The organism is Agrobacterium deltaense RV3 (assembly GCF_900013505.1).
Lineage (GTDB): Bacteria > Pseudomonadota > Alphaproteobacteria > Rhizobiales > Rhizobiaceae > Agrobacterium > Agrobacterium leguminum.
On the sequence record NZ_LT009745.1, the window covers coordinates 2,575,022 to 2,805,707 of the forward strand.

At 59.8% G+C, this 230,686-nt stretch carries 206 protein-coding genes and 2 riboswitches (2 of these 208 cut by a window edge); of the genes, 82 read left to right on the forward strand and 124 right to left on the reverse strand.

The genetic code is table 11. The features are described from left to right. Both AGR7B_RS13005 and AGR7B_RS13010 read right to left on the reverse strand, forming a co-directional pair. Window positions 1-604, reverse strand: partial view of an SDR family oxidoreductase gene (locus AGR7B_RS13005; RefSeq protein WP_080856812.1) — the 5' portion only. Its footprint begins 179 nt before the window's first position; only the first 604 of its 783 coding nucleotides appear in the window; the start codon lies at window positions 602-604; the stop codon falls past the left edge of the window. 82 nt (window positions 605-686) lie between these two features. Then, the gene (locus tag AGR7B_RS13010) at window positions 687-1,550 is read right to left on the reverse strand and encodes a MurR/RpiR family transcriptional regulator (RefSeq protein ID WP_065656977.1); all 864 of its coding nucleotides are present in this window, start codon (window positions 1,548-1,550) and stop codon (window positions 687-689) included. A 244-nt stretch (window positions 1,551-1,794) separates the two neighbouring features. On the opposite strand from AGR7B_RS13010, the gene AGR7B_RS13015 reads away from it, so the two are divergent. Further along, entirely contained in the window at window positions 1,795-2,280 is a 486-nt protein-coding gene (locus AGR7B_RS13015) for a hypothetical protein (protein WP_003521277.1), read from the forward strand. Window positions 2,281-2,429: 149 nt separating this feature from the next. Here the strand turns inward: AGR7B_RS13015 and AGR7B_RS13020 are convergent, their stop codons facing one another. The 6 genes from AGR7B_RS13020 to AGR7B_RS13045 all read right to left on the reverse strand — a co-directional run bounded on the left by AGR7B_RS13020 (window position 2,430) and on the right by AGR7B_RS13045 (window position 8,232). Then, on the reverse strand, window positions 2,430-3,542 hold the full coding sequence (locus AGR7B_RS13020; protein WP_078052401.1) for an ABC transporter ATP-binding protein: 1,113 nt from the start codon (window positions 3,540-3,542) through the stop codon (window positions 2,430-2,432). Between the two features lie 188 nt (window positions 3,543-3,730). Continuing rightward, window positions 3,731-4,963, reverse strand: coding sequence for an ABC transporter substrate-binding protein (locus tag AGR7B_RS13025; protein WP_078052400.1), 1,233 nt, complete (start codon window positions 4,961-4,963; stop codon window positions 3,731-3,733). Between the two features lie 38 nt (window positions 4,964-5,001). Next, the gene (locus AGR7B_RS13030) at window positions 5,002-5,859 is read right to left on the reverse strand and encodes a carbohydrate ABC transporter permease (RefSeq protein ID WP_078052399.1); all 858 of its coding nucleotides are present in this window, start codon (window positions 5,857-5,859) and stop codon (window positions 5,002-5,004) included. After that, window positions 5,856-6,740, reverse strand: coding sequence for a carbohydrate ABC transporter permease (locus AGR7B_RS13035; RefSeq protein WP_078052398.1), 885 nt, complete (start codon window positions 6,738-6,740; stop codon window positions 5,856-5,858). Before AGR7B_RS13035 ends, AGR7B_RS13030 begins: the two co-directional genes overlap by 4 nt. A 12-nt stretch (window positions 6,741-6,752) precedes the next feature. Further along, window positions 6,753-7,934 carry a Gfo/Idh/MocA family protein gene (locus AGR7B_RS13040; RefSeq protein ID WP_078052397.1) on the reverse strand — a complete coding sequence of 394 codons (1,182 nt, stop codon included), beginning with the start codon at window positions 7,932-7,934 and terminating at the stop codon, window positions 6,753-6,755. A 115-nt stretch (window positions 7,935-8,049) separates the two neighbouring features. After that, a complete protein-coding gene (locus tag AGR7B_RS13045) occupies window positions 8,050-8,232 on the reverse strand; it encodes a hypothetical protein (protein WP_059759935.1) in 183 nt (60 codons plus the stop codon). 153 nt (window positions 8,233-8,385) lie between these two features. Here AGR7B_RS13045 and AGR7B_RS13050 point away from each other — a divergent pair, with 153 nt between their 5' ends. The 4 genes from AGR7B_RS13050 to AGR7B_RS13065 are packed head-to-tail and all read left to right on the forward strand — an operon-like array spanning window position 8,386 to window position 12,288. Then, window positions 8,386-9,138 carry a GntR family transcriptional regulator gene (locus AGR7B_RS13050; RefSeq protein ID WP_003521268.1) on the forward strand — a complete coding sequence of 251 codons (753 nt, stop codon included), beginning with the start codon at window positions 8,386-8,388 and terminating at the stop codon, window positions 9,136-9,138. A gap of 28 nt (window positions 9,139-9,166) precedes the next feature. After that, complete coding sequence (locus AGR7B_RS13055; protein WP_080856813.1) at window positions 9,167-10,189, forward strand: SIS domain-containing protein; 1,023 nt, start codon at window positions 9,167-9,169, stop codon at window positions 10,187-10,189. Beyond that, window positions 10,186-11,358: an N-acetylglucosamine-6-phosphate deacetylase gene (gene nagA / locus AGR7B_RS13060; RefSeq protein WP_080856814.1), complete on the forward strand. Its 1,173-nt coding sequence runs from the start codon at window positions 10,186-10,188 to the stop codon at window positions 11,356-11,358. The genes AGR7B_RS13055 and nagA overlap by 4 nt, the downstream gene beginning before the upstream one ends. Window positions 11,359-11,361: 3 nt before the next feature. After that, window positions 11,362-12,288: an ROK family protein gene (locus tag AGR7B_RS13065; RefSeq protein ID WP_080856815.1), complete on the forward strand. Its 927-nt coding sequence runs from the start codon at window positions 11,362-11,364 to the stop codon at window positions 12,286-12,288. 6 nt (window positions 12,289-12,294) lie between these two features. On the opposite strand, the gene AGR7B_RS13070 is transcribed toward AGR7B_RS13065, so the two are convergent. Both AGR7B_RS13070 and AGR7B_RS13075 read right to left on the reverse strand, forming a co-directional pair. After that, on the reverse strand, window positions 12,295-13,548 hold the full coding sequence (locus AGR7B_RS13070; protein WP_080856816.1) for an FAD-dependent oxidoreductase: 1,254 nt from the start codon (window positions 13,546-13,548) through the stop codon (window positions 12,295-12,297). 31 nt (window positions 13,549-13,579) lie between these two features. Next, complete coding sequence (locus tag AGR7B_RS13075; RefSeq protein WP_080856817.1) at window positions 13,580-14,281, reverse strand: phosphatase PAP2 family protein; 702 nt, start codon at window positions 14,279-14,281, stop codon at window positions 13,580-13,582. 188 nt (window positions 14,282-14,469) lie between these two features. On the opposite strand from AGR7B_RS13075, the gene dxr reads away from it, so the two are divergent. Next, window positions 14,470-15,663: a 1-deoxy-D-xylulose-5-phosphate reductoisomerase gene (dxr, locus tag AGR7B_RS13080; RefSeq protein ID WP_080856818.1), complete on the forward strand. Its 1,194-nt coding sequence runs from the start codon at window positions 14,470-14,472 to the stop codon at window positions 15,661-15,663. 35 nt (window positions 15,664-15,698) lie between these two features. Here dxr and hemA read toward each other — a convergent pair whose 3' ends face one another. Next, a complete protein-coding gene (gene hemA, locus AGR7B_RS13085; RefSeq protein ID WP_078052391.1) occupies window positions 15,699-16,916 on the reverse strand; it encodes a 5-aminolevulinate synthase in 1,218 nt (405 codons plus the stop codon). 370 nt (window positions 16,917-17,286) lie between these two features. Here hemA and AGR7B_RS13090 point away from each other — a divergent pair, with 370 nt between their 5' ends. The 5 genes from AGR7B_RS13090 to AGR7B_RS13110 all read left to right on the forward strand — a co-directional run bounded on the left by AGR7B_RS13090 (window position 17,287) and on the right by AGR7B_RS13110 (window position 26,650). Next, window positions 17,287-17,538, forward strand: coding sequence for a YMGG-like glycine zipper-containing protein (locus AGR7B_RS13090; RefSeq protein ID WP_003492347.1), 252 nt, complete (start codon window positions 17,287-17,289; stop codon window positions 17,536-17,538). 175 nt (window positions 17,539-17,713) lie between these two features. Continuing rightward, the gene (locus AGR7B_RS13095; protein ID WP_078052390.1) at window positions 17,714-19,639 is read left to right on the forward strand and encodes an autotransporter assembly complex protein TamA; all 1,926 of its coding nucleotides are present in this window, start codon (window positions 17,714-17,716) and stop codon (window positions 19,637-19,639) included. A 45-nt stretch (window positions 19,640-19,684) separates the two neighbouring features. Next, entirely contained in the window at window positions 19,685-23,845 is a 4,161-nt protein-coding gene (locus AGR7B_RS13100) for a translocation/assembly module TamB domain-containing protein (RefSeq protein ID WP_080856819.1), read from the forward strand. A gap of 227 nt (window positions 23,846-24,072) precedes the next feature. Further along, a complete protein-coding gene (locus tag AGR7B_RS13105; protein WP_003504949.1) occupies window positions 24,073-24,549 on the forward strand; it encodes a chemotaxis protein CheW in 477 nt (158 codons plus the stop codon). A 331-nt stretch (window positions 24,550-24,880) separates the two neighbouring features. Beyond that, a complete protein-coding gene (locus AGR7B_RS13110; protein WP_080857099.1) occupies window positions 24,881-26,650 on the forward strand; it encodes a methyl-accepting chemotaxis protein in 1,770 nt (589 codons plus the stop codon). 45 nt (window positions 26,651-26,695) lie between these two features. On the opposite strand, the gene fdhD is transcribed toward AGR7B_RS13110, so the two are convergent. The 8 genes from fdhD to AGR7B_RS13150 form a co-directional block, all read right to left on the reverse strand. Then, complete coding sequence (gene fdhD / locus AGR7B_RS13115; RefSeq protein ID WP_080856820.1) at window positions 26,696-27,502, reverse strand: formate dehydrogenase accessory sulfurtransferase FdhD; 807 nt, start codon at window positions 27,500-27,502, stop codon at window positions 26,696-26,698. A 355-nt stretch (window positions 27,503-27,857) separates the two neighbouring features. Next, window positions 27,858-28,268, reverse strand: a complete 411-nt coding sequence (locus AGR7B_RS13120) for a F0F1 ATP synthase subunit epsilon (protein ID WP_003492358.1) — start codon at window positions 28,266-28,268, stop codon at window positions 27,858-27,860. Between the two features lie 130 nt (window positions 28,269-28,398). Continuing rightward, window positions 28,399-29,853, reverse strand: a complete 1,455-nt coding sequence (gene atpD / locus AGR7B_RS13125) for a F0F1 ATP synthase subunit beta (RefSeq protein ID WP_065656966.1) — start codon at window positions 29,851-29,853, stop codon at window positions 28,399-28,401. Window positions 29,854-29,876: 23 nt separating this feature from the next. Next, window positions 29,877-30,755 carry a F0F1 ATP synthase subunit gamma gene (locus AGR7B_RS13130; RefSeq protein WP_035263533.1) on the reverse strand — a complete coding sequence of 293 codons (879 nt, stop codon included), beginning with the start codon at window positions 30,753-30,755 and terminating at the stop codon, window positions 29,877-29,879. Between the two features lie 30 nt (window positions 30,756-30,785). Further along, window positions 30,786-32,315 (reverse strand): F0F1 ATP synthase subunit alpha, encoded by a 1,530-nt coding sequence (gene atpA / locus AGR7B_RS13135; RefSeq protein WP_004443771.1) that lies wholly within the window; start codon window positions 32,313-32,315, stop codon window positions 30,786-30,788. After that, window positions 32,315-32,881 (reverse strand): F0F1 ATP synthase subunit delta, encoded by a 567-nt coding sequence (locus AGR7B_RS13140; RefSeq protein ID WP_183232595.1) that lies wholly within the window; start codon window positions 32,879-32,881, stop codon window positions 32,315-32,317. The genes atpA and AGR7B_RS13140 overlap by 1 nt, the downstream gene beginning before the upstream one ends. A 261-nt stretch (window positions 32,882-33,142) precedes the next feature. Then, window positions 33,143-33,529, reverse strand: a complete 387-nt coding sequence (locus AGR7B_RS13145; RefSeq protein WP_080856821.1) for an AGROH133_08824 family phage infection protein — start codon at window positions 33,527-33,529, stop codon at window positions 33,143-33,145. A 79-nt stretch (window positions 33,530-33,608) separates the two neighbouring features. Continuing rightward, complete coding sequence (locus tag AGR7B_RS13150) at window positions 33,609-35,825, reverse strand: primosomal protein N' (protein WP_080856822.1); 2,217 nt, start codon at window positions 35,823-35,825, stop codon at window positions 33,609-33,611. A gap of 121 nt (window positions 35,826-35,946) precedes the next feature. On the opposite strand from AGR7B_RS13150, the gene AGR7B_RS13155 reads away from it, so the two are divergent. After that, window positions 35,947-36,894, forward strand: a complete 948-nt coding sequence (locus tag AGR7B_RS13155) for a tyrosine recombinase XerC (RefSeq protein ID WP_080856823.1) — start codon at window positions 35,947-35,949, stop codon at window positions 36,892-36,894. A gap of 80 nt (window positions 36,895-36,974) precedes the next feature. Then, window positions 36,975-38,072: a TraB/GumN family protein gene (locus AGR7B_RS13160; RefSeq protein WP_080856824.1), complete on the forward strand. Its 1,098-nt coding sequence runs from the start codon at window positions 36,975-36,977 to the stop codon at window positions 38,070-38,072. Here the strand turns inward: AGR7B_RS13160 and AGR7B_RS13165 are convergent. From AGR7B_RS13165 to sdhC, 16 genes are all read right to left on the reverse strand, one after another. After that, window positions 38,056-38,544 carry a DUF2867 domain-containing protein gene (locus tag AGR7B_RS13165; RefSeq protein ID WP_080856825.1) on the reverse strand — a complete coding sequence of 163 codons (489 nt, stop codon included), beginning with the start codon at window positions 38,542-38,544 and terminating at the stop codon, window positions 38,056-38,058. The two genes, AGR7B_RS13160 and AGR7B_RS13165, sit on opposite strands and share 17 nt — an antisense overlap. A gap of 79 nt (window positions 38,545-38,623) precedes the next feature. Then, the gene (locus AGR7B_RS13170; protein WP_080856826.1) at window positions 38,624-39,124 is read right to left on the reverse strand and encodes a cytochrome b; all 501 of its coding nucleotides are present in this window, start codon (window positions 39,122-39,124) and stop codon (window positions 38,624-38,626) included. A gap of 127 nt (window positions 39,125-39,251) precedes the next feature. Beyond that, on the reverse strand, window positions 39,252-40,658 hold the full coding sequence (lpdA, locus tag AGR7B_RS13175; protein WP_080856827.1) for a dihydrolipoyl dehydrogenase: 1,407 nt from the start codon (window positions 40,656-40,658) through the stop codon (window positions 39,252-39,254). A gap of 66 nt (window positions 40,659-40,724) precedes the next feature. Beyond that, window positions 40,725-41,366 (reverse strand): LysE family translocator, encoded by a 642-nt coding sequence (locus AGR7B_RS13180; protein WP_065656959.1) that lies wholly within the window; start codon window positions 41,364-41,366, stop codon window positions 40,725-40,727. A 12-nt stretch (window positions 41,367-41,378) separates the two neighbouring features. Next, window positions 41,379-41,792 (reverse strand): MAPEG family protein, encoded by a 414-nt coding sequence (locus AGR7B_RS25545; protein WP_065656958.1) that lies wholly within the window; start codon window positions 41,790-41,792, stop codon window positions 41,379-41,381. A gap of 70 nt (window positions 41,793-41,862) precedes the next feature. Beyond that, entirely contained in the window at window positions 41,863-43,095 is a 1,233-nt protein-coding gene (gene odhB / locus AGR7B_RS13185; RefSeq protein ID WP_065656957.1) for a 2-oxoglutarate dehydrogenase complex dihydrolipoyllysine-residue succinyltransferase, read from the reverse strand. A 53-nt stretch (window positions 43,096-43,148) separates the two neighbouring features. Then, complete coding sequence (locus tag AGR7B_RS13190) at window positions 43,149-46,145, reverse strand: 2-oxoglutarate dehydrogenase E1 component (RefSeq protein WP_065656956.1); 2,997 nt, start codon at window positions 46,143-46,145, stop codon at window positions 43,149-43,151. Between the two features lie 178 nt (window positions 46,146-46,323). Next, window positions 46,324-47,226 carry a succinate--CoA ligase subunit alpha gene (gene sucD, locus AGR7B_RS13195; protein ID WP_003492390.1) on the reverse strand — a complete coding sequence of 301 codons (903 nt, stop codon included), beginning with the start codon at window positions 47,224-47,226 and terminating at the stop codon, window positions 46,324-46,326. A 17-nt stretch (window positions 47,227-47,243) separates the two neighbouring features. After that, window positions 47,244-48,437, reverse strand: coding sequence for an ADP-forming succinate--CoA ligase subunit beta (gene sucC, locus AGR7B_RS13200; RefSeq protein ID WP_080853030.1), 1,194 nt, complete (start codon window positions 48,435-48,437; stop codon window positions 47,244-47,246). Window positions 48,438-48,468: 31 nt separating this feature from the next. Continuing rightward, window positions 48,469-49,431 carry a malate dehydrogenase gene (gene mdh, locus AGR7B_RS13205; RefSeq protein ID WP_003523512.1) on the reverse strand — a complete coding sequence of 321 codons (963 nt, stop codon included), beginning with the start codon at window positions 49,429-49,431 and terminating at the stop codon, window positions 48,469-48,471. A 178-nt stretch (window positions 49,432-49,609) separates the two neighbouring features. Beyond that, a complete protein-coding gene (gene zapE / locus AGR7B_RS13210) occupies window positions 49,610-50,773 on the reverse strand; it encodes a cell division protein ZapE (RefSeq protein WP_035263522.1) in 1,164 nt (387 codons plus the stop codon). Window positions 50,774-50,865: 92 nt separating this feature from the next. Next, window positions 50,866-51,408, reverse strand: a complete 543-nt coding sequence (locus tag AGR7B_RS13215; RefSeq protein WP_065656953.1) for a protease inhibitor Inh/omp19 family protein — start codon at window positions 51,406-51,408, stop codon at window positions 50,866-50,868. Between the two features lie 205 nt (window positions 51,409-51,613). Next, entirely contained in the window at window positions 51,614-52,393 is a 780-nt protein-coding gene (locus tag AGR7B_RS13220; RefSeq protein WP_003523509.1) for a succinate dehydrogenase iron-sulfur subunit, read from the reverse strand. 15 nt (window positions 52,394-52,408) lie between these two features. After that, window positions 52,409-54,250 carry a succinate dehydrogenase flavoprotein subunit gene (sdhA, locus tag AGR7B_RS13225; RefSeq protein ID WP_065656952.1) on the reverse strand — a complete coding sequence of 614 codons (1,842 nt, stop codon included), beginning with the start codon at window positions 54,248-54,250 and terminating at the stop codon, window positions 52,409-52,411. Between the two features lie 7 nt (window positions 54,251-54,257). Further along, on the reverse strand, window positions 54,258-54,638 hold the full coding sequence (gene sdhD, locus AGR7B_RS13230) for a succinate dehydrogenase, hydrophobic membrane anchor protein (RefSeq protein WP_080856828.1): 381 nt from the start codon (window positions 54,636-54,638) through the stop codon (window positions 54,258-54,260). Window positions 54,639-54,649: 11 nt separating this feature from the next. Continuing rightward, window positions 54,650-55,042, reverse strand: a complete 393-nt coding sequence (gene sdhC, locus AGR7B_RS13235; RefSeq protein ID WP_003523506.1) for a succinate dehydrogenase, cytochrome b556 subunit — start codon at window positions 55,040-55,042, stop codon at window positions 54,650-54,652. A gap of 306 nt (window positions 55,043-55,348) precedes the next feature. On the opposite strand from sdhC, the gene AGR7B_RS13240 reads away from it, so the two are divergent. Continuing rightward, window positions 55,349-55,729: a hypothetical protein gene (locus tag AGR7B_RS13240; RefSeq protein WP_161987766.1), complete on the forward strand. Its 381-nt coding sequence runs from the start codon at window positions 55,349-55,351 to the stop codon at window positions 55,727-55,729. Between the two features lie 54 nt (window positions 55,730-55,783). On the opposite strand, the gene AGR7B_RS13245 is transcribed toward AGR7B_RS13240, so the two are convergent. The 5 genes from AGR7B_RS13245 to tsaD all read right to left on the reverse strand — a co-directional run bounded on the left by AGR7B_RS13245 (window position 55,784) and on the right by tsaD (window position 59,323). Continuing rightward, window positions 55,784-56,428, reverse strand: a complete 645-nt coding sequence (locus tag AGR7B_RS13245; RefSeq protein WP_080856830.1) for a class I SAM-dependent methyltransferase — start codon at window positions 56,426-56,428, stop codon at window positions 55,784-55,786. Window positions 56,429-56,435: 7 nt separating this feature from the next. After that, window positions 56,436-56,879 carry an EVE domain-containing protein gene (locus AGR7B_RS13250; RefSeq protein ID WP_003523502.1) on the reverse strand — a complete coding sequence of 148 codons (444 nt, stop codon included), beginning with the start codon at window positions 56,877-56,879 and terminating at the stop codon, window positions 56,436-56,438. Between the two features lie 6 nt (window positions 56,880-56,885). Beyond that, window positions 56,886-57,179: a YciI-like protein gene (locus AGR7B_RS13255; protein WP_003523501.1), complete on the reverse strand. Its 294-nt coding sequence runs from the start codon at window positions 57,177-57,179 to the stop codon at window positions 56,886-56,888. Between the two features lie 63 nt (window positions 57,180-57,242). After that, window positions 57,243-58,226 (reverse strand): NAD(P)H-dependent glycerol-3-phosphate dehydrogenase, encoded by a 984-nt coding sequence (locus AGR7B_RS13260; protein ID WP_080856831.1) that lies wholly within the window; start codon window positions 58,224-58,226, stop codon window positions 57,243-57,245. Next, window positions 58,226-59,323, reverse strand: a complete 1,098-nt coding sequence (gene tsaD, locus AGR7B_RS13265) for a tRNA (adenosine(37)-N6)-threonylcarbamoyltransferase complex transferase subunit TsaD (RefSeq protein WP_080856832.1) — start codon at window positions 59,321-59,323, stop codon at window positions 58,226-58,228. The genes AGR7B_RS13260 and tsaD overlap by 1 nt, the downstream gene beginning before the upstream one ends. 73 nt (window positions 59,324-59,396) lie before the next feature. Here tsaD and hemC point away from each other — a divergent pair, with 73 nt between their 5' ends. The 6 genes from hemC to AGR7B_RS13295 all read left to right on the forward strand — a co-directional run bounded on the left by hemC (window position 59,397) and on the right by AGR7B_RS13295 (window position 65,432). After that, entirely contained in the window at window positions 59,397-60,326 is a 930-nt protein-coding gene (hemC, locus tag AGR7B_RS13270; protein WP_080856833.1) for a hydroxymethylbilane synthase, read from the forward strand. A gap of 4 nt (window positions 60,327-60,330) precedes the next feature. Then, on the forward strand, window positions 60,331-61,071 hold the full coding sequence (locus AGR7B_RS13275) for a uroporphyrinogen-III synthase (protein WP_080856834.1): 741 nt from the start codon (window positions 60,331-60,333) through the stop codon (window positions 61,069-61,071). Between the two features lie 73 nt (window positions 61,072-61,144). Continuing rightward, the gene (locus tag AGR7B_RS13280) at window positions 61,145-62,587 is read left to right on the forward strand and encodes a COG4223 family protein (protein ID WP_080856835.1); all 1,443 of its coding nucleotides are present in this window, start codon (window positions 61,145-61,147) and stop codon (window positions 62,585-62,587) included. Between the two features lie 4 nt (window positions 62,588-62,591). Then, window positions 62,592-64,208 (forward strand): heme biosynthesis protein HemY, encoded by a 1,617-nt coding sequence (locus AGR7B_RS13285; protein ID WP_080856836.1) that lies wholly within the window; start codon window positions 62,592-62,594, stop codon window positions 64,206-64,208. A gap of 14 nt (window positions 64,209-64,222) precedes the next feature. Further along, the gene (locus AGR7B_RS13290; RefSeq protein ID WP_080856837.1) at window positions 64,223-64,711 is read left to right on the forward strand and encodes a tellurite resistance TerB family protein; all 489 of its coding nucleotides are present in this window, start codon (window positions 64,223-64,225) and stop codon (window positions 64,709-64,711) included. Next, complete coding sequence (locus AGR7B_RS13295) at window positions 64,701-65,432, forward strand: glutamine amidotransferase (protein WP_080856838.1); 732 nt, start codon at window positions 64,701-64,703, stop codon at window positions 65,430-65,432. Before AGR7B_RS13290 ends, AGR7B_RS13295 begins: the two co-directional genes overlap by 11 nt. 12 nt (window positions 65,433-65,444) lie before the next feature. On the opposite strand, the gene AGR7B_RS13300 is transcribed toward AGR7B_RS13295, so the two are convergent. Next, window positions 65,445-66,677, reverse strand: coding sequence for an MFS transporter (locus AGR7B_RS13300; RefSeq protein WP_080856839.1), 1,233 nt, complete (start codon window positions 66,675-66,677; stop codon window positions 65,445-65,447). A 246-nt stretch (window positions 66,678-66,923) separates the two neighbouring features. On the opposite strand from AGR7B_RS13300, the gene AGR7B_RS25905 reads away from it, so the two are divergent. Together AGR7B_RS25905 and AGR7B_RS25910 are read left to right on the forward strand one after the other, a co-directional pair. Beyond that, window positions 66,924-67,214 carry a YggT family protein gene (locus tag AGR7B_RS25905; RefSeq protein ID WP_003523487.1) on the forward strand — a complete coding sequence of 97 codons (291 nt, stop codon included), beginning with the start codon at window positions 66,924-66,926 and terminating at the stop codon, window positions 67,212-67,214. After that, window positions 67,211-67,522, forward strand: coding sequence for a DUF167 domain-containing protein (locus tag AGR7B_RS25910; RefSeq protein ID WP_162934130.1), 312 nt, complete (start codon window positions 67,211-67,213; stop codon window positions 67,520-67,522). Before AGR7B_RS25905 ends, AGR7B_RS25910 begins: the two co-directional genes overlap by 4 nt. Before the next feature lie 105 nt (window positions 67,523-67,627). Here the strand turns inward: AGR7B_RS25910 and ppa are convergent, their stop codons facing one another. From ppa to AGR7B_RS13325, 4 genes are all read right to left on the reverse strand, one after another. Next, window positions 67,628-68,161, reverse strand: coding sequence for an inorganic diphosphatase (gene ppa, locus AGR7B_RS13310; RefSeq protein ID WP_003523485.1), 534 nt, complete (start codon window positions 68,159-68,161; stop codon window positions 67,628-67,630). A 170-nt stretch (window positions 68,162-68,331) separates the two neighbouring features. Continuing rightward, window positions 68,332-68,838, reverse strand: coding sequence for a GNAT family N-acetyltransferase (locus AGR7B_RS13315; RefSeq protein ID WP_080856841.1), 507 nt, complete (start codon window positions 68,836-68,838; stop codon window positions 68,332-68,334). A gap of 216 nt (window positions 68,839-69,054) precedes the next feature. After that, window positions 69,055-70,875 carry a translational GTPase TypA gene (typA, locus tag AGR7B_RS13320; RefSeq protein ID WP_065656937.1) on the reverse strand — a complete coding sequence of 607 codons (1,821 nt, stop codon included), beginning with the start codon at window positions 70,873-70,875 and terminating at the stop codon, window positions 69,055-69,057. A 163-nt stretch (window positions 70,876-71,038) separates the two neighbouring features. Further along, window positions 71,039-73,099, reverse strand: a complete 2,061-nt coding sequence (locus AGR7B_RS13325; protein ID WP_080856842.1) for a M3 family metallopeptidase — start codon at window positions 73,097-73,099, stop codon at window positions 71,039-71,041. Window positions 73,100-73,290: 191 nt separating this feature from the next. Here AGR7B_RS13325 and AGR7B_RS25915 point away from each other — a divergent pair, with 191 nt between their 5' ends. Genes AGR7B_RS25915 through AGR7B_RS13335 form a run of 3 tightly spaced genes read left to right on the forward strand, consistent with a single transcriptional unit; the run spans window position 73,291 to window position 75,136 of the window. Beyond that, entirely contained in the window at window positions 73,291-73,518 is a 228-nt protein-coding gene (locus AGR7B_RS25915; RefSeq protein ID WP_162934131.1) for a hypothetical protein, read from the forward strand. Beyond that, window positions 73,476-73,934: a MarR family winged helix-turn-helix transcriptional regulator gene (locus AGR7B_RS13330; protein ID WP_020813564.1), complete on the forward strand. Its 459-nt coding sequence runs from the start codon at window positions 73,476-73,478 to the stop codon at window positions 73,932-73,934. Before AGR7B_RS25915 ends, AGR7B_RS13330 begins: the two co-directional genes overlap by 43 nt. A 5-nt stretch (window positions 73,935-73,939) precedes the next feature. After that, window positions 73,940-75,136 carry a multidrug effflux MFS transporter gene (locus AGR7B_RS13335; RefSeq protein ID WP_208616035.1) on the forward strand — a complete coding sequence of 399 codons (1,197 nt, stop codon included), beginning with the start codon at window positions 73,940-73,942 and terminating at the stop codon, window positions 75,134-75,136. A 54-nt stretch (window positions 75,137-75,190) separates the two neighbouring features. Here the strand turns inward: AGR7B_RS13335 and AGR7B_RS13340 are convergent, their stop codons facing one another. After that, window positions 75,191-76,414, reverse strand: a complete 1,224-nt coding sequence (locus AGR7B_RS13340; RefSeq protein WP_003523477.1) for an argininosuccinate synthase — start codon at window positions 76,412-76,414, stop codon at window positions 75,191-75,193. A gap of 314 nt (window positions 76,415-76,728) precedes the next feature. On the opposite strand from AGR7B_RS13340, the gene AGR7B_RS13345 reads away from it, so the two are divergent. Beyond that, window positions 76,729-77,583: an SDR family NAD(P)-dependent oxidoreductase gene (locus tag AGR7B_RS13345; protein WP_080857101.1), complete on the forward strand. Its 855-nt coding sequence runs from the start codon at window positions 76,729-76,731 to the stop codon at window positions 77,581-77,583. Between the two features lie 128 nt (window positions 77,584-77,711). Further along, window positions 77,712-78,359, forward strand: a complete 648-nt coding sequence (locus AGR7B_RS13350) for a LysE family translocator (RefSeq protein WP_003523192.1) — start codon at window positions 77,712-77,714, stop codon at window positions 78,357-78,359. A gap of 40 nt (window positions 78,360-78,399) precedes the next feature. On the opposite strand, the gene AGR7B_RS13355 is transcribed toward AGR7B_RS13350, so the two are convergent. The 7 genes from AGR7B_RS13355 to AGR7B_RS13385 all read right to left on the reverse strand — a co-directional run bounded on the left by AGR7B_RS13355 (window position 78,400) and on the right by AGR7B_RS13385 (window position 84,219). Further along, a complete protein-coding gene (locus AGR7B_RS13355; protein ID WP_080856843.1) occupies window positions 78,400-79,194 on the reverse strand; it encodes an ABC transporter ATP-binding protein in 795 nt (264 codons plus the stop codon). Next, window positions 79,191-80,072 (reverse strand): ABC transporter permease, encoded by an 882-nt coding sequence (locus AGR7B_RS13360; protein WP_003505036.1) that lies wholly within the window; start codon window positions 80,070-80,072, stop codon window positions 79,191-79,193. The genes AGR7B_RS13355 and AGR7B_RS13360 overlap by 4 nt, the downstream gene beginning before the upstream one ends. Before the next feature lie 107 nt (window positions 80,073-80,179). Beyond that, window positions 80,180-81,133 carry an ABC transporter substrate-binding protein gene (locus tag AGR7B_RS13365; RefSeq protein WP_003523186.1) on the reverse strand — a complete coding sequence of 318 codons (954 nt, stop codon included), beginning with the start codon at window positions 81,131-81,133 and terminating at the stop codon, window positions 80,180-80,182. A gap of 109 nt (window positions 81,134-81,242) precedes the next feature. Further along, window positions 81,243-82,415 (reverse strand): dual-specificity RNA methyltransferase RlmN, encoded by a 1,173-nt coding sequence (gene rlmN, locus AGR7B_RS13370; RefSeq protein WP_078052458.1) that lies wholly within the window; start codon window positions 82,413-82,415, stop codon window positions 81,243-81,245. A gap of 266 nt (window positions 82,416-82,681) precedes the next feature. Next, window positions 82,682-83,185 carry an invasion associated locus B family protein gene (locus AGR7B_RS13375; protein WP_003523183.1) on the reverse strand — a complete coding sequence of 168 codons (504 nt, stop codon included), beginning with the start codon at window positions 83,183-83,185 and terminating at the stop codon, window positions 82,682-82,684. Between the two features lie 296 nt (window positions 83,186-83,481). Beyond that, window positions 83,482-83,862 carry a YkvA family protein gene (locus AGR7B_RS13380; protein ID WP_080856844.1) on the reverse strand — a complete coding sequence of 127 codons (381 nt, stop codon included), beginning with the start codon at window positions 83,860-83,862 and terminating at the stop codon, window positions 83,482-83,484. Window positions 83,863-83,913: 51 nt separating this feature from the next. Next, on the reverse strand, window positions 83,914-84,219 hold the full coding sequence (locus AGR7B_RS13385; RefSeq protein WP_003505045.1) for a 4a-hydroxytetrahydrobiopterin dehydratase: 306 nt from the start codon (window positions 84,217-84,219) through the stop codon (window positions 83,914-83,916). A gap of 58 nt (window positions 84,220-84,277) precedes the next feature. Here AGR7B_RS13385 and AGR7B_RS13390 point away from each other — a divergent pair, with 58 nt between their 5' ends. Then, window positions 84,278-84,757: a low molecular weight protein-tyrosine-phosphatase gene (locus tag AGR7B_RS13390; protein ID WP_080856845.1), complete on the forward strand. Its 480-nt coding sequence runs from the start codon at window positions 84,278-84,280 to the stop codon at window positions 84,755-84,757. On the opposite strand, the gene thpR is transcribed toward AGR7B_RS13390, so the two are convergent. After that, entirely contained in the window at window positions 84,691-85,284 is a 594-nt protein-coding gene (gene thpR / locus AGR7B_RS13395; RefSeq protein WP_003523177.1) for an RNA 2',3'-cyclic phosphodiesterase, read from the reverse strand. The genes AGR7B_RS13390 and thpR overlap by 67 nt on opposite strands. Before the next feature lie 68 nt (window positions 85,285-85,352). Continuing rightward, on the reverse strand, window positions 85,353-86,003 hold the full coding sequence (locus tag AGR7B_RS13400) for an arylesterase (protein WP_080856846.1): 651 nt from the start codon (window positions 86,001-86,003) through the stop codon (window positions 85,353-85,355). 91 nt (window positions 86,004-86,094) lie between these two features. On the opposite strand from AGR7B_RS13400, the gene AGR7B_RS13405 reads away from it, so the two are divergent. The 3 genes from AGR7B_RS13405 to AGR7B_RS13415 all read left to right on the forward strand — a co-directional run bounded on the left by AGR7B_RS13405 (window position 86,095) and on the right by AGR7B_RS13415 (window position 90,319). After that, entirely contained in the window at window positions 86,095-86,805 is a 711-nt protein-coding gene (locus tag AGR7B_RS13405; RefSeq protein WP_080856847.1) for an ABC transporter ATP-binding protein, read from the forward strand. Beyond that, a complete protein-coding gene (locus AGR7B_RS13410) occupies window positions 86,802-89,363 on the forward strand; it encodes an ABC transporter permease (RefSeq protein WP_080856848.1) in 2,562 nt (853 codons plus the stop codon). The genes AGR7B_RS13405 and AGR7B_RS13410 overlap by 4 nt, the downstream gene beginning before the upstream one ends. A 218-nt stretch (window positions 89,364-89,581) precedes the next feature. After that, window positions 89,582-90,319 carry a Bax inhibitor-1/YccA family protein gene (locus tag AGR7B_RS13415; protein ID WP_065656928.1) on the forward strand — a complete coding sequence of 246 codons (738 nt, stop codon included), beginning with the start codon at window positions 89,582-89,584 and terminating at the stop codon, window positions 90,317-90,319. Between the two features lie 113 nt (window positions 90,320-90,432). Here the strand turns inward: AGR7B_RS13415 and AGR7B_RS13420 are convergent, their stop codons facing one another. The 3 genes from AGR7B_RS13420 to acnA all read right to left on the reverse strand — a co-directional run bounded on the left by AGR7B_RS13420 (window position 90,433) and on the right by acnA (window position 94,850). Then, a complete protein-coding gene (locus AGR7B_RS13420; protein WP_003523170.1) occupies window positions 90,433-90,825 on the reverse strand; it encodes a DUF2794 domain-containing protein in 393 nt (130 codons plus the stop codon). A gap of 400 nt (window positions 90,826-91,225) precedes the next feature. Further along, window positions 91,226-91,966, reverse strand: a complete 741-nt coding sequence (locus tag AGR7B_RS13425) for a DUF1223 domain-containing protein (RefSeq protein WP_003523168.1) — start codon at window positions 91,964-91,966, stop codon at window positions 91,226-91,228. 190 nt (window positions 91,967-92,156) lie between these two features. Beyond that, on the reverse strand, window positions 92,157-94,850 hold the full coding sequence (gene acnA, locus AGR7B_RS13430; protein WP_065656927.1) for an aconitate hydratase AcnA: 2,694 nt from the start codon (window positions 94,848-94,850) through the stop codon (window positions 92,157-92,159). A 271-nt stretch (window positions 94,851-95,121) separates the two neighbouring features. On the opposite strand from acnA, the gene ccmA reads away from it, so the two are divergent. The 5 genes from ccmA (at window position 95,122) to AGR7B_RS13455 (ending at window position 98,235) form a co-directional block, all read left to right on the forward strand. Next, entirely contained in the window at window positions 95,122-95,763 is a 642-nt protein-coding gene (ccmA, locus tag AGR7B_RS13435) for a heme ABC exporter ATP-binding protein CcmA (RefSeq protein ID WP_080856849.1), read from the forward strand. A 202-nt stretch (window positions 95,764-95,965) separates the two neighbouring features. Beyond that, window positions 95,966-96,625: a heme exporter protein CcmB gene (gene ccmB, locus AGR7B_RS13440; protein ID WP_059759870.1), complete on the forward strand. Its 660-nt coding sequence runs from the start codon at window positions 95,966-95,968 to the stop codon at window positions 96,623-96,625. Window positions 96,626-96,699: 74 nt separating this feature from the next. Next, entirely contained in the window at window positions 96,700-97,461 is a 762-nt protein-coding gene (locus tag AGR7B_RS13445) for a heme ABC transporter permease (protein WP_059759868.1), read from the forward strand. A gap of 4 nt (window positions 97,462-97,465) precedes the next feature. Further along, on the forward strand, window positions 97,466-97,639 hold the full coding sequence (gene ccmD, locus AGR7B_RS13450) for a heme exporter protein CcmD (protein ID WP_060725377.1): 174 nt from the start codon (window positions 97,466-97,468) through the stop codon (window positions 97,637-97,639). Then, window positions 97,636-98,235, forward strand: coding sequence for a DsbE family thiol:disulfide interchange protein (locus AGR7B_RS13455; RefSeq protein WP_121490288.1), 600 nt, complete (start codon window positions 97,636-97,638; stop codon window positions 98,233-98,235). Before ccmD ends, AGR7B_RS13455 begins: the two co-directional genes overlap by 4 nt. Before the next feature lie 16 nt (window positions 98,236-98,251). Here AGR7B_RS13455 and AGR7B_RS13460 read toward each other — a convergent pair whose 3' ends face one another. The 7 genes from AGR7B_RS13460 to AGR7B_RS13490 form a co-directional block, all read right to left on the reverse strand. Further along, a complete protein-coding gene (locus tag AGR7B_RS13460) occupies window positions 98,252-99,433 on the reverse strand; it encodes a GGDEF domain-containing protein (protein WP_162934132.1) in 1,182 nt (393 codons plus the stop codon). 118 nt (window positions 99,434-99,551) lie between these two features. Beyond that, window positions 99,552-100,148, reverse strand: a complete 597-nt coding sequence (locus AGR7B_RS13465) for a DUF2585 domain-containing protein (protein WP_065656923.1) — start codon at window positions 100,146-100,148, stop codon at window positions 99,552-99,554. Next, window positions 100,145-100,795: a septation protein A gene (locus AGR7B_RS13470; protein ID WP_065656922.1), complete on the reverse strand. Its 651-nt coding sequence runs from the start codon at window positions 100,793-100,795 to the stop codon at window positions 100,145-100,147. Before AGR7B_RS13470 ends, AGR7B_RS13465 begins: the two co-directional genes overlap by 4 nt. A gap of 2 nt (window positions 100,796-100,797) precedes the next feature. Continuing rightward, window positions 100,798-102,234 (reverse strand): signal recognition particle-docking protein FtsY, encoded by a 1,437-nt coding sequence (gene ftsY / locus AGR7B_RS13475; RefSeq protein WP_080856850.1) that lies wholly within the window; start codon window positions 102,232-102,234, stop codon window positions 100,798-100,800. A gap of 32 nt (window positions 102,235-102,266) precedes the next feature. Continuing rightward, the gene (gene mtaB / locus AGR7B_RS13480; RefSeq protein WP_080856851.1) at window positions 102,267-103,541 is read right to left on the reverse strand and encodes a tRNA (N(6)-L-threonylcarbamoyladenosine(37)-C(2))-methylthiotransferase MtaB; all 1,275 of its coding nucleotides are present in this window, start codon (window positions 103,539-103,541) and stop codon (window positions 102,267-102,269) included. Beyond that, entirely contained in the window at window positions 103,538-104,437 is a 900-nt protein-coding gene (gene dapF, locus AGR7B_RS13485; RefSeq protein ID WP_080856852.1) for a diaminopimelate epimerase, read from the reverse strand. Before dapF ends, mtaB begins: the two co-directional genes overlap by 4 nt. Window positions 104,438-104,557: 120 nt before the next feature. Beyond that, window positions 104,558-105,628: an MBL fold metallo-hydrolase gene (locus AGR7B_RS13490; RefSeq protein WP_080857103.1), complete on the reverse strand. Its 1,071-nt coding sequence runs from the start codon at window positions 105,626-105,628 to the stop codon at window positions 104,558-104,560. Between the two features lie 326 nt (window positions 105,629-105,954). Between AGR7B_RS13490 and ffh the strand changes: the two genes are divergently transcribed. From ffh to trmD, 5 genes are all read left to right on the forward strand, one after another. Beyond that, window positions 105,955-107,523, forward strand: coding sequence for a signal recognition particle protein (ffh, locus tag AGR7B_RS13500; protein ID WP_080856853.1), 1,569 nt, complete (start codon window positions 105,955-105,957; stop codon window positions 107,521-107,523). A 10-nt stretch (window positions 107,524-107,533) separates the two neighbouring features. Beyond that, window positions 107,534-107,851 carry a chorismate mutase gene (locus AGR7B_RS13505; RefSeq protein WP_013636924.1) on the forward strand — a complete coding sequence of 106 codons (318 nt, stop codon included), beginning with the start codon at window positions 107,534-107,536 and terminating at the stop codon, window positions 107,849-107,851. Between the two features lie 33 nt (window positions 107,852-107,884). Then, window positions 107,885-108,262: a 30S ribosomal protein S16 gene (gene rpsP / locus AGR7B_RS13510; protein WP_003520510.1), complete on the forward strand. Its 378-nt coding sequence runs from the start codon at window positions 107,885-107,887 to the stop codon at window positions 108,260-108,262. A gap of 120 nt (window positions 108,263-108,382) precedes the next feature. Further along, entirely contained in the window at window positions 108,383-108,949 is a 567-nt protein-coding gene (gene rimM, locus AGR7B_RS13515; RefSeq protein WP_080856854.1) for a ribosome maturation factor RimM, read from the forward strand. A gap of 4 nt (window positions 108,950-108,953) precedes the next feature. After that, window positions 108,954-109,652 carry a tRNA (guanosine(37)-N1)-methyltransferase TrmD gene (gene trmD / locus AGR7B_RS13520; protein WP_080856855.1) on the forward strand — a complete coding sequence of 233 codons (699 nt, stop codon included), beginning with the start codon at window positions 108,954-108,956 and terminating at the stop codon, window positions 109,650-109,652. On the opposite strand, the gene AGR7B_RS13525 is transcribed toward trmD, so the two are convergent. Further along, entirely contained in the window at window positions 109,634-110,380 is a 747-nt protein-coding gene (locus AGR7B_RS13525) for a sulfite exporter TauE/SafE family protein (protein ID WP_080856856.1), read from the reverse strand. The two genes, trmD and AGR7B_RS13525, sit on opposite strands and share 19 nt — an antisense overlap. A gap of 265 nt (window positions 110,381-110,645) precedes the next feature. Here AGR7B_RS13525 and rplS point away from each other — a divergent pair, with 265 nt between their 5' ends. The 4 genes from rplS (at window position 110,646) to AGR7B_RS13545 (ending at window position 115,638) form a co-directional block, all read left to right on the forward strand. After that, complete coding sequence (gene rplS, locus AGR7B_RS13530) at window positions 110,646-111,185, forward strand: 50S ribosomal protein L19 (protein ID WP_059759847.1); 540 nt, start codon at window positions 110,646-110,648, stop codon at window positions 111,183-111,185. 290 nt (window positions 111,186-111,475) lie between these two features. Continuing rightward, window positions 111,476-113,209 (forward strand): type I secretion system permease/ATPase, encoded by a 1,734-nt coding sequence (locus AGR7B_RS13535; protein WP_080856857.1) that lies wholly within the window; start codon window positions 111,476-111,478, stop codon window positions 113,207-113,209. Further along, entirely contained in the window at window positions 113,202-114,515 is a 1,314-nt protein-coding gene (locus AGR7B_RS13540) for an HlyD family type I secretion periplasmic adaptor subunit (RefSeq protein ID WP_080856858.1), read from the forward strand. The genes AGR7B_RS13535 and AGR7B_RS13540 overlap by 8 nt, the downstream gene beginning before the upstream one ends. 181 nt (window positions 114,516-114,696) lie before the next feature. Beyond that, entirely contained in the window at window positions 114,697-115,638 is a 942-nt protein-coding gene (locus AGR7B_RS13545; RefSeq protein WP_080856859.1) for a rhizobiocin, read from the forward strand. Window positions 115,639-115,760: 122 nt separating this feature from the next. Here AGR7B_RS13545 and AGR7B_RS13550 read toward each other — a convergent pair whose 3' ends face one another. Next, window positions 115,761-117,038 carry an MFS transporter gene (locus AGR7B_RS13550; RefSeq protein ID WP_078052343.1) on the reverse strand — a complete coding sequence of 426 codons (1,278 nt, stop codon included), beginning with the start codon at window positions 117,036-117,038 and terminating at the stop codon, window positions 115,761-115,763. A 424-nt stretch (window positions 117,039-117,462) separates the two neighbouring features. Here AGR7B_RS13550 and leuC point away from each other — a divergent pair, with 424 nt between their 5' ends. Continuing rightward, window positions 117,463-118,872, forward strand: a complete 1,410-nt coding sequence (gene leuC, locus AGR7B_RS13560) for a 3-isopropylmalate dehydratase large subunit (protein WP_080856860.1) — start codon at window positions 117,463-117,465, stop codon at window positions 118,870-118,872. Window positions 118,873-118,924: 52 nt separating this feature from the next. On the opposite strand, the gene AGR7B_RS13565 is transcribed toward leuC, so the two are convergent. The 7 genes from AGR7B_RS13565 to AGR7B_RS13600 all read right to left on the reverse strand — a co-directional run bounded on the left by AGR7B_RS13565 (window position 118,925) and on the right by AGR7B_RS13600 (window position 127,235). Then, a complete protein-coding gene (locus tag AGR7B_RS13565; RefSeq protein ID WP_208616036.1) occupies window positions 118,925-120,439 on the reverse strand; it encodes a M48 family metalloprotease in 1,515 nt (504 codons plus the stop codon). A 253-nt stretch (window positions 120,440-120,692) separates the two neighbouring features. Beyond that, window positions 120,693-121,409, reverse strand: coding sequence for a thiamine ABC transporter ATP-binding protein (locus tag AGR7B_RS13575; RefSeq protein WP_080856862.1), 717 nt, complete (start codon window positions 121,407-121,409; stop codon window positions 120,693-120,695). After that, a complete protein-coding gene (gene thiP / locus AGR7B_RS13580; protein ID WP_080856863.1) occupies window positions 121,406-123,031 on the reverse strand; it encodes a thiamine/thiamine pyrophosphate ABC transporter permease ThiP in 1,626 nt (541 codons plus the stop codon). Before thiP ends, AGR7B_RS13575 begins: the two co-directional genes overlap by 4 nt. 19 nt (window positions 123,032-123,050) lie before the next feature. Next, entirely contained in the window at window positions 123,051-124,064 is a 1,014-nt protein-coding gene (gene thiB, locus AGR7B_RS13585) for a thiamine ABC transporter substrate binding subunit (RefSeq protein WP_080856864.1), read from the reverse strand. Between the two features lie 39 nt (window positions 124,065-124,103). Further along, window positions 124,104-124,214, reverse strand: a riboswitch (TPP riboswitch). Window positions 124,215-124,259: 45 nt separating this feature from the next. After that, window positions 124,260-124,652, reverse strand: coding sequence for a VOC family protein (locus AGR7B_RS13590; protein WP_003520331.1), 393 nt, complete (start codon window positions 124,650-124,652; stop codon window positions 124,260-124,262). A 98-nt stretch (window positions 124,653-124,750) separates the two neighbouring features. Beyond that, on the reverse strand, window positions 124,751-126,577 hold the full coding sequence (locus tag AGR7B_RS13595; protein ID WP_078052335.1) for an ABC-F family ATP-binding cassette domain-containing protein: 1,827 nt from the start codon (window positions 126,575-126,577) through the stop codon (window positions 124,751-124,753). Between the two features lie 4 nt (window positions 126,578-126,581). Then, on the reverse strand, window positions 126,582-127,235 hold the full coding sequence (locus tag AGR7B_RS13600; protein ID WP_080856865.1) for a thiamine diphosphokinase: 654 nt from the start codon (window positions 127,233-127,235) through the stop codon (window positions 126,582-126,584). 89 nt (window positions 127,236-127,324) lie between these two features. Continuing rightward, a riboswitch (SAM riboswitch) is annotated at window positions 127,325-127,401 on the forward strand. An 83-nt stretch (window positions 127,402-127,484) separates the two neighbouring features. Here AGR7B_RS13600 and metA point away from each other — a divergent pair. Beyond that, window positions 127,485-128,411: a homoserine O-acetyltransferase MetA gene (gene metA / locus AGR7B_RS13605; RefSeq protein WP_080856866.1), complete on the forward strand. Its 927-nt coding sequence runs from the start codon at window positions 127,485-127,487 to the stop codon at window positions 128,409-128,411. 72 nt (window positions 128,412-128,483) lie between these two features. After that, on the forward strand, window positions 128,484-129,503 hold the full coding sequence (locus tag AGR7B_RS13610) for an aldose epimerase family protein (protein ID WP_080856867.1): 1,020 nt from the start codon (window positions 128,484-128,486) through the stop codon (window positions 129,501-129,503). 15 nt (window positions 129,504-129,518) lie between these two features. On the opposite strand, the gene mtgA is transcribed toward AGR7B_RS13610, so the two are convergent. Then, the gene (gene mtgA / locus AGR7B_RS13615; RefSeq protein WP_078052332.1) at window positions 129,519-130,265 is read right to left on the reverse strand and encodes a monofunctional biosynthetic peptidoglycan transglycosylase; all 747 of its coding nucleotides are present in this window, start codon (window positions 130,263-130,265) and stop codon (window positions 129,519-129,521) included. A gap of 137 nt (window positions 130,266-130,402) precedes the next feature. On the opposite strand from mtgA, the gene AGR7B_RS13620 reads away from it, so the two are divergent. After that, complete coding sequence (locus AGR7B_RS13620) at window positions 130,403-131,317, forward strand: polyprenyl synthetase family protein (RefSeq protein ID WP_080857104.1); 915 nt, start codon at window positions 130,403-130,405, stop codon at window positions 131,315-131,317. Between the two features lie 30 nt (window positions 131,318-131,347). Here AGR7B_RS13620 and AGR7B_RS13625 read toward each other — a convergent pair whose 3' ends face one another. The 6 genes from AGR7B_RS13625 to AGR7B_RS13650 all read right to left on the reverse strand — a co-directional run bounded on the left by AGR7B_RS13625 (window position 131,348) and on the right by AGR7B_RS13650 (window position 139,884). Next, the gene (locus tag AGR7B_RS13625; RefSeq protein WP_003520323.1) at window positions 131,348-132,010 is read right to left on the reverse strand and encodes a YiaD family glycine zipper/OmpA-like lipoprotein; all 663 of its coding nucleotides are present in this window, start codon (window positions 132,008-132,010) and stop codon (window positions 131,348-131,350) included. Between the two features lie 66 nt (window positions 132,011-132,076). Further along, window positions 132,077-133,327 (reverse strand): flavodoxin-dependent (E)-4-hydroxy-3-methylbut-2-enyl-diphosphate synthase, encoded by a 1,251-nt coding sequence (ispG, locus tag AGR7B_RS13630; RefSeq protein WP_078052331.1) that lies wholly within the window; start codon window positions 133,325-133,327, stop codon window positions 132,077-132,079. Between the two features lie 120 nt (window positions 133,328-133,447). Continuing rightward, window positions 133,448-134,638: an MFS transporter gene (locus AGR7B_RS13635; RefSeq protein ID WP_078052330.1), complete on the reverse strand. Its 1,191-nt coding sequence runs from the start codon at window positions 134,636-134,638 to the stop codon at window positions 133,448-133,450. Window positions 134,639-134,650: 12 nt separating this feature from the next. Then, window positions 134,651-135,451 carry a DeoR/GlpR family DNA-binding transcription regulator gene (locus tag AGR7B_RS13640; RefSeq protein ID WP_080856868.1) on the reverse strand — a complete coding sequence of 267 codons (801 nt, stop codon included), beginning with the start codon at window positions 135,449-135,451 and terminating at the stop codon, window positions 134,651-134,653. Window positions 135,452-135,578: 127 nt separating this feature from the next. Continuing rightward, entirely contained in the window at window positions 135,579-139,040 is a 3,462-nt protein-coding gene (gene pyc, locus AGR7B_RS13645) for a pyruvate carboxylase (RefSeq protein ID WP_078052328.1), read from the reverse strand. Between the two features lie 106 nt (window positions 139,041-139,146). Next, window positions 139,147-139,884: a helix-turn-helix transcriptional regulator gene (locus tag AGR7B_RS13650; protein ID WP_078052327.1), complete on the reverse strand. Its 738-nt coding sequence runs from the start codon at window positions 139,882-139,884 to the stop codon at window positions 139,147-139,149. Window positions 139,885-140,223: 339 nt separating this feature from the next. Here AGR7B_RS13650 and AGR7B_RS13655 point away from each other — a divergent pair, with 339 nt between their 5' ends. Together AGR7B_RS13655 and AGR7B_RS25920 are read left to right on the forward strand one after the other, a co-directional pair. Further along, complete coding sequence (locus tag AGR7B_RS13655) at window positions 140,224-141,990, forward strand: glucan ABC transporter ATP-binding protein/ permease (protein WP_003520317.1); 1,767 nt, start codon at window positions 140,224-140,226, stop codon at window positions 141,988-141,990. 36 nt (window positions 141,991-142,026) lie between these two features. After that, window positions 142,027-142,446 (forward strand): hypothetical protein, encoded by a 420-nt coding sequence (locus AGR7B_RS25920; RefSeq protein ID WP_162934133.1) that lies wholly within the window; start codon window positions 142,027-142,029, stop codon window positions 142,444-142,446. A 169-nt stretch (window positions 142,447-142,615) separates the two neighbouring features. On the opposite strand, the gene AGR7B_RS13665 is transcribed toward AGR7B_RS25920, so the two are convergent. Then, entirely contained in the window at window positions 142,616-151,111 is an 8,496-nt protein-coding gene (locus AGR7B_RS13665; RefSeq protein ID WP_080856869.1) for a glycoside hydrolase family 94 protein, read from the reverse strand. A gap of 575 nt (window positions 151,112-151,686) precedes the next feature. Between AGR7B_RS13665 and AGR7B_RS13670 the strand changes: the two genes are divergently transcribed. Then, window positions 151,687-152,865, forward strand: coding sequence for a M20 aminoacylase family protein (locus AGR7B_RS13670; protein ID WP_162934134.1), 1,179 nt, complete (start codon window positions 151,687-151,689; stop codon window positions 152,863-152,865). Between the two features lie 76 nt (window positions 152,866-152,941). Here the strand turns inward: AGR7B_RS13670 and AGR7B_RS13675 are convergent, their stop codons facing one another. Next, window positions 152,942-153,085, reverse strand: coding sequence for a hypothetical protein (locus AGR7B_RS13675; RefSeq protein ID WP_080856870.1), 144 nt, complete (start codon window positions 153,083-153,085; stop codon window positions 152,942-152,944). Window positions 153,086-153,314: 229 nt separating this feature from the next. Between AGR7B_RS13675 and AGR7B_RS13680 the strand changes: the two genes are divergently transcribed. Continuing rightward, the gene (locus tag AGR7B_RS13680) at window positions 153,315-154,418 is read left to right on the forward strand and encodes an NAD(P)/FAD-dependent oxidoreductase (RefSeq protein WP_080857106.1); all 1,104 of its coding nucleotides are present in this window, start codon (window positions 153,315-153,317) and stop codon (window positions 154,416-154,418) included. 8 nt (window positions 154,419-154,426) lie between these two features. Here the strand turns inward: AGR7B_RS13680 and AGR7B_RS13685 are convergent, their stop codons facing one another. The 4 genes from AGR7B_RS13685 to denD all read right to left on the reverse strand — a co-directional run bounded on the left by AGR7B_RS13685 (window position 154,427) and on the right by denD (window position 159,195). Then, window positions 154,427-155,401 carry a threonine ammonia-lyase gene (locus tag AGR7B_RS13685; RefSeq protein ID WP_080856871.1) on the reverse strand — a complete coding sequence of 325 codons (975 nt, stop codon included), beginning with the start codon at window positions 155,399-155,401 and terminating at the stop codon, window positions 154,427-154,429. A gap of 114 nt (window positions 155,402-155,515) precedes the next feature. Further along, on the reverse strand, window positions 155,516-157,300 hold the full coding sequence (locus AGR7B_RS13690) for an IlvD/Edd family dehydratase (RefSeq protein WP_078052322.1): 1,785 nt from the start codon (window positions 157,298-157,300) through the stop codon (window positions 155,516-155,518). A 9-nt stretch (window positions 157,301-157,309) separates the two neighbouring features. Continuing rightward, window positions 157,310-158,212 carry an NAD(P)-dependent oxidoreductase gene (locus tag AGR7B_RS13695; protein ID WP_065656891.1) on the reverse strand — a complete coding sequence of 301 codons (903 nt, stop codon included), beginning with the start codon at window positions 158,210-158,212 and terminating at the stop codon, window positions 157,310-157,312. Beyond that, window positions 158,209-159,195, reverse strand: a complete 987-nt coding sequence (gene denD / locus AGR7B_RS13700; protein ID WP_080857107.1) for a D-erythronate dehydrogenase — start codon at window positions 159,193-159,195, stop codon at window positions 158,209-158,211. Before denD ends, AGR7B_RS13695 begins: the two co-directional genes overlap by 4 nt. A gap of 199 nt (window positions 159,196-159,394) precedes the next feature. Here denD and AGR7B_RS13705 point away from each other — a divergent pair, with 199 nt between their 5' ends. From AGR7B_RS13705 to AGR7B_RS13730, 6 genes are all read left to right on the forward strand, one after another. After that, complete coding sequence (locus AGR7B_RS13705; protein ID WP_078052320.1) at window positions 159,395-160,840, forward strand: FAD-binding oxidoreductase; 1,446 nt, start codon at window positions 159,395-159,397, stop codon at window positions 160,838-160,840. A gap of 117 nt (window positions 160,841-160,957) precedes the next feature. Further along, on the forward strand, window positions 160,958-161,674 hold the full coding sequence (locus AGR7B_RS13710) for a FadR/GntR family transcriptional regulator (RefSeq protein WP_080856872.1): 717 nt from the start codon (window positions 160,958-160,960) through the stop codon (window positions 161,672-161,674). 200 nt (window positions 161,675-161,874) lie between these two features. Further along, a complete protein-coding gene (locus AGR7B_RS13715; protein ID WP_080856873.1) occupies window positions 161,875-163,035 on the forward strand; it encodes a fumarylacetoacetate hydrolase family protein in 1,161 nt (386 codons plus the stop codon). 21 nt (window positions 163,036-163,056) lie between these two features. Beyond that, complete coding sequence (locus tag AGR7B_RS13720) at window positions 163,057-163,587, forward strand: TRAP transporter small permease (RefSeq protein ID WP_003520303.1); 531 nt, start codon at window positions 163,057-163,059, stop codon at window positions 163,585-163,587. Between the two features lie 4 nt (window positions 163,588-163,591). Continuing rightward, window positions 163,592-164,869 carry a TRAP transporter large permease gene (locus AGR7B_RS13725; RefSeq protein WP_035265222.1) on the forward strand — a complete coding sequence of 426 codons (1,278 nt, stop codon included), beginning with the start codon at window positions 163,592-163,594 and terminating at the stop codon, window positions 164,867-164,869. Window positions 164,870-164,908: 39 nt separating this feature from the next. After that, window positions 164,909-165,916, forward strand: a complete 1,008-nt coding sequence (locus AGR7B_RS13730) for a TRAP transporter substrate-binding protein (RefSeq protein ID WP_065656889.1) — start codon at window positions 164,909-164,911, stop codon at window positions 165,914-165,916. A 106-nt stretch (window positions 165,917-166,022) separates the two neighbouring features. Here the strand turns inward: AGR7B_RS13730 and acs are convergent, their stop codons facing one another. Beyond that, window positions 166,023-167,978 carry an acetate--CoA ligase gene (gene acs, locus AGR7B_RS13735; protein ID WP_065656888.1) on the reverse strand — a complete coding sequence of 652 codons (1,956 nt, stop codon included), beginning with the start codon at window positions 167,976-167,978 and terminating at the stop codon, window positions 166,023-166,025. Window positions 167,979-168,207: 229 nt separating this feature from the next. Here acs and AGR7B_RS13740 point away from each other — a divergent pair, with 229 nt between their 5' ends. Beyond that, window positions 168,208-168,909: a DUF1013 domain-containing protein gene (locus AGR7B_RS13740; RefSeq protein ID WP_065656887.1), complete on the forward strand. Its 702-nt coding sequence runs from the start codon at window positions 168,208-168,210 to the stop codon at window positions 168,907-168,909. Between the two features lie 59 nt (window positions 168,910-168,968). On the opposite strand, the gene AGR7B_RS13745 is transcribed toward AGR7B_RS13740, so the two are convergent. Further along, entirely contained in the window at window positions 168,969-169,628 is a 660-nt protein-coding gene (locus tag AGR7B_RS13745; protein ID WP_065656886.1) for a YggS family pyridoxal phosphate-dependent enzyme, read from the reverse strand. A gap of 193 nt (window positions 169,629-169,821) precedes the next feature. Between AGR7B_RS13745 and leuS the strand changes: the two genes are divergently transcribed. From leuS to holA, 3 genes are read left to right on the forward strand one after another with little or no spacing between them, the layout of a single operon-like run. Beyond that, window positions 169,822-172,452 carry a leucine--tRNA ligase gene (leuS, locus tag AGR7B_RS13750; RefSeq protein WP_080856874.1) on the forward strand — a complete coding sequence of 877 codons (2,631 nt, stop codon included), beginning with the start codon at window positions 169,822-169,824 and terminating at the stop codon, window positions 172,450-172,452. Beyond that, the gene (lptE, locus tag AGR7B_RS13755; RefSeq protein WP_161987770.1) at window positions 172,445-172,990 is read left to right on the forward strand and encodes an LPS assembly lipoprotein LptE; all 546 of its coding nucleotides are present in this window, start codon (window positions 172,445-172,447) and stop codon (window positions 172,988-172,990) included. Before leuS ends, lptE begins: the two co-directional genes overlap by 8 nt. 11 nt (window positions 172,991-173,001) lie before the next feature. Beyond that, window positions 173,002-174,039, forward strand: a complete 1,038-nt coding sequence (gene holA, locus AGR7B_RS13760) for a DNA polymerase III subunit delta (RefSeq protein ID WP_080856875.1) — start codon at window positions 173,002-173,004, stop codon at window positions 174,037-174,039. Window positions 174,040-174,114: 75 nt separating this feature from the next. Here holA and fdxA read toward each other — a convergent pair whose 3' ends face one another. From fdxA to AGR7B_RS13785, 4 genes are all read right to left on the reverse strand, one after another. After that, window positions 174,115-174,453, reverse strand: a complete 339-nt coding sequence (gene fdxA / locus AGR7B_RS13765) for a ferredoxin FdxA (protein ID WP_003520294.1) — start codon at window positions 174,451-174,453, stop codon at window positions 174,115-174,117. A gap of 158 nt (window positions 174,454-174,611) precedes the next feature. Then, window positions 174,612-175,028: an RNA-binding S4 domain-containing protein gene (locus tag AGR7B_RS13770; protein WP_078052312.1), complete on the reverse strand. Its 417-nt coding sequence runs from the start codon at window positions 175,026-175,028 to the stop codon at window positions 174,612-174,614. 4 nt (window positions 175,029-175,032) lie between these two features. Beyond that, window positions 175,033-178,113, reverse strand: coding sequence for a helicase-related protein (locus AGR7B_RS13775; RefSeq protein WP_078052311.1), 3,081 nt, complete (start codon window positions 178,111-178,113; stop codon window positions 175,033-175,035). 457 nt (window positions 178,114-178,570) lie between these two features. After that, on the reverse strand, window positions 178,571-179,896 hold the full coding sequence (locus AGR7B_RS13785; RefSeq protein ID WP_425352610.1) for a ubiquinone biosynthesis hydroxylase: 1,326 nt from the start codon (window positions 179,894-179,896) through the stop codon (window positions 178,571-178,573). Here AGR7B_RS13785 and tesB point away from each other — a divergent pair. The 6 genes from tesB (at window position 179,872) to AGR7B_RS13815 (ending at window position 187,321) form a co-directional block, all read left to right on the forward strand. Beyond that, window positions 179,872-180,756 carry an acyl-CoA thioesterase II gene (gene tesB, locus AGR7B_RS13790; protein ID WP_078052310.1) on the forward strand — a complete coding sequence of 295 codons (885 nt, stop codon included), beginning with the start codon at window positions 179,872-179,874 and terminating at the stop codon, window positions 180,754-180,756. The genes AGR7B_RS13785 and tesB overlap by 25 nt on opposite strands. Before the next feature lie 212 nt (window positions 180,757-180,968). Further along, the gene (locus AGR7B_RS13795; protein WP_004444057.1) at window positions 180,969-181,319 is read left to right on the forward strand and encodes a P-II family nitrogen regulator; all 351 of its coding nucleotides are present in this window, start codon (window positions 180,969-180,971) and stop codon (window positions 181,317-181,319) included. A 29-nt stretch (window positions 181,320-181,348) separates the two neighbouring features. Then, on the forward strand, window positions 181,349-182,698 hold the full coding sequence (locus AGR7B_RS13800) for an ammonium transporter (RefSeq protein ID WP_121490421.1): 1,350 nt from the start codon (window positions 181,349-181,351) through the stop codon (window positions 182,696-182,698). A gap of 214 nt (window positions 182,699-182,912) precedes the next feature. Next, on the forward strand, window positions 182,913-185,579 hold the full coding sequence (locus AGR7B_RS13805) for a DNA translocase FtsK (RefSeq protein ID WP_162934135.1): 2,667 nt from the start codon (window positions 182,913-182,915) through the stop codon (window positions 185,577-185,579). A gap of 50 nt (window positions 185,580-185,629) precedes the next feature. Continuing rightward, window positions 185,630-186,355, forward strand: a complete 726-nt coding sequence (locus tag AGR7B_RS13810) for an outer membrane lipoprotein carrier protein LolA (protein ID WP_052025744.1) — start codon at window positions 185,630-185,632, stop codon at window positions 186,353-186,355. 162 nt (window positions 186,356-186,517) lie between these two features. Further along, on the forward strand, window positions 186,518-187,321 hold the full coding sequence (locus AGR7B_RS13815) for an exodeoxyribonuclease III (protein WP_065656875.1): 804 nt from the start codon (window positions 186,518-186,520) through the stop codon (window positions 187,319-187,321). Window positions 187,322-187,341: 20 nt separating this feature from the next. Here AGR7B_RS13815 and AGR7B_RS13820 read toward each other — a convergent pair whose 3' ends face one another. Then, window positions 187,342-187,797, reverse strand: a complete 456-nt coding sequence (locus AGR7B_RS13820) for a cyclic nucleotide-binding domain-containing protein (RefSeq protein WP_003520283.1) — start codon at window positions 187,795-187,797, stop codon at window positions 187,342-187,344. Between the two features lie 147 nt (window positions 187,798-187,944). Next, window positions 187,945-188,628, reverse strand: coding sequence for a response regulator transcription factor (locus AGR7B_RS13825; protein ID WP_003505216.1), 684 nt, complete (start codon window positions 188,626-188,628; stop codon window positions 187,945-187,947). A gap of 286 nt (window positions 188,629-188,914) precedes the next feature. Here AGR7B_RS13825 and AGR7B_RS13830 point away from each other — a divergent pair, with 286 nt between their 5' ends. Next, on the forward strand, window positions 188,915-189,418 hold the full coding sequence (locus AGR7B_RS13830; RefSeq protein ID WP_121490425.1) for a L,D-transpeptidase family protein: 504 nt from the start codon (window positions 188,915-188,917) through the stop codon (window positions 189,416-189,418). Window positions 189,419-189,490: 72 nt separating this feature from the next. Here AGR7B_RS13830 and AGR7B_RS13835 read toward each other — a convergent pair whose 3' ends face one another. After that, the gene (locus AGR7B_RS13835; protein WP_003505223.1) at window positions 189,491-190,060 is read right to left on the reverse strand and encodes a CarD family transcriptional regulator; all 570 of its coding nucleotides are present in this window, start codon (window positions 190,058-190,060) and stop codon (window positions 189,491-189,493) included. Between the two features lie 541 nt (window positions 190,061-190,601). On the opposite strand from AGR7B_RS13835, the gene AGR7B_RS13840 reads away from it, so the two are divergent. Together AGR7B_RS13840 and AGR7B_RS13845 are read left to right on the forward strand one after the other, a co-directional pair. After that, complete coding sequence (locus tag AGR7B_RS13840) at window positions 190,602-195,362, forward strand: NAD-glutamate dehydrogenase (protein ID WP_080856877.1); 4,761 nt, start codon at window positions 190,602-190,604, stop codon at window positions 195,360-195,362. Between the two features lie 106 nt (window positions 195,363-195,468). After that, window positions 195,469-196,845 (forward strand): MFS transporter, encoded by a 1,377-nt coding sequence (locus AGR7B_RS13845; protein WP_080856878.1) that lies wholly within the window; start codon window positions 195,469-195,471, stop codon window positions 196,843-196,845. 56 nt (window positions 196,846-196,901) lie between these two features. Here the strand turns inward: AGR7B_RS13845 and phaR are convergent, their stop codons facing one another. Then, window positions 196,902-197,477 (reverse strand): polyhydroxyalkanoate synthesis repressor PhaR, encoded by a 576-nt coding sequence (gene phaR / locus AGR7B_RS13850; protein WP_003520279.1) that lies wholly within the window; start codon window positions 197,475-197,477, stop codon window positions 196,902-196,904. Between the two features lie 243 nt (window positions 197,478-197,720). Between phaR and AGR7B_RS13855 the strand changes: the two genes are divergently transcribed. The 4 genes from AGR7B_RS13855 to bfr all read left to right on the forward strand — a co-directional run bounded on the left by AGR7B_RS13855 (window position 197,721) and on the right by bfr (window position 200,829). Beyond that, complete coding sequence (locus AGR7B_RS13855) at window positions 197,721-198,902, forward strand: acetyl-CoA C-acetyltransferase (RefSeq protein ID WP_080856879.1); 1,182 nt, start codon at window positions 197,721-197,723, stop codon at window positions 198,900-198,902. 171 nt (window positions 198,903-199,073) lie between these two features. After that, window positions 199,074-199,799, forward strand: a complete 726-nt coding sequence (gene phbB, locus AGR7B_RS13860) for an acetoacetyl-CoA reductase (RefSeq protein WP_003520276.1) — start codon at window positions 199,074-199,076, stop codon at window positions 199,797-199,799. Window positions 199,800-200,066: 267 nt separating this feature from the next. After that, window positions 200,067-200,378, forward strand: a complete 312-nt coding sequence (locus AGR7B_RS13865) for a (2Fe-2S)-binding protein (protein ID WP_003505234.1) — start codon at window positions 200,067-200,069, stop codon at window positions 200,376-200,378. Continuing rightward, on the forward strand, window positions 200,344-200,829 hold the full coding sequence (gene bfr, locus AGR7B_RS13870) for a bacterioferritin (RefSeq protein WP_003520274.1): 486 nt from the start codon (window positions 200,344-200,346) through the stop codon (window positions 200,827-200,829). The genes AGR7B_RS13865 and bfr overlap by 35 nt, the downstream gene beginning before the upstream one ends. Before the next feature lie 42 nt (window positions 200,830-200,871). Here the strand turns inward: bfr and AGR7B_RS13875 are convergent, their stop codons facing one another. The 14 genes from AGR7B_RS13875 to rplU all read right to left on the reverse strand — a co-directional run bounded on the left by AGR7B_RS13875 (window position 200,872) and on the right by rplU (window position 213,055). Beyond that, entirely contained in the window at window positions 200,872-201,384 is a 513-nt protein-coding gene (locus AGR7B_RS13875) for an RNA pyrophosphohydrolase (protein WP_020811992.1), read from the reverse strand. Window positions 201,385-201,430: 46 nt separating this feature from the next. Beyond that, the gene (locus tag AGR7B_RS13880; RefSeq protein ID WP_080857109.1) at window positions 201,431-202,630 is read right to left on the reverse strand and encodes a divergent polysaccharide deacetylase family protein; all 1,200 of its coding nucleotides are present in this window, start codon (window positions 202,628-202,630) and stop codon (window positions 201,431-201,433) included. Window positions 202,631-202,691: 61 nt separating this feature from the next. Further along, the gene (locus AGR7B_RS13885) at window positions 202,692-204,020 is read right to left on the reverse strand and encodes a S41 family peptidase (RefSeq protein ID WP_035265249.1); all 1,329 of its coding nucleotides are present in this window, start codon (window positions 204,018-204,020) and stop codon (window positions 202,692-202,694) included. Next, window positions 204,010-205,407, reverse strand: a complete 1,398-nt coding sequence (locus AGR7B_RS13890; RefSeq protein WP_080857110.1) for a murein hydrolase activator EnvC family protein — start codon at window positions 205,405-205,407, stop codon at window positions 204,010-204,012. Before AGR7B_RS13890 ends, AGR7B_RS13885 begins: the two co-directional genes overlap by 11 nt. A gap of 159 nt (window positions 205,408-205,566) precedes the next feature. Beyond that, window positions 205,567-206,049: a 23S rRNA (pseudouridine(1915)-N(3))-methyltransferase RlmH gene (gene rlmH, locus AGR7B_RS13895; RefSeq protein WP_035265250.1), complete on the reverse strand. Its 483-nt coding sequence runs from the start codon at window positions 206,047-206,049 to the stop codon at window positions 205,567-205,569. Between the two features lie 159 nt (window positions 206,050-206,208). After that, a complete protein-coding gene (gene rsfS, locus AGR7B_RS13900) occupies window positions 206,209-206,652 on the reverse strand; it encodes a ribosome silencing factor (protein WP_035236703.1) in 444 nt (147 codons plus the stop codon). 113 nt (window positions 206,653-206,765) lie between these two features. After that, complete coding sequence (locus AGR7B_RS13905) at window positions 206,766-207,350, reverse strand: nicotinate-nucleotide adenylyltransferase (protein ID WP_065657029.1); 585 nt, start codon at window positions 207,348-207,350, stop codon at window positions 206,766-206,768. 42 nt (window positions 207,351-207,392) lie between these two features. Beyond that, window positions 207,393-208,679 (reverse strand): glutamate-5-semialdehyde dehydrogenase, encoded by a 1,287-nt coding sequence (locus tag AGR7B_RS13910; RefSeq protein ID WP_162934137.1) that lies wholly within the window; start codon window positions 208,677-208,679, stop codon window positions 207,393-207,395. Then, entirely contained in the window at window positions 208,672-209,841 is a 1,170-nt protein-coding gene (gene proB, locus AGR7B_RS13915) for a glutamate 5-kinase (RefSeq protein WP_059759775.1), read from the reverse strand. The genes AGR7B_RS13910 and proB overlap by 8 nt, the downstream gene beginning before the upstream one ends. Then, the gene (gene obgE / locus AGR7B_RS13920; protein ID WP_035265258.1) at window positions 209,838-210,908 is read right to left on the reverse strand and encodes a GTPase ObgE; all 1,071 of its coding nucleotides are present in this window, start codon (window positions 210,906-210,908) and stop codon (window positions 209,838-209,840) included. The genes proB and obgE overlap by 4 nt, the downstream gene beginning before the upstream one ends. Before the next feature lie 168 nt (window positions 210,909-211,076). Continuing rightward, a complete protein-coding gene (locus tag AGR7B_RS13925; protein ID WP_065656865.1) occupies window positions 211,077-211,670 on the reverse strand; it encodes a GNAT family N-acetyltransferase in 594 nt (197 codons plus the stop codon). After that, the gene (locus AGR7B_RS13930; protein WP_003505256.1) at window positions 211,667-212,299 is read right to left on the reverse strand and encodes a GNAT family N-acetyltransferase; all 633 of its coding nucleotides are present in this window, start codon (window positions 212,297-212,299) and stop codon (window positions 211,667-211,669) included. Before AGR7B_RS13930 ends, AGR7B_RS13925 begins: the two co-directional genes overlap by 4 nt. Window positions 212,300-212,430: 131 nt before the next feature. Then, window positions 212,431-212,700, reverse strand: a complete 270-nt coding sequence (rpmA, locus tag AGR7B_RS13935) for a 50S ribosomal protein L27 (protein ID WP_003492686.1) — start codon at window positions 212,698-212,700, stop codon at window positions 212,431-212,433. A 40-nt stretch (window positions 212,701-212,740) separates the two neighbouring features. After that, window positions 212,741-213,055 (reverse strand): 50S ribosomal protein L21, encoded by a 315-nt coding sequence (rplU, locus tag AGR7B_RS13940; protein WP_003492690.1) that lies wholly within the window; start codon window positions 213,053-213,055, stop codon window positions 212,741-212,743. A 330-nt stretch (window positions 213,056-213,385) separates the two neighbouring features. Between rplU and AGR7B_RS13945 the strand changes: the two genes are divergently transcribed. Continuing rightward, window positions 213,386-213,826: a metallopeptidase family protein gene (locus AGR7B_RS13945; protein WP_003520258.1), complete on the forward strand. Its 441-nt coding sequence runs from the start codon at window positions 213,386-213,388 to the stop codon at window positions 213,824-213,826. 19 nt (window positions 213,827-213,845) lie between these two features. Here AGR7B_RS13945 and AGR7B_RS13950 read toward each other — a convergent pair whose 3' ends face one another. Together AGR7B_RS13950 and AGR7B_RS13955 are read right to left on the reverse strand one after the other, a co-directional pair. Then, a complete protein-coding gene (locus AGR7B_RS13950) occupies window positions 213,846-214,052 on the reverse strand; it encodes a DUF1737 domain-containing protein (RefSeq protein ID WP_003505258.1) in 207 nt (68 codons plus the stop codon). Beyond that, complete coding sequence (locus tag AGR7B_RS13955) at window positions 214,049-214,960, reverse strand: HpcH/HpaI aldolase/citrate lyase family protein (protein ID WP_162934138.1); 912 nt, start codon at window positions 214,958-214,960, stop codon at window positions 214,049-214,051. The genes AGR7B_RS13950 and AGR7B_RS13955 overlap by 4 nt, the downstream gene beginning before the upstream one ends. Window positions 214,961-215,070: 110 nt before the next feature. Between AGR7B_RS13955 and AGR7B_RS13960 the strand changes: the two genes are divergently transcribed. The 3 genes from AGR7B_RS13960 to leuB all read left to right on the forward strand — a co-directional run bounded on the left by AGR7B_RS13960 (window position 215,071) and on the right by leuB (window position 217,408). Further along, complete coding sequence (locus tag AGR7B_RS13960; protein WP_065656863.1) at window positions 215,071-215,301, forward strand: hypothetical protein; 231 nt, start codon at window positions 215,071-215,073, stop codon at window positions 215,299-215,301. A 166-nt stretch (window positions 215,302-215,467) separates the two neighbouring features. Then, the gene (gene leuD, locus AGR7B_RS13965) at window positions 215,468-216,073 is read left to right on the forward strand and encodes a 3-isopropylmalate dehydratase small subunit (protein WP_080856880.1); all 606 of its coding nucleotides are present in this window, start codon (window positions 215,468-215,470) and stop codon (window positions 216,071-216,073) included. Window positions 216,074-216,295: 222 nt separating this feature from the next. Beyond that, window positions 216,296-217,408 carry a 3-isopropylmalate dehydrogenase gene (leuB, locus tag AGR7B_RS13970; RefSeq protein WP_080856881.1) on the forward strand — a complete coding sequence of 371 codons (1,113 nt, stop codon included), beginning with the start codon at window positions 216,296-216,298 and terminating at the stop codon, window positions 217,406-217,408. Here the strand turns inward: leuB and AGR7B_RS13975 are convergent. From AGR7B_RS13975 to cobA, 3 genes are all read right to left on the reverse strand, one after another. Continuing rightward, a complete protein-coding gene (locus tag AGR7B_RS13975; protein WP_121490422.1) occupies window positions 217,389-218,639 on the reverse strand; it encodes a cytochrome-c peroxidase in 1,251 nt (416 codons plus the stop codon). The genes leuB and AGR7B_RS13975 overlap by 20 nt on opposite strands. 222 nt (window positions 218,640-218,861) lie before the next feature. Continuing rightward, the gene (locus tag AGR7B_RS13980) at window positions 218,862-220,178 is read right to left on the reverse strand and encodes a cobyrinic acid a,c-diamide synthase CobB (RefSeq protein WP_080856882.1); all 1,317 of its coding nucleotides are present in this window, start codon (window positions 220,176-220,178) and stop codon (window positions 218,862-218,864) included. Then, window positions 220,175-220,963: a uroporphyrinogen-III C-methyltransferase gene (gene cobA, locus AGR7B_RS13985; protein ID WP_080856883.1), complete on the reverse strand. Its 789-nt coding sequence runs from the start codon at window positions 220,961-220,963 to the stop codon at window positions 220,175-220,177. Before cobA ends, AGR7B_RS13980 begins: the two co-directional genes overlap by 4 nt. A gap of 58 nt (window positions 220,964-221,021) precedes the next feature. Between cobA and AGR7B_RS13990 the strand changes: the two genes are divergently transcribed. Continuing rightward, on the forward strand, window positions 221,022-222,152 hold the full coding sequence (locus AGR7B_RS13990) for a cobalt-precorrin-5B (C(1))-methyltransferase (protein WP_065656858.1): 1,131 nt from the start codon (window positions 221,022-221,024) through the stop codon (window positions 222,150-222,152). Here the strand turns inward: AGR7B_RS13990 and cobM are convergent. From cobM to cbiE, 3 genes are read right to left on the reverse strand one after another with little or no spacing between them, the layout of a single operon-like run. Next, window positions 222,107-222,880: a precorrin-4 C(11)-methyltransferase gene (cobM, locus tag AGR7B_RS13995; RefSeq protein WP_080856884.1), complete on the reverse strand. Its 774-nt coding sequence runs from the start codon at window positions 222,878-222,880 to the stop codon at window positions 222,107-222,109. The genes AGR7B_RS13990 and cobM overlap by 46 nt on opposite strands. Next, entirely contained in the window at window positions 222,877-223,296 is a 420-nt protein-coding gene (locus AGR7B_RS14000; RefSeq protein ID WP_162934139.1) for a cobalamin biosynthesis protein, read from the reverse strand. Before AGR7B_RS14000 ends, cobM begins: the two co-directional genes overlap by 4 nt. Beyond that, entirely contained in the window at window positions 223,290-224,549 is a 1,260-nt protein-coding gene (gene cbiE / locus AGR7B_RS14005) for a precorrin-6y C5,15-methyltransferase (decarboxylating) subunit CbiE (RefSeq protein ID WP_080856886.1), read from the reverse strand. The genes AGR7B_RS14000 and cbiE overlap by 7 nt, the downstream gene beginning before the upstream one ends. Here cbiE and AGR7B_RS14010 point away from each other — a divergent pair. Further along, window positions 224,548-225,330 (forward strand): cobalt-precorrin-6A reductase, encoded by a 783-nt coding sequence (locus tag AGR7B_RS14010; protein WP_080856887.1) that lies wholly within the window; start codon window positions 224,548-224,550, stop codon window positions 225,328-225,330. The two genes, cbiE and AGR7B_RS14010, sit on opposite strands and share 2 nt — an antisense overlap. On the opposite strand, the gene AGR7B_RS14015 is transcribed toward AGR7B_RS14010, so the two are convergent. The 5 genes in view from AGR7B_RS14015 to cobN are tightly spaced (each overlapping or abutting the next) and all read right to left on the reverse strand, a layout consistent with a single transcriptional unit that may run on beyond the window. Then, window positions 225,297-226,058: a precorrin-3B C(17)-methyltransferase gene (locus tag AGR7B_RS14015; protein ID WP_080856888.1), complete on the reverse strand. Its 762-nt coding sequence runs from the start codon at window positions 226,056-226,058 to the stop codon at window positions 225,297-225,299. The two genes, AGR7B_RS14010 and AGR7B_RS14015, sit on opposite strands and share 34 nt — an antisense overlap. Further along, window positions 226,055-226,822, reverse strand: coding sequence for a precorrin-2 C(20)-methyltransferase (locus AGR7B_RS14020; protein WP_080856889.1), 768 nt, complete (start codon window positions 226,820-226,822; stop codon window positions 226,055-226,057). Before AGR7B_RS14020 ends, AGR7B_RS14015 begins: the two co-directional genes overlap by 4 nt. Beyond that, entirely contained in the window at window positions 226,819-227,451 is a 633-nt protein-coding gene (locus AGR7B_RS14025; protein ID WP_078052289.1) for a precorrin-8X methylmutase, read from the reverse strand. Before AGR7B_RS14025 ends, AGR7B_RS14020 begins: the two co-directional genes overlap by 4 nt. Further along, window positions 227,448-228,803 carry a precorrin-3B synthase gene (cobG, locus tag AGR7B_RS14030; RefSeq protein WP_080856890.1) on the reverse strand — a complete coding sequence of 452 codons (1,356 nt, stop codon included), beginning with the start codon at window positions 228,801-228,803 and terminating at the stop codon, window positions 227,448-227,450. The genes AGR7B_RS14025 and cobG overlap by 4 nt, the downstream gene beginning before the upstream one ends. Then, window positions 228,803-230,686, reverse strand: partial view of a cobaltochelatase subunit CobN gene (cobN, locus tag AGR7B_RS14035; protein WP_080856891.1) — the 3' portion only. The gene runs 1,467 nt beyond the window's last position; the window shows 1,884 of its 3,351 coding nt (coding positions 1,468-3,351); its start codon lies beyond the right edge, outside the window; it ends in the stop codon at window positions 228,803-228,805. Before cobN ends, cobG begins: the two co-directional genes overlap by 1 nt.

A 230,686-nucleotide genomic window follows, 5' to 3' on the forward strand; every position in this document is an offset into this window, starting at 1 on the left:
CCTCTTCGAAGACCTGAGGATTGGCGGCGGCCCGCGCCTCCCATGCCTGGGTGCGCACGGTGCCCGGCGCAACGGCATTGGAACGGATGCCGAATTTGCCGTATTCCACGGCGATCAGCTTGGTCAGATGGATCAAGCCGGCCTTTGCGGCGCTATAGGCCGGATGACCGAAGACCGCCATGCCGTTGACGGACGTGATATTGACCACCGACCCCTGGGTCCGCTTCAGCGCCTCTTCGAAAGCCCTGAAGCAGAGAAACGGGGCTTCCAGATTGAGGGCATTGTCCCTGCGCCATATATCGGCGGTCGTGTCGTGCAGGCTGACCGCTCTTGCCGCGCCCGCATTGTTGACGAGGGTAACAACATCCCCCAGCTCCGCGACCTCGGCGGCCAGCCTCGCAAGGTCCTGTGGATCCGTGACATCGCAGGTTTTCGCAACGAAGCGGGGACTGGAAAGCAGGGATAGCGCGCTCGAAAGGGCGTCGGGATCGATATCGACCAACACGACCTTTGCATGGCTTTCAGCGAGCGCCGTGGCAATTGCCCGGCCAATATCACCTGCCGCGCCGGTAACGACGGCGAGCTGGTCTTTCCTGTCCTTCATCTCCTACAACTCCCTTGAAGCTTTCCGACCCGCCACAAAGCGGGTCTCAGGCAAAGCAGCCTGTGTTTTTCGTCAGCCCGCCTCAGTCACCGAGCAATTGCTTGTCATCCGGGTCACGATGTTCCACGAGCTGCTGCTTGATATGACGCAACGTCACCATCGATCGTTGCCGTTGATGATAGGCAGCAAGCGTCGCCAGAACATCGACGGCGGCCAGATAGGCGTAGCGCGATGAGGTGGGGCGGAAGATATTGTTTCCCTCGGGCACATTGACCGCCACCACCATGTCGGCGGCCGCGGCAACAGGCGTGTCGCTCTGGGTGAGCGCAATGGTGGTGACCCCCATTTCCCGCGCCAGCCTGAAACATTTCACCAGTTCCATGTTGCGGCCGGAAAAGGACGAACCGATGATGACATCTTCCTTGCGCGCCGCAGCCGTCATCATCAGCTGCATGCTGTGATCGGCACTGGTCGAAACACGCAGGCCCAGGCGGAACAGCCGGTTCTGGATTTCCGAAGCGATCATCGAGGAATTGCCGCCTGCGCCGAAGGCATAGATCATGCCGCTATTGGCGATCCTGATCGCCGCTTCATCGGCAAGGGCGGGATCGAGCGTCCTGTGCAACAGGAAAAGCGCTTCCTGTGCCTTGGCGAGCACCTCTTCCGCCACATCCGAGGGACCGGTGCTGGAGGGTTCGGAGGTGAGGTATCGAATACCCACATAGGCCGTCTTGGCGAGGCTGACCTTGAAATCCGAAAAGCTCTGGCACCCCAGCCGACGGCAGAACCGCGTCACGGTCGGCGGCGACACTTCGGCGCGGGCCGCCAGCTCGATGATCGAGGCATTGACGGCGAATTCGAAGTCCGAAACCAGAATATCGGCAATCCGCCGCTCCGACTGCGAGAATTGTCCCCTGTCTTCCTGTATTTTTGCGAAAATATCCATGTTCACCGGGTCTCCGTTCCGCCAAAACTTAAGGCTTGGCCCCGTTTCCGATGCACCCTAAGAAAGCGCGCCCGTCAACCGCATAGATCCATGAATCGAGGATGTTTCGTCTTGCTGACGACACCGCGCGCACCTTTGATTTGAAAATTATTTTCTCTGTTGATTGAGAGATGAGCATATGCCAACAATCAACACCAGAGAAATCTCCAAATCTTGAAAATAATTTCAATAATGGACCGAAACCATGCGTGATCCCTTCAAAAACCCCTTTCCCGAAACAGACATCGCCCGCCATTCCATCTGGGAGATGCTGGTAACGCGGGACATCGACGCTTTCCTTGCCGCCGACTGGTCGAAGGTCGCGGACGATTTCGTCGAGGACGGCTTTCTCGGCATCAACGCCAACCGGGATGCGAACCCGGACAATTGGCGCCTGTCGTTCCCTTCGCTCAGCGCCTATCGCGACGAGTGGCTGCGGCAGGCGCAGGATTTTCAAACCCAGCAATTCGCAGATAACCCGCGCGATGCGATCTTTGCGACCACCACGCTGGAAGAAATCGAAGTGGAAGGTGAGACCGCGCTGGTGCGCAAGAAGTTCGACGGTGGGCTTCGCAAGGCCGATGGCAGCTTCGACGTCATGAAATGGCAGACGCTCTATTATTGCCGGCTGCATCAGGGACGCTGGAAGATCAGCGGTTTCACCGGCTACATGCCCAACCCCATGCCGTGATCCAGCGGACATCTGGAAAAGCTTCGCACGCCGGGCCGAAAGCCCGGCGTTGTTTTTTCGTCTGGAAGGGGCGGAAAAATGCCGGAGACGGATCGCGTCAGGAACAGCCGGGCATGGAAAAACAGATAACATGGCCCGGCTCCTGCGCCTTATTGGATCAGCTTGAGGACTGAAAGATCGACGCGCCGCTCGAGCGCAATGCCGCTTTCGTCAAACAGATGGCAATCCGATGCCTTGATACCGGTGACGATGGGCTCGTCCACGACCACAGGTGCGGAGCCGGAAAGCAGCGCGCAATAATTCTCACCCGTCGGCGCGACGCCATAGGCGATGGTATTGACCCCGAGCCGCTCGATCACGCTGGGCGCGACCGTGACATTGAGGTCGGCCGTTTCGAGGCCGGTATGTTCCGGGCGGATGCCGAGCGTCAGCTGCTTGCCTTCAAGACCGGCGCGGGGCTCCACCGGCACGGTGATCGTCTGGCCCTCATATTCCACCGTCACACCCTCGGCGCTGACGGATTTGCACGTGACCTTCAGGAAATTCATTTTCGGGTTGCCGATGAAACCTGCCACGAAGAGGTTAGCCGGCTTGTGATAAAGCTCGAGCGGCGCACCGACCTGGGCGATTTCGCCGGCATTCAACACCACGATACGGTCGGCCATGGTCATGGCTTCCACCTGATCGTGGGTGACATAGATCATCGTCGCCTTCAGCGTCCGGTGAAGATTGGTGAGTTCGATGCGCATATCGGCGCGAAGTGCTGCATCGAGGTTGGAAAGCGGCTCGTCGAACAGGAATATTTTCGGCTCGCGAACGATGGCGCGGCCGATCGCCACGCGCTGGCGCTGACCGCCGGACAACATGCCCGGGCGCTGCTGCAGACGCTGATCGAGCTGGAGAATCTTGGCGACGCCCTCGACCTTCTGCTTGATCTTGTCCCCCTCCATCTTCTCGACGCGCAGCGGAAAAGCGATGTTTTCAAAAACCGTCATGTGCGGGTAGAGCGCATAGGACTGGAAAACCATGGCGATGCCGCGTTTGACCGGCGGCAAGTCATTGACCTTCACGCCGTTAATGACGACGTCGCCAGCGGAAATATCCTCAAGGCCGGCGATCATGCGCAGCAATGTGGATTTGCCGCATCCCGAGGGGCCGACAAAAACGACGAACTCGCCATCCCTGATGTCGAGCTGAACGCCCTTGATGACTTCGAAATGTCCATAGTTCTTGCGGACGTTGTTGAGATAAAGCTGACCCAAGACTTGCCTCTCCCGTCAGCGGCCGACATCTGGCCACGTTCAGAGATGTTCCGAAACAGGGGCAAAGCCACACGGAATCGGAACCGTTGAAAACAGGGGGAAAGAGCATCCCGGAAGACGCAAGGCATTCCCACGGCGAAACTTGCCGGATGCGGACGGCCAGCGCCCGCATCCGTGCTCATGAAAGATTATTTATACTGCTCGAGAGCCGAAGCCGCTTTCTTCGCGGCATCTTCCGGTGTTGCCTTGCCAGTGACGACAGACTGCACCATTTCGATCATCGTGTCCTGGAAGCCCTTGTAGTCCGTGAAGAGCGGCTCGGGACCGCCATAGGCGATACCGTCGATCAGCGGCTTCCAGAAGGGATCCTTGGCGATGAATTCATCGACCTTCGGCGACGGACGCAGCGGGGTGAGGCCCGCGCCGCCCTGCAGTTCGTATTCGCCCTGCGGGCCGGGGGAGGTGATGAATTTGGCGAATTCGGTCGCCTTTTCTTCCACGCCGGTTCCCTTGAAGATCGCAAGGCTGTCGGTGATGAGCAGCGTGCCGGGGCCCTTTGCTTCCGGGCCGAGCGGCAGCGTGGCGATGCCCCAGTTGATTTTGGTTTCCTGCAGGCGCGTGGCGGCGCCCGAACCGGCCTGGATCATGCCGACCTTGCCATCGAGGAAGATGGCGCGGATTTCGTTCTGCTCATAGGCCGTCGGGCCTTCGACGGAATAGGGCGTGATGTCCTTATAGGCCTTCAGCGCTGCAACAACCTGCGGGCTGTCGACGGTGATCTTGTCGCCGTCGATCACCTTGCCGTTGTTGGTGTAAACCCAGTGCATGAACTGGTGCATGGTATTGTCGAAGGTCTTGGCCGGCAGGCCGTAACCGGCGATGCCCGTCTTTTCCTTGATCTGCTTGGCAAACGCGATCTCTTCGGCCCAGGTCTTCGGCGGCGTTTCCGGATCGAGACCCGCCTGCTTGAAAAGGTCCTTGTTCCAGTAAAGCGCCTTGGTCGAGAAGGCGACCGGCACGCCCCACTGCGTGTCCTCGAAGGTCACGGTGTCAACGATGTTGGGGTAGTAGCTCTTCTTTTCGTCTTCAGTCATCGGCACCGGAACGATGAGATCGTTCTGCGCGAATTGCTTCAGCGTGCGCGAACCGACATAGGCCATGGCGACCGGGGTGCCGGCGGCAGCGAGCGTTGTAGCCTTGTCCTGGCACTGCTCCCAGCCGACGACCTCAGGCACGACCTTGAAGCCTGCGTTCTTGCCTTCCCATTCCTTGATGTATTTTTCATGGATGGGATCCATCTTGTCGCCGCAATAGATCCAGCTGATCTCCTTGTCGGCGGCATGCGCCGTCACCGTCGTAAGGGCGGTGGAACCGGCAAATGCGAAAGCGCATAGCGCCAATCCGTAATGTTTCAGTGCCATAGGTAGTCTCCCGTTTTGGTGGTCGTTCCGGTTATTGATTATTTCACCGCGCCTGCGGTTAGCCCGCCGACGAGATATCGTTGCATCAGGAAAATCGCGATCATCGCTGGCGCGATACCGACGAAGCTCGCTGCCATAAGTTCGTTCCAGACGACTTCTTGCCGGCCGAAATAGGCAAACAGGCCCACGGGCAGCGGCATATATTCGGTCTTGGAATTGAACGTCAGCGCGTAGATGAATTGCTGCGCATAGGCCTCGATAAACGATGAGATTGCGACGACCGCTATGCCGGGCGTTGCTATGGGCAGGACAACCCGACGCAGGGTGTAAAGCCTGCTTGCACCATCGACATAAGCCGCCTCCTCCAGCTCTCGGGGTATGCGGCGCATATAGGTCACGAGGAGCAGGATGCCAGTTGGAATTATAAAAGCGACTCCGGGAATGATCATCGCGAAATAGGTATTCAATACGCCAATGGATCGCATGAGGCGAAACAATGGAATAAGCAGCACGGCTCCCGAGAACATCTTAACAGCAAGAAATATTCCCAATAGCAAACCCGCGCCTTTGAAGTTAAAGCGGGCAAACGCGTATGAAGCGGGTATCACGAGTGCAAGAACGATGAGCGTAATGCTCCCCGCGATGAAAAAGGAGTTGAAAATATAAAGCGCAAAGCCAGGCACGCTGACCCACATCGTCCGGTAGGCCTCGAAGGAGCCGTTCTCGGGCCAAAACTTATAAGGGGACGAAAACAGCAGGCTGAGCGGTTTCAGCGAAACCAGAAAGCCTTCCACAAAGGGCGCCAGCACGAAGGTTAGGAACACGGCGACGCCGCAATAAATCCCGACAACCTCATACCACCTGTAGCGGTTGATCATCGCATTTTTGTCGGTCATCGGCTGGCCTCCTGCGAGATACGGCTGGTGATGCGGAAATAAAAGAAGGTGAAGATCGACAGGAAGATGCAGATCAGCACGGCGCGCGCGGCACCTTCACCATATTTGTAAGCTCCTATCGCCGTCTTGTAGGTATCGATGATCATTGTCGTGGTTTCGCCGTTTGGACCACCACGCGTAAGAATCCAGATGATATCGAAAGAATTGAAGGTCGAAATCAGTGACAGGACCGACATGGTGATCATGGCGGGCAGCATCAGAGGCAGGGTGATACGGCGAAAGCGGTAGGCGCGGCTGGCGCCATCGGTCCACGCCGCCTCGTAGAGGTCCTGCGGAATGGACTGGATGGCGGCCAGCAAATAGAGCGTCACCATCGGCACACCAATCCAGACATCGGTGACGACCGTCGCCCAGAAGGCCGTGTTGCCATAGGCAAGGAACGCAACCGGGCCATCCACCAGGCCGAGGTTCTGGAGCACCCCGGAAATCATGCCGAACTGGCCGTTATACATCCAGCCCCACATGAAGATGCCGATAGCCATCGGCACGATCCATGGCGGCATGGTCAGGATACGGAACAGCGCCCGGCCGGGCACGGCCGAATTCAGCAAGACCGCACCGAATGTGCCGATGATCATCTTTATCGAGACGGAAAAGAACGTCCAGATAAAGGTCCGCGTGATGACATCGGCAAACGTCGCGTTGAAAATCTTCTCGTAGTTGATGAAGCCGACCCAATTCGTCACTTTTTTAAGCGATGCATCGGTGAACGACAGGATAAACGTATCCACGAGCGGGTAGGCAACGATTAGCGTGATATATAAAAGCGCCGGCAGAAGAAGAAACCAGGCGAAGACGACTGCACTACGTTTTGCATCCATTGCCCACCCCCCTCAAGCCGATTTCACAGCGGGGGATTTCGGCTGCCCGTGCAGCGCCAGATCGTATTCCTCCCACACCGGCTTGAGATCGATCACTTTACGGCCATGGCGCGCTTCATCCATGGCAAGCGCCAGAATACCGGCCTCGATCGCATCGAGCGCGGAAACCGGAAGGGCCGCACCCTTGACGATATGGGCGATAACGTCCTCGGCCATCTGCTCGTCCGCGCCATAATGCTGCGAGAGCGCGGTTGCCGCCGAATAGGTCTTGGCCACGGTCTTTTCATTTGTCCGGGCATTGTGCACGTTCAGGAAGCCGCGCACAAAATCGCCCTCGGCCATGCCCTTGGCGCCGATGACGCAGAAACGGCGGAAATCGTCGGGAACGTTGAGATTGGTATGGAAAGCGAGCGATGCGCCGTTCTCATATTCCACGATCGCCGTCTGGTAATCGATGATGTCGCCGTCGCTGTCGAAGACCTTGTCGGAACCCATCCAGCCGCTCGGCTTGCGATGGTACACCTCCATGTCGTTGATGCCGTCATGCTGCGGCGCGTTTGCCGGCGTGAAGCTCTTGCGCCCGCCGAAGCTCGAGACGAAACGCGGCCGCGCACCGACCACGCCATTATAGAGATCGAGGTCGTGGCAGCATTTTTCCAGCATGAAGGAGCCGGAATAATTCTTGTAACGCCGCCAGTCGCGCATGAAGAATGCGCCGTGATAGGGCGGGATATGCTCCGAGGCCTCGATGGAAACGACATCGCCCAGCTTGCCTTCCGCCTGTGCGGCGCGCAGATCGCGGTAGAGCGGGGAATAACGCAAAACCAGACCGACGAGCAGCCGCTCATGCCCGTGCTTGTTGAGCAGCCGGGCGAGCTCAAGACTTTCCTCGATGCTGACGACGATGGGTTTTTCCGAGAAGATGGTGCAGCCGGCCTCAAGCCCGATACGGATATGCTCCAGATGCATGTGGTTCGGTGAGCCGATCATCAAGAGATCGAATTTTTCGTTTGCGATCAGCGCCTCGGGACTATCGTAAGCCTTGCCGGCCGAAATGCCCTTTTCCTGCAGGCCCGGCAGGCCCGCCGGCGCGGGATCGGCGTAACCGACGACCTCGAAATCCTTGTCGATCTCATGAAAAACGTAGCCCAGATAACCGAGACGGAATCCGAGTCCGATAATTCCCACCTTCATGAACTTTGTTCCCTGTTCATTCGTAATTCATTTTCGCAGAAGCGACCATTTCTGTGCTGGTCATCCAGTTATCTGCGATAATTTCCTGCCACGATGAAATTAATTTTCACAACGGTCAAGCTAAATTCGATTTCGCAAACGCTGCCGCGAGTCGAAAACCGATTTTCCCGGCGCGACGGATGCGAAACGGATCGCCGCCGACCACCGACGCAAAAAACAATACCAAAAAAATGCCAATCGTCCAGAGCAATTCCGTTATCGAGAAAATTTTTTTGGTTAATGCGAAAATATCAAGCATGCAGCCTTATTATTCGGCAAAATATCGAAAAAACCACCGATTAATCGTACAAATCTAGCAATGGTTCTATTTTGGTATTGCCGATTGCGCCGCATATGATATAGCCAGAGCCGGCCATTTCGCCGACCACATGGATCGTGACAGAGGTTATGGATGAACGGGGCAGCGCTTAATCTGGACGACCTGCAATCAGGCGGCGGCCCGCTTTACCTGAAACTGCGCCAGACGATTGAAGACGCCATCAACGGCGGCCGCCTGAAGCACGGCGACGCCTTGCCGCCGGAGCGGGATATCGCCGAAAGCGCCTGCGTCAGCCGCGTCACGGTGCGCAAGGCGGTGGACGATCTCGTCCGCGACGGTCTTCTCGTTCGCCGGCACGGTTCGGGTACTTTCGTCGTCAAGCCCATCACCCGCATGCAGCAGCCCCTGACCAAACTCACCTCGTTTACCGAGGACATGCGCCGGCGTGGAATGACGGCGAGCACCCGCTGGCTGGACAGAGGCCTGTTCCACCCGACCGGCGACGAGATGATGGCGCTCGGCCTTTCCCAATCCGCCATGGTGGCGCGGCTCACGCGTCTGCGTCTTGCCAATGACCAGCCAATCGCACTCGAAGTCACCAGCCTGCCGGGCGATATCCTGCCTGACCCGCAACTGGTGGAAAACTCGCTTTATCTGGAGCTTGAGAAAAACGGCATTCGCCCGGTGCGCGCCATTCAGCGCATCTCCGCCCGTAACCTCACCGATGAGGAAACATTGCTGCTCGGGGTTCCGCCGGGCTCGGCAGCGCTTTCCGTTCAGCGAATGGCTTATCTGGAAAGCGGGCGCCTCATGGAAATATCCCGCGCGCTGTACCGCAGCGACGCCTATGACCTCGTCGCCGAACTGACGATGGGGCCCGAGTGACAAATCTCTTGATCAAGGACATGAAACGATGACAACCCTGATGCGCCAGGAAATCGATGAGATTCCCGATGCAGTCGCCCGCCTGCTGGACAATGCCAATGCCGACTTCCACGAAGCCGGAGACAGGCTGAAGGCCCGTGACCCGGCCGTTATCGTGACCATTGCACGCGGCTCCTCCGACCACGCTGCGCATTTTCTGAAATATGCGATCGAATTGCAGACCGGGCTTCCGGTCGCTTCGCTCGGCCCCTCGCTCGCCTCGATCTACCAGACGAAGCTGCGGCTGGACCGGGCGGCGGCCTTCGCCGTCTCGCAATCCGGCAAAAGCCCTGACATCGTCGCTCTGGCGGAAAGCGCCCGCAAGGGCGGCGCGCTCACCTTCTCGCTTGTCAACACCCTGCCCTCCCCGCTCGGCGATGCGGCCAATCACGCCATCAATATCCAGGCGGGCCCTGAAAAGGCGGTGGCCGCAACCAAATCTTTCGTCAACTCCATCGTCGCCGGCCTCGCAATCCTGGCCGAATGGACGGAAGACAGCCTGCTCGCCAAAGCCGTCAGCGCCTTGCCGCAGAATTTTGCCAAGGCCATCGGACTCGACTGGAGCCAGATCGGCGAAGCGGTCAAGGGCGAGGAATCGCTCTATATGCTGGGCCGCGGTCCGGCGCTGGCCATTGCCGCGGAAGCCGCGCTGAAATGCAAGGAAACCTGCGAACTCCACGCGGAGGCCTATTCGTCGGCGGAAGTGATGCACGGCCCCGTTTCGCTGGTCGCACCGAAATTTCCCGTCATCGCTTTTGCCGCGCGTGACCGCGCCGAAACCTCCGTGACGGATATCGCGGCCGGTCTCGCCGGTAAGGGCGCAAGTGTTTTCGTCACCTCCGCAAAAGGCAGCCCGGCCAAGCCCCTGCCGTTTGTGGAAACCAATCACCCGCTGACCGATGCCCTGTTGCTGATCGCGCCGTTTTACGGCTTCATCGAGCAATTGTCGCGCGCCCGCGGCTTCAACCCGGATGCGCCCGTGGCATTGAAGAAGGTGACGGAAACCCAATGAGCAGCAGCAAGGCATTTGTCGGCGCCCGCATTTTCGATGGCGCCGCGTGGCACGATGGCAAAGCGCTCGTGACCGGTGATGGCCACATTGCCGACATTGTTGACCGCGTATCCGTGCCAGCAGACGCCGAAATCATCGACGCGGAAGGACTGTTCATTGCGCCAGGCTTCATCGACCTTCAGGTCAATGGCGGCGGCGGCGTGATGTTCAATAACGAGCCGGATGTGGAAGGCATCGCCCGCATCTGCTCGGCCCATGCGCAATTCGGTACCACAGCGCTGATGGTCACACTCATCACCGACCGGCCGGATATCACAACCAAAGCCGCCGAAGCCGGCATCGCCGCCCACAAGGCAGGGGTGCCCGGCTTTCTCGGCCTGCACTTCGAAGGGCCGCATCTTTCCGTCGCACGCAAGGGCACCCATGATCCGGCGCTGATCCGAAAGATGGAAACGGCCGATCTTGCGGTTCTGATGGGCTGCAAGGCGAAGCTTCCCTTCGTGCTGACAACCATCGCCCCGGAAAACGTAACCGAAGCGCAGGTCACAGCGCTGCACAAAGCCGGCATCGTCGTCAGCCTCGGCCATACCGATGTGGGCCTTGGCGTCGCGACGGCCTATGCCGAGGCAGGCGCATCCATGGTGACACATCTCTTCAACGCTATGAGCCCGCTCGGCCATCGCGAGCCGGGACTGGTGGGGGCGGCACTTTCGAACGGCAAGCTGGATTGCGGGCTGATCGCTGACGGCTTCCATGTCGATCCTGCAGCGATCGGCATTGCGCTTCGCGCCAAGAATAATCCCGGGCGCATTTTCCTCGTCACCGACGCCATGTCCACCATCGGCACGGATGATGACGGTTTCGAACTGAACGGCAGGCGCGTCTATCGCAACGGCGGCAGGCTGACGCTGGCCGACGGCACGCTGGCGGGAGCGGATATCGATATGCTCTCCTGCATACGCTTCATGCATGAAAAGCTGGACACACCGCTGGAAGAAGCCTTGAGAATGGCGTCCGCCTATCCCGCCGAGGCAATCGGCGCTTCCGGCAAGGGTAAGCTCCTGCCCGGCTTCGATGCGGATTTCGTCATGCTGACGCCCGACCTTCAGATGCATTCGACATGGATCGGTGCAGAAAAAATCCACGATGCCACCCGTTCCGGAGCCTGAATCATGATCGTTTGTTTCGATATAGGCGGAACGACCATCAAGGGCGCTATTGCCTACGCTCCCGACGATATTCGGCCCGTGCCGCGCATCCCGACGCCCAAGACCAGTTTCGAAGACTTCGCCGCCGGCCTGAAATCCGTCATCGACAATAGCGGCGGCACACCCGCCTGCGTGTCGCTGTCGATTGCGGGCGTCATCGATCCCGACACCGGCAAAGCCACTGTCGCCAATATTCAGAGCATCCATGGCAGGGTCTTGAAGGACGAGCTGGAAAAGGCGCTGAACCTTCCCGTCATCGTATCGAACGACGCGGATTGCTTCGTGATCGCCGAATCGGAAATCGGTTCCGGACGGGGTCATCGCGTGGTCTTCGGAGTCATCCTCGGAACGGGTGTAGGCGGCGGGCTGGTGATCGACGGCAAGCTCATCAACAGCGACGGCGGTTTCGCCGGCGAATGGGGACACGGACCGGTGGCCGCGACATTGGCCGGAAATCCGCCGGTTTCGCTGCCGCGTTTCGAATGCGGTTGCGGGCTTACCGGCTGCGTCGATGCAATCGGCAGCGCCCGTGGCATGGAAAAACTACATTCGCATCTTCACCAGCAGGCAATGACCAGCGAGGATATTATTGCAGCCTGGCAGGCGGGCGATCCGAAGGCCGCAAGAACCATCGATGTCCTTATCGATATTCTCGCCTCGCCTCTGGCAATGGTGATCAACGTCACCGGCGCAACCATCGTGCCGGTCGGCGGCGGACTTTCGAATTCGAAGGCGCTTCTCGCCGCTTTGGACGAGGTGGTAAGGAGCCGCATTCTGAGGCGCTTCGACCGCCCCTTAGTCGTGCCCGCCATCTGCCGCATCGAGCCGGGGTTGATCGGATCCGCCGTTATCGGGCTGAAATATGAGAAAGAAGCCGCCGGCACTGCCTGAGCGGCATCACATCGTCTCGATCTTTTCCCGGCGGAAACCCAGCCCCACCAGCCGGCCGGTCAAATGGGAAAGAAGCGGAAACCGCATGATGGCCAGCACAAAGGCTGGCGGTCCCTTCGGTTTTTCCGCATCTGCCCGTCCTTTTTTGCCGCCGATACGCATCATCCGCTGCAGAAATTGCGTGGCCTTGGTCGGGAAGGATCGCCGCTTTTCAATTGCGGCGAGATCATCATCGGCAATGGCCCGGCCGGAGACGAGCACCGGCACCAATATATTGGCCACCGCAACCGCATCCTGAATGGCCAGATTAATGCCGACACCGCCGACGGGGGACATGGCGTGGGCCGCATCACCGATGCAGATCAGGCCGGGTTTCCACCAGCGCTTCAGCCGGTCGATACGGACGGTCAGGAGATGCACATCGTCCCAACTCTTGAGCTCATCGAGCCTTTCGCGTGGGAAAGGGCAGATTTCCGCAACCCTGTCCCTGAAGGCTTCAATTCCCTGTAGCTTTATGTCGGCGAAAAACCCCTTTCGCACCACATAACCGCATTGCCAGTAATCGCCCCGGTTGATCATGACGAAACCCTGCCGCGAGCCGGCATGCCCCATGGTTTCCGTCGGATCGTCGGGCTGTTTCGAAAGACGCATCCACAGCACCTCCGTCGGAATGCCGAAGCGCTGCACTTCCAGCCCCGCCGCCTCGCGGACGGTGGAGTTGCGCCCATCCGCCCCCACCACCAGATCGGCCTCTATCTCGATAATGCCTTCCGGCGTGCTGACCGTGAGACCGCCCACATGGCCACCGCGCTCGATCAGTCCGGTCACCGGCGCATTCATCAGCAATCGGAAATTTTCGTATTGTCCCGCCTTGCCGACAATGAAATTGAGAAAATCCCATTGCGGCATAAAGGCGATGAAGCGGTGGCGGACCGGCAGACGGGAAAAATCCGCTATCGTGATACGCTCGCCGCCGATAACCGCATTCAGCCTTGGTGCACGTGTGTGCGGCAGGCTCAGGAACTCATCGATGAAACCGAGTTGCTCCATCAATTCAAGCGTTGAAGGGTGGATGGTGTCGCCGCGAAAATCGCGGAGAAAATCCCCGTGTTTCTCTACGACCACGACATCGATACCGCTGCGCGCAAGCAGCAGGCCAAGCATCATGCCCGCCGGCCCGCCACCGGCCACGGCGACGGACGTGCGGATGTGCTGAACGGCCCCGCCGTCATTTCCCGGAGCGATTGTCGCTTCTTCCATCACCTTCCCCCTTACATCCCGCTTGAGGTCCTTATCGTGTATCCGCCGCCGGGAGGTTTACATTCTTCGGCTGCGGCCAGCCCTGCGCATCGAACCGGAACAGCATTTCGGACCGGGCAAAGATAAAGGCGAAGGCCATGGCCGTCCACATGCCGAGCAACAGCCCGGCGGCAACATCGCTTGGATAATGTGCGCCGACGATGACACGCGAAACACCGATGACAAGGGCAAGCAGGAGAAACGCCCAGCGGAAGCGCGGCATCAACATGGCGAAAGCGCCGAAAAACGCCCCGGCGGCGGTCGAATGGCCTGAGGGGAAACTTTCATAGAGATTGTCGCCGGTAAATGGGGTGAGGCTATAGGCGCCCATTTCCAGCAGAAGCTCCGGCCGTGCCCGTCCTATCAGGAATTTCAACGTGTGGACGAGAATGCTCGCCGTTCCGATCGTCAGGAAGAAATAGGTAAGAAGCCGCCATGCCGTCCTCAGCCGTCCATTATAGGTCTCCGCCTTTAAAACCCGTGCGGCGACATAGGCCAATATCGCCAGAAGGCCAGTGGAATAGAGCATCCAGCGGAAGGTTCCGAAATCGGTAATCGCCCGATTGAAGGAGACTACGCCGCCAGGCAGCGCCTGCGCACTTTCGGAAAGACGCGGATCAAAAGGAATGAAGACAAGGACCAGCGCAAGACTTGCCGCAAAAATCCACCCGCTGGAAACCAGAAAACGTCGCATCGATATCCTCTCATTGTTTTTCTTGCATATGGCTTTGCCTTCCGCAAAAACAATAGCCCCGGCTTTGTCCTTGTTATGGCTGGTTTTCGCAGGTAGAGGCTAAGGAATGTTGCTCGAAAGTGCATGGCGTTTTCGGGAAAACGACGTGCACCGAGAGGTGCGAACCGGAAACGACCGACGGACTGAAAATGACGAATGCCAGTGAAATGCCACGCAAGCTGACAATATTGGGTTCGACCGGTTCGATCGGCACCAATACGCTGGATGTCGTCCGCCAACTGGGTGGCCGCGACGCGTTCGAGATCACGGCTTTGACCGGCGCGGGCAATATCGCGCTTCTGGCGGAGCAGGCGCGGGAATTCGGCGCGCGGCTGGCGGTTACCGCCGAGGACGACAAATACGAAGCGCTGAAATCGGCCCTTGCCGGCACCGGCATCGCGGTTGCGGCAGGCAGATCCGGCCTCGAAGAGGCCGCGTCGACGGATGCCGGCTGGGTGATGGCGGCGATTGCCGGAACACCCGGCCTTGCGCCTACTCTTACAGCCGCACGGCGTGGCGCAGACATAGCGCTCGCCAACAAGGAATGCCTGGTTTCGGCTGGCGATGTTTTTCTGCGCACGGTCAAACAGGGCGGCGGCAGGCTGATCCCGGTCGACAGCGAGCACAGCGCAATCTTCCAATGCCTGACGGGCGAACATAAACAGGGCGTGGAACGCATCGTGCTGACCGCATCTGGCGGCCCATTCCGCACCTGGTCGCGCGAGGAGATGGCCAATGTCACGGCGGATATCGCCCGCGCCCATCCCAACTGGTCGATGGGGCTGAAGGTTTCCATCGGCAGCGCCTCCATGTTCAACAAGGGGCTGGAAATGATCGAGGCGAAATATCTCTTCGATCTCAGGCCCGATCAGGTGGAGGTGATCGTCCACCCGCAGTCGATCATCCATTCGATGGTGGGTTACACCGACGGCTCCTATATCGCCCAGCTCGGCTCTCCCGACATGCGCACTGCGATTTCTTATGCCCTCACCTATCCGCAACGCGGCAATCTAAGTGTCGAGCGGCTGGATTTTGCAAAACTTGCGCGGCTCGATTTCGAAGCGCCGGATGAGGCCCGTTTCCCGGCGATCCGTCTGGCTCGCACCGCGCTGGAGCGCGGCGGTCTACAGGGCGCTGCCCTGAACGCCGCCGAAGAGACCGCCTTTCACGCTTTCGTTGCAGGCAATATCGGTTTTCTCGATATGGCCGAGATCGTCGAAACGGTCATGGACCGCATGCATGACGGCCGCTCCGCCGCCACGATCGAAGATGTCTTCGCAGCGGATGATGAGGCCCGTCGTCACGCCCGCGAATTGATCGCCACCAAAGAAAAGGCCGCGTAAACGCGGCCCGGTCTTCTCTTATCTAAACTGCGGCCTCACGCCACCGCCCGCGCCAGCGCACAATGCGACCAGAGCTGGTGCAGCGCGCCGACCAGATGCTCGATATCGGCATCGCTGTGCAGTGGTGTCGGCGTAATGCGCAGGCGCTCGGTCTTGCGCGGCACGGTCGGATAGTTGATCGGCTGCACATAGACACCGTGACTGTCGAGCAGGATATCCGAAATCCATTTGCACTTGGCGGCATCGCCCACCATGACAGGCACAATGTGGCTTGGGTTGTCCATGTGCGGAATACCGCGCGCATCGAGAAGGCCGCGAAGCTTGCGCACCCGGTCCTGATGGCGGGCGCGCTCGAAGGGGCTTGCCTTCAGATGCTGGATCGACGCAATCGCACCGGCGGCAAGCGACGGCGGCAGGGCCGTCGTGAAGATGAAGCCGGAAGCGAAGGAGCGGATGAAGTCGCAAACTGCCGTGGAGCCGGTAATATAGCCGCCCATGACGCCGAAGGCCTTGCCGAGCGTTCCCTCGATGATCGTCAGGCGATCCATCAGGCCTTCGCGCTCGGCGATGCCGCCGCCGCGCGGTCCGTACATGCCAACGGCATGAACTTCGTCGAGATAGGTCATGGCGCCATAACGGTCGGCCAGATCGCAGATTTCCTTGATCGGCGCGATATCGCCATCCATCGAATAGACGGATTCGAAGGCGATCAGCTTCGGCGCATTCGGATCCGCCGCCTTGAGCTTGGCTTCGAGGTCTTCGAGATCGTTGTGCTTCCAGATCACCCGCTCGCAGCGGCCATAACGGATGCCTTCGATCATCGATGCATGGTTGAGCGCATCCGAGAAAATGATCAGACCCGGAATTTTCTGACCGAGCGTGCCGAGGGTCGCCCAGTTGGAGACATAACCCGAGGTGAAAATCAGCGCCGATTCCTTGCCGTGGAGATCGGCAAGTTCGCGCTCGAGCAGGACGTGGTAGTGGTTGGTGCCAGAAATATTCCGGGTGCCTCCCGCACCCGCGCCACAGTGATCGATGGCGGCCTTCATGGCTTCGATGACTTTCGGGTTCTGGCCCATGCCGAGATAGTCGTTGGAGCACCAGACGGTCACATCCTTGCGCTCGCCATTGGCGTTATACCGTGTCGCACGTGGGAAATTGCCCTGCTGGCGCTCGATATCCGCAAAAACGCGATAACGTCCCTCAGAATGCAGGCTTTGCAGTTCCGTCGTGAAAAATGCCTCGAAGTCCATGCCATGCTCCAGAATTGACCAGATCGTTTTGTGCCTCGACACCGGGACCGTCAACCCTTGCGGGCCACATTAACCGCGTCTGCGTCAATTCGCCGTTGTTTTGAACCATTCCAATAAACCGTTTATAGAACCCGATGAAAAGTACAAAATTGATTCACATCAAAAAACCCGGATTTTTGGAACCTTTTTTGCGCCGCGCCGTTGTTTGGGACGCAATCGATTACGCTCGGAGGAATGCCGAAAGTGGAGGCTTCCCTAAACGACATCGAATTGTTAGTTATCTGTGGCGGTCGGAGGTAGCAGTCGCCGCAGATAAATATGGGACGCCTACCGAGCCACAAGAGCTCATTGTAACGTTGGAGAGAGTTTCATGAAAAAGGCAATCATATTTGCGCTGGTCGGCCTGTCGCTCGCAAGCTGCACGCAGACCGAAAAGGGAGCTTCGATCGGCGCCGTTTCCGGTGCTGTCCTTGGCGGCGCTATCACGGGCAACGTTCGTGGCGCGGCAGTGGGTGCGGCAATCGGCGGCGTGGGCGGTGCCCTCATCGGCAATGCTTCCGAACCGGGCTATTGCTATTATCGCGACCAGTACGGTCAGCGTTACACGGCGCGTTGCCGCTAATCGCTTCGCTAAATACCGTTGCACAGAAGCCCCGGTCAACCGGGGCTTTTTGCGTTTTGGGCGGCAAAACACAAGCGCAAGGGTCCTCAAAGCCGTTTATTTATGATTAAATTGCAATGTTAACGGACAGGAAACGGGTTAGGGCGACAATAAAGGCTCAACCATAAAGCAGCTTATGCGAAGAACACGAACTAACCCGAAGACAGGTATTGCGTATCGGAAAGCTGGCACCGCGCTTGCGGTTGCTGTGACGTTCGCCCTGTATCCGGCGTTTACCCGTGATGCCTTTGCCTTCAAACTGTTCGGCATGCGCCTCTGGGGTTCGGAAGAACCCGAGGTCGAGGTTATCAACCCCGTCAAATACGCCGTCACGCTCGATGCCACGGACGCCGATAGTTCCCTGAAAGACAGCCTGGAAAACAGTTCGCTGCTTCTTGCCGACAAGGACAAGCCGGCCTCCGGCGATCTTGGCCTTCTGATAAAGGCAAGAGACGACCGGGACAGGCTGATCGCGGCGCTTTATGAAAACGCCCGTTATGGCGGCATCGTCAAGGTCACCGTTGCCGGCAAGGATGTGGATAGCCTGCCGCCCAATCCGGTGTTCGATCATTCCGCTCCGGTACCCGTGGTCATTACGGTTACGCCCGGCCCGGTCTTCAAACTCGGCAATGTCAGGCTTGAAGGCGATGTCACCGGCCGCAACCTTGAGGAATATGGCCTGACGACCGGCGGCGACGCGGGTTCTCTCGCCATCATCCGCGCCGGCAACAAGTTGATCGATGATCTGAAGGCCGAAGGCCGTCCGCTTGCGAAGCTGACGAAACGCGAGGCCGTCGCCAACCACGCGACAAACACGGTGGACATTACCATGGCGGCCGAAGGCGGTCCCGTGGCGCCCCTCGGTACGGTGACCGTTACGGGTGAAAAAACCGTCGATGGCGATTTTATCCGCCGTTATTCGCGCCTCAATGGCGGCGAGCCCTATTCGCCGGAAAAACTGCGCAAGGCCGCCGACCGGCTGCGACAGCTCGGCGTCTTTTCCAGCCTGACCATCAAGGAAGCGGGAACGCTGGCGCGCGACGGCACCATTCCGCTTACCATCGAGGTTTCGGAAGGCAAGCACCGCTATTTCGGCGTCGGCGCGCAATATTCCACCACGGAAGGCATCGGCCTCCAGGGTTATTGGGGTCACCGGAACCTGTTCGGGCAGGCGGAATCGCTGCGTATCGAAGGTTCGGTTTCGCGCATCGCAGAGGCATCGAGCGTCGAAGGCATGGATTATTCGGCGGGTATCACTTTCACCAAGCCCGGCATGTTCAATCCACGCACCACCTTCAAGACCAGCCTGATTGCCAAGACCGAACATCCCGATACATACGATGCCAAGACCGTGACTGGTACGGCCGGTTTCGCCTACGAGCTGAACGATACCGATACAGCTGCAGCCGGCCTTGAGGTGCAATGGGCCGACACGGAAGACGCATTCGGCAAGAACGAATATCTCACCACCTCCATCCCGCTGGAATTCGTTCGTGATACACGCGACGACAAGCTCAACCCGACCGAAGGCTTTCGCGCCTCTGTGGCCGCCAAGCCGAGCTATGAAGCACTGAACGGCACCTTCTTTTCCTCTTTCGAAGGCTCCATTTCGGGCTACAAGGGACTTGGCGCCGAGGACAGGCTGATCATGGCCGGAAAGCTTTCCGGCGGCGTGCTGGTCGGCGGTAGCGATCTGCAGGACATACCCACCACCAGGCGCTTTTATGCCGGCGGCGGCGGATCGGTGCGCGGCTACAGCTATCAGGAAATATCGCCCTATAATGCCGCCGGCGATGCGACGGGCGGCCGCTCCTATGTCGTCGGCTCCATCGAGGCCCGCATCAAGGTCACCGACACGATCGGCATCGTCCCCTTCATCGATGCGGGTGTGGTTTCGGAAGACGTGGCACCCGATTTTTCCGATATCCGGGCTGGCGCCGGTATCGGTCTGCGTTACGCGACGCCCTTCGGGCCTCTGCGTCTCGATGTCGCCATGCCGCTCGACAAATACGATGGTGGCAACAGTTTCGGCATTTATGCTGGCATCGGTCAGTCTTTTTAAACGCCGCAGTCGAACACCCTTGCAACAGAGTGTAGATTACCCTTTATGAAAACGTTGATTCGATTGCTGAAATGGCTGGGCTACGCTGCATTGTGCGGCGTGGTGCTGGTGTTGCTTGCGGTTCTGTTCGTCGGTTTTACCCCGATGGGCGCAAGAATTGCCGCAAAGCAGATTTCATCGATCGTTTCCACGCCCGATCAGGTAATCGAAATTTCGCCCCCGAGCGGCCTTTTGACCGGCCGCCTGCGGCTCGACAATGTCACGCTTTCAGACCGGCAGGGACCCTATGCCCGCGTGAACCAGATCGCCGTCGACTGGTCGCCGCTCTCGCTGCTTGCCGGCACCTTCCATGCCGACCGGGTCTCGGCCGGATCGATCGATGTCGAGCGCAAACCGCTTGCCCCGGAGCAGACATCGACCAAGAGCTCCGGCAATTCCTCACTGCCGATCGAAATCGCCGTCGACAAGTTCAGCTTTCCAGATATCAGCCTTGGCCAATCGCTTCTCGGCCGTCCATTCGACCTCAACGCGGAAGGCAACCTGACGGCTGCCCAGGACGATTTGCGGCTGTCGCTCACCGCCCATCGGCTCAATGCGCCGGATGCGGAGGTTAATGCCGACATCGCCTTCCTTCCGAATGAGAATGTCCTGAAGCTGAAAGCGGAGATGAAGGAGCCCGAAGGCGGTCTTCTCGCCACGCTGCTTTCGCTTCCGGGAACGCCTGCGGTGGCGATAGACCTCAACGGCGAAGGCCCGCTTTCCAACTGGACAGGCACGCTGCGCGGCAATGTCGCCGGCAACCCTGTCGTCAACCTCACCGGCCGCCACCTTCTTGCAGATGATGGCACCCGCCGTATCGAAATTGCAGGCGGCGGCCAGCCGGACCTGCTTCTGCCCCCCGCCTTCCGTCAGCTTTTTGCTGGCGAGACAAAGCTCGACGCAAATGCAACCCTTTCGCCGCAGGGTCGCATCGAAATCGGCAGCAGCACGCTGGAGACCGGCACCCTGCTGTTGACGGCGTCAGGCACGGTCGATCCGAACGGTCAGAACGATCTCGCCGCCAATCTCATCGGCACCGCCGGCCCGGTGGATTTTCGCTGGCCGCTGGAGAATGGCGAGTTTCATGCCCTCATCAACGGCCTCGATCTTTCCCTCAAGGGCGGTGCAGACGCCGCGCATCTCAACACGACGGTATCGTTGCGCAGCCTTTCCCTGCCGCAAGGCAGGCTCGATGACGTTAAGCTGACGGCCGAGAGCGCCGATCTCAACATCGCCAACCGCAGCGGCACGATCGCGACGGTCCTGTCCGTGGCGCAATCCTCCTTCGTCAGCCCCGATGTCGACCGGCTGGTGCGGGCGCCCCTCACCATCAAGGCGCCGCTCAGCCTCACTTCGTCAGCTATCGGCTTCGACGGCGCGACGCTGGAAAGCGCCAGTGTCGGTGGGACGTTGAATGGCAGTTTCGATCTCGCCGGCAATCGCCTGACCTCCAGCGTGCAGCTCTTCGCGCTGCCCGCCACCCTTCCACCGGCCCTTGCGGAAAAGTTCGACACCACCATCGCCCTCCAGGGCGATATCGACGTGACCATCGGCGGACGCACCAGCCTTGAAAACCTCGTCGTCAAGTCGGGAACCATCGAAGCAACCGGCAATGTCGGCCTCGAAAACGATGCATTGAGCGCCAGCCTGACGGGTAAATTTCCCGCTCTTGAAAAACTGACGCCACAGGCGAAGGGCGTCGCCGATTTTGCAATCGAGGCCAGCGGCGCGCTGGCAGCACCGGATTTCAACGTCACCCTGAGTTCCGAAAGCGCAATCCTTGCCGGGCGAACACTTGAATCGCTGAAGGTCAATGCAACCGGCAAGGCCGATCCCGCCGCGCCTCAGGCAAAGCTCACCGCCAGCGGCAGCCTCGACCGACAGAAGATCGACGCCCATGCCGATGTGGTGCAGACCGAAAACGGCACGGCCATCCCCGAGCTGCATGTGGCCGTAGGCCGGAACATCCTGAACGGGCAGCTGCAATTCTCGCAGCAATTCCTGCCGTCGGGCAATCTCTCCTTCAATTTCCCCGACCTTGCCCTGCTCGCGGCCCTCGCCGCGCAGCAGGCGGATGGCGATATTGCCGGCGACATCGCCCTGAGCAACACCAATGGCCGGATTGCCGCGACGATCAAGGCCAATGGCAACAGCATCCGCCAGGGCACAACAACGATCTCCAAACTCGCCGCCGATATTTCCATCGACGATCTTCAGGCTCTCGCCATCAATGGCAAGGTCAGCGCCGACAGCGTCAATGCCGGCGCCGCCGCGATATCGGGCCTGAATGCCACCATCGGTCATTCCGGCACGACGACGCAGTTCGACGTCAACGGCCGTTACGACAATGCGCCGCTCGTGGTAAAGGGCAGCGCTGAGACCGGCGGATCACCCATGACGGTGCGCGTCGACGCCTTTTCCGCCGCCCCCAAGGGCATTGCGGTTCGCCTTGAAAAACCGAGCACCATCGCCATCCAGAACGGCACGGCCCGTATCTCAGATCTGACCATCGTCACAGGTGAAGGGCGCGTTGAGGTCAACGGCAGCGCCGGATCGACGCTCGACATCAATGCCGATATCCGTTCGCTGCCCGCCAGTCTCGCAAATGCCTTCGCCACCGGACTGGATGCGGCAGGCAGCATCTCCGGCACGGTGAGCGCCAAGGGTGCGGCATCGAACCCCGCGGTCGATTACAATCTAAACTGGACCAATGCCGAGGTCGCGCAGACACGCGCGGCAGGCCTCGCCGCGCTCGGCATCAAGGCGAACGGCCGCTTTGCGGGCGGCACCTTGCAGATCGACACCAATGTATCCGGCCAGGGCGGCATGTCGCTGTCCGGCGGCGGCTCGCTCGGCATCGCCGGCAATCGTCCGCTTTCCATGGCGTTTTCCGGCAGACTGCCCTTCTCCGCCGTCGCGGCGCAAACCGCATCGCAGGGCCTCGATGTGGACGGCACCGCCGCCATCGATGTGAAGATTTCCGGCAGCGCTTCCGCACCTGTCGTTACCGGCAGCATCACCACCGATGGTACGCGCCTGACCGATGTGCGCCGGAACCTGACCATCAACGACCTGGGCGCCACCATCACCTTCGACCGTGACCGTGCCGTCATTTCGCGACTGACGGGCAAGCTGGCGGGCGGCGGAACGATCTCGGGAAAGGGCAGCGTCGGCATAGCCGGTGGTTCTGGTTTCCCCGCCGATATATCGATCACGCTCAATCGCGCCGGTTATAATGACGGCACGCTGGTGACGACGGTGGTAAGCGGCACGCTGACGCTGAAAGGCCCGCTGCTGAATTCCCCCGTGCTGGGCGGCAACCTGACGCTGGACAGAAGCGCCATCACAATTCCGGAAAAGCTTCCGGCCTCGCTGACGGAAATCGATGTCAAGCACAAGAACGCCCCCCCAAAGGTGCGCGCGCAGGCCAAGGCGCTCGGGGCTGATCAGGGCGGCAGCGGCAGCTCGTCCACCATCAATCTCGATCTGCAGGTGAACGCACCGAGCGGCATCTTCGTACGCGGACGCGGCATCGATGCGGAACTCACGGGCAATCTGACGATCCGTGGCACGGCAGCCGTTCCCGTCATTTCCGGCGGCTTCGAAATGCGCCGTGGCCGGCTCGAAATCCTCACTCGCCGCCTCGATTTCACCACCGGCAATATCAGTTTCGGCGGCGGCCTCGTTCCGGTCCTCGATATGAAGGCGGACTCGACGGTCGGCTCGACGACCATCACGGTGGCCGTTTCCGGCAACGCCAACGATCCGACCTTTGCCTTCTCCTCGGCACCCGCCCTGCCACAGGATGAGGTGATGGCGCAGCTGATCTTCGGCCAGTCCATGTCGAAACTCTCGGCTCTGCAAATCGCAAGGCTGGCCGATGCCGCCGCCCAGTTGGCCGGCGGGCGTTCCACCTCGCTGTTCGACAAGCTCAGAAGCAATCTCGGCGTCGACGATCTCGATATTTCGACCGATTCCGAAGGACAGGCCCGTGTTTCCGCCGGTAAATATCTGAACGAAAGAACCTATCTCGAGCTACAGCAAAGTGGCGAATCCGGCGCAAAAGCCATCATCAACCTCGATGTCGGGCGGGGTGTGAAGCTACGCGGGGAAGCGGGTGGCGATGGCGAAGGCGCAGCCGGCATATTTTACGAGAAGGAATATTAGCATTTCCAGTAAAAGCGCGTGGCGGTTTTTACATCCGGACAATGCGTAAAATACTCTAGGGCCACTTCGCATTTAGGTTTGCGAAACCATCTGATGATACAAATCATCCATTGAAGACGGAAATATTGTTTCCGGCTGTTCAGGCACCAGGCAGAACGCCAAATCCGCATATGCAAGTGTCGGTGCACTTGCGCCGGCCTCCACAGCGAGCATTGGGAAGAATTCTGATGGCAATGATTAACTCTACCAATTTTGGCGGTGAGACGCTCGAAATCATCGCGTTCCGCCTGCATGATCAGGAATTCTGCGTGAAGACGACGACCATCCGCGAAATTCGCGGCTGGGCGCCTTCTACGCCCATTCCCCACGCGCCGAAAGACGTCATCGGCGTCATGAACCTGCGCGGCTCTGTTATTCCGATCATCGATCTGGCTCACAAGCTCGGCATGAAGAGCACTGTCGCCAATGAGAGAAGCGCCATCGTGGTGGCGGAAGTGCACAACATGGTCATCGGCATGCTCGTCGACCGTGTTTCCGACATTCTGACGATCCCGGCAAACCAGGTGCAGCCGGTTCCGGAAATCTCGGCTTCCTTCGACAAGTCCTATTCGGAAGGCATCATCGCCAACGAACACGGCATGATCTGCTTCCTGAACCTTGCGAAAATGTTCAAGGGAACCGAAGCGGAAGATCTCGCGGCCTAATCAGGCCTTTTCGGCTGGCCACGCAACACGAAGACTATCGATCAGTCCAGACCGCCGGCGCTTCCTGCCCGGCGGTTTTGTTTTTACTCTTTACCTCGCCTTACTAAATAAGAACATTTTAATATTATGGATATCTAATATTAAAAGCCCTGGAACAGTATCACGCCGGCAGGAATTTCACGCTGGCCCAATACCTGACCGAGGCGGAGAGACGGAAGTGCCTGCATTGCTGCCTTCGGCGGCAAACCTGTTCGTTGTTCAACATGATACGACGTGGACCGCATATCCTGTGCGGCTCACCGCGCCGTGGGCCGTTTTTGGGGGACGTATAATGCTGGGGTTAGGGAAAAGCGCAGATAACAGAAATATACTCGATGCCATATCGAGATCGCAGGCGGTCATAGAATTCGATCTCAAGGGTAATATCCTCACCGCGAATAAAAATTTCTGCACAGCGCTGGGTTATGATCTCACCGAGATCGTCGGCAAGCACCATCGCATCTTCTGCGACAGCGAGCTTGCCGGGTCGCGGGCCTATCAGGAATTCTGGGAGTCTCTCGCCCGTGGCGAGTTCCAGGCCAGGGAATATCGCCGTATCCGCAAGGACGGCTCGGTCATCTGGATCGAGGCCTCTTACAACCCGGTTTTCCGTTCCGGCAAACCCTATAAGGTCGTGAAGATCGCCACCGACATCACCGCCAAGAAAATCAGGGCCGTGGACGATGCGGGCAAGCTGGAGGCGCTCTCCCGTTCGCAGGCCACCATCGAGTTTTTCCCGGATGGCACCATCATTACCGCCAACCCGAATTTCTGCGCCACGGTGAATTACGACCTCAAGGAAATCGAGGGCAGGCATCACCGCATCTTCTGCGATCCGGCCTATGCCGCCTCGCCCGCCTATGGCAATTTCTGGCCGCGACTGGCGGCAGGGGAATTCATCTCGGATGAATTTGTCCGCTATGGAAAGAACGGCAAGGAAATATGGATCCAGGCTGCCTATAATCCGGTGCTGGACGAAGCGGGCAAGGTTGTCAAAGTGGTGAAATTCGCCACGGATGTCACGCCGCGCATGAGCGCCATCAGTGTGCTTGCCGATGCCCTGCGGGCGCTTGCCGAAGGTGATCTTGTGCAGCGCCTCGACAACAGCTTCGTGCCCAGCATGGAAAAGCTGCGCGCGGACTTCAACGAAGTCGTCGCCAAGCTGCAGGCCACCATGCAGACTATCGCCCACAATGCCTCGACAATCGCTTCGGGCTCCGGCGAAATCCGCATCGCTGCCGATCAGCTTTCGCAGCGTACCGAACAGCAGGCCGCCTCGCTGGAAGAGACAGCAGCCGCGCTGGAGGAAATCACCACCACCGTTACCGATGCCAGCCGGCGCGCCGGCGAGGCCGGAAAGCTGGTGCTGCGAACGAGAGAACATGCCGAACATTCCGGCGATATCGTCCAGCAGGCAATTTCCGCCATGGATGCGATCTCGCGGTCCTCGGGTGAAATCACCAATATCATCGGCGTCATTGACGACATCGCCTTCCAGACCAATCTTCTGGCCCTCAATGCGGGTGTCGAAGCCGCCCGGGCCGGCGAAGCGGGCAAGGGTTTCGCCGTTGTGGCGCAGGAGGTCCGCGAACTCGCACAACGGTCCGCCGTTGCGGCCAAGGAAATCAAATCCCTCATCAACACCTCCCGCGAGCAGGTCGCCAACGGTGTGGATCTGGTGGGCAGAACCGGCGGCGCGCTCCGGGATATCCAGTCGCAGATGAGCGAGATCGACACCAATGTCTCGGCGATCGTTGAAGCCTCGCGCGAGCAGGCGAATGGTCTCAGCGAAATCAATCAGGCCGTCAACGTCATGGATCAGGCCACCCAGAAAAACGCCGCCATGGTGGAGGAAACCACCGCCGCCAGCCACGGCCTCGCCACGGAAGCGGAAAATCTGCACGAATTGCTGCGGCAGTTCAGAATATCGCACGAGGCATCGCCCGCCCGCCCGGCCGACAAAAAGCCAGCCGTTGTCACCCGTCTCCCGACGCCGCAACCGCGATATGCCGCCGCGCCAAGATCTCACGGAAACGCAGCAGCCGAATGGGCGGAGTTCTAGGCCCGCTCTGAAGCCAAGGGCCGCCGGGAAACGGCGGCCTTAATGTTATAGAAGGATACGATCCGCCCGGGTGAAGATTTCAAAATCCTCACCCCGCACCAGCGCCACAAGTGTGACACCCGAACTCTCGGCCGTTTCGATGGCAAGCGCCGTGGGCGCGGAGATCGCCGCCAGAATGGGGCTGCCAAGAATGGCGGTCTTCTGGACCATTTCCACCGACAGTCGGCTGGTGACCACCACAATGCCCGTATCGGGCGATAGGTCCGCATTGACGACCGCACCTGCGAGCTTGTCGAGCGCATTGTGCCGGCCGACATCTTCGCGGACAGCAAGCAGCCCTTTTTGAGGATTGTAGAAACCCGCGCCGTGAACTGCCCTTGTTTCGCGATTGAGGCTTTGCGCTTCATTCAGCGCTTTCACCGCAGCAACGATGTCATCTCCGTCAATGGAGACTTCCACGCCGCTCAACTCCGGTACCACGCGGACCGCCTGTTCTATGGATTCAATGCCACAAAGACCGCAGCCGACGGGGCCTGCCATATGCCGCCGTCTTGCCCTCAGCGCATCCGCATTGGCATCCTGCAAATCCACCTGAACATCGAAGCCCTGCCCGGCCTCGATCACCTCGATGGAACGGATTTCTGCCCTTGTGGATATGATGCCTTCCGTAAGACTGAAACCGACCGCGAAATCGACAAGATCAGCGGGGCTGGCCATCATCACGGCATGGGTGCTGCCGCCATAGGAAAAGGCAACCGGCACCTCCTCCGGCACCGCCCTCTCGCCCTCCACTATGACCCCTTCGCGCAAAGCGGTTCTTGCGACCCTCCGGTAACTTGCCTTTGCCGACACCCGATCACTCCTCCATGACGAAAATTCGCTTCGTCTCTCTCACGATCTCAAAGCAGCATTTCTTCCCGGTATCACATCTAACCGAAAGCCCTGAAAATCGGAATCGGTTTCCCGGCTGCGCCCGTTGAAGGCGCTCCCTGCCTCACCCATTTCCCGCATGTCCATCACTGATGCAATCCCGCCAACGCCATTCGGAAGCTCAGACCGGGCCAGGTGACGGGCTTCTGTGCGAAAGCAGCCATGCTTCGCCTGGATATGGTGAGGCAACAGCCCAAAACAAAAAAGCGACCGAAACGGCCGCTTTCTGCTTTAGGTTTTTTGTGGGCAGTCATTCTTTCGAACCCGCCCGGTGCTTTCAAGCAGCGACAAGAACCTCATGCAGGTTCGTCAGTTCATAAAGATGCTTTTCAAGCTTGGTCAGATGTTCGTGGTGATGATTGCCCTCTTCGATTTCGGCCTTGGCCGCATCGATACGCTTCTGCAGCGTGTCGGGGGACATGTCATCGGCCGAAACGGCGGATTCGGCGAGAAGCGTGCAGCCGGTCGGCAGAATATCGGCAAAACCACCGAAGACGACATATTTATGCGTCTCGCCGGAAGCGAACTTCACCGTTACCAGGCCCGGCTTGATCGTGGTCATCGTCGGCGCATGATTGGCCAAAACGGTCATTTCACCCAGCGTAGCCGGGATGACGACTTCCGTAACCGTTTCGGAAACGAGCAGACGCTCCGGGGAAACGAGATCGAATTTGAAACTGTCAGCCATGGCTATTCACTTCTTTTCAATTACGCGGGCGTCACGGACTTGTCTTTTACAACGCAGGCGAAAGCCGTCCGGTTTCGCCACCATTGTCGGCAGGGCGCGCGGCTAAAGCCACGCGCCCGCCAATTCATGATCAGGCAGCCTCGGCAGCCAGCTTCTTTGCCTTTTCGATGGCTTCTTCCATCGAACCGACCATGTAGAAAGCAGCTTCCGGCAGGTTGTCATACTCGCCGTTGACCAGGCCCTTGAAGCCCTTGATCGTGTCTTCGAGAGCGACCAGCTTGCCCGGCGAACCGGTGAAGACTTCAGCAACGAAGAACGGCTGCGACAGGAAACGCTCGATCTTGCGGGCGCGGGCAACCGTCAGCTTGTCTTCTTCCGACAGTTCGTCCATGCCGAGGATGGCGATGATGTCCTGCAGAGCCTTGTAGCGCTGCAGGGTCGACTGAACCTTACGAGCCACTTCATAGTGCTCTTCGCCGACGATCATCGGGTCAAGCATACGCGAGGTGGAGTCGAGCGGGTCAACAGCCGGGTAGATACCCTTTTCAGCGATCGAACGCGACAGAACCGTCGTTGCGTCAAGGTGGGCGAACGAGGTGGCAGGTGCCGGGTCGGTCAAGTCGTCGGCGGGAACGTAAATGGCCTGAACCGAGGTGATCGAACCCTTGGTCGTGGTGGTGATGCGTTCCTGCATCTGGCCCATGTCGGTTGCGAGCGTCGGCTGGTAGCCCACGGCCGAAGGAATACGGCCGAGCAGAGCCGACACTTCCGAACCAGCCTGCGTGAAGCGGAAGATATTGTCCACGAAGAACAGAACGTCCTGACCTTCGTCACGGAAGTTTTCAGCGATCGTCAGACCGGTCAGAGCGACACGGGCGCGGGCGCCCGGCGGTTCGTTCATCTGGCCGTAAACGAGTGCTGCCTTAGAGCCTTCGCCGCCGCCGAGCTTGTTGACGTTCGACTCGATCATTTCGTGATAGAGGTCGTTACCTTCACGGGTACGCTCACCAACACCGGCGAATACCGAGTAACCGCCGTGCGCCTTGGCGACGTTGTTGATCAGTTCCATGATGAGAACCGTCTTGCCAACGCCGGCGCCGCCGAACAGGCCGATCTTGCCGCCCTTGGCGTAAGGAGCCAGAAGGTCGACGACCTTGATGCCGGTGACGAGGATCTGTGCTTCCGTCGACTGCTCGACATAGGCCGGCGCGTCCTGGTGGATGGCGCGCTTGGAAGCGGTAACGATCGGACCGGCTTCGTCAACCGGCTCGCCGATGACGTTCATGATACGGCCGAGCGTTTCCGGACCAACCGGAACGGAGATCGGTGCACCCGTGTTGACGACGCCCTGACCGCGAACCAGACCTTCGGTCGAGTCCATGGCGATGGTGCGAACGACGTTTTCGCCGAGATGCTGCGCGACTTCCAGAACGAGGCGGTTGCCATTGTTCTCGGTTTCGAGCGCGTTCAGGATCGGAGGCAGTTCGCCTTCGAACGCCACGTCGACAACAGCGCCGATAACCTGGGTAACCTTGCCCGCGCCGTTCACCGCTGCGGTTTTCTTGGGGGTAGCTGCCTTAGCCATTATCCTTACCCTCTTTCCTTACCTCAGAGCGCTTCCGCGCCCGAAATGATTTCAATGAGTTCCTTGGTGATCTGAGCCTGACGCTGACGGTTGTAGGAAAGCGTCAGCTTGTTGATCATCTCACCGGCATTGCGCGTTGCATTGTCCATCGCGCTCATCTTGGCGCCCATTTCACCGGCAACGTTTTCGAGCAGAGCCCGGAAAACCTGAACCGAAATGTTGCGCGGAATAAGGTCTTCCAGAATAGAAGCCGCATCCGGCTCATATTCGTAGACGGCGTTCTGCGTTGCGGCATCCTCTTCCACAACAGGCGTTGCGGCCGGAATGAGCTGCAGGCCGGTCGGGATCTGGCTGATGACGGACTTGAATTCCGAGTAGATCAGCGTGCAGACATCGAACTCACCGGCGTTGAAGAGCGAGATCACCTTCTTGGCAATCTGGTCGGCATTTTCAAAACCGACCTTCTTCACGTCGCGCAGTTCGATGCGCTCGATGATGTTGGCTGCAAATTCGCGGCGAAGGCTGTCGTAACCCTTCTTGCCAACCGTGATGATCTTGACCGTCTTGCCTTCCGAAATCAGCTTGCGGGCGTGATCGCGGGCAAAACGGGAAATCTGCGAGTTGAAACCGCCGCAAAGGCCACGTTCAGCCGTGCAGACGACGAGCAGGTGCACGTCGTCCTTGCCGGTGCCGGTCATCAGCGCCGGAGCAACGTCCGCCTCGACCGCCTTGGCGATGTTGGCGAGAACGGCGCTCATGCGCTGAGAATAAGGCCGGGCGGCCTCCGCAGCTTCCTGGGCGCGCCGAAGCTTCGCCGCGGCGACCATTTTCATCGCCTTGGTAATCTTCTGCGTCGCCTTTACGGAGGCAATGCGGTTTTTCAGATCCTTTAGTGAAGGCATCCGTTATCCGTCCGAGTAAAAGAGCCCTGATTACGAGAAAGACTTTGCGAAGCTATCAAGAGCGCCCTTGAGCTTGCCCTTGGTATCGTCGCTGATAGCCTTTTCCGTGCGGATGGTGTCGAGGATCGCCTTGCCTTCCGAGCGGAGGTAGGAAAGCAGACCCTGCTCGAACTTGCCGACCTGTGCGACCGGAACCTTGTCGAGGTAGCCGTTGACACCGGCGAAGATCACCGCAACCTGCTCTTCCGTCTTGAGCGGAGAGAACTGCGGCTGCTTCAGAAGCTCGGTCAGGCGGGCGCCGCGGTTGAGCAGGCGCTGCGTGGAAGCGTCGAGGTCCGAACCGAACTGGGCGAAGGCGGCCATTTCGCGATACTGGGCGAGTTCACCCTTGATCGAGCCGGCAACCTGCTTCATCGCCTTGATCTGGGCGGCGGAGCCAACGCGCGAAACCGACAGACCGACGTTAACGGCCGGACGAATGCCCTGGTAGAACAGGTCGGTTTCAAGGAAGATCTGGCCGTCGGTGATCGAGATCACGTTGGTCGGAATAAAGGCCGAAACGTCGTTACCCTGGGTTTCGATGACCGGCAGAGCCGTCAGCGAACCGGCGCCCATTTCGTCGGAGAGCTTTGCAGCGCGCTCGAGAAGACGGGAGTGGAGGTAGAAAACGTCGCCCGGATAAGCTTCGCGGCCCGGAGGACGGCGCAGCAGAAGCGACATCTGACGATAGGCAACGGCCTGCTTGGAAAGGTCGTCGTAGCCGATGAGAGCGTGCTTGCCGTTGTCACGGAAGTACTCGCCCATGGCGCAACCGGCAAACGGAGCGAGGTACTGCATCGGAGCCGGGTCGGAAGCGGTAGCAGCAACGATGATCGAATACTGCAGCGCGCCGCGCTCTTCCAGAACCTTAACGAACTGGGCGACGGTCGAACGCTTCTGACCGATAGCGACGTAGACGCAATAAAGCTTGTCGCCATCCGGGCCATTGTCGTGAATGGCCTTCTGGTTCAGGATCGTATCGAGGATGATGGCGGTCTTGCCGGTCTGGCGGTCGCCGATGACGAGCTCGCGCTGGCCGCGGCCAACCGGGATGAGCGCGTCGATGGCCTTGAGGCCGGTCGACATCGGCTCATGAACCGACTTGCGCGGAATGATGCCGGGAGCCTTGACGTCAACGCGCGAACGCTTGGCGGCATTGATCGGGCCCTTGCCGTCGATCGGGTTGCCGAGCGCGTCAACGACGCGGCCGAGCAGTTCCGGACCGACCGGTACGTCAACGATAGCGCCAGTCCGCTTTACGGTGTCGCCTTCCTTGATGTCGCGGTCCGAACCGAAGATAACCACACCGACGTTGTCGGCTTCGAGGTTGAGCGCCATGCCGCGAATGCCGCCGGGAAACTCGACCATTTCGCCGGCCTGAACATTGTCGAGACCGTAAACGCGAGCAATACCGTCACCGACGGAAAGCACCTGGCCGACTTCCGAGACTTCCGCCTCGTTGCCGAAATTTTTGATTTGATCTTTCAGAATTGCGGAAATTTCCGCGGCGCGGATATCCATCAGCCAACCTCTTTCAGTGCAAGCTTAAGGGTGGAAAGTTTGGTGCGAAGAGACGTATCGATCTGGCGAGAGCCGACCTTGACGATCAGGCCGCCGAGGATCGACGGATCGACGGTAACGGAAACCGCCACATCCTTGCCGGTAACGCTCTTCAGCGCCGCCTTCAGTTCAGTTTCCTGCGCCTCGTCGAGCGCATGTGCCGAGGTAACCTCGGCGGTGATTTCGCCGCGGTGGGCAGCGGCAATGGTGCGGTAGGCGCGGATCATGCCGGGAACGGCAAAGAGACGGCGGTTATTCGCAACGACCTTGAGGAAATTGAGCGCGAGACCGGCAATGCCGGCCTTTTCGCAGATCGCGGTGATTGCCTTGAACTGATCCTCGGCGGAAAACACCGGGCTCGCAACCAGACGCTTCAAATCGTCGCTTTCGTCGAGAAGTGCGCCAAACTTGTCCAGTTCGGCCTGAACCGCTTCGACCGTACCCGCTTCCAAAGCAAGCTCGAAAAGCGACGACGCATACCTTTCCGCTACACCGGATGTTCCATGGGAGGTGTCTGCCACGGGCACTTTTTCCCTGCTAATCGTCCAAGACCATCAGCGATGGGGCTCCACCGCATCAAATTCTTGAAATCGTTTCAATTTCCCCGAAAAAGACCGGAATTCCCCCCTGCCTTTTCCCAATTTCGCGGTCCGTCTAGCATAGGACGCCGGGACTCGCAACACGCGTAATAGCGGAAAGCGCCGTTTGGGCAAGGGGGAATGCGTTTAAATTTTCCGATTTCGCCCAGGATGCGGCATCTGTGCGTCACAAAAGGCAAAAAGCCCGCTTCAGACCAGCCCGAACACGTAGCTCAACGACAGGGCAGCGAGCAGAAAGTGTACAACCAGAAGTAATAAATTCCGCATGGTTGCGCCACCATCGGCGAGTATGGAGAGAATGCCGCCAAAGACACTGAGGCCGAAAGCCGCCCCAAAGGCGAGATAGACCATGGGCTGTGCGAGAAGCAGGGCGGCGGCGCCGAGACCGAGATAGAACCCGGCAAGCGACGAGCGCACGAGTGCATAACCGTCCCTGCGCTCACCCGCCGGCTGGAGACCGAAGGCGCGCAGCGTAATACCCGGCGCAAACATGAAAAAAAGGCCCATCACGGCCGAAACCACCGCCGCTCCGAAGGCCAGCTGCTCGCCGAACTCGGCGGGAAAATAAAACTCCATGTCGTTCCCCAAATCATTTTGACTGCCTGCTGCGTTATGACACGGTCATGACAGCGGGAAAACGCCCCGACGGCAAAGTTCAAAGGAAACTTTGCGGGTCGATATCGAGCTGCACATGCACGCTGCCGCGCTCTTTCGGGCCATTGGCCAGAAGCGTGCGGAGAAAAGACTGCATGTCGGAATTGCGCCGCCCGTGCACCAGCAGGCGGAAACGGTGACGGCCACGGATCAGCGCGAGCGGCGCTTCCGCCGGGCCGAGCAGCATGATGCCAGCAACTTGCGGGGCTGCGGCCCTTAAACCCCGGGCATGGGTTTCCGCTTCCGCGCGCGTATCGGCGGAAACGATGATCGAGGCAAGCCGTCCGAAGGGAGGCAGAACGGCTTTTTCCCGCTCCACGATTTCCCGTTCGTAGAAGGCCGATGCATCGCCCGAAACGATGGCCTGCATGACGGGATGCTGCGGCTGATAGGTCTGCAACAGGCCATGGCTCTTCAACCCCGTTCGCCCGGCGCGTCCGGTCACCTGCGACAGCAGCTGGAACGTTCGCTCCGCTGCACGCGGATCGCCGTTGGCAAGGCCCAGATCGGCATCGACGATGCCCACAAGTGTCATCAGCGGAAAATTATGTCCCTTGGCGACGAGCTGCGTGCCAATCACGATATCGGCCTCGCCCTTGACGATCGCCTCCAGTTCCAGCCGCAGGCGTTTGACGCCCATGAGATCTGAAGAGAGCACGATGGTGCGGGCCTCAGGGAAATGTTTCTCCACCTCCTCGGCAATGCGCTCCACACCCGGCCCGCAGGCCACCAGATGATCGAAGGTTCCGCATTCCGGGCAATGATCGGGCGTCGGCTCGTTGTGGCCGCACTGGTGGCACTGCAATTGATTGCGGAACCGGTGCTCCACCAGCCAGCTGGAACATTGCGGGCATTGGAAACGGTGACCGCAGACCCGGCAGAGCGTCAACGGCGCATAACCGCGACGATTGAGGAACAGCAGCGCCTGCTCACCCTTTTCGATGGTCTTGCCGATGCCGCGCAGCAGGACGGGTGACAGAAACCCTCCCCTCTCCGGCGGATGACGCCGCATATCGACAAGATGCAGATCGGGCATAGCCGCATCGCCGAAGCGCGTGTGCAGGTGGATGGTATTATAACGCCCCGAACTGCCATTGACCTGGCTTTCCACCGACGGTGTGGCAGACACCAACACGACAGGAAATTCTGCAATCCGCGCCCTGACGACAGCCATGTCGCGGGCATTATAAAAGACACGGTCTTCCTGCTTGTAGGCGGGGTCGTGCTCTTCATCGACGATGATGAGACCGAGATTGTCGAAGGGCAGGAAAAGTGCCGAGCGCGCGCCGGCCACCACCTTCACTTCGCCCGTCACCGCCTGCCGCCAGACTTTTTCGCGCATGCGCGGTGACAGGTCCGAATGCCATTCCGCCGGTTTCGCACCGAAACGATCCTGAAAACGCTCAAGAAAGGCCGCCGTCAGCGCAATTTCGGGCAGCAGGATGAGAACCTGCTTGCCCTGCCGGAGTGTCTCCGCCACCGCCTCGAAATAGACCTCGGTTTTCCCAGAACCTGTGACGCCGTCGATCAGCGAAACATGAAAGCCGCCCTTGCGCACATCCTCGAGTATTTCCGAAGCGGCCTGTTTCTGCGGGCCTTCCAGACGCGGCTCGACATAATCAGGATCGGGTTCGGCCACGACAGGCGGCGCCGGCAGAAACACCGTCTCGAACACGCCCTGCTTGACGAGACCATCGATTACGCTGGTCGAAACGCCGGCGGCATGGGCAAGCCCGCTCTTCGTCCAGCCATGCCCTTCAGCCGCCAGTCCCATAACCCGCTCGCGGGCGGGGGTCAGGCGCTCCGGCCGGCCTTCGGTCAGCCGCAGCCCCTCGATCATCGGTTCGGGATCGAAGGCCGCGGGCGCTCTGAGCGCCATGCGGGCCACAAGACCGGGCGGAGAAAGCGTATAGGCGGCGACCCAGTCCACGAAGCGGCGCATTTCCGCCTTCAGCGGCGGGCACTCGAAACTTTTGGTGATGGGCCGCAGCTTCTTCGGGTCGACGCCCTTCTCGCCCGCATCGTCCCACACCACGCCGAAGACTTGTCGTGGGCCGAGCGGTACCTGCACGACGGAACCGGTCTCCACCACCATATCCTCGGGCACCGAATAGCTGTAGGGCCCGGGCGCGGGCATGGGCACGAGAACGGGCACCGTGCGCGTGGGCGACGGCGGGTCGAACAGAGCCCCAAACAGATCGGACGAATCTTTTGCCATGATGTGGCGACCATGCCTCGACGACAGGAAAAAGGAAACCGCCCGGATGTAGTGGGCGTGCCTTGCAAAGTCTACCTCTTAACCAAATGCTGACCATAAGCGCATAGTTTCGAAGCATGGAATGGAGCGCCCCGTGACCGAAATCCTGACATTTGCCCAAGCCGATCTTCTCGACGAGCGCCAGTCCTGGCTCGCCGCCCTCGCAGGCGAACGCCGGCTTTCGGACAATACCGTCGAGGCCTATGAGCGCGATACCCGGCAATTTCTGACATTCCTGACCGGTTACATCGGCAAACCGGCCTCCATCACCGATATTGCCGATCTGCGTCCGGTCGATCTTCGCGCCTTTCTGGCCAATCGGCGCAAGGAAGGCGCCGGCGCACGTTCGCTGGGCAGGCATCTGGCAGGCCTGCGCTCCCTGCTCCATCACCTGCAGAAAAAAGGTCTGGTGAATGCCGCAGGCGCCACCGCCATGCGCGCGCCCAAACAGCCGAAATCGCTACCGAAACCGCTGACCGACCGGCAGGCGCTGAAAATCACCACGAGTGAAGCGCAATTGAACGACGAACCATGGATCGCAGCCCGCAATGCCGCGGTTCTTTCACTGCTTTATGGCTGCGGCCTTCGCATTTCCGAGGCGCTCGGTCTTACCCCGGCCAACTTCCCGCCCGGCGCCCGCAGCCTGCGCATTACCGGCAAAGGCAACAAGACGCGGATTGTGCCCCTGCTGGCGGTGGTGACGGAAGCCGTCGATACCTACAGGAAGCTTTGCCCCTATACCCTTTCGGCGGATGAGCCCATGTTCCTCGGCGCACGCGGCGGCAAGCTGCAGCCCGCCATCATCCAGAGAGAAATGCAGAAACTGCGCGGCGCTTTCGGCCTGCCGGAAAACGCCACGCCGCATGCGCTGCGCCACTCCTTCGCCACGCACCTTCTCGCCGGCGGCGGCGACCTGCGCACGATTCAGGAACTGCTCGGCCATGCGAGCCTCTCCACCACACAGATCTATACCGGCGTCGACACCGCGAGACTGCTGGAAATCTACGACAACGCCCATCCGCGCGCATGAGGCAGGAAATGGTTAACCATAATCATTAACCAGACATCCAAGCCGCCGTTCTATAAGCGAACTACAACCGGATTGGACCGATGCACAGCCTGATAAAACCGCAAAATCTCACCGCCACCCTGATGGGCAAGACCGGCGACGCCCTGCTGTGGCTGCTTGCCGCCCTGCATGTCACCGCCGTCGCAATCCTTCTGATGACCTTGCTTTCGCTGGGGCAAGCGGAAGCCGCACAGCAGCAGATCACCTGCACCGGCAGCGACATTCTCGTGGAGATGCGCAAGACCGATCCGCAGACTTTCGCAAAGATCGAGCAGGAAGCCGCCGCGATCCCGAACGGCAAGGGCAATTTCTGGCGCATCGAAAAGGCGGGAACGCCGACGTCCTATCTTCTCGGCACCATGCATGTCACCGATCCGCGTGTTCTGGAAATGCCTGCCGCCGCCAGCCCCGCCTTCGAAAAAGCCGCGACGGTGATCGTGGAATCGGATGAAATCGTCGATGACAAGAAGGTCGCGGCGTCGCTGCTGAGCAAGCCCGAACTCACCATGTTTCTGGATGGCAAATCGATCACCGACATCCTGTCGCCGGAAAATGTCGCGCGTCTGGAAAAGGGCCTCAAGGAGCGCGGCATTCCGCTGAACGCCGTATCGCGCATGAAGCCATGGATGCTTTCGAGCTTCGTCGCCCTTCCCGCCTGCGAGTTCGCGCGCAAGTCAACAGGCCTCTCCTTTCTGGACAAGAAGCTGGCCGAAGATGCCATTGCTGACGGAAAGCACCTTGTCGGGCTGGAGACAATGGTGGAACAGCTGACGGCGATGTCGGAGCTGCCGATGGAATTTCATCTTCAGGCGCTGATCGAAACGCTCGAACTGGGCGACCGCATGGATGACATCATGACAACCATGACCGATCTCTACGTCGCTGGCGATATCGGCATGACCATGCCCATGCTGAAAAGCATGGACCCCAAGAAGGCCGCAGCGGAAAGCGAACAGGGCTACGCCGCGTTCGAGCAGCGTATCATCACCGACCGCAACCACGTCATGGCGGAACGGGCGGCCCCCGAGCTTGCCAGGGGCAATGTCTTCATGGCCGTCGGTGCACTGCATTTACCGGGCGAGGAAGGCCTTGTCGAATTGCTGCGCGCGGAAGGCTTCACCCTCACGCGGGTCGATTGACCGGCTCACTCCCGATGCTGACGGGACGGACATTGGCGCAGAACGGCCGCATCGTCGCCGGCACGATGCGGCGGTGAAACGGTCCGACGACAAGAAGATAGATCCGCCCAAACAGGTTCTTGCGCCTGACAATGGTGGTGACACTCACCAGCTGGCTGTTTTCCTTCTCTTCGAGATCGACGACGATCCGGAAATCGAGATGGCGGTCGTCGAAACCGAGCACAGTCCGCTGTGGCGTGGAGGACAGGACTGGAAAACCACCCGCCGACGTCCCAGCCACCATTTCGACCGTTCTTAAACCGAAAAGCGCCACCACGCGGTTTCGAAGTGCCATAAGGCTGCGGATCCATGCAGGAGGATGATGGAGAAGGAGCCTGCTCACATCGAGTGCGGACGGCTCCGGCGTCACCATCTCTCCCTGATAGCGATCCTGCCAGTCTGCGCCCGGTAATATGTCTTCGATATCCTGCATTCCTGAACCCCGGCCGCGCCATGCGGCAGGGGCCACCTTCCTCTTTTTCCGAGAAACCGGAAACGCGACAAACCGCCGCTTAGCCGTGCGTCATGCGCTTCAGGACATTGGTGCGCCAGTAGAACTGGTGAACCAGAACGGCGACGACGTGACCGGCGATCAACACCCACATCAGCGCCTTGAAGGGTCCGGAATGCAGCTGCCCGGCCGGCTGAGCGCCGAAGTAATAAGCGGCAATACCGGACAGGGGCAGGACGAGGAACAGGGCATAAAAGGTGAAATGCGCCACCTTCGCCGCAATCTGAAACGGCCGCGGTTCTTCGTTGGGATGCGGCGGCACGCCCTGGAAGAAGCACAGACAGAGGCGCAGCACCGCAAGCAACAGAATGGTGAAGCCGACATAGGCGTGAATATTGGCCGAAGATACCTGTTCCGGCGTCAGTGTTTCGCCCCGCCGCATCAGCCGGTAGGCATGTTCCATCCCATCGGGAAACAAGAGGTTGAAGAAGATCAGAAGCGCCATCGCCCAATGAATGATGCGCTGCGGAACGGTGAAGGAAACTTGACTTGGAAACGCCATTTTATTGCCTTTTATCAAAAGGTTAGACAGGCTATGGCGCGAGTATGGAAAACCCCGGCCTGCATGGCAAGCCGGGGTTTGGCAGATGACTGAAATTTAATGTTGGAGCAGCGGGCTCCACAACCGATCACATGTGGATCGGCTTGAAGAAGGTCGCGAGCGCAGCTTCCTTCACGGCTTCCGACATGGTCGGATGTGCATGGCAGGTGCGGCCGAGATCTTCCGAAGAACCGCCGAATTCCATCAGCACGGTGATTTCGTGGATCATTTCGCCAGCGCCGAAGCCGACGATGTGGCCGCCGAGAACCCGGTCGGTTTCCTTGTCGGCAAGGATCTTCACGAAACCATCCGTCACCTGCATGGCGCGGGCGCGGCCATTGGCGGTGAAGGGGAACTTGCCGACCTTGTAGGCGACGCCAGCAGCCTTCAGTTCTTCCTCGGTCTTGCCGACGGACGCGATTTCCGGCTGCGTATAGACCACAGCCGGAATGACGTCGTAATTCACATGGCCATGCTGGCCGGCGAGGATTTCCGCGAGAGCAACACCCTCGTCTTCCGCCTTGTGCGCCAGCATCGGGCCCTTCACCACGTCGCCTATCGCATAGATGCCGTCGACATTGGTCTTGTAGTGACCGTCGATTTCAACGCGGCCGCGGCTGTCCAGCACAACGCCGGCTTCCGCGAGGCCGAGGCCTTCGGTGTAGGGCTTGCGGCCGGTGGAGATGAGAACAACGTTTGCTTCCAGCGTTTCGGCAGCGCCGCCCTTGACCGGCTCGAACACGACCTTTGCACCGGCGGCGGTCTTTTCAACAGCCGTCACCTTGGCGCCGAGCTTGAAATCGAGACCCTGTTTAGCCAGCAGACGCTGGGCCTGCTTGGAAACTTCACCATCCATGCCGCCGAGAATATTGTCGAGATATTCGACGACGGTAACCTTGGCGCCGAGACGCGACCAGACCGAACCGAGCTCGAGGCCGATGACGCCGCCGCCGACAACGATGAGCTTTTCCGGAACCTTGGAAAGAGCGATCGCACCGGTGGAGGAGACGATGACGCTTTCATCGATATCGACCTGAACGCCCGGAATGCCGGCAACATCCGAACCCGTGGCGATGACGATGTTCTTCGCTTCGATCTCCTGCGTCTCACCCTTGTCGTTGGTGACGGAAACCTTGCCGGCGGAGACCACCTTGCCGGTGCCCTGGAAGGCATCGATCTTGTTCTTCTTGAACAGGAAGGAAACGCCGTCGACATTGGCCTTCACCACGCCGTCCTTGTGGCCCATCATCTTTTCAAGATTAAGCTTGGGCGCGGCGACTTCGATACCGAGCGAATCGACGCCATGGGCGACATGCGCGAAGGTTTCGGACGCGTGCAGCAGCGCCTTGGAGGGGATGCAGCCGACATTGAGGCAGGTACCTCCATAGGTCGCGCGCTTTTCGATGACAGCGACCTTCAGGCCGAGCTGTGCCGCCTTGACCGCGCAAACATAACCGCCGGGGCCGGTGCCGATTACAACTACATCATATGCCATATTCTGGTTCCTGCTTTATAGGGGCAAAATATCGGATCAATGCCCAGCTTCCGTTTGACCTGAAACTCAGGCCGCTTTTTCCGTTGCGAGTTTTATACCGAGAGCGATGAAGACCACACCGCTGGTGCGGTCGATCCATTGGCTGGCGCGCTGAAATGCGGCGCGCATGCGCGGCGTCGTCATGAACAGGCTGACACCGACGAACCACAGGATAAGGCAGCTCGCCATGACGAGCCCGTATCCGAACTTGATGGCGACCGGCGTGTGAGCGTGAACCACCGTCGAAAAGATCGACAGGAAGAAAAACACCGGCTTGGGATTGAGTGCATTGGCGGCAAAACCGAGCGTAAAGGCCTTAAGCGCGGTCTGGCTGCTTTTCGCCTGAACGCCTTCACCTTCAGCGGCGGGCAATTCGGTCTTGCCGGCGCGCAGCGCCTTGATGCCGATATAGATCAGATAGGCGACACCCAGCCATTTGACGATGTTGAAGATATAGATCGACTGAGAAATGATGAGGCCAAGTCCGAGGATCGTATAGGTGACGTGGAACATCAGAGACGTCCCAACCCCGAAGCTGGTGATGATGGCCTGCTTGCGACCATGCACCATTGCCTGGCGCATCACCATAGCGAGATCAGCGCCGGGCGAGACGATCGCAAAGGAAAAGATCGCCATCAGGGATGCAAGTTCGATGAGATATTGATGCATCACGAGCCGCCTTCAAAACATCAGCACGATAAACATGAGTGCCAGACCAAGCATTGAGCCCAGCCAGACGAACGAGCGGATATAAGGAACGCCCGTAAGATAAAGCGGGATATAGACAACACGGCAGATCAGCCAGAGCCAGGCACCAATAAGCGCTAGCCCGGATGGGTCACCCGCCATGATAACGCCGAAGGCGAGTGCCACAAAAGCCGGATAGGTCTCCCGGAAATTCGCCGATGCGCGCGAAGCGCGACCGGAGAGCTTGCCCTGTGGCTTCTGCTCACCGTCCCTAGGACCCGCATTCCATTCACGACCCAACTCTCTGGTCGCCATCATCCCCTGTAACAGGACATGCACGACGAGAAGAAGAACGCTTAGACCGATAAGCGGTAAAAAAGGTGAAGCGGCAAGAAATGTCGGCTGCACGTCTGCTCTCCCGGGTGGTCTTTCAGCGGGGCTTCACTTGAAACCCCGCTGAAACGAAAAGCAAAACCGATTAAAGATCGAGAACCAGACGTTCCGGATCTTCCAGGCTTTCCTTGACGCGAACGAGGAAAGTCACGGCTTCCTTGCCGTCAACGATACGGTGATCGTAGGAGAGCGCAAGATACATCATCGGACGGATGACGACCTGACCGCCGATGGCGACCGGACGCTCCTGGATCTTGTGCATGCCGAGAATGCCCGACTGCGGTGCATTGAGGATCGGCGAGGACATCAGCGAACCGTAGACGCCGCCATTGGTGATGGTGAAGGTGCCGCCCTGCATGTCGGCCATGCCGAGCGAACCGTCACGCGCCGCCTTGGCGAGGCGGCCGAGTTCCTTTTCGACACCGGCGATGGAGAGCTGGTCGGCATCGCGGATAACCGGAACGACGAGGCCCTTGTCGGTGCCGACAGCCATGCCGACGTGACAATAGTTCTTGTAGATGATGTCCGTTCCGTCGATTTCCGCGTTGACGGCGGGCAGTTCCTTCAGCGCGTGGGTAACAGCCTTGGTGAAGAAGCCCATGAAGCCGAGCTTGACGCCATGCTTCTTCTCGAACACATCCTTGTAACGGTTGCGCAGGTCCATGACCGCGCTCATGTCCACCTCGTTATAGGTGGTCAGCATGGCGGCGGTGTTTTGCGCGTCCTTCAGACGACGGGCGATCGTCTGACGAAGGCGGGTCATCTTCACGCGCTCTTCGCGAACGGCATCCTGCTCGGCGGAAACCGGACGGGGTGCAGCGGCCGGAGCGGGAGCGGCAACCTGTGCCGAAACGCCCTTGGCGACAGCGGCAAGAACATCACCCTTCAGAACCTGACCGCGCTTGCCCGAACCGTCGACCTGATCGGCGGACAGGTTGTTTTCAGCAAGCAGCTTGCCGGCGGCAGGTGCAGGCGGCATGGAGCCGGTTGCCGGTGCGGCAACGGCGGCAGGTGCCGGTGCGGCAGCCGCAGCAGGCTTTGCCGGTTCTGCGGCAGGTGCGGAGGTCGCAGCGCCGGCAGCACCTTCGGCGATCTGGCCGAGAAGCGCGTCGAGACCGACGGTTTCGCCGTTCTGCGCAACGATTTCGGTGAGAACGCCGGACGCAGGCGCCGGGACTTCGACGGTAACCTTGTCGGTTTCCAGTTCAACGAGAGGTTCGTCGGCCTTGACGGTGTCGCCGACCTTCTTGAACCAGGTGCCGACGGTCGCTTCGCTGACGGATTCGCCGAGGGTTGGTACGCGGATTTCAGTGGCCATGATCTAGTTCCGTTATTCAGGTGTCTTTTTTGCGGGGCGGTGCGGGAGAGTTTTCACTCTCCCAGCGCGTCTTCCAGGAACGCAGCAAGCTGCGCCAGGTGCTTGGACATCAGGCCGGTCGCCGGAGAGGCGGCAGCCGGACGGCCCGTGTAACGGACCTTCTGGTACTTGGCGTCGATATGCGCCAGAACCCATTCCAGGTAAGGATCGATGAACGACCACGCACCCATGTTCTTCGGCTCTTCCTGGCACCAGACCATTTCCGCATTGCGGAAGCGCGACAGCTCGTTGATGAGCGCCTTGGCCGGGAACGGATAGAGCTGTTCGATACGCAGCAGGTAGATATCGTCGATACCGCGCTTTTCGCGTTCCTCGAGCAGATCGTAATAGACCTTGCCCGTGCACATGACGACGCGGCGGATCTTCGAATCCTTCTGCAGCTTGATCGGGCCGTCCTTGATGACCTCGGCATCGTCCCACAGGAGACGGTGGAAGGAGGACTCGCCTGCAAGCTCGGCCAGCGAAGAGGTGGCGCGCTTGTGACGCAGCAGCGACTTCGGCGTCATCAGGATCAGCGGCTTGCGGAAGTCGCGCTTCACCTGGCGGCGCAGGATGTGGAAGTAGTTGGCCGGGGTCGTGCAGTTGGCAACCTGCATGTTGTCTTCGGCGCACATCTGCAGCCAGCGCTCCAGACGGGCGGACGAGTGTTCCGGGCCCTGACCTTCATAACCATGCGGCAGAAGGCAGACGAGACCGGACATGCGCAGCCACTTGCGTTCACCCGACGAGATGAACTGGTCGAACACGACCTGAGCACCGTTCGCGAAGTCGCCGAACTGGGCTTCCCAGAGCGTCAACGCATTCGGACGGGCGAGCGAGTAACCGTATTCGAAACCGAGAACGGCCTCTTCCGAAAGCATCGAGTTGATGACTTCGTAACGAGCCTGCGTCGGCGCAAGGTTTGCCAGCGGGATGTAGCGTTCTTCGGTTTCCTGATCATAGAGAACCGAGTGACGCTGCGAGAAGGTGCCGCGTTCGCAATCCTGACCAGAAAGGCGGATCTTGTGGCCGTCAACGACGAGCGAACCGAAAGCGAGCGCTTCCGCCATTGCCCAGTCGATGCCTTCACCCGTCTCGACCATCTGCGAGCGGTTTTCCATGAAGCGCTGGATCGTGCGGTGAGCGCTGAAGCCTTCCGGGATGGTCGACAGCTTCTTGCCGATCTCCTTCAGCTGCTTCATCGGCACACCAGTCTTGCCGCGACGCTGCTCATCGGCATTGTCGGCAGCGCGCAGACCCGACCACTGGCCGTCCAGCCAGTCGGCCTTGTTCGGCTTGTAGGACTGGCCCGCCTCGAATTCCTGTTCCAGATGAGCGCGCCAGTCGGCCTTCATCTTCTCGAATTCGCCTTCGTTGATCAGGCCTTCGGCGATCAAACGGTCAGCGTAGATGCGCGCCACGGTCTTGTGGCCGCGGATGACCTTGTACATCTTCGGCTGCGTGAACGCCGGCTCGTCGCCTTCGTTGTGGCCGAAGCGGCGGTAGCAGAACATGTCCACGACGACGGGCTTGTGGAACTTCATACGGTATTCGGTCGCAACCTTGGCCGCATAGGTCACAGCTTCCGGATCGTCACCGTTGACATGGAAGATCGGCGCTTCGATCATCTTGGCAACGTCGGACGGATAGGGCGACGAACGCGAGAAGGCCGGGTTCGTCGTGAAGCCGATCTGGTTGTTGATGATGAAGTGCATGGTGCCCGCAACGCGGTGACCGCGCAGACCGGAAAGACCGAGAATTTCAGCAACCACGCCCTGACCGGCAAAAGCGGCATCGCCATGCAGAAGCAGCGGCAGAACCTTGGCGCGCTCGGAAAGCGGAATGATATCGCCGTCCCACTGCTTGGCCAGCTGGTCCTGCTTGGCGCGGGCCTTGCCCATGACGACAGGGTTGACGATTTCAAGGTGCGACGGGTTGGCCGTCAGCGACAGGTGAACCTTGTTGCCGTCGAATTCGCGGTCGGAGGAGGCACCGAGGTGGTACTTCACGTCGCCCGAACCTTCGACATCGTCAGGCTTGAACGAACCGCCCTTGAACTCGTGGAACACGGCGCGATGCGGCTTGCCCATCACGTTGGTCAGAACGTTCAGGCGACCGCGGTGAGCCATGCCGAGAACGACTTCTTCCAGACCTTCCTGGCCGCCACGCTTGATGATCTGCTCCAGCGCCGGGATCAGCGATTCACCGCCATCGAGGCCGAAACGCTTGGTGCCCTTGAAACGCACGTCGAGGAACTGCTCGTAACCTTCGGCTTCGACCAGCTTGGACAGAATGGCCTTCTTGCCTTCAGCCGTGAAGGCAACGCCCTTGTCCGGACCTTCGATGCGCTCCTGAATCCAGCCTTTTTCTTCCGGACTGGACATGTGCATGAATTCGACGCCGATGGTAGAGCAGTAGGTGCGCTCCAGAATATCGATCATCTCGCGCACGGTCGCATATTCGAGGCCGAGCACGTTATCGATGAAAATCTTGCGGTCGTAGTCGCTTTCCTCGAAGCCGTAGGACTTCGGCGACAGCTCGTTGTAATCCTCAACCGCGACCGCGATGCCGAGCGGATCGAGCTTGGCATGCAGGTGGCCGCGCATGCGGTAGGCGCGGATCATCATGATGGCGCGAACGCTGTCACGGGTCGCCTGCAGAACTTCCGCCTGGCTGACCGGCTTGCCGGTGTCAGCGCTCTTGGCCTCAGCTTTCGCCTGAACCTTCTTCTCGATGGCCTTTTCGACCGTGGCCCAGTTGCCGTCGAGTGCGGATACCAGTTCGCCATTCGCCGGGATCGGCCAGTTGGCGCGCTTCCAGGAGGCGCCCTTGGCCGCCTTCTTCACGTCTTCCGGATTATCGGACAACGCCTTGAAGAAGCTCTGCCACTCCGGCGACACGGAAGAGGGGTCCTCTTCGTACCGGGCATAGAGCTGCTCGATATAGGCTGCATTCGCGCCGTCCAGAAACGACGTGATCTGAAACTGCTCGTTCGCTTCTTGCCTTGCCATTGTGTTCTTGCGGACTTATCCGTCCGCCTCCTCGATGCCGTTAGGGCCGTTCGCCGGCCTGCCGCTTTGATTATTGCTGTCTGCCGCCGGGGCGGTATGCCGTTCTGTCTGTCGTTCCTTGCGGCATCGGGCAGCGTGGCATTGAAGCCGCGCCGCCCGTTACCGATGTCATGTGGTCTCAGCCCTTGAGGACTTCAACCAGCGTCTTGCCGAGGCGCGCCGGGGAAGGCGATACCTTGATGCCCGCTGCTTCCATGGCAGCAATCTTGGACTCTGCGTCACCCTTGCCGCCGGAAACGACAGCGCCGGCGTGGCCCATGGTGCGACCCTTCGGAGCCGTACGGCCTGCGATGAAGCCGGCCATCGGCTTCTTGCGGCCCTTCTTGGCTTCGTCGATCAGGAACTGTGCCGCATCTTCTTCAGCCGAGCCGCCGATTTCGCCGATCATGATGATCGACTGCGTGGCGTCGTCAGCGAGGAACATTTCAAGCACGTCGATGAACTCGGTGCCCTTGACCGGGTCGCCGCCGATGCCGACAGCAGTGGTCTGGCCGAGGCCTTCGTTGGAGGTCTGGAACACGGCTTCATAGGTGAGCGTGCCCGAACGCGAAACGATACCGACCGAACCCTTGCGGAAGATGGAGCCCGGCATGATGCCGATCTTGCATTCTTCCGGCGTCAGGATACCCGGGCAGTTCGGGCCGAGCAGGCGCGACTTGGAGCGGTCGAGGCGAGCCTTGACGCGAACCATGTCCATGACCGGGATACCTTCGGTGATGCAGGTGATGAACGGAATTTCCGCATCGATGGCTTCGATGATGGCATCTGCTGCACCTGCCGGCGGAACGTAGATCACGGATGCGTCTGCACCGGTCTTTTCCTTGGCTTCGGCAACCGTTGCGAAGATCGGCAGGCTCTCACCCTTGGAGCCGGTCCAGGTTTCGCCACCCTTCTTCGGGTGAATACCACCAACCATCTGCGTACCGTAATAGGCAAGCGCCTGTTCGGTGTGGAAGGTGCCGGTCTTGCCGGTCAGACCCTGAACGAGGATCTTCGTGTCTTTATTAACAAGAATAGACATTATTTCCGGTCCCTCAATTAGCCGTTGATCGCCGCGACGATCTTCTTGGCTGCGTCGTCCAGATCGTCAGCAGCCGTAATCGCAAGGCCAGATTCGTTGAGAAGCTTCTTGCCAAGTTCGACGTTGGTGCCTTCAAGGCGAACGACGAGCGGAACCTGCAAACCGACTTCCTTCACCGCGGCGATGACGCCCTCGGCGATAACGTCGCACTTCATGATGCCGCCGAAGATGTTGACGAGGATACCCTCGACCTTCGGGTCGGCAGTGATGATCTTGAAAGCTGCCGCAACCTTCTCCTTGCCGGCGCCGCCGCCGACGTCGCAGAAGTTAGCCGGCTCTTTGCCGTAAAGCTTGATGATGTCCATGGTCGCCATGGCAAGGCCAGCGCCGTTGACCATGCAACCGATGTTGCCGTCGAGCGCTACGTAAGCGAGGTCCCACTTGGAGGCTTCGATTTCCTTGGCGTCTTCTTCGGTCTCGTCGCGCAGCGCCTTGACGTCGTCATGGCGGAACAGCGCGTTGCCGTCGAAGGACATCTTGGCGTCGAGAACGCGCAGATGGCCATTTTCCATGACGATCAGCGGGTTAACCTCGAGGAGAGCCATGTCCTTCTCGTTGAAGGCCTTGTAGAGGATCGGGAACAGCGCCTTGGCGTCTTCGGCTGCAACGCCGTCAAGCTCGAGAGCCTTGGAGATCGCGGCAACGTCAGCGTCGCTCACACCCTTTTCCGGGTTGATGGCGATGGTATGGATCTTTTCGGGCGTGTCGTGGGCGACAGCTTCGATATCCATGCCGCCTTCAGTGGAAACCACGAAAGCAACCTGACCGACCGAACGGTCCACCAGCAGCGAGCAATAGAGTTCGCGGGCAATATCAGCGCCGTCTTCGATGTAGAGACGGTTGACCTGCTTGCCGGCTTCACCGGTCTGCGCCGTGACCAGCGTGTTACCGAGCATGTCCTTGGCGTGGGAAACGACTTCGTCGATGGACTTCGCCAGACGAACGCCGCCCTTGGCGTCGGGGCCGAGTTCCTTGAACTTGCCCTTACCGCGGCCACCAGCATGGATCTGGCTCTTGACGACGTAGAGCGGGCCGGGAAGCTGCTTTGCAGCAGCTTCGGCTTCTTCGACCTTGAGAATGGCGACGCCTTCAGCAACCGGCGCGCCGTAGCCCTTCAGAAGAGCCTTGGCCTGATATTCGTGAATATTCATGGAATAATCCCTGTTTGGAGCCGCTAGGCTATTACTTCAGCGACGGAGCGATGTTGACGCAGGCTTCGCAAAGACCCGCGACAGCGCCGACGGATTTCTGGAAGGCGGCTTCTTCTTCCTTGTTGAGTTCGATCTCGATGATGCGCTCAATACCGCCGGCGCCGATGATGGTCGGCACGCCGACATACATGTCGTCAACGCCATACTGGCCCGAGAGATGGGCAGCGGCGGGCAGAACGCGCTTCTTGTCCTTGAGGTAGGATTCAGCCATTTCGATTGCCGAAGCAGCCGGCGCATAATAGGCCGAACCGGTCTTCAAGAGGCCGACGATTTCCGCGCCGCCGTCACGGGTGCGCTGGATGATCTGCTCGAGGCGCTCGGCGGTCAGCCAGCCCATCTTGACGAGATCGGTCAGCGGAACGCCGGCAACGGTGGAGTAGCGGGCGAGCGGAACCATGGTGTCGCCATGACCGCCGAGAACGAAAGCGGTGACATCTTCAACCGAAACGTTGAACTCTTCGGCGAGGAACAGGCGGAAACGGGCGCTGTCGAGAACGCCGGCCATGCCGACGACCTTGTTCTTCGGCAGGCCGGAGAACTTCTGCAGTGCCCAGACCATCGCGTCGAGCGGGTTGGTGATGCAGATGACGAAAGCGTTCGGGGCATATTTCTTGATGCCGGCGCCGACCTGCTCCATGACCTTGAGGTTGATGCCGAGAAGATCGTCACGGCTCATGCCAGGCTTGCGGGCAACGCCAGCGGTGACGATGCAGACGTCAGCACCTTCGATGGCGGCGTAATCGGAAGCGCCGGTGAGCTTTGCATTGAAGCCTTCAACCGGGCCGGACTGGGCAATATCCAGACCCTTGCCCTGCGGGATGCCGTCGGCAATATCGAAGAGGACGATATCGCCCAGTTCCTTCAGGCTGGCGAGATGCGCCAGCGTGCCGCCGATCATGCCAGAACCAATAAGTGCAATTTTTTTGCGAGCCATCGAATGCTTCCTCTTGAGCTTCAATTCAATTTCACCGCGCCAAACCGGCAGCCAAATTGTCGCACTCCGATTAGCCCCATTGGCTAAAATTGGCAACAGATTCTTTTCCGGTGAATATTTTCAATCGTTTAGATCATTATTTTCTTACGTAAACGTAAGAAAATACGTCACGAAAGTGTCAAACTTTCTGGCGTTTTTCGTGATGCAGCGCCAGATAATCCGCACTACGCATTTCGAACAGGCGCGAGGCGGTGCGATCGAACTCGAAACCTTCTGTTCCCTTGCGCTTGCCGAGAAGGTCTTCCGGCATGGCGGCAGCGGAGGCAAAAAGCCGAACGCTGTGGTCGTAAAGCGCATCGATGAGGATGATGAAACGCTTGGTCTCGTTGCGCTTGTCCGCGTTCAAAAACGGAATGTGATCGATGAAGACCGTATCGAAACGATTGGCGATGGCAAGGAAGTCGGAAGCCCCAAGCGGCTTTTCGCAAAGATCGGAAAAGGAAAAGCGAGCCACCCGGCCGCTGGCACGCGGCACCAGAATGGAACGGCCCTTCATCGGTATCTCGGTCGGTGCAACGAGGTGACCGGCAATCATGTGCCGCCAGGCCATGTCCATCGCCTGATCCGCCGAACCGTCGAGCGGCGTGACGTAGACGGGAAGGCTTTCCAGCTTCTCCATCCGGTAGTCGGTGGGGCTATCCAGCGTCACCACCTCAACATGTTTTTTCAAGAGATCGACGAAAGGCAGGAACAGGCCGCGATTGAGACCATCCTTGTAGAGATTGTCCGGCACGACGTTGGAGGTCGTCACCAATGTGCAGCCATTGGCGAACAGCTCGCTGAACAGCCGCGCAAGGATCATCGCATCGGCAATATCAGTGACCGTAAATTCGTCGAAGCATAAAAGCTCCGCTTCCGCCAGGAGCTGGGCGGCGACGGGCGGAATCGGATCGGCCTGTTTGGTTTCGCCATTCTTCAGCTTCTGCCGATGTGCATGCACGCGATTGTGCACATCCGCCATGAATTCGTGAAAATGGCAGCGCCGTTTGGAGGAAACGGGCGCCATCTCGTAGAACATGTCCATCAGCATCGTCTTGCCGCGGCCAACGCTGCCATAGACATATAGTCCCTTGACGGCGGCGGCAGGTCCGGACTTGCGCGCAAACATCCAGCCGAGCGCGCTCTTCTTCTTGGCGGGCTTGCGCGCCTTCAGATCGGCAAGGATACGGTCCAGATGCGCCGCCACGCCAAGCTGGGCGGCATCGGCCTGCAAGGTGCCAGCTGCCGTCAATGCGTTGAGCTGTTCAACGACACTATGATTGTAATCGGGCAAGGGCTTCATGGATAAACGCCTCGGACGCGGGCGCACAAAGGCACCCGCGACGAATGGACAGGCTTAGAGCGAAAAGAGCGTTCCGGCTGCACCGGAAAGACTCATCGGCTGAGGCTGAGCGGCTGGCCGCTATTGGTGGTGCCATCAAAGCGCGCATCGGCACTTTTGTAGACGCGGCCGATCGTGTCACCCGAACGGTTCTTGAAGAGAACCATCTTGCCGGACACTTCCCAGGACCCCATCGCCGTCAGCTCGCCCGCACAACCGCGCGTGCCGCCACGCGAGCCGCTGCCGAGGTTGGTGAGTGTCAGGAACATGTCGCAATTGGCGCCGCCATTGGAAACGCGCCAGTTGCCGACCATGGATTCCTTGGTAACGTCAAGTGCGGCCGCCGGCGGAGCGGCAGAAGCGACGTTGGTTCCGCCAGGGGCGGCCGAGGCAGGTGCCGACGGGAACTGGCTGCCCGTGGCGCCACCGGGCGGCGGCAGGGCGCCGGACTGGACGGAGGGCACCGGCTGCGCCTGCAAAGGCGGCGTATAACCGGGATTGTTGCTGCCGTTGTTGTTGTAATCGTAGGAGGTACGTTGGCAACCGGCGAGAGTCATCACAACCGCAAGGCCCGTCACCACATATCTGAATTGCATATCAAGCTCCCGATTCTCTCGCTTCCGGAAAGATCATGATCAAACAAGAAGGCTGAATTATTACCAAAGCCTTATCTTGCGCAAGCGATGGCCGGGATAATTACCATTTCGGTCGATTTTTACCGAATTTTCCCACGCCGGGTTGTAAAAAGGGCCGCGGTCGAGACCGCGGCCCGCTAGATTTTCTGTCGTCAGCGAATCGCCTTTAAACTCGGCGCTCGACCATCATCTTCTTTATTTCCGCGATGGCCTTGGCCGGGTTCAGACCCTTCGGGCAAGCCTGCGCGCAGTTCATGATGGTGTGGCAGCGGTAAAGGCGGAACGGGTCCTCGAGATTATCGAGACGCTCGCCGGTTGCCTCATCGCGGCTGTCGATCAGCCAGCGATAGGCCTGCAGCAGAACGGCCGGACCGAGATAACGGTCGCCATTCCACCAGTAGCTGGGACAGGAGGTGGAGCAGCAGGCGCAGAGAATGCACTCATAAAGACCATCCAGCTTCAGGCGGTCTTCATGGCTCTGCTTCCATTCCTTGGCCGGCGTCGGCGAAACCGTCTTCAGCCAGGGCTCGATGGAACGATGCTGGGCGTAGAAGTTCGACAGATCGGGAACGAGGTCCTTCACGACAGGCATATGCGGCAGCGGATAAACCTTCACCGTGCCGTTGATCTCTTCCATGCCCTTGGTGCAGGCGAGCGTATTGGTGCCGTCGATGTTCATGGCGCAGGAGCCGCAGATGCCTTCGCGGCAGGAGCGGCGCAGCGTCAGCGTCGGGTCGATGTTGTTTTTGATGTAAAGAAGCGCGTCGAGAACCATCGGCCCGCAATCGTCGACATCGATATAATAGGTATCGATGCGCGGGTTCTGGCCGTCATCCGGGTTCCAGCGATAGATGCGGTATTCGCGCACATTCTTGGCGCCGTCCGGCTTCGGCCAGACCTTGCCTTCGCTGATCTGGGAATTCTTGGGGAGAGCGAGTTCAACCATATCCAGTTCCTCAAATCAGTAGACGCGCGCCTTCGGCTCGATCTTTTTAGGATCGATGCCGTCGGCGATCAGGTCAGTGTGAACAGGGCGATAGTCGAGTTTCACGTCGCCTTCCGGGCTGACCCAGGCAAGCGTGTGCTTGCGCCAGTTCACGTCGTCGCGACCGGCGAACGGACCGTCGACGAAATCCTCGCGGGCGTGCGAACCGCGGCTTTCCTTGCGCGCTTCCGCGCCATAGACCGTGGTGATCGCATTGGCCATGAGGTTGTGCAGCTCGAGCGTCTCGACCAGATCGGAGTTCCAGACCATCGAACGGTCGGTGACCTTGACGTCAGGCAGTTCCTTCCAGATGGCGGAAAGACGCTGGCAGCCGCTTTCCAGCGATTCCTGCGTGCGGAACACGGCCGCATCGTCCTGCATGGCGCGCTGCATCTTGTCGCGCAGCACCGCCGTCGGCGTCGAGCCGTTGGCGTAACGCAGGCTGTCGAAACGCTCCATGATCTTGTCGCAGGCAGCCGTATCGAGAGCGGGAACAGCCTCATCACGATTGATGACCTGAGCGGCACGGATCGCCGCTGCACGGCCGAAGACCACCAGGTCGATCAGCGAGTTGGAACCGAGGCGGTTCGCACCATGAACCGAGGCGCAACCGGCTTCGCCAACAGCCATCAGGCCGGGCGCGATGCGTTCCGGGTTGTTGGCATCGGCATTCAGCACTTCACCCCAATAGTTGGTCGGAATGCCGCCCATATTGTAGTGAACCGTCGGCAGGACCGGGATCGGCTCGCGGGTGACGTCAACGCCGGCGAAAATCTTCGCGCTTTCGGAAATGCCCGGAAGACGCTCATGCAGGATTGCCGGATCGAGGTGATCGAGGTGAAGGAAGATGTGGTCCTTGTTCTTGCCGACGCCGCGGCCTTCACGGATTTCCATCGTCATGCAGCGCGAGACAACGTCACGCGAGGCGAGATCCTTCGCAGAAGGCGCATAACGCTCCATGAAGCGTTCGCCTTCGGAGTTGACGAGATAACCGCCTTCGCCGCGTGCACCCTCGGTAATCAGGCAGCCTGCGCCATAAATGCCGGTCGGGTGGAACTGTACGAATTCCATGTCCTGAAGCGGCAGGCCGGCGCGGGCGATCATGCCGCCGCCGTCGCCGGTGCAGGTATGGGCCGAGGTGGCGGAGAAATAGGCGCGGCCGTAACCGCCGGTCGCCAGCACCACCATCTTGGCGGAGAAGCGATGGATCGTGCCGTCATCGAGGTTCCAGGCGACGACGCCGGTGCAGCGGCCGTCCGGAGACATGATGAGGTCGAGCGCGAAATATTCGATGAAGAATTCGGCATTGTTGCGCAGCGACTGGCCATAAAGCGTGTGCAGAATGGCGTGGCCGGTACGGTCGGCGGCGGCGCAGGTGCGCTGCACCGGCGGGCCTTCGCCGTAATTCTGCATGTGACCACCGAACGGGCGCTGGTAGATCTTGCCTTCTTCGTTGCGCGAGAAAGGCACGCCGTAATGTTCCAGCTCATAGACCGCCTTCGGCGCTTCCATGGCGAGATATTGCATCGCGTCGACGTCACCCAACCAGTCGGAACCCTTTACGGTGTCGTAAAGGTGCCACTGCCAACAGTCGGGCGTCATGTTGGTGAGCGATGCGGCAATGCCGCCCTGCGCCGCGACCGTGTGCGAGCGCGTCGGGAAAACCTTGGTGATACAGGCTGTGCGGAAACCCTGTTCCGCCATGCCGAGCGTTGCGCGCAGACCCGCGCCGCCGGCGCCCACCACGATCACGTCGTAGGAGTGATCGACATAGGTGTAGGCCTTGCCATTCTGGGATGGTGAACTGATCGATGCCATGGCGGGATTATCCTGCGAATGCGATTTTCAGAATGGCGAAGATGCAAAGACCGCCAATGAGAATCGCGAAAAACATATTGAGCATCAGAAGAACGAGCTTCAAAACCTCGGCGTGAATGTAGTCTTCAATGATGACCTGCATGCCGAGCTTCATGTGGATGAGGCCGGAAACCAAAACCAGAGCCATGATGACCGCAACGAGCGGGTTCGACAGCGCCGAAACGACTTCCGGATAGGGCGCACCGGCATATCTGATGAGGAAGACGACAAAGAAGGTGAGCAGCGGAACGTTGGCGACCGCAGTCACGCGCTGACGCCAGAAATGGTCGGTGCCTTCCTTGGCGGAGCCGAGGCCGCGAACCTTTCCGAGAGGTGTACGCATATCCATGAAAAATCTCCTCAGCGCACGATCAGGGCAATGACCCAGATCAGCGCGGTCAGACAGATCGACACCACCCACGAGGCCTTCGCCAGCTTGGTGGTAAAGTGCTTTTCGAAGCCGTAGCCCAGATCCCACATGAAATGGCGAAGGCCGCCAAGCATGTGATGAACCAGAGCCCAGGTGTATCCGATCAGGATGAGCCTGCCGATGATCGTACCCATCGCCCAGTTGACCCAGTCGTAATAGGCAGGACCCGAGGCGATAGCGATCAGCCACCAGGCAACCAGAAGCGTTCCGAAATAAAGCGCGCCGCCCGTGATGCGGTGCACGATGGATGCAACCATCGTCGGAATCAGCTTGTAAACTTGAAGATGCGGCGACAGAGGCCGGTTGTTAGTCGCATTCGCCATCAGAACCTCGCGGCGTTTTCCCGTGCGCCCATCAGACAGGACGCCCCCAAGCAACAGCACATGACGAAAGAATGTGCATTGCACCAACCGCGACGTTTAATCACATGGGAGCATCACGACAAGCACATTTCATGGCCGATTCCAATTTAATCGATTGGTTCGCGAATTTTTTTTGGAATTTTTTTGCGTCAAAATAAAAAATCGAGCGTTTCCAAGATTTACGCCCCTAAAATATTTACCTTTACGTAATTTATGAATCGTGTAATTTACCTTTGGTTAACCAAGAAAATCCGGAGAATGAGGCTCATGTTACAGCGCCGAATCGCCGCTTTGACCATGATGGTCGCAGGCGTCATTTTCACTGTGGTGCCTCCGGCGGCGGCAGAGAATTCTTATGGCCGCCGTGATTATCAGCACAACTATCAGCATCGTCAATCGCAGGTGAGCTTCTCAACGGACGGGCTGCCATCCACCCTCTCCGGCGGTACTTACGTGGGTGCGATATCGGCGCTACGCGTTCGCGGCAACGGCAATTATTTCGCAATCGGCGGCGGGCTTTCACGGAAAGGCGCAGCGGTTGCGACGGGCACGCAGCTTGCGCCAAAGGCGAAAATCATCAATGTCCGCGCTGAAACCGCTGGCGACGCCTGCGCCTATGAACATGGCGTCTGCATTATCCGGCCATAGAGTATTTCCGGTAAAAGCATGAAGCGGTTTTACTGCAAATGCGTGATGCGCTGATCAGATGAAACGCCACACTGTGGTCTTCTTCACTTCGCTGTCTTCCAGCGCCCGCGTCACCGGCACCTGATAGGTCGCCTCCGCGCGGAGCCGCTCTTTGGGCAAATAAGCGCGTCCGGGATCGCCGACTAGGATGGTCACGCCCTTTTCCGTCAGTTCCAGAAACCACGGTACGAGAAGTTCGGCAAAGGCACGGTCGTAAAATACGTCGCCGGCCAGCAGAACATCCGCTTCAACCGCTTTCCCAACCAGATCGAGCCCGGTGAAAGCAACGTCCACGCCATTGAGAGCCGCATTCAGCCGAATGGCCGCCTCTGTCCAGGGATCGATATCGGCCGCCAGAACCGCACCGGCGCCCGCCTTTGCCGCAGCGATGGCGACCAGACCGGAGCCGCTGGCGAAATCCAGCACGCGCCTGCCGGAAACGCTGTCGGGATGATCGAGAACGTAGCGGGCAAGCCCCTGCCCGCCGGCCCAGGCGAAGGCCCAGAAGGGCGGCGGCAGACCGATCGCTTCCAGCTCCTCCTCCGTCTTCAGCCACAGCTCATGGGCTTCGGTGGCGAGATGAAGACGCAACTCCGGCACATGCGGCGGATGCATGATGGCGGTATTGTCGAGAATGAAGCGTTCGGGATCGGTCCTCACCGAAGCATCAGTCCGGTGACTTCGGTGGATTGGCGAGACCGCCCATGCGGCAGACCTCGAGATATTCCTCTTCCGTCACCGGCTGCACGGAAAGCCGCATGGAAGTGACAAGCGACATCTTCGCCAGCTTCGGATTGGCTTTCACATCCTTCAGCGAAACGGGCTGCGGCATGTCGCAGACGGCGCGGATATCCACGCAATCCCATTTCAGATCGCCTTCGGCGGTCGAGTCCGGATGCGACAATGCGCAGACTTCGACGATGCCGACGACATCCAGCCCCTCATTGGAGTGATAGAAGAAACCCTTGTCGCCGATCTTCATGGCGCGCATGTTGTTGCGCGCCTGATAGTTACGCACGCCGGTCCATTCTTCGCCCGCCTCGCCCTTGGCCTTCTGCATTTCCCAGGACCATTTGAACGGCTCGGACTTGTAAAGCCAGTAATTCGCCATGTCCGGTCATGCTCCCGGATTGTTGAAGACCCAATTATAGGGCTTCACGTCAACGCTTTCGAACAGGCCGGCCTTGGCGTAGGGATCGGCATCGGCGAGAGCCTTCGCGGCATCGATATCGGCGGCGTCAACGATCACGAGGCTGCCATTCGGCTTGCCTTCGGCATCCAGAAACGGACCGGCGATCTTCAGCGTGCCCTCGGCATTCAGCTTGTTCAGGTGCTCCAGATGCGCCGGGCGCGTTTCCATGCGCACATTCAGATGGCCGGGCTTGTCCTTGCAGATAAAGGCAAACAGCATTTTCGTCTCCTCGTTAAAACATGTCTTCCAAACGCGTCAGCGGTTTGGAGCGAAGACCCGCCCTCATTCGGTGGTGATGGGCCGTGTCATCAATTGTTGCATGGCGCTCGCCACATCCAGATTGCCGTCAATAATAGCGGCCACCGCTTCGGTAACCGGCATGTCGACAGCGTGACTTTCCCCGAGCCGGGCGGCGACGGCTGCCGCAAAAGCGCCCTCCACCAGCCCGCCGGACATGTCCTTGCCCTCACCCCGACCGAGCGCGATACCGAAACGCAGGTTTCGCGACTGGTGGCTGGTGGCGGTCAGCACCAGATCGCCAAGGCCCGAGAGGCCGCGCACCGTGTCCGCCTTCCCGCCCATCGCAACGATGAGACGCGACATTTCGGCAAGGCCGCGCGAAATCAACGCCGCCCGGGCGGAATCGCCAAGGCCCGCGCCTTCGACGATGCCGGCGGCAATAGCAAGAACATTCTTCAGCGCCCCGCCAAGCTGCACCCCGATGCGGTCGGTCGAGGCATAAAGCCGGAAGGTCTTGCCGGAAATCGTGGTCGCAAGCCGCTCGGCTATCACCGCATCTTCCGCCGCAATCGCCATGGCCGTCGGCAGGCCCCGTGCTATGTCGGCCGCAAAGCCCGGACCGGACAGAACCGCAATCGGATGATGCGGCAGTTCCGCTTCCAGAAGTTCTGTCAGCAGCCGGCCGGAGCTGCGGTCGATACCCTTGGCGCAGGTGACAATGATAGAGTCATTAGCCAGATAAGGACCGTAGTGACGGGCCGCATCGGCATGAGCCTGCGAGGGCATGGCGAAGAGGACGATGCCGGCGCCGGCCAGCACATCTGGCTCGGCGGAAAATTCAAGCGCATCCGGCAGATCGACGCCCGGCAGGGCCGCCTCGTGCACGCGCTCGCTCCTGAGGTCGGCCATCAGCGATGGGTCGCGGCCGAGCAGGGTCACGTCATGCCGGTTTTCCAGCGCGATGACCACAGCAAGCGCTGTTCCGAAGGCGCCGGCGCCGATGACGACGATTTTCTCCCGCTGCATCAGGCCTTGGCTCCCCTTTTACCGAAACCTATCAATGTCTCCGCGCTGCCATCCAGCGGCCAGCGCGAGCGCGGCGGGATTTCGAGCGGATCGGGGTCCCGGCCGTCCGCCATGCGCTCCAGCCCCGCCCAGGCGATCATCGCGGCATTATCGGTGCAGAGCCGGTGCGGCGGCGCGACGAAGCGGAAGCCATGGGTATCGCAAAGCGATTGCAGCGTCTGGCGGATTTCCTGATTGGCGGCAACACCGCCGGCGACGACCAGAGCAGGCTCTCTTTCTTTATGCGGAAATTCCTGGCTGAAACGGGCAAGGCCGCGGCCGATCCGATCCTTGAGCGTGCGCGACACCGCTTTCTGGAACGAGGCGCAGATATCGGCAATATCCTGCTCGGAAAGCGGCGCGATGGCGGTCGCCGCCTGCCGCACCGCCGTCTTCAGGCCGGAAAAGGAAAAATCGAGCCGTGCTTCGCCGACCATGGGACGCGGAAGCGGAAAGCGGTTCGGATCACCCTTCGCCGCCGCCTTCTCGACCGCAGGCCCACCCGGATAGGGCAGGCCCAGAAGTTTCGCGGTCTTGTCGAAGGCCTCCCCCAGCGCGTCATCGATGGTGGTGCCCCAACGCTCATAATCGCCCACGCCACGCACCAGCACCAGCTGGGTATGGCCGCCGGAGACGAGCAACATCAGATAGGGAAAAGACAGACCGTCGGTGAGGCGCGCCGTCAGCGCGTGGCCTTCCAGATGGTTGATGGCGTAAAGCGGCTTGCCGGCCGCCTTGGCGATGGCCTTGCCCGTCATCAAGCCCACCAGCAGGCCGCCTATGAGGCCGGGGCCGGAGGTGGCGGCGATGGCGTCGACATCGGCAAGGGTCACGCCCGCCTGCTCCAGCGCTTCTTCCACCAGCGTATCCAGCGCCTCGACATGGGCGCGCGCGGCAATTTCCGGCACCACGCCGCCATAGGCGCTGTGTTCCTCAAGCTGCGACAAAACGACGTCGGAGACGATCTCGCCATGGCCGTCCGCATGCCGAACCACAATGGATGCAGCGGTTTCGTCACAGCTTGTCTCTATGCCGAGGATACGAAGAAAGGGGGTCATCAAATCTGTTCGTTCATTGCGATCATGCGCTGAGTTGGTCTAAGACAACTCCGGTAACAATGGATAGACGCGGATGCAAACAAAACCTTTCCGAATCGGCACGCGCGGCAGCCCGCTGGCGCTCGCGCAGGCTTACGAGACGCGCAACCGGCTGATGGCGGCGCATGGCCTGCCGGAAGAAATGTTCGAAATCGTCGTGCTGTCCACCAAGGGCGACCGGATAACCGACCGTGCTTTATCGGAGATCGGCGGCAAGGGCCTGTTTACCGAAGAGCTGGAAAGCCAGCTTCTATCCGGCGAACTCGATATGGCCGTGCATTCCTCCAAGGACATGCCGACCCTTCTGCCCGAAGGGCTCTATCTGTCCGCTTTCCTGCCGCGCGAAGACATACGCGACGCCTTCATCGGCCGCACCGCACCGAAGCTGCTGGAGCTGCCGCAGGGCGCCGTGGTCGGCTCCGCATCCCTGCGCCGCCAAGCGCTGATCCGCCGCCTGCGGCCGGATCTGAACGTTATCATCTTCCGCGGTCAGGTCGATACCCGCCTGCGCAAGCTGGAGGAAGGCCAGGCGGATGCGACGCTTCTCGCCTTTGCTGGCCTGAAGAGACTTGGTAAGGACAATGTGCCGACGGAAATTCTCGACCCGAAAGAATTCCCTCCTGCTCCGGCCCAGGGCGCAATCGGCGTGGAAAGCCGCATCGGCGATACGCGCATGGACGAACTGCTCGCACCGATAAACGACAGGCCCACTTATGATGCCGTGACCTGCGAGCGCGCCTTTCTGGCAGCACTCGATGGTTCCTGTCGCACGCCGATTGCCGGCTATGCCACCTGCCATAGTGAGGAATTGCACTTTTCCGGCCTGATCCTCACTCCCGATGGCCAGACGAGCCACGGCATCGAAGCCTCCGGCAACCGCCGCGATGCGGCAAAGCTCGGCCGGCAAGCCGGCGAAGACGTGCGCGCCAAGGCGGGCAGCAATTTCTTCAAAGGCTGGAGCTGAGCCGATGCGGATCGTCGTCACCCGGCCGCAGCGTTCGGGCGAAAGGACGGCCGCAAAGCTTGAAGCGCTTGGCCATGCGCCGGTGCTTCTTCCGCTGTTTTATCCCGCCCATCATGGGGAACGCGCCGTCTCGGCACTATCCAGCCCGCTGGCGGCCATCGCTGTGACCAGCGCCGAGGCGCTGCGGGCGCTGGAAACATTACGGGACGGGCTGGCTCCCTATCTGTCAAAACCGCTTTTTGCCGTCGGCGGAGCAACGGCGGAAGCGGCGGCAAAAACCGGCTTCGAACGGATTTTCACCGCTTCCGGCGACGCCGTGAGTCTGACCGCGCTGGTGGCTGAGCACCGGACTCTATTTTCCGAAGAAGAGCCCCTGCTTTATCTCGCCGGCAGGCCCCGTGGCGCCGTCTTCGAGGAAGGCCTTACCGCCGCCGGCATTCCGATCAGAACGGTCGATTGTTACGAGATGCTGCCCTCCGACATTTCGGAGACGATGCTAGAGACGGCGCTTGTCGAAAGCGCTGCCGATGTGGTCCTGCTCTATTCATCGGAAGCGGCGCGGGCGTTTTTTCATCATGTATTGACGGAAAAATACGTGGCGGCGCTGGCAACGACACAATTCATCTGCATCAGCCGCAACGTGTTTTCTCTCGTTCCGGAAATCTTCCGCGCAAATGCCAAGGCCGCCGAAGAACCGAGCGAAGCCGCGATGTTTGAACTTCTACGCCACAACTCTGGAACCTAATTCGAGCTCGCCTCTTTCCTTTGCCGCCGTCACTGACTAGGTTTAGATTACTGCAGGCAGAAATGAGGTTGTCATGGTATCGGGAAAGCCGCCACGCCACTCCAAGTCCAAAGCCGAACCGGTCACCATCGACCTGGACGCCAAAGACGTGAAAGCAATTTCCGCCGACGTGGACGCTGCCAAGACGGACGAAAAGCCCGGTGACAAAACACCTGAGGCCACCGCAGAGCCGGGTGTTTCGGAGACAAAGCCCGAAGCAGCCGCAACGGGAAACGCCGCCCCCATCTGGGACCAGCCCAAGAAAACCCCTATCGAGCCCGAACCCAATGTCGGCAAAGCGGAATCCGTAGCCACGGCACCGAAGGCTGAGAGCGCCGCAGACAGGCAGAAAGACCCCGTCTCGCCGGCCCCCGTTTCGCCTAAAGCCGATACAAAACCGTCGACGGGCACCACCGACACGAGCGCGGCGGCGGCCGCAGCAGCTGCTGCGAAGCCGGCCTTCGGCTCCACAGCATCCAGCAGCGCCACCGCTGCAAAACCAACGACGGCGACCTCCTCCTCCTCGGGGCCGGCAAAGCCCTCCACACCGCAGCAGGAGGAGCGCAAACAGGCCGCGACCTCCGGCCTGATCGCGGCAGGTATCGTCGGCGGCCTTGTCGCGCTCGCCGCCGCCGGCAGCATGCAATATGCCGGCATCCTGCCCTCCTTCAATGCAGGCAAGGCGGGAAGCGAGGAAATCGCCGCACTGAAAACCGATCTCGGCAGCTTGCGGCAGCAGCTTGCCAATGCGCCAGCCGCCGACACCTCAGCGCTGGAACAGCGCATCGCAACCCTCGAAAGCGCAAAGGGTGAGACCCCGCAGGTGGATGGGCTGTCGGAAAAAATCGCCGCGCTGGAATCCACCCTCCAGTCGGAGCGATCCGCGCAGGCATCGGCGACGGCGGAACTGACACGCCGTCTTGCGGATGCGGAAGCCAAGATCAACGAGCCGCGCGACGATATCGAAGTCGCCCGCGCCATCGCTTCCGCCGCGCTGAAGGCCGCGATCGATCGCGGTGGGCCGTTCCTGACGGAACTCGACACACTGTCCAAGGTAACGCCCGACGATCCGGCCATCGCATCGCTGCAATCCTTCGCCGCAACCGGTGTGCCGTCACGTTCGGAACTGATGCAGAAATTCCCTGACGTCGCCAATGCGATGCTTTCCGCGATCAACCAGCCTGACCCCAATCAGGGCATCATGGAACGCCTGACCGAAAGCGCTTTTTCGCTGGTAAAGGTGCGTCCGGTCGGAAATATCGAGGGCGAAACCTCTGAGGCCAAGATCGCGCGCATGGAAAACAAGCTGCGCAACGGCGATCTGCAGGGCGCAGCACTTGAATGGAACGGGCTTCCCGATGCCGCCAAGACGGCATCCGCCGATTACAAGAAATCGCTGGATGCGCGCATCGAGGTCGAGAATCTGGTGGGCGGCACATTGAACCGCGCCATCACCAGCACCGGCAGGCAGGGGTAAGGGCATGACCAGAATTCTGACTTTCGCCCTTATCGTTCTGGCTCTCGGCTTCGGTTTCTCCTGGCTGGCCGACAGGCCGGGTGTGCTCTCCATCGTCTGGCAGGGCCAGCTGATCGAAATGAGCCTGATGGTCGCCGCCTCCATCATCGCGGCGCTGGTCGCCGCCGTCATGCTGGTCTGGTGGATCGTCAATGCCATCTGGACCTCACCCAATGCCGCCCGTCGTTATTTCCGCGCCCGCAAGCGCGACCGGGGTTATCAGGCGCTCTCCACAGGGCTCATCGCTGCCGGGGCCGGCAATGCCATCCTCGCCCGCAAGATGACGGCCCGTACTCAAGGGTTGCTCAGCGCCGATCAGGAGCCGCTGATCCATCTGCTCGATGCGCAGGCCGATCTCATCGAAGGCAAATATGACGAGGCGCGGCGCAAATTCGAAGCCATGGCCCGCGATCCCGAGACTCGCGAACTTGGCCTTCGCGGCCTTTATATCGAGGCCCGCCGTCAGGGCGCCTATGAAGCCGCCCAGCAATATGCCGAGGATGCAGCGGAAAAGGCTCCCTATCTGCCCTGGGCCGCGCAGGCGACGCTGGAAAACCGCTGCCGCAACGGACAGTGGGACGATGCCATCCGCCTGCTCGACCAGCAGCAGGCAGCCGGCGTCATCGAACGCGGTGAGGCGGAACGTCTGAAAGCCGTGCTTCTTACTGCCAAGGCCGGTGAAAAGCTGGAAAGCGATCCGGTTGGCGCGCGCGAGGATGCCAAGCACGCTCTCAAGCTTGCCAGGAGCCTGGTTCCGGCAGCGCTGATCGCGGCGAAATCCTATCTCCGGGAAGACAATCTGCGCAAGGCAGCCACGGTTCTGGAACCCGTCTGGAAAAACGATCCGCACCCGCAGATCGCCGAACTTTATGTCCGCGCACGCAGCGGCGATACTGCCATCGACCGGTTGAAACGGGCTGAGCGGCTTGAGGGCCTGAAGCCCAACAACATCGAATCCCTGTTCGCCGTGGCGCAGGCAGCGCTCGACGCCAAGGAATTTGCCAAGGCGCGAGCGAAGGCCGAGGCCGCCGCCCGGATCGAACCGCGCGAGAGCATCTTCTTGCTGATGGCCGATATCGAGGAGGCCGAAAGCGGCGATCAGGGCCGTGTGCGCTACTGGATGGCGCAGGCGCTGCGCGCGCCGCGCGACCCCGCCTGGGTGGCCGACGGCGTCGTTTCGGAAAAATGGCTGCCGGTCTCGCCGGTCACCGGCCGTCTCGATGCTTTCGAATGGAAAGCGCCTTTCGGCCAGCTCGAAGCGCCCGTTGAAGACCTGACGATCGAAAACGCGATTGCCGCAGCGCCCGCACGGGCCGAACCGGCCGCGAAGACGATCATTGTCGAAGCCGCGCCGGAGACGCGCGCCGACCCGAAACCCGCCCCGGCCGCACCGATCAAGGTCAAGCCGGCCGTTTCGGTCCCGCAGGAGAAAAAGCCGGTCACAATCGAAGCGCCAGTGGAAACCGGTGCCGCGGATGAAAAGGCGGAAGCCGTGCCGTTTTTCGGCGGCGCGCCGGATGATCCGGGCGTCAAGAAACCCGGTGCGGAAGCCGAACCCAAGACCCGGCTCAAACTCTTCTGACGAACAGGATATCGATGTTCCAGCAAATACAGTCGTTTATTCAGAACCTCGTCGGCCCGCATGGGGATGATTTCAGCCCGGACGATCTGAGGGTGGCGGTGGCCGCCCTCTGTTTCCAGGTCATGGAAGCGGATGGCACCGTCTCGAAAAGCGAGCGCGACCGCCTGCGCGAAATCCTACAGGATTATTACCATCTCGATGCCGGAAAGCTGGATGCGCTTCTCGCCGCTGGCCAGGAGGCCGGCAAGGAAGCCGTCGATTATTACCGCTTCACCACCGATATACGCCGCCATCTCGATGAAGAGCAGCGTGTGGAGCTTATTGGCATATTATGGGATATTGTTTACGCTGACGGCGAACGAAGCGAAATGGAAGACCATGTGATCTGGCGAGTCGCCGACCTGCTTGGTGTATCCGTGCGCGACAGGGTTCTGCAACGTCAGCAGGCCGCCACGAGGTCCGGGCCCGCTGAAGAAAGCGAAAACGACGACGATGCTGTTTGACCCTTCCAGGCAACAGAGAAAACAACCATCGCTGCTCATCGTCCTGCATCAGGAACGTTCCACGCCCGGCCGCGTCGGCCAAATGCTTGTGGAAAAAGGCTATCGTCTGGATATAAGACGCCCTGCACTCGGCGATGACCTGCCGCAGACACTGGAGAAACACGCGGGCGCCATCATCTTCGGCGGCCCGATGAGCGCTAACGATTCTCATGACTACGTCAAAGCCGAAATCGACTGGCTGAAGGTGCCGCTGAAGGAAAACAAGCCCTTTCTCGGGATCTGTCTCGGCGCGCAGATGTTGTCCAAACATCTCGGCGGCAAGGTGGAGCCCGACAGGGAGGGCAAGGTGGAGATCGGCTGGTATCCGCTTCATGCCACCGAACATGGGCGGCTTCTGATGCCGCATTGGCCGAAGATGGTCTATCATTTCCACAAGGAAGGGTTCGAGCTGCCGCGCGGAGCCGAACTTCTGGCCTCCGGCGAGACCTATCCCAATCAGGCCTACCGCTATGGAAAAAATGCCTGGGGCCTGCAGTTTCACGCCGAGCTGACCCGCGCCATGATGCATAGCTGGGTGGTGCGCGGCGCGCAGCGCTTCGGCATGCCCAATGCGCAGGTGGGCAGCCAGCATCTGGAAGGCCGCATGCTGTTCGACACGCCGCTCAGGGCCTGGCTCGGCAATTTCCTCGATCTCGTTTTTGAGGGGAAGGCGCAGCGCTGAGGCCCGTGGCCGTCAGTGCGGCGCATCCAGATTGTCGATCTTGCGCAGCCTGGAGAAACCGAGCGCCCAGATAACCGCCACAGCAAGCGTGCCCGCCCCGCCGATGACAACGGCCGGTACGGCCCCGACGACATGCGCCATGGTGCCGGCGCGGAATTCGCCCAGCTCGTTCGATGCGCCGACGAACACCATGTTCACGGCATTCACACGCCCGCGCACCTCATCCGGCGTCCACAGCGCGATCAGGGTCTCGCGAACATAAACCGATACCATGTCGGATGCGCCCATGACCACCAGCGCGGCGATGGACAGCCACGCGGTTTGCGAAAGCCCGAAGACCACGGTGGAGATGCCGAAGAGGCCGACGCCGGTAAACATCAGCAGACCGGCGTGGTGACGAATGGGCTTGAAGGCCAGAATGACCGCAACGGTGATGGCCCCGATGCCGGGTGCTGCCCGCAGAAGCCCGAGGCCCCATGGCCCGAGCGTCAGCACTTCCTTGGCAAAAATCGGCATCAGCGCCACCGCGCCGCCCAGCAGCACCGCGAAAAGATCGAGCGAGATCGCACCGAGAACGATTTTTTCCTGCGCGATGAATTTGAACCCGGCGAGCATGGTTTCGAGACTGATGGCTTTTGCCGGGCCGCGTTGTTCCGGCTTGCGGATCGTCACCGCAAGCGCCGCCGATACGATGAAGAGCACGAATGCCACACTATAGGCGACGGAAGCACCGAGGCCATAAAGCAGGCCGCCAGCGACGGGACCGAGAATGGACGCCATCTGCCACGAAGAGGAATTCCAGGCGATGGCGTTCGGCAAATCCTCTACCGGCACGAGATTGGGCGCCAGCGACTGAACCGCCGGCCCCATGAAGGCGCGCTCTATGCCGAAGACGACAAGAATGGCGAAGACCGGCCAGGGGGAAAAGCTGTGCGTCAGCGTAAGACCCAGAAGAGCGGCAGCGCACAGCGCCGCAATCAGCAGGCATATGGACATGATGCGCCGACGATTGTGCCGGTCGGCGACCGTTCCGGTGACGAGGATCAGAAGCAGCGACGGCAGAAACTGGAAAAGACCGATCAGGCCGAGATAAAAGGCGTTGCCGGTCACCTCATACATCTGCCAGCCGACCGAGACGCTGACGATCTGGATGGCGAAGGCCGAAAAAAACCGGGCGCTGAAAAAGCGGCGATAGGAACTGTGCCGGAATGCACCGAAACGGTTTTCGGCGGAAGGGAGGGACATCGGCTGGGTGCTCGCGAGACAATATGAGAGCTTTGCAATAGAGCGATATCACAGGAATCGCCAGCCCTCACTGACGGGATGACGAAAAGTGTGAGCGGTTTTCGTCTGAAATCCCGCTGCAAAGGCACGAGCCAGATTGTGATGATCGCCGGTCGCTCAGACCAAAGATCATTACGATCTGGCGCAACACTTGCCGGTTCACGGTTCAATGTCTAAATGTCTTGCAACCAAGATACGGAGATATTGATGCTTGCCCTGTTTCAGACCATCGATCTGGCCTTGAACCTCTATACGTGGGTGCTGATCGCCAGCGCTATTTTTTCCTGGCTTTACGCCTTCAACGTCATCAATTCCCGCAACCAGTTCGTGAACGCCATCGGCAGCTTTCTGTTCAATGTCACGGAACCGGTTCTGCGCCCCATCCGCCGCATTCTGCCCAATCTCGGCGGCATCGACATTTCGCCGATCATCGTTCTCCTGATCATCTTCTTCATCCGCTCCTTCATGTGGAACACGCTTTACCCGATGGTCGCTTGAGCGCCTGCTGGCAGAAGCATAGCGACCATGTCCGCCTGACCGTCCGCCTCACACCGAATGGCGGGCGGAACGCCGTCGACGGCGTGGAAAAGGATGCGGAGGGAAACGCGCATCTGAAGGCCCGCGTCAGCGCCGTGCCGGAAGGCGGCAAGGCCAACAGGGCCCTGATTGTTTTGCTGGCGAAAAAACTCGGCCTGCCGAAATCCTCCATCAGCTTCGTTTCAGGCGAAACGGCGCGTAAAAAAATCCTCCGGATCGACACCGACCCGGAGGATTTCGAAGAGCTATTCAAAAAGCTCGAAAACTAAAGCGCATCGCGTCTAATCTGATTCATGCGACGCGCTTTAGATCTTTGTTTTTAAGCATGTCTTGGTCTCAAAACCGCTGCACACTTTTGGGAGACATGCTTTAGATCAGCCCTGCGCCTTGTAGCGCTCGATGGCTTCAACGATCAGCTTCTTGGCGACGTCGACATCCTGCCAGCCGCCCATCTTCACCCACTTGCCGGGCTCCAGATCCTTGTAGTGCTCGAAGAAGTGCTCGATCTGCTTCAGCGTGATTTCCGGCAGGTCGGTGTAATTGTGGACCTTGTCGTAACGGCGCGTCAGCTTCGGAACCGGCACGGCGAGGATCTTCTCGTCCTTGCCGCCGTCATCTTCCATGATCATCACGCCGATGGGGCGGACATTGATGACGCAGCCCGGAACCAGCGGACGGGTGTTGCAGATGAGAACGTCGATCGGGTCGCCATCGTCAGACAGGGTGTGCGGCACGAAACCATAGTTACCCGGATAGGTCATAGGCGTGTAGAGGAAGCGATCGACGATCAGCGCACCGGCATCCTTGTCCATCTCGTACTTGATCGGGTGTCCACCGACCGGCACTTCAACGATGACATTCACGTCATCCGGCGGATTCTTGCCTACGGAAATTGCATCGATACGCATTCGCTTCCCTCATTCGACGGGTTGGATTTGGTTTTTCGATACTGGGAAAGTCGCCGCATTGCAACATGGCTTTGGGCGGATAAGGCAGAATGCGGGATTTGAGGCTATCGCAATTGCGCATGGCCGGCCGCGAGAACGAACCCCGGGGCCAAATCACCTGGCATTGTTTGTCAGTTCCAGACGAAACCGACCTTGCGAAGCGACTTGCCGTCGAAATCTTCCATGCCTTCGGCGATATCGCGGCCACCGTGAGAGCGGAAAAAGCGGTTGGCCACATCGCTGTCTTCAAGGCACCAGACAACGATGCCGTTGCAGCCAAGCGAGGTCAGCAGTCTGCGCGCTTCCGTAAACAGCAGCGAGCCAAGCCCGATGCCCTGATATTCCGGCCGGAGATAAAGTTCGTATATCTCGCCGTCCTGCGGCAGCCCGCGTGCCCGGCTGAGGCCCAGCGTCGCATATCCGGCGACCACACCGGCCACCTCCACCACCAGCATGGTTGCGGAGCCTTTGGTTGCCTTTTTCCACCAGACTTCTCCACGACGCTCGAGCATCTGCGTCAACGGCCGATGCGGGATAAGCCCGGCATAGGCCTGTTGCCACGACAGACGGTGCGCCTCGGAAATGGCGCGCGCATCATACGGTTCAGCACGGCGAACATCGATGGATAACGTTTTCATAACGCGATTCTGGCCCCGGCCACGGAAACTTACCAGTCATAAAGGTTAACGCCGGCAAGCTTACCCACAGCCTATTCATGTGGACGACCCATAAAAATTAACGCATCCTTAACCTTTGGCACAAGCACCTTTCGACTCATGCACACATAAAAACGAACGCATAAAAAAACCCGGCTCAAGGCCGGGTTCTTTCAAATTCATAACGACAAGCCGCATTCAGACAGCGAGCTTGGCCTTTTCAAAACGCTTGCGATCGTTGGCGTCCAGGAACATCTTGCGCAGACGGATGGACTTCGGCGTCACTTCCATCAGCTCATCGTCCTGAATCCAGGAAAGCGCGCGATCGAGCGTCATGCGGATCGGCGGCGTCAGCTTCACGGCTTCATCCTTGCCGGCAGCGCGGATGTTGGTCAGCTGCTTGCCCTTCAGCACGTTCACTTCGAGATCGTTATCGCGAGAGTGAATACCGATAATCATACCGGCATAGACCTTCTCACCCGGCTCGATGATCATCGGGCCGCGATCTTCCAGGTTGAACATGGCATAAGCAACAGCTTCACCCGAACCGTTCGACAAGAGAACGCCGTTCACGCGACCGGCAATCTGGCCCTTGAAGGGCTGATAGTCGTGGAACAGACGGTTCATGATCGCCGTACCGCGCGTGTCGGTCAAAAGCTCCGACTGGTAGCCGATCAGGCCACGGGTCGGCGCATAGAACTTCAGACGAACGCGATTGCCGCCGGAAGGACGAAGCTCGGCCATTTCAGCCTTGCGCTCGGACATCTTCTGGACGACGACGCCGGAATGTTCTTCATCAACGTCGATCACGACTTCTTCGATCGGCTCCAAGAGGGTGCCGTTCTCATCCTTGTGCATCACGACGCGCGGACGCGAAACGGCAAGCTCGAAGCCTTCGCGACGCATGGTTTCGATCAGAACCGCCAGCTGCAATTCGCCACGACCGGAAACGAAGAACGAATCCTTGCCTTCGGCTTCTTCGATCTTCAGCGCAACGTTGCCTTCGGCTTCCTTGAACAGGCGGTCACGGATAACGCGGCTCGTAACCTTGTCGCCTTCGGTGCCAGCCAGCGGGCTGTCGTTGACGATAAACGACATGGTAACGGTCGGCGGGTCAATCGGCTGTGCCTGCATCGCCTCGGTAACCGACGGATCACAGAAGGTGTCGGCGACGGTGCCTTTGGAAAGACCGGCGATGGCGACGATGTCACCCGCATGGGCCTCCTCAATTGCCGTGCGCTCGATACCGCGGAAGGCGAGGATCTTGGAAATGCGGCCTGTTTCAATTGTCTTGCCGTCCTGGCCAAGCACCTTCACAGCCTGGTTCGGCTTGATCGAACCGGACGCGATGCGGCCGGTGATGATGCGGCCGAGGAAGTTGTTGGCTTCAAGGATCGTGCCGATCATGCGGAACGGGCCCTCTTCAACCTTGGGCTCCGGAACGTGCTCAAGAACCAGATCGAGCAGCGGTGCAAGACCCTGATCCTTCGGACCTTCCGGGTTGACGTTCATCCAGCCATCGCGGCCAGAACCGTAGAGGATCGGGAAGTCGAGCTGCTCGTCGGTGGCGTCGAGGTTGGCGAAGAGGTCGAAGACTTCGTTGATGACTTCTTCGTGGCGGCCATCCGGACGGTCGATCTTGTTGATCGCGACGATCGGGCGAAGACCGACCTTCAGCGCCTTGCTGACCACGAACTTGGTCTGCGGCATCGGGCCTTCCGAGCTATCGACCAGAACGATAGCACCGTCCACCATCGACAGGATACGCTCGACTTCACCGCCGAAATCGGCGTGGCCGGGGGTGTCGACGATGTTGATGCGGACACCTTTCCACTCCACCGAGGTCGCCTTGGCGAGAATGGTGATGCCGCGTTCCTTTTCGAGATCGTTGCTATCCATCACGCGCTCGGCGACACGCTGGTTGTCGCGGAACGAGCCGGACTGCTTCAGAAGCTCGTCCACGAGCGTCGTTTTTCCATGGTCAACGTGCGCGATGATCGCGATGTTGCGAAGTGCCATTGTTCAAAATCTCTGAGGTTGGGCGCTATATTGATGAGAAACGCCAATTTAGTTTGGCGCGCTCATAACCTTTTTTTTGCAAATGCGAAAGGGGGGGCCTTGTCATAAGCCCCCTGCACTCAGGTTCTAGCTCAGAAATATGACAGTCTTTTATACCGGACCCTTATGCCAGACCACGCTTCAAAAGCATGGCGTCCGGGCTTGGCATCTTGCCGCGAAAAGCAAGATAGGCCTCTTCCGGATCGATGGAACCGCCGACGGAATAGATATTGTCTTTCAACTTGCGCGCCATCTCGCCATCGAAGGGGTTGCCCGCTTCCTCGAAGGCCGAAAAGGCATCGGCGTCCAGCACTTCCGACCACATGTAGGAATAATAGCCGGCCGAATATCCGTCGCCGGAAAAAACGTGCTGGAAATGCGGGGTCGCATGCCGCATGACGATAGACTTCGGCATGTTCAGGGTGGAGAGCACCTCACCCTGCACAACCATCGGATCGCTCACGTTTTCCCGCGTGTGGAACGCCATGTCGACAATCGCCGACGAGGTGAATTCCACCGTGCTGAAACCGGCATTGAAGGTCTGCGCGGCCAGAACCTTATCCAGCAGCGCCTTCGGCATCGGCGCGCCTGTGTCATAATGCAGGGCGTATTTTTCCAGAATTTCCGGCACCGTCAGCCAATGTTCGTAAAGCTGCGACGGCAATTCGACGAAATCGCGCGAGACGCCCGTTCCGGAAACGGAGGGGTAAGTGACATTTGACAACATGCCATGCAGCGCGTGGCCGAATTCGTGAAAAAGCGTGCGGGCATCGTCGAGCGAAAGCAGCGCCGGTTTGCCTTCGGCTGGTTTGGCGAAATTGCAGACATTGTAGATGATCGGAATTTCTCCGACCGTGCCGTTCTTCAAGGGCAGCTTGTGCTGCGACTGGAAGGAGCTCATCCACGCGCCGGAGCGCTTGGAGGGGCGGGCGAAATAATCGCCGAGGAACATGGCCTTCAGACCGCCCTTTTCGTCGCGGATTTCGAAAACCCGCACATCCGGGTGATAGGCGGCGACGCCTTTGACTTCGACCGCCCGAATCCCGAACAGCCGCCCGGCCACATCGAAGCAGGCCTCGATGATCTTTTCGAGCTGGAGATAAGGCTTCAACTCCGCCTCGGAGAAGCTGAATTTCCGTGCCCGCAACTTTTCGGCATAATGCCGCCAGTCCCAAGGCAGCACTTCGTGATTCCTGCCCTCCTCGGCGATGATTGCGGCCAGTTCGGCCTCTTCCTCGCCCGCACGGCGCACGGCCTTTTCCCAGACCTGCCCTAAAAGGCCGTTCACGGCATCCGGCGTCTTCGCCATCGTGTCATCAAGCTTGTAGGCGGCGAAATTCGCGTAACCGAGAAGCTTTGACTTTTCCTCGCGCAGTTCGAGCGTGCGGTGGACGATCTCGCGATTGTCGGTCTCGCCGCCATTCTCGCCGCGCGCCACCCAGGCCCTGAAGGCCTGCTCGCGCAGATCGCGGCGTTCGGAAAAGGTCAGGAAAGGTTCGATGATGGAACGGGAAAGGGTGACGGCAAATTTGCCGTCCTCGCCATGCTCACGGGCCGCACCCGCCATCGCGTCGCGCAGGAAACCGGGAATACCGGCGAGTTCCTCTTCCGTGGAAAGCAGAAGCTTCCAGTTCTTTTCATCCGCCAGCACATTCTGCCCGAATTTCGCACCGAGACCCGCAAGCTCCTCATTGATCGCCGCCAAGCGTTCCTGCCGGTCCTTCGGCAGCTTGGCGCCGGAGCGCACGAAACCCTTCCAGTGCCGGTCAAGGACGCGGCTTTCCTCACCCGTCAGCCCAAGCGTTCCGCGCTTTTCCCACAATGTATCGATGCGCTTGAACAGCGCTTCGTTCATGCCGATCTTCGAATAGTGCCGCGACAGTTTCGGTGCGATCTCGCGCTCCAGCGCCTGGATCACACCATTGGTATTGGCGCCTGCCCTGTTCCAGAACAGCGCCGAAATGCGCGAAAGATCGTCTCCGGCGATTTCGAGCGCGGTCACGGTGTTTTCGAAGCTCGGGGCCTCAGCATTGCCGGCAATCGCATCGATTTCCTGTTCGTGAGACAGAAGGGCGGCATCGAAGGCCGGAGCGAAATCCTCATCCCTGACCGCATCGAATTTCGGCAGACCATTGTGGCCGTTCCAGTCAACGAGTGCGGGATAAAGCGCGGTCTTGGATGGCATTTCATCTTCCTTGAACGATTCCGGTTTAAGCCCATATGGGCACGCCTCCACCGGCAATTCAATGCCGGACTTTGGTGTAAGGAAGATTGGCTGCGACCTGATTTTTGCTTTTGCCCCAACTGCCGGCACAGACGCCGGATACCGATGGCGGGTGACCTGTGTAAGGGACTTGACCGACGATATGGACCGGCATGGCAGATGAAATAAAATGCCGGATGCCCGATCTCCTTTGCTTTGGCGTAACAATCTTCGATTATGGCGCCGACCGTAACGCAATCGAACTGACACATACTTTACTCGATTTTCAACAATATGATTTATGCGCCATTGATTATCGCCGGGATTTTAGTAAGGCTGACTTACGAAAAGGCGAAGCATGGGCACTAAACGCGAAAAAGACTCATTGGCATTTTTACTGAACAGCGGCGCACGCCTGCTGAACAGTGCGTTTGAGCGCCGAATTTCTGAAGCCGGACTGGGCCTGACGCCCGGCGAAGCGCGCGCATTGCTGACGGTTGCCGTCGTTGATGGCAGCAAGCAGTCGGATATCGCCGCCCGGCTCGGCATCGAGCCGATGACGATTTGCGCCTATCTCGACAAGCTGCAATCTCTCGATCTCATCGAACGCCAGCAGGACCCGCAGGACAGGCGCTCCAAGCGCATCGTGCTGACAAAAAACTCCACCGACATGCTGGAAGCCGTGCGCCAGGAAATCGATGAACTCGTCCGTCACGCCACGCAGGGCCTGAACGAAGAAGAAGTCGCGCTTTTCCGCAGCTTCCTGCAGACCCTTCGCAACAATCTCCAGCCGGAACAGCCGGGCCAGAGCTGCTGATCGCAATGTCGCCAGAAACGATCATGTCCAGAAAGCGCACGGCCATACTCGGTGCGTTGCTGACGGCGCTGGCGCCGATTTCCATGGCGATCTACACACCGGCCATGCCGGAACTGACGCGGGTTTTCTCCACCACGGAATCCGCCGTCAAACTCAGCCTCTCGCTTTATTTCGCCGGTTTCGCCATCGCCCAGCTGCTCGCCGGCCCGGCATCCGATGCCTTCGGTCGGCGAAAGGCGAGTCTCGTCTTCCTCTCCATCTTTCTGGGCGGTGGACTGCTGGCGATCTTTGCCCCAACAATTGAAGTGCTGCTCTTCGCCCGGCTTGTTCAGGGCATTGGCGCCTCCGTCGGCATGACGGTGGCGCGCGCCATCGTGCGCGATCAATTCACGGGCGCAGAAGCCTCCAGCATCATGAACCTCATTGGCATCATGCTGGCCGTTGGCCCCGCCATGGGCCCGACCATCGGCGGGCTTTCGCTTGCGGCTTTCGGGTGGCAATCGGTATTTTTCCTCATGGCCGGCCTCGGGGCCCTCACCATCTTCTCCGTCGTGGTCTTCCTGCGCGAGACGACGAGCCCGGACAAGAACCTGATCCGCCCGCGCCGCCTCCTGTCGGCCTATGGGACATTGCTCACCGAGCCGCGTTTTCTTCTCGCCGCACTGGTGCTCGGCGGTTCCATCGGCGCGCTTTATGCGCAGGCGACCATGCTGACCTTCATCCTCATCAACAAGGTCGGTATGACACCCACCGCCTTCGGCATCGGCATGCTGATGCAGACCGCCGCTTATTTCTTCGGCTCCATCGCCCTGCGTTATATCGCACCGCGGCTGGGCGACCGCCGTTCGGTCGTCCTCGGCCTCTGTTTTTCGGGAACAGGCGGTCTCCTTATCCTGCTGTCGGTGTTCCTGATACCGCCATCCTTTCTTTCGATCATGGGACCCGTGGCGGTCGCAACGGTCGGCATCGCCTTATTGACGCCATCCATGGTGACGGCGGCCCTAGCCCCTTTTCCACATATTGCCGGCTCGGCATCGGCGATGATGGGGTTCATTCAGATGGGGTCGGGTTTTGCAGGCGGTGCCGCAGCCTCGTTTATCGGTTCGCCGTTGACCGGCTTCGGCATCATCATCCCCGTGATGGAATTCACCGCAATCGCCAGCTACATCGGCTTCCGCATCGTCTCCAGACGAGAGACATGAAAAAACCCGCCGGCGTCGCCGCCAGCGGGTTCCATTATTTCCATTCCAGCAGAATTACTTGCTGATATTGCGCTTTGCGAGCGTGCGAAGACGCAGCGCGTTGAGCTTGATGAAGCCTGCCGCATCCTTCTGGTCATAAGCGCCGTGGTCGTCCTCGAAGGTCACCAGCGCGTCGGAATAGAGCGACTTGGCGCTCTCGCGGCCGGTTACCATGACATTGCCCTTGTAGAGCTTCAGCGTCACTTCGCCTTCCACATGTTCCTGGCTCTTGTCGATCAGGGCCTGCAGCATTTCGCGCTCTGGCGAGAACCAGAAGCCGTAATAGATGAGCTCGGCGTAACGCGGCATCAGCTCGTCCTTGAGGTGGGCTGCACCCCGGTCAAGCGTGATGGATTCGATGGCGCGATGCGCGGCAAGCAGGATGGTGCCGCCGGGCGTCTCGTAAACGCCGCGCGACTTCATGCCGACGAAGCGGTTCTCGACGAGATCGAGACGGCCGATGCCGTTTTCGCGGCCATAGTTGTTCAGCGTCGCAAGAAGCGTCGCCGGCGACATTTCAACGCCGTTGATGGAGCAGGCATCGCCCTTGCGGAAACCGACCTTGATGACGGTTGCCTTGTCGGGCGCGGCTTCCGGGGAAATGGTGCGCATATGCACATATTCCGGCGCTTCCTGTGCCGGGTCTTCCAGAACCTTGCCCTCGGAAGAGGAGTGCAGCAGGTTGGCGTCGACCGAGAAAGGCGCCTCGCCCTTCTTGTCCTTGGCAACCGGAATCTGGTGCTGTTCGGCGAAGTTCAAGAGGTCGGTACGGCTCTTGAACGTCCAGTCGCGCCAGGGAGCGATGATCTTGATGTCCGGGTTCAGCGCATAGGCCGAAAGCTCGAAACGGACCTGGTCGTTGCCCTTGCCGGTGGCGCCATGGGCAATGGCGTCCGCGCCGGTCTTCTTGGCGATTTCGATCAGGTGCTTAGAAATCAGCGGGCGGGCAATGGAGGTGCCGAGCAGATAGACGCCTTCATAAACGGCGTTGGCGCGGAACATCGGGAACACGAAATCACGCACGAACTCTTCGCGGACGTCCTCGATGAAGATTTCCTTGATGCCCAGCATCTCGGCCTTCTTGCGCGCCGGCTCAAGTTCTTCCCCCTGGCCGAGATCGGCGGTGAAGGTCACGACCTCCGCGCCGAGTTCCGTCTGAAGCCATTTCAGGATGATCGAGGTGTCGAGACCGCCGGAATAGGCGAGAACGACTTTCTTAACGTCTTTCGGAAGTGCCATAGTGATGTCCATCTGCATGATGACGGCATTGGGACACCGCCATTTCCTTGGGATTTCGGCACTTTTACAGTGCAACCCGAAATGTGTGAAGCGCTTTTCCGTGAGATAAGCGACAAAACAATTGATGGGCGGGTACGACAGTGGGCGATCACCGGGCGCATCGATGGGAACGAAGCAATTGTCACATGCATTATGAAAATTCGCGCTTTATCATAAGCGGCGCGATCGACTTGAAGACCGTGAATGAAGCCACTCAGGTTCAGGCAACGTTGCAAACCGCTGGAAACAGCCGAAACGACGCGAAGGAGAAACCTATGACGACCATCCACCCCGCATTCAAGGAAGATAATGTCGCTGTCATCACCGGTGCGGCATCCGGCATCGGACTTGCCGCCGCCCGCAAATTCGCCGGTTTCGGCATGAGCGTCGTGCTCGTCGATCTCGATGGCGAAAAGCTCGCCGCTGCCCATGCGGATATTCTGACCGTCGCCAAGGACGGCGAAGCGCAGATCGTCGCCATCCCGACCGACGTCTCGAAACTCGATGAGCTTGAGGCGCTGGAACGCGCCGTCATCCAGCGTTTCGGCCGCGTGCACGTCCTCATGAACAATGCCGGCATCCAGCCCGGCAGCGCCATCTTCGGGCCGCAGGCCAATTGGGAAAAAATCATCAACGTCAATCTGATGGGCGTCGTGAACGGCAGCCGCGTTTTCGGCCAGGGCATGATCGCCCATGGCGAGCCGGCACTCATCATCAATACCGGCTCGAAACAGGGCATCACCACACCTCCCGGCGATCCCGCCTACAACGTCTCGAAATCCGGCGTCAAAACCTTCACGGAAGCGCTTCAGCACGAATTGCGCAATATTCCGAACGGCTCGGTTTCCGCCCATCTGCTGATCCCCGGTTACGTTTTCACCGGCCTCACCGCCCATGGCAGAACGGAAAAGCCGGAGGGCGCATGGACCGGCGAACAGACCGTCGACTTCATGGTCGAAAGCATCGGCCGCGGTGATTTCTACATTCTCTGCCCGGATGGCGAGGTGGACCGCCCGACGGATGAAAAACGCATTCTCTGGGCGGCCTATGACATCGTCCAGAACCGCCCGCCGCTGTCGCGCTGGCACACGGAATACTCCGCCGCCTTCACCAGCTTCCTGAAAAACTGAATGTTCCGGGCCGCCGCGATGTGACCGTTGCGGCGGCTTTTCGCGCCGATGCATTGGCGCTCAAAAACATTGGCAGAAGCGCGAAATCGCGTTAAGCACGGCAACCTCCAGATTTTACGGGTGCCGCGATGGATTTCGTTCCAGGCCTGCCAACATTGATCGCCTTCACCATCGCCATTCTGCTTCTGGCGGTGACGCCGGGGCCTGACATGACGCTGTGGATCAGCCGCTCGCTGCGCGAGGGCCGGACGGCGGGTTTCATGACGCTTCTGGGAACCAATATCGGCATTACCGTGCACACGATGCTCGTCGCCTTCGGCGTCGCCGCCCTCATCGTCGCTTCGCCGACCGCTTTCATGATCCTGAAGACCGGCGGGGCCGCGTATCTCGTCTGGCTCGCCATTCAGGCGATCCGCAAGGGCTCGGATTTCGTGATGGTGAAAAGCACCGGCGAAAAAGCGCAGTCCTCGCTGAAATCAGCGCTGTTGAACGGCATCTGGGTGAACCTGCTGAACCCGAAGATCATCATCTTTTTCATGACCTTCCTGCCGCAATTCGTCAGTGCATCCGACCCGCATGTAACCGGCAAGCTGATCTTCCTCGGCATCTGGTCGATCATCGTCGCGCTGCCGATCGGCATCGGCATCGTGATCGCCGCAGATGTTCTTTCAGCCTGGCTGCAACGCAACCGGAAAATTCTGCGCGGACTGGATTATACGATCGCCGGCGTCTTTTCGCTTTTTGCCGTCAAGATTTTCTTCACGCAGGCGCGCTGACGGCAAATTAAAAAAGGCGCCTTACGGCGCCTTTTTACAATCAACCGATCAGCAGCTCATCATCGTCGAGCTTCTGGCCGCGTATCTTGCGGAACATGTCGATCAGGTCCTCGACCTCGAGATCCTTGCGGCTGTCACCGGAGACGTCGAGCACGATCTCACCGGCATGCAGCATGATTGTACGCGTGCCATAATCCAGCGCCTGACGCATGGAATGGGTGACCATCAGCGTCGTCAGCTTGCGCTCAGCCACGACCTTGCGGGTCAACTCCATCACGAATTCGGCCATGCCGGGATCGAGAGCAGCCGTATGTTCATCGAGCAGCAGCACATCCGAGCCGGACAGTGTCGCCATGACGAGCGAGACCGCCTGCCTCTGGCCGCCGGACAGAAGGTCCATGCGGTCCTTCAAGCGATTTTCCAGCCCGAGATTGAGCGAGGCAATGCGCTCCTTGAAGAAATCCCGGCGGCCGCGCCCAAGCGCCGGCAGAAGGCCGCGACGCTCGCCCCGCGACGCTGCGAGCGCCAGATTTTCCTCAATGGTGAGCGCGCCGCAGCTGCCCGCCAGCGGGTCCTGAAACACGCGCGCCACTCGCCCAGCCCGGCTGGCGGTCGGTTTGCGGGTAACATCGGCGCCGCCGATCATCACCTTGCCCGCCGTCGGCAGGACGTCGCCCGCCAGAACGCCGAGCAGCGTCGATTTGCCAGCACCATTGGAGCCGATGACGGTGACGAAGGAGCCATCCTCGATGGTGAGATCGATCTTGGAGAGCGCCTGCTTCTGCAGCGGCGTGCCGCGTCCGAAGACAACCTGGATATCGGAAAGGGAAATCACGATGTTGCTCCCCCGCGGCGCAGTCGGGGCAGGATCAATGCGATTGCCACCAATACCGCCGTTACGAAATTGAGATCGGACGCCTTGAGGCCCAGCACATCGCTCGACAGGGCAAGCTGGATGGCGAGACGATAGGCGATGGAGCCGAAAACGCAGCCGATCAGCGCAATCAGAATGCCGCGCGCGCCGAACAGCGTTTCGCCGATGATGACAGCGGCAAGGCCGACGACAATGGTGCCGACACCGGAGGTCACATCCGCAAAGCCGTTGGTCTGCGCAAACAGCGCGCCACCGAGAGCGACCAGCGCATTCGAAAGCGCCATACCGAGATAGATCTGGTTGCCGGTCTTCACGCCCTGCGCCCGCGCCATCCGGGCATTAGCGCCCGTCGCGCGCATGGCAAGGCCCGCATCGCTTTCAAGGAAACGCCAGACGAGGATGACCGCGATCAGCACCAGTGCGCCGACGAACAGCGGCCGCACCAGATATTCCGACAGGCCGAGGCCGTAAAACGGCGAGATCATCGTGTCCTGATTGAGCAGCGCGACATTCGGCTTTCCCATCACGCGCAGATTGACGGAAAACAGCGCGATCATCGTCAGGATCGAGGCAAGCAGGTTGAGGATCTTGAAACGAACGTTGAGCGTCGCGGTCACGATGCCGGCGGCGGCACCGGCCACCATCGCAATCGCCGTCGCAACCCAGGCATTTAGACCGGCGATGATCAGCACGGCAGCCACGGCGGCGCCGAGCGGAAACGAACCGTCCACGGTCAGGTCAGGAAAATCAAGCACCCGGAAAGCGAGATAAACGCCGATCGCCACGAAAGCGAAGACCAGTCCCAGCTCCACGGCACCCCAGAAGGCGATTTGGCTCACGGTAATGTCCTTGTTATTGCCGCCATCAGGCGGAGACGGGCACCGTCTCGTGCCACGTAAAACGGGCGGCGAATTTGCCGCCGCCCGTTATTCAGTCTGGTTTCGGTTCAGTCGATGACCTTGGTGGCGCGCTTGGTGATGCTTTCCGGGAAGGTAACGCCAGCTTTTTCGGCGGCCTTCTTGTTGATCACCAGATCAGTGCCGACAGCAACGGTTGCCGGAATATCTCCCGGCTTTTCACCCTTGAGGATGCGGACGACGACGGCACCGGTCTGCTTGCCAACGTCGAAATAGTTGAAGCCGAGGGCGGCAACCGCACCGCGGGCGACGGAATCCGTATCGGCGGCGTAAAGCGGGATCTTGGCTTCGGATGCAACGCCGGCAGCCGCTTCGAAAGCGGAAACGATGGTGTTGTCGGTCGGAACGTAGATCACATCGGCCTTGCCGACTAGTGCGCGGGTTGCGCCCTGCACTTCTGCGGACTTGGTGGCGACGGATTCAACAACCTTGAGACCCGCCTTCTCGGCTTCGGCCTTTAAGAGGGCCAGCGTCGAAACGGAGTTGGCCTCGGCCGAGTTGTAGATGAAACCGATCGACTTGGCGTTCGGGGAGATTTCCTTGATGAGCGCCAGATGTTCGCCAACCGGCAGCATGTCGGAAAGGCCGGTCACGTTGCGGCCGGGCTTTTGCATGTCCTTGACGAGCTGTGCGCCGACCGGATCGGAAACCGCCGTGAAGACGACCGGAATGTCGCGCGTGGCGGCGACGACGGCCTGAGCGGACGGCGTGGAAATCGGCACGATGACGTTCGGCGCATCGCCCACGAACTGGCGGGCGATCTGCGCCGCGGTGCCGGGATTGCCCTGCGCGGACTCATAAAGGAACTTGAGGTTCTCGCCTTCCTTGTAACCAGCCTCGGCAAGCGCGGCCTTGACGCCATCACGGGCGGCATCAAGCGCCGGATGTTCGACGATGGCGGTGACGGCAACGGTGACGTTTTCAGCCTTGGCCGGCAGAACGAGGGCGCTCGCGGCAGCGAGAGCCAGAATGAATGCGCGCATGGATATCCTCCTGTTGGTTCCCTGTTTTCGTCTTCTTAGGAACAAGACAGCCCGAAATCAATCGGAGAACCGCTGCAAAACAAGCTTTCAGGCGGCAATTGCGGCTTATTCAGTCATCCGCGCCATGGTTGGCGATCATCATCGCCTCGAAAGCCAACCTTTCGGTCTTGCGCATGCGCTCCGATTCCGACTTCAGCTGGCCGCAGGCAGCGAGAATATCGCGACCGCGCGGCGTGCGGATCGGCGAAGCATAACCCGCCTGATTGATGAAATCGGCGAACTTCTCGATCTGCGCCCAGTCCGAGCACTGATAGTTCGTGCCCGGCCATGGGTTGAACGGAATGAGGTTGATCTTGGCCGGAACACCCTTCAGAAGCTGCACCAGCATCTTGGCGTCTTCCAGACTGTCATTCACATCCTTCAGCATCACATATTCGAAGGTGATGCGGCGGGCATTGGAAAGGCCCGGATATTTGCGGCAGGCCTCGATCAGTTCCTTCAGCGGATATTTCTTGTTGATCGGCACCAGCATGTCGCGCAGCTCGTCGCGCACCGCATGCAGCGAAATCGCCAGCATGACGCCGATCTCATCGCCGGTGCGGAAGATTTCCGGCACAACGCCCGAGGTGGAGAGCGTGACGCGACGCTTGGAGAGCGACAGACCGTCGCCATCGGTGGCAATCAGAAGTGCGGTCTTCACATGCTCGAAATTATAGAGCGGCTCGCCCATGCCCATCATCACGATGTTGGAAACCTTGCGGCCTTCGCTCGGCACATAAGCGCCAACCGGCGTCGAACCATCGGGAAAATCACCGAGCCGATCACGGGCCAGCAGAAGCTGGGAGAGAATTTCCTCAGCCGTCAGGTTGCGCACGAGGCGCTGGGTGCCGGTGTGACAGAAGGAACAGGTCAGCGAACAGCCCACCTGGCTCGAAATGCACAGCGTGCCGCGACCCTCTTCGGGAATATAGACCGTCTCGATTTCGACCGGACGTCCCGCACCGCGCGGCGGGAACCGCATCAGCCATTTGCGGGTACCGTCATTGGAGATCTGCTCTTCGACGATTTCCGGGCGGGCGATGGTGAAGGCCGCCTTCAGCTTCTCACGAAGCTCCTTGGCGACATTGGTCATATTGTCGAAATCGGAGACGCCGCGCACATAAAGCCAGTTCCACAACTGGCTGACGCGCATCTTCACCTGCTTCTGCGGCACACCGATTTCGGCCAGCGCCTCGCCCATGTCCTCACGCGTCAGGCCGATCAGCGACGGCTTGCCGGACATCAGATCGCTATTGGCGATCAGCGGGGTTTTGACTGCCAGGCCGGCAGGGGCTTGCATTACGGACATCACGCTATCCCATCATTCCATGCATCGCACGACCAGCCTTTCGGATAGGCGGAAAATCGTCTGCATGTCGAGAAAATCAAAGGCGGAGCACTTTTCGCGCATCCGCCTGTCAATGTTGCCGCGCCTTTAGCATCAAACAAGTAAAAACGCAAATGGCCGGTCAATGACCGGCCATCGTTGAATGCGATAAAGCGTCAGCGTTACTTGCAGCTCTCGATCTGCTTGAGAGCCGCCGAAATACCCGACAGCGAATAGGAATAGGAGGTCGCGGTGCCACGGCCGGAAACTGCCTTGACGGTCATCGACTTGCCGCCCTTCATGGCGGCAACGAGTGCCGGTTCTTCAGCGGCGTTTTCAACCCAGGCGGCCTTGTCCTTGGTGAACATGACGAAGTTCTTGTTGTCGATCGTCACATTGACCTTGGAGCCCTGCTTCAGCGGATAACCCACCATGGCCTGCGGCTCATAGGAAATGTTCTGGCCCGGACGCTGCGAGACGATGAAGAAGATATCGCCGTGATCGACGCTTGCCGGTTCCTTGGCGGTCGGAATGGAAAGAACGTAGCAGACGGTGCTGTTGCCCGATTTGTACGAATAGGCACCCCATGCATTGAACTGCTGGATGCGCGTGGGCGACTGTGCAGATGCTACGCCGACGCTGGTCAGCAAAATGGCCGCTGCGGTTGCTACACTTCTTACAAACATAGAATTTCCTGCCGGGTTATTGTCTTCCATTGGCCCGAAGCATCGGCGAGCCCAGTTTCTGGATCGGCCACGTTCAGGTGCGGATCGTCTTTTCTCATTGTGGTCGGGAAGCGGTTACCAAACCGTCAACAACACGCATAAAATGCCGGAAACGTCTTGCGGTGTTACAGATTGGCGACTCCCGACGCCCTGAGGAGAAGGGCGCGAAACACCCTTCCTCCGTGTGTATGACACATAAATTCAGGCAAGAATTTGTCGCCCGTCGGGCTCACCCGAACAGGCAGATCACAGAGGCGTTACCCGGCTTCCTGTTGCCGTTTCAGCATGGCGTCAGCCGCCTCGTAATGCTCCATCTTGATATGGGCGCGGATCATGGCGAGCGCCGCCGTGATGACGGCAATATCGTCGGTGAATCCGATAACGGCCAGCACATCCGGCACGGCATCCATCGGCATGATGAAATAGGCGAGCGCCGCCAGAATGATGCCCTTGGCGCGCAGCGGCGTATCGCGGTCGATCGCGCAATAATAGGCAGCCGCCACATCGCGTGCGAAAGGCACCTTCGACATCACGCGCTTCAGCTTGGGCCAGAATTTCGCCCGCACCACAGTCTCGCGCTCCTGCTGCCTGTCGGTTTCACCCGGCAGAAGAATTTCACCGATTTTCACATCATCCATGATCGACGGTCCTCCGGTCACGGCTATTATATGGGATTTAAGGTCCGCCGTTCAATTGCTTCGGCCCGCAGCCGCCTTTTGCATGGCCTCGGCCAGAAGAAAATCCCGCTCCGTCACACCCTGCGAATCATGGGTGGTAAGGCAGACCTTGACCCGCGAATAGACATTGGACCATTCGGGATGGTGATTGAGCCTTTCCGCGACAAGTGCGGATTCGGCCATGAAACCGAAGGCTTCCGCAAAGCTGGAGAACTTGAAAGAACGGACGATCGCCGCCCCGTCCTCGCGCAGGGACCAGCCCTCGAGTTTCGACAGGGCCTGCCGGATGGCGTCCGGCTCGAGTCTGGGATATTTCATGAACTTGCCTCCGCTTGAGACCCATTAACGCTTCAACGACCGGATCGACGCATATTCCATGAAACATACAGCTATTCTTTTTGTCTGCATGGGCAATATCTGCCGTTCACCGCTGGCCGAAGGGGTTTTGAGACACCTTGCCGACGGCGCGGCCATGTCTGATCAGCTTACCATCGATTCCGCCGACACCGGCGGCTGGCACGCAGGTGACGCACCCGATCCGCGATCGATCGCCATGGCGCGACAGCATGGCGTCGATATTTCCAGGCAGCGGGCGAGACAGGTCACCCCTGCGGATTTCGAGACCTTCGACCTGATACTCGCCATGGACGAAAACAATCTGGCGAACCTGCTGCAATCGAGCCCGGGAAGGCAGCGGCACAAGATCCATCTCTTCATGGACTACGCCACTGGCCGCCGCGAGAACGTCCCCGATCCCTATTACGGGGCCGAGGACGGGTTCCTCAAGGTCTACAACATGCTCTTGGCAGGATGCAGATCGTTGCTCGAAAAAATGGAGCTGGACCGCGCCTCGTGAAGCGGAAACGCCTCTTCAACGATATAGGGTCCACCGCCCACCGATTCCTTCGACGACATCAGCACGAAACGGCCGACCGTGAAGGGCGAGGTGCGGAAGTTGCCGCGTCCGGAAAGATACTGCACCACATCGTCCACGCGGGAGGAGCGCAACCGCGCCAGCGTGACATGCGGCATGAACTTGCGCGGATCGGGCGGGAGACCGATCCTCTGGCAGATCCGCTCGATTTCCGCCTGAAGCGCATGCATTTCCGGCGAGGGAGAAACCCCGGCCCAGATGGAATGCGGTTTCTTGGAACCGAAGGACCCCATACCGGTGAGACTGAGCTGGAATTCCGGCCTTTCGATCCGGTCCAGCCTGTCAACGACCTCATCGGCGGTCCGCCCGTCGATGTCACCGATAAAACGCAGGGTTATGTGATAATTCTCCACATCGATCCACCGGGCTCCCGGCAGACCACCGCGCAACAATGAAAGGCTCATAGCCGCATTGCGCGGAATTTCGAGGGCGGTAAACAGTCTCGGCATGGCGAGCTCCCCGAATCTCTTGGCAGAACAAGCATAGCGAATCACGCAATGCAGGCGGGCGCAAGTGCTTATTTTTTTTGCGCACCGATTGTCGTGATGAAGCTTTCAACAGCCGGCAAAGATTTTTCGACCATCATCGCCACACCCTTCGTATTGGGGTGCATCTTGTCGTCCAGCTTCAGCGCATCATCCGTCACCACGCCGTCCAGAAAGAAGGGATAAAGCGGCAGGTTGTATTTTTCGGCGAGCTTCGGAAAGATCGGATTAAAGCGCCTGGCATAATCATCGCCCATATTCGGCGGCGCCATAATGCCGACCAGCAACACGGCTATGTTGCGCTTCTGAAAACCGGAAATGATGGTGTCGAGGTTCTTTTCGGTCTGTTCGGGGGGGATTCCGCGCAGAGCGTCATTGGCGCCGAGTTCCAGGATGACCCCGTCCGTACCGTCGGGAACCGACCAGTCCGCCCGCGCCAGACCGCCGGAAGAGGTATCGCCGGACACACCGGCATTGGCGATGGCGACGTTGACGCCCTTGCCCTTTAATGCAGCCTCAAGCTGTGCGGTGTAGCTGTCGGTGGGGGGAAGCTGATAGCCGGCCATCAGGCTGTCGCCCAGTCCGACCAACTGCAATGTCCGCTCCTGGGCCATGACAACAGTTGCGGAAAAGGCGGCGGCAAAAATGACGATGAAGTGAAACAGGGCAGCTTTAAATCTCATCACGGCTTTCCTAACTTGGTTCCCATTGTCTGAAATACCGACCGCATCGACCGCCAGACCGTTTTCATCACCCTATATAGGAACGAGAATTGTGACGAAAAGCATCATAGAGCTGAAGAAAGCCGACCTCACGCTCGGCAATGCCGCCGCCTCCGTTCACGTTCTCAAGAACATCGATCTTTCAATCGGAGAGAGCGAGGCGGTTGGTATCGTTGGCCCCTCCGGATCGGGAAAATCGACGCTTCTGATGGTGCTTGCCGGTCTCGAGAGGCTCGATAGCGGCGAAATCATCATCGCGGATACGGAACTGCACAAGCTTGGCGAGGACGCGCTGGCGGATTTTCGTGGCCGCAACATCGGCATTGTTTTCCAGTCCTTCCATCTCATCGCCAATATGACGGCCCTGGAAAACGTTGCGGTTCCACTCGAACTGGCAAACACACCCAACCCCTTCGAGATCGCCAGACGCGAGCTCGTCGCCGTCGGTCTCGGCGAACGTCTCAATCATTATCCCGGCCAGCTCTCCGGCGGCGAACAGCAGCGTGTCGCCATCGCCCGCGCGCTTGCCCCCTCACCGGCCGTGCTGATCGCCGACGAACCGACAGGCAATCTCGATACCGATACGGGGAAACAGATCGCCGATCTCCTGTTTGCCAAACAGGCCGAACGCGGCATGACGATGATCCTCGTCACCCACGATCCGTCGCTTGCCGCCCGGTGCTCGCGCCAGATCAAGGTCCGCTCCGGCGAGATAGAGGGCGACAGCGCCACCTCCCATATGGCGCGGGCGGTGTCGGCATGACCGGATCCATTATCCCGTCTCTTGCCAATATCAGAAACGCCACAAGGCTCGCCCGGCGCGAAATTCGCGGCGGGTTACGCGGCTTTTACATTTTCCTCGCCTGCATTGCGCTTGGAACCGGCGCCATCGCCGCCGTCAATTCCGTCTCGCGCGCGGTGACCAGCGCCATCGCCACGGAAGGTCAGTCCATATTGGCGGGCGATGTGCGTTTCGAACTGCGCAACAGGGAAGCGACACAGGAAGAGCGGGCCTATCTCGACAGCCTCGGAACCGTCGCGGTTTCCACCGGGCTGCGCTCCATGGCGCGCCTCGCCGACGGGTCCGAACAGACCCTGACGGAAGTGAAGGCTATCGATGGCGCTTACCCGCTCTATGGCACCTTCGTTGCCGAGCCGAACCGACCGCTGAATGAGCTTCTGGCCGGGAACGTCGACACCTACGGCGCCATTGCCGCGCCGCTTCTGCTGGAACGGCTCGGCACCAAGGTCGGCGATGAAATCCTGCTCGGCAATGTCAAGCTGAAACTGACCGGCACGGTGGTCGACGAGCCGGATGCTCTCTCCGACGGTTTCGGTTTTGCTCCACGACTGATGGTCAGCCGCGACGCCCTTTTCGCCTCGGGTCTCGTTCAGAACGGCAGTCTGGTCGAGCATGCCTACAAGATCAGACTGAACGATCCTTCGGCACGGTCAACAATGACCGATTCGGCCAACAAGGCCTTTCCCGATGCCGGCTGGTCCATCCGCACCAGTGACCGGGCGGCCCCATCGCTCACCGAAAACGTCAATCGCTTCTCGCAATTCCTAACGCTGGTGGGCCTCACCGCTCTCATCGTCGGCGGTGTCGGCGTTGCCAATGCCGTTCGCGCGTTTCTGGATTCCAAGCGCACCACCATCGCCTCGTTGAAATGCTTAGGCGCACCGGCCTCGGTGGTCACCATGACCTATCTCTTCCAGATCGCCTTCATTGCCGCTGTCGGCATTGTCATCGGCCTCGTGGTCGGCGCCATCGCGCCTCTCATCGCCATGCGGTTTCTGGAGGGCGTGTTGCCCGTGCCGGAGGAGCTTGCCTTCTATCCCCGCGCACTCGGTCTCGCCGCCCTGTTCGGCCTCCTGACGACGCTCGCTTTCGCCATCGTGCCGCTTGGCCAGGCGCGAGAAGTGCCGGCAACGGCGCTTTTCCGCGAACAGGGTTTCGAGGAGGGAAGCTGGCCATCCTGGCCCTATCTGGCCGCCACCGGCCTGCTGCTGGCAGCGCTCGCCGCGCTGGCCATCCTTTCGGCGGAAGACCGCTTCATCGCCTCGGTCTTCCTTGCCGCCATCGCTTTTGCCTTCGTGGTGCTGAGGCTCGTTGCCTCCGGCGTGAAGGCTATCGCCAAGCGTAGCCCGCGCGTTCATTCGGCAGCGCTCAGGCTGGCGATCGGCAATATTCACCGGCCGGGTGCGCTCACCCCGTCTGTCGTCCTTTCGCTCGGCCTCGGCCTGACCCTGCTCGTGACGCTCACGCTGATAGACGGCAATCTGCGCCGCGAACTGACGGACAGCCTGCCGGACCGCGCACCGAATTTCTTCTTCGTGGATATTCAGGGCAGCGAACTTCAGGGCTTCCGCGATCTTCTGAAGCGGGAAGCGCCGGAAGGCGCGCTGACCGAAGTGCCGATGCTGCGCGGCCGCATCCTGGCGCTCAACGGCGAGGACGTCACGAAAATGGAGGTGCCTCCAGCCGGACGCTGGGTGCTGCGCGGCGACCGGGGTATCACCTATTCGCAGGATATTCCCGAAAACGCGACTCTCACAGAAGGAAGCTGGTGGGGACCGGACTATAGCGGCGAGCCGCTGGTCTCCTTCGCGGCCGAGGAAGCCGGGGAACTGGGTCTCAAGATTGGCGACACGGTGACCGTCAACGTGCTCGGCCGCAGCATAACGGCAAGGATCGCCAATCTGCGCAATGTCGAATGGGAATCCCTCTCAATCAATTTCGTCATGGTGTTTTCGCCAAACACCTTCCGCGGCGCGCCGCATGCGTGGCTGGCGACACTCGCCGACCCCTCCGCAACCGCCGCCGACGAAGGCCGCATATTGCGCGCTGTAACCAACGCCTTTCCGACGATCACCAGCGTGCGCGTGAAGGATGCGCTCGACGTCGTCAACCGGCTTGTCGGCCAGCTTGCCACCGCCATTCGCGCCGCCGCAGCCGTCGCCCTCATCGCCTCCGTCCTGGTTCTCGCCGGCGCTCTTGCCGCCGGAAACCGCGCCCGCACCCATGACGCGGTCATCCTGAAAACGCTGGGCGGCACACGAAACCTGCTCATCCGCGCCTTCTCCTACGAATATATGATGCTCGGCCTCGCCACCGCCGTCTTCGCACTTTTCGCCGGCGGCGTCTCCGCATGGTTCGTGATCGCCCGCATCATGAAGCTGCCCTCCAGCTTCCTGCCGGATGTGGCGATCGGAACGCTCGTCGTCGCCCTCGTCATGACGGTGGGCATCGGCCTCATCGGCACATGGCGGATTCTCGGGCAGAAGGCAGCTCCGGTTCTCCGGCAGGCAGGTGAATGATCGTCGGTTGTGCACCGCTTAACTTTAACGATTAATTCTTTGTAATGATCGCCAAAACGTGAGCGCTTTTCGCGCATATGGTGTCTTTTCGACGGGAAAAGGCCTTGTATAGAACACGTTCTGCCATCATATTCTTGATCAGGCTTGCTGAAGCTCCGCAGCGGCGCCCGGGAGGTATCCCGACACCGTAGCAATCACGGAGCTCAAAAGAGGAAACAATGGCTGACTTCAATAACTACCAGAATCGCATGGCGCAGACGCGTGCACAGTCTGGTGCGATGATCGATGAAGGTCTTCGCGCCTATATGCTCAAGGTTTATAACCTGATGGCGCTGGCTCTGGTCATCACCGGCGTTGCAGCGTTCGGCACCTATACGCTTGCCGCTTCCAACCCGGCTTTCGCCCAGCTGCTTTTCGCGTCGCCGCTGCGCTGGGTCGTGATGCTCGCTCCGCTGGCACTGGTCTTCTTCCTTAGCTTCCGCATCCAGAACATGAGCGTTTCTGCTGCGCAGACGACGTTCTGGGTTTACGCCGCGCTGATGGGTGTTTCGCTCTCCTCGATCTTCCTGGTCTACACCGGCCAGAGCATCGTGCAGACCTTCTTCGTGACCGCGGCCTCGTTCGGTGCGCTCTCGCTTTACGGTTACACGACCAAGAAAGACCTGTCTGGCATGGGTTCGTTCTTGATCATGGGCCTGTTCGGTCTGATCATCGCTTCGATCGTCAACATCTTCCTTGCATCCTCCGCGCTGCAGTTCGCGATTTCCGCGATTGGCGTGCTGATCTTCGCAGGCCTGACCGCCTACGACACCCAGAAGATCAAGGAAATGTATTTCGATGCTGACGATGTTGCCGTCGCTGGCCGTAAGGCCATCATGGGCGCACTGACGCTCTACCTCGACTTCATCAACCTCTTCACCTTCCTCCTGCAGTTCCTCGGAAACCGCGACGACTAAGGTTAAGAGTTCGATTGCCAGACATACGAAAGGCGGCCCTTCGGCCGCCTTTTTATTTGGGAGGATTCTTCACCCCTATCCGCCAGAGGCGGGCAGTCCGCTTTTGCGAAAGCTCACTCGATGAGCTTCAAAACCTTGTCGAAGACCTTCAGAACCTGCGGCAACTCATGCCCTCGCTTGAGAATGCGGCCATCCGTGTTCACCACGCAGTAGGCGCCCTGTTTCGCAGCCAGCTTGGGGTTTTTCTCGATCCTGAAAAGCGGCATTTCACCTGAACGCTTGAAGACGGAAAATACCGCCTTTTCCTTGAGGTGATCGATGGCGTAGTCACGCCATTCACCCTCTCCCACCATGCGGCCATAGATGCGCAGGATCGCATCCAGCTCGCGGCGGTGAAAGGTGACCGGCAAAGGGTCCTTGTTCTTTTTATATTCGCGGAGATCGATAACGGTGGAATTGTCACGTGAAGCGGTCTGCACCTGCTGCACATCCGGTTGATCGGTCATCCAATACCTCCGATTCCACCCAAATCATCCGTGCAGTGTGAGCCCGAGAGGGCGAAATTGCAAGTCTTTGCACCGGCATGGCGGATAGGACAGGGAATTCCGGCAAAGTTTCGACAAGCCTTCGGTGCGCAGAGTAACCGGAAGACGGCAGAGCAGAATTGCGCCCGCCGATTCTCCGACGAGCGCTGCCAACGGCAAAAGCAGGGGTTAAAAATGGTAACCATTTAGGCGGCCATTTTCGCATGGGCTGCCGTATTTCGGTCAAACCATGGCCCGAATTGGGTGGAATAGTCCTATTGTCAATTGATGCCTAGGCACCAAGATGACCCGGTCCGGCGCATTGACCCTTTACCCCCAGCCCCCAATGCCCGGACCGGATCTTCCATCGCCCGACAGGCGATCAGGGGTTTTCATTTCCAAGCAGGATACTTGCGCCGACGATTGCCGCGGGATCGCCGCCGGCATTGGCCGTCTGCAACAGCACGGCGCAGCCGCCCTTTTTCACCTTGGCCACCACGCTCGCCGGAAGCTTCACCGTCATCGGCGAACCATCCCACATGCCGACCGTCTGCACATCATAGACGCTGTGCCAGTAGGACATTTTTTTCCCCTGGTTTTCGCCCTTTTGCACATCCACGGTCTGCTCTCGCGTGAAATAGGCGACGACGACATCGGCCTTACCGCTGCCGGCGCCAATATCGATCTCCACCTCATCACCGGCAAATTTCGACGAGACCGGCACGTTCAGTCCCTTGCCCTCGCGCTTGAACGCATCCAGCCTGTCATAGATGCCACGGACATCGGCACCCTTGACGTGGTCGCGGCCGTTCAGAATGGCCTGCGGCGTATAGACCCCGTTGCGGCCGAGCGCGCGCATATAACCATATTGCCGGTCGGTATTTTCCTTAGACGCCAGCGAATCCGTCCAGCCGAGGTAGTTCCAGTAATCGACATGGTAGGAAAGACCGACGACGTCGCCCTTCTGGATCATCTTGCGCAGGGCTTCATCGGCCGGCGGGCAGGATGAGCATCCCTGCGACGTGAACAATTCGACGACGCCCTTCACGGCCTCCTGCGCCTGCGCGGAGGTGACGAGGAACGTGCCGAGAAGACATATCGACAGGGGGAATTTCAGCGGCATTACAAAAACCTTTGTCCGGAAGAGATCCAGACGAATTGATGCGATCAATCCTGCCGGGATGCAAACCGGAAAATAACGTCTATTGCCCTTCAATAGAAAGTCACGAAGGGGTGAGCGACAATCACAAAAAAAGAGACCATGAAACGCAAAGACGCCGGGATTTCTCCCGGCGTCTTCGATTATTGAAGCTTTATGCGGCCAGATCGCGAAGAACGGTCTGCAAAATGCCGCCGTTGTTCATGTAGATCACTTCGTCCAGCGTATCGATGCGGCAAAGAAGCGGAACTTCCTTCACCGAACCGTCGCTATAGGTGATCTTGGCGATCTTCTTTTCACGCGGCCTGATTTCACCTTCGAGCCCGTCGATCTCGACGGTTTCGTCCCCCTTGAGGTCGAGGCTCGCCCAGGTCGTGCCTTCTTCGAAGACAAAGGGAACGACGCCCATGCCGACGAGGTTCGAACGGTGGATACGTTCGAAAGACTGCGCAATGACAGCCTTGACGCCAAGCAGGTTGGTGCCCTTCGCCGCCCAGTCGCGGGACGAGCCGTTGCCATATTCGACACCGGCGAAGATGACGAGCGGGACGCCTTCCGCCTTGTATTTCATGGCCGCGTCATAGATCGACATCTCTTCCTTGGACGGATAGTGGATGGTGTAGCCACCTTCCTTGCCGTTCGGGCCGAGCATGTGGTTGCGGATGCGGATATTGGCGAAGGTGCCGCGCATCATCACTTCATGGTTGCCGCGACGCGTGCCGTACTGGTTGAAGTCGGCAACGGCGACGCCGTGCTCCGTCAGATAGGCGCCGGCAGGCGAAGCGGCCTTGATCGAACCGGCCGGAGAAATATGGTCGGTGGTGATCTTGTCGCCGAAGAGACCGAGGACGCGCGCGCCCTTGATGTTCTTGAGGCCCGACCCCTTTTTGCCCATGCCGACAAAATAGGGCGGGTTCTGAACATAGGTCGACTGGTCGTCCCAGGCATAGGTCTGGCCCGGAGGAACCTGAACCGCCTGCCAGTTCGCATCGCCCTTGAAAACGTCGGCATACTTCGTTTCGTAAAGCTCGCGGGTGACGTATTTCAGGATGAATTCCTGGATTTCCTTGGAGGTCGGCCAGATATCCTTGAGATAGACCGGATTGCCGTTCTGGTCGTCGCCAATCGGCTCCTTCGTCAGATCCTTCTGGACCGTGCCGGCAAGGGCATAGGCCACGACGAGCGGCGGCGAGGCCAGATAGTTCGCCTGAACATCCGGCGAAATACGACCCTCGAAGTTGCGGTTGCCCGAGAGAACACCGGCGGTGATCAGGCCCTTGTCGTTGATCGTCTTGGAGATCGCCGGCGGCAGCGGGCCGGAGTTACCGATGCAGGTCGTGCAGCCGAAGCCGACGAGGTTGAAGCCGATCGCGTCGAGGTCCTTCTGCAGACCGGACTTGTCGAGATATTCGGCAACCACCTGCGATCCGGGTGCGAGCGACGTCTTCACCCACGGCTTGGACTTCAGACCCTTGGCGACGGCGTTGCGGGCGAGGAGGCCGGCAGCGATAAGAACCGAGGGGTTGGAAGTGTTTGTGCAGGAGGTGATGGCGGCAATCGCCACATCGCCATGACCGAGATCGAAAGCCTCACCTTCGACCGCATAACGGCTCGAAAGCTGCCCGGGCTTCTTATAGTCGTTTTCAAGAGCCGTCGCGAAATTCGGCGCGATGGTTTCAAGCGGCAGGCGGCCTTCCGGACGCTTGGGGCCAGCCATGGAGGGCACGACGTCGCCGAGGTCGAGTTCCAGCGTATCGGTGAAGACAAGGTCGGAACCGTCGCCCGTGCGCCACATGTCCTGCGCCTTCGAATAGGCTTCGACGAGCGCGATGCGATCCTTGGCACGACCGGACATGGTCAGGTAATTGATAGTCTCGCTGTCAACCGGGAAAAAGCCGCAGGTCGCGCCATATTCCGGGCCCATATTGCCGATGGTGGCGCGGTCGGCCAGAGACATCGAATCGAGGCCGGGGCCGAAGAATTCGACGAATTTGGAGACAACGCCCTTTTTGCGCAGCATCTGAACCACGGTCAGCACGAGGTCGGTCGCGGTCACACCTTCCTTCACCTTGCCGGTCAGCTTGAAGCCGATAACCTCGGGCAGAAGCATGGAGACCGGCTGGCCTAGCATGGCCGCCTCAGCCTCGATACCGCCAACGCCCCAGCCGAGAACGCCGAGACCATTGATCATGGTCGTGTGCGAATCGGTGCCGACGCAGGTATCCGGATAAGCAATCGTCTCGCCATCCTCTTCCTTCGTCCAGACGGTCTGGCCGAGATATTCGAGGTTGACCTGGTGACAGATGCCGGTGCCGGGCGGAACCACACGGAAATTCTTGAACGCCTGCTGGCCCCACTTCAGGAAGCGGTAACGCTCGCCGTTGCGCTCATACTCCAGCTCGACGTTGCGGGCAAAGGCGCTCGGCGTGCCGAATTCGTCGACGATGACCGAGTGGTCGATGACGAGATCGACGGGAACCAGCGGGTTGATCTTTTCCGGATCGCCGCCAAGGGCCTTGATGCCGTCACGCATGGCGGCAAGGTCGACAACGGCGGGAACGCCGGTAAAGTCCTGCATCAGAACGCGGGCGGGGCGATAGGCGATTTCGGTTTCGGTCAGGCCCTTGTTGTTCAGCCATTCGGAAACCGCCAGAATGTGTTCCTTGGTGACGGACTGGCCGTCCTCGAAACGCAGCAGGTTTTCCAAGAGAACCTTCATGGAATAGGGCAGCTTGGAAACGCCTTTCAGGCCATTGGCTTCAGCCTTGGGAAGGCTGAAATAGATGTATTCCTTACCGTCAACGGTAAGGACGGAACGACATTGGAAACTGTCGAGTGATTTGGGCATGGATAAAAACCCCGCTTACTCTGATAGCCAACACGTGCGTGCGGACACCTATGCACTCATGCACATCAGGATGCGGGTACGACCATTTCCGCTGTCCGCACGTGAAAATTGCTCCTCGCAATCGTCAAGTCCGGCGCAAGATGATGTTCACGCCGGCCGCTGGCGTGTTGACACCCATATAGATAATTTCTCTAAAACGTGCCAGACCATTCAACGAACCTAATCGATTTTTTTATGATCGAGACGACGAAATCGTAATCGGAACCGCAGCATGGATTTGACGGCGGAAAATCTTGGCGTGCGACGCGGCGAAGATTTCATATTCATGAATATTTCCTTCAAGTTAAGCGACGGTGAGGCTCTTGTGCTGACCGGTCGCAACGGTTCAGGAAAATCCACCCTGCTGCGCACGGTGGCCGGCCTGCTGCGGCCCGAACAGGGACGAATAAAGATAGCCGGCAAAGAAATAGACGCTGACATGCGCCCGTCTGAGGCCTGCCATTATCTTGGCCATCGCAATGCGATGAAAACCGAACTGACCGTTTCGGAGAATCTCCGGTTCTGGAAAGACTTCCTCAGCGATTTTTCCGGCGGCGCGGGCATGGCAATCGATGAGGCGGCGGAGATCGTCGGCCTCGCCGGCATTACCCACCTGCCCTTCGGTTATCTCTCCGCCGGCCAGCAGCGGCGTTTTGCCATGGCGAAACTTTTGATTGCATGGCGACCGGTGTGGATTCTCGATGAGCCGACGGCGGCGCTCGACAAGGCTGCGGACGGGATGTTTACCGATCTCGTGAAAAACCATCTTGGGAAAGGCGGCATCGTTCTGGCCGCAACCCATCAGCCTTTGGGGCTGGAGAGCGCGCGGGAATTGCGGATGACGGGGTTTGCGGGTGTGGAGGCTTGGGCATGAGGGCGATGTGCGTGGGGCATACCCCCCTCTGCCCTGCGGGGCATCTCCCCCTCAAGGGGGGAGATCGACCTGCGGCTAGGTCTCGCCCATCTCTACGCCTGAGAATAAAGCAGCGGAAAAGCCTCTTGCCGATCTCCCCCCTTGAGGGGGAGATGCCCGGCAGGGCAGAGGGGGGTAAACCACACCCGCAGAGGCCTACCCAATGACCGCCCTCCTCCTCCGCGACATCAAACTCTCCATCCGCGCCGGCGGCGGCGCGCTCATCGGCGTGCTGTTTTTCATGACGGTGGTTGCCGTCATCCCCTTCGGCGTCGGCCCCGATCTCAACCTGCTCGCCCGCATCGGCCCGGCTATCGTCTGGATCGGCGCGCTGCTCTCCGCCCTTCTCGGCCTCGACCGGCTGTTTCAGGCCGAGCGGGATGACGGCTCCCTTGATCTGATCCTGATGCAGGAAACCCCGCTGGTCCTGACCGTGTTCGTGAAATGCCTGGCACACTGGGTCACGACCGGCTTGCCGCTGGTGCTTGCCTCCCCTCTGCTTGGCCTCTTCATGAACATGGACGAAGTGGCGATCGGCGCCGTGATGCTGACCCTTCTCGTCGGCTCGCCCGCCATCACCTTCATCGGCGCAGTGGGCGCGGCGGTTGCCGTTGCCCTGCCGCGCGGAGGGCTTCTGGTGTCCATCCTCGTCTTGCCGCTCGCCATTCCCGTGCTGATCTTCGGCGTCAGCGCCTCCTATGCGGCGGTGCAGGACCCGGCGCCCTTCATGCCGCCATTTCTCATTCTGTGTGCGATCACGTTATTTTCAGCCGTGACCGGACCTTTCTTCGCCGCTTTGGCGCTGCGCAATGTTATGGATTGAGGAAACCACGCCAGACGATCCCCGATTGACAGGGATCAATTGCGGGGCGGCCATTCTCGGGTTACACAAACGGCATGAACGAGCAGACCTTCACCATCACCAAATTTAGTGATCTCGCCAATCCCACCCGGTTTCTGGCGCTGGCGGCGCGCATTCTGCCCTGGCTCGCTGCTTTGACGGCGCTGGTGCTGGCCGTCGGCCTCTATCTGTCGTTCACGACGGAAGGCGATTACCAGCAGGGTTACACGGTACGCATCATGTATGTGCACGTACCGTCCGCGTGGCTCGCCATGATGTGTTATTCGGTCATGGCGGTCTCCGCCATCGGCACCCTCGTCTGGCGTCACCCGCTGGCGGATGTCAGCCACAAGGCCGCGGCCCCCATCGGCGCGGCCTTCACGCTGATTGCACTCGTCACCGGCTCGCTCTGGGGCAAGCCCATGTGGGGAACCTGGTGGGTGTGGGATGCGCGGTTGACCTCCGTCTTCGTGCTTTTCCTGATGTATCTGGGCCTGATCGCGCTCAACCGCGCCATGGACGATCCTTCCAGAGCCGCCCGTGTCAGCGCCGTGCTGATCCTCGTCGGTTTCGTGAATATCCCCATCATCAAATTTTCGGTCGAGTGGTGGAACACGCTGCACCAGCCTGCAAGCGTCATCCGCATGGGCGGCTCCGCCATCGATGCGGAATTCCTCTGGCCGCTGCTGACCATGGCCGTCGGCTTCACGCTGCTGTTCTTCACCCTGCACATCGCCGCAATGCGCAACGAAATCTGGCGTCGGCGCGTGGCCGCGCAACGGCGTCTCGCGGCGCGCATGGCGAACCGGGAGGGCTGAGGTGATGACGCACGCCTTTTATATCGGCATGTCCTATGCGGCGACCGGCCTTGTCGTTCTCTGTCTCATCGCCTGGGTCGTCGTGGACGGTCAGGCACGCAAACGGGAATTGAAAGAACTCGAGGCATCCGGCGTGCGCCGCAGGGCGAGAGCCGGTTCCGCAGGTGACGCGCAATGACGCAAGCTGACCGGGACACCAAGGCCAAAACGACAGGCCGTGCACGCTATGCGCTTGCGCTGCTGCCGTTGCTGCTGTTCGGCGGTTTCGCCCTCGTCGCCGGCAAGATGCTTTACGACCAGGACGTGAACGGGCTGGATATCAGCGCCATTCCCTCGGCGCTGATCGGCACCAGGGCGCCCACCCTGTCGCTACCGCCGCTGGAAGGCTCCAACCTGCCGGCGCTGACCGATGCCGCCATCAAGGGCAAGCTGACTTTGGTGAACGTCTTCGCCTCCTGGTGCATTCCCTGCCGGCAGGAGCATCCGCTGCTTCAGGAATTGGCGAAAGACAGCCGAATCACCGTCGTCGGCATCAATTACAAGGACAAGCAGGATAATGCGCTGCGCTTCCTCGGCGAGCTCGGCAATCCCTTTGCTGCGATAGGCGTCGATCCAAACGGCAAGGCCGCGATAGACTGGGGCGTCTACGGCATTCCCGAAAGTTACCTGGTCGGCGCGGATGGCACGATCCTTTATAAAAAGGTCGGCCCCTTCGATGCCCGCAGCGTCGAGCGCGATCTGCTGCCAGCCATTGCGGCCGCAGCCGGGAAATAACGCGCTCGGTAGGGCATCACCCCTTGGTAACGACCCTCAGCGAAGGGCCTTCAGCCGGCAGACGTATGCCTTCCAGCACCACCTGATCGCGACCGCCGCGTTTTGCGGCATAGAGACCGTCATCGGCCCGCTTGATGGCGTCATGAATGGAATGATCTCCCCTCGCGACGGCCGAGACACCGAAGCTCGCGGTGATCTGGCTGGTTACACCCCGGTTGCGCCAATCGAGCGACGAAAGACCTGTCCGCATGGCATTGGCCAGCTGGCCGGCTGCGGCAGCTGTCTGGCCGGGCAGGAAGACCACAAACTCCTCACCGCCAAAGCGCGCCACCAGCGCATCCTCGGGCGCATTGCGCCTGAGCAGATCGGAAAGACCGATAAGAACGATATCTCCAGCCGCATGACCGTAAACATCGTTGATACGCTTGAAGTGGTCGATGTCGCAGGCGATGACCACACCCTCAGGGATATCGTTACGAAAATCGGGAACTCGGCGGTCGAAGCCGCGCCGGTTCAGCACGTCCGTCAGCGGATCATGCTCTGCCGCATGCAGATGCCGGTCGACGGTGACGGAAATCTGACTCGCGAGCACGGAGAGCGCCAGCAGGAAGCCGAAGATGCTGGCGGCAAGCTGCATGTAGAAAGCATAGTCGGATTCGAAGAATTCGCTGAGCTCGATCATCGAGCCGCTCGGCGTCATCACCAGCAGCATGCCGATGCGCACCAGCGTCTCCAGCACCACAAGACAGGCAATTCCCACCATCAGCCTGTCCGCAAGCGCGACGGGGCGCTTTCGCACGAGCCAGACCGGAATCGCGAGCAAAAGGGCACAGACGAGATCACCGATGACGAGCTCGCGTTTCAGATCCGGTGTGACGAAAACATGGAAAGAGACCAGCAAAACCGCGGCAACCACGATCGACAGCCTGGCCGTGATATAAAGCGGCCGCCCGAAATGGACGAGCAGAGCGTGGCCATAGAGGAAGAAGGCGGAGAAGAACAACAGGTTCGAAACAATCGCCTGTATTTCGAACGGCAGGCCGCCAAGCACCAGAGGTGTCGCAAAACCGAAGGCCGCCGAAAGATATCCTATACCCCAATAGCGGGCGGAAGCGTGGCCGATCCTTTGCAGGAACAGGAACACCACGCCGAATGTCAGCATGATGAAGGGGAGAAGATAGGCGAAGTTGTCTTGCAATGGGTTCTGCCGGAGGGAGATACGAGCCTTTGCCTGACACTACGGCAATGCCATTAAGAAAACCTGCATATATTGCACGGCTTCCGTGCCTTTCGGCCCGCGGCCCCGGAAAACCCGTTCACATTTGCGGGAGCGCGTTCTGCCATTCCTTGATCGCGTCCACGGGCCAAAGCAGCATGACCACGTTCAGCGTCAGGTTGTCACGGATCAGCCAGCCGGTGAAGATTTCGAAGAAGATGGCGATCGCCACCGTCAGCCACACCGGCACACGGGCGGCGAACAGGAAACCCAGCACCATGAAGACGGTATCCATCGCCGAGTTCAGGATGCTGTCGCCGGTATAACCCAGCGCCATCGTCGCAGTCCGATAACGATCGATGATGAGAGGCGAGTTTTCAAGAATTTCCCATGCCGCTTCCACCAGAACCGCAAGCGAAAGCCGCATGGAAAGCGACCTGTTGCGGAACAGCAGCCAGGCGAACCAGTAGAACAGGAAACCGTGAATGATATGCGAGGGCGTATACCAGTCGGCCAGATGCTGGGAATTGCCCGGCGTGTTCACGCCCGGCTCGAACAGCTTCACATAACCGCATTCGCAGATCGGAATGCGGCCCATGGCGTAAAGTATGACAATCTGCAGGAGAAGCAGCCCGGCGGCCACGCCGAACCATTTGAGCGAGCGCGAACGGGACGCCGACATCTCTGCAACTGTCATTTTTCGTCCTTGTTAAGCGGTTCCAGCGAATGGCGCATGACGAGCGGCATCTGCGCCATGGTGAAGATGATGGTGATCGGCATCGTGCCCCACACCTTGAAGGCAACCCAGGTGTCGGTGGTGAACATGCGCCACACCACCTCATTCAGCACCGCAAGAAAGAGGAAGAATATGCCCCAGCGCAGCGTCAGCTTGCGCCAGCCCTCATCCGTCAGCCTGAAGGCCGAATTGAACACATAACCGAGCAGCGATTGCCCGAAGAACAGGCCGCCGAGCAGAATGACACCGAACAGCGTGTTGACGATGGTCGGCTTCATCTTGATGAAGGTATCGTTCTGCAGCCAAAGCGTCAGCGCGCCGAACACGAAGACCACGATGCCCGATATCAGCGGCATGATCGGCAACTTGCGCGTCAGCACCCATGAGACGGAAAGCGCCAGCGCCGTTGCGATCATGAACAGGCCGGTGGCGATGAAGATCGGTCCGCCGAATTCCGTAAGCACGGGGAAGGTGGAGGCCAGCCATTCGCCGCGGGAATTGGCGAAGAAGAACACCATGAGCGGGCCAAGCTCGAGCACGAATTTCAGGAGCGGGCTGATTTCCGCCACCATCTTTTCGCTTTCCTTGGAATTGCTTTCAATATCCATACTCAAACTCCCGCAATGGCCTTGGCGAAATCTTCCGCCTCGAAGGGCTCCAGATCATCAACACCTTCACCCACACCGATGAAATAAACCGGCAGCTTGTGTTTGGCAGCGATGGCAACGAGGATACCGCCCCGCGCCGTGCCATCCAATTTTGTCATAATCAGGCCCGAAACACCCGCGACATTGCGGAATATTTCTACCTGGTTCATGGCGTTCTGGCCGGTCGTCGCATCCAGCGTCTGCAGCACGGTGTGCGGCGCATCCGGATCGAGCTTGCCGAGCACGCGCACGATCTTTTCCAGCTCCGCCATCAGCTCCGTCTTGTTCTGCAGGCGACCGGCCGTATCGATGATGAGAACGTCGCTTTTCTGCGCCCGCGCCTGCTCATAGGCATCATAGGCAAGCCCCGCTGCATCCGCGCCAAGCTTGGTGCCGATGAATTGCGAACCGGTGCGGTCCGCCCAGATCTTGAGCTGCTCGATGGCCGCCGCGCGGAACGTATCGCCCGCCGCCAGCATGACCTTGAGGCCCGAGCCGGAAAGCTTGGCGGCAAGCTTGCCGATGGTCGTAGTCTTGCCCGTACCGTTCACGCCGACAACGAGAATGACATGCGGCTTGTGTGAAAGATCGAGTTCCAGCGGCTTGGCCACAGGCTTCAGGACCTTGGTGATCTCGCCCGCCATGATGCGCGCCACATCTTCGCCGCTTACATCCTTGCCGTAACGCTCGGAAGACAGGGCGCCGGTGATGCGCATGGCAGTCTCGACGCCGAGATCCGACTGGATGAGAAGATCCTCCAGCTCATCGAGCGTATCCTCATCCAGCTTGCGCTTGGTGAAAAGCGCCGAAATCTGTGTGGTCAGCTGCGACGATGTGCGGGCAAGCCCTGCCCGCAGGCGCTGAAACCATGTCAGTTTTACCTGCGGTGCGGCAGGGGCAGGCTCCTGCCGCTCACTGGCGGACGAAAAACCCTTTGGTAGAGCTGGCGGTATAGCGGAGGGCTCGGCGGCAGTCGCGGCTTCGGCCTCGTCAAGCAGCGCATCCATCGCGTCCGCATCCAGCACAACATCCGTTGCTTGGGGGGCAGATTCGACCTGCTCTTCGGCGGCTGCTTCCGCCTGTAGCAACGACAGCGGCACCACGCCCATATCGCCGGAAAGCTCGGCACCGGGCAGAAGCGGTGCGTCCTCTTCCTCGTCATCGTCGGGAAGGACCACGTCCGTCGCCTCGTCCGGGGCTGGTCCGCCGGCCGTCTCCATCTCCAGTTCGGAAACCGGGTCCTTATCGACAGGGCCATGCGCTTCGGCGTCACTTAGCGCCGCTTCGAAGGAAGCGTTTTCATTGCCGCGCTCAGGCGCGGTGTCCTCTTGCGGCCGGTCATTCGTTTCGGCCTTGTCCTTGCCGAACGAAAAGACTTTTTTGATGAAGCCGAGGGCCATGGTCGTTCCCGTGTGTTTTCTCTTGTGCCGCCTCAGGCCGCATCCGCCGCCAGAAGCTTCATGTTCAGATGTTTGCCGTTGTGGCCGGTAATCGCAACCTGCGCAAGAGTGCGCGGGGCAAGATGCGGTGCCTCCACCAGCGTGAAATTGTCGGTATGGGCAAAACCGTTGTTTTCAACGAGGATCGTCTGCGTCGACCCCACCATATTTTGCAGATGCGCAAGCTTCAGCGCCTCGCCGCGCTCCCGAAGCCTCGCCGCCCGCTCCTTCACCAAAGCCCGGTCAAGCTGCGGCACGCGTGCCGCGGGCGTCCCCGCACGCGGGCTGTAGGGAAAGACATGCAGGCTGGAAATGCCGCATTCTTCCGCAAGCGTCGCGGCGTTTTCGAACATCTCTTCCGTCTCGGTCGGAAAACCGGCGATCATATCCGCCCCGAAGGCGATATCGGGCCTCAGCAATCGCACCTCGTTGCAGAAGCGAATGGCATCAGCCCGCAAATGGCGGCGTTTCATGCGTTTCAGGATCATGTCATCGCCATGCTGGAGGGACAGGTGCAGATGCGGCATGAAACGCGGCTCATCGGCAATCAGATCCATCAGATGATGGTCGGCCTCAATACTGTCGATGGAGGAAAGGCGCAGACGCAGAATATCCGGCACCTGCTTCAGCAATGTCTTGGCGAGATAACCGAGGGAAGGCTCGCCCGGCAGGTCCGCGCCATAGCTCGTGGCGTCCACCCCGGTCAGCACGATCTCGCAATAGCCGCTTTCCGTCAGCCTGCGCGCCTGATCCACCACAGCCCCCATCGGCACGGAGCGGGAATTGCCGCGCCCATAGGGAATGATGCAGAAGGTGCAGCGATGATCGCAGCCGTTCTGCACCTGAATGAAGGCGCGCACATGCCCATCTATGTGCTTCACCATCTGCGGCGCGGTCGCCTTGATGCTCATGATATCGTTGACGCGCAGCTTTTCTTCCGCCGAAACGCCGAAATCCGGCAGCGCACGATAGGAGGCGCTTTTCAGCTTCTCCTCATTGCCCAGCACCGCATCCACCTCGGGCATCTCGGCAAAGGTCTGCTTCTCGGTCTGGGCGGCGCAGCCGGTAACGATGATACGGGCATGCGGATTGTCCCGCCTTGCCCGGCGGATGGCCTGGCGGGCCTGACGCACCGCTTCCCCGGTCACCGCGCAGGTATTGACCAGCACGGCATTGTTAAGCCCGGCCTTTTCGGCCTCCGCCCGCATCACTTCCGATTCATAGGTGTTGAGACGACAGCCGAAGGTTATGACCTCGACGCCGCTCATACAGCCCCCCGCTCAACCGCATCGCGCGCCCAGGCGCCGGTGACGGGATCGACGGAACCCGACCATTCCCATTCGGCCGGGCCGGTCATGATGACATGATTATCCTCGCGCCATTCGATGGTCAGCGGCACACGGATGGGGCTGGAGGCGACATCGATGGTGACCTCCCGGCCGGTGCGACCGGTGCGGGCAGCGGAAACGGCTGAGGCGCAGGCGGCCGAACCGCAGGCGAGTGTCAATCCAGCGCCGCGCTCCCAGGTGCGGGTGCGCAGCGCGCTGTCGGAAATCACCTGCGCCAGCGTGATATTGGCCTTTTCCGGGAACATCGGGTGATTTTCGAGCAGCGGCCCGAAACGTTCGAGATCGAACTCCATCGGATCGCGATCCACCCAGAAAATCGCATGCGGATTGCCCATGGACATCACGGCCGGCGAATGCAGGATCGGCGCATCGATCGGCCCGATCTGCAATTCGATACGGCTGGTATCGTGGAACTCTTCCGAAAGAGGAATATCGCTCCAGCGGAAACGCGGCAGGCCCATATCGACGGAAATCATGCCGTCTTCATGTTCGACGGCGTTGAGGATGCCAGCCACCGTCTGGAAAGTGAAACTGGTCTTGCCCGTTTCGGACGACAGCGCCTGCACCACGCAGCGCGTGCCATTGCCACAAGCCTGCGCCTTCGTGCCATCGCAATTGAGGATGTCGATAAATGCATCCGTGCCACTGACACGCGGATCGTGGATGGCCATGATCTGGTCGAACTGTGTGGCAGCATCGGCGTTCAGCGCAATCGCCGCCTCCGGCGTGACCATATCTTTACGGCCGCGCATGTCGACAACGAGGATCTTGTTGCCAAGCCCGTTCATCTTCGCAAATTCGACCGTATCCACCATTGCCCTAAACCTGAAAGCCGTCTGAAAATCGGATTGCATAGGGGATTCCCCGCGCTTTCGCCCTATATGGCGGAAAGGGCAGCAAATTACCAGACTGTTACGGCGCAAACGCGGCAGCGATCAGGCGGAAGGCACGTCGAAGACCTCACCGGGGCGCATCGGCCGAAAACGGCTCTCCTCCACCCCCTGCTCTGTTAATGCGACCTTCAGGGCCGCAAGCGGCGCATCCACGGCCTCATCCGTCAACTGCACTGTACCCCAATGGTGCCCGCAGACATGCGCCGCACCGCAAAGCTTCATGCCTTCCACGGCTTCCGCCGGGTTCTGGTGCTGGCCCTTCATGAACCATCGCGGTTCGTAAGCGCCGAAGGGCAGGTTTGCGAGGCGGAAATCGCCGTGCTTCTTGCGCGCCGCGTGATAATTGAGACCTTCATGGAAGCCGGTGTCACCGATATGGTAGATTTTACCGCCGGGCGTTTCGATGACGAAGGCAGCCCATAGCGCCATGCGCCTGTCGTTCAGGCCACGGGCAGACCAGTGATGGCACGGCTCGAAGTGGATTTTAACCGGCCCTGTCTCCACCACATCGCCCCAGTCGCCGACCTTGATACGCGCCGCCTCGACCCCGGTACGGATGACGGCGTCATTGCCGAGCGGCGTGATGAAGAGCGGCTTGTGCGCGACATGCAGGCGCTTCAGCGTTTCCATATCCAGATGGTCGTAGTGATTATGCGTCACCAGCACCAGATCGATGGGCGGCAGGTCCTCGAAACGGATGCCGGGCGCATTGACCCGTTTGGGACCGGCGAAGCTGAACGGGCTGGTGCGCTGCGACCACACCGGATCGATGAGAATATTCAGCCCCGCCGTCTGGATGAGAAACGAGGCATGGCCGACGAAGGTGACGCGCATGTCCCTGCCTTCGATCCGGGCTTCCGGTTTTGCGAAGGGAAAAGGGCTCGGATAGCTTTCCGGCCATGTGGCGCGCTCGCCATTGAAGCGCCATTTCATAAGGCCCATGAAATTGCCGGGCGGCGAACCGCCGGGATTGAAGAAGCGCACCCCGTCGAAATGATCGGAGATCGGGCCGCTATAATAGGCGCTCGCGTTCGAACGGCGGGCATAGAGGCCCCCACCCGCCAGAGCGAGCAGACCAAGAGCGGAAAAACGAAAGAAGTTTCGACGTTTCATGACAAAGGTATAAGGAGCGAAAGGGGCCCGTTCAAGCGCCGCCAATGGCCGCCTGCGGCCAATCACGCAAAGATGAAATGCGGGCCTTTTCGGCCGCAAACCCGCGGCGCCTTGACTTTTCCTGCACTTTCCTGTTTATCCCGCCCATCAGCTGGCAGTTTCATGACTCCAAGCCGCCGACCGGGACCCGCAAAGGTATAAAGAGATCCCGGAGGTCAACACCCGACAGCGCGATGCGCCCTCGGGTGCTTTTTGGCTTTGCGTCTTGTTTTTGGCAGCGAAAGCACCGACGTTTCGGAAACCCCGGAACGAAGAAGGAAGAAACGATGTTTGAAAACCTCCAGGACCGCCTTGGTTCCATTCTGAATGGACTGACCGGCCGTGGCGCGCTGACGGAAGCCGATGTTGCCGCCGCCCTGCGCGAGGTTCGCCGTGCGCTTTTGGAAGCGGACGTTGCACTGGAAGTCGTGCGTTCCTTCACCGACAGGGTGCGTGAAAAGGCCGTTGGTGCAGCCGTCCTGAAGTCGATCAAACCCGGCCAGATGGTCGTCAAGATCGTGCATGACGAGCTTGTCGAGATGCTCGGCACCGAAGGCGTCTCCATCGATCTCAACGCCCCCGCCCCCGTCGTCATCATGATGGTGGGTCTGCAGGGCTCGGGCAAGACCACCACCACCGGCAAGATCGCCAAACGCCTGACCGACCGCGATAAGAAGAAGGTGCTGATGGCATCTCTCGACACGCGTCGTCCGGCCGCCCAGGAACAGCTTCGCCAGCTTGGTGTCCAGACGAGCATCGACACGCTGCCGATCATTGCCGGCCAGTCGCCGACCGATATCGCCGCGCGCGCAGTGCAGGCCGCCAAACTCGGCGGCCACGACGTCGTCATTCTCGACACCGCCGGCCGTACCCATATCGACGAACCCTTGATGCTGGAAATGGCCGACATCAAGAAGAAGTCCAACCCGCATGAAATCCTGCTGGTCGCGGATTCGCTGACCGGTCAGGACGCCGTCAACCTGGCGCGCAACTTCGATGAGCGCGTCGGCATCACCGGCCTCGTGCTGACCCGTATGGATGGCGACGGACGCGGCGGTGCGGCTCTCTCCATGCGCGCCGTCACCGGCAAGCCGATCAAGCTGATCGGTATCGGCGAGCGGATGAACGAACTCGACGAGTTCCATCCGCGCCGTATCGCCGACCGTATTCTCGGCATGGGCGACATCGTCTCGCTGGTCGAAAAGGCCGCCGAAAACATCGATGCGGAAAAAGCCCGCGCCATGGCCGAGAAGATGGCCAAGGGCAAGTTCGACCTCAACGATCTGGCCGACCAGCTCGCCCAGATGAAGAAGATGGGCGGCATGGGTGGCATCATGGGGCTGATGCCCGGCATGGCCGGCATGAAGGACAAGATGGCTTCGGCCGGTATGAACGACAAGATGTTCGACCGCCAGATCGCCATCATCTCGTCCATGACCAAGGCCGAGCGCGCCAATCCGGATATTCTGAAACACAGCCGCAAGAAGCGCATCGCCGCCGGTTCCGGCACGGATGCCGCCGAAATCAACAAGCTTCTGAAGATGCATCGCGGCATGGCCGACATGATGAAGGCCATGGGCGGCAAGGGCAAAGGCGGCATCATGAAGCAGATGATGGGCGGCCTTGCCGGCAAGATGGGTCTCGGTGGCCTTGGCGGCGGCATGCCTGACCTGTCGAACATCGATCCGAAGCAGCTCGAGGCGCTCCAGAAGCAGGCGGAAGCCGCCGGTCTCGGCAAGCCGGGTGGAATGCCCGGCCTTGGCGGTCTGCCGGGCGGATTACCTGGTCTCGGTGGCGCAAAGCTGCCGGGTCTTGGTGGCATGCCGGGGCTTCCCGGTTTCCCGAAAAAGAAGTGAGGGCGCGCCAATGAACAATGCAGAGGTGAAAGCCCAGCTTTCCGAATACCGTCAGTCGATCGACAATATCGATGCCGCACTGGTTCACATTCTTGCCGAACGTTTCCGCTGTACCAAGGCGGTGGGCGTGCTGAAGGCAAAGTACAATTTGCCGCCGGCCGACCCGGCGCGCGAGGAATACCAGATCGAACGCCTTCGCCGTCTGGCGAAGGACGCCAATCTGGACCCGGATTTCGCCGAGAAGTTCCTGAACTTCGTCATCAAGGAAGTCATCCGGCATCATGAAGCAATCGCCGCCGAACATGGCGGTAACGAAAAGACCGCCTGAAAGGCGGACAAGCCATCCTAAGGAGTATATCACATGGCACTTAAAATTCGTCTCGCACGCGGTGGTTCCAAGAAGCGCCCGTATTACCAGATCGTCGTTGCTGACGCCCGTTCGCCCCGCGACGGCCGTTTCCTCGAGAAGGTCGGTTCCTGGAACCCGATGCTCGGCAAGGACAACCCGCAGCGCGTTGAGCTGAAGGCTGACCTCATCAAGGAATGGATCGCCAAGGGCGCACAGCCGACCGACCGCGTTCTGCGCTTCCTCGCCGAAGCCGGTCTTGCCGAGCGCGCCGCTCGCAGCAACCCGGAAAAGGCAAAGCCGGGCAAGCGCGCTCTCGAGCGTATCGCTGAAAAGAAGCAGAAGGCTGAAGATGCAGCCGCTGCTGCTGCGGAAGCCTCTGCTGCAGAATAATCTGCACGGAAACTTTTGAAGAACGGGTGGCATGGTTTCCCATGCCGCCCGTTTTTTGTTTATTTTGGCGTCAACAAACCTTAAAGCTGACGCAACCAACACCAGAAGACGGACGGCCTGATGGCAAAGCTGGAAAACCCGGTACTCATGGCAAAGATCGGCGGCGCACAGGGCCTGCGCGGCGAAGTCCGTGTCAGCACCTATACGGCCGATCCGATGGCGCTCGGCGATTATGGCAACCTTGTTACCGCCGATGGCCGTATTTTCGAAATTCTGGAAGTGCGCGAGGGCAAGAACGTCGTCGTCGTTCGTTTCAGGGGCATCAATGACCGCAATGCGGCGGAAAGCCTGAATGGGCTGGAACTGTTCATCGAGCGTGACAATCTGCCCGACGACGAGCTTGACGATGACGAATTTTATTATGCCGATCTCGAAGGGCTGGAAGCCGTCGATGCCGATGGCAAAAGTTATGGCGCCGTCAGCGCCGTCTATGATTTCGGCGCAGGTGATCTGCTGGAGCTGAAAGGTGCAGGCCGTCGCCCCGCCCTCATTCCCTTTTCGGAAGCGGCCGTGCTGGAAATCGACCTCGAAGCCGGTCGTATTCTCATCGATCCGATGGCCGCCGGCCTGATCGACAATCCTGACGACAAGGACGAAACCGGCGCATCGCCGTTCGGCAAGAAATAAAGTCATGACCTTCAAGGCTACCGTTCTGACGCTCTACCCGGAAATGTTTCCGGGGCATCTCGGATATTCTCTGGCAGGCAAGGCGCTCGAGCGAGGGCAATGGTCGCTGGACGCCGTACAGATTCGCGAATTCGCCACCGACAAACACAGAAGCGTCGATGACACACCGGCAGGTGGTGGTGCCGGTATGGTGCTGAAACCCGACGTTCTGGCGGCGGCCATCGACCATGTTTCGGATGGCGATACGCGGCCGCGGCTGCTGATGAGCCCACGTGGCAAACCCCTGTCGCAAAACCGTGTGCGTGAACTGGCGGCCGGAGAAGGCGCGATCATCGTCTGCGGCCGTTTCGAAGGCGTCGACCAGCGGGTGATCGAGGCGCGCGGGCTGGAAGAAGTGTCGATCGGCGATTACATCCTCTCCGGCGGTGAGCCGGCGGCGCTGACGCTTCTTGATGCCGTCGTCCGCATCCTGCCGGGCGTCATGGGCAACGATCTTTCCGGCGTGCATGAAAGCTTCGAGGGCGGACTGTTGGAACATCCGCACTATACCCGCCCGCAGGTCTGGGAAGGCCGCGATATTCCGGCCGTCCTCACCTCCGGCAACCACGCCGCCATCGACAAATGGCGGCACGAGCGGGCACTGGCGTTGACGAAGGAAAGACGCCCGGACCTTCTGGTAAAGGCTCAGGCTGAAACGAAATAATAGGCGGTCAGCACCAGCCCGACGGCGATCACCAGCCAGCGGATGATCCATTGTGGCACCCGCCGTGCCGTATGCACGCCCACATAGCCGCCAAGCGCGGCCGCAGGGAACATGATGAGCGCCGCCCACCAGGAAACGACGCCACCGCTGACGAAGATCGTGATTGCGATGACGGCGATCACGACAGACAAGAGGTTCTTCAGCGCGTTCAGATGATGATAGCTGCCGCCCGAGGTTATTCCGAGGATGGCCAGCATCATGATGCCCATGCCAGCACCGAAAAACCCGCCATAGACGGAAGCGAGACCCTGAAAGACGAGGCTCGGCAGATTTCCGGGCGAACGTTCGGCGCTCGCCTTCGGCCGCAGCCACGGGCCGGCAGCGAAAACGGCGGTGGCCGCAAGAAGCAGCCATGGCACGAGCAGACGGAAGGAAGGATTGTCGAGCGACAAAAGCAGCAGCGATCCGGCCAGCCCGCCGACGACTGATACGCCCGACAAAAGGATCGCCTCGCGCCAATGGGCGCGGATTTCCGGCCCATAGGCGATCACGGAGGTGATGTAGCCCGGAAACTGCACGATGGCTGACGTGGCGTTGGCGACGATGGGCGGCAGGCCGGCCAGCGTCATCGCCCCGAAGGTCAGGAAGGTGCCGCCACCGGCAATCGCATTGACGACACCCGACAGAAAACCGGTGGCGAACAGCATGAGAATAATGAATATGGACATGGCCCCTCCCAAGGTTCCCATGCCATATCCGCCAGCGCGCCGCTTCGCAACCGCCGGAACGCGGCGCGTAATTGATAAAATATTGTCATGAAAGGGATGACAAACGGCGCATCCTCGTGTATGTGCCCGCGTGGAAATGGGAAATATCCCAACCGAAAGCAAAGAATGGCGAACCCGCTCCTGCCGAAAGGCATGGTCTGGAGGCATTGACCGACAGACGAACCGTTGAGCGCTCTGGCTGTTTCAGAAGAAATCAGAGGTTAACATGACCAATATCATTCAGCAGCTGGAAGCCGAACAGGCCGCCAAGATCGAAGCAAAGCGCACCCTGCCCGAGTTTTCTCCGGGCGACACCCTGCGCGTCAACGTGCGCGTTACCGAAGGTAACCGTACCCGCGTTCAGGCTTACGAAGGCGTTTGCATCGCCCGTTCCGGCGGCGGTCTTTCCGAAAGCTTCACCGTTCGCAAGATTTCCTACGGCGAAGGCGTCGAGCGCGTATTCCCGATCTACTCCCCGCTGGTCGAAGGCGTTGAAGTCGTTCGCCGCGGTAAGGTTCGCCGCGCGAAACTCTACTACCTGCGCGACCGTCGCGGCAAGGCTGCCCGTATCGTTGAGAACACCGGTACGCGCGCCCGCAAGCTGAACGAGTCCGAGCGTCAGGCACTTGCCGACGAGAAGGCACGTCTGGAAGCCGAAAAGGTAGCAGCAGCACAGGCTCTCGCCGCCGAGAAGGCAGCAGCCGAAGCCGCAGAAGCCAAGGCAGCGGAAGAAGCAGCAAAGGCTGCGGAAGCCACAGCGGAATAAGATTTCCATTTCGATGGATTGATTGAAAGGCGGTCTTCGGGCCGCCTTTTTTGTTGCGTGGATATAACGCAACAAAGCACGCATGCGGCTTGAAAGCCGCGTTTGGCGAGCATTGGCTGGCCGGAGAATACCGAAGCTCTTTCAATCATTTCCTTTGCGGAAAGATGCGGCAAATTTCGACCGGCGACAAATGCCTGCCTGATTTCTTGCTCGAGTGTTTTAGCCCATCCTCGAACAGCATTGCCTAATTGCATTTATTGTGCGATTTTCTTGCTGTTTCAGGTGTTATTATGTTTTTATTTAATTCTTTTTTAACAAAAAATAAGTCCGCTTTTTTCGCCGTTGGTCTCGCCAGCGCGTTGATGAACATTCTTAATCTTTCCGGCTCGCTTTTCATGCTGGAAGTTTACGACCGCATTTTGCCAAGCAAGAGCATTCCATCCCTTGTGGCACTGGTCGTTCTCCTGATCGTTCTCTACGCGTTTCTGATGGGGTTCGACGCGCTGCGAGGCCGTATATTGGCGCGCATTTCGGACAATATGGACGACGCGCTCAATCAGAAGCTTTTCAGGGCGTCGATCAATGCGCCGCTCCTTGCCTCGGGAAAGATCGATGGGCTGCAGATCGTCGGCGATCTCGATCAGATCCGCCAGTTCCTCTCGGGACCGGGCCCGGCGGCCTTTTTCGACATTCCCTGGCTGCCCATCTATCTCCTGATCTGTTTTGCCCTGCATCCGTGGATCGGGTTCGCTGTGCTCGGCGGAGCTATAGTTCTCATCGTGCTGACGCTCCTTACGAACTGGCTGACCGAACGGGCAACAAAGCAGGCTTATACCGCACGAGGGCAAAGAAACGTCCTTGTCGGCAGCAGCCAGCGCAACATCGAATCCATCAAGACCATGGGCATGATGGGGGCGGTGACATCCATGTGGGACGAGCTACATTCCAGATACCGCGCCATCACCCTGTCAACATCCGATACTGCCGGCATGCTCGGCGCCATGTCGCGAACCTTTCGCCTGTTGCTGCAATCTGGCGTCATGGCCATCGGCGCAGTTCTCGTCATCGACGGCAATGCATCGGCGGGCAGCATCATCGCAGGCTCGATCCTCTCCGCGAAGGCGCTCGGCCCTGTCGAACATGCGATTGCAAACTGGCGCAGCTTCATGACCGCAAGACAGGGCTGGAAACGCGTCAACGAGTTCCTGGAGCTGGTGCCCGAACCCTCGCCGCCGCTCTCCTTGCCCCGCCCGCAATATACCGTTGCCGTTGATCGGGTAACCGGTGGGCCACCCAATGGCGCGCGCGATACGGTCGCCGATATTTCCTTCACGCTGAACGCCGGCGATGGTCTCGGCATCATCGGCCCAAGCGCCTCGGGCAAATCCACACTGGCACGCTTGATGACCGGCATCTGGCCCTATGAACGCGGTTCCGTCCGCTTCGATGGGGCCGCGCTCAACCAGTGGGATTTCGAGTTTCTCGGCAAATCCATCGGTTACATGCCCCAGCAGGTGGAGCTGATGCCCGGAACCGTGGCGCAGAACATCGCACGCTTCGACCGCGATGCGACAGCGGAAGCGGTTGTCGCCGCAGCCAAGGCCGCGCAGGTGCATGAGCTGATCCTGAACCTGCCCAAGGGTTACGATACCTATATTGGCGACCGTGGCGAGGCCTTGTCGGGCGGTCAGAAACAGCGCATCGGCCTTGCCCGCGCGCTGTTTGGCGAACCCTTCTTCGTCCTTCTCGATGAGCCGAACTCCAATCTGGACAGCGAAGGCGAAGCGGCCTTGCGCAATGCCATTGGCGACATCAGGGCACGCGGCGGCATTGTCGTCGTCATTGCCCATCGCCCCAGCGCCATCGAAAGCGTCAATCTGGTGATGGTGATGAGCAACGGCCGAATGCTGCGCTTTGGCACCAAGGAGGAAGTGCTCGCGCAAATCCTGCGGCAGAACATCCGCCAGGTGCCTGAGGAGGAAGAAACGCGCAAGATTGAAAACCGGGTGAGCGAAAATGGTTGAGGCGGAAAAACCCGGTATGACGAATGTGTCCATTCTCAGGCACTCGACCGCGGTGGTCGTTCTCGCCCTTGGCCTGCTGGTCGGATTGGGCGGCTGGGCGGCTTTTGCAAAGCTTGCCGGCGCGGTGGTGGCCACCGGCCGGGTTGTCGTTGAAGGCAACTCCAAGAAAATCCAGCATCTTTCCGGCGGCATCGTCAGCGAGATCAATGTCGCCGAAGGCGACAGGGTCGAGGCAGGTCAGGTCCTGTTGCGGCTGAGCGCCACCGTCGTGCAGGCGAACCTCTCCATCGTCGAAAATACGCTTGCGCAGCTTTACTCGCGTCGGGCGCGTCTGCGTGCGGAAATTGCCGAGGCGCCTTCTTTCACTGTGGAGGAAGATCTGGCGGCACTGACGAGTTCGAAGGCGGCCAAGACCTTTATCGACAGCGAACAGAACCTTTTCAACAGCCGTCGCAACGCCTTGATCGGCATGAAAAAGCAGCTGGGAACACGCAAGGACCAGCTCGCCGACGAGGCACGCGGCCTCGAGGTGCAGGTGGAGGCGACGGACAATGAGCTCGCCATTGTAAAGGAAGATGTTTCCAAGACGGACGAGCTCTTCAAAAAAGGGCTCGTCACACTTCAGCGCCTCAATCTCCTCAAGCGCCAGCTTTCCAATCTCGAAGGTCAGCAGGGCCAATACATCGCCGCCCGGGCACAGACAGTGGGCAAGCTGAGCGAACTGGACCTGCAATTGCTTCAGCTCGATGAAGACCGCAAATCGGAAGTCACGAAAGACCTGACATCGATCGAAGCGACCGTCGCGGAATATGAAGAGCGGCTGGCGGCAACGCGCGACCAGCTGGATCGCCTCGACATCCGCTCACCGATTGCCGGTCGCATCTACCAGCTCTCGGTGCACAATATAAACGGCGTCATTCAACCGGGTGAAGTGCTGATGCTGGTGGTGCCGGAGCAGGATGAGCTTGCCATCGAGGCCAACATAACTCCACGAGACATCGATCAGATTTACGTCGGGCAGCCGGTAACCATTCGCTTCACGGCATTCAATCAAAGCACGACGCCGGATTTGAGCGCGCTAGTTGCTGTCGTCGCCCCCGATCTGCAGACAGATTCCCGAACCGGCTCATCTTATTACGCGCTGCGCATCAAACCCGACAAGGCCGGAATGGGTCATCTGCCCGGCGGGAAATTATATCCCGGCATGCCGGCCGAAGTGTTCATACAAACCAGCGAAAGGAGTGTTCTTTCTTATTTTGTGAAGCCGTTCCAGGACAGGCTCAAAAAGACCTTCGTACAGGAGTAAACAGTTTCCGGTGCCATAATTTTACGAAAGGAATTTCCGCAACACGTTAAAGACGCACTTTATTCAAAAAAACAATTTCTTATATTGTATTATCATTTTTTACGTATTAAATATCACCCGCAATATTTATTATAAATTTAATTTCAATTCATCGATTTCTCAAAAATTTATGGAGTGTAAAATGGCGTTAAAAGTAACTTTTGGTAATGGTGGCGCTGCTTCGGTTTCTTCGCTCACCAACCTGGTCGATCAGGAAGCTTACAAGCTCCTCACCGAATCCACAGCACAGGTCAAAAACGGTTCTTCGCTCGACTCCGGCGTCGTCAATGTCGGCGCGGTATCGGTTCCCGGCACCGGCGCGGGCGGCACGGTCGATGTTGGCTATGACCCCAGCTCCAACGGCTTCAAATTTGACGTGTCGTCGGCATGGAATTCGGTAAAGAACGCTCTCGCCCAGTCCGACACTTCTGAGAACCTTACCTTCAAGGATTTCGTTCAGGTCGACGTTCATCTCGGCGGCACCGGTTCGTCCACCGTGGAAGTTCTCAATGCGAAGCGTGGCAACATCTCGACCGGTGTAGGCAACGACACGGTCACTGTCTCTGTCATATCGAACGACAAGGCCTGGGTAAACGCCTTCAACATCGACACGGGCGCCGGCAACGACACCATCGTGGTCAAGGCGGGCACGGCGTTCGACGGCGGCGTTGCTGCCGGTACCAACGTCGTGAACGGTGGCGCTGGCGTCACCGACGGCAGCTTCACCTCCGTCAAGATTGACGCCGGCGCAGGTAACGATTCTATCGACCTGAGCGGCGTGAACCTCGCCTCCTCGCTGGTAACCGGCGGCAAGGGCATCGACCACATAAAGGCAAGCGGTGGCGCAGATACCTTTGTCTTTAATCTCGGCGACATGGCCAAGAGCATTGCCACCGACAGCATTGAAGGCTTCAACGCCGCCGTGGACAAGCTCAAGCTGGTCGGCACGGTAATCGATAACTGGGCGGTATCAACGATCGATAGCGACACCATCCTCACCTACAACGTCACTGGCGAGCACAAGGGCGAAAAGATCGTTGTCGCCGGTGTTCACCTCACCGGTAGCGACTGGTTCACGGCGTAATTCTCTGAAAGAGAATTTCATTATTCGCCGCTTAAAATGATCGTGGCCCGGAAACATCCGGGCGACGATTTTTTATCTATGCGACCGCCGACACTCGTGGCAGCTATCGCAATCTTCCAAAGTCAAGCCGCCTTGACCTGAGTACCCATTCTACGCGTTGCGATGATGACCAGCACCCCGGCAAGCGCCAGGCAGAAGGCAAGGAAGAACATCGGCGCAATGGTGCTGCCGGTCTGATCCTTGATCCAGGGCACCACATTCTGCGCCACGAAGCCACCCAGATTGCCGACGGAATTGATCGCGGCGATGCCGGCGGCCGCACCTGCTCCCTTGAGGAAGCGGCCGGGCAGGCTCCAGAACACCGGCTGACCGGCAAAGATGCCTGCAGCGGCGATGCAGAGGAAGGCGAACTGCAAGACCGGATCGCTCAGCAATGCCGACATCAACAGGCAAAAGGCGCCGATGAAGGCAGGACCGACGATATAGGGCGTCTTGTTCTTTGCCTTGTCGGCGGCCAGGGGCACAACGAACAGGGCGACGGCCACGATCACCCAAGGGATGATGTTGATGAAGCCATTGGCGGTATTGGAAACGCCGAAGCTCTTCACGATGGTTGGAAGCCAGTAGCTGAGACCATAGGCCGCCAGCGGAAAGCCGACATAGCAGAGCGCCATGAACAGAACGCGCGGATTGACCAGCGCCTTGAAGCCGTCCTCTGCATGCTCTTCCATGCCCTTGTTTTCTTCGGCCAGCCGGTTCTTCAACCAGTCCTTCTCATCCTGCGTCAGAAACTTCGCCTTTTCCGGGGTATCGTCGAGATAAAAGAAGGTGACGATGCCGGCAATGACGGCCGGGATACCCGTGGCGAGGAATACCCATTCCCATCCGGCATAACCGAGGAAACCATCCAGATCGAGCAACATGCCGCCGAGCGGCGCGCCGATGGCATTGGCAAGCGCGCTGAAAATCATGAACAGGCCGATCATGCGGCCGCGATAATCGCGCGGGAACCAGAGCGTCATGAGGAACAATACGCCGGGGAAGAAGCCCGCTTCGCAAAGCCCAAGCAGGAAGCGCAGGATGTAAAACATCGTGGCGTTCTGCGTATAGGCAAGCGCGATGGTGACGGCGCCCCAGGAAACCAGAATACGGGCAAACCATTTGCTGGCGCCGAAACGGTTGAGGAACAGGTTGCTCGGCACTTCGAAGATGAAGTAACCGATGAAGAACAGCGAAGCGCCAAGGCCATAGGCATATTCGCTGAGGCTCAGCGCGTCGACCATCTGCAGCTTGGCATAGCTGACATTCTGGCGGTCAATATAGGCGATGAGATAGAGAAGGCCAAGAAACGGCATCAGCCGCCAGGTGATCTTCGAGATAAGGGCTTTTTCGGATACCATATGCTTTCCCTCCCTTCGATTTCTCGTCGAAATGCAAATGATAAGGGAACCCATCTATATGTGCGTCGCAAAATACGCAAGTTGCATTGCATCATGACCATTGGAGAACCCCACCAGGGCAGGCTCGTTACGGGCCTTCAGCCGTGATGCAGTGCACATAGAAAATGCCGGACCGTCGGGTTCCATGCTATGCGCATTGATATTGCCGTAAAACCGGCGATCTGGTATGAAGGCTGCCATGGGATCTAAATTCGGATGTCTCGCGCAGAATGTTTATGTGCTGCAGGACCACAAGCGTCTGCCGGCACGGTTCTTTGCGCGCGTTTCCGGGGCGCTCACCAGCCGACTTAGGCTCGCCTGACAGCACCGCTGTCCACACTTTTCTGAACCCTGATTACCCTTTTCCATGACAAGGCATAGAGCCATGAGCGCACCCCGCACCCTGTATGACAAAATCTGGGACGACCACGTCGTCAATCGTGACCCGGACGGAACCTGTCTTCTCTACATCGACCGTCACCTCGTCCATGAGGTGACGAGCCCGCAGGCCTTCGAAGGCCTGCGCATGGCCGGTCGTCCCGTGCATTCGCCTGCCCGCACGCTGGCCGTTGTCGACCATAACGTTCCGACCACGGCCGACCGGCTGGAAGGCATCAAGAACGAGGAAAGCCGCATTCAGGTGGAAGCGCTTGCGCAGAACGCCAAGGATTTCGGCGTCGAATATTATTCCGAGCGCGACAAACGCCAGGGCATCGTTCACATCGTCGGCCCTGAACAGGGCTTCACCCTGCCGGGCATGACAATCGTGTGCGGCGACAGTCACACCTCGACCCACGGCGCCTTTGGCGCACTGGCGCATGGCATCGGCACCTCGGAAGTGGAGCACGTTCTGGCGACCCAGACGCTGATCCAGAAGAAAGCCAAGAACATGCTGGTGCGTGTCGACGGCAAAATTCCTGATGGCGTTACCGCCAAGGATATCATCCTCGCCATTATCGGCGAGATCGGCACGGCCGGTGGCACCGGCCACGTGATCGAATTTGCCGGCGAGGCGATCCGTTCGCTCTCCATGGAAGGCCGCATGACGGTCTGCAACATGACCATTGAGGGCGGCGCCCGTGCAGGTCTTATCGCACCTGACGAAACCACCTTCGATTACATCAAGGACAAGCCGCGCTCGCCGAAGGGCGAAACGCTGGAACAGGCCATCGCCTACTGGAAAACGCTGAAATCCGACGAAGGCGCCCATTACGACAAGGTCGTGGTGCTGGATGCAGCCAACCTGCCGCCCATCGTCTCCTGGGGCTCGTCTCCGGAAGACGTGACCTCCGTTGAAGGCATTGTTCCCAATCCCGATGATATCGAGGAAGAAAACAAGCGCGCCTCCAAGTGGCGTGCGCTTGACTACATGGGCCTGAAACCCGGCACGCGCATCACCGATATCGCCATCGACCGTGTCTTCATCGGCTCGTGCACCAATGGCCGCATCGAGGATTTGCGCGCGGCGGCGAAGATCGTTGACGGCCGTAAAGTCGCTCCCACCGTTTCGGCCATGATCGTGCCCGGCTCCGGTCTCGTGAAGGAACAGGCGGAAAAGGAAGGTCTGGACAAGATTTTCCTCGACGCCGGTTTCGAATGGCGCGAGCCAGGCTGCTCCATGTGCCTTGCCATGAATGACGACCGCCTGAAACCCGGCGAACGCTGCGCCTCCACCTCGAACCGCAATTTCGAAGGCCGTCAGGGCTATAAGAGCCGCACCCACCTCGTCTCCCCCGCCATGGCAGCGGCGGCGGCGATTGCCGGTCATTTCGTCGACGTACGTGAGTGGCAATGATTGCCGGATGATGGCTTGACCACAGAACCTCGGAGCGATCCGAGGTTTTTGTTTATTCCGAAATGATCTTCACCCGCTGGCCCGGCTGAATGGTGGCCGTGGTGCTCATGGCATTGATCATGCGGAACATGTCGAGCTTCCGGTCGGTTCCCATCATCCGCGCTGCCATCGTCGCCACGGTTTCACCGGGCTTCACCGTCACCACCCGCACCCTGAGCGGCTTCAGCGAGGCGATTTCCTGCGGCGTCATCTTGCGGAAGCTGGTGCGCAATGTATTGGCGATGGAATCGAGCTGCGTATTGCCCTTCGGCACGGCGGTCAGGAAACGGAATATCTGCTGGCCGACACGAATGACGGTCACGTCGAAGTCCCATTTATCCGCACTTGCCCGGGCTGTCGCGGCCTCCAGACCATTGATCTGGGTTTCCTTGACTGTTTCCGGCAACAGGCCGGCAACCCAGCCGCTGGTCAGGTAATTGGCAAGGCTCGTCTGTTTCGGATCGGCGACACCGTCGAAACGGATGGCCATATCGCCCGGTCCCGTCGCCAGAACGGCCTCGACCTTGTTGTCGATAAGGAAACCTTCCGGCACATCGAAACGAATGCCGAGCGTTCCGTGCAGGAATGTCTGGCCGCGGACATAACCTTCCTGCGGGCTATCGCCATAAAGTAGACCGTCTATGCCATCCAGAAACCAGTCGCGACCACGATCGCCGACCTGGCCGTCCTGGCCGAAGGCGCGGGCATGACGGCGCGCAAGCTCGATGCGCTGCGGCGTGTTGGGGTGGCTGGAAAGGAAGTCAAGGCTCTGGTCGTTTTCGGGATCAGCCGAAGAGAACCGCGCATAGGCCGCCATGGAATCCAGAAAACGTGGCGAGGCAAAGGGGTCGTAACCGGCCTCGCCCAGCATCCGCACGCCGATCACATCCGCCTGCAATTCCTGCTGGCGCGAAAAGGCCGCAAGCCGCAGCTTGCCACGCGCAAGCGCCTGCTTGCCGGCAAGATCGCTCGACAGCACTTCGGCAACCACGCGGCTGGCAATCACCTCCGCCTCTTCGCGGCGCTGGCGTTCGATGCCATGATTGGCGGTGACATGGCCCATCTCATGCGAAAGCACGGCGGCCACTTCCGAAGCATCGTTGGCAAGCGCCAGAAGCCCGCGCGTCACGTAAAGATATCCGCCCGGTAGCGCAAAGGCGTTGATGGCCGGCGAGTTGAGAATAGTGATGCGGTAAGACTGTTGCGGATTTTCCGAAACGGCGGTCAGAGCGCCGGCGATACGGGCGACAAGCCGCTCCGTCTTGGCGTCACGATATTCACCGCCATAACTCGCCACGATGCGCGGATGCTCGCGAGCGCCCATCTGGGCGCGGGGATCATTCTTCTGCACCTCTTCCACGGTCTGCGGATTATCCGACGGGCGCAGGGTGGACTGGTAGGCCGGGCTGAAGAGAGACTGGCACGACGACAGGAACAGCGCAGACGCGGTCAGCACGGAACAGGCTGCAGCCATCCTGGCCGAACGGCGAAGGCCTGAACGGGAGAAGAGCCTCCACTGTGCAGTCATGCTATTTCTCATTCTCTATGCCTGCCCCTAACGTTCCTGATCATCCGTTAATTGCAGACCAGAATAACAGATTCGCCCCAACGGGCGATGAATGCCGAAACGGTAAAAACGATCCATCAAGTCCGGATTATTCCTGAAGAACGCAATAATTCCCATCTTTTCTCGGGCAACAACTTGAAACTGGCAAGTGCAAATTAGCGCCATTGAAGTCATCTAAAGCGATTGCCAGCGGCACACGTCGAAAATAAGGCGATCACCCGTTCAGAAAACTGTCCACCGCCTTCACATTTTGTGTGGCGAAGAAATCTGCGGTCGAGCCGACATAGACAACCCGGCCGCGATCAAGAAAAACCACCTGCTGCGCCAGCTTCTTTATGTCTTCGGGATGGTGGGTGACAATAATCACCGTGTTTTTTGTTTCTCCATGCAAGTCGAGAAGCAGGGAGGTCATACCCGCCCGCAGTCCCGGATCGAGTGCCGCAAAAGGCTCGTCGAGCAGCATGACCGGTTTTTTCCTGACCAGCGCACGCGCCAGCGCCGCTCTCTGCCTTTCTCCGCCAGAAAGCGTGCCCGGCAAACGTTTGTCGAAACCCGCCAGACCAACACGTGCAAGCGCCATCTCAATCCGTTCCCGGTCTTCCACCCGCAATTTCAGCCCGGGGCTGACACCGAGAGCGACATTGGTGAAGATATCGAGATGCGCAAACAGATTATTATCCTGAAAGATCGATGAGACCGGTCTTTCCGAAGGATCGAGCGCCGTCATGTCATGCCCGCCGATCATCACGCGGCCGGAATCCGGCGCCTCGAAACCGGCGACGAGGTTGAGAAGCGTCGACTTGCCCGAACCGGACGCGCCGACGACGGCGGTTATCCGGCTCTGCGGGAATGTGCAATCGAGGTCGAAATCCTGTGTTCCAAGCCGCAGCCTGACCTTGTCCAGTTCAACGGCAAAATCATCGCCTGTCATATGCTCGCCCTTGCTGATTGGGATTGCCGTGCGACACCGCCTGCGGCAAGCAGCAGGCAGATGATACCGAGAAGGAAGGCATAACCGGCGGCGTCATTGGTACGATAGCTGCCCATATTGCTGTAAACCAGCCATGGCAGGGTGACGAAACTTTCCGACCCGAACAGGGCAACCGCGCCTAAATCGCCGAGAGACAGGGCCATGGCGAAGGAAAACGCCATGGCCAGCGGCCGCCACAGAACCGGAAGATCGGCGAACCGCAGCCGCGTCAGGCCCTGAAGCCCGAGACTGGCGGAAAGTCGGCCGGTGCGCAAAAAATGACTGGTACAGGCCGGCTCCAGCACGCGCATGGCAAGCGGCAAAGCCATCAGCATATTGATGAGCGCCACGAGGACCGGCGCATAGAAGCTGACATCGCCGAAAACCCGCAATAACAGGAACCACCCGCTTCCCAATACGACAGGCGGCACCAAAAGCACCAGCGAAGACCCTGCCCCCAGCATGGCGGAGAGGAAGCGCAGGGGTTGTCCCGCTCGCCGCCTGGAGCCTATCGCCTGACGCGCGCCGATGATCGCCATACAGCAAAGCACGACAAGGGCTGCGGAGAGTGCGGCGATTGCAAGACTGGTCGCCGCCGCGCGCAGGAAAATCGGCGCGGACAGAAGACGCGGCAGATCGGCCCTCAAACCCGAGACAGCGATGGCGACAAGCGGCAGGCCGATCAGCAGAACAGCGAACACGATTGCCGCGCCATCCCAGAGGCGGGCACCGATTCCCTTTCCTTCGAAACGGCGAAGGGAACGACCAAGCGAGGGAATTTCCGCTTCGGGCGACGGCAAAAAGGCAAGAAGGCCGAGCAGGATTGCGGTGAGGGCAATCTGCAAAACCGAAAGCGCAATCGCCCGCTGCGGATCGAAATCGAACCGTAACGCCTGATAAATCGCCACCTCCAGCGTCGTTGCCGCCGGCCCGCCGCCCAACAGAAGAACGAGCGTGAAGCTGGTGGCGCACAGCATGAAGACAAGCCCGGCAATGCCGGGGACGAGACGCGCGACCGCCGGCCATTCGATAAAACGGAAAATCGAAACCGGCCCCATGCCGAGGCTCGCCGCCATGCGCCAATATTCGCCCGGAATGCGCTCCAGCCCGGCCAGCATCAGCCGCACCGAAAGCGGAAGATTGAAAAACACATGGGCAATGAGGATGCCGGACAGGCCGTAAATGCTGAAAGGTTCATCCGCCCCGGCAAAAACGAGTGCCGAATTCAAAATGCCCTGCCTGCCCCAGATGGTGATGATACCGAAGGCGCCAACGATCACCGGCAGACCCATCGGCACCGCCATCAGCCTGATGATCCAGATCCTTCCCGCAAACGCGCGCCGACGGCAGAGCGCCAGCGCCACCGGCAGGCCGAGAACAATGGAAAGAAGGGTGGAAAGCGTTGCCTGATAAAGCGTGAAACGCAGGATGCGCAGCGTATAGGCATCCATGATGCCGGCAGCGGACGCGCCGGCATCAAAAGACAGGAGAGCTGCAACCGCGAGCGCCATGAACAGGAAAACGGCGGCAAAAGCCGCCGTTCCGAAAATGATCGACCGCCGGTAATCGCGACGCAGCATCATGCGCGGGTGTGCCTCTTCCTCAATGCATGCTCATGGCGGCAAGCCATTCATCGATCCATGCCTTGCGGTTCTTCGCCACCTCTTCCGGATCCATCAGGAAAGTCTTCTGCGGCACCACGAGTTTCGAAAACGCCTCCGGCAAGGGCTTCGAGGTCGCCGCAACCGGCATCATCCAGTTGTTTTCCGGAATGGCATCCTGAAAACCGGATGTTAGTGTGAAAGCGAGGAACTGCTTTGCCAGTTCCTTGTGCGGCGCGTTTTTGAGGAGACCGGAAACCTCGATCTGGATGTAATGTCCTTCGGAAAAGGCAGCGGCCTGATAACGATCCGTTTTTTCAGCGACCATGTGATAGGCGGGCGAGGTGGTATAGGAGAGCACCATCGGCACCTCACCCTTGGTGAAGAGGCCATAGGATTCCGACCAGCCCGGCGTAACGGTGAGAATGCGCTTCCTGAGCTTTTCCCAGGCCTCCGGGGCCTTGTCGCCGTAAACCGATTTCACCCATAGCAGCAGGCCAAGCCCCGGTGTGGAGGTGCGCGGATCCTGAATGACGATTTTCTGGGAGGGGTCGCCTTCCACGAGGTCTTTCAGGCTCGTCGGCGGGCTTTTCACCGTCTGCGTATCATAAATGACAGCGAAATGACCGTAATCATAGGGAATGAAAACATCGTCCGTGTAGCCGCCCGGCACCTTGGCCGCCGATGCATCGATGCCGCCGACATCGAACAAACCGGTCTGTTTTGCTTCCGCGACAAGATTGGTGTCGAGGCCAAGCACGACGTCCGCCTTGGACCCCGCCCCTTCAAGCTTCAGACGATTGAGCAGCGCCACGCCATCGGCCACGCCGACGAAATTGACCGTGCAATTACAAACCTTCTCGAAGGCCTCCTTTACCTTGGGACCGGGACCCCATTCGGAAACGAAGCTTTCATAGGTGTAGACGGTCAGTTCCTGTCTATCCTGTGCAACGGCAAGGCCGGGCAGAAACAGCGAGGCGGCAACGAGGGTATTCAGGAAAAGACGACGGCGCACGGGTATCTCCTCAAAAAAACGATAGGGAAATAGCCGCCTGCGTTAAAGCCGTCTAATCCCTCCGCCGGTATGAACCGGATCAGGTTCTTCGGGTTGGCAAGCCTCTCAGCCTTTCGCACCCAAGCGCAAAAGACACCCCGTTAGATCAAGATGATGGTGTAGTCCCGCCGTCCCCGATTGGCAAGATGGCCGAGATCAGCCCTGTTCCGTCATATGCACCAGTTCCCAGACGTGCCCGTCGGGATCCTGAAAGCTGCCGGCATACATGAAGCCATGGTCCTGAACAGGCTTCCAGCCGCTGCCGCCGGAGGCAAGCGCCGTGGCGATCATCCGGTCGATTTCTTCCCTGCTTCCGGCGGAAAGACAGGTCAGAACCTCGGTGGTTCGCGTCGCGTCGGCAATATCGCCGTTGATGAAATCGCGGAAACGTCCCTCCTGGAGAAGCATCACGAAGATGTTCTCTTCCACGATCATGCAGAGCGTGCGGTCATCCGAATATTCCGGGTTGAAGCTGAAACCGAGAGCAGTGAAGAAGTTTCTTGATGTCTCGATATTCTTGACCGGCAGATTGACGAAAATCATGCGCATTTTCACAACTCCTCCAAACGAACGCCGGCATAGAACGGCAATTCTGCTTTTCTGTCAAAGGCCGAAGGAGGACCGGTCAAACGGGGAACTGATTGCCTTCAGCCCTCCAGTTCCTCGCGCAGCATTTCCAGTTCCAGCCATTCTTCTTCCATGGCCTCCAGCTTGTCGCGCAGCTTCGACATTTCCTGCGCCAGCGTGTTGAAGGCCGCCGGGTCCTTTGTGAAAAGTTCCGGATCGGCCATGCGCTGCTCGCGTTTTGCGATTTCGCTTTGCGCCTTTTCCATCTCCTTCGGAAGATTTTCGAGCGCGAATTTCTGCTTGAAGGAAAGCTTGCCCTTGGCCTTTGAAGGATCCTGCGATGCAGAGGCCGAAGGTGCGGCCTTCGCCTTTTCCTGTTTCTCAGCCTTGCGTTTTTCTTCCGCCGCGCCCTTGCGCTGCGCCATCATGTCCGAATAGCCACCGGCATATTCGATCCATCGTCCGTCCGGTTCATCCGGATTGACGGGCGCGATGGTGGAGGTGACGGTGCGGTCGAGGAAATCGCGGTCGTGGCTGACGAGGATAACGGTGCCGGAAAAGCCCGCAACGATTTCCTGCAGCAGATCGAGCGTTTCGATATCCAGATCGTTGGTCGGCTCGTCGAGGATCAGAAGATTGGTCGGCCGCGCCAGAATGCGTGCCAGAATAAGGCGCGCGCGCTCGCCCCCGGAAAGGTTGCGGATCGGCGTGCGGGCCTGTTCCGGCTGGAACAGAAAGTCTTTCATATAGCCCGTCACATGCTTCAGTTCGCCGTTGACCAGCAGATTTTCACCGCGGCCATCGGTCAGATAATGCGCGAGCGTATCGTTGGGATTGAGATCCTCGCGCTTCTGGTCGAGCGTCGCAATCGCCAGATTGGTGCCGAGCTTCACCGTGCCGCTATCGGGCTGCAGCTGGCCGGTGAGCATCTTCAGAAGCGTGGTTTTACCGGCGCCATTCGGGCCAACGAAACCGATGCAATCGCCGCGATGGACGCGCAGCGAAAACGGCGCGACGATCACGCGCTCGCCATAAGCCTTGGTGATGGCCTCGGCTTCGATAACGAGCTTGCCGGATTCACGCCCTTCGGTAACGGTCGCCTGCACCGTGCCCTGCGGCCCCTTGTGGCCGCGATATTCCGCACGCATGGCCTGAAGCTCGCCGACGCGGCGCATGTTGCGCTTGCGCCTTGCGGTCACGCCATAACGCATCCAGTGTTCTTCACGCTCGATGGCCTTGCCGAGCTTGTGCTGTTCCAGTTCTTCCTCTTCCAGCACCTTGTCGCGCCATTCCTCGAAATGGGCAAAACCGCGATTGAGACGACGGGACTGGCCACGATCCAGCCAGACGGTCGAGGTCGAGACCTTTTCGAGAAAACGCCGGTCATGCGAAATCAGCACCAGCGCGCTGCGCGTCTGCTGCAGCTCGCTTTCAAGCCATTCGATGGTGGGCAGATCGAGATGGTTGGTCGGTTCGTCCAGCATCAGTATATCGGGCTCAGGCGCCATGACGCGGGCAAGGGCCGCACGTCGCGCTTCACCGCCGGAAAGGCTCGCCGGATGTTCCTGCCCGGTGAGGCCGAGATGCTCAAGAAGATAGGTGACGCGATAGGGATCGTCACCGGGGCCGAGCCCCGCTTCGGCATAGGCCTGAACCGTGTCGTAACCGGCAAAATCCGGAGCCTGCTCCAGATAACGGATGGTGGCGGCCGGATGCCGGAAAACCTCACCCGACTGCGCCTCGACCAGACCCGCGGCGATCTTCATCAGGGTGGACTTGCCGGAACCGTTGCGCCCGACGAGGCAGATGCGGTCGCCCGGTTCCACCTGGAGATTGGCGCCGTCGAGCAGCGGGGTCACGCCGAAGGTCAGCTTGATGTCATCGAGTTTCAAAATTGGGGGTGCCAAGGCGTCAGGCTCCGGTCAGATCATAAGGGCGGGCGAGCACGATGGCTTTTCCGCTTTTCAGCGAGAAATGCACGGGGCCGCCATTCGCGACATTGGAAATAGTGCGGGACGAACCGAAAGCAAGCGCAAAATCCTTCAGCGGATAACGCACATTGCCGATATCGAGCCCCTCAAGGGCGGTAAATCCGGCAATCGAAAACAGCGAGGCGGGCGGCAGATCGATATCCAGCGAACCGGCAAGCAGCGGCCGCGCCTCTTCTTCACCTGACGTCAGCGTAACGTCGATACCACGTTCGGCAAGCGCCACCGCGTAAAGGAGGTGCTGAAGCGCATGGTCGCTTCTCGCGCCGCCAAGCGCACCGACAAGCACAAGCGAATGCGCGCCACGGGAGAGAGCTTCCGATACCGCGATCTCGCCATCCGTCACCGCCTTTGCGGCCGGGTATGGCTGCCGCGCCACATCGGGCCAGGCCTCCAGCAACTCTTTGCTGGCGGAATCGAAATCCCCGACCCACAATTCCGGCGCAAGGCCAAGCGGCCCCGCATGGCGCATGCCGCCATCGGCCGCAATCACACGGCTATCCGCGACCGCTGACTTCAGACGATCGGTCACCGTGACATCGCCGCCAAGCAGAATGGTGAAGCGCTCTTTATCCATGCCCTGCCTTATCGCACCTCGGCCAAAAATGGAAAGCGGAAACCCGATGAAATCGGCCTATATTGATTTTCGCCGGCTTCGGGATTATGAAACGCCTCAGTGGTGATTTGCCGACCGGCTTGCAGCCACTTTAAAGAAGTCGCTAAAGGGTCGAGGAAAAGGGCAATTTCCTGGGACCGGTCGCGATTTCGCTGCCGGTTTTTTTGTTTTCGCAACGTTCTTTACGTGATCCGGAAAAGAGAGTTCGACATGCCGATAAAGATTCCCGATACGCTTCCCGCTTTTGAGACCCTCGTTCATGAGGGCGTGCGGGTCATGACCGAAACGGCGGCCATCCGGCAGGATATCCGCCCGCTCCAGATCGGGCTTCTCAACCTCATGCCGAACAAGATCAAGACGGAAATCCAGATGGCGCGCCTTGTCGGCGCATCGCCGCTGCAGGTAGAGCTGTCGCTGGTGCGGATCGGCGGCCATCGCGCCAAGAACACGCCGGAAGAACATCTCCTGTCCTTCTACGAGACGTGGGAAGAAGTGCGCCACCGCAAGTTTGACGGTTTCATCATTACCGGCGCGCCCGTGGAGACGCTTGCCTACGAAGACGTGACCTACTGGAACGAAATGCGACAAATTTTCGAATGGACGCAGACCAACGTTCATTCGACGCTGAATGTCTGCTGGGGCGCGATGGCCGCCATCTATCATTTCCACGGCGTGCCGAAGCACGAGTTGAAGGAAAAGGCTTTCGGGGTCTACCGTCACCGCAATCTCTGCCCCTCATCGATCTATCTGAATGGCTTTTCGGATGATTTCCAGGTCCCGGTCTCGCGCTGGACGGAGGTACGCCGCGCCGATATCGAAAAACATCCGAAACTCGAAATCCTGATGGAATCCGAGGAAATGGGCGTTTGTCTGGTGCATGAGAAAGAGGGCAACCGGCTCTATATGTTCAACCATGTCGAATATGATTCGACATCGCTTTCCGACGAATATTTCCGTGACGCGAATGCCGGCGTGCCCATCAAGCTTCCGCATGATTATTTTCCACACAACGACCCGGCGCTCGCCCCGCTCAACCGCTGGCGCAGCCATGCCCATCTGTTTTTCGGCAACTGGATCAACGAGATATACCAGACGACACCCTATGATCTCGAAGCCATCGGGCAACTGGCCGCGTAAATTGCGGATTGCGAATTGCCGGGAAATGACGCAACGTCCGCCCGGCAATTCGCAACATCAGGGAGAATGACGATGAGCGACGCGGCGGCTCGGGAGAATTTCGGTTTCACGGCGACGGGCGAAAAAGTCGAACGCGTCACCATCGCGAAAGGCGGGCTGACAGCCAAGGTCATCACCTGGGGCGCCGTCATTCAGGATCTGCGCCTTGAAGGCCACCAGCCGCCGCTCGTCCTCGGCTTCGACAAGTTCGAGGACTACAAATATTCCTCCTATTTCGGCGCCACGCCCGGCCGCAACGCCAACCGCATCGGCGACGGGCGGTTCTCCATCGACGGGCGCGACTACCAGCTGGAGCTCAATGAAAAGGGCGTAACCCACCTGCATGGCGGCAGCGACGGCATGGGCAAGCGCAACTGGATGCTGATGGAACATGGCGAAAGCCACGCGGTTCTGCAGATCATCGATCCCGATGGCCGCGCTGGTTATCCCGGCAATTGCACGGTCACGGCCACCTATACGATCCTCGACGGCGGCGTGCTTTCGGTGGTCTATGAAACGGTGACCGACAAGCCGACCATCGCCAATGTCTGCCAGCATTCCTATTTCAATCTCGATGGCGCAGACACCGCGCTTGGGCATGAGATCAGCATCGCGGCTGATTTTTACCTGCCCACCAATGAAAAGCAGATACCGACGGGCGAAATCCGCTCCGTCGAAGGCACCGTCTTCGACCTGCGCCACCCGACACCGATGCGGCGCAAGGATAATGGCGAGCAGGTTCTCTACGACCACAATTTCTGCCTGTCGCCCGAGCGCCGCGCAAAACGCAAGGTCGCCCGCGCCTATTCGCCGGCCTCCGATATCGCCCTTGAGGTTCACACCACCGAGCCCGGTGTGCAGTTTTATTCGGCCTTCAAACTGGACGTTCCGGTTCCCGGCCTCGATGGCCGTCACTACGGCCCCTTTGCCGGTTTCTGCCTGGAAACGCAGATTTGGCCGGACGCCGTTAACCACCCGGATTTTCCGCACGCTATCCTGCGGCCGGGTGAAACCCTGCGTCAGGAAACCGACTATATTTTCAGGAAAAGCTGACGCGGCGCGCCGGGGTCAATCCAGCACGCAGCCGACATAGCCGCCGGAGGCACGCGCGCGCCGTTCGATAAGGCCGGCAAGCCGTTGCAATCCGCGTCCCGGCTTGCTGGCGACGCGGTCTATGGGATTAGGCAGCGAAACCGCCAGCAGCGCCGCCTGACGGGAGCTCAGTTTTGCGGCCGGCACCTTGAAATGGTGCTGGGCGGCAGCCTCGATTCCATAAATGCCCGGTCCCCATTCGGCAACGTTGAGATAAATCTCCATCATCCGTTTTTTCGACCAGACGAAATCGGCAGCAATCGCCAGCGGCAACTCCAGCCCTTTGCGCAGGAAGGAGCGGCCGTTCCATAAAAACAGGTTCTTGGCCGTCTGCATCGGAATGGTGCTTGCGCCACGGGTGGACGCCCCGTCGAGCGCGTTGCTGACCACGGACTGCATCTGGTTCCAGTCCACGCCGCCATGAAAACAGAATTGCCCGTCCTCGGACATCATCACGGATTGAACAAGGCGCGGCGAAATATCCTCGAGCGGCACCCAGCGCCGGTCATAACCCTGAAAGGTCACCAGATCGGCGAGCATCAGCGTCGAGACCGGCCGGATAAACGGCAGCGCATAAACCGGAATCAGCAGATAGGGCAGGATCAGCAAAGCCAGCAAGGTCATGACGATACGCTTTGCCAACGTGCGAAAATCCACCTTCGGACTGCTCCGGTCTTCCGCCAGTACGGCGTAATCTGCGTCGCTTTCAGGCGTACTGCTCAATATTCGTCAAAGCCCCGCACCAATTGAAGCCTTTCATAGTCCATTGCCGCCTTCAAGGCGAGTCCGCTCAAATAGTTGCACCTCTGGAATCACGAAAAGGTTTGCCTGCATTCGCGCGGCATGCCAAAGAGCGCGGCATGGACGCTGCGATGACAAATTTCGAAACGAAGCTGCGCGAAAACGCAGCCAAAACCGAAGCCCTGCTTGGCCGCCTGCTTTCTGGCGAAGCCCGCGCGGATGAGATCACGCGCCCGCAAAACCTGCTCGACGCCATGCGCCATGGCGTGTTGAACGGCGGTAAACGCCTGCGGCCGTTCCTCGTCATCGAAAGTGCCGCCCTTGCGGGCGGGAATGCCGAAGCCGCCCTTTATGTTGGCGCGGCACTGGAATGCCTCCATTGTTATTCGCTTGTTCATGACGATCTGCCGGCCATGGACGACGACGACCTGCGCCGCGGCCAGCCGACCGTGCATCGCAAATTCGATGAGGCGACCGCAATTCTCGCCGGCGACAGCCTGCTGACGCTTGCCTTCGATATCATCGCATCGGACGAAAATCCGCTTTCGGCCGAGCGCAAGGCCGCGCTCGTACTTTCGCTTGCCCGCGCGGCGGGCATCGGCGGTATGGCCGGCGGCCAGGCGCTCGATCTCGCTGCGGAGAAAAAAGCACCTGATGAAGCCGGTGTCATTACATTGCAGGCTATGAAAACCGGTGCACTGCTGCGTTTTGCCTGCGAGGCAGGCGCAATCATCGCCGGCAGCGATGTTTCCGAAAGGCAAAGGCTGCGTCTCTTCGGCGAAAAGATCGGCCTCGCCTTCCAGCTTGCCGACGACCTTCTGGATTTGACGGCCGATGCCGCCACCATGGGCAAGGCAACCGGCAAGGACGCCGCGCGCGGCAAGGGAACGCTCGTGGCGCTGCGCGGCGAGGACTGGGCGCGCAACCAGCTGCGGGAGCAAGTGGCGGAAGCCAGCGAACTGCTGGCCCCTTATGGCGAAAAGGCCGCGATTCTCATCGCGGCCGCCAGATTCATCGCTGAACGAAAGAGCTGAGCGGTTTCCACTCAGCTTTTCATTACCCAATCAGCCCTTAAGCGGCGAAATCAGCACTTCGACGCGACGGTTCTGGGCGCGGCCATCCGGCGTTGCATTCGAAGCGATAGGCTGCGACGGGCCGAAGCCGAGCGTCGAAATACGGCGCTGATCGACGCCACGCGCGCCGAGATAATTGGCGACCGATGCGGCACGACGTTCCGAAAGGCCCTGATTGTAACCGGCGCTGCCGGTCGAATCGGTATGGCCGTTGATGTCGATCAGCGTGCGGTTGAACTTGTTCAGCACGATGGCGACGGAATCGAGCGTCTGATAGAATGGCGGGATGACCTGATCCTGGTCCGTCGCGAAGGTGATGTTCGACGGCATGTTGAGAACGATGCTGTCGCCACGGCGGGTAACCGAAACGCCGGTTCCCTGAAGCTGGGCGCGAAGCTCGGCTTCCTGGCCATCCATGTAATTGCCGATGGCGCCGCCGGCGAGCGCGCCGATGCCCGCACCGATAAGCGCGGCATTACGGCGACCGGTCGGCGAACCGCCGACGGCCAGACCGCCCAGAGCACCGACCACGGCGCCGATGCCGGCGCCGCCCGCCGTGTTCGACATCTTCTGCTCACCCGTATAGGGATCGGTGGTGGTGCAGGCGGAAAGATAGGTCCCGCAAAGGGCGACGATCGCGATTTTTTTGATCATGTGTTTTGATGCTCCGAGAGGTTCAGGAGGTATGACAGTGGAATTCCGGCCTTTTCACGGTACTCTTTACTCCGCCGCATCTTTCCGGCCAAAACGCTTTTCGATGTAATCGATCACAAGCGCTTCAAAATCGGCGGCGATATTGGGACCACGCAGGGTCAGCGCTTTTTCACCGTCGATAAAGACGGGCGCTGCCGGGCTTTCGCCGGTTCCGGGCAGGGAAATGCCGATATCGGCATGTTTGCTTTCACCGGGGCCGTTGACGATACAGCCCATGACGGCAACGTTGAGCGCCTCGACACCCGGATATTTCTCACGCCAGATCGGCATGTTCTTGCGAATATCGTTCTGGATGTTCTGGGCAAGTTCCTGAAAGACGGTGGACGTGGTGCGCCCGCAGCCGGGACATGCCGCCACGACCGGAATGAACTGACGGAAACCCATAACCTGCAGCAATTCCTGCGCCACCTGCACTTCGCGGGTGCGGTCACCATTCGGCTCAGGCGTCAGCGAAACGCGGATCGTATCGCCAATGCCGTGTTGCAGAACGTAACCCATGGCGGCGGACGAGGCGACGATGCCCTTGGAGCCCATGCCCGCTTCGGTGAGGCCAAGATGCAGGGCGTGATCGGAGCGTTCCGACAGCATGGAATAAACGGCGATCAGGTCCTGCACCTGGCTGACCTTGGCCGACAGGATGATGCGGTTGCGCGGCAGGCCGATCTCTTCGGCAAGCTCGGCGGAAATCAGCGCCGACTGAACAATGGCCTCACGCGTGACCTGACGGGCGGAGAGAGGGAAACCCTGCTCCTTGTTCTTGTCCATCAGCGTCGTCAGAAGTTCCTGATCGAGCGACCCCCAGTTGACGCCGATTCGCACCGGCTTGTCGTAGCGGATCGCCATTTCGACGATCTCGCCGAATTGCTTGTCCTTCTTCTCCTTGAAGCCGACATTGCCCGGATTGATGCGGTATTTCGCCAGCGCTTCGGCGCAGGCCGGATGATCGGCCAGAAGCTTGTGGCCGATATAATGGAAATCGCCGACAAGCGGCACATCAAGCCCAAGCCGCAGCAACCGCTCGCGGATTTTCGGCACGGCGGCCGCACTCTCGTCGCGGTCGACGGTGATGCGCACGATTTCCGAACCGGCCCGGAAGAGCGCCGCCACCTGTTGCACGGTGGCGTCGATATCCGCCGTATCGGTGTTGGTCATCGACTGCACGACGACGGGCGCGCCGCCACCGACGATGACACCGCCCACGTCTACGGCGACGGATGCGCGGCGGGGCTTGGGATCGTAATCGGCATGTGACGTCATGGCGGTCTCTGGAGCTTGCGGCAAGGTCTGGCAATTGAGGTGAAACAGGCAAGCCTGCTTGTCAACACCCAACGCATGAGAGCTTCTACTTTACCGCAATCATGGCAAAATTCGAGACGCCTATTCCTTGCCCGCCCCATCCGCATGGCGGGCGAGCCGCGAAAGCAACAGAACCACCACATGCAAGAGCGGCAGGGCGATGAAGACGCTGGCAAGGCCTGTATGCTCGGCAATAAAGCCGATGGCCGATGGCGCCACCAGAATACCAGAATAGCCCATGGTGGTGACCACCGAGAGACCAATGCCGGGCGCCAGTCCCGGCATGTTGCCGGCGGCGGAAAAGGCAATGGGCACCATGTTGGAAATGCCGACGCCGGCAATCGCGAAGCCGATGATCGCAATAGTGGAATTTCCCGCAAGACCGGCAATGAGAAGACCGATAATCGACATGGCCGAACAGAAGCGCAGGGTCGTCACGGCGCCGAAGCGGTCACGCACCAGATCGCCGGCAAACCGCATGGCCGCCATGGTCAGGGAGAAGGCCGCGAAAGCGAAACCGGACTGCGATACCGAAGCACCGAGTTCATTGCGCAGATAAAGCGCGCCCCAGTCGAGGATAGCGCCTTCAGGAATCATCGAGAACAGCGCCATCAGGCCGATGATCCACGGCAGCGGCGTCAGCGGCAGGCCGCCTTTCGGGCGCTCTTCCTCCGGATGCGGACGATCCGCAAGGACGCGCGGCCACGCGATGACCAGCAGCACGAGCGCGATGACCGTCAGCGCAATGGCATGTCCCTGCACACCGATGGCCGTGATGAGATAACCGCCAAGACCGGCGCCGATCAGGCCGCCAAGGCTCCAGAAGGCGTGGCACGATGACATGATGGCGCGGCGCATATCCCGTTCCACCGCTACCGCATTGGCGTTCATGGCGACATCCATCGCCCCCGTCAGCCCGCCGAACAGAAACACCGCAATCACCCCGGCCCACACCGTGCCCGCCCAGGAAATGAAAAGCAGAGTCGGCAAAAAGATCGCCGCTGTGACGAGACTGACCGTACGCGAACCGAAACGGGCGATCTGCGAACCGGCAATCGGCATGAAAACCAGCGAACCGATACCGAAAACCAGAATGATCAGGCCGAGCGCGCTCTCACTGAGGGACAGGCGCGCCGCAAATTCCGGAATCTTGGGCGCCCATGACCCCATCATGAAACCGTTCATCAAGAACAGCAGGGAAACGCCCAGCCTGTGCCGCGTCAGATAGGACGAGCGTATGCCTGTCGGCGAAAATGTCGTGGGGCCATTCATCGGCAATATCCTTCAGACTTGACCATGAGAAAACTGAACGGCGTCATCTTCGCCGCAATAAACCTGTACGCCCTTTGCCGACAGCGCCTCGACGAATGCACGGTCGGCATCCTGTTCCAGTACGAGGGAAAGAGGTGGAGAAAAATCATGCACATGGAAAGCTGCCCTGTGGCCGAGCTTTTCCGTGGTGATGGCGGCGACAATCCGCTGGCTGGCGCTGCAGGCAAGCCGCTTGAACACCGCATCCTCGAAAACATCCGCCGACAGACCCGTCTCGGCCGCAACGCCGCAGACACCGAGAATGCAGAGATCGGGCCGCATCAGTTCGAGCTGCCGAAGCGCCATGGCGTCGATCGCAGCACCTACGGCCGGATCGACCTTGCCGCCGATCAGCACCAGATCGCTATCGGCCCGCCCCGTCAGTTCAGCGGCAATGGCGGGCGTATTCGTCACCACCGTCAGGTTGAGCCCGGCCGGAAGCGCCCTTGCAATGGCGAGATTGGTGGAACCGGCATCGATGAAGACGACCATGCCCGGTTCGAGAAGCGGGACAGCGGCGCGCGCCAGCAGGGCCTTGCGGTCCGCATCCTCGGCAATCCGCGTTTTCAGCGGCACCGTTTTGCTGTCGGAAAGCAACGCTCCGCCATAAACGCGCAGGCATTCGCCCCGGGCTGCCATCTCACGCAGGTCGCGGCGCACGGTGTCTTCGGAAACGCCGAAATTCTGCGCGAGATCCTGCGCCAGCACCCGGCCGCTTTGCCGTAACTGCGCAAGGATGAGCGCCTGCCGCTCGCTGACAAAATGATCGCTCATCGAAACCCATGCATAAACCGGAATAAACGTGCACGAACATGCATATTCGAGTTTTCACGGCTACGCAACAAAAAACGCCCGCCGGAGAGGCGGGCGTCTGACACTGCATCGATGATCGGATACGGCTTTATTCTCCGTAAGCGATCAACAGATCCTTCGCATCGATCTGGTCGCCGGGGCGCACCAGAACTTCGGCGATCTTGCCGTCGCGTTCGGCGTGAAGCGCGGTTTCCATCTTCATGGCTTCGATGGAAAGCAGCACGTCACCGGCCTTGACCTCCTGGCCCTGATTGACGAAGACGCGGCTGATCACACCCGGCATCGGCGCGCCGATATGAACTGCATTGCCGGGTTCGGCCTTGCGGCGCACGGCGGAGCCGGAAGCGCCATGGGCACGATCCGGCACCTTGATGCGGCGTGGCTGACCGTTGATCTCGAAGAACACCGTCACCATGCCCTTGTCATCCGTGCCGGACGAGGCCTGATTGACGATGACCAGCGTCTTGCCGCGTTCGATATCGGCAAACAGTTCTTCGCCGTCCTCCATGCCGTAGAAATAGGCATGGGTGGGCAGCACCGAAACCGGGCCATAGGTCTCGGCTGTCAGCGCGAAATCCGTGAATACCTTCGGATACATCAGATAGGACGCGAACTCGAAATCGTCGACCTTGCGCTCCAGCTTCGTCTCGATCACTTTCCGTTCGGCATCGAGATCGGCATCTTCCAGCAGCGAACCCGGACGAACCGTGTAGGGCGCTTCGCCCTTCAGCGCCTTTTTCTGCAGGCCTGCCGGCCAGCCGCCGGGCGACTGTCCAAGATCGCCCTTCAGCATCGACACCACCGATTCCGGGAAAGACACTTCACGATCAGGGTTTTCAACGTCGGCGACCGTCAGATCCTGACTGACCATCATCAGCGCCATATCACCGACGACCTTGGAGGACGGCGTCACCTTGACGATATCGCCGAACATGCGGTTGGCGTCTGCATAGGCCTGCGCCACCTCGTGCCAGCGGCTTTCGAGACCCAGCGAACGCGCCTGTTCCTTGAGGTTGGTGAACTGGCCGCCCGGCATTTCATGCAGATAGACTTCCGAGGCCGGTCCCTTGAGATCGCTCTCGAAGGCGGCATACTGGTTGCGCACGGCCTCCCAGTAGAAGGAAATGCGGCGGATCCATTCGGTATCGAGACCCGTATCGCGTTCCGACCCCGCCAGCGCCTCCACGATCGAGCCAAGGCATGGCTGCGACGTATTGCCGGAGAAGGCATCCATTGCGGCATCGACGGCATCGACACCGGCATCCACGGCCGCAAGAACGGTCGCGGCGGAAATGCCCGAGGTATCGTGGGTGTGGAAATGGATCGGCAAACCGGTCGCCTCACGCAGCGCCTTGAACAGAACCCTGGCGGCGGCCGGTTTCAACAGGCCCGCCATGTCCTTGACGGCGATGATATGAGCCCCGGCCTTTTCAAGCTCGGCGGCAAGGTTGGTATAATATTTGAGATCGTATTTCGGACGCGCCGAATTCAACAGATCGCCGGTATAGCAGATGGTCGCCTCGCAGAGCTTGTTCTCCTCGGCAATCGCATCCATCGAGACGCGCATATTCTCCACCCAGTTCAGGCAGTCGAAGACGCGGAAAAGATCGACCCCGCCCTTTGCAGCCTGACGGACGAAATATTTGACGACATTGTCCGGATAATTCTTGTATCCGACGCCGTTCGCGCCGCGCAGAAGCATCTGCAGCAGCAGGTTCGGCGCGCCTTCGCGGATCAGCGCAAGACGCTCCCATGGGTCTTCCGTCAGGAAGCGCATGGAAACGTCGAACGTCGCCCCGCCCCAGCATTCCAGCGAGAGAAGCTGCGGCAGCGCCTTGGCGTAAACGCTGGCGACTCGGGCGATATCATGGGTGCGAACGCGGGTGGCCAGCAGCGACTGGTGCCCGTCGCGCATGGTCGTATCGGTAACCAGAACGCGTTTTTCATTGCGCATCCAGTCCGCAAAGCTCTTCGGGCCAAGCCTGTCCAGCAACTGCTTGGTGCCATCGGGCGTCGGCGCATCGATATAAGGCACGACGGGCTTGGCCGCTTTTTCGGACGGCCTGGCGCGACCCTTGGTTTCCGGGTGGCCGTTGACGGTCACGTCGGCAAGATAGGTCAGGAGCTTGGTGGCGCGGTCCTGACGCTTGACCTGCGCAAACAGTTCCGGCGTCGAATCGATGAAGCGGGTCGTATAGGTGTTGTTGCGGAAACTGTCGTGACCGATGATGGCTTCGAGGAAGGTGAGGTTGGTCGCGACGCCGCGAATACGGAATTCGCGCAGCGCGCGGTCCATGCGGTTGATCGCCTCATCCGGTTGCGGCGCCCAGGCCGTTACCTTGACGAGCAGCGGATCGTAATAGCGGGTGATGACAGCGCCGGTATAGGAAGTGCCGCCATCCAGACGGATGCCGAAGCCAGAGGCGGAACGGTAGGCGGTGATACGGCCGTAATCCGGAATGAAGTTATGTTCCGGGTCTTCAGTGGTGATACGGCACTGCAGCGCATGGCCGTTGAGACGGATATCCTCCTGGCGCGGCACGCCGGATTCCGCAGTGCCGATGGCAGCGCCTTCGAGAATATGGATCTGCGCCTTGACGATATCGATACCGGTAACGACTTCGGTGACGGTATGCTCCACCTGGATGCGCGGATTGACCTCGATGAAATAGAATTTGCCCGTATCGGCATCCATCAGATATTCGACCGTGCCGGCGCCGATATAGCTGGTGGCGGCGGCGATCTTCAGGGAGTAGGCAGCAAGTTCCTGACGCTGCGCTTCGGTGAGATAAGGCGCGGGCGCCCGCTCGACCACCTTTTGATTGCGGCGCTGGATCGAACAATCACGCTCGAACAGATGCACGACATTGCCATGCGTATCGCCGAGAATCTGGCTTTCGACGTGGCGAGCACGCTCGACCAGCTTTTCCAGATAGACCTCATCCTTGCCGAAGGCGGCTTTCGCCTCGCGCTTGGCTTCCGTCACCTCACGGGCGAGATCTTCTCGTCTGCGGATGGCGCGCATGCCGCGTCCGCCGCCGCCCCAGGAGGCTTTCAGCATGACCGGATAGCCGATTTCCTCGGCCATGCGCTCCACTTCCGCCATATCGTCGGGCAGCGGATCGGTAGCGGGAACAACGGGGACGTTGACCGAGATCGCCAGATTGCGCGCAGCCACCTTGTTGCCGAGCTGGCGCATGGTATCTGCCGTCGGTCCGATGAAGGTGATGCCGGCCTTGTTGCAGGCCTCCACGAATTCAGGGCTTTCAGACAGAAGACCGTAACCGGGATGGATCGCGTCCGCTCCGGAGAGCTTGGCTACGCGAATGACCTCCTCGATCGAAAGATAGCTCTCGATCGGTCCCATATCCTTGGCGAGATGCGGCCCCCTGCCGACCTGATAGGATTCGTCCGCCTTGAAGCGGTGCAAAGACAGCTTGTCCTCTTCCGCCCAAATCGCAACGGTTTTAATCCCAAGCTCGTTCGCTGCCCGGAAAACGCGGATCGCAATTTCGGATCGGTTGGCAACAAGTATTTTCGATATTTTCAAGACGGTCTCCCCACACGCCAAAACAAAATTTCTGCTGCACTGCGGAATTAAGCAGCAAAACCCGGTCTTGGAAAGGGCAATTCCGGCGAGAACTGTCCTGTTTGCGCTAGCTCAGCAAACCATGACGAAAAGCAAGTGCCACTGTATGCTGCCGGTTCTTTGCGCTGAAACGGCGCTGAATTCCGTTGATATACCAATCGACCGTGTGGTTGGAGATCGATAGTTGGCGTCCAATTTCGGTGGAGGTCATGCCGTCCGCCATCAGCGTCAGCACCTCCATTTCGCGCCTCGTAAGCTCGAGAGCGGAAACGTCAGGAGCATTGCTGAAGCCGTGGGACTGACCGGAAAGATCGAGCAGGCGCCAGAATACGGCACGCGTGGCCGCATCCAGAAGTTCCACCTGCAAAGAGGGCAATTGCCGATCCTGACCGCCAATGAAGACCGCACCGATGAAGCCCGCGCGGCCATGCACGGGAAAGGCGTAACCACCCTGCAGACCGTACCGGCCGGCATCGTGGAAAAAGACGCTCGCCCTTTTGCGATGCATCGCACGTGGCAGGCCCTCCAGCGCTTCCTTCCACTGAAACGGCTTGTGCACCATGCCGATCACCTTGCGGACGGGATCGACGAGATTGTATTTCTTGGCCCTGTAGACCTCCAGCCAGCCTTCGGGCAGATGTTGCGCAAGGATGTGTCCGGTGGAGGCGAGCTCCCCGGTCATCCGCCTGCTGACAAGAAAATAGTCGAAACCGTATTCGCGAATGAGCGTTGCAAATTCGGAACGAACGCGGTCGGCGCTTCCCGTCTGGTAACACGCAGAGATGAAGTGAAGAATATCATGCATAAAGACACGGGGTCCGGAGCTTGGCTTGAAGGGAATGACACGAAGGACGTGGTCCCGCGATGACGTCATGTTACTCGGGCGCCGGTCGGTTGAGATTGAACATATCGTCGTTAGCAATCCCTGAAACGAAGATGCGAAATCTTGTGACGGCAGTCCCCGGGAAACATCGGGTTCGGTTTTTTTCGGTTCGCACGCGCGGTCAATCTGTTAAGCCGCCATTCAGACAGAAAGAGCGATAATTACACAAATTTCGCCGTCTCATGCAACCTTGCTAAAATAACTTGCCTTGAGACCGAACAAACAACCGCTCGAAAAAGACGCTCGGACTGGATTGAAAATTTGACCTTGTTTCAGGTTTACACACGCGCTCTGCGCTATCTGACCGTACATAAATGGCGGGTGACGGTGGTCGTCATCGCCAACGTCATTCTTGCAGCGATCACCATCGCCGAACCGGTGCTGTTCGGCCGGATCATCGACGCCATCTCTTCCGGCACCAACGTCACGCCCATTCTCATTCTTTGGGCGGGTTTCGGTGTCTTCAACACTGTCGCTTATGTGGCTGTCGCCCGCGAGGCGGACCGGCTGGCCCATGGCCGGCGCGCTTCGCTGCTGACGGAAGCCTTCGGGCGCATCATCTCCATGCCGCTTTCCTGGCACCATCAGCGCGGCACATCCAATGCCCTCCACACGCTGCTGCGCGCCAGCGAAACGCTGTTCGGCCTCTGGCTCGAATTCATGCGCACGCATCTGGCCACCTTCGTCGCACTGGTGCTGCTCGTCCCGACCGCCATGTCCATGGACCTGCGCCTCAGCTTCGTGTTGATCGGCCTCGGTATCGTCTACTGGTTCATCGGCAAGTGGGTGATGGGCCGCACCAAGGACGGCCAGGCTTCGGTCGAAGAACACTATCACAGCGTTTTTGCCCATGTCAGCGATTCCATCAGCAACGTCTCGGTGCTGCACAGCTACAACCGCATCGAGGCCGAAACGAAGGCGCTGAAATCTTTCACCGAAAAGCTGCTGAGCGCGCAATATCCGGTGCTCGACTGGTGGGCCTTTGCAAGTGCTTTGAACCGCACGGCCTCCACCGTTTCGATGATGATCATCCTCGTCATCGGCACCGTGCTGGTGAAGAATGGCGAGTTGCGCGTTGGTGATGTCATCGCCTTCATCGGTTTCGCCAATCTCCTGATCGGCCGTCTGGACCAGATGCGCCAATTCGTGACGCAGATTTTCGAAGCCCGCGCCAAGCTTGAGGATTTCTTCGTGCTGGAAGATTCCGTCAAGGAACGGGAAGAGCCGGGCGATGCGCGCGAATTGTCGAATGTCTCCGGCACCGTGGAGTTCCGCAACATCAATTTCGGTTTCGCCAACACCAAGCAGGGCGTTCACGACGTTTCGTTCACGGCCAAGGCCGGCGAGACAGTCGCGATCGTCGGACCGACGGGTGCCGGCAAGACCACGCTCATCAATCTCCTGCAGCGGGTCTACGATCCCGATTCCGGCCAGATTCTGATCGATGGGACCGATATTTCGACGGTGACGAAAAATTCGCTCCGCAACTCCATCGCCACAGTGTTTCAGGATGCCGGCCTGCTGAACCGCTCCATTCGCGAAAACATCCGCCTCGGCCGTGAATCGGCCACCGATGCGGAAGTAGTGGAAGCAGCGGCAGCAGCGGCGGCGACGGATTTCATCGATAGCCGCATCAACGGCTATCTGACCCAGGTGGGTGAACGCGGCAACCGCCTGTCCGGCGGCGAACGCCAGCGCATCGCCATTGCCCGCGCCATACTAAAGAACGCTCCCATTCTGGTTCTGGACGAAGCGACCAGTGCGCTGGATGTGGAAACGGAAGCTCGAGTGAAGGCCGCTGTCGACGCGCTGAGAAAGAACCGCACGACCTTTATCATCGCCCACCGCCTTTCCACGGTCCGCGATGCCGATCTCGTCCTCTTCCTCGATCAGGGCCGGATCATCGAAAAGGGCACCTTCGATGAGCTGAGCCAGCGCGGCGGACGCTTTACCTCGCTGCTGCGCACCAGCGGCCTGCTGACGGAAGACGAAAACCAGCAGCCCCGGCCGAAGGCCATTGCCTCCTGAGGGTCTGGCTGACGGAATGAACGCAGGGCGGACAGCATGTTGTCCGCCCTTTTTCTTTGCCCGTTTCCCGACGGCCCTGCCAGATCACAGGTCGTCTATCGAAGAATTCCGGTCAGGGAACTTGCCAGCCAGAAATCGATCTGCCCGAAGGGGAGGACATTTCCCAGAAAGGACAATGCCTGCTGCGAGATTGGTCAGGAAAACTCCGAGCACCACGCCAAGCATTACTCCGACGCTCGTTTTCCGTGGGTAGCGCGCCAACCAGCAGGACAACGCCAGGGAAAGAATGGCGAGCAACGCCAACAGTGCAAGTTCTGTGAAAGATGCGCTGAATTGCAAGATAACTCCCTTCTGATCGACCGATTACTCGCGACTGTCGCTTTTCTCGAAAAGAGTGACGAGACAGTCCGCACCGGACGATCCGGCACCGCGCCATCAAAACCCTCGCCAATATGACCCTATCTCGGTGCTGCGGAAGCTTCCAGCCGACGCTGCGAAGGAGCCCCGGTCGTGCCATGATCCGACCCATAGACTGAGTCGGAGGCCAGGGTAGCCCCCATAAAAATTCAGGCCCCCGCGTTATCACGGGAGCCTGAGTTTAAAGGCGAACGAAGACCTGATCGTCTCAGTCGAAGGGGATCACCCGATCACCTGCCGACAGGGCCTTGCCATCGACGGAAACGGAGACTTCCGCCGTATCGGCCTTGCGGCTTACGACGATATCCCTGGCCTTGCCGTCGAGCGTGATCTTCACCGAGAAACCGCTCCAGTCCTCCGGCAGCGACGGCGAAATATGCAGCTTGCCGTCGGTGCGGGTGATGCCGAGAATACCCTCGACAGCGGCGCGATAGAGCCACCCGGCGGAACCCGTGTACCAGCTCCAGCCGCCACGGCCCGCATAAGCGCCTTCACCGTAGACATCCGCAGTCACCACATAGGGTTCGACCCGATAGGTTTCCGATGCTGCCGCATCGAGCGCGTGATTGACGGGGTTGAGCAGCTTGAAGCAGTTCCATGCTTCCTGCGCCCTACCCTGCTTCGCAAGGGCAAGAACCACCCAGGTCGCCGCATGGGTATATTGTCCGCCGTTTTCGCGCACACCCGGCGGATATCCCTTGATGTAACCCGGATCATGCGGCGCACGCGAGAAGGGCGGCGTGAACAGCCGGATAATGCCAGTCTGCTCATCGACCAGATGCTCCATGACGGCATCCATTGCCTGCCGCGACCGAGCCCCTTCGCCTTCGCCGGAGAGAACGCTCCAGCTCTGGCCGAGCGAATCGATCCGGCATTCCTCGCTTTCGGCGGAACCGAGCGGCGTGCCGTCATCGAAATAACCACGCCGGTAATAGCTGCCATCCCAACCCGCTGTTTCCAGCGCATTGCGCAGCTTTTCCCGGTGCGCCGCCCATTTGCCGACGCGGTCGGTATCGCCACGCTTTTCCGCAATCTCGATGAAATCGCGCAACGCTCCGGACAGGAACCAGCCGAGCCAGACGCTGGTGCCCTTGCCGCCCACGCCGACACGGTTCATGCCGTCGTTCCAGTCGCCGCCGAGGATCAGCGGCAGGCCATTTTCGCCGGTGCGATGAATGGCAAGATCGAGCGCCAGCGCCGCATGCTCGTAAAGCGTGGCGGATCTGTCGCTAGTTTCCGGCTGGAAGAAAGCGTCATGCTGGCCGGGCATCAATGCCGCCCCCTTCAGGAAGGGGATGCTTTCATCGAGGATGGCGGCATCACCCGTGGCCGAGACATATTGGTTGATCGCATAAGCGAGCCAGACCACATCGTCCGAAATGGTGGTACGAACACCGGCGCCCGTCAGCGGCAGCCACCAGTGCTGCACATCGCCTTCCGGGAACTGGCGGCCTGCCGCACGCAGGATCTGCTTGCGGGCGAGATCCGGCTGGTAGAGCAGGAAGGCCAGCGTATCCTGCAACTGGTCGCGGAAGCCGAAAGCACCGCTCGACTGGTAGAAGGCAGTACGCGCCAGAATGCGGCACGCCAGCGCCTGATAGGGCAGCCAGTTGTTGACCATGTGGTTGAAGCCGGAATCGGGCGTGGAAACCTGCAACTGGCCGGTAAAGCCCGTCCAGAACGCCTTGCTCTCATCCAGCACCGTCTGGAAGTCCGCCTTACGAACGTCCTTTACCAGCGCTTCGGCCTCTTCCGCATTGTCGGCATCGCCGAGAATGAAGGTCATGTGCCGTTCTTCGCCGGGCTTCAAGTGGATTTCCTGCATCAGCGCGGCACAGGGATCGCCATCGACCTCCGTGCTGCCGCTGAGTGCAGCCCCGGACACGATGCCCTGCGGCGCCTGCGCCGACCCAAAGCGGCCGATGAATTCCCGGCGGCTGGTGGTGAACCCGCTCGCCTCGCTGTCGAGCGTCAGGAACGCCGTGCGGGCGCTATAGTCGATGCTGTAGGGGTTCGACGCGAAGATCGTATTGTTGCCGGCATCGTGCCTGCTCAGAATGAACGGCGCGGATTTTTGGCCGTTATTGCCGAGCACCCATTCCACATAGGCATAGACCTTCAGGCGGCGGCTTTTCGAACCCTTGTTGCGAACGATGACCTGCGAGAGTTTGACCGGCTTTTCACGGTCCACGGTCTGCGTCAGCTCCACCTCCAGCGTATCGGCCACGCCCGTCAACACGGAGTAACCGAGACCGTGGCGGGTTTCGAACATGGCTTCGGGATCGCGCGACAGCGCGGCACAGGGCGTATAGAGCTTTCCTGTCTCCACATCGGCGACATAGAAGGCCTCGCCCGGCCGGTTGATGACCGGATCGTTGCTCCAGGGTGTCAGCTGATAGTCGCGCGAATTGCGGCTCCAGCTGAAACCGGCGCCTTCGGCCGAAATGTGGAAGCCGAAATTCTCGTTCGAGATGACGTTGATCCATGGATGCGGCGTGGACTGCCCGCCATTGAGGCGCACGACATATTCCTGACCGCTTCTGGCAAAACCGCCGAAACCGTTCCAGAAATCGAGGTCGCCCGCATCTTCCACCGGTTCCGCCACAGGGAAGACCGGAACAGGCAGACGGGCCTGTGCCGCATCGCTCGTGCCGTCGGGGCCGCGATGGGCCGCAAACAGCGATACTGCGCGGTTGATCTGGTCGACGATCTTGCCGTTGCGCACGTGGAGAACGACGCGGGAAGCGGCGAGAAGCGCGCTCCAGGTCTCTTCATCCATCAGGTCGCGGCGCACGGAGAAGACGTGCGGACGTCCGCCATCGGCGGGATTGATGCGGCGCTGCGCCTCGGAAATATGATCGAGTGCATGCTGCATATCCTGCGCATAGGACGCAGCCCGTTCGTTGACGATGACGAGATCGAAGATCACACCGCGTGAACGCAGATATTCATGGGCGCTCAGCGCTTCACGGGCGATATCCATGTCCATATCGTCGTTGATGCGCAGGCTGAAGATCGGGAAATCGCCCGAAATCGCAAGCGGCCACAAAGCGCGCTGGGAAGCGAGACCCGTTTTCAGCGTTTCCGAATCCGCACGCAGATGCATGTCGGGATAGGTTAGATAACGGCCGAGATGCTGGAAAGCGGCCGCCTGCTGTGAGGTCACACCCACATGGCGCATCTGTACCTGCGTGCGCGTCCAGGCGTGCACGAGTTCATGCGCGAAGGCGTCCGGATGACGATAACGGTCGATTGCCTTGTCGACTTCCTCGCGGCTCGGCGCGGCAATCGTCCAGAAGATCACGCTCACCTTCTTGCCCGCCGGCACGCGCACGGTGCGGCGCAGCGACAGGATCGGATCAAGCGTGAAGCCGTCGGTGCTGGAAAGCGTCGCACCGGCATCGAAAGCCGCCGCTTCGCGCAGCGAGCGTCCGCGACCGATGAACTTGGCGCGATCGGTCTCGAACTCCGTCGGGCGCGACGGGCCGGCATTGTCAGCGGCCAGGTGCGCGATGACGGTGCCCGGCTCGTTCGGGCTGCGACGGTTGCGCCACGCACGGATGACGTCGCCGCGACGGCCGATCTCCGTCTGCACGAACATGCGCGAGAACAGCGGATGGGCATTGTCGTCATCCTCCGACGCAATGACCGGCTCAAAATAGGAGGTCACTTCGATATAGCGATCCTCGGAACCGACATTGAGCAGAGTGACGCGGCGGCCTTCGGCATCGTGCTCGGTGGCGACGATGCATTCGACAACGCTTTGCAGATCGCCGGTGGTCTTGTGGAACTCGGCCTTGTCATCGGTGAAGATCGTCTTGGTCTTTTCACCTTCGATGACACGCGGCTCGGCCGTCGCACTCCACCATTGTCCATTGGTGGTGTCGCGCAGGAAGATGAAGGTGCCCCAGCGGTCGTCGGTCGGATCGGCCTTCCAGCGGGAAATGGCCTGCCCGTTCCACTTCGAATAACCGGCACCCGTCGAGGTCAGCATCGTCGAATAATGGCCGTTCGAGAGGAACACCACTTCGCGGTCGCGCGCGGCCGGGTCGGTGATGGAACGAACTTCCGCACGCAACAGATCCGCCTGTTCCTTGCCGGGGGTTTCCGGCTCGTATTTGGCGCTCATGACAGGTACTTCGCGCGGCGCCTTTTCCTGCAGCAGCAGTTCTGCCGCCTCGATCACCGGATCGGAGTGGAAGAGTTCGCGCAGCACGCCGTCAAAGGCGACGTTGGCGACGGCCGCAATCGACATGCCGTGATGGTGGGCATAATAGTTGTAGACCACCGCGCAGACCTTGCCATCCGGCACACGTGTCGGCGTGAAATCCACCGCGTCATGGAAGCCGTACTGGCCAAGCGCGCCAAGCTTGCGCAGCTTGTCGAGGTTCTCAAGCGCACCATCGGGATCATACTGGCTGGCGAGGATCGATGCATAAGGTGCGATCACCGCATTCTGGCCAAGGCCACGCTTGAGGCCAAGCGTCGGCACGCCGAAGTTGGTGTACTGATAGTTCATGTTGTGATCGCGGGCGTTGAACGCCGCTTCTGAAATGCCCCATGGCGTGCCGAGACGACGACCGTGGTTCATCTGTTCCTTGACGATCAGATTATTGGTCTGGTTGAGGATGCCACCCTGACGCTCCTGCATGACAAGCGGCGGCATCAGATATTCGAACATCGAGCCGGACCAGGAAACCAGCGCGCCCTGCGCGCCAATCGGCACGACCTGACGGCCGAGACGGTACCAGTGCTCGGTCGGCAGATCGCCCTTGGCGATGGCGAAGAGGCTGGTCAAGCGGCATTCGGAAGCCAGAAGGTCGTAGCAGGCCTCGTCCAGCTCCTTGCTTTCGACGCGGTAGCCAATCGACAGAAGACGGCGATCCTTGCGGTAAAGGAAGGTGAAGTCCATCGAGAAAGCAAGGTCACGGCTACGGTCGCGCAGCGATGCGAGACGCTGGCGCAGCGGCTCCATATTGGTGAGGTCGATGGCGCTGTCTGAAATATGCGCCTCGCAGCAATCGACGAGCAATTGCGCCCAGCGCGTCACTTCCGCGCTCTGCGCGGATTTCACCTCGTGATCGACGTTGGTTGCGAGTTTCTGGATATCGCGCGCAAGAACCGCGAGATTGATGACGCGGATCGAGGCAAATTCATGCTCACGCTTGACGGAGGCGAGAGCGTTCGAGAAGCCGATGATGCGCTCCTCGAGGCGGCGATGCAGCGGGCGCAGGTTCTTGCGGTCGTCGGGCAGCGCCTTCAGCGTTTCGCGCAGAATGCCAGCAAGATCGCCGATACCGTCCAGATTACCCTGAAGATGCGCGGACGGCGCTTCTGCCCAATCACGGCAGGCAGACGAAACCGCAATAAGGTGACCGGCGAGGTTGCCGCTATCGACCGCCGAAACATAGCGCGGTCCAAGCGTCTGCAACGTGTCGGTGTGATACCAGTTGTAGAGATGGCCACGATATTTTTCCATCTTCTCGACAGTCTGGATCGTGTTCTCGATCCGCTCCAGCGTATCGGCAAAGCTGATCCAGCCGAACTGACGCGCCGAGATGACGGAGAGCAGATAGACGCCGATATTGGTCGGCGAGGTACGCGAAGCAACGATCGGTTCCGGCGTTTCCTGGAAGTTGTCCGGCGGCAGGTGGTTTTCCTGCGGCGTCACGAAGGCCTCGTAATAACGCCAGGTGCGACGCGCGATCTTGCGAAGCTCGAAGGAGACGTGTTCCGAAACGAACAGCCGGTCTTCGGTTTCAGCCGACTGGCTGACATACCAGGCAACGGCGGGGGACAGAACCCAGAGCAGCGTGAATGGAATGCCGATCAGGAAAGCGTTGTCGCCCGGCAGCGCCGCAAACAACAGGCCAAGCATCGCCACCACGGGCGCATGCCACATCTGGCGATAATAATCGACGATGCTGCCCTGCGCGCTCGACTGCATGCTGGCGGCGGTACGCCATTCCAGCATCAGCTTGTGGCTGACGAGCAGGCGGTAAAGCGAACGGGCAATCGCATCCGTCATCATGCAGGCGGCATCAGCGATGAAGACGATACGCAGCGCAACCTGCGCATTGGTGGCGCGGATTTCCGACCAGATGGTATGGAAATGCGCCTGCGGTACAATATCGGTGGAGCGCGGCACGAGGCCGGACAGCAGGGACAGCGTGGGCGCGACGAACAGCGAGAAGATCAGCAGGATCTGCCAGATCAACGCACCGAGCGGATCCATGAAATACCAACCGAGGATCGAGGCGAAGAACCAGGCGATCGGCGTCAGCGAGCGACGCAGATTGTCGACCATCTTCCAGCGGCCGATGGCGGTAACGCCGCGGGCACGATCGAGGATAAAAGGCAGAAGCTGCCAGTCGCCACGCGCCCAGCGATGCTGGCGCGACACTTCCACCTCATAACGGGTCGGAAAGTCCTCCACCAGCTCCACATCGGTCACCAGCGCGCAGCGCGCAAAGGAGCCTTCGAGCAGATCGTGGCTGAGGATGGAGTTTTCCTCGATACGGCCCTTCAGCGCCGCCTCGAAGGCATCCACATCGTAGAGACCCTTGCCGGTGAAGGTACCTTCGGAGGTCAGATCCTGATAGACGTCGGAAACGGTGAAGACATAAGGGTCAATACCGCGGTTGATCGAGAAGACGCGCTGGAAGACGGACGCGTCCTTGCCGGTCGTCAGCGAAGGCGTTACGCGCGGCTGCAGCAGGCCGTAGCCTTCGACAACCCGTCCGGATACCGGATCGATCACCGGACGGTTGATCGGGTGGTGCATCTTGCCGACGAGCTTGGTCACCGCATCGCGCATCAGGCGCGTATCGGCATCCAGCGTCATGACGTATTTCACGCCCTCCGGCACGATATTCGCACCGCCGAGGAAGGTCGTATCCTTGTCGCCGCGCAGCAGCATGTTCAGCTCATGCAGCTTGCCGCGCTTGCGCTCCCAGCCCATCCAGCAGCCTTCGGCCGGATTGTAGAGGCGGCGGCGGTGCAGCAGGTAAAAGCGCGTCTTGCCGTCAAAGGCATAACGGCTGTTCAGCGCCGCAAGCTCGCGCTTGGCATAGTCGAGAATCTCGAGGTCATCGTCGGACTGTTCATACTGCGCATCGCGCCAGTCGCTCACCAGCGAGAAGTAAATCTCGCCATGCGGATTGGCGAGATAATGCACCTCGATATTGCGCATCATCTCGTCGACGCTGTCGCGGCTGGTCAACATGCAGGGCACGGCGACCAATGTGCGGGCATCCTGCGGAATGCCGTTCTTGAACTCGTATCCGACCAGCCGGAACGGTTTCACGAAGAAGGTGACGAGGGTGTTGAAGAGGCCGGTCGCGCCTTCGGATGCCGGCAATGCGAACATCAGCAGGAACGCGGTCACGACATACCAGGGCATGCCCGCCTGCGCCAGGAACCAGCCGACAGCAAGCATGGCGAGCGCGGTGATGAGAAGGACCGGCGCGGCGATTGCCAGCCAGTTGAACTTGCGCATCGAGCGCACGATGCGCTGCGATACCAGCGGCCGGTAACCCAAAGCCTTTTCAAGCTCGAAGCGGCGCTGGCCGACAAGCACGGAGCCGACATTGACGCGATGGGTTTCATCCGCACCCGCCGGCGTCTCCGAACGCGCCATTTCGACGGCGGCGCGCGCCACCTCGACTTCGGTCTTGGGAGAACGGCGCGCCAGAAGTTCGATCGTGTTGCGGTAGGTGTTGCGCGAACCGAAATCGAGAACCTCGTAGTCGGTCTCTTCGCGCAGAACCTTGTCGATATGGCTGACTTCCTCGAACCACACCGACCATTCGGTATCGTCGATTTCGCGCAGGCTCTTGACGATGTTGCCCATCGTCACATTGCCGGATGCCAGGCGATTATGTTCCGACATCATGACGTTTTCGGCATCGGTGCCGGCAGCATGAAGACGCTCTTCAAGCCACGCAACCGCCAAACCGGAGGTCTGTGAGCCATTGCGAAGACGATAGAGGAACTGCGTCGCGAAAGTCGGATCGTCAACCAGCGAATCGACCTGCTTGAGAAGCGCGGCCGACGCCTCGGCATCGTTCAGACGGATGATTTCATCAACGACCTCATTCGCCTTCTGGCGCATGCGGCGCGAACGCTCCACACGAATGGAGATGCGGCGGAGATTTTCGATGAGGACGAAACGGATGATCGACGGCAAAGCCCACAATTCGCCGATCTGCAGCGTCTTCGAGGTCTGATAGCCATCCACCAGCGCCGTCATGTTTTCGCGCGAAACCGTGCTGTGGGTATGGGCGACATAAAGCCAGCCGAGCGCCATGACCCGCGGGATCGTCACGCCGCCCACCGTCATCGTCGGCAGCTGGCGATAGAACTTGCGCGGAAAATCGCGGCGGACTTCCTGGATCGCCTCTTCGATGACGTAGTGATTGTCGAGCAGCCATTCCGCCGCCGGCGTTATCGTCGCGCCATTTTCCGCATCGACGGCCGTGGTACGATAGACCCTGAGGATTTCCTTCTCGTTCTCGCGATGACGCTCGAAGAAATCGAATTCCATGAAGCCGGGAAGACTGTCGGCGCCATCGCGCGAAAGCGCGGCGCCCGCATCATGCAGTTCCTCCACCGTCATATAGGACGCGCGGATCGAATCGTTGTGATCGATCTGCTTCGTCTCGGAATCACGGGCGGCGGCGGTCGGGGTAATATGAAATGACATCGGGCTCGTATTCTGAACTTTATGGAAACTTGTTCGACTTGACCGGCATTTCGTCCGTGGCGGGAACACACACGAAAATCGGGCAACGCTATATTTATGACTTATCCTGAACCTTCGGTGAACCGGACCGGACGCTGTGCGGAACGGATCGTCAAGTGCGGAACATCCGCAGGCGCGTCATGCTGCAGCATCATTATTCCGGAATATCTGCGAAGCTGGAGATCGGCGCGGACAGGGCTTTTTTGGTGAAGGAAAGAAAATCGCGTCGTTCGGCCCGGCAATGCCGTTCCGACCGGATTTCGCACCCTCCCAGATGGCGAAAACTGTTCGCGCAACGTCCGATAATCCCCCGTTGACAACCTGAAGGGCAACACGAACCGAAAGGCCCGCGCTACATCCGAAAGAAGCTAATGCCCCAGGACGTCAATAGTTCCATGCCACCTGTGGCGGCACGATGCAAGCGCTGAATTTCGGGGTATTTCCGGGCAGGCTACGCCCCTTACGCATGGCTGCATATGCTGCTATGTCATTTGCAAAAGGCGCCGGAAAAAACGGCCGAACCCGGGACTTTAAAAATGACCAGACAGACCGCAAATCTCGCATCCTTTGCCAACCATATGCCGGATGTGGTGGCCATTCGCCGCCACCTGCACCGAAACCCCGAAATCGGCCTTTCGGAGTTCAAGACGTCGGATTTTATTGCCGAACAGTTGGCGGCAATGGGTTATGAGGTTACGCGGGGACTGGCCGGAACCGGTGTCGTCGCCACACTCCGCAATGGCGACAGCACCCGCACGCTCGGCATCCGCGCCGATATCGACGCCCTGCCAATCCATGAAGAAACCGGTGCGGATTATGCGAGCGCCAACCAGGGCGTGATGCATGCCTGCGGCCATGACGGCCACACCGCCATGCTGCTTGGCGCGGCGAAGATCATTGCGGAGCGCAAAAATTTCAACGGAACCCTGCATCTGATCTTCCAGCCGGCGGAAGAGAATTTCGGCGGCGCCCGCATCATGATCGAAGACGGGCTGTTCGAACGTTTTCCCTGCGATGCGGTTTTTGCCCTTCACAACGATCCCGGCGTGCCCTTCGGGCAATTCGTGCTGCGCGACGGGCCTATCCTCGCCGCCGTCGACGAGTGCAAGATCACAGTCAACGGATATGGCGGCCACGGCGCCGAACCGCAGGATGCGGCCGATCCCATCGTGGCCGGCGCAAGCATCATCATGGCGCTGCAAACCGTGGTGTCCCGCAACATCCATCCGCAACTATCGGCAGTCGTCACCGTTGGCGCGTTCCATGCCGGTGCTGCCAGCAATGTCATTCCCGAAACGGCGGAAATGCTGCTGACCATCCGCTCCTTCGATCCGGGCGTGCGCGACGAGCTGGAAAAGCGCATCCGGGCGATAGCCGAAGGCCAGTCGGCCAGCTACGGCATGAGCGTCACCATCGATTACGAGCGCGGTTACAATGCAACCGTCAACCACAAGGCGGAAACGGACTATGTCGCCGATCTCGCCCGGCGTTTTGCCGGACCTGAAAAGGTGGCCGAGATGCAGCGCCCATCGATGGGTGCGGAAGACTTCGCCTATATGCTGGAGAAACGGCCTGGCTGTTATTTCTTCCTCGGCACCGCGCGCACGGATAACGATCCGCCGCTGCACCATCCGAAATTCGATTTCAACGACGATATCCTGCCGATCGGAACCGCTTTCTGGGTCGATCTCGCGGAAGATTACCTGAAGGTATAAGTGGTCATAAAAAAGGCCGGTCGGAGGAGCGACCGGCCTTTCATTCTCAAATTACCTGATGAGAAAATCGGGAGGATCAGGGAACGAGACCGAAGATGACGGCGACGACAAAAGCCACGCAGACGCCGACAAGAGCCGCATGAACCGAGTCTTTCCAGTTGCGCGGCGACTGGGGCTGCGAGACAAAGTCTTTTACTTTTCCTGCCTTGGAATAAGACATTGTACACTCCCTTCCTGCTCGGCCCTTCAAAGCGGGCATTGCTTATTTCACTTATAGAATAGCTTTATTCCCCACTGTTTCAGTAGAGATAAAATTCCATAAGATTGGCGCATCGGGAAAAATACCGATTGCGACTTGCCCACCGGCAAGCATCAATCTACCCATTGCGCAGGATCAACGCGGTGGAGGGCATTTCCGTTCAAAACCGGTGGCGGGCACGGAAAAGACCATGACGGATATCGACGCCATCATCATCGGAGCCGGGGTGATAGGGCTCGCGACAGCGCGTGAACTGGCGATGCGCGGCCTCACCGTCATCATCCTCGAAAGCGGGAAGGAATTCGGCTCTGCCACCTCCTCCCGCAACAGCGAAGTCATCCACGCCGGGCTCTATTATCCGGCCGGAAGCCTCAAGGCCCGACTTTGCGTGGAGGGCAAGGAGCGGCTCTATGCCTTCTGCCAAAGCCACGGCGTTTCACACCGCCGCTGCGGCAAGCTCATCGTCGCTACGAGCGATGAAGAGACGGCCATGCTCACCACCCTGCGCGAAAAAGGCAAAGCTAACGGCTGCAACGACCTTGAGCTGATCGATGCGCAACAGGCGCTATTGCTCGAACCCGCGCTCGCCTGCGTCGCAGCCCTGATATCGCCCTCGACCGGTATCATCGATAGCCACGGCTATATGCTGGCGCTGCTTGGAGACGCGCAGGATCATGGCGCTGCCCTTGCCCTGAACGCACCCTTCGAAAAGGCAGAGGCGATGGGCAATGGTTTCCGAGTTCATGTCGGCGGAACGGAACCCACCAGCCTGACATGCCGGCTGCTCGTCAATTCCGCCGGGCTTGTTGCACCCATGGTGGCAAGAAAAATCGAAGGATTGCCGGAGGATGTTATTCCGCAGGCGCGTTTCGCCAAGGGCAGCTATTTTTCGCTGGCCGGCAAGTCCCCGTTTTCACGGCTGATCTACCCAGCACCGCACACCCATGGCCTCGGCGTGCATCTCACGCTCGATCTCGCCGGCCAGGCCCGTTTCGGGCCGGATGTGGAGTGGGTGGACACCATCGACTATGCGGTCGATCCCCGCCGTATGGAGGGTTTCGGCGATGCGATACGGCGCTATTGGCCGGGCCTTCCCGACAACGCGCTGATCCCGGCCTATTCCGGTATCCGGCCGAAGATTTCCGGCCCGGACGAACCGGCCATGGACTTCCGCATCGATGGGCCGGAAACCCACGGCGTTGCCGGCCTCGTCAATCTTTTCGGCATAGAAAGCCCCGGCCTCACCGCCTCTCTGGCGATTGCCGATGAGGTCGCGGCACGGCTCGAGGCCTGACCTTATCCTCAGCCGAAACGGGACAGCGCGGCGGCCATGATCTCCAGATCGACATTGCCGCCGGAAGCGACCGCGATCACCGTTTCGCTTTCCAGTTCATCGCCGTGGAAGAGGGCCGCCGCCAGCGCCACCGCACCACCGGGTTCGACAACGATCTTCAGCCGGTTAAAGGCGAGAACCATAGCACGCAGCGCTTCCTCCTCGGTCACGGCAATGCCTTTTCCGCAGAGCCCGGCCATGATGGGGAAAGTAATGTTGCCGGGCTGCGGCGTGACGATCGCGTCGCAGATCGAGCCCGAGGTCGTGGCGTTACGCTCGATCTTACCCGCAGCAAGGGAGCGCGCCACATCGTCGAACCGCTCCGGTTCCGACGTCCTGACCTTGTAGTCCGGCGCTTTTGCTGCGAGTGCCAGGGAGATGCCGGAGGTGAGGCCGCCGCCACCGCAGGGCACCAGAACCTCGGCCGCACCGATGCCCAACTCCGCGCCCTGTTCGGCAATCTCCAGCCCCACTGTCCCCTGCCCGGCAATGACCAGCGGTTCGTCATAGGGCCTGATCAGCGTCAGCCCACGCTCACGCGAAATGCGATCACCGATGGCGTCGCGATCTTCGTTCGCACGGTCATAGAGCACTACCTCCGCGCCATAGGCCCGGGTATTGTCGATTTTGATCTTCGGCGCATCCGACGGCATGATGATGACGGCAGGGACATTGTGCAGCCGGGCGGCAAGCGCCACGCCCTGCGCATGGTTGCCGGAGGAAAAGGCGATCACGCCCTTGACGCGCACCTCCGCCGGAAGGCCGGAGACGGCCGACCAGCCGCCGCGAAACTTGAAGGAACCCGTTCTTTGCAGGCATTCAGCCTTCACGAACAGCTTTCGCCCGGCAATTTCGTCCAGAAAAGGCGATGAAAGAAGCGGTGTGCGAACCGCATGGTTGCCGATGCGCCCACGCGCGGCTTCTATCATCGAAATATCTGTCATGTCCTGCCCCTGTGATGCGGATTTGCGGGTACATTAAGAGGTCGCAATCAATTGCGAAACCGCCCGGAAAAGAAAAATCCCCGGACATGGCCGGGGATTTTTTGTCGTATGTGATCAATGATTGTGCCGGGGCATCTTCTCGGCAATCCGGCGGAAATCCGCAGCCCCTTCCAGAACCGCGCCATCCGAAAGCTGGGTCACCGACTGGCGGTAGATTCGCTGCCAGGGCGTCGCATCCGCAGGAACAGCAGGAATGCCGTCAGCCTTGCGCGCTTCCAGCTCCTCCTCCGGTACCAGCGCATTGCACTCGCCCTTATTGAAATCGATGCGGATCACATCGCTCGTGCGAAGCCATGCCAGCCCGCCACCGGCAGCACTTTCCGGTGAGGCGTTGAGAATGGACGGGCTGTCGGCCGTTCCGGACTGCCGGCCGTCGCCGATCGTCGGGAGGCTGGTGATACCCTTTTTCAACAGCACATCCGGCGGCTGCATGTTGACGACCTCTGCCGAACCCGGCCAGCCGAGTGGCCCCGCACCGCGAATGACGAGAATGGTGCGCTCATCGATATCGAGAGACGGATCGTTGATGCGGGCGTGATAGTCTTCCGAACCATCGAACACCACACATTTGCCCTCGAAAATGCCCTCGCGGCCCGGCTCACTCAGATAGCGCTGGCGGAATTCCGCCGAGATCACGCTCGTCTTCATGATGGCGAAATCGAACAGGTTGCCCTTGAGGACGAGGAAACCGGCCCGCTCCTTCAGCGGCTTGTCATAAGGCAGGATCACATCGCGGTCGGTGGATTCCCGGCCTTCCAGATTTTCCGCCATGGTCTTGCCTGTGACGGTCGGACAGCTGCCGTCGAGCTTGCCGGCCTTCAGAAGCTCCCACATGATGGCGGGCGTGCCGCCGGCGCGGTGATATTTCTCACCCAGCCATTTGCCGGCCGGCTGGACATTGGCGATGAGCGGAATGTCGTAACCGTGGACCTGCCAGTCCTCCTCGCGAAGCTCCACACCCGCATGTTTTGCCATGGCCGCCAGATGCGGTTGGGCGTTGGTGGAACCGCCGATTGCCGAGTTGACGCGGATCGCGTTCAAAAATGCCTCTCGGGTCATGATGTCGGAGGGCTTGATGTTCTCGACAACCAGCTCGACGGCACGGCGGCCGGTGCGATAGGCCATCTGGCCGCGTTCACGGTAAGCGGCGGGAATGGCACCGCAGCCGGTGAGCGACATGCCGAGCGCCTCCGCCATGGCATTCATGGTCGACGCCGTACCCATGGTGTTGCAATGGCCGACCGAAGGAGCGGATTCGAGCGCTGCCTGCAAGAATTCCTCGCGGGTGATTTCGCCAGCGCCATATTTGCGGCGCATGCGCCAGATGACAGTACCGGAACCGACCAGATCCCCATCATGGTAGCCGTCGAGCATCGGCCCGCCGGAAAGCACGATGGCCGGAATATCGACCGTGCTTGCCGCCATCAGCGCTGAAGGCGTGGTCTTGTCGCAGCCCGTGGTCAAAACGACGCCGTCGAGCGGATAACCGTAAAGCACTTCCACAAGGCTGAGATAAGCTAGATTGCGGTCAAGCGCCGCCGTCGGGCGCTTGCAGTTTTCGAACATCGGATGGGTCGGAAACTCGATGGGAATGCCGCCCGCATCGCGGATACCGTCCCGCACCCGCTTGACGAGTTCCACATGGACACGGTTACAGGGCGTCAGGTCGCTGCCGCTCTGGGCGATGCCGATGACCGGCTTGCCGGAACGCAGTTCTTCCGGCGTCACGCCGTAATTCATGAAGCGCTCCAGATAGAGCGCCGTCATGTCGAGATGGTCGGGATTGTCGAACCAGTCCTGCGACCGCAGGCGGCGCATCGGTGTCTTCTCGTCACTCATGAACCTGCCTCAGCCCTGTTCCCGGTTATTCAGTTTTTCGAGGTAAAGCAGGATGCCGCTATGGTCGATATCGGCACCACCGTCACCGACGAAGTCGTCAAATTCCCGCGTCACCTGCTGCGTAAGCGGCAGATTGAGAGACAGATCCTTCGCCGTCGCCAGCACGCCGTTCAGATCCTTGAGCTGGAACTTGGAGGGACCGCCAGGTACGAAATTGCGCTTCACCATGCGGTCGCCATGCAGTTCCAGGATCCGGCTTTCGGCAAAACCGCCGCGTATGGCGTTGCGGAACCCTTCACGCGATGCACCACCCGCTTCCACCAGCATCATCGCCTCGGCAACCGCGCCGATTGTGATGGCGACGATCTGCTGGTTGGCGAGTTTGCAGAGCTGGCCCGCGCCCGAGGGACCGACATAGGTAAGCCGGCCCATCGGCGCGAAAACATCGGCAAGACCCGAGATCAGCGGCTCATCACCACCCGCCATGATGGCGAGCGTACCTGCCGTCGCGCCCGGCACACCGCCGGAAACCGGCGCGTCGACATGATGAATGCCGAGCGCTTGAAGCCGGGAGGAATGTTCCCGCGCAATCGGCGGGGCAATCGAGCTGCTATCGATCACGACCGCACCCTTTTTCAGTGCTTCGGCCACTCCGGCCGCAAACAGCACCTCGCCCACAGCCTTGCCGTCGCTCAGCATGGTGATGACGATATCGGCGCCTTTGGCGGCCTCCGCCGGCGATGCCGCGACGACCGCGCCATCGGTCACAAGAGCCTCGGCCTTATCGACGCTGCGGTTCCAGACGGTCACCGAAAAGCCAGCCCCCAGCAGACGCCGGGCCATCGGCCCGCCCATCAGACCTGTGCCGATAAAGGCGACAGACCGCTTCTTCTCCTCCCCGCCAACACTCATTTCAGTGAACCTCCCAGTTCGTCCTCGATATGAACCTGAATGATCTCTTCGAAGGAGCTTTCAGCCGTAAAGCCCAGTTCGCGGGCGCGCTTGGCTTCGAAACCGGGGGCCCAGCCTTCGCACATGCGCATGATCATCTCGTTCGGCTCGCGGCGAATGAGGGCGACGGCCTTTTCGCCCGCGACCTTGCGCAGCGCTTCGATCTGCTCGCCGACGGTGGCGCTGAGGCCGGGCATGGACAGATTGCGGCGCGGACCGACCTTTTCGACGTCAATCGTTGCCCCATGGATCAGGAAACCGACGGCGGAACGCGGCGAAGCGTGCCAGTGGCGAATGCTTTCCGGCACCGGCAGAACCGCTTCCTGGCCGACCAGCGGCTCGCGCAGGATATTGGAGAAGAAGCCGGAAGCAGCCGCATTCGGCTTGCCGGGACGAATGCAGATGGTCGGCAGGCGAATACCGATGCCGTCAAAGAAACCGCGGCGGCTGTAATCGGACAGCAGCAATTCGCAGATCGCCTTTTGCGTACCGTAGCTGGTCAGCGGCGTGGTGTGGAATTCATCCGGGATCGGATAGGGAAGCGGCGCACCGAAAACGGCGATGGACGAGGTGAAGACCACGCGCGGCTTATAACCATCCTTGCCATTGGCGATGCGGATGGCATCGAAGAGATAACGCGTACCGTCGAGGTTGATGCGGTAGCCCTTGTCAAAATCGAGCTCGGCTTCACCGGAGACGATGGCGGCGAGGTGAAAAATGGCATCTGGGCGGGCTTCAACCAGCTTTTCGGCCTCACCCGGCGCGGAGAGATCGGCGGCACGCGCATCGACCGCACCGGAAAAACCGGCAGGCGCTTCGGGCTGGAACACGTCGATAAGCGTGAACTTTTCGATTGGCTTGCCGCCAAGCGATCCGTCCTTGACGAGACGCTGAGTCAGCTTGCGGCCCACCATGCCTGCGGCGCCGATGATTGCGATATGCATGTTTTCCTCCTCTTTGTCCCGGCCATTCTCCCGGGACCGAAAAAACATCATCGGCCAGTCGACCGATAAATTAGCTTGTAAGGTTGTCTGATAACCTTATATGATCGGATTGAAAATAGTATTTTTTCACAAACCGGCAAAAGCAAGGGCGAGAGAGCCCTGTCCGGAAATTTAGGGCGGATTGGACGGAGAGGGTGGAATGACGATCGTGAGCGAAACCGATATCGGGGAATTGCGGTTCTCGTTGAAGAACAGGCTCGGCGAGGCTTTGATGCTGACATCGCAGGAAGACATGCTGCGCTATTGCCGCGACTGGCACGGCGATGTCACCAGCTCGGCCGTCGCCGTCATCCGCCCCCGCTCGACCAAGGAAGTCTCCGACACCGTTCGCGCCTGCGCGGAACTGGGCCTTGCCATCATCCCCCAGGGCGGTAATACCGGACTGGTGCTCGGCGGCATTCCCGATGCCCCCAAGCATCAGGTCGTATTGAGCCTGGAGCGCATGAATGCCATCCGCACCATCGATAGCGACGATTTTTCCGCCGTTGTGGAAGCCGGCTGCATTCTGTCGGAATTCAAGGATGCGGTTCAGGACAAAGGCATGTTTTTCCCGCTGTCGCTCGGCGCACAGGGCAGCTGCCGCATCGGCGGCAACGTCTCCACCAATGCCGGCGGCATCAATGTCCTGCGCTACGGCATGACCCGCGAACTGGTGCTGGGTCTCGAAGTCGTATTGCCGGACGGCACCATCTGGAACGGGCTGTCGACGCTGCGCAAGGACAATCGCGGCATCGATCTGAAGCAGCTCTTCATCGGCGCCGAAGGAACGCTCGGCATCATCACCGCGGTTGCCGTCAAGCTTTATCCCAATCCCGAACATGTCGAGACGGCGCTGCTCGGCCTCAATTCGCTTGACGATGCCATCAAGCTTTACCGCCGCGCCCGTCGCGAATGCTGCGACCTGATGTCCGCCTTCGAATTCATGCCGCCTGTCGCCTTCACACTCGCAATTGAAGCAATTCCCGATCTCAAGATGCCCATCGCCGGCGATTATCCTGCCTATGTGCTGATGGAAATTTCCGGCTCGGGGTTGGTCGATACCGCTGACCTGATGGGACGCTTCCTTGAGGGCGTGATGGAAGACGGGCTGGTGCTGGACGGCGTGATCGCTTCTTCACGGGCACAGGCCCAATCGCTCTGGCTGTTCCGCGAAGGCATGAACGAGGGCCAGGCGCTGCGCGGCGCGCATATGCGCACCGACATTTCCGTACCTTTGTCGAAACTCGCAGCCTTCGTGGCTGAAGCCGAGGCGGAACTTGCGGAAAAACTGCCGGAATGCCTGGCGGTTTCCTATGGCCATGTCGGAGACGGCAACGTCCACCTCAACGTGCTGCCGCCGAACGGTTCGACGCCACAAGAGCGCGACGCCTTCATCTACAAGTCCAAGACACTCGTTAACGAGGTTCTCGACCGTTACGTCGGCAGCATCAGCGCCGAGCACGGCATCGGTCGCCTGAAACGCTCCGATTTCGAAAGCCGGCTATCCGACGTGCAGCGCCGGATGATCACCGGCCTGAAAAATACCTTCGACCCTGATTTGCGGATGAATCCTGGTTGCCAGATAACCCTGCAACCGGATAGCTAATCGAGGAATGGCAAAGGCGGCTGAAAACGCCGCCTTTGAAAACCCCGCTGACGGCGAAGGAGGAAGTCGCCTGCCGCGGGAAAACGAACCAATCGTTTCTGTGGAACGGGAGCAACCATGACGCTGGAGTTCAATCAGATACATCGCAACGATCATCTGCCCGGCCGTATCGCCGCGGAGATTGCGCGCGAAATCAATGATTCGAAGCTCGGACCGGGTGACAGGCTGCCGACCGAACATGTTCTGGCAAAAACCTTCGGGGTCAGCCGTTCGGTCATCCGCGAAGCGATTGCACAATTGCGCAACAAAGGCTTTGTCGAAACTCGGCAGGGCGTGGGCGCATTCGTCACCGATCCCCGGCAAAGACTGTCCATCCGCATCGAGCGGTCGCGGCTAAACGACCCGGAAAATTTCCGCGATCTTTTCCAGCTCCGCATGCCGCTGGAAATAGAGGCGGCGGGGCTTGCCGCATTGCACCGCAGCCCGCAGCAGCTGACGCGGCTGGCGGCAGCCTTGGAAAAGATGAAAACCGCCGATGATTGGTCGACGGAAGGCGTTGCCGCCGATCTCGACTTCCACCGCATTCTGGCGGAAGCGACTGAGAACGAATATTTCCTGATGTTCCTCGGCTTCATCGCGGAACGCATCAGCTCCGCCATCAACATCGCTTTCTCCCGCGCGGTTTTTGGTGAAATTCTCGAGGTGACGATTGCCGAACATGTGGCAATCTACGAAGCCGTCGAGAAGGCCGACGCCACTGCCGCCAAGAACGCCATGCGCAAGCACCTGATCGGCGCAGCCAGCCGGGTCAATCTCGAACTGGATATCTTCTGAGCAGCAATGTGGATGCCGGCAAAGCTATAGGACAGGTTTACGGCTTTGCGGGAATTGAGACGCGAAACACGATAATTTTGTCGGCAAGGCCGCTAGACTCGTAGCAAAAGTCATACTAAGAAGAATGGGATTAAGTTGTCAGACATCCAGACAATAAGACCGCAGGAGGCGGCCTGTCGGATGCTGAAGGGGAGGACTACATGATCGGTACAAGGTCCATCGACGCTACCGCAATTTTGCCTGAAGATTTCGAAAACGCGCTGCTCGTCGGCCGCGTCTGGTCGAAAAGCGAAGGCGGCCCCTGCCCCGTCCTGCTGAAGGGCGGTGTGCTTTATGACCTCACTTCGATTTCCCCTACCATGTCCGAACTTCTGGAGAAGACCGATCTGGTGGAGCGGCTCGCCGACACCGGCACCTTCGTCGCACTCGGCGCACTGGAAGCTTTTCTGGACGGTTCCGCCGGCGAACTCCTTGCTCCCAACGACATTCAGGCCGTCAAGGCCGCCGGCGTCACCTTCGCCGACAGCATGCTGGAACGCGTGATCGAGGAGCAGGCCAAGGGCGATCCGCTGCGTGCGCAGGAAATTCGCGGACGGCTTGCGCCGGTTCTCGGCGACAATCTCAAGGGACTTGAGGCCGGCTCCGAAAAAGCTGCCGAAGTGAAGAAGCTGCTCCAGGAAATGGGCCTCTGGTCGCAATATCTGGAAGTCGGCATCGGCCCGGATGCGGAGATATTCTCCAAGGCGCAGGCCATGGCTTCCGTCGGCTGCGGCGCGCTGATCGGCGTTCACCCGAAATCGCAGTGGAACAACCCGGAGCCGGAAGTGGTGCTTGCCATCACCTCCGACGGCCGAATCGTTGGCGCAACGCTCGGCAACGACGTCAACCTGCGCGACTTTGAAGGCCGCTCTGCACTCTTGCTCAGCAAGGCGAAGGACAACAACGCTTCCTGCGCGATCGGTCCCTTTATCCGCCTGTTCGACGGCAACTTCACCATTGAAGATGTGAAGAAATCACAGATATCGCTTCTGGTCGAGGGCGAAGACGGTTTCACCATGACGGGCGTCAGCCCCATGGAGGCGATCAGCCGCACGCCGGAAAACCTCGCTTCGCAGCTCTTGAACCGCAACCATCAATATCCTGACGGCGCCGTCTTTTTCCTTGGCACGATGTTCGCGCCGGTGAAGGATCGTCATGGCCCAGGCCTCGGTTTCACCCATTCAAAGGGCGACCGTGTTGAAATCTCCACGCCCAAGCTCGGTAAGCTGATCAACTGGGTCACCACGACCGACGAATGCCCGGAATGGACATTCGGCACCGCGGCCCTGATGCGCAACCTGGCGAAACGAGGGCTGCTCTAGATATTTCTTCGGGAGGGGAAAATGCAAAAGACCATCAATCTCTTTTACCGGATTCTCGAAATCATTCTCGTCCTGCTGCTTGCCGGCATGTCGATCATGGTCTTCGTCAACGTCGTCATGCGTTATACGATGAACTCCGGCATCAACGTCTCGGAAGAACTGTCGCGTTACTTCTTCGTGTGGCTGACCTTCATCGGCGCCGTGTTGACCTTCCGTGAGAACAGCCACATGGGCATCGAAACGCTCGTGATGTTCCTGTCCCGTCGCGCCCGCATCGTCTGCATGATCGTGTCGAACATCATCATTCTGGCCTGTTCCGCCATCTTCTTCTGGGGTACCTGGAAGCAGTCCGGCATCAATGCCAGCATGCATGCGCCCGTCACCAAGCTTTCGATGATCTGGGTCTATGGCGTCGGCATGTTCACCGGCGGCCTGATGTTCATCATCGCACTGGAACGCCTGTACCGTTACTTGACGGGCGGCGTGACAGAAGACGAAATCGCCCAGTTCGCGGGCGAGAATCTGACGATCGAACAGCTTTCGGAGCGCTGATACCATGACACTTCTCGTTTTTGTCGGCTCTCTGCTGGGAGCCATGGCGATTGGCGTTCCCGTCGCGTTCTCGCTGATGTTCTGCGGCGTCGTGCTCATGTGGTACATGGGCATGTTCAACACCGCCATCATTGCCCAAAACATGATCTCGGGCGCGGACACCTTCACCCTGCTTGCCATTCCCTTTTTCATCCTGGCTGGCGAACTGATGAATTCCGGCGGCCTGTCCCGCCGCATCATCGACTTTGCAATCGCGCTCGTCGGTCATATCCGTGGCGGTCTCGGCATCGTGGCCATCGTTGCAGCCATCATCATGGCCAGCATTTCCGGTTCGGCCGCAGCCGATACCGCAGCCCTCGCCGCAATCCTCATCCCGATGATGGCAAAGGCCGGTTACAATATTCCCCGCTCCGGCGGCCTCATCGCCGCAGGCGGCATCATCGCCCCGGTCATTCCGCCATCCATGGCCTTCATCGTCTTCGGTGTTGCCGCCAACGTCTCGATCACCCAGCTTTTCCTTGCGGGTATCGTTCCCGGCATTCTGATGGGTGCATCGCTCATCATCGCCTGGCTGATCGTGGTCCGTAAGGATAACGTCAAGCCGCTGCCGAAGACCTCCGCCAAGGAACGCCTGACAGCGACCGCACGCGCCGGCTGGGCGCTCGGCATGCCCGTCATCATTCTCGGCGGCATCAAGGCAGGCATCATGACGCCGACGGAAGCTGCCGTCGTTGCCGCTGTCTACGCGCTTTTCGTCGGTATGGTGATCTACCGCGAACTGAAACCGGCGGATCTGTTCCACGTGCTTCTGCGCGCCGCCAAAAGCACGTCCATCATCATGTTCCTGGTTTGCGCGGCACTTGTCTCCGCATGGCTCATCACGGCAGCGAACATTCCGAACGAAGTCGCAGGCTATATCGAGCCGCTGATCGACCGCCCGATGCTTCTGATGGCCGCAATGATGGTGCTTGTCTTCATTGTCGGAACCGCACTCGACCTCACGCCGACCATCCTGATCCTGACGCCTGTTCTGATGCCCATCGTCAAACAGGCGGGCATCGACCCGGTCTATTTCGGTGTTCTCTTCATCATCAACAACGCCATCGGCCTGATTACCCCTCCGGTTGGCGTGGTGCTGAACGTCGTCAGCGGCGTCGGCCGCATCCCGCTCGGCAAGGTCACGGTCGGCGTCTGGCCGTTCCTCGTTGCCGAAACCATCGTCCTGGCGCTGCTGGTGATTTTCCCGGACATCGTCCTCGTACCGCTGCAGTATCTCCGTTAATTCAACCTGCTTCTCGCAAACAATCCAAGGGAGGATATTATGAGAAAGCTTCTTCTGACCACCACGGCCATCGCTTTCGCCGTTGGCGCCGCCGCTCCGGCAATGGCCGAATTCAACAGCCGTAACATCCGCGTTTCGAACGGCATCAACCAGGATCATCCGGTCGGCAACGGCATCAAGGCCATGCAGGCCTGCCTTGACGACAAGTCCGGTGGCAAGCTGAAGCTGACGGCATTCTGGGGCGGCGCTCTCGGCGGTGACCTTCAGGCAACACAGGCCCTGCGCTCCGGCGTTCAGGAAGCGGTCGTGACGTCCTCGTCGCCGCTCGTCGGTCTCATCCCGTCGCTCGGCGTCTTCGACCTGCCGTTCCTCTTCGCCAACGCCAAGGAAGCCGATGCCGTCATGGACGGCGCCTTCGGCGACATGATGAACAAGAAGCTGGAAGAACAGGGCCTCGTAAACCTGGCCTACTGGGAAAACGGCTTCCGCAACCTGTCGAACTCCAAGCACGCCGTGAACAAGTGGGAAGACTTCTCGGGCCTCAAGGTTCGCGTGATGCAGAACAACATCTTCCTCGACACCTTCCAGAACCTCGGCGCCAATGCAACCCCGATGGCCTTCGGCGAAGTCTTCTCGGCGCTGGAAACCAACGCGATCGACGCGCAGGAAAACCCCTATGTGACGATCGACACCTCGAAGTTCTACGAAGTGCAGAAATACATCACCGAGACGAACCACGCCTACACGCCGTTCCTCTTCCTCTTCTCCAAGCCGATCTTCGACAGCTACACGCCCGAAGAACAGGCCGCCCTGCGTGAATGCGCAATCGTCGGCCGCGACGAAGAGCGCAAGGTCATCCGCGAACTGAACCAGAAGTCGCTGGAGAAGATCAAGGCTGCCGGCCTCGAAGTGAACACGCTGTCTGCCGAAGAGCAGACCCGTATCCGCGAAAAGTCGATGGTCGTCTACGAAAAGCACAAGGCTGAGATCGGCGCAGACGTCGTCGACGCCGTTCTGGCGGACCTGAAGAAGATCCGCGGCCAGTAATCCTTACCGGATACAATTAAAAACACCCGGAGGTTCCGCCTCCGGGTGTTTTTGTTTGTGAAAATCGCAGATGGAAAAAGGCTGCCGAAGCAGCCTTTCCAGAAGCTCAGGACGCGGTGCGGTTCTGCCGGTTGGCGATGAGGTCTTCGACCACCGCTGGATCGGCGAGCGTCGACGTATCCCCCAGCGCACCAAAGTCGTCCTCGGCGATCTTGCGCAGGATGCGCCGCATGATCTTGCCGGAGCGCGTCTTGGGCAGGCCCGGCGCGAACTGGATCTTGTCAGGTGTCGCAACCGGCCCGATCTCGTTGCGCACGTGCTTCACCAGCTCCTCGCGCAGCGCATAGTCGCCATTCTGGCCCGCCATCAGCGTGACATAACAATAAATGCCCTGGCCCTTGATGGCATGCGGGTAACCCACCACAGCCGCTTCCGAAACGAGGTGATGCGACACCAGCGCCGATTCCACTTCGGCCGTGCCAAGGCGGTGACCGGAAACGTTCAGCACGTCATCGACGCGGCCGGTAATCCAGTAATAACCGTCCTCGTCACGCCGGCAACCGTCGCCGGTGAAGTACTTGCCCTTGTAGGTCGAGAAATACGTATCGACGAAGCGCTGATGATCGCCATAGACGGAGCGCGACTGGCCCGGCCAGCTATCGATGATGCAGAGATTGCCGTCAGCGGGTCCTTCCAGCACATTGCCCTCGGCATCGACAAGCTGAGGCTGCACGCCGAAGAACGGCCTTGTGGCCGAACCTGGTTTCAGATCGGTCGCGCCCGGCAGCGGCGAAATGAGAATGCCGCCGGTTTCCGTCTGCCACCAGGTGTCGACGATCGGGCTCTTGTCCTCGCCGACCACATGGTAATACCACTCCCAGGCTTCCGGATTGATCGGCTCGCCGACCGTGCCGAGAAGCCGCAGGCTCTCGCGCGACGAGCGCTGGACGAACTGGTCGCCCGCCCCCATCAGCGATCTGAGCGCCGTCGGCGCGGTGTAGAAGATATTGACCTTGTGCTTGTCGATGACTTCCCAGAAGCGGCCCTGATCCGGGAAATTGGGAACGCCTTCGAACATCAGCGTCGTCGCGCAGTTCGCAAGCGGACCGTAGACGATATAGGAATGGCCGGTGACCCAGCCGACGTCGGCGGTACACCAGTAAACCTCGCCGTCCTTGTAGTCGAAGACATACTCGTGCGTCATCGACGTATAGACGAGGTAGCCGCCCGTGGTGTGCAACACGCCCTTCGGCTTGCCGGTGGAGCCTGAAGTGTAAAGAATGAACAGCGGGTCTTCCGCACGCATTTTCACCGGCGGGCAATCCGGCTTCACGGTGGCGATTTCCTGATGGTACCAGATATCGCGGCCGGGCGCCCAGCCGGTCTTTCCGCCGGTGCGGCGCACCACCAGAACCTTGTTGACGATGACATATTGTTTGGCGGCGATATCGATCGCCTTGTCGGTATTTTCCTTGAGCGGGATCGGCTTGCCGCCGCGCACGCCCTCATCGCAGGTGATGACGAAGGTGGACTGGCAATCGACGATGCGGCCCGCCAGCGCTTCCGGCGAGAACCCGCCGAACACGACGGAATGGATGGCGCCGATGCGGGCACAGGCGAGCATCGCGTAAGCCGCCTCGGGTATCATCGGCATATAGATGGTGACGCGGTCGCCCTTCTTGACACCGTGCTTCTTCAGCACATTCGCCAGACGGCAGACATAGTCATAGAGCTGGTTATAGGTGATCTTCTTGTCGATATAGGGGTTGTCGCCTTCCCAGATGATCGCCGTGCGCTCGCCATGCGTCTTCAGGTGCCGGTCGATACAGTTATAGGAAACGTTCGTCAGGCCATCCTCGAACCACTTGATCGGCACCCTGCCCTTGAAGGACGTGTTCTTGACCTTGGTATAGGGCTTGAACCAGTCGATCCGCCGGCCGTGCTTGTCCCAGAACTTTTCCGGATCCTCGACGCTCTCCTGATACCATTTCTGGTAACGCTCATTGTCGATGAGCGTGCGGGCCTTCGCCGATTTGAGAACCGGGTAGATTTTGGCAGACATAAACTCCTCCTGGAACCGATATGGCTTCTGACGTGGCCCGAGACTCCCACCTCAGGCATGTGTTGAATTCATAGCAGTTCAAATCCGCACGGCAATTAGACAAAGGTCATTTGTTTCGCAAAGAATTGCAATTCTGATGCAATCCGGTTATAGAGCGGCAATATCCCGGAAATCAGTGGTTGATACCACGCCCGCGACACCGGCGCGGACGGACAGAAGGACTGTATCTATGGCTCAACAATTGCTCATGCCAAAGGCAACGGCTGTATGGCTGGTTGACAACACCGCGCTGTCGTTCGATCAGATCGCCACGTTCTGCAAACTGCATCCGCTCGAAGTCAAGGCGATTGCCGACGGTGAAGCCGCACAGGGCATCAAGGGTCTCGATCCGATTGCAACCGGACAGCTTTCCCGCGACGAGATCGCCCGCGCTGAAAGCAATCCCAACCACAAGCTCAAGCTTTCCGAGCCGAAGGTCCGCGTGCCGGAATCCAAGCGCCGCGGTCCGCGCTACACCCCGGTTTCCAAGCGTCAGGACCGTCCGAACGCCATTCTCTGGCTCGTTCGCAACCACCCGGAACTGAAGGATGCGCAGATTTCGCGTCTCGTCGGCACCACGAAGTCGACCATTGAGCAGATTCGTGACCGCACCCACTGGAACTCGGCAAACCTGACGCCGATGGACCCGGTCACACTCGGCCTCTGCAGCCAGATCGATCTCGACCTCGAGGTCGAACGCGCCTCGCGCGGCCGTCCGCTGCCGACCGCCGAAGAGCTGGACAACACACTGCAGCCGGCGACGGCAACGGAAGGTCTGGATTACAACTTCCAGCGCGAAGAAGACGAGCAGATCGACGCAGATGCGGTCTTCAAGAAGCTCAGCTCGCTGAAGTCTACGCAGAAGGACGAAGACGAGGACGATAACTACTGATCGGACGTCTTTTAGAGTTTGAAAACCCGGCCTCAGCGCCGGGTTTTTTATTTGCAGCCTTATCGCGTACCGAAGATCGCCGAGCCTACACGAACGCTCGTTGCGCCGAATTCCACGGCAGTTTCGAAATCGCCCGACATGCCCATGGAAAGCTTCTCAAGTCCACATTGTTTGGCAAGCTTCGCCAGAAGCGCAAAATGCGGACCCGGATTTTCATCCGCCGGCGGAATGCACATCAGTCCTTCAACCCGCAATTTCAGCTCATCCCGACAAAAGGCGACGAAAGCCACGGTCTCACGTGGATCGATACCCGCCTTTTGCGGCTCAAGCCCTGTATTAACCTGCACATAAAAACGAAGGCTTCGCCCCTGTTTGCCGCATTCCTCGGCAAGCGCGCGGGCGATCTTTTCGCGGTCGACGCTCTGCACCACATCAAACAGCGCCACGGCATCCGCCGCCTTGTTGGACTGTAGCGGGCCAATCAGATGCAACTCGATATCAGCCGTCTTCTCTTTAAGCGCAGGCCACTTGCCCTGCGCCTCCTGCACGCGGTTCTCGCCGAATACGCGCTGGCCCGCATCGATGACCGGCTGGATCGCCTCCGCCTCGAAGGTCTTCGAGACCGCGACGAGGGCAACATCCGCCGCCTTGCGTCCGGATTTTTCCGCAACATCGGCAATGCGCTGCCTGACATCCTCAAGACGTGCTTCGATTTCCATCACAAGACCTTCATCTGAACCATTCGCAACGCTAACTAGACGCCGATTGCCTTGATGCCAAGCGGGTTTAGCACCATTTGAGGCACGCTGGCCAAGATTGAACGCCCGAATGCCCCGCCAAACTTGACGCCCCGGTCGTTTCATGGTGAAGGTCAGCGCAAATTTTTCCCCTCGATACCCGGAATTTTAGACAATGGCCATCGAACGTTACAATCCTCGCGACGCCGAGCCGCGCTGGCAGCAGAAATGGAACGAAGACAAGGTTTTCGTGACCGACAACAGCGATCCGCGCGAGAAATATTACGTTCTGGAGATGTTTCCCTATCCGTCGGGACGCATCCACATGGGCCATGTCCGCAACTATGCCATGGGCGACGTGGTCGCCCGCTACAAGCGCGCCCGCGGTTTCAACGTCCTGCACCCGATGGGCTGGGACGCCTTCGGCATGCCTGCCGAAAACGCCGCCATGCAGAACAAGGTTCACCCGAAGGACTGGACCTACCAGAACATCGCCACCATGCGCGGCCAGCTGAAATCCATGGGCCTTTCGCTGGACTGGACCCGCGAATTCGCGACCTGCGACGTGGAATATTACCACCGCCAGCAGGCGCTGTTCGTCGATTTCATGGAAAAGGGTCTGGTCTACCGCAAGCAGTCCAAGGTCAACTGGGACCCGGTCGACCATACGGTTCTCGCCAACGAGCAGGTGATCGACGGCCGTGGCTGGCGCTCCGGCGCGCTGGTCGAACAGCGCGAGCTGACGCAATGGTTCTTCCGCATCACCGATTTCAGCCAAGACCTGCTGGACGAGCTGGATACGCTCGACCAATGGCCGGAAAAAGTGCGCCTGATGCAGAAGAACTGGATCGGCCGCTCCGAAGGCCTGTCGCTGCGCTGGCAGACGGTCGCCGGGACAGTGCCGGAAGGTTTCTCCGACATCACCGTATATACGACACGCCCGGACACCCTGTTCGGCGCCTCCTTCCTGGCAATTGCCGCCGACCACCCGCTGGCGAGAGAACTGTCCGCGAACAACCCGGCGATTGCCGAGTTCTGCGACGAATGCCGCCGCCATGGCACCTCGCTCGCAGCACTCGAAACGGCTGAAAAGAAGGGTATCGATACCGGCGTCAAAGTCGTCCACCCACTGGACCCCAACTGGGAACTGCCGGTCTACGTCGCCAATTTCGTGCTGATGGACTATGGCACCGGCGCGATCTTCGGTTGCCCCTCCGGCGACCAGCGCGACCTGGACTTTGCGCGCAAATACGGCCTGCCGGTCGTGGCGGTCGTCGCCCCCGAAGGGCCTGATGCTGCAAGCTTCACGGTCGATGACACCGCCTACACCGACGACGGCGTGATGATCAATTCCGGCTTCCTGAATGGTATGAAAACGACGGATGCCTTCGAGGCGGTCGTGCAGAAGCTGTCGGCGCAGACGCTGGGCAACGCGCCTCAGGCCGAGCGCAAGGTCAATTTCCGTCTGCGCGACTGGGGCATTTCCCGTCAGCGTTACTGGGGATGCCCGATCCCGGTCATCCATTGCGAAGTCTGCGGCGTCGTGCCGGTCCCGAAGAAGGACCTGCCGGTCAAGCTGCCTGACGATGTGACGTTCGACGTGCCCGGCAACCCGCTGGACCGGCACCCCACGTGGCGCCATGTCTCCTGCCCGCAATGCGGCCATGACGCACGCCGCGAAACCGACACGATGGATACTTTCGTCGATTCCAGCTGGTATTACACGCGCTTCACCGCGCCGTGGGAAGACGCACCGACCGATCCGAAGGTCGCCAACCACTGGCTGCCGGTCGATCAGTATATCGGGGGCATCGAGCACGCTATCCTGCATCTGCTCTATTCGCGCTTCTTCACCCGCGCCATGCGCGAAACCGGCCATGTCGGCGTCAAGGAACCCTTCAAGGGACTGTTCACGCAGGGCATGGTGGTGCACGAGACCTATAGCCGCGGCGAAGGCACCGCACGCGAATGGGTGCCGCCGGCCGACCTCAGGATCGAGGAAAGCGACGGCACGCGCCGCGCATTCCTGCTCTCTTCCGGCGAAGAGGTGAAAATCGGCTCCATCGAGAAGATGTCGAAGTCGAAGAAGAACGTGGTTGACCCCGACGATATCATCGCGTCCTACGGCGCCGATACCGCACGCTTCTTCGTGCTGTCGGACTCTCCGCCCGATCGTGACGTCATCTGGTCCGAAGCCGGGGTGGAAGGCGCAAACCGATTCGTTCAGCGCGTCTGGCGCATCATCGGCGAAGCAGCGGAAGAACTGAGAACCGTTCAGCCGAAGCCTGCGACCGAAGGCGAAGGCTTGGCGGCCTCCAAGGTGGCGCACAAGACGCTGAAGGCTGTTCAGGAAGACTTGGACAAGCTCGCCTTCAACAAGGCCATCGCCCGCATCTACGAACTGGTCAACGCGCTGGCCGGCCCGCTCGCCGATGTTGCTTCTGGCGGCAAGTCTGAGGACGTCAAGGCGGCCGCGCGCGACGCCGTCGAAATCCTCATCCGCATCATCGCCCCCATGACGCCGCATCTGGCGGAAGAATGCTGGTCCGCACTGGGCAATACGGGCCTCGTGGCCCAGACGCCATGGCCGGCCTTCGTCGCTTCGCTTGTCGAGGAAAACGATGTGGTCATGCCCGTGCAGGTCAACGGCAAGAAGCGTGGCGAATTGACAATCGCGCGCGATGCGGATCAAGATGCGGTCCGAACGGCCGCCCTTGCGCTGGATGCCGTCAAATCCATTCTTGCCGGTGGCGAGCCCAAGAAAGTCATCGTGGTTCCGCAGAGGATTGTGAACATTGTTGTCTGACGTTTTTTCAAGATGGGGCCGCGTCGCGGCAGCGATTTCCGTCGTGACGATGGCTGGTCTTCTGGCAGGCTGCCAGGTGCGCCCGCTTTATGGGGAAGCTTCGGGAACCAAGGAGAGACTGGCGGCCGTCAGCGTCTCCGAGACCGGCGGCAGAGTCGGGCAGGAAGTCCGCAACCAGCTGATCTTTCTGATGTCCGGCGGTGCTGGCGAACCCGCCACGGCGCAATATAACGTCAAGGTTTCCGTAAGCTCGAGCGCGACGTCAACGGAAGTGCAGAATTACGACCTGACGACCCGCGCGAACAACAATTACGATGGCCCATACCCTGGTCGTGTCGTGATGAGCGGTCAATATGTGCTGACACGCGTTTCCGACGGTCAAATCCTTCGCTCTGCACGGCGTAGCGTGACGGCGCAGGTGGACCTGCCGCAGCAGGAATTCGCCAAGATCAGGGCAACCCGCGACGCCGAGAACCGTGCGGCCCGGGAACTGGCTGAAATCATCCGCACCGATATCGCCGCCACGCTCGGCCGCTGAGAGCGGCGGCCGTGACGGAGATAAAGTCCCATGAATTTGAGCGCTTCGCCGAAAATCCGGCGGAGCGCTTTCGCGTTTTCGTGCTTTACGGCCCGGATCGCGGTCTCGTATCGGAACGCGCAGGCGTCATCGCCAAAAAGACCGGTATCGATCCCGATGACGCTTTCGCATCGCTGAAACTGACCGCATCCGATCTGCAGGGCGACCCCGGCCGTCTGCTCGACGAGGTGAATGCCATCGGCCTTTTCGGCGGCGAAAAACTCGTCTGGGTCAAAAGTGCTTCGGCCGAAAAGGCGCTGGTGGATGCACTCCAGATCCTTGCCGAGACGCCGCCGGAAGCAAGCTTCCTCATCATCGAAGCAGGCGACATCAAGAAGGGTACGGGACTGCGCAAGATCGCAGAACCGGCGCGCTCCATCGCTGCGATTCCCTGTTACGCCGACGATGCGCGCTCATTGAACGCATTGATCGATCAGGAACTCTCCGCCGATAATCTGCGCATTGCACCAGCCGCAAGACAGAGGCTCATCGAATCCCTGGGTGGTGACCGTATCGCCTCGCGCAATGAAATCCGCAAGCTGGCACTCTATTGCCGTGGGGCCGACGTGGTCGAGGAAGACGATGTGCTAGCGATCATCGGAGACGCCAGCACGGTTTCCGCAGACGATGCCGTCGACGCCATTCTGAAAGGCGACAGAAACGCCTTTTTCCACGCGACGCAGAAGATCGTCTCTTCGAAGACCCCGATCTTTCTTGTGCTCCAGGGGTGCCTCAAGCAATTCCAGTTACTCGACCAGATGCGGGCCGAAATGGATGAGAAAAAACTGCAGGCCGGTCAGGTCATGCAGACACTCGGACGCCACATCCATTTCCGCAGAAAACCCATCATCGAAAGAGCCCTGCGAACCTGGCAGCCAGCGGCGATCGCACGCGAGATGAACCGCCTGCAGGCCGCCATCCTGCAAAGCCGTCAGCGGCAAAGCCTGGAGGAAAGCGCGGCCCTTCTGACATTGCTGTCGACCACGCTGCAATCCGGCCGCGGCGGATGAGGCCCAGCAAAAAGCCCTCGCGCTGCTGCTGCGAGGGCTTTTTAAATCATGGTTTCGCGGTCAGGCCGTAAAAACTCAGTCGCCCTGTCCGGGCTCGGCGGAGAAATAGAGCTCGAGCTTGCCTTCGACACCGTCCATTTCCTTGGCTTCCGGCATCGGGTCGCGCTTGATCGTGATATTAGGCCAGATTGCCGCATATTCGGCATTGAGCTTCAGCCATTTGTCGAGACCCGGCTCCGTATCGGGCTTGATGGCTTCGGCGGGACATTCCGGTTCGCACACACCGCAATCGATGCATTCATCGGGATTGATCGCGAGGAAATTTTCACCCTCGTAAAAGCAGTCGACGGGGCAGACCTCAACGCAATCGGTATATTTGCAGCGGATGCAATTGTCGGTCACGACATATGTCATGATGAACTCCAGAATATGCAGGCCGGGTCTGTGGGCTTCGGAACACAAGCCGTCGCCCGGAATTCAGACAGGGCAATTTCGCAAGTGACGTAATGCCTTTGCTTGCAGATAGCAAGGATAAACAATTCTGAAAAACGGGTGCGACCCGGAGGTTTATTCTAATCTTTGCTTCCGTCGCTGTCAGACAGAAACCTGTCGAGCGCCCTGCGCTCTTTTTTGGTGGGACGCCCGCTGCCCGGCTGGCGCAACGCCTGCTCGAGAGGTGTCAGCCTGTCGGAAGGTTCCCGTGGCGGCGTCTCGTCGTCATAGAGAAGTCTGGCTTCTTCATAGGGTCCACGCCGTGTTCCGCCGGACCTGACGACAAGCACCTTGTCCATCCGCTCGAAGCCGATCTCCAGCCTGTCGCCCGCCTTCACCACATGGCTGGACTGGCGAATGGCAATGCCGTTGACCTTGACGTGGCCAGACTGAATGTAGCTCTGGGCAAGCGAACGGGATTTTGCCATGCGGGCAAAGAACAGCCACTTGTCCAGACGCTGACGCGTGCTTTCCAGTGGCTGTTCGCTGCTTCCCATGGGCTTACTTCTTCAGTTGCTCCTTGAGAGCAGCGAGCTTTGCGAAAGGCGAATCCGGATCGAGCGGCTTTTCCTTGCGCGGCGGCTTGGCTTCGAAGCGCTGCTGACCCTGCGGCTTTCCGCCACGGTCATTGCGTTCCGGCCGGTCCTTGCGCTCCCCGCGATCGTGACGATCATTGTTGCGGTTGTTGCCACGGTCCGGACGGCCGCCATCGCGCTTGCGCTCGCCGTCGCCACTGCGATTGGCAGCTTCACGGTTTGCACCGTCACGATTGTCGCGACGGCCTTCGCCACGACGCTCGCCCTGTTCGCGCGCTCCTTCACCACGGCCCTGACCGCGATTGCCGGGACGACGGTTTTCGCCACGCTGATTTTCGTTACGACCACCCGGACGCCACAGAAGAACGGGCTTGGGCTCGGCGGCCTCGGCGCCTTCCGGCACGGCCTCGGCTGCGACAGCCTCTTCGCTGGCAGCTTCCGCAACCGGCGCCTCGACAGCTTCGCCTTCGACAGCAGCCGCCGTCTCGGACACCTGTTCTTCGGAAGCCGGCTCGTGTTCCTCGGTCTCGACGCTTTCCTCTTCAGCCGTCGCCGCTTCCGCGGCTGCCGGAGCAGAGGCACCGGCGTGGCTGGCGAGGAAGGCCTGCGCCTCTTCCGCCGTCACCTGATCGGCGCGGTAACCGAGGCCCTTCAGAATTTCTTCCATGTCATCAAGCGTCGCGCCGAGAATGGAAAGCATGGCGGTCGTTGTCGTGAAACGGCGACCGTCATAGGCGCCTTCCGGACGCGGCTGCTGACCGGGCTTCCACTGCAGCAGCGGGCGGATGAGATCGGCCAGACGCTCGAGAATGTCGATACGCACGGCGCGCTTTCCGAGGAAGCGGAAACCGGCGAGCTTGTAGAACATGCGCTCGAAGCTGGCATCGGTGACGACCGAGGTACGGCCTGCGGCCAGCACCGGAATGAGATCGCCGTAACCCGGCTTGCCGAGACCGTCATTCTTCAAAGCCCAGAGCAGCGTCACAAGCTCCGCCGGAGCGGGCTTCAGAAGCGCTGGCAGGAAAACGTGATAAGCGCCGAAACGAACGCCGTAACGGCGCATGGAGGCGCGCGCATCCTGATCGAGAGACTTCACGTCTTCGGCAACGTCGCGGCGGAACAGCACGCCTAGATTTTCCACGAGCTGGAACGCCAGACCCTTCGCCAGACCCTGAAGGTCTTCGGCGCGGGAAATATCGTCCAGCGGCTTCAGCACGGTCGCAATCTGATGATTGACGAAACGCTCGACGCGCGCCAGCGCGTGATCACGGGCATTGCCGTTCAGCTGCTCGTCGGCAAGCAGGATCACCCGCGGCTTCATGATGTTGTCGCCGGCCGAAAGGCGGGCAACCGGTTCGCCCAACCAGCGAACCAGACCATCGGAGCTCAAAGCGAGATCGCCATTTCCACTGGCATGCAGACGCGCGGCACGCGCCTCGAATTCGAGCGCAAGCGCCTTCTGCGCCGCAGCCTGCACGGCCTTCTGATCCGGCCCTTCCATTCCCGGCACCGGCGTGAACCGGAACCCGGCCAACTGGCCGACGTGATGACCTTCTACGAAGACATCACCATTTACACTGATTTCAGCTTCAAGCATCGCATTCTCTCTCAGGCGCCTCATGAGCACAGATGTCCTGCGATCAACAAAGCGTTTCGTCAACCTTTCATGTAGCGCATCGGACAATCGATCCTCGATTTCCCGAGTCTTTTCTTGCCAGTGTGTCGGATCGGCAAGCCATCCTGGGCGGTTCGATACATAAGTCCATGTTCTGATCTGCGCAATCCTCGCAGACAAGGTATCGATCTCTCCATCCGTCCGGTCGGCGCGACGCACCTGCTCGGCCATGAAATCCTCGTTCACCGCCCCGCGTTTGACGAGGTCGAAATAGAGCGTGGAGATCAGGTCCGCATGCTGGGCAGGAGCAATGCGGCGATAGTCTGGAAGAGCGCACGCCTCCCAGAGTTTTTCCACCCGCGCATCGCTCGTCGTCACATCGATGATCTCGGGATAACGCGACAGATATTCCAGCGCCTGCTGGTCGATTGCCGGCAGGGCGCGCGAAAGTCCCTGGATCGCCGGCGCGGCATCGAGGCTCAGGCGCAGATTGGCGATGGAGGAAAAATCGAAATTTTTCGTGCGCCACTGCAGAACCTTAACCGCATCGAACTGATGGGTTTCGATCCGCTCCACCAGCTCGTCATCGAACGGATCGACACGCCCCGTCACGCCGAATGTGCCATCGCGAAGATGGCGGCCGGCGCGGCCGGCGATCTGGCCGATCTCGCCGGGATTGAGATTGCGGAACTGATAACCGTCGAATTTTCGGTCCTGCGCGAAGGCGACATGGTCGACATCGAGGTTGAGACCCATGCCGATGGCGTCCGTCGCCACCAGATATTCGACGTCGCCGGACTGGTAGAGCCCCACCTGCGCATTGCGCGTGCGCGGCGAAAGCGCGCCCAGCACCACGGCAGCACCGCCGCGCTGGCGGCGCACCAGCTCGGCGATGGCATAGACCTCATCGGCGGAAAAGGCGACAATCGCCGTGCGCTGCGGCAGGCGGGTTATCTTCTTCTGGCCCGCATAAAAGAGCTGCGACAGGCGCGGCCGCTCGACCACAGTTATTCCCGGCAGCAGCTTCTCGAGGATAGGACGCATCGTCCCGGCGCCGAGCAGCAGCGTTTCCTCCCGCCCGCGCAGATGCAGCACCCGGTCGGTGAAGATGTGCCCGCGTTCGAGATCGCCCGCCAGCTGCACCTCGTCGATCGCAACGAAGGCGGCCGTCGTCTCGCGCGGCATGGCTTCCACCGTGCAGACGGAATATTTGGCTTTGGGAGGCGCGATTTTTTCTTCGCCGGTAATCAGCGCCACATTCGGCGCACCCACCTTTTCAACGAGGCGGGTATAGACCTCCCGCGCCAGAAGACGCAGCGGCAGGCCAATGACACCGCTGCCATGCGCGACCATCCGCTCGATCGCGTAATGGGTCTTGCCGGTATTGGTGGGGCCGAGAACGGCCGTGACACCGCGGCCGCTCAGGATCATGGGGCGAAAATTCAACGTACTATCCGCGAATCGACTTCATCTGCTTGCCGTGCGCCCAGCATTGCTGATGCGGGCCGCACGCACCACACATGGCAACGCCCGCCGACAAAGGCAATAGGCCTCACCCGCAAAGTGGCGCAGGGCGACCAGTCGACGGAATTTTCCGTTCAGATTCAGCTATTTGAACAAATAAAAAGAATCCGGCGAAAATGAAATCGATTCGGCTGCGGAACAGTCTGCGAACGAATCGAATACGAATCGCTGACTCTATGGGATTCAGCTTTTGTTCTCCGCAATATCTGGTTGGCCAAGGCGGAGATCGTACCAGATTATGAATCCGAATAAGTCCTTGGCCGGATTCAGCTTTACGGCAAAGCCGCCGGGCATGAAATCCCGGAATCGGCTGTCAAGCGGCAATACCGGAAAAGCCGATCAGAAACATACAGGAGGAGTCGGATCAGAGCGCCTCGCCGGCAAGCAGACGCGGCGCATTCGCATCCGTCGTGCCGGCGGCCTGACCGATGAAATAGGATTTGAGACCCGGCAAACGATCCACCACGCCGAGACCGAAATCACGCATGATACGGATAGGGCCAATATCGTTGGAGAAAAGCCGGTTCAGCACATCCGTCGTCACGCCCATCCGCAACGTGTCGAAACGCCGCCACGACTGGTAACGCTCCAGAACGTTGAGTGAGCCGATATCGAGGCCGAGCCGGTCGGCCTCGACCACGGTTTCGGCGAGAGCCGCCACGTCCTTGAAGCCAAGATTGAGGCCCTGCCCGGAAATCGGGTGAATGCCGTGGGCCGCATCGCCCGCAAGCGCAAAACGCGGCGCAACGAAAGAACGCGCCAGCGTCAGACCCAGTGGGAAGGCGCGGCGGGGACCAACCGGACGAAGAGGACCCAGCTTGTGACCGAACCGGCGCTCCAGTTCCTCCTCGAACACCAGATCGTCGGAGGCTACCAGCCTGTCGGCATCGGCCGTGCGTTCGGTCCAGACGAGCGAAGAGCGATTTCCCTTCAGCGGCAGGATGGCGAAGGGGCCGGATGGCAGGAAATGCTCTTCGGCGCAGCCCTCATGCGGCCGCTCATGCTCAACGGTCGTCACGATACCGGACTGATCGTAAGCCCAGTGCACGGTCTTGATACCGGCCATGTCCCTGAGCGCGGAGCGAACGCCGTCACAGGCAATCAGCAATCGCGCTTCGAGCGTCGAGCCGTCAGAAAGGCAAATGGCCGTCGACTGGGGACCCGCGGAAAAATCGGAAACACTGAGACCGTGACGGATTTTTATGCCAAGGCGCTCGCACAGGCCTCGCAATGCGCCCACCAGAGCGACGTTCGGAACCATATGGGCAAACGGCCTGCCTTCTTCCACGGCGCCGTCGAAAGTCAGGAACACGGGACGCACCGGATCGGCGGTCTTCGAATCGGTGACGATCATCTTGTGTATCGGCTGCGCTTCCGGCTCGATCTCGTTCCATATGCCGAAAACATCGAGCATCCGGGTGGCTGCGGCAATAATGGCGGAAGCGCGAACGTCCTTCGACCAGACATCCTCGGGAGAGGCCTCAACCACCTGCACATCAAGATGCCGGGCCGCCTGCTTGATTGCGACAGCAACGGAAAGACCGACATATCCGCCGCCTGCCACCACTACGTCCAGCATCGCGCTTCTCCTCGAATCTTGTGCACGCATCATCGGCGCACTATAGACCATGTGACGTCTTCCTACAGCCGGAGCAGGCCGAAAAAATGTCGCATCCCTCGCAAACGTCAGACCCGATGGCCAATCTCATCGCCACACTCGATCTTGAGAAGCTGGAAGAGAACCTGTTCCGGGGCGAAAGCCCGCAGATCGGCTGGCAGCGGGTTTTCGGCGGCCAGGTCATCGCGCAGGCCCTGATCGCCGCGCAAAGAACCGTGGATAACGACCGTTTCGTGCATTCGCTGCATGCCTATTTCATGCGCCCCGGCGATCCGCTGGTGCCTATCGTCTACCAGGTGGAGCGCATCCGCGACGGCGCGAGCTTCTGCACACGCCGGGTGGTCGCCATCCAGCATGGCAAGGCCATTTTTTCCATGTCGGCGTCGTTTCAGATTTTCGAGGATGGTTTCGACCATCAGATCAAAATGCCTGACGTGACGCCGCCTGAAAATCTGATGAGCGAAGAGCAGATGCAGGCGGCCTTTCTTGCCAAGGCGCCCGCCTCTATCCGCAAATACTGGAGCAACAAGCGGCCGATAGAGATACGGCCGGTATCGCTGACCCACTATATCTCCAGGGAAAAACTCGAACCGCAACAGGATATCTGGGTTCGCGCCGTCGGCGATGTGCCTGATGATCCGCGCCTGCAATCGGCCATTCTCGCTTATCTGTCGGATATGACCCTGCTCGACACCTCCCTCTACGCCCATGGCACGACCATCTTCGATCCGTCCATTCAGGTGGCGAGCCTCGACCACGCCATGTGGTTCCACCGCCCCTGCCGACTGGATGACTGGCTGCTCTACACACAGGACAGCCCCAGCGCTTCCGGCGCACGCGGTTTGACCCGTGGCAATATTTTCACCAGACAGGGTGAACTGGTCGCCTCCGTGGCGCAGGAGGGTTTGATCCGCAAAAGGGCAAATGATTAAATAATGTGCTTTTTCTGAAAATCGCACATTTAATAGACGCAAATTTTGGCGACAAATGCCCCTTTTTCAGACGCCCTTCATATAAGTTTTATATTTCAATACGTTAGATACACACTCAAAACTGGCACGCCCTTTGAATGTATGTCCGCAGTCGCTGTTACTGATCTGCCAGCGGCAGGAGAGTCGGCTCCGTGCCGAGGACAAAACAAAGGATGGGAAACCAGATGAAAATTGTGATGGCCATTATCAAGCCGTTCAAGCTGGATGAAGTGCGCGAAGCGCTCACCGGCGTCGGCATCCAGGGCCTGACCGTGACCGAGGTAAAGGGTTACGGACGCCAGAAGGGGCATACCGAGATTTATCGCGGCACGGAATATGCGGTGAGCTTCCTTCCCAAGCTGAAGATCGAGATCGCAGTTCCATCCGACGTCGTCGACAAGGCCGTCGAAGCGATCGCTTCTGCGGCAAAGACCGGGCAGATCGGTGACGGCAAGATCTTCGTCTACTCTATCGAACAGGCCGTGCGCATCCGTACCGGCGAAACCAACACAGAAGCGCTTTGAAGCACGGCTGACAGGGGAGTTTTCTAACTATGCAACTCAACAAGTTTTCAACGCTCGGCAAGCTGGGCGCCGCAGCGGCGGCCCTGATGGCTCCGGCCATCGCCTTTGCCCAGGATGCAGCGCCGGCAGTGGCCGCGGCCGCTCCCGTTCCGGAAAAAGCCGACACCGCATTCATGTATGTCGCGACGATCCTCGTGCTTTTCATGATCATTCCGGGCCTCGCCCTGTTTTACGGCGGTCTTGTCCGCACCAAGAACATGCTCTCCGTTCTCATGCAGTGCACGGTCGTCGGCGCAGTCATGATGCTCGTCTGGGTAATCTACGGTTACTCCTTCGCCTTTGGCGGCGGCACCGGCCCTTATTTCGGCGGTTTCGGCAAGCTGTTCCTGTCGGGCGTTTCGCTTGACAGCACCTCGGCAACCTTCTCTGAGGGCGTCGTGATCTACGAATACACCTTCATCGCCTTCCAGATGACCTTCGCGGCCATCACGCCGGCGCTGATCATCGGCGCCTTCGCAGAACGCGTCAAATTCTCCGCCGTCATCCTCTTCACCATCCTGTGGGCCACCTTCGTCTATTTCCCGATCGCTCACATGGTCTGGGATGCAAACGGCCTGATCTTCGGCATGGGCGCTCTCGACTTCGCTGGCGGCACCGTGGTTCACATCAATGCCGGTATCGCAGGCCTGATCGGCGCGATCATGGTCGGCAAGCGTACCGGCTTCGGCAAGGACATGATGGCCCCCCACTCGATGACGCTGACCCTCGTCGGCGCAGCCATGCTGTGGTTCGGCTGGTTCGGCTTCAACGCCGGTTCCAACCTCGAAGCATCGGGCGGTGCGGTTCTCGCAACCATGAACACCTTCCTCGCAACCGCAGCCGCCATCGTTTCCTGGTCGCTGGTTGAAAGCTTCACCCGCGGCAAGGCCTCCATGCTGGGCGCCGCTTCGGGCATGATCGCCGGTCTCGTCGCCGTCACGCCCGCCGCTGGCTCCGTCGGCCCGATGGGCGCCATCGTTCTCGGCCTCATCGTCTCGCCGATCTGCTACTTCTTCGTCTCCGTGGTGAAGAACAAGTTCGGTTATGACGACACGGCTGACGTCTTCGGCGTACACGGCATTGGCGGCATCATCGGCGCTCTTGGCACCGGCATCTTCACCTCGCCGCTGCTTGGCGGCACAGGCAAGGAAGACTTCTCCATCGCCTCGCAGGTCTGGACGCAGTTCGTCGCCGTCGCCATCACCATCGTCTGGTGCGCCATCGTCTCCGCGATCCTCTACAAGATCGTCGACGTGATCGTCGGTCTGCGGGTTCCGGTCGAAGCCGAACGCGAAGGTCTCGACCTCGCAACCCACGGCGAAGCCGCCTACCACTCCTGATATCCGGGAAAAGGGGTTCTCCATCCCCTCTCCCAAAAGAAGGCCCGCTCCGGCGGGCCTTTTTCTTTGCCGTAAATCTGAAGCGCTTCAAAAAACCGCATGGTTAACACGACATTAACCAGCAAGCGGTTAGTTTTCCCTGTCAATCCGGGATCAGGTCTCCTGCCGGATCTTGCCGAAACCATAAAACGACGGGTTCAGGGACATGGGCAGAATGCATTCTCCGACATTCGATGGTCGTCACACGCGCTTCGTGTTGACGGCGTTTTTCGTGCGTCAGATCATGGCTCTCGCCGGTTTCGCTCTGCTGGCCACGATTGCACTGGGCATCGCCGCGCTCGCGACATGGAATGTCGCGGATCCGAGCCTCTCCTACGCGACAGGAAACCAGCCTACCAATCTTCTGGGTTATGGCGGTGCGATTTTCGCCGATATCGTGATGCAGTTCCTTGGGCTTTCCGCAATCATCTCGCTCCTGCCCGTCATCGCCTGGGCGATCGCGCTGATCGCCGGCCGCAAATTCCACCGCATACCCGTTCGCCTTGTGGCCTGGGTCGCAGGCGCCATCGTCTGCGCCGCCTCGCTCGGCTGTTTTCCGGCCCCCGTGACATGGCCGCTGCCGAACGGCATCGGCGGCGTCATCGGTGACATGATCCTTCGTTTTCCCGCCCTTTTTATCGGCGCTTACCCCACCGGCACGATTGCCACGGTACTGGGCGTGATATTCGCGGCGCCTGCCGCATGGCTGATGCTGTTTGCCGCCGGTGTCGTTGGCGGTCTGGATGACGAGCTGGAACGCGAAGAAGCGGCTCCCGTCACCACCAGCAAGGCCCGCGCCGCCCGTGAGGCCGAAGAGGATGATGAAGACGACGGCGAGGGTTTCTTCGCCAATATGCTCGCCTTCGGCGCGCTGGCGCATTACTGGTACATCACCCAGGCGCGCCTGCGCCGCCTGTTCGGCCTGAAGTCGAAATCACTGCACGATGAATTCGAACATCCTTACGACTTCAACGAATATGAATTCGGCACGCTGAACGAACCGTCGCGCCTCAAGACCGCGATCAACCGCCTCGACCAGCGCGCAGAGCCGTCTTTCGAAGAACGCGCCGCATCGCGTCGCCAGATGTCACCTCCCTCCATCGCCCTCGATCATGACGAGGACATGGATGACGAACAAACCTTCGACGCGGATGGACGCCGGCTGCCGAACGGCATTCTCTCCGACGACGAGTCCGACCAGAAATTCACGGCCCGACAGGCGCCGGGACGCGGGCAGCCCAGAATAACCGCCCCTTCCGCACGCCCGAAGCCCAGTGAGCGCGTGGCAAGGGAAGCGCAGGCCTCTTTCATTGCCGCAGACGGTTTCCAGCTCCCCACCGTCCACCTTCTGGCGGAGCCGAAGAATGTCGTGCGCGACAATATGCTGAGCGAGGAAGTGCTGGAACAGAATGCCCGCCTTCTGGAAGGCGTTCTCGAGGATTTCGGCGTCAAGGGCGAGATCATTCATGTCCGCCCCGGCCCGGTCGTCACGCTCTACGAACTGGAACCGGCACCCGGCATCAAATCGTCGCGCGTCATCGGCCTTGCCGATGACATCGCCCGCTCCATGAGCGCGATCGCCGCCCGTGTCGCCGTCGTGCCCGGCCGCAATGCCATCGGCATCGAACTGCCGAACCAGACGCGCGAAACCGTGTTCCTGCGGGAACTGATCGGCAGCCGCGATTTCGAAAACAGCAAGGCCAAACTCGCCATGGCTCTCGGCAAGACCATCGGCGGCGAACCGGTCATCGCCGATCTCGCCAAGATGCCGCATCTGCTCGTTGCCGGCACCACAGGTTCGGGCAAGTCGGTCGCCATCAACACCATGATCCTGTCGCTGCTTTACCGCATGTCGCCGGAACAGTGCCGGCTGATCATGATCGACCCGAAAATGCTCGAACTGTCGATCTATGACGGCATTCCGCATCTGCTCTCTCCCGTCGTTACCGATCCGAAAAAGGCCGTCGTGGCGCTGAAGTGGACGGTGCGCGAGATGGAAGAGCGCTACAAGAAGATGTCGAAGATCGGCGTGCGCAATATCGACGGCTTCAACAGCCGCGTGCAGCAGGCGCTCGACAAGGGCGAGATACTCACCCGCACGGTACAGACCGGCTTCGACCGCCAGACGGGCGAGGCGATCTACGAAACGGAAGAGTTCGATCTGAAGCCCCTGCCCTATATCGTCGTCATCATCGACGAAATGGCCGACCTGATGATGGTGGCCGGCAAGGACATCGAAGGCGCGGTGCAGCGTCTGGCGCAGATGGCGCGCGCCGCCGGCATCCATGTCATCATGGCGACCCAGCGCCCCTCCGTCGACGTCATCACCGGCACGATCAAGGCAAACTTCCCGACCCGCATCTCCTTCCAGGTGACGTCGAAGATCGACAGCCGCACCATCCTTGGAGAGCAGGGCGCCGAGCAGCTGCTCGGCATGGGCGACATGCTCTATATGGCGGGCGGCGGACGCATCCAGCGCGTGCACGGTCCTTTCGTTTCCGACAACGAGGTGGAAGAGATCGTCGCCTATCTGAAAACACAGGGCGCACCGGAATATCTGGAAGCGATTACCGAGGAAGACGACGAGGAAGGCAATGGCGGCGGCCCGGCCAGCGCCGGCAGTTTCTCCGATTCCGAGGACCCTTACGATCAGGCCGTGGCCGTCGTTCTTCGCGATGGCAAAGCCTCCACCTCTTATGTGCAGCGGCGTCTCGGCATCGGCTATAACCGCGCCGCCTCGCTGATCGAGCGCATGGAGCAGGAGGGCATTATCGGCCCCGCCAACCACGCCGGAAAACGTGAAATACTCGTACCGACGGAAGCAGACATCATCGAGCGGTAACGTCCGCAACCAAGCGGGGCGAAGAAGCGTTATTACACGCTTTCAACGTCATGAAGCCGCCGCCTTTTATGCGGACAATCGCTGCGATGAAGGAGAATAGAATGAACGACCTCACCACCGGCGAAACGGCCAACGCAAACACACCGCAAAACGGCGTGACGCGTCGTGGCGTGCTGACGGCATTTTCCATGGCCGCAATCATGGCCGGCCTGTCGCCGCTTGACGCCTTTGCCCAGGCGGCCGGCAACACGGCGACGGCGCAGAAAATCGCCAATCACTTCTCGTCGGTCAAAACCATGATGGGGGAATTCGTCCAGTTCGGCCCGCGCGGTGAACAGACCGGCGGCAAGTTCTACATCGAACGCCCCGGCAAACTCCGCTTCAACTACGAAGACCCCTCGCCCATGCGGGTCATCGCCGACGGCAAGAACGTCGTTATCGGCAATATGAAGCTCAAGACCTGGGATCTTTATCCGCTTTCCAAGACGCCGCTCAGCCTGCTTCTGTCCGACAAGATCGATCTCGGCAATCAGAAGGTTCGCAACGTCAAGGAAGAATCGGACCTGACCACCATCGTGCTGGGCGACAAGAGCGTCTTCGGCGATTCCACAATTACCCTGATGTTCGATCCGAAGACCTTCGATCTGAGGCAATGGACCACGACCGATGCCCAGAACAAGGACACGACCGTCATGATCTTCAACGTCCAGACCGGCGTGAACCTGGATGAACGCGTCTTCAACATCAATTACGAGGAAGTCCGCAAAGGCGGCTGAGGCTTCAAGCCCCAAGGAAATTCTTGGAAAGGCGACCCTGCGGTCGCCTTTTTCATTTTACCGCTAAAATACATTCCCGTTTTCGTCGCAATGTTATAAGCCTGCGCCCCGGAAACATGTCACGAGCCAGGCGGTTCGCGGCAGTAAAAGCGGAGCACATGCATGTCGTTTTCGATAACCACCTGGAACATCAACTCGGTCAGGCTCAGAATGCCGATTGTTGAGCAGTTTCTGGTACGTTACAAACCCGACATTCTCTGCCTGCAGGAAACGAAATGCCCGAATGGCGAGTTTCCGATGAAGCCGCTGAAGGCGCTCGGTTATGAGCATGTCATCATCCATGGCCAGAAGGGCTATCACGGCGTCGCCATCGCCTCGAAGATTCCGCTGATCGAAGACCATCGGCAGGATTATTGTGGCGTCGGCGATGCGCGGCATATTTCCGCGATTTTCCAGGTCGGATCGCGCCGCGTGCGACTGCATAATTTTTATGTGCCGGCAGGCGGGGACGAGCCGGATCGCTCGATCAATCCGAAATTCGGCCACAAGCTGGATTTTATCGAGGAAATGAAGGCGCTGCGCGCCGATGGCGTGCCTGGCACCTCGTCCATTCTCGTCGGCGATCTCAACATCGCACCGCTCGAAAATGACGTCTGGTCGCACAAGCAGCTTCTGAAGATCGTCAGCCATACGCCCGTCGAAACCGAAGGCATGCTTGACATCATGAAAAAGGGCAACTGGCTCGATCTGATGCGCCTGAACGTGCCGGAGACAGAAAAGATCTATACCTGGTGGAGCTACCGCGCCAAGGACTGGGAAGCGGCTGATCGCGGCCGCCGCCTCGACCACATCTGGTCTTCGCAGGATCTCGGTTCCTCGCTCGAAAAAATCGACATATTGCGCGAGGCCCGCGGCTGGAACCGGCCATCCGACCATGTTCCCGTCACCGCCCATTTCCGATTCTGAACAGGCTGAATTGTCTGGCGTCAGACGAAGCGGTTCTGCAAACGAGCCGCCCCTGCCGCCAGCGACGCGATATTGTCGCGAATACGCGCCGACACGATATCGGCAACCTCCGGAAACTCCTCCACCAGCCGGTGGAAGAGGATGCGCGTTATGCGGATGACTTCGGAATCCTCCACTGCCACGGCAGTAAACTTCCGTTCGCAGAGCGTGAAAAGCGCAAGCTCCGAAAGCAGCGCCCCCTTGCCCGGCGTCGCCTGCAGCACGGGCTTGCCATCCCGCCCTGCCGTGAAAAGCTCGAAATGGCCAGCCGTCACCGCAAAAGCGCATTCGGCCGGCGAGTGTTCCCGAAACAATGTCTGTCCGGCCGATACACGGCGGCGCTCCGCACCGAAGGCGATAAGCCGCAACTGGTCATCGCTGAACCCCGCAAATAACGGCACTTGCCCCAGCAGCATGATATCGTCCGTCAAGGCCATGTCGATCGTTACTCCGGAAAAACGCCTGCACCACTATAGCGGTTTTCCAATATCGGCCCTCAAAATACAAGCTGTTAGAACGCCGCGCGCCTTTTCGGACGCGCAGCGTGAGCTTTGGACACATAACAGGTAAAAAGAAGCACCTGCTCAGGGAACGATCTTGTATCCGCCGTTCTCGGTCACCAGAATCTCGGCGTTGGACGGGTCGCGTTCGATCTTCTGGCGCAGACGATAGACATGCGTTTCCAGCGTATGCGTTGTCACACCGGAATTGTAACCCCAGACCTCTTCCAGCAGGACGTCGCGGGTAACGACGGTGCTGCCGGCGCGGTAGAGATAACGGATGATCGCCGCTTCCTTTTCCGTCAGCCGGATTTTCTTGCCGTCCTCCGTCGTCAACAGCTTCTGGCTGGGCTTGAACTGATAGGGACCGACGGTGAAAACCGCATCCTCACTCTGCTCGTATTGACGCAGCTGCGCCCGGATACGCGCCAGAAGCACGGCGAAACGGAAGGGTTTCGTCACATAGTCATTCGCCCCGGCTTCCAACCCAAGAATAGTATCGGAATCGGTATCATGCCCGGTCAGCATGATGATCGGCGCCTTGAAGCCGCCCTTGCGCAACAGCTTTACCGCCTCACGGCCGTCCATATCCGGAAGGCCGACATCCATGATCAGAAGATCGACCTGGGCGGTCTTGGCGGTCTGCATCGCCTGCGCGGCATTGGCGCCGCTGAGCAGCGAGAATTCCTCATAGGGAGACAATTGCTCGGTCAGCGTCTCCCGAAGATCGTCGTCATCGTCCACCAGAAGGATAGTGCGAGCCGTCATTCGGATTCTCAGCCTTTCTTACTTTAGCGCATCGGCCCAAAAATCAGGCTCGATTTTCGAGAGACACGATGCGTAGTTTAAAAGAGTTAGAGCGTCCCTTATGCATCCCAAAAGACGCCCGGCGCTCTAATTATCAGCCAATTCAGCGGTTTGCCGATAAAAGGTCAACCCATTGCCATGATATAACGAAGTGCTATGACTTCACGTTAAATAACCTGCAAAGCAAAATCTCGTGAAAAACATGAGCACCCAGCCCGTAAGACAACGTAAACGCGCATCGACGCTCATGGTTCGGCCGGTCCCGTCGAAAATCAGCCGCGCCATCGTCCAGCTCGGGCATCTCACCTTTCCAGCCGCGATCGGACGCAATGGCCGCACTGCGCTGAAACGCGAGGGAGACGGAAAATCTCCCATCTCCACCATCGGCCTGCTGCACGGGTTTTATCGCGGCGACCGCCTTCCCGGCATCGCCACGGCACTGCCGATGCAGCGAACACGCAAGTCCATGCTGTGGTGCGACGAGCCCCGTAGTCCCAGTTACAACAGGCTGGTCAAGGCGCCCTTCGCCCCGAGCCATGAAGAGATGATGCGCAAGGACAGCCTCTACGACGTCTGCCTGGTGCTCGACTGGAATATCACCTCGAGAAGCCGCAACCGCGGCTCGGCAATCTTCATGCATCTGATCAGACCGGGATATGAGCCGACGGCGGGCTGCGTCGCCCTCCATCCCCGTGACATGCGGCGCATCCTGCCGCATCTGCGCAAAGGCACGAAAATCCGCATCCTGTGAATTTCAGCCAGCAATTGGGCAACAAAAAACCCGCCATCAAGGCGGGTTTTTTTAGAGGGAAAAAGCCGGTTATTAAGCGGCTTCGTCCTGAGAATCGTCCTCTTCGACGGTCTTGCCGCGCTTGGGGCCCTTGGCAAGGTTCACTTCCACCAGGCGAACAGCCTCGGTTTCGGACATCTTGTTGACGGCGGCGATTTCGCGCGCCATGCGGTCAAGAGCAGCTTCATAAAGCTGACGCTCGGAATAGGACTGCTCCGGCTGATTTTCCGCACGGTAGAGATCGCGCACGACTTCCGCAATCGCGATGAGATCGCCGGAATTGATCTTCGCATCATATTCCTGCGCGCGGCGCGACCACATGGTACGCTTCACACGCGCCTTGCCCTGCACCACTTTCAGCGCCCGCTCGACAAAATCGCCTTCGGAAAGCTTGCGCATGCCGATGCTGACGGCTTTGGCTACGGGAACTTTAAGACGCATCTTGTCTTTTTCGAAATCAATGACAAAAAGCTCAAGCTTCATGCCGGCGACTTCTTGTTCCTCGATTGCAGAAATGGTACCGACACCATGAGCGGGATACACAATCGCTTCACCGGTCTTGAAACCGTGATGTGCTGGAGATTTCTTCTGCTGGGTCGTCATTCGTTCTAAAAACTCCCTGTTACATACCCGGGGATGCCGGGGTTGGGTCGGTCAGGCCCTGATGAGACGGGGGAACCGTCAGGTGACTCCGCACTGGTCCAGCCGTGCACGCAAAAACACACCTTCCCGTCTTGCGGGGTTCGATAACGTAAACGCTCGATATGTCACGGAAACCGCGTGCAAAAGAGGTGTTGCTTTCGTGGTGTTTTTGGGCACACAAATGCCACGCTGTGGATCAGTGTCGTTGGTGTACCACAAAAATAGGCGCAAATCAATAATTTGCTTCGACCGTGGCCGCAACATCACATGGCAGCCAAAGAACCGCCTAAAAATTAGCCGCAGAAATACTGTCAAAATGCTTCGTGACAGGCCTCACGGCAAAAGGAGCAAAAAAATTTCGTTTCCAAACTGAAGAAACACGAAAGCCTCTTAAACTCTTCGTAATTCCACGCCAATATCCGATTCGACTGAAAAGGCAAAATCCGCAAATTGGCGATGCTTTTTTATATTAAAGTGTGATTTTTGGAGGAATCCACGTCAAATGGGCTACAGAAACAATCCAAAACGCGAAAAACAGATCGAAAAAGCGCGCCAGCAGGCAATTGCCGAAAATGTCCAATTTCTTGATCCGGGTATTCTTTATGGAAGGGCGAGCGCCGACGATATAGAATATTATTCCGCTGAGATGCTGGCTGCGAGCGCCGCTCACAGCTTCGAGGCGCTTTCGCACTGGACCGGAGACGCTCCGTACATCGACATCTCCCAGGTGGAGGGCGTTTCGCCGCGGGATATTCCGGTAACGGTCCTGACCATTATCGGCCGCAATATGCCCTTCCTTTACGATTCCGTCATGGGCGAGGTCACCAGCAGCTATCGCGGTCTTTACCTCGCGGTGCACCCGATCCTGGTGCGCGACGAAAGCGCGCAGGCAGGCTACCGTCTTGCGGAACCCGAGGATGATCCCGCTGAAAATATCAGCCTCATCCAGCTGCATATCGCGCCGCTCACGCCGCAAGCCGCCGCAGCGCTGGAAGAAAGACTGCGCTTCGTGCTGACGCAGGTTCAGTTCGCCTATCGCGACTGGCGGCCCATGCTGGCGAAACTCGACGAGGCGCTGGATGAATTGTCCAGGCGCGGCTCGTCACGGCGCAAGACCGAGCGTGCAGAAGCCGTCGAATTCCTCAACTGGCTTCGCAACGACAATTTCACCTTCCTCGGCATGCGTGACTACACCTATTCCGGCAAGGGAAAGAACGCGAAGATCGAGCGCGGTGACGGCGTCGGTCTCGGCAGCCTCAGCGATCCGGATGTCCGCGTGCTGCGTCTCGGCAAGAATGCCGTGACGACGACGCCGGAAATTCTCGCCTTCCTCGACGGCCCGGATTTCCTCATCGTCACCAAGGCCAATGTGAAATCCATCGTGCACCGCCGCGCCTATATGGATTACATCGGCATCAAGCGCTTCGACGAGGACGGCAATGTCATCGGCGAACTGCGCATCGTCGGCCTCTTCACCGCCACCGCCTATACGCGCTCGGTCAAGCAGATACCGCTGCTGCGCGCCAAGGTGGCGGAAGTCGAGCGGCATTTCGGCTTCGATCCGAACAGCCACTCGGGGCGCATCCTGCAGAACACGCTGGAAGCCTATCCGCGTGACGATCTCTTCCAGATCGAAACCGATCTTCTGATCCGCTTCGTCGAGCAGATCATGGAACTGAGCGACCGGCCGCGCGTGCGCGTGCTTGCACGTATCGACCGTTTCGACCGTTTCGTTTCGGCCATCATCTTCGTTCCGCGCGAGGAGTATAATTCCTATGTGCGCGAGAAGATCGGCGATTATCTGAGCAGGGTCTATGACGGGCATATTTCCGCCTATTACCCCGCCTTCCCCGAAGGCGCCGTCGCCCGCGTCCACTTCATTGTCGGCCGAACGGAAGGCAAGACGCCGCGCATCGCCCAGGACAAGCTCGAAGACGCCGTCAGCGACATTGCGGCGCGCTGGATAGACCATTTCGTCGCCCTCTCCGAGCCGGGTGCACCGGTGCTGGAGGTCGATCAGGCCTATCAGGAAGCCTTCACGCCGGAAGAAGCGATCGGCGACATGCCGGATATTCTCGGTGCCGCGAAGGGCGAACCGGTCCGCATCGAATTTTACCAGCAGGAAGGTCAGTCGGCGGAAACGCTGTCGCTCAAGATTTTCCACCGCGACGGCCACCTGCCGCTTTCGCGCCGCGTGCCGCTGCTCGAAAATCTCGGTTTCAACGTCATCAGCGAACGCACCTTCGATATCGGCGTCGTTTCGGACAGCGAAAAGCGCGACATCGTGCTGCACGACATGGAATTGTCCGTCGCCAAGGGAACGACGCTCGATCTGCCGCACTATGGACAGAAACTCGAAGAAGCTTTCCTCGCCGCCTTCTCCGGCAAGGTCGACAATGACAATTTCAACCGCCTGATCCTCGCCTGCGGCCTCACCGTGCGCGAAGTCTCCGTGCTGCGCGCCTATGCGCGTTATCTCCGCCAGACCGGGATCGTCTATTCGCAGGAGCATATTTCCGAGACGCTCTATAAGTATCCGGCGATTTCCCGCAATATTTTCGCGCTGTTCAAGGCCGGCTTCGATCCGTCTGTCGACGAAAAGAAGCGGCTGAAGAAACTCGCCGAAATACACAAGGCAATCGAAGCGGCATTGAGCGGCGTTCCCAATCTCGACGAGGACCGCACGCTCAGGCGTTACGTCAACGCCATCGATGCGACGCTGCGCACCAACTACTTCCAGAAAAATGCCGACGGCACCCCCCGTGACCTTCTGGCATTCAAGTTCGATCCGAAACATCTGGACGGCCTGCCCGATCCCCGCCCCTTCCGCGAAATCTTCGTTTACGGCACCGAGGTCGAAGGCGTGCATCTGCGCTTCGGCAAGGTCGCACGCGGCGGTCTGCGCTGGTCGGATCGCGGCCAGGATTACCGCACGGAAGTGCTCGGCCTCGTCAAGGCGCAACAGGTCAAGAATGCTGTGATCGTTCCGGTCGGCGCCAAGGGCGGCTTCTTCCCGAAGAATCTGCCGGCCGGCGGCTCCCGCGACGAGGTCTTCAATGCCGGCCGCGAGGCCTACAAGACCTATATCCGCACCCTGCTGTCCATCACCGACAATATCGTCGACGATGCCATCGTGCCGCCAGCCGACACGCTGCGGCTCGACGGTGACGACCCCTATTTCGTCGTCGCCGCCGACAAGGGAACAGCAACCTTCTCCGATACGGCAAACGGTCTTGCCCATGAGGCCGGTTTCTGGCTGGACGACGCCTTCGCATCGGGCGGTTCGGCCGGTTACGACCACAAGAAGATGGGTATTACCGCCCGTGGCGCCTGGGAAACGGTGAAACGCCATTTCCGTGAAATGGACACCGACATCCAGACCACCCCCTTCACGGTGGCGGGCGTGGGCGATATGTCCGGCGACGTTTTCGGCAACGGCATGCTGCTGTCGGAAAAGATCAGGCTTATCGCCGCCTTCGATCACCGCGATATTTTCATCGATCCGGACCCCGACACCGACGGGTCCTTTGCCGAACGCAAGCGGCTTTTCGAACTGCCGCGTTCCAGCTGGCAGGATTACGATCGTTCGGCCCTCTCCGCCGGCGCGATGATCATCTCGCGCTCCGAAAAATCGGTGACGCTGACACCGGAAGCCGTGGTCGCCATCGGCATCGACAAATCCGTCGCCACGCCCTTCGAGATCATGACGGCCATCCTGAAGGCGCCAACCGATCTTCTGTGGTTCGGCGGCATCGGCACTTACATCAAGGCGGCGGTGGAAACCAATGCCGAGGTGGGTGACAGGGCGAACGACCCGATCCGCGTCAACGCAACCGAGCTGCGCGCCAAGGTCATCGGCGAAGGCGCCAATCTGGGCATCACCCAGAAGGGGCGCATCGCCTATGCGCTTTCGGGCGGCCGATGCAATTCCGACGCCATCGACAACTCGGCTGGAGTGAACTCCTCGGACGTCGAGGTCAACATCAAGATCGCGCTTGCCTCCGCCGTTAACAGCGGTCGCCTGACGATGCCGAAACGCAACCAGCTTCTTGCTTCCATGACGCCGGAAGTGGCGCAGCTAGTACTGCGCAACAACTACCTGCAATCGCTGGCGATCTCGCTGACGGAGCGGCTGGGCCTTTCGAACCGCGAAGAACTCGGCCGCCTGATGAGCGCGCTGGAGGCGACCGGACAACTGAACCGCAAGGTGGAGACCCTGCCTAACAATGCCGAATTCAGCGAAAGATACGCCACCGGCAAACCGCTGACCCGGCCGGAAATCGGCGTGCTCCTCTCCTATGCCAAGCTCACCTTGTTCGATGCACTGGTGGCAAGCACGCTTCCCGACGAACCCTATCTCCAGCATCTTCTGGTCGATTATTTCCCGGCCAAGATGCAGAAGAACTATGCAGACGATATCAAGTCGCATCGTCTGCATCGCGAGATCGTCGCCACCGCGCTCGCCAATGCCGTCGTCAATCGCGGCGGCCCGGGCTTTGTGCAAAAACTTGCCGATGCGAGCGGCCTTCTGGCGGCCGACGTCGTGAAGGCTGCGGTGATCGTCGAGGATGGTTTCGGTCTCAAACGCCTGTGGAGCGAAGTCGACGCGCTTGACGGAAAGGTCGGCGGTGAAGTCCAGAACGGGCTTTATGCCACGATCACGCGCATCTTCTCGGATGCGAGCAGGCTTTACCTGCAAACCGGGAGCGCCGGTGCGGCCGCAGGTGACATGGCGACCGAAATCGAGCGCCTGAAAACCGCCATCAAGACGCTATCGCCGGCAGCTGCGAAGTATCGTCGCGAACTCGGCGTCAGGGAAATCGACGGCGTTCCCTCCGGTCTTCTGGAGGAACTCGATACGCTTTCCCTGCTCGTCTATGTGCCTGAGATCATGCGCATCGCCGAAAGCGCCGGCACCACGCTTGCCCGCGCCGCCGAAAGCTATGCCACGGTCTCGTCGACCTTCCGCGTCGCGCGTCTGCTGGATGCAAGCCAGCGCATCACACCGGCGGATCATTACGAGAGCCTGGCTCTCCTGCGCAGCCAGGACCAGATCTCCTCGTCGCGACGCCGGATCGTCATCTCCGCGCTGACCGAATATGCCAAGGAAAAGGATCCGGTTCAGGCCTGGTATGCGGCGGACCGCGTGCGGGTCAACCGCATCGTCTCCGAACTCGGCGCGCTCAGCGACAGCGGCGATACCAACCTTGCCCGTCTGACGGTCGCGGCCGGGCTGCTTGGCGATATCGTTCAGGCACGCTGATTGGCAGCCTCAAAAAACGCCATCCGGGTCCTCCCGGATGGCGCCAGACAAGACGGATGCACCCGCATCGCGCATTTTATTTCCCGATTTTCCGATAGGACGATGAATGACTGTCCCTTCCCCAAATGCGGAAACAGTGGTTGCCAAACGCGGCATCTGGGGCTGGGTGATGTTCGACTGGGCGGCGCAGCCGTTTTTCACGGTCGTCACGACCTTCGTTTTCGGGCCTTATTTCGTCGCACGGCTTACCGACGATCCGATTTCAGCGCAGGCGACATGGAGCAACATGGCGACGGTGTCTTCGATCATCATCGCCCTCTTCTCTCCCATTCTCGGCTCCATCGCTGACCAGTCTGGCGCACGCAAGCCGTGGATCGCCTTCTTTGCCGTCATCAAGATTGTTAGTCTATTTTCCCTGTGGTTTGCCGCACCCGGTTCGCCGCTCATCCTGCCAATCGTCTGTATGATCCTCGCCTCCATCGCGGCGGAATTTTCCATCGTCTTCAACGATTCCATGATGCCGCGGCTGACCAATCCGCAAAATGTCGGGCGTATCTCCAATCTCGCCTGGGGGCTCGGTTATCTCGGCGGGATGGTGGTGCTGACCGCCGTGGTGACGCTTCTGGCCGCAAGCCCTAAAACCGGGCTGACATTGGCCGGAATTACGCCGCTCTTAAGACTGGACCCCGCCAGCGGTGCGGATGCGCGAGTAACCGGGCCAATTGCCGCAATCTGGTATCTCGTCTTCATTCTACCAATGTTCCTGTTCACGCCCGATGCGAGAAGGGGCCTGCCCTTCGGCGTGGCGATCCGCTCAGGGCTTTCTGAACTTAACAACACGTTGCGTGAGCTGCGCAGCCGCCCGCTTCTGCTAAGATTTTTCATCGCCCGGATGCTGTATCAGGATGGCGTGAATGGGCTCATCATCCTCGGAGGAACGTTTGCTGCCGGAATGTTCGGCTGGGAGACTATGGAAATAGGCCTTTTTGGCATTTTGCTCAATATAGTCGCCATCGCAGGCTGTTTCACGGCCGGGCGGGTCGATCAGACACTCGGTTCTCGTATCACCATTCTGATGAGCCTGTCGCTCCTGCTGCTCGCGACGCTCGGACTCGTCTCGACGGACAAAGACTCCACCCTTTTCGGCCTGCTACAATTGTCGACCGCAGATAATGGCGGCATCTTCGCCACCGGCGCGGAAAAGGCCTATCTGCTTTATGGCGTTTTGATCGGCCTTGCCTTCGGCCCCGTTCAGGCCTCGTCACGATCTTATCTCGCCCGCAACATCACCGTGGCGGAGGCGGGCCGTTATTTCGGTATCTATGCGCTCTCCGGACGCGCCACCAGCTTCATGGCGACGCTGTCGTTTTCCATAGCAACCACAATAAGCGGCTCAGCCCATATCGGCATGGCGACGCTCATCGTATTTCTGGGATCCGGATTCCTGCTGTTGCTGCGCGTGCCGGAAAGAACGGCAGGCTGAAAATCTGAAGCAAAAGCCGATGCGGTTTGCTGAAACCGGGCATCGGCCCGACAGGATCAAAGCTGATCGAGCTTTTGCTGCAATGCGCGCAACTGCGCCTTCAGCTCATCGATTTCGGATGCATTCGGCTTGCGGGTTTCCTTGGGCGCCTGCGGCATTGCGAAAGGTGTGAAACCCTGCATCGCCTGCCGGAACAGTTCCGTATTGCGGCGGATCTGCTCTTCCATCATTTGCAGCGGCGCCTGAAAATTGCGGGCAAGCGAGCCATCGCCGAAAGCCTTGGCCATATGTTCCTGCATCTGGCTCTGCTGATCGGAAAAGGTCTTCATCGAATGTTCGAGAAATGTCGGCACGACCATCTGCATCTGGTCGCCGTAATAGGAGATCAATTGCCGCAGAAACGCCGTCGGCAGCAACGTATTGCCGGTTTTGGCCTCCTGTTCGACGATGATCTGCGTCAGCACCGCATGCGTGATGTCTTCGGAGGACTTGGCATCCTGAACCTTGAAGTCCTCGCCGCGCTTGACCATCTGCGCCAGATCATCGAGCGTCACATAGGTGCTGGTGCCGGTATTGTAGAGCCGCCGGTTGGCGTATTTTTTAATGATTGTTTCGCCGTCGTGTTTCGCCATGCCCGCCTCCTCGCGATGATGGTATTTTCTTGTTTTTTGGTGTTATTGCTCTTCCCGGTGCAAAGTGTATGCGCAAAACGAGCCCTCTGACAAATGTTTTGTGCATCGCAACAGTTTGTTTTTTGCGCAGCAATTTTCCGCAAGATTTTAGTGTGATTTAGCAACATCTTTTAAAGCAACTTTCGCCATTTGACTTGTATTGAAAGCTTTGCCAGTCTCCGCCCGCAAGTGAGGAGAAAACTGATGACCCTGCCTTCAATCGTGATTGCCAGCGCCGCGCGCACAGCCGTCGGCTCTTTCAATGGCCACTTCGCCAATACGCCAGCCCACGAACTCGGGGCGACCGTCATCAGCGCTGTGCTGGAGCGTGCCGGTGTCGCGGCAAACGAAATCGATGAAGTCATTCTCGGTCAGGTCCTGACGGCGGGTGAAGGGCAGAACCCGGCGCGGCAGGCTGCCATGAAGGCCGGCATTCCACAGGAAGCGACCGCCTTCGGCCTCAATCAACTCTGCGGCTCCGGTCTGCGTGCCGTGGCCCTCGGTATGCAGCAGATCGCGACCGGCGATGCGAACATCGTTATTGCCGGCGGCCAGGAATCCATGTCCATGGCGCCTCACTGCGCCCATTTGCGCGGCGGCGTGAAGATGGGCGATTTCAAGATGATCGACACCATGCTGAAAGATGGCCTCACCGACGCCTTTTATGGCTACCACATGGGCATCACCGCTGAAAACATCGCCCGCCAATGGCAGCTTTCCCGCGACGAGCAGGACCAATTCGCCGTCGCATCGCAAAACAAGGCCGAAGCCGCGCAAAGCGCTGGCCGTTTTGCAGATGAGATCGTGGCTTTCACGGTGAAGGGCCGTAAAGCCGATATCGTCATTGATACAGATGAGCATATCCGCGCCGGGGCTTCGCTGGAAACCATGGCCAAGCTGCGCCCCGCCTTCGACAAGGAAGGGACGGTCACGGCCGGCAATGCCTCCGGTCTGAACGATGGCGCCGCCGCCACGCTTTTGATGTCGGAACAGGAAGCAGGAAAGCGCGGCATCAGACCGCTCGCCCGTATCGCCTCCTGGGCGACGGCAGGCGTTGATCCACAAATCATGGGCACCGGCCCCATTCCCGCCTCCCGCAAGGCGCTGGCCAAGGCCGGCTGGTCGATCAGCGATATTGGCCTTGTGGAAGCCAACGAAGCCTTTGCGGCCCAGTCCTGCGCCGTGGTGCGCGAACTGGGCCTTGATCCTGCGATCGTCAACGTCAATGGCGGGGCGATTGCCATCGGTCATCCGATCGGCGCATCCGGTGCGCGTGTCCTCAACACCCTGATTTTCGAAATGCGCCGCCGTAACGTGTCGAAGGGTCTCGCAACGCTCTGCATCGGCGGCGGCATGGGTGTCGCCATGTGCATCGAAGCACTCTGAAACCGCCGCACGACTTGGCAAAAAGCAATTCCGGTTCAGCGCGCAATAGGGCAGAAGCGGCCTCCCATTGGCCGCATTTCTGTGGCCGGTGAGCACGACGAACAAGTTCTGCAAGATATGGAAGCATCCTCGCATATGCAGGCGCTTCAATGACAGGTCATGGAGGCCGATATGAGCCGGGTTGCGTTGATTTCCGGCGGGACGAGCGGCATAGGCGCCGCAATCGCCCGCGCCCTGCAGGCGGCCGGCTACCGGGTGGCCGTCAATTATGCCTTCACGACGGACAGGGCGGAAGCATTCCAGAAAGAAACCGGCATCCCCGCTTTTCAGTGGGACGTGCGCGACTATGACGCCTGCGTCAATGGCATAGCCAGGGTGGAAGAGACCTTCGGTCCCGTCGAGGTGCTCGTCAACAATGCCGGCATCACCCGCGATGCGATGTTCCATAAAATGTCGCCGCAGCAATGGCGCGAGGTTATCGATACCAACCTTACTGGCGTGTTCAACATGACCCACCCCGTATGGCCGGGCATGCGCGACCGCGGCTTCGGCCGCATCGTCAACATCTCCTCCATCAATGGCCAGAAAGGCCAGGCGGGACAGGCCAATTATTCCGCCTCGAAAGCGGGCGACATCGGGTTTACCAAGGCGCTCGCCCAGGAAGGCGCCAGCCGCAATATTACCGTTAACGCCATCTGCCCCGGCTATATCGGCACGGAGATGGTGAGAGCTATACCGGAGAAGGTTCTGGCAGAACGGATCGTGCCGCAAATTCCCGTTGGACGGTTGGGTGAGCCGGAAGAAATCGCACGCTGCGTTCTGTTTCTGGTTTCCGACGAGGCCGGTTTCATCACCGGTTCCACCATGACGGCCAATGGCGGACAATATTTCGCCTGAGGGCCGTCGATCCTGACTTCCCGGCCTCCTGAACCCAGTAAACTTTCCGTGATCTCGGCTTCAATAATCTTGCCGCGCACAAAAACTTGAAGATGAAACACTGGAATGACACGTAGCCTAAACTAATGAAAATACGATAGTTTTTGTATAGTTTAGAATGAGTCTAGAGAATCCTCAGCGACTCATTAAGAGGTTTTTCTTGACATTTGCTGTCCTGTTTTGGTTTAAGAACGAAAACAACGTGTTGCGTCATACAGGCAGTCCATCATGCTGGTTTGCAGCTGCAATTACATCACCGATCACGATATCCGGGACGTCATCAACGAGCTCCTCGACGAGGACTGTTGGCAGCTCATCGTTCCTGCAAAAGTGTATCACGCCATGGAAAAACGCGGCCGCTGCTGCGGCTGTTTTCCCACCGTTGTCGACCTGATCATCAAAACCACTGAAGAATATCATGCCCGTCGCCACTCGACTGAGGCCGATGTTTTTGATTTTATGTCCCGCCTGAAGCAATTCCATGAAGAGAACAGGAGAGCGGACATTGAAAGGCGACAAAAAAGTCATCGAGCGGCTTAACGAGGCCCTTTTTCTCGAACTCGGTGCGGTAAACCAGTACTGGCTGCACTATCGTTTGCTGGAAGACTGGGGCTACACGAAGCTCGCCAAAAAGGAACGTGCTGAATCCATCGAGGAAATGCAGCACGCCGACAAGCTGGTCGCACGCATCATCTTCCTTGAAGGCCATCCCAACCTTCAGACCGTCGCGCCCCTGCGCATCGGCCAGAACGTCAAGGAAGTTCTGGAATCCGACCTTGCCGGCGAATATGACGCCCGCACCTCCTACAAGAAATCGCGTGATATCTGTTATGAGGCCGGAGACTACGTCTCCATGAAGCTTTTCGAAGAACTGCTGATCGACGAGGAAGGCCATATCGACTTTCTCGAAACCCAGCTCGAACTGCTCGGCAAGATCGGCGAGGAAAAATACGGCCAGCTCAACGCCGATTCCGCCAACGAAGCGGAATAAGCACTGGCGACAAAACAGAAAAGGCGGCCTTGGCCGCCTTTTTTATTTGCCGGAAAGGTGCTGGAACTCCGCCACGACCTGCTCGTATACCGCGCGCTTGAACGGTACGATGAGCTCCGGTAGGCTTTCCATCGGCTTCCAGTCCCATGCGTCGAATTCGGCCGTGTGCCCGGTCGGCGGCGGATCGATCTGGATCTCGCTTTCGTCGCCTTCGAAACGGAACGCAAACCAGCGCTGTGCCTGCCCGCGATATTTGCCCCTGAGGCCGATACCGATCAGTTCGGGTGGCAGGTCATAGTGAATCCAGTCGCTCGCCTCCGCAAGCAGGCTCACCGTTTTCATGCCTGTTTCTTCGTAGAGTTCGCGAATGGCGGCCGTCAGAGGCCGTTCACCGTCATCGATGCCGCCCTGCGGCATCTGCCACAGATGCGGTGAGCCGTCATATTCGGAATTGCCTTCCTTGATGCGCCTGCCGGCCCAGACAAGGCCCTCGGCGTTCAGCACCATAATTCCCGCACAGGGACGGTAAGGCAAATCTTCTGCTTTGATTGTCATGGGAAACCCGCACTGTCTGAGCGCCAGAAATGGCCGCACGCAAGGTTTACTGCCCTGCCTGCCCGGAAACAAGCGCAGAAACACCGACAATCTCAATGCCGCGCCCGCCAGCCTCGCGCGACCACTTGGAGATCGCGGCAACGCTTTCATCGAAAGCCGAAGCAACGCCGATCGCCTGGCCGTTACGCCGTGCAATTCGCTCCAGTTCGTCCAGCTTGCGCAGAATGGCAGCTTCGGTGACTTCACTGTCGAGCAGAATATCGGCAAAACCCTGTGGCGCGGAAATCGCCTTGGCAATGCCGCCGCTCAGCGACTGCGCCGAAGAACCATCATCCAGAAACAGCAGGCCACGCTTGCCGATGTCGCGCATTACCGGCTCCAGTGCCGCCTGCTCGGCAAGGAAACGCCCGCCGAGATAATTCATGATGCCGGTGTAATTGGTGATCTTCGCCATGGAGCGATGCAGCCGGTCGATGTTGACCTTGGCGGGATCACCCGCCAGCAGCGTGTCCGGGCCGGGATTGGTGCCGGGGTAACCGAAAGGCTCAAGCGGTATCTGCAGAAGGATTTCATGTCCCTGTCGGCGCGCTTCCTGCATCCAGCGCTGCAGGCTGTTGCCGCTGGCGGCAAAACCGAGCGTCACCTCCGGCGGCAGCTCCCGGATCGCTTTTTGCGACCCCGTCTGGCTGAGACCCAGCCCGCCGACCACGATCGCCACCCGGGTGCCCCGTGCACCAGACCAGGGCCGCGCATATTGCTCCATCGGCCGCAAACCATCCCCACCGACAACCGGCAATTTGCCAAACGCGGTTTCTTCCAGCAGTTCCTCATTGGGTCGCGTCGCCATCCGCGGATCCTGACCATAGGTCTGGCCGCTCATCAGCACCGGTCCGTCACCGTCGCGCGGGCGGGGAGAGTAAACCGATACGACATTGCCGTCAGGCATCGTCTCGCGATTGATATTGGCGCCCGAGCGGCCGCTTTGCGGCTGGAGACCGGCGGCGTCGCCGGGAGTCGTTACATCGGCCGGTGCGATTTCAGGCGTCTTTTCGGCAAGCTGAGGCTGTGCATCCGGCCCGTTCGCCGTCTTCTGCAAATTGCCGGGCGAAAGCGCCGTATAGACCGACAGGCCGCCGATTGAGAAAACCGCAAGCACCGACAGAGCCATAATGACGGAAAAGCGCCGGTTGATACCGGCGCTTTTTTTCTGACGACCCAGAAGCGGTTTTCGCAGGTCCGAAGGCAATGAACGATCCGTCCAAACGGTTGGGCAGTAATGGAATGCGCCGGCTGACCGGCGCACTATCTTACTGCTTGTTGACCACAGCCTTTTCCGGGTTCGGCGGGAAAGACGGATCCGTCTTTGTGCCGCGCAACAGGTCCAGAGCATAGTTGAGCTGGATGTCGTCCTTGGCTTCCGGCGGAACATAAGCGGAGGAACCCGAACCTTCGTCGGTTTCGCTCTGACCCTTGATGTGGCCGGAAAGACCGGATTCACCTTCGGTGGTCACCTTGCCCTGCAACTCGGGCGGCAAGGGCTGTTCGACCTTGATGTCAGGCTCAATGCCCGTACCCTGGATCGATTTACCCGACGGCGTATAATAGAGCGCCGTGGTCAGGCGCAGCGCGCCCGCCTCGCCGAGCGGAATGATCGTCTGGACCGAACCCTTGCCGAAGGAACGCGTGCCGACCACGGTCGCACGGCGCAGATCCTGCAAGGCGCCGGCAACGATTTCCGAAGCCGAAGCCGAACCGCCGTTGACGAGCACGATTACCGGCTTGCCATCGGTCAGATCGCCAGCCGTCGCGTTGAAGCGGCGGGTCTCGTCAGGGTTACGGCCACGGGTCGAAACGACCTCGCCGCGCTCGAGGAAGGCGTCGGAGACATTGATCGCCTGATCGAGCAGACCGCCCGGGTTGAGGCGAAGGTCGAGCACATAGCCCTTCAGCTTGTCGGCCGGCACATCCGCCTTGATCTTCTTGATCGCCTTTTCGAGATCGTCATAGGTCTTCTCGGTAAAGGAGATGACGCGCAGATAACCGACATTGTCGCCCTCGACGCGGGACTTCACCGCGCGAACGGCAATGACATCGCGCATGACGGTGAATTCGAGCGGCTTGTCAGCGCCCTGGCGGATGATCGTCAGCTTGATCGGCGTTTTCACCGCGCCGCGCATCTTTTCGACCGCCTGTTCCAGCTTCAGGCCACGAACCGGCGTACCGTCAATTTCCGAAATGAAGTCGCCGGCGAGAATGCCTGCACGGGAAGCCGGTGTATCGTCGATCGGCGTAATGACCTTGACGAGCTCGTTCTCCATGGTCACTTCGATGCCGAGACCGCCGAATTCACCCTTGGTCTGGGTGCGCATGTCGTTGGCATCCTTGGCATTCATGAAGCTCGAATGCGGATCGAGCGAGCTCAGCATGCCGTTAATGGCATTTTCCACCAGCTTCTCGTCATCCGGCGGCGTCACATATTGTGCGCGCACGCGCTCGAACACATCGCCAAAGATCGACAGTTCCTTATAGGTCGAAGGCCCGGCCGCCTGTGCCGGCATGCTCGCCGAATAAATCACGCTCATCGCCGTGGCGCCCATAAGCCCACCGATAAGGAGAAGCGAAACCTTACGAATCATTGTGCGCCCTTCCGGTATTTTTTGCGGTCCACCACGGCTGAGAATCAACCGGTACACCATCTTTCCTGAACTCAATGTAGAGCGTTGGCCTGTCGGTTTCCAGCGCCAATGCTGCTGCACTCGCTACTCTTTTTGCACCCATGGAGGCGATGGGCTCTCCGGAGAACACGAACATTCCCTGCCGCGTCCTCACATTGTCCATGCCCGTCATCACCACATGATATCCATCACCCGTATTGAGGATGATCATCCGGCCATAACTGCGAAAATCTCCGGCAAACACCACGAAGCCGTCTGCAGGCGCCGTCACGATGGCTTCCGGTCCGCTCGCGACGACAATTCCCTTGGAAAAGTGGCCCGTTCCGTCCGCATCGCCGAAGCGCCGCAACACTTCGCCGGTAACCGGCAGCTCCAGCTTTCCCTTCAAACTCGCGAACGGATATGCGGGCGCAATACGGTTTTTATCGGGCATTCCAGCCTCGGCCGCGGCCCGCTCCTTTTCGCGTTCCGCTTCCGAAAGACGGGCCAGACGCTGCTCTTCCGCCCGCGCCTTTTCCATAGCCTCCCGCACCGAGGTAATCTCGCCTTCAAGCGAACTTACCAGCCCCTCGAGGCTCGTCGCCTTGCTTGCAAGCTCCTCAGATCGCTTGCGTTCCGCCTCCAGCTCCGCCGCCGTCTGGGTGTTCTTGCGGTCATTTTCGGCAATCAGCAGGTCGAGGCGTTTTTCCTCTTCCAGACTTGCCGTCATCATACCCGTAAGATCGTCCTTTTCGCGAGCGATTGCCTGTCTCAGATCGGTCAATTCTTTGAGAGCGGCAACCAGCTTGTCGGTTTCACCGCGAATGCCGGGCACAACGGCGCCGAGAAGAATGGCGCTTCGCACGGACGCCAGCGCATCCTCCGGCGAGACGAGAAGGGCGGGGGGCGGGTTTCGGCCCATGCGCTGCAACGCCGCCAGAACCTCCGCCAGCACGCCGCGTCTTTCCCGCAGCGACGCCTTGACGCCATCCTCGCGCACGGAAAGCTTGGCCAGGCGATCCTCACCGTCGCTGATCTTGGTTTCCAGCGCCTTGCGCCGGGCGGCCGATGCGATCAGCTCTTCCCGGATGCGGGCGCTGTCCTGATTGAGGGAGGCGATGCTTTCCTCAAGCTTCCTTGTCTTGTCTTCCGAAAGACCGATGCTGTCGACCAGCTCCTCCAGATCCTGCCGGTTCTGGTCGCGGCGCTTCTCCAGCGTTTGCAGCGCATCCGGCGACGAATCATCGCCTGCGGCGGGAACGGCGCCCGCATCGTCGCGCGAATAGGTCGGACCGATCCCCATGACGAAAGCAGCAATAACCGCGCCCGCAAGGGCAGCGTGCCGTTTTCGTTGAGGCCTGTTGTCCATGTGAACTTTCTTTGATGCCGAAGCAGAAGCGCCGATATTAGGGATTTTGCTGCGATCTTCCAAGAGGCCCTGGAAAGGCCGCTGCCAAAGCCGTGCGCTGTCAGCGGTGTCGCGAAGCTTCATGTTGAAATTGAGACAATTCTCCGAATCGAAACCCGATCAAACGCGATGATAGGGATGACCGGAGAGGATCGTGACGGCACGGTAAAGCTGCTCTGCGATCAGGATACGAACGATCTGATGCGGCCATGTCAGCTTGCCGAGATTGAGAACAGCCGTCGCCTTGTCGTAGAGCGCGGGATCGAGCCCATCGGCTCCGCCTATGGCGATCACGAGGTCTCGCTTGCCGCTATCGCGCAAATCGCCAAAGAACGAAGCAAAGGCAGGACTGTCCAGCGCCTTTCCGCGCTCGTCCAGCAGCACGAGGGCAGCACCATCGGCCAGATGTTTTTCCAGCATCGCGGCTTCTTCGCGCTTGCGGGTCTCCGCATTGGAAGCGCGGCTTTCGGCAACCTCGATCACCCGCGAAAACTCCAGCCCGATCGCCGGGCCGGTCTTTGCCAGACGCTCGATATAACGGGCCGCAAGATCCTTTTCGGGGCCGGATTTCAGCCGTCCCACCGCAAAAATTGAAATCCGCATCGCAAACCTGCATTCGTCGTGACCCAACAGGGTCACGCTCTTAACAGCATAGCCTGCGGATTCCTATGCGGCCGGTCTGATTTCCGGCCAGAGGCACCGTTTCCGAAGTCAGATATGATCTTCGGCAAAAGCGATGCACTCGCTCAAAGGCTCACCGCATCAATGCAGCGTCTCTTCCGGCATGTCCGGCGTCGCCCACATTTTTTCAATGTTGTAGAAGGCGCGGATTTCCGGGCGGAACACGTGAACGATGATGTCGCCGGTATCGATCAGCACCCAGTCTCCGGTCTCGAGACCTTCGACGCGGGCGTTTCCGAACCCTTCATCCTTCATGTCCTTGAGAAGATGCTCGCAAATCGCCGAAACATGCCTGTTCGACCGCCCGGAGACCACGACCATGTAGTCCGCAAGCGCCGATTTTCCGGCAATGTTGAGAGAGACGATATCTTCAGCCTTGGAGTCCTCGAGGCTCGCGAGGACGGTTTCGAGGGCATGGCCGGCGGCATCGGCGCCACTGTCCTGGCCCTTCGGGATAGCAACAAATGCTCTTCCCTTGGCGTGTACTGTTGTCAGAGGTTTTCCTTTCCAAGAATGACAAAACAGGTACTGGCGACGCGATTCTCTGCGTCCCACAATAAAGGTGGCATCAAAGCATTAACTTTTCAAGATATGGACCCTTCGACACCCGGCACATACATCATTTGTGATCGAAGGCGTCATTTACGACCGTTGCGCAGCGCCGTGGAGCTGAGCGTCGAGCGCGGACCGTGAATGAAGACCCAGGCAGGGGCCGCTTTTTTCCACAAAACGCCGGCATCGTCCTCATCCACCCGTGCATGGCTGAAGGCCTGCGCCATGGTGGAGGAAAGATAAGAGAGCGTGGAACCTGGCCGATCGATCACGGCAATCGGAAATGTCTCCGCGATCCGCCGCCATTTCTGCCAGCGATGGAAGCTTTTCAGATTATCCGCTCCCATGATCCAGATGAAACGGACATGCGGATTTTTCGCCTTCACCTTGGCGAGCGTATTGGCCGTATAGCTCATCCCCAGTGATTTTTCGAACGCCGTCACCTTGATGCGCGGGTCGTGAACCAGCTTTTCGCAGGCGGCGATGCGCTCCTCCAGAGACGCCAACTCCGAACGGCTTTTCAGCGGATTGCCTGGCGTCACCATCCACCACAGCTGATCGAGACCGAGCCTGCGCAGCGCAATCTCTGCAACAAGCGCGTGACCGGCATGTGGCGGATTGAAAGAACCACCGAACAGGCCGACAACCATGCCGCGCTCCACATGCGGCATGGTGAGATAACGTCTGTCGAGGCGCTTGTCAGCCGGCAAATATCAGATCCGTGTCTGGCCGGTGCCATGCACCCGGTATTTGAACGAGGTGAGCTGCTCGACGCCGACCGGGCCGCGCGCATGCATCTTGCCCGTGGCAATGCCGATTTCAGCACCCATGCCGAATTCGCCGCCGTCCGCGAACTGCGTCGAGGCATTGTGCAGGAGAATGGCCGAATCGAGTTCGTTGAAGAAGCGCGCGACTACATCGGGATCCTCGGCGATAACCGCCTCGGTGTGGTTGGACGAATAGGTGCCGATATGCTCGATCGCGCCTGAAATACCCTCCACCACGGCGACCGAAATGATCGCATCGAGATATTCAGTGCGCCAGTCCTCTTCCGTTGCCGGCGTGAGACCCGCCACCACGTCGCGAACGGCCTGCGAACCGCGCACTTCGCAGCCGGCTTCGATCAAGGCCTTGACGAGCGGCGCAAGATGGGTGGAAACGGCAGCGGCATCCACCAGCAGCGTCTCAGCCGCCCCACAAATACCGGTGCGGCGCATCTTGGCGTTGACGACGATACGTTTCGCCATGTCGAGATCGGCCGATTTGTCGATATAGACATGACAAATGCCTTCCAGATGCGCGAAGACCGGCACACGGGCTTCCGACTGCACCCGCGCCACGAGGCTTTTGCCGCCGCGTGGCACGATGACGTCAACCGTGCCGTTCAGGCCGCTGAGAAGCGCGCCGACAGCGGCGCGGTCGGTCACCGGCACCAGCTGAATGGCATGCTCGGGAAGACCGGCTATCTTCAGACCTTCCACGAGGCAGGCATGGATAGCACGCGATGAATGTTGCGAATCCGAGCCGCCGCGCAGGATAACGGCATTGCCCGCCTTCAGGCACAATGCGCCGGCGTCCGCCGTCACGTTCGGGCGGCTTTCGTAGATCACGCCGATGACGCCGAGCGGCGTGCGCACGCGCTCGATCTTCAGCCCATTCGGACGATCCCAGGCGGCGATGACTTCACCGACCGGATCGGGCAGCGCCGCAACCGAACGGATGCCTTCGGCAATACCGGCGATCCTTGCATCGTTGAGGGTCAGCCTGTCCACGAAGGAAGCGGCAAGGCCTGCGCTTTCCGCCGCGGCCAGATCTTTCCTGTTGGCGGCAAGGATCGCATCCCTGGATGCCTCGATGGCGGAGGCCATGGCAAGCAGCGCGCGGTTCTTCTGGTCTGTGCCGGCGATGGATAACGGTCGCGAAGCAGCTTTCGCCTGAGCGCCGATGGTGATCATCAGCGCGTCAATATCATGGCTCTGCTTCACGGCCTGTTCAGGCATGGACCTCATCCTTCTTTGCATTTTTAACTTTGACGGCAGCGCCCGTCATCACCAGATCGTCACGATGAATCATGGCCGCCCGCCCGACATAACCGAGGATCGCCTCGATCTCGTTGGACTTGTGACCGATAATAAGGCGCGCCTCTTCAGCATCGTAACCCGCAAGACCACGAGCGACTTCACGACCTTCCGCACCGATAATGGCGATTGCATCACCACGGCCGAAATTGCCCTTCACCAGTCGCACACCCGCCGGAAGCAGGCTTTTTCCGGCATAAAGAGCCTTTTCCGCACCGGCATCCACATGGATTTCACCAGCCGGCTGCAATTGCCCGGCAATCCAGGTCTTGCGCGCCGTCACCGGCGTGCCCGAAGGCGCAAACCATGAGGAGCGCGCGCCATTTTCAATAGCCTTCAAAGGATTAAGCGTCTTGCCGGAAGCGATGATCATGCCGCAGCCGGCAGCCGTCGCGATCTTGCCCGCGTCGATCTTGGTGCGCATACCGCCGCGTGACAGCTCGGATGCCGCACCGCCTGCCATGGCCTCGATTTCGGGGGTAATATCGGCAATCGTCTCAAGGAATTTCGCGTCGGGATCGAGATGCGGCGGAGCCGTGTAAAGCCCGTCAATATCCGAAAGCAGCACCAGAAGATCGGCGCCCGTCATGGTCGCCACACGCGCCGCCAGACGGTCATTGTCGCCATAACGGATCTCGGTGGTCGCCACGGTATCGTTTTCATTGATGATCGGGATAGCGCCGATCTTCAGCAACTGGTTGATGGTGGCGCGCGCATTGAGATAACGGCGACGCTCTTCGGTATCGGAGAGCGTCAGAAGAATCTGGCCGGCGACGATCTCATGCCGCGACAGGCTTTCCGACCATGCCCGCGCCAGCGCGATCTGGCCGACAGCCGCCGCCGCCTGGCTTTCTTCCAGCTTCAATGCACCGGAAGGCAGGCCAAGCACGGTGCGGCCAAGCGCGATGGCGCCCGAAGACACAACCTGCACATCCGCGCCATTTTTCTTCAGCGCGGCGATATCCTCGCAGATGGCGTCGAGCCAGTCTTTCTTGAGACCGGTCTTCCGGTCCACCAGAAGCGCCGACCCGATCTTGATGACGATCCGGTGATGGCTCGCCAGCGGCTTGCGCGTCAGGCTCATAGGCGGTCGTCCTCTTCCTCGGCCTCGCTGTCCTCATGCGGCATCGACCGGTCGGGCAGGGCGGTTTCGCCGCCATTGCTCGCCGAGACGATGACATCGCGAAGGGCGCGCAGCGCTTCCGTCATGCCGATATGGGCGGCAGCGGAGAGAAGTAGCGGGGGACGGCCGCAGGCCTTCTCCAGTTCCTTGGCTTTCTTTTTCAGCTCTTTTTCATCAAGCACGTCGATCTGCGACAGCGCCACGATTTCCGGCTTGTCGGTCAGCCCGCCGCCATAGGCGTCCAGCTCGGCCTTAACGGTCTTATAGGCCTTGCCGACCTTTTCTTCCTGCGCGGAAACGAGATGCAGAAGCACACGGGTACGCTCCACATGGCCGAGGAAACGGTCACCGATGCCCACACCCTCATGCGCGCCTTCGATGAGGCCGGGAATATCGGCCAGCACGAATTCACGGCCATCGATTGTCGCGACGCCTAGGTTCGGATGCAGCGTGGTGAAAGGATAGTTGGCAATCTTCGGTCGCGCGCGGGTAACTGTCGCAAGGAAAGTGGACTTACCCGCATTCGGAAGGCCAACGAGACCCGCATCAGCGATCAGCTTCAGCCGCAGCCAGACAGTTTTTTCCTCGCCTGCAAGGCCGGGATTGGCGTGCGTCGGCGCCTGATTGGTCGACGACTTGAAATAGGCATTGCCGAAGCCGCCGTTGCCGCCGGCGGCAAGGCGAAAACGCTGGCCTTCCTTGGTAAGGTCAACGATCAGCGTCTCATTGTCTTCCTCGAAGATCTGTGTACCGACGGGCACCTTCAGCACCACATCCGAGCCCTTGGCGCCGGTGCGGGTCTTGCCCATGCCGTGCTGTCCGATCGAGGCCTTGAAATGCTGCTGGAAACGGAAATCGATCAGCGTGTTGAGGCCGTTGACCACCTCAACCCAGACATCGCCGCCGCGTCCGCCATCGCCACCGTCAGGACCGCCGAATTCGATGAATTTTTCGCGCCGGAAGGAAACGGCGCCCGCGCCACCGTCACCGGACTTGATATAGACTTTTGCTTCATCGAGAAATTTCATCGGACTGCCGTTCTGTCGGTTTGCGGACGCAACAATCTTGCCATTGCGTCGAACAAAAATATCGTCGTTTCGAATACAAGCGCTTCTCCGCAAGGTCAAAGACTATCGTGCGGGAAGCCCATGCGCGACACAAGGCCGGTTTGGATCAAACCGGCCTTGTAATGCTCCTCAAGTACGATGCGGCGGAATGAAATCTTCAGCCGTGATCATCGTATCGATATGCGCCACCATGGCGGCGCGCGCCGTGGCATAGATTTGGTGGCAGCCGGTCACCCGGAAGCCAAGTTTCTCCTGCACACGCAGCGAAGCGGGGTTATCCGCAAACACGCCGGAATGCAGAACCACTCCGGGCATACGGCGGAAGAACCGCTCGACCACGGCTGCCACCGCCTCGGTCATGTAACCCTTGCCCCAGTAGAAGCGGTTCAGCCAGTAGCCGAGATGCCACTCGCCGTGCCGCAATTCCACCGAGACGACGCCAATCAGAGTGTCGTCACCGCTGGTAATGGCGAAATCCCAGTCGGGCAGCGTGCCAGAGGTGCGCAAGACCAGCCATTCCAGCGCATCCTGCTTGTGGTAGGGCGCCGGGACGCGGGCCAACATTCTGGTCACGGCGAAATCGCCAAGCGATTCCGCAATGCTGCCGGCATCGGAAAGCCGCTGCGGCCGCAGCACCAGACGCTTTGTCTCGATGACAGGGCAGGGGCCGGGCGGCGCCACGGCAGTGGCGGCGCGGCGACGGGTAAGCTCTATCGTGCTCATCCCATATCCCCCCAGCTCTTCAGCGAAACCCAGGTCTTGCGGTCCAGCCTGTACCATTCGACCGGCACCATGCCGCCAAGCGCCAGCGAACCGACCATGCCGGAGCCCTGGAACTGGAAACCGCATTTCTGGATGACGCGGCGCGACGCGATGTTGGTGACCCGGCAACGGGCATCGATCTGGTCGATTTCACGCGTGCGGAAGGCCATGTCGATCAGCGCATGCGCGGCTTCCGTCATGTAACCCCGGTTCCAGTAGGGTTCCCCCAGCCAGTAACCGATCTCCAGCGTCTTTTCGTCTTCCTGGGGTTCGAGCGCGCAGCAGCCCAGAAACTCGCCATTATCCATGCGGGTAATCGCATAGACGCACTTGCCAATCTCGCCAGCTTTGGAGCGTCGCACAAAATCCGCGGCGTCTTTCGCCGTGTAGGGGTGCGGCATACGCGACACCATGGTCGCGATATTGGCATTGTTGGCAAGATGGGCAAGGGCGTCGATGTCTTCTTCGTGAGGCTTGCGTAAAACCAGCCTCTGCGACAGTAAAACGGGGCAATCGCTCCTCGACCGATCGGGCCTCGGCCGCTCTTCGGGTGACCGTGATTGGTCGACCCTCAACAATTCAGCTTGCATGGTTCAGTCCCTCCATGAGGTTAAAGAAAAAGGGGAGTTGGGTGGTGCCCCATCTCCCCTGTTTTCTTGACTGGACCTGATACGTCTCAGCCGGGTCGATGGGACACCGGCTGCATATGACGCTTACCGGCTTATTCTGCGGCTTCCGCTTTCGGGGCCACGGATACGAATACGCGGCCGTTGGCCTTCGTACGGAAGTTCACGTTACCTGCGGTCAGTGCGAAAATCGTGTGGTCCTTGCCGATGCCAACATTGGCGCCCGGATGCCACTGCGTGCCGCGCTGACGCAGAATAATGTTGCCTGGAATGACAGCTTCGCCGCCGAACTTCTTTACGCCAAGGCGCTTGGATTCGGAATCGCGACCGTTACGCGATGAACCGCCAGCTTTTTTGTGTGCCATTGGAGTTCTCCTTTAAACCTTGTTTCCCGTGTCGCGCCGATCAGGCAGCAACGATGTCCGTGATGCGGACGACAGTGTGATGCTGACGATGGCCGCGCGAACGCTTGGAGTTCTGACGACGACGCTTCTTGAAGGCGATGACCTTCTTGCCGCGATTGTGCTCGACAACTTCAGCCTTGACGATGGCGCCCTTGACGAAGGGAGCACCGAACTTGGCGTCGGCGCCTTCGCCAACAACGAGAACTTCGGTGAATTCTACAGTTGCGCCTGCCTCTGCTTCCAGCTTTTCGATGGTCAGCACGGCGTCGGCCGCTACGCGGTACTGCTTACCGCCGGTCTTGATGACTGCGAACATTTTTTATCCTTTCATGTTCGTTCCGGCTCTGCCCGCAAATGCAAGCTGGCCGTCTTTTTATCAGTCGGAGTAGCGGAAATCCGTCAGGACTGAATGCCCTTTTGAATGTCTGCCGGTGAAGCCGCCTTTTGAAGGGCGGAATAAACAGAAGGCGCACTACGCCATCAATTTGGGTGCCGATTACGCGAGACGCCCGTTTATGTCAAGATGACGACGGCTTGAAAAGTAACTGTAACGCCAAGAATTTCATGCTTTTTCGGCGGGTGAAGCAGTCGGGTCTCGAAATTTGTCCAGCAAGTGTTTATATGGGCCTTCCAACAAGGAGCAGAAATGGCCCGCATAGACCAGACCGACGATTGGCGGGACCGCCATGCGCCGACACTTTCCGCCTTCGAGTCGCTTGCGATCGAGGCATATGGCCACCTGCCGGAAGAATTTCGCGCACTGACGAAAGATCTCATCATCGAGATCGCCGATTTTCCGACCGATGACGTGTTCGAAGACATGGCGCTCGAAACACCCTTCGATCTTCTCGGACTGTTCGAAGGACGCGGCATCTCCGAACGTTTCACCATGGAAACGGGTGAGATGGTGAACCGCATCACGCTTTATCGCCGTCCCATTCTCGACTACTGGGCCGAGAACGAGGAAACCCTGGGCGACATCATCACCCATGTCCTCATCCACGAGATCGGCCATCATTTCGGCCTGTCGGATGACGACATGGAGCGGATCGAAGAAAGCGCCGACGAGGCCGCCGCCGATCGCTGATCGGGGCGGCTACCGCCGCTCACTGCTCGCCGAGCTTCATATCCGGATGGTATTCCTTGCCCTCGACCACCTTGGTCACGGCCTGGCCGCAATGCATGACGCCGCTTGCGGCGTTGAAGGCATAGCTTGGCGAACCCGCGAGCTCCCAACCCTTGTTCAGTGCTTCCGTGACCCGGTGACAGAATTTCGCGTCGTCCGGACCGGTTATGAAACGATAGACCTTCACGTCTTATTTGCCTCTCTTTGTGCGATGATATCGGCCATGGCGACCAGCCTTTCGGCCTGCCCCACATGCAGCCGCTCGATCATGCGGCCGTTCATGTTGATGACGTTCAATTCCACAGATTCGAGTTTTGCGAAAGCGGCAATGATCTCGCGGGCTTCCGCAACCGCTGCCCGGTCCGGGGCGAAGCACCGGTTGGCCGGCTCGATCTGTGCCGGATGGATCAGCATCTTGCCATCGAACCCCATGGCGCGACCCTGCACACATTCGGCTTCGAAAGCGGCGATATCGCGGAAATCGTTCGAGACGCTGTCGATGACATCCAGACCATAGGCACGGGCGGCAAGCACCACCTGCATCATCCAGGACACGAGATAAGTGCGTCCGGGAAGGGCCGGCACCCGCGTTTCCTTGCGCAGATCGTTGAGCCCGATGACAAAAGACGAAAGCCGCGCATCCGGCGTATGGGCCGCGTCAGCAATCGAGGCGGCATTCAGGACACCAAGCGGCGTTTCGATCATCGCCCAGATTTTCAGGTGCTCCGGCGCATCCGCCTCGGCCAGAAGATCGGCCACATCGTGAATATCGGCCGGCTGCTCCACCTTCGGCAAAAGAATTGCATCCGGCCGGCAGGAAAGCACAAGCTGCAAATCCGCCTTACCGTCGGGCGTGGAAAGCGGGTTGATGCGGATAATGATCTCGCCCGCTGCAAAGGGCGCTTGCGAAAACAGCTTTTGCAGATTGTCCCGCGCCTCGTCCTTCATCCCGGGCGCGACCGAATCCTCCAGATCGAGGATCACTCCGTCACAATCGAGATAGCGGATTTTTTCCAGTGCCCGGACATTGATGGCCGGCACGGAGAGCAACGAACGACGTGGTCTCACAAGAATATTTTCGGAAAAGTTGACCATGCCGCACTTGTGTCAAGCTTTTGTGACATCTGCAAGCTGACAATCCACTGAATCCTCTTGCAAGCCGGAAGAAGAAGGCCCACATTCGTCTGGATAGAAAGGTTTGGATCATGCAAGGCATACGTTCGTTTTTCATCGCCGCATCCGGCATTGCAATTCTGGCGATAGTCGCCCTTTTCACCGCGTCGCTCACGGTCGCTTTTATCGGCGTGCTCGCGGTTCTCAGTACTGCCCGCCTGCTTTCCGCGCGTCTGAAGCCGGCCCCCATTCCGGTCAAGCCCCGTAACCAGCGCGATATGCGCGTCTGGAACGACGGCAAGGGCACGATTATCGATCTCTGAGATCGTCTCGAATCGGCAAAAATGCCAGAGCGCCGCGCGCGGCGTACCGAAGAACGCGGGTTTGCGCTTCTAAAGTGATGAGTTTTGCAGTATTTCCCGGCAGAACACGTCCGGTGAGCTTTAACCAGCCCCGGATTTTGTTGAAGGGAAACACGGGAAGCGACAGATGGAAAAATTCACCAAGCTGACGGGCGTTGCCGCGCCCATGCCGGTGGTCAATATCGACACCGACATGATCATTCCGAAAGACTATCTGAAGACCATCAAGCGCACCGGCCTTGGCAAGGGCCTCTTCGCCGAGTCGCGTTATCTTGAGGATGGTTCGCCCAATCCGGATTTCGTACTGAACAAGCCCGCCTACCAGAACGCCCAGATTCTCGTAGCCGGTGACAATTTCGGTTGCGGCTCCTCGCGCGAACATGCGCCATGGGCGCTTCTCGATTTTGGCATCCGCTGCGTGATCTCCACCAGCTTCGCCGACATCTTCTACAATAACTGTTTCAAGAATGGCATCCTGCCGATCGTCGTCAGTCCCGAGAACCTCGAAAAGTTGCTGGACGATGCGTCGCGCGGATCGAACGCCGTTCTCTCCGTCGATCTGGAAAGTCAGAAAATCAGCGGCCCCGATGGCGGCACGATCACCTTCGAGATCGACGAATTCAAGCGCCATTGCATGCTGAACGGTCTGGACGATATCGGCCTGACGCTCGAACATTCGGGCGCCATCGACACGTTCGAAAAGGCAAACGCCTCGGTCCGCCCCTGGGCCTGACCACATTTCCGCTCTTCAAAAAAGCCGATCCCGTACCAAACAGTACCGGATCGGCTTTTGCTTTGCTTGAAAAGCACTTGAGGCGGAGATAAGAAGCCTCCGATCCCATCCGGCCACGATACGACTTCTCATGTGCAGGAGGGAAACGAGTTTGACGCCGCGTTCGCCGCAATCGAAAACCCTTTGGGATGTTTTCCGGCGCACCGCCCAAGGAGGGTTCTCATGACAGTCCGTTCGCTTTTCCTGCTGCCCGGTGACGGTATCGGCCCCGAAGCCATGGCCGAAGTTCGCAAGCTGATCGATTATATGAACAGCGCGCACAATGCCGGCTTCACCGTTGCGGAAGGTCTGGTCGGCGGCTCTGCTTATGACGCCCATGGCGTCGCGATTTCCGATGCGGATATGGAAAAGGCGCTTGCCGCCGATGCGATCCTGTTCGGCGCCGTCGGCGGCCCTAAATGGGATGGCGTCCCCTACGAGCACCGCCCGGAAGCCGGTCTGCTTCGCCTGCGCAAGGATCTCGAACTTTTCGCCAATCTGCGCCCGGCCATCTGCTACCCGGCGCTTGCCGCGGCCTCTTCGCTGAAGCCGGAACTGGTCGAAGGCCTCGATATCCTCATCGTCCGCGAGCTGACGGGCGGTGTTTATTTCGGTGAGCCGAAGCAGATCATCGATCTCGGCAACGGCCAGAAGCGCGGCATCGACACGCAGATTTACGACACTTTCGAGATCGAGCGTATCGCCAGCGTCGCTTTGGAACTGGCCCGCACCCGCGACAACCGCGTCTGCTCGATGGAAAAGCGCAACGTCATGAAATCCGGCGTTCTTTGGAACCAGGTGGTCACCGAAACCCACGCCGCCAAGTTCAAGGATGTTCAGCTGGAACATATGCTGGCCGATGCCGGCGGTATGCAGCTGGTGCGCAAGCCCAAGCAGTTCGATGTGATCGTAACCGACAACCTCTTCGGCGACATGCTCTCCGACGTCGCCGCCATGCTCACCGGCTCGCTCGGTATGCTGCCGTCCGCTTCGCTCGGCGCGCCTGACGCCAAGACGGGCAAGCGCAAGGCCATGTATGAGCCGGTCCACGGTTCGGCCCCGGATATTGCCGGCAAGGGCATCGCCAACCCCATCGCCATGATCGCGTCCTTCGCCATGTGCCTGCGTTACTCGTTCAACATGGTGGATGAGGCAACGAAGCTCGAAGCAGCGATCGCAAACGTGCTGGACAAGGGCATCCGCACCGCCGACATCATGGCCGAGGGCAGCCGTCAGGTCGGCACCTCCGAAATGGGCGACGCGGTTCTCGCCGAATTCAAGGCGCTTTCGGCGTAACGCTCGACGAAACCGGCTGGGCAGGCGGCACCTTTGCCTGCCCATCTTCCTTCGGCAGAAGATGCTCATATCTTTTGTCAGTCAGCGTCTTCAGAAAGGCGACGATGGCGTCCACACGCTTGTCGTCCAGCGCCGGAGCGGATGTCAGTTCCGCCATGGCGATATTTTCAGGCACTTCCGGCGCATCCCACGTCTTGCCCGTTTCCGGATTGATCTGGCGGCTCGGCTTCTTGCTTTTATATTTCACATAAAACAACACTACCGTACGCAAATCCTTGAACACGCCATTGTGCATGTAAGGACCGGTGACGGCGACATTGCGCAGCGTCGGCACCTTGAACTTGCCACGCTGGGCGGCATCGCCGGCAACTTCCGGATTTTGCGCCAGACCCAGATCGACCGCGCCCGGTTTGGAGCCGTTCACGGCCCGAACCGATGTATTGGCGGGAACGCCGATGTTGAAATATTTGTGGTTGGTGAAGAGGCCGTCTTCCAGACCCCTAGCGCCACGGATTTCATGGCAGGTATTGCAATTGGTGAATTGCGTCGAGGAGATCAGAACCCGACCCAGCTCTTCCTGATCGGTCAGCTTCTCCTCACCGCGCAGGAAGCGGTCATATTTGGAATCGAAGGTGGAGAACTCATCCGAACGCTCAAAGCTCGCCAGCGCCTTCGTCATCGCGGCATAGGCGGTGTCGTCGCTTTCAAAAACATCCTTGCCGAACTGCGTGCCGAAAGCCGCGACATAGTCCGGGTTTTCCCTGAGCCGTTTGACGACCGAGGCCTTGTCCGGCATGCCCATTTCGAGGGGATTGAGCGGCGGACCGCCCGCCTGATCTTCAAGCAGGGAGGCGCGGCCATCCCAGAACTGCCCGCCGACATACTCTCCCGCCGCATTCCTGCCGAATGGCGGCGTGAAGCGAGCATAAGCTGCAGTCGGCGCGTTGCGGTCGCCCAGTGAAATGCCGTCATCGCCAAGCGATACATCCCGTCCCACCTTGTCGCTCTCCCGCGCATCGGAAAAACCGGCGGCCTGCATATGGCAGGTGGAACAGGCCATGGTGCGGTTTATCGAAAGATTGGGGTCGTCGAATAGCGCGGCACCCAGCTTTTCCAGCGTCGCATAGTCTTCACCGCCGTGGGCAGCCATACCATCGACACCGGTGCCCAAGGGGGCCAGCAGAATGGATGCGGCAAGAGCAGCGGAGACAAAAAATCCGGGTTTCATCATCGGTAGGCACGCTCGATATAAATGCGCGAGAGCAGGTTCGGACCGGGACATATGAAGCGGCTTTCGGTCCTGCCGCGCTTCACCGAACATGGATCACGGGAGATAACTCCGTGCTTCCATGCCCTATAAAGAAATCTATAGCACTTTCCCGTGATCCAGGCCTACAAACTTTCGCAGCTTGGTCCACTTTGCCGCAGGTCCACGGACCAAACCCGGAAACGATCAACTGCCTCTGGCGATGGCATGGAAAAAGGTGCCCGAGACAAACCCTCTTCTGCCACCTGATGGCCCGAGCGGACGACCCTGCCCGTCCGCAATCTGGGCGAAGGGCTCATCGCGACCGGGATCGGTAACCCGAGCATAATGGAATTCATGGCCGCGCAGAACATCTCCCACCGCGCCGAGCGGTCCGCTTGCCGCGATTGTTGCCTGCCGGTAGCCGAGATTCATCTTGCGCGTCGCGAAGCTGGTGGCATGCGACAGAAGCCCGGTCATGGCATGGGTCACGCCATCCGCATCTTCCAGCGCCTCGCCCAGCACCATGTAGCCGCCGCACTCGCCATGAACAGGCTTTGCCGCGGCAAAGCGGGCAATACCCGCCTTGAAACCAGCCGCATCCGCAAGCTTTCCGGCAAAAAGCTCGGGATACCCACCCGGCAGCCAGCAGATATCGCAGCTCCCGTCGGGCGCCTCATCCGCGAGCGGCGAGAACGGCACGATCTCGGCCCCGGCCGCCTGCCAATGCTTTCTGAGATGCGGATAAAGGAAAGTGAACGCCGCATCCTCTGCCAGCGCGATGCGCTGGCCGGGCGGTGCAATCGCCGCGTCCACCGAGCCAGAAGGCACATTCACCGGCGCGGCGAGTGAAAGCAGGGCATCGAGATCGATGGATTTTTCCATCGCATCCGCGAGCCGTTCGATATGCGCATCGATTTCCGGATGTTCGCTGGCCTGCACCAGCCCCAGATGCCGTTCAGGCAGGATGAGCGAAGGATCACGCAGCACACAGCCGGCAACAGGAAGGCCGATTTTTTCGATGGCTTCCGTGCACAGCGTCCGGTGTCTTTCGCTGCCCGCCCGGTTCAGCACCACCGCCGCCATGGTAACGGCCGGATCGTAGTGGGCAAAACCATGGGCGACGGCAGCGGCCGTCTGCGATTGGCCGGACACATCCAGCACCAGCAACACGGGAATGCCGAACAGCCGCGCCAAATCCGCCGCCGAACCTGTGCGATTTTCCGCAACCGGAATGCCGTCGAACAGGCCCATGGCGCTTTCGATCAGAACAAGCTCCGTATCCTCGGCCTGCTGCGAAAACAGGTGCCGCAGCAATTCCGGCCGCATGGCCCAGCTGTCCAGATTGAGGCCGGCTGTGCCGGTGGCGAAGGTATGGAAACCGGGATCGATGTAGTCAGGCCCGGTCTTGATGCCGCGCACCTTGATGCCGCGTCGGGCAAAGGCCCGGAGCAGACCGATAGTTACGCTGGTCTTGCCGGAACCCGAACGCGGCGCACCGATGATGATCGCCCGCGCCGTCATGAGCCGGAAACTCCAAGACGCGCCCGCATCGAAACAATCTCGCCGATGACGATCAAAGCCGGCGCTTCGAAATTTTGCCTGATTGCATCGTCAGCTATGCTTTTCAGCGAGCCGATGAAAATCCGCTCCTGCGCTGTCGTTGCCGACATAATGACGGCGACCGGCGTTTTGGCGGAACGGCCACCCTGCATCAGAAGGCTGGCGATCGTGCCGATATTCTTGAGCCCCATATAAACGACGATGGGTTCGCGTGTTTTCGCCAGCGCCAGCCAGTCCAGATCCTCTTCGGTGCCCGCCGCGTGGCCCGTGGCCAGCGTCACCGCGCGGCTGATGCCGCGCATGGTGGCGGGGATGCGGGCGGAAGCAAGCGCGGTGAACGACGAGGTCATGCCCGGCAATATGCGGAACGGAATGCCGGCATGGACAAGCGCCTCCGCCTCTTCACCGCCGCGCCCGAAAATAAAGGGATCACCGCCCTTCAGCCGCAGCACCTTTTTGCCTTGGCTAGCGAAATCGATCAGCGAAGCAGTAATGTCATCCTGCGTCGCAGAAGGCTTGCCACCCCTTTTGCCCGCAAACACAATCTCCGCCTGCGGACCAAGCGCTATGACTTCGTCGCTCACCAGCGCATCGCGCACGATAATATCGGCCTGAGACAGCGCGAGCGCCACTTCCAGCGTCAGATAACGCACATCGCCCGGCCCTGCGCCCGCGAGCCAGACGTGGCCGGCTTCGAAGACCGGACCTTTTGCGGCAATGCTGTTCAAAATCTGCGCTATCGACATTCTTCCTGGCTGCTTTTTAACGATGACGGAAAAAGCCGTCCCGGCTATAGAAATTCATATGGATACGGATGGAAAGACCCTTCGCCGCGGCTGGACCACGGGCACCTGCGCGGCAGCCGCCACGAAGGCGGCCTGCGCCGCCCTTCTGACCGGCGAGTTTCCTTACCCTGTCGAGGTCGAACTTCCAAGCGGCGCGAGACCGGCATTTTCCCTCGCCACCGAGGAAAAAGGCGAAAACTTCGCGCGCGCCGGCGTCGTCAAGGATGCCGGAGACGATCCGGACGTTACCCACGGTGCCCTGATCGAAAGCACGGTGCGGCGAGGTCAACCGGGACGCGGGATTATCTTCAAGGCCGGAAAGGGCGTCGGCACCATCACCCGGCCGGGCCTGCCCCTGCCGCCGGGAGAACCCGCCATCAACCCCGTGCCGCGCAAGATGATCGAAACCGCCATTCGCGAAGTGGCTGGCGAGGAGGCCGATTTCGAGGTCGAGATTTCCGTCCGCGACGGCGAAAAACTGGCGGAAAAAACCCTGAACGGCAGGCTCGGCATCTTGGGTGGCATTTCCATCCTCGGCACCACCGGCATCGTCATTCCCTTTTCCTGCTCGGCATGGATCCATTCCATCTGGCGCGGCATCGATGTGGCGCGTGCGACCGGATGCACCCATGTGCTTGGCGCCACCGGCAACACCTCCGAAAAAGCCGGGCAGACGCTTTACGATCTGCCGGAAACCGCACTGATCGACATGGGCGATTTCATCGGCGGCATGCTGAAATATCTGCGCAGCCACCCCATCGAGCGGGTGACGATTGCCGGCGGTGTCGCCAAGATGACCAAGCTCGCCCAGGGCATGCTCGACGTGCACTCCAAAAAGGGGCTGGCCGATCTCGATGCGCTGGCGGCATTGGCGACGGAAGCCGGAGGAGATGAAAATCTCGCCCTTGCCATCCGTCAGGCCAACATGGTCGCACACGCCTTCGAATTGGCCGAAGGCGCGGGGATAGACCTCGGTGCGGTAGTTGCGGAAAAAGCCTGGGTAACCGCAGCGGCGGCGCTGAAGACGCCGGCCATTGCGCTCGATATTCTGGTGTTCGATCGTCAGGGCGCGCTCAAGGGCCGCACCGCCTCCACGCCGTCGCATCAGCCCTTTGCATCTTCCTTCGGAGAGCGGAACCGCCGGACATAGTCGGTGCTATAAAGCGCGCTTTCGCGAAAATCTGTGGAGGCAAGTCCACGCCCGACGAAGATAAGGGCGGTCCGCTCCACCGGTTCGGCGGCGAGCTTGTCCTCAATGTCGAACAGCGTGCCGCGAATGACCCGCTCATCCGGCCAGGAAGCTCGAACGACGATGGCGACCGGGCAATCCGAACCGTAAAGCGGCATCAGCTCTTCCACCACCTTGCCGATGGCATGAATGGCGAGATGGACGGCGAGCGTTGCGCCCGTCGCACCGAAAGCCTTCAGCGTCTCACCCTCCGGCATCTTCGATGCGCGCCCGGAAATACGGGTCAGCACAAGGCTCTGCGCCACTTCCGGCACCGTCAGTTCCCGCTGCAAAGTGGCGGCCGCAGCGGCAAAGGAGGGCACGCCGGGCGTGACGGTATAATCGAGACCCAGCCGCTCCAGACGGCGGATCTGCTCGCCCATGGCGCTCCAGACGGAAAGATCACCGGAATGCAGCCGCGCCACATCCTTGCCGGCCTCTGCTGCGGCCACGAATTCCGCCTCGATCTCGTCCAGCGAAAGTGCTGCCGTATCGATGATCCGTGCACCCGGAGGGCAATAATCGATGAGCGCCCTCGGAACCAGCGACCCGGCATAAAGGCACACCGGGCAGGCGGCGATAAGATCGCGCCCGCGCACCGTGATGAGATCGGCGGCGCCCGGACCGGCGCCGATGAAATGAACCGTCATTGTTGTTCTCCATATTCGATGGCGCAGCCGCTATCGCGTGGGGCATCGTCAGTCGTTGCGATGGCCACCGTCACATCGCCAACCACAAGACGCGGCGCTACCAGCCTTGCATTCTCTCCGGCGGCGGCAAGCGCCACCGCTTCACTGACACTTGGCGAGCCGGCATGATTGAGGCTTGCCTGTGAAACTGTCATTGTTTTCGAAGCAACCGCCTCGAGCCGTTCCTGCGAGACGATTTCAAGCGACAGCGACAAGCTTTTCGCCGCCTCCACAAGACCGGCTTCATCGGCTTTGAGCGGCGCAGTCGCCAGGCATTCCGCCATCATGCCGAAAGCATGCTCCGCAGCGCGCACGGCGGCAACAACAGCATCTGAACCCGTGCCTCTGCGGCAGCCTATGCCAGCCACGGTCACCATGGCTTGGTCCAGCTCCACTGCGTCACCGGCATTGCCGGACGCCAGCCCGACATGGAGCCAACGGCCGTCACTCGCGACACATCCAGGCGGATCATCGATCCGCCGTGCCGCGCATGGGCGGCAAGCAGCACGGCCTCCATTTCCAGTGTCACCGCATTGGCAACCAGCCGCCCGCCCGGTTTCAGGGCCTCCATGGCACCCTCAAGCACGCCCGCTTCACTGCCGCCGCCACCCATGAAAATAGCATCCGGCTGAGGCAGGCCTTCAAAAGCCGCAGGCGCCGCGCCGATCATCACCTCAAGTCCCGGCACACCGAAAGCTTCGGCATTGCGGGCGATACGCTCCGCCCTTTCCGGGTGTTGTTCTATGGCGATGGCACGGAGCGAGGGATGGGACAGCATCCATTCGATGCCGATCGAACCCGAACCGGCACCGATATCCCACAGCAACTCGCCCCGCCGTGGGGCAAGAGAGGAAAGTGTCACGGCGCGGATTTCACGTTTGGTGATCTGCCCGTCATGTTCGAACAGGCTGTCATCAAGCCCACATGTGAAAGGCAGAATACGCGCACCTTCATCAGCCACGACATCAATCGCCACCACATTCAGTGCATCAATATCAGCAAACGTAAAATCAACCGCCTTGACCTGCCGCCGCTTCTCCCGCTCTCCGCCCAAGGCTTCAAGCAAGACGAATTCCGACTGGCCGAAACCCAAATCGGACAACAATTCCGCGATCAAGGCCGGGGCGTGAGCGTCCGAGGTGAGCGCGATGATCCGCGCACCGGCATGAAGATACGGCCGCAGGAGATCGATGGAACGTCCGTGCAGCGAAACGCAGTCGACCGCTTGCAGCGCCCAACCGAGCCGTGCGGCAGCCAGCGAGAAAGCGGAGGGCGAGGGATAACAAACTGTCTCACCCGCATCGATACGTCGCAGAAGCGTAACACCGACGCCATAAAAGAACGGGTCGCCGGAAGCCAGCACACAAACCCGCTTGCCACGCAGCGCTACGACATCGCTCATATCCGTATCGAACGGCACCGGCCAGCGTTGTGCTTCACCACGAATGGCCGCGGCCGCCAGTTCCAGATGGCGTTTGCCGCCGAAAACCACCTCGGCCCCTTCTATCGCCTCTATCGCATTCCGGCCCAGCCCCCCGAGCCCATCTTCACCAATGCCGACGATGGAAAGCCAGGGCTTTTCTTTCTTTTCGGTGGAAGCATCACCCGTTCCAGAATATTCAGACGTCATGACACGCTCCATACTCATCCTTGGCGGCACGGCGGATGCCCGCATTCTGGCCGGCAGGCTGGCCGAAGAATCCGGCTACCGAATTCTGCTCTCCATGGCCGGCCGCACGCTCTCGCCGGTCGAACAGCCGGTGCCGATGCGCAGCGGCGGTTTTGGCGGCGCGGGCGGTCTCGCGGATTTCATTCGCGCAGAGAATTTCGATATTCTGGTGGACGCCACCCATCCCTATGCGGCGAAGATTTCCGCCAATGCTATTGAGGCCGCAGGGCTTGCCAAAGTTCCGCTGGTCGTCCTTTCGCGTCCTGCCTGGCAGCGCCAGCCGGGTGATAGGTGGCATGAGGTGGACAGCGTCGAACAGGCTGTCACCGCGCTCGGCAGCGAAGGCAGGCGCGCGTTTCTCGCGCTCGGCCGACAGGAGCTTCTTCCTTTCGAAGCCGCGCCCCAACACAACTATCTCATCCGCAGCGTCGACCCGGTGGAGCCGCCACTGAAACTGCCGCATGCGCGCTATATTACCGCGCGCGGCCCCTTTGCGCTGGACGACGAAATCCGCATGCTGGAAGAAAACCGCATCGAGACGGTGGTCTCGAAAAACTCCGGCGGCAGCGCGAGCTATGGCAAGATCGAAGCAGCGCGACGGCTCGGCCTGCCGGTCATCATGATCGACCGGCCGCAACAGCGGAACGACGCGTCGCTGGATGGCGCGACCGTGACGGATATTGCAGCTGCGCTCACCGCCATTCGCCATCAGCTCTCTCTTCTCGAAAAACGCGGCGAATAAACCAGCGGTTCTTTGCCGGAACGTTCGATCAGACGGGTTTCAACCGAGCCGACGATAATGCAGGTGGCCATATCCGCCATGTCGCTCGTTGCTTCCGAAAGAGGCACGACCCGAATACGCTCATCCGCCCGGCCTGCCGCACGACCAAAAATCACCGGCACTGAACCGGGCAAATGCGCCCTCAACAGATCAAAAGCGGTACCTAGCTGGTGCGGCCGCGCCCTGCTGACGGGATTGTAGAAAGCCATCACAAAGCCTGCTTCCGCCGCCGCGATCAGCCGTTTTTCAATGATGCCCCAGGGTTTCAGATTATCAGACAGCGAAATGGCGCAGAAATCATGGCCAAGCGGAGCGCCGGCCTTTGCTGCCACGGCCAGCATGGCAGTCACACCCGGCACGACGGAGAAATCGATATCGCGCCATTCGGCGGGGCCAGTTTCGATCGCCTCGCAAACGGCCGCCGCCATGGCGAAAACACCGGGATCGCCGCCGGACACCACACAGACTTTGCCGCCGGAAGCCGCAAGCCGCAGCGCCTGTTCGGCGCGTGAGATTTCCTCACGATTGTCCGAAGCATGGCGGCGTTGATCGGGTCTCAGCGATAGACGGTCGAGATAGGGAATATAGCCGAAGAAATCCTCCGACGCCTCGACGGCGACAAGCGCCTCTGGTGTTACTTGCGCCGCACTGCCGGGGCCGAGGCCGACAACGACCAGCCTGCCGGTCATGGCTTTTCACCTGCAGAGGGTCTGGTTTTCCAGCCCGGCACCAGAACCAGCGAAAAATAGGGGGCAGGCGATGTATCGCGTTCGATGAGCCGCACCGCATGGCTGTTGGCCATTGTGCCACGTTCGACATAAAGCGCGTCTTCAAGCTTACCGGCCTTTTCCAGCGCCCGGCGAATCTTCGGCAGGTTGCGCCCCACCTTCATGATCACCGCACCATCCGTGCCGGACAGACGTTCCGTCAGCACATCTTCACCCAGCGTGCCGGGAAGCACGCTCAAAATATCATCGCCTTGCACCAGCGGCAAACCAGCCATGGACCAGCAACCGGACATGGCCGTGATGCCAGCAACGACCTCCGCGGGGTAAGATGGCGCAAGCCGCAGATGAAGGTGCATATAAGAACCATAAAACAGCGGATCGCCTTCCGACAGCACGGCGACGTTGCGCCCGGCTTCGAGATGTACAGCGATGTCCTTCGCCGACTGATCGAAAAAGGCGGCGATGGCATCACGGTAATCGTTGCCGTTTTTATCGCTTTCGACTGTTACCGGATAGACCAGCGGCATTTCCAGCGTTCCGGGCCGGATGAAAGCTTCGACAATACCGCGACCATTGCCGCTGCTGCCTTTCTTGCAGAAGAAGGCAAGCACATCGGCATTTTCAATGGCGCGGACGGCCTTCAGCGTCAGAAGCTCGGGATCTCCGGGGCCGGTGCCGACGCCCACGAGTTTACCCTTCGGATGTTCAAAAAGAGCCGCGCTCACAGGCCAGCCCTCGCAACGGCATTGATAGCGGCAGCCGTCATGGCCGAACCGCCCATGCGTCCCTTGACGATGGCATAGGGAATGCCAAGCGAACTTGCCTCCAGCGCATCTTTCGATTCCGCCGCACCGACAAAGCCAACCGGCATGCCGATGATGGCGGCCGGGCGCGGGGCGCCTTTTTCCAGCATCTCGAGCAGATAGAACAGTGCAGTCGGCGCATTGCCAATGGCAACCAGAGCGCCGCCCAGCTTCTCTGCCCACAGATCGAGTGCGGCGGCGGAGCGGGTGTTGCCGATCTTTTTCGCCAGCTCCGGCGTGCGGGCATCGCGAAGGGTGCAGACCACCTCATTATCAGCCGGAAGGCGCGCGCGCGTCACGCCATGGGCAACCATTTCCGCATCGCAGAGAACAGGCTTGCCGGCTCGTAGAGCACCACGTGCCGCGGCAACAAAATCCGGTGAAAAGCGGAAATGGCTGGCCGCCTCCACCTGCCCGCAGGCGTGGATCATGCGAATGGCGATATCCGCCTGCTCTTCGGTAAAGGCGGATAAGTCCGCTTCTTCGCGAATGATGGCGAAGGAGCGCTCATAGATCGCATTACCGTCGCGAATATAGTCATAGTCGGTCATCGGTCATCCTGTCGAAGCGCCGCACCGATCGCCTGTTTGCCCAGCCGGGCAAACAGGGTGGCGGCGTTTTCACCGGGCTTATGTTCTTTTTCGTAAAGACGGGCAAGCCGCGAAAGCGCCGTCCTCTGATGCTGAAAAGGTAAAATGCCATCCGGCAGGTCACCGGCGCGGCCCGAAATCGAAAAGGCCAGACCATCGGCGGTGCCGGAAAAAGTGAGAAGCGACGGCGCGGGGTGCGCGCAACCTTTGCCGCAGCCGGAAATATGCAGCGTGAAGGAGCCATCCAGCAACGAGGCGCATTCCCCAGACGCAAAGGCGGCCAACTCATGGGTGGGAAGAAAAGCCGAAGCGCAGCCCGGCGCGCCGGGACAGGCGGCAATGGAAGAGCGCGCGTCACCTGCCGTTGTGATGAAACCGGCCGCCCTTGCAATCTCAGGCAATCCGCCGCAGGCAGATGACGATCCAAAGAATAGCAGGCTATGGTTTGGTGCCGGCCGCAGGGCCGTGATGCCGAGGGTACCGGCCGCTTCGCAGAGATGCGACAAATCGCAGCCCCGGATTTGCCCGAAAGCAGGCGCGACGGCAATGGCGAAGCGATCCTTTCCCGTCATCATCAGCCCCAGAGGCGCAGAAGCCGCTCTGGCGTTATCATCAATCACCCGATCCAGCAGGCGATCACCGCAGATTTCTTTTATCGTCGAATGGTCCAGATCGCGGCCACGGGCAAACGGCCCTTCGCCGGCCAGATAGACGAGCAGCGACAGGACGACACCCGCCGCTATGTCCGTCTCGACCAAGCCGGCATTCAGCGCCCTGCTTTCCGCTCCACCCACGAGCAATCGCCAGACGGCCCGCCCATCAAGCGACACAGCTCTCAGGCGAATATCGGCCAGCAAATCTTCCATGGAAAGACGCCCGCCGCCATCAATGACGACAGACATTTTAGCGGCAAGCTTTTCATGGAGAGCGAGCCTGTCGACCTCTTTTCGAATCTCCGCGGCGACAGGACCACCATCGGCAATCTCCGCGTCATCCCGACCGGCGAGAGGCGACGTCTCGACCGCGAGCCCCGCACGCAGCGGCAAATCCAGGGCCAGCACATCTTTTTCCAGAGCGCCGGCGCTTTCCGGTGTCAGGCCGCGAAATTGCAGGCTGCCGCGGGCGGTAATGTCGATCAATCCGTTGCCATGCCGCTCGGCAAGCTGGCAAAGCACCACCATGTCGCGCGGGTCGATATCCGCCTCGAAAGCGATCCGCGACAAAAAACCGTCGCCGGTGCGCATGGGAGCGGACAGGGCCGGGCAGAGGCCACGGCGGCCGAATGGCTGAACTGGATCGGCAGCGGCCATCATCACGCCTCCACCCTTTGGGGGCGCGGAAGGACCTGCATTTCAAGTTCCGCATCCACCGCGTTGCGGCGGCTGTGCCACAGCCCGCGACGGCGGGCGGATAAAAAGCGTTTGGCCATCACCTGCGCCGCCTTCGGGTTTTCCCGCAGAATGAAATCGCGCACCTCCTCATTGCCGAAATAGGCATCGTAAAGCGCCTCGATCAACGAGGAGGACACCGCATGGGTGGTTTCGGCAAAGCCGATCAACCGGTCCACCGTCTCGAGGAATTCCGCCGCCCCGCGCGGACCGTGCCGCATCTGACCGGCAATGAAACGGGGATTGATGGCACGCGCGCGCACCACCCGCGTCAGCGCCTGCGTCATCGACCTTGCACGCGGGCGTGCCGGATCTGTCGTATCCAGCGCAACAATATCGGCGACGCCGCCAAGCACAGCCTTCGCGGCGGAAAAACCGCCGATGAAGGCGACATCCGAAGAACCGTCCAGAAGATCACGGCCCGGATCGTCCCCGGTATGAACCAGAAGATCGGCGCGCCTGACCAGCTCCACAAAACCGGTATCTTCGAAAATCTCCAGCCCGTCCGCACCGCCGAAAGCGTGGCTCGCCGCATCGAGATAGGCCTGCCCCAACTCCTCGCGTTCGTCCCATTTCCCGCTGGCCAGCTTTTCTTCGATACCGGCACCATAGGTGCCGGGCGCGGAGCCGAAAATGCGCGCCGGAATATGCCCGAGCGTGGCGGCCTCTTCCGCAAGCGGATTGTCGCCGGGCGCTTCCTCCCGCCGCGCGACGGCCTTGGCGGCGGCGTCGAGAAGCGCGATCAGCGCAGGGAACATGTCGCGGAACAGGCCGGAAATGCGAAAGGTGACGTCGACACGCGGCCGCCCCAGGCTCGCCGGCGGCAGCACCTCGATGCCGGTGACCCGGCCGGTGGCGGGGTCGTGGATCGGTCTCGCCCCCATCAGATGCAGCGCCTGCGCCACATCCTCACCGCCATTGCGCAGGCTGGCGCTGCCCCACAGATCGAAAACCAGATGTTTCGGCCAGTCGCCATGGGACTGAAGATGATGGCGCAGCACCTCTTCGCCCGCCATGCGACCCAGCTCGAACGCCGTTGGCGTCGGCATGGTGCGCGGATCGGCGGCATAGAGATTGCGGCCCGTGGGCAGCACATCGAGCCGCCCGCGCGCAGGTGCGCCGGAAGGGCCGGGGACGATATGTCGGCCATCGAGCGCGGCCAGCAGCGCAGCTTTTTCCGATTTGGCGCTTTCAAGCCTCAGAAGGTCGGCATCCCCCTCGGCACTGCGGCCAAAAACATGCTGGCCGTCCTTGATGGCGAAATCCTTGAGGTCGCAGAGAAAGGCGTCGATGCGTGAGAGGGCCGCATCGGCATCATCCTTCGCAGCCACGCCCGCTTCCGCCGCGAGCCCGGTCTCCAGCGCCTTTTCGACGATCAGTTTCGCCAGCCGGTCACGCCGGCGACGATCCAGACCATCCGCCTGCGCATATTCATCGACCAGCTGCTCCAGCGCCGACTGTTCAGGCGAAAGACCGGCATTGACCAGCACCGGCGGGACATGGCCGATGGTCACGGCCGCGATCCGCCGCTTGGCGACCGCCGCCTCGCCCGGATTGGAAACGATAAACGGATAGACCACCGGCAGCGAGCCGGTGACGATTTCGGGAAAACAATTGCGGGAAAGCGCCACCGTCTTGCCCGGCAGCCATTCCAGCGTGCCGTGCGCGCCCACATGCACAATGGCATGTGCGCCCGCAATCCGCTGCATCCATGCACCGAAGGCAACAAGCGCGTGACGCGGCGGCAGCGCAGGGTCGTGGTAGTCCACCCGACGATCCTCATTGCGGCCCCTGTCCGGCGCCAGCGC

Bases quoted from the DNA above. Each gene is read 5' to 3' on its own strand.
- AGR7B_RS13010 (WP_065656977.1), bottom strand. From the start codon at position 1,550: ATGGATATTTTCGCAAAAATACAGGAAGACAGGGGACAATTCTCGCAG.
- AGR7B_RS13015 (WP_003521277.1), top strand. From the start codon at position 1,795: ATGCGTGATCCCTTCAAAAACCCCTTTCCCGAAACAGACATCGCCCGC.
- AGR7B_RS13025 (WP_078052400.1), bottom strand. From the start codon at position 4,963: ATGGCACTGAAACATTACGGATTGGCGCTATGCGCTTTCGCATTTGCC.
- AGR7B_RS13030 (WP_078052399.1), bottom strand. From the start codon at position 5,859: ATGACCGACAAAAATGCGATGATCAACCGCTACAGGTGGTATGAGGTT.
- AGR7B_RS13035 (WP_078052398.1), bottom strand. From the start codon at position 6,740: ATGGATGCAAAACGTAGTGCAGTCGTCTTCGCCTGGTTTCTTCTTCTG.
- AGR7B_RS13040 (WP_078052397.1), bottom strand. From the start codon at position 7,934: ATGAAGGTGGGAATTATCGGACTCGGATTCCGTCTCGGTTATCTGGGC.
- AGR7B_RS13045 (WP_059759935.1), bottom strand. From the start codon at position 8,232: ATGCTTGATATTTTCGCATTAACCAAAAAAATTTTCTCGATAACGGAA.
- AGR7B_RS13050 (WP_003521268.1), top strand. From the start codon at position 8,386: ATGAACGGGGCAGCGCTTAATCTGGACGACCTGCAATCAGGCGGCGGC.
- AGR7B_RS13055 (WP_080856813.1), top strand. From the start codon at position 9,167: ATGACAACCCTGATGCGCCAGGAAATCGATGAGATTCCCGATGCAGTC.
- nagA (WP_080856814.1), top strand. From the start codon at position 10,186: ATGAGCAGCAGCAAGGCATTTGTCGGCGCCCGCATTTTCGATGGCGCC.
- AGR7B_RS13065 (WP_080856815.1), top strand. From the start codon at position 11,362: ATGATCGTTTGTTTCGATATAGGCGGAACGACCATCAAGGGCGCTATT.
- AGR7B_RS13070 (WP_080856816.1), bottom strand. From the start codon at position 13,548: ATGGAAGAAGCGACAATCGCTCCGGGAAATGACGGCGGGGCCGTTCAG.
- AGR7B_RS13075 (WP_080856817.1), bottom strand. From the start codon at position 14,281: ATGCGACGTTTTCTGGTTTCCAGCGGGTGGATTTTTGCGGCAAGTCTT.
- dxr (WP_080856818.1), top strand. From the start codon at position 14,470: ATGACGAATGCCAGTGAAATGCCACGCAAGCTGACAATATTGGGTTCG.
- hemA (WP_078052391.1), bottom strand. From the start codon at position 16,916: ATGGACTTCGAGGCATTTTTCACGACGGAACTGCAAAGCCTGCATTCT.
- AGR7B_RS13090 (WP_003492347.1), top strand. From the start codon at position 17,287: ATGAAAAAGGCAATCATATTTGCGCTGGTCGGCCTGTCGCTCGCAAGC.
- AGR7B_RS13095 (WP_078052390.1), top strand. From the start codon at position 17,714: ATGCGAAGAACACGAACTAACCCGAAGACAGGTATTGCGTATCGGAAA.
- AGR7B_RS13100 (WP_080856819.1), top strand. From the start codon at position 19,685: ATGAAAACGTTGATTCGATTGCTGAAATGGCTGGGCTACGCTGCATTG.
- AGR7B_RS13105 (WP_003504949.1), top strand. From the start codon at position 24,073: ATGGCAATGATTAACTCTACCAATTTTGGCGGTGAGACGCTCGAAATC.
- AGR7B_RS13110 (WP_080857099.1), top strand. From the start codon at position 24,881: ATGCTGGGGTTAGGGAAAAGCGCAGATAACAGAAATATACTCGATGCC.
- AGR7B_RS13120 (WP_003492358.1), bottom strand. From the start codon at position 28,268: ATGGCTGACAGTTTCAAATTCGATCTCGTTTCCCCGGAGCGTCTGCTC.
- atpD (WP_065656966.1), bottom strand. From the start codon at position 29,853: ATGGCTAAGGCAGCTACCCCCAAGAAAACCGCAGCGGTGAACGGCGCG.
- AGR7B_RS13130 (WP_035263533.1), bottom strand. From the start codon at position 30,755: ATGCCTTCACTAAAGGATCTGAAAAACCGCATTGCCTCCGTAAAGGCG.
- atpA (WP_004443771.1), bottom strand. From the start codon at position 32,315: ATGGATATCCGCGCCGCGGAAATTTCCGCAATTCTGAAAGATCAAATC.
- AGR7B_RS13145 (WP_080856821.1), bottom strand. From the start codon at position 33,529: ATGGAGTTTTATTTTCCCGCCGAGTTCGGCGAGCAGCTGGCCTTCGGA.
- AGR7B_RS13150 (WP_080856822.1), bottom strand. From the start codon at position 35,825: ATGGCAAAAGATTCGTCCGATCTGTTTGGGGCTCTGTTCGACCCGCCG.
- AGR7B_RS13155 (WP_080856823.1), top strand. From the start codon at position 35,947: ATGGAGCGCCCCGTGACCGAAATCCTGACATTTGCCCAAGCCGATCTT.
- AGR7B_RS13160 (WP_080856824.1), top strand. From the start codon at position 36,975: ATGCACAGCCTGATAAAACCGCAAAATCTCACCGCCACCCTGATGGGC.
- AGR7B_RS13165 (WP_080856825.1), bottom strand. From the start codon at position 38,544: ATGCAGGATATCGAAGACATATTACCGGGCGCAGACTGGCAGGATCGC.
- AGR7B_RS13170 (WP_080856826.1), bottom strand. From the start codon at position 39,124: ATGGCGTTTCCAAGTCAAGTTTCCTTCACCGTTCCGCAGCGCATCATT.
- lpdA (WP_080856827.1), bottom strand. From the start codon at position 40,658: ATGGCATATGATGTAGTTGTAATCGGCACCGGCCCCGGCGGTTATGTT.
- AGR7B_RS13180 (WP_065656959.1), bottom strand. From the start codon at position 41,366: ATGCATCAATATCTCATCGAACTTGCATCCCTGATGGCGATCTTTTCC.
- odhB (WP_065656957.1), bottom strand. From the start codon at position 43,095: ATGGCCACTGAAATCCGCGTACCAACCCTCGGCGAATCCGTCAGCGAA.
- AGR7B_RS13190 (WP_065656956.1), bottom strand. From the start codon at position 46,145: ATGGCAAGGCAAGAAGCGAACGAGCAGTTTCAGATCACGTCGTTTCTG.
- sucD (WP_003492390.1), bottom strand. From the start codon at position 47,226: ATGTCTATTCTTGTTAATAAAGACACGAAGATCCTCGTTCAGGGTCTG.
- sucC (WP_080853030.1), bottom strand. From the start codon at position 48,437: ATGAATATTCACGAATATCAGGCCAAGGCTCTTCTGAAGGGCTACGGC.
- mdh (WP_003523512.1), bottom strand. From the start codon at position 49,431: ATGGCTCGCAAAAAAATTGCACTTATTGGTTCTGGCATGATCGGCGGC.
- zapE (WP_035263522.1), bottom strand. From the start codon at position 50,773: ATGAAGCCCTTGCCCGATTACAATCATAGTGTCGTTGAACAGCTCAAC.
- AGR7B_RS13215 (WP_065656953.1), bottom strand. From the start codon at position 51,408: ATGCAATTCAGATATGTGGTGACGGGCCTTGCGGTTGTGATGACTCTC.
- AGR7B_RS13220 (WP_003523509.1), bottom strand. From the start codon at position 52,393: ATGGTTGAACTCGCTCTCCCCAAGAATTCCCAGATCAGCGAAGGCAAG.
- sdhA (WP_065656952.1), bottom strand. From the start codon at position 54,250: ATGGCATCGATCAGTTCACCATCCCAGAATGGCAAGGCCTACACCTAT.
- sdhD (WP_080856828.1), bottom strand. From the start codon at position 54,638: ATGGATATGCGTACACCTCTCGGAAAGGTTCGCGGCCTCGGCTCCGCC.
- sdhC (WP_003523506.1), bottom strand. From the start codon at position 55,042: ATGGCGAATGCGACTAACAACCGGCCTCTGTCGCCGCATCTTCAAGTT.
- AGR7B_RS13240 (WP_161987766.1), top strand. From the start codon at position 55,349: ATGTTACAGCGCCGAATCGCCGCTTTGACCATGATGGTCGCAGGCGTC.
- AGR7B_RS13250 (WP_003523502.1), bottom strand. From the start codon at position 56,879: ATGGCGAATTACTGGCTTTACAAGTCCGAGCCGTTCAAATGGTCCTGG.
- AGR7B_RS13255 (WP_003523501.1), bottom strand. From the start codon at position 57,179: ATGCTGTTTGCCTTTATCTGCAAGGACAAGCCCGGCCATCTGAATGTG.
- AGR7B_RS13260 (WP_080856831.1), bottom strand. From the start codon at position 58,226: ATGCAGCGGGAGAAAATCGTCGTCATCGGCGCCGGCGCCTTCGGAACA.
- tsaD (WP_080856832.1), bottom strand. From the start codon at position 59,323: ATGACCCCCTTTCTTCGTATCCTCGGCATAGAGACAAGCTGTGACGAA.
- hemC (WP_080856833.1), top strand. From the start codon at position 59,397: ATGCAAACAAAACCTTTCCGAATCGGCACGCGCGGCAGCCCGCTGGCG.
- AGR7B_RS13275 (WP_080856834.1), top strand. From the start codon at position 60,331: ATGCGGATCGTCGTCACCCGGCCGCAGCGTTCGGGCGAAAGGACGGCC.
- AGR7B_RS13280 (WP_080856835.1), top strand. From the start codon at position 61,145: ATGGTATCGGGAAAGCCGCCACGCCACTCCAAGTCCAAAGCCGAACCG.
- AGR7B_RS13285 (WP_080856836.1), top strand. From the start codon at position 62,592: ATGACCAGAATTCTGACTTTCGCCCTTATCGTTCTGGCTCTCGGCTTC.
- AGR7B_RS13290 (WP_080856837.1), top strand. From the start codon at position 64,223: ATGTTCCAGCAAATACAGTCGTTTATTCAGAACCTCGTCGGCCCGCAT.
- AGR7B_RS13295 (WP_080856838.1), top strand. From the start codon at position 64,701: ATGCTGTTTGACCCTTCCAGGCAACAGAGAAAACAACCATCGCTGCTC.
- AGR7B_RS13300 (WP_080856839.1), bottom strand. From the start codon at position 66,677: ATGTCCCTCCCTTCCGCCGAAAACCGTTTCGGTGCATTCCGGCACAGT.
- AGR7B_RS25905 (WP_003523487.1), top strand. From the start codon at position 66,924: ATGCTTGCCCTGTTTCAGACCATCGATCTGGCCTTGAACCTCTATACG.
- ppa (WP_003523485.1), bottom strand. From the start codon at position 68,161: ATGCGTATCGATGCAATTTCCGTAGGCAAGAATCCGCCGGATGACGTG.
- AGR7B_RS13315 (WP_080856841.1), bottom strand. From the start codon at position 68,838: ATGAAAACGTTATCCATCGATGTTCGCCGTGCTGAACCGTATGATGCG.
- typA (WP_065656937.1), bottom strand. From the start codon at position 70,875: ATGGCACTTCGCAACATCGCGATCATCGCGCACGTTGACCATGGAAAA.
- AGR7B_RS13325 (WP_080856842.1), bottom strand. From the start codon at position 73,099: ATGCCATCCAAGACCGCGCTTTATCCCGCACTCGTTGACTGGAACGGC.
- AGR7B_RS25915 (WP_162934131.1), top strand. From the start codon at position 73,291: ATGGCAGATGAAATAAAATGCCGGATGCCCGATCTCCTTTGCTTTGGC.
- AGR7B_RS13330 (WP_020813564.1), top strand. From the start codon at position 73,476: ATGGGCACTAAACGCGAAAAAGACTCATTGGCATTTTTACTGAACAGC.
- AGR7B_RS13335 (WP_208616035.1), top strand. From the start codon at position 73,940: ATGTCGCCAGAAACGATCATGTCCAGAAAGCGCACGGCCATACTCGGT.
- AGR7B_RS13340 (WP_003523477.1), bottom strand. From the start codon at position 76,414: ATGGCACTTCCGAAAGACGTTAAGAAAGTCGTTCTCGCCTATTCCGGC.
- AGR7B_RS13345 (WP_080857101.1), top strand. From the start codon at position 76,729: ATGACGACCATCCACCCCGCATTCAAGGAAGATAATGTCGCTGTCATC.
- AGR7B_RS13350 (WP_003523192.1), top strand. From the start codon at position 77,712: ATGGATTTCGTTCCAGGCCTGCCAACATTGATCGCCTTCACCATCGCC.
- AGR7B_RS13365 (WP_003523186.1), bottom strand. From the start codon at position 81,133: ATGCGCGCATTCATTCTGGCTCTCGCTGCCGCGAGCGCCCTCGTTCTG.
- rlmN (WP_078052458.1), bottom strand. From the start codon at position 82,415: ATGTCCGGCAAGCCGTCGCTGATCGGCCTGACGCGTGAGGACATGGGC.
- AGR7B_RS13375 (WP_003523183.1), bottom strand. From the start codon at position 83,185: ATGTTTGTAAGAAGTGTAGCAACCGCAGCGGCCATTTTGCTGACCAGC.
- AGR7B_RS13380 (WP_080856844.1), bottom strand. From the start codon at position 83,862: ATGGATGATGTGAAAATCGGTGAAATTCTTCTGCCGGGTGAAACCGAC.
- AGR7B_RS13385 (WP_003505045.1), bottom strand. From the start codon at position 84,219: ATGAAATATCCCAGACTCGAGCCGGACGCCATCCGGCAGGCCCTGTCG.
- AGR7B_RS13390 (WP_080856845.1), top strand. From the start codon at position 84,278: ATGAAACATACAGCTATTCTTTTTGTCTGCATGGGCAATATCTGCCGT.
- thpR (WP_003523177.1), bottom strand. From the start codon at position 85,284: ATGCCGAGACTGTTTACCGCCCTCGAAATTCCGCGCAATGCGGCTATG.
- AGR7B_RS13400 (WP_080856846.1), bottom strand. From the start codon at position 86,003: ATGAGATTTAAAGCTGCCCTGTTTCACTTCATCGTCATTTTTGCCGCC.
- AGR7B_RS13410 (WP_080856848.1), top strand. From the start codon at position 86,802: ATGACCGGATCCATTATCCCGTCTCTTGCCAATATCAGAAACGCCACA.
- AGR7B_RS13415 (WP_065656928.1), top strand. From the start codon at position 89,582: ATGGCTGACTTCAATAACTACCAGAATCGCATGGCGCAGACGCGTGCA.
- AGR7B_RS13420 (WP_003523170.1), bottom strand. From the start codon at position 90,825: ATGACCGATCAACCGGATGTGCAGCAGGTGCAGACCGCTTCACGTGAC.
- AGR7B_RS13425 (WP_003523168.1), bottom strand. From the start codon at position 91,966: ATGCCGCTGAAATTCCCCCTGTCGATATGTCTTCTCGGCACGTTCCTC.
- acnA (WP_065656927.1), bottom strand. From the start codon at position 94,850: ATGCCCAAATCACTCGACAGTTTCCAATGTCGTTCCGTCCTTACCGTT.
- ccmA (WP_080856849.1), top strand. From the start codon at position 95,122: ATGGATTTGACGGCGGAAAATCTTGGCGTGCGACGCGGCGAAGATTTC.
- ccmB (WP_059759870.1), top strand. From the start codon at position 95,966: ATGACCGCCCTCCTCCTCCGCGACATCAAACTCTCCATCCGCGCCGGC.
- AGR7B_RS13445 (WP_059759868.1), top strand. From the start codon at position 96,700: ATGAACGAGCAGACCTTCACCATCACCAAATTTAGTGATCTCGCCAAT.
- ccmD (WP_060725377.1), top strand. From the start codon at position 97,466: ATGACGCACGCCTTTTATATCGGCATGTCCTATGCGGCGACCGGCCTT.
- AGR7B_RS13455 (WP_121490288.1), top strand. From the start codon at position 97,636: ATGACGCAAGCTGACCGGGACACCAAGGCCAAAACGACAGGCCGTGCA.
- AGR7B_RS13465 (WP_065656923.1), bottom strand. From the start codon at position 100,148: ATGACAGTTGCAGAGATGTCGGCGTCCCGTTCGCGCTCGCTCAAATGG.
- AGR7B_RS13470 (WP_065656922.1), bottom strand. From the start codon at position 100,795: ATGGATATTGAAAGCAATTCCAAGGAAAGCGAAAAGATGGTGGCGGAA.
- ftsY (WP_080856850.1), bottom strand. From the start codon at position 102,234: ATGGCCCTCGGCTTCATCAAAAAAGTCTTTTCGTTCGGCAAGGACAAG.
- mtaB (WP_080856851.1), bottom strand. From the start codon at position 103,541: ATGAGCGGCGTCGAGGTCATAACCTTCGGCTGTCGTCTCAACACCTAT.
- dapF (WP_080856852.1), bottom strand. From the start codon at position 104,437: ATGGTGGATACGGTCGAATTTGCGAAGATGAACGGGCTTGGCAACAAG.
- AGR7B_RS13490 (WP_080857103.1), bottom strand. From the start codon at position 105,628: ATGAAACGTCGAAACTTCTTTCGTTTTTCCGCTCTTGGTCTGCTCGCT.
- ffh (WP_080856853.1), top strand. From the start codon at position 105,955: ATGTTTGAAAACCTCCAGGACCGCCTTGGTTCCATTCTGAATGGACTG.
- AGR7B_RS13505 (WP_013636924.1), top strand. From the start codon at position 107,534: ATGAACAATGCAGAGGTGAAAGCCCAGCTTTCCGAATACCGTCAGTCG.
- rpsP (WP_003520510.1), top strand. From the start codon at position 107,885: ATGGCACTTAAAATTCGTCTCGCACGCGGTGGTTCCAAGAAGCGCCCG.
- rimM (WP_080856854.1), top strand. From the start codon at position 108,383: ATGGCAAAGCTGGAAAACCCGGTACTCATGGCAAAGATCGGCGGCGCA.
- trmD (WP_080856855.1), top strand. From the start codon at position 108,954: ATGACCTTCAAGGCTACCGTTCTGACGCTCTACCCGGAAATGTTTCCG.
- AGR7B_RS13525 (WP_080856856.1), bottom strand. From the start codon at position 110,380: ATGTCCATATTCATTATTCTCATGCTGTTCGCCACCGGTTTTCTGTCG.
- rplS (WP_059759847.1), top strand. From the start codon at position 110,646: ATGACCAATATCATTCAGCAGCTGGAAGCCGAACAGGCCGCCAAGATC.
- AGR7B_RS13535 (WP_080856857.1), top strand. From the start codon at position 111,476: ATGTTTTTATTTAATTCTTTTTTAACAAAAAATAAGTCCGCTTTTTTC.
- AGR7B_RS13540 (WP_080856858.1), top strand. From the start codon at position 113,202: ATGGTTGAGGCGGAAAAACCCGGTATGACGAATGTGTCCATTCTCAGG.
- AGR7B_RS13545 (WP_080856859.1), top strand. From the start codon at position 114,697: ATGGCGTTAAAAGTAACTTTTGGTAATGGTGGCGCTGCTTCGGTTTCT.
- AGR7B_RS13550 (WP_078052343.1), bottom strand. From the start codon at position 117,038: ATGGTATCCGAAAAAGCCCTTATCTCGAAGATCACCTGGCGGCTGATG.
- leuC (WP_080856860.1), top strand. From the start codon at position 117,463: ATGAGCGCACCCCGCACCCTGTATGACAAAATCTGGGACGACCACGTC.
- AGR7B_RS13565 (WP_208616036.1), bottom strand. From the start codon at position 120,439: ATGACTGCACAGTGGAGGCTCTTCTCCCGTTCAGGCCTTCGCCGTTCG.
- AGR7B_RS13575 (WP_080856862.1), bottom strand. From the start codon at position 121,409: ATGACAGGCGATGATTTTGCCGTTGAACTGGACAAGGTCAGGCTGCGG.
- thiP (WP_080856863.1), bottom strand. From the start codon at position 123,031: ATGATGCTGCGTCGCGATTACCGGCGGTCGATCATTTTCGGAACGGCG.
- AGR7B_RS13590 (WP_003520331.1), bottom strand. From the start codon at position 124,652: ATGCGCATGATTTTCGTCAATCTGCCGGTCAAGAATATCGAGACATCA.
- AGR7B_RS13600 (WP_080856865.1), bottom strand. From the start codon at position 127,235: ATGGATAAAGAGCGCTTCACCATTCTGCTTGGCGGCGATGTCACGGTG.
- metA (WP_080856866.1), top strand. From the start codon at position 127,485: ATGCCGATAAAGATTCCCGATACGCTTCCCGCTTTTGAGACCCTCGTT.
- AGR7B_RS13610 (WP_080856867.1), top strand. From the start codon at position 128,484: ATGAGCGACGCGGCGGCTCGGGAGAATTTCGGTTTCACGGCGACGGGC.
- AGR7B_RS13620 (WP_080857104.1), top strand. From the start codon at position 130,403: ATGGACGCTGCGATGACAAATTTCGAAACGAAGCTGCGCGAAAACGCA.
- AGR7B_RS13625 (WP_003520323.1), bottom strand. From the start codon at position 132,010: ATGATCAAAAAAATCGCGATCGTCGCCCTTTGCGGGACCTATCTTTCC.
- ispG (WP_078052331.1), bottom strand. From the start codon at position 133,327: ATGACGTCACATGCCGATTACGATCCCAAGCCCCGCCGCGCATCCGTC.
- AGR7B_RS13635 (WP_078052330.1), bottom strand. From the start codon at position 134,638: ATGAATGGCCCCACGACATTTTCGCCGACAGGCATACGCTCGTCCTAT.
- AGR7B_RS13640 (WP_080856868.1), bottom strand. From the start codon at position 135,451: ATGAGCGATCATTTTGTCAGCGAGCGGCAGGCGCTCATCCTTGCGCAG.
- AGR7B_RS13650 (WP_078052327.1), bottom strand. From the start codon at position 139,884: ATGCATGATATTCTTCACTTCATCTCTGCGTGTTACCAGACGGGAAGC.
- AGR7B_RS25920 (WP_162934133.1), top strand. From the start codon at position 142,027: ATGTTGTCCGCCCTTTTTCTTTGCCCGTTTCCCGACGGCCCTGCCAGA.
- AGR7B_RS13665 (WP_080856869.1), bottom strand. From the start codon at position 151,111: ATGTCATTTCATATTACCCCGACCGCCGCCGCCCGTGATTCCGAGACG.
- AGR7B_RS13670 (WP_162934134.1), top strand. From the start codon at position 151,687: ATGACCAGACAGACCGCAAATCTCGCATCCTTTGCCAACCATATGCCG.
- AGR7B_RS13675 (WP_080856870.1), bottom strand. From the start codon at position 153,085: ATGTCTTATTCCAAGGCAGGAAAAGTAAAAGACTTTGTCTCGCAGCCC.
- AGR7B_RS13680 (WP_080857106.1), top strand. From the start codon at position 153,315: ATGACGGATATCGACGCCATCATCATCGGAGCCGGGGTGATAGGGCTC.
- AGR7B_RS13685 (WP_080856871.1), bottom strand. From the start codon at position 155,401: ATGACAGATATTTCGATGATAGAAGCCGCGCGTGGGCGCATCGGCAAC.
- AGR7B_RS13690 (WP_078052322.1), bottom strand. From the start codon at position 157,300: ATGAGTGACGAGAAGACACCGATGCGCCGCCTGCGGTCGCAGGACTGG.
- AGR7B_RS13695 (WP_065656891.1), bottom strand. From the start codon at position 158,212: ATGAGTGTTGGCGGGGAGGAGAAGAAGCGGTCTGTCGCCTTTATCGGC.
- denD (WP_080857107.1), bottom strand. From the start codon at position 159,195: ATGCATATCGCAATCATCGGCGCCGCAGGCATGGTGGGCCGCAAGCTG.
- AGR7B_RS13705 (WP_078052320.1), top strand. From the start codon at position 159,395: ATGACGATCGTGAGCGAAACCGATATCGGGGAATTGCGGTTCTCGTTG.
- AGR7B_RS13710 (WP_080856872.1), top strand. From the start codon at position 160,958: ATGACGCTGGAGTTCAATCAGATACATCGCAACGATCATCTGCCCGGC.
- AGR7B_RS13715 (WP_080856873.1), top strand. From the start codon at position 161,875: ATGATCGGTACAAGGTCCATCGACGCTACCGCAATTTTGCCTGAAGAT.
- AGR7B_RS13720 (WP_003520303.1), top strand. From the start codon at position 163,057: ATGCAAAAGACCATCAATCTCTTTTACCGGATTCTCGAAATCATTCTC.
- AGR7B_RS13725 (WP_035265222.1), top strand. From the start codon at position 163,592: ATGACACTTCTCGTTTTTGTCGGCTCTCTGCTGGGAGCCATGGCGATT.
- AGR7B_RS13730 (WP_065656889.1), top strand. From the start codon at position 164,909: ATGAGAAAGCTTCTTCTGACCACCACGGCCATCGCTTTCGCCGTTGGC.
- acs (WP_065656888.1), bottom strand. From the start codon at position 167,978: ATGTCTGCCAAAATCTACCCGGTTCTCAAATCGGCGAAGGCCCGCACG.
- AGR7B_RS13740 (WP_065656887.1), top strand. From the start codon at position 168,208: ATGGCTCAACAATTGCTCATGCCAAAGGCAACGGCTGTATGGCTGGTT.
- AGR7B_RS13745 (WP_065656886.1), bottom strand. From the start codon at position 169,628: ATGGAAATCGAAGCACGTCTTGAGGATGTCAGGCAGCGCATTGCCGAT.
- leuS (WP_080856874.1), top strand. From the start codon at position 169,822: ATGGCCATCGAACGTTACAATCCTCGCGACGCCGAGCCGCGCTGGCAG.
- fdxA (WP_003520294.1), bottom strand. From the start codon at position 174,453: ATGACATATGTCGTGACCGACAATTGCATCCGCTGCAAATATACCGAT.
- AGR7B_RS13770 (WP_078052312.1), bottom strand. From the start codon at position 175,028: ATGGGAAGCAGCGAACAGCCACTGGAAAGCACGCGTCAGCGTCTGGAC.
- AGR7B_RS13775 (WP_078052311.1), bottom strand. From the start codon at position 178,113: ATGATCCTGAGCGGCCGCGGTGTCACGGCCGTTCTCGGCCCCACCAAT.
- tesB (WP_078052310.1), top strand. From the start codon at position 179,872: ATGTCGCATCCCTCGCAAACGTCAGACCCGATGGCCAATCTCATCGCC.
- AGR7B_RS13795 (WP_004444057.1), top strand. From the start codon at position 180,969: ATGGGAAACCAGATGAAAATTGTGATGGCCATTATCAAGCCGTTCAAG.
- AGR7B_RS13800 (WP_121490421.1), top strand. From the start codon at position 181,349: ATGCAACTCAACAAGTTTTCAACGCTCGGCAAGCTGGGCGCCGCAGCG.
- AGR7B_RS13805 (WP_162934135.1), top strand. From the start codon at position 182,913: ATGCATTCTCCGACATTCGATGGTCGTCACACGCGCTTCGTGTTGACG.
- AGR7B_RS13810 (WP_052025744.1), top strand. From the start codon at position 185,630: ATGAAGCCGCCGCCTTTTATGCGGACAATCGCTGCGATGAAGGAGAAT.
- AGR7B_RS13815 (WP_065656875.1), top strand. From the start codon at position 186,518: ATGTCGTTTTCGATAACCACCTGGAACATCAACTCGGTCAGGCTCAGA.
- AGR7B_RS13820 (WP_003520283.1), bottom strand. From the start codon at position 187,797: ATGGCCTTGACGGACGATATCATGCTGCTGGGGCAAGTGCCGTTATTT.
- AGR7B_RS13825 (WP_003505216.1), bottom strand. From the start codon at position 188,628: ATGACGGCTCGCACTATCCTTCTGGTGGACGATGACGACGATCTTCGG.
- AGR7B_RS13830 (WP_121490425.1), top strand. From the start codon at position 188,915: ATGGTTCGGCCGGTCCCGTCGAAAATCAGCCGCGCCATCGTCCAGCTC.
- AGR7B_RS13835 (WP_003505223.1), bottom strand. From the start codon at position 190,060: ATGACGACCCAGCAGAAGAAATCTCCAGCACATCACGGTTTCAAGACC.
- AGR7B_RS13840 (WP_080856877.1), top strand. From the start codon at position 190,602: ATGGGCTACAGAAACAATCCAAAACGCGAAAAACAGATCGAAAAAGCG.
- AGR7B_RS13845 (WP_080856878.1), top strand. From the start codon at position 195,469: ATGACTGTCCCTTCCCCAAATGCGGAAACAGTGGTTGCCAAACGCGGC.
- phaR (WP_003520279.1), bottom strand. From the start codon at position 197,477: ATGGCGAAACACGACGGCGAAACAATCATTAAAAAATACGCCAACCGG.
- AGR7B_RS13855 (WP_080856879.1), top strand. From the start codon at position 197,721: ATGACCCTGCCTTCAATCGTGATTGCCAGCGCCGCGCGCACAGCCGTC.
- phbB (WP_003520276.1), top strand. From the start codon at position 199,074: ATGAGCCGGGTTGCGTTGATTTCCGGCGGGACGAGCGGCATAGGCGCC.
- AGR7B_RS13865 (WP_003505234.1), top strand. From the start codon at position 200,067: ATGCTGGTTTGCAGCTGCAATTACATCACCGATCACGATATCCGGGAC.
- AGR7B_RS13875 (WP_020811992.1), bottom strand. From the start codon at position 201,384: ATGACAATCAAAGCAGAAGATTTGCCTTACCGTCCCTGTGCGGGAATT.
- AGR7B_RS13885 (WP_035265249.1), bottom strand. From the start codon at position 204,020: ATGATTCGTAAGGTTTCGCTTCTCCTTATCGGTGGGCTTATGGGCGCC.
- AGR7B_RS13890 (WP_080857110.1), bottom strand. From the start codon at position 205,407: ATGGACAACAGGCCTCAACGAAAACGGCACGCTGCCCTTGCGGGCGCG.
- rlmH (WP_035265250.1), bottom strand. From the start codon at position 206,049: ATGCGGATTTCAATTTTTGCGGTGGGACGGCTGAAATCCGGCCCCGAA.
- AGR7B_RS13905 (WP_065657029.1), bottom strand. From the start codon at position 207,350: ATGCCGCATGTGGAGCGCGGCATGGTTGTCGGCCTGTTCGGTGGTTCT.
- AGR7B_RS13910 (WP_162934137.1), bottom strand. From the start codon at position 208,679: ATGCCTGAACAGGCCGTGAAGCAGAGCCATGATATTGACGCGCTGATG.
- proB (WP_059759775.1), bottom strand. From the start codon at position 209,841: ATGAGCCTGACGCGCAAGCCGCTGGCGAGCCATCACCGGATCGTCATC.
- obgE (WP_035265258.1), bottom strand. From the start codon at position 210,908: ATGAAATTTCTCGATGAAGCAAAAGTCTATATCAAGTCCGGTGACGGT.
- AGR7B_RS13925 (WP_065656865.1), bottom strand. From the start codon at position 211,670: ATGAGCACGATAGAGCTTACCCGTCGCCGCGCCGCCACTGCCGTGGCG.
- AGR7B_RS13930 (WP_003505256.1), bottom strand. From the start codon at position 212,299: ATGCAAGCTGAATTGTTGAGGGTCGACCAATCACGGTCACCCGAAGAG.
- rpmA (WP_003492686.1), bottom strand. From the start codon at position 212,700: ATGGCACACAAAAAAGCTGGCGGTTCATCGCGTAACGGTCGCGATTCC.
- rplU (WP_003492690.1), bottom strand. From the start codon at position 213,055: ATGTTCGCAGTCATCAAGACCGGCGGTAAGCAGTACCGCGTAGCGGCC.
- AGR7B_RS13945 (WP_003520258.1), top strand. From the start codon at position 213,386: ATGGCCCGCATAGACCAGACCGACGATTGGCGGGACCGCCATGCGCCG.
- AGR7B_RS13955 (WP_162934138.1), bottom strand. From the start codon at position 214,960: ATGGTCAACTTTTCCGAAAATATTCTTGTGAGACCACGTCGTTCGTTG.
- AGR7B_RS13960 (WP_065656863.1), top strand. From the start codon at position 215,071: ATGCAAGGCATACGTTCGTTTTTCATCGCCGCATCCGGCATTGCAATT.
- leuD (WP_080856880.1), top strand. From the start codon at position 215,468: ATGGAAAAATTCACCAAGCTGACGGGCGTTGCCGCGCCCATGCCGGTG.
- leuB (WP_080856881.1), top strand. From the start codon at position 216,296: ATGACAGTCCGTTCGCTTTTCCTGCTGCCCGGTGACGGTATCGGCCCC.
- AGR7B_RS13975 (WP_121490422.1), bottom strand. From the start codon at position 218,639: ATGATGAAACCCGGATTTTTTGTCTCCGCTGCTCTTGCCGCATCCATT.
- AGR7B_RS13980 (WP_080856882.1), bottom strand. From the start codon at position 220,178: ATGACGGCGCGGGCGATCATCATCGGTGCGCCGCGTTCGGGTTCCGGC.
- cobA (WP_080856883.1), bottom strand. From the start codon at position 220,963: ATGTCGATAGCGCAGATTTTGAACAGCATTGCCGCAAAAGGTCCGGTC.
- AGR7B_RS13990 (WP_065656858.1), top strand. From the start codon at position 221,022: ATGGATACGGATGGAAAGACCCTTCGCCGCGGCTGGACCACGGGCACC.
- cobM (WP_080856884.1), bottom strand. From the start codon at position 222,880: ATGACGGTTCATTTCATCGGCGCCGGTCCGGGCGCCGCCGATCTCATC.
- AGR7B_RS14000 (WP_162934139.1), bottom strand. From the start codon at position 223,296: ATGGTGACCGTGGCTGGCATAGGCTGCCGCAGAGGCACGGGTTCAGAT.
- AGR7B_RS14010 (WP_080856887.1), top strand. From the start codon at position 224,548: ATGACACGCTCCATACTCATCCTTGGCGGCACGGCGGATGCCCGCATT.
- cbiE (WP_080856886.1), bottom strand. From the start codon at position 224,549: ATGACGTCTGAATATTCTGGAACGGGTGATGCTTCCACCGAAAAGAAA.
- AGR7B_RS14015 (WP_080856888.1), bottom strand. From the start codon at position 226,058: ATGACCGGCAGGCTGGTCGTTGTCGGCCTCGGCCCCGGCAGTGCGGCG.
- AGR7B_RS14025 (WP_078052289.1), bottom strand. From the start codon at position 227,451: ATGACCGACTATGACTATATTCGCGACGGTAATGCGATCTATGAGCGC.
- cobG (WP_080856890.1), bottom strand. From the start codon at position 228,803: ATGATGGCCGCTGCCGATCCAGTTCAGCCATTCGGCCGCCGTGGCCTC.